This window comes from Rhodococcus sp. IEGM 27, assembly GCF_033142305.1.
Lineage (GTDB): Bacteria > Actinomycetota > Actinomycetes > Mycobacteriales > Mycobacteriaceae > Rhodococcus_F > Rhodococcus_F oxybenzonivorans.
This window is the reverse complement of record NZ_JAWLSG010000005.1, coordinates 425,121-588,449: the sequence shown is the minus strand read 5'-3', so window position 1 is coordinate 588,449 and position 163,329 is coordinate 425,121. Positions and strand designations below refer to the sequence as shown.

Sequence of the window (163,329 nt, the reverse complement as noted above, 5' to 3'; positions counted from 1 at the left end):
GGATCAAACTCTCCGTTGAAGACTCTAGAAAGAGGCGAACCCCAATCAGTCATAGACATCGAGTCAAATCACTAGCGATCAAAAACTCAAACTAGCTCAATCACACTGACCCCCTCTCCGACGGAAGAAGGAGAAAGAGCCAGCAAATACCCACACCACTCACAACCAAACCCAAAGGCCCAGCCGATCATCCGTGATGCGGAGTACCAAAAACATTTGGCACTGACATTCATCGACACACTGTTGAGTTCTCAAAGAACACGCACACACCATCACCACCAGCACACTCGCTAGCCGCTCCGGGGCAACCGCTCCAGCCTAACTCCTGCCACCTCCCGATGCAAACGGGAACCTCCAGGACATCTCGAACACACCAATCGAAATCAGCATCTTCGGGAAGTTCAGGCGCCTTCGTCCAACCTCGTGTCCCCCGCCTTCCGGCCGGGGTCGGTGTCCGTGTCGCTCTGACTTCGAATAAGTTACGCGACGGATAACGGAGCGTCAAATCCCCAGTTCGGAGGAGTCCAGCGCGTTAAATCCGCAGGTGGAACGCGCACAGCGTCAGCCACCTGCGGATCATGTCCCGGACTTACAACAGTGTGATGCCGGGCACCCTAGCGCGCAACCACCTGGATGCCGGCGAAGTTCCGTTTACCGCGCCGAATCACGAGCCAGGTTCCATGGAGAAGATCGTCGCCCGAGGGGGTCCACTCCTCGCTGCTGATCTTGCGATTGTTAACCGACGCACCGCCTTCCTTCACCGCACGGCGGGCAGCGCCCTTGCTCTCGCACAGCCCACTGAGCACGAGCAGATCCACGATGCTGGCAGGTGCCCCGGGCGCCAACTCTGCGACCGCCGCTTCGCGGAGCGCCGCAGCCAGCGTCGGTTCGTCGAGATCCTGCAATTCACCCCTGCCGAACAGTGCCTTGCTAGCCAGCTCCACGGCGCGGGTGTTCGCTTCTCCGTGGACGAGAGTTGTCATTTCCGCTGCCAGCCTCCGCTGGGCCTCGCGAGCATGCGGACGTTCAACTGTCGCCGACTCGAGCTCCGCAAGCTCCTCCGGCGAAAGGAAGGTGAACCATCGCAGGTATTTCACGACATCGGCGTCGCTCGTGTTCACGAAGTACTGGTACCAGGCGTAGGGGCTGGTCATCTCGGGATCGAGCCACAGGCTGCCACCACCGGTCGACTTGCCGAACTTCTTACCGTCGGCGGAGGTCACCAACGGAACGGTGAGTCCGTGCACTGTCGCGGCGTCGATGCGGCGGTTCAGGTCGACACCGGCGATGATGTTGCCCCACTGATCCGACCCGCCCACCTGCAATGTGCACCCGTGGCTACGGCGCAGATGGAGGTAGTCGTTGGCCTGGAGCAGCATGTAGCTGAACTCCGTGTAGGACATGCCGTCGGATTCGAGCCTGCGTTTCACCGTGTCCCGCGCAAGCATGACGTTGACCGAGAAGTGCTTGCCGACATCTCGGAGGAAGTCGATCGCCGACAGCTTCCCGGTCCAGTTCATGTTGTTCTCGACGACGGCGCCGCTGGGGGAATCGTCGAAGTCGACGAACCGTTCGAGTTGGCCGCGGATGCGATCGGCCCACGCGGCCACCGTGTCGGAGGAGTTCATTGTCCGTTCACCGACATCACGCGGATCACCGATGAGTCCCGTCGCGCCACCTGCCAGGACCACTGGCCGGTGCCCTGCGCGCTGGAACCGTTTGAGCGCGAGCAGAGGTACCAGGTGCCCGGCGTGCAGACTGGGTCCAGTCGGGTCGAACCCCGCATACAGCGTGACCGGTCCGGCGTCGAGATCACGACGCAATGCGTCCAGATCGGTTGATTGAGCGATCAGCCCGCGCCAGGTCAGTTCATCGATGATGTTCTCAGTCACGTGATCGATCATCCCATCCGCTCGTCGACGGGCATCGCACGCGGGCTTCTCCGATAGGCCGACACGGCAGCGGACTCGGGAATCCAGAAACGCCACGGCCGGTCAGCGGCCGCGCTGACCCCCACCCGGGGACCACTCACCCATCCTTCCGACTCGGTGATCTCGAGCCGGATCGGTGAATCGGCTGCGAACAGCGGCGCACCGTTGTCGGCGAGGGTGACGCCGGTGGCCGACCCCAAGTTCCCGGGACCCCGCGCGAAATCAGCGGGCCGGGTAACCCGCGATCGTCGTGCGCGGACAGTTTCCGCACCGTCGAGGATTTCACCTGCGCGCAGAAGCACTCCGCCGGCGGTCCCGACCGGCCCGTACGACACATTCATGCAGAAGTGCATTCCGTAGCTGCGGTACACGTACAGGTGTCCGGCAGGACCGAACATCACCGCGTTCCGCGGCGTCTTCCCCCGATACGAGTGCGATGCCGGGTCCGGCCATGGTCCCTCTGCTTCTCCGCCGTACGCCTCGACCTCGACGATACGAAGGCGTACGTCCGCGACGATCAAGGTGGACCCCAGCACGATTCTTGCGGCTTCGGTGGGGTGGGCCTCGGCAAGACGATCGACAGTCACCCTCCGATTGTGCCCAACCGTTGACGCACAGCTCTCCGTGGACGCATAATTCATCAGGCAGTGAATTCACCCAGTGATGAATTGAGGCACGCCATGAACGGCAGCCCTGCGATCGACATCCGGGATCTCCGCGTACGGCGAGGAAAGAACGAGGTCCTGCACGGCGTCGACGTGCAAGTACCCGGCGGGTCCATCACCGGACTTCTCGGTCCTTCCGGCTGCGGCAAAACGACACTGATGCGGTGCGTGGTCGGTACTCAAATCGTGGAGTCCGGTTCCGTCACCGTCCTGGGATCGCCCGCTGGTTCGGTCTCGCTACGGAGCCGAGTGGGATACGTCACCCAAACACCTAGCGTGTACACCGACCTCACCGTCAAAAAGAACGTCGCGTACTACGCCGCGCTCTACGGCCGGCCGGCAGGTGCGGTCACCGACGCCATCGACGCGGTCGGACTCACCCGGTTCGCCGGCCAGAAAGCAGCGGACCTCTCCGGGGGTCAACTCGGACGAGCTTCACTCGCCTGCGCACTGGTCGCGGACCCGGAGATCCTCGTACTCGACGAGCCCACCGTCGGCCTCGATCCGTTGCTTCGTGTCGAACTGTGGGAGCGGTTCGAGGCCCTCGCTGCCGGAGGAACGACCCTCCTGGTGTCCAGCCATGTGATGGACGAAGCCGAACACTGCGATTCGCTGCTCCTGATGCGCGACGGGCACGTACTCGCGCAGGAATCTCCCACCGGCCTGCGCCGTCAGACCGGTGAGTCGAGCCTCGAAGATGCCTTCTTGACCTTGATCCGCACGTCACAGGTGGGAAGTGAAAACTGATGAACGCCAGAATCTTCCTCGCAACGGCAGGTCGGATACTCGCGCAGTTGCGGGCCGACCATCGCACGGTCGCCATGATCCTCCTGGTACCGAGCCTGCTGATGGTGCTGCTGTATTTCCTGTACCAGAACGTGCCGGCGGCCCCCGGCCAGCAATCGCTTTTCGAGCGGGTAGCGATCACGATGCTCGGCATCCTTCCCTTCGTGGTGATGTTCCTCGTCACGTCGATTGCGATGCAACGCGAACGCACCTCGGGAACCCTGGAACGCCTCCTCACGACACCACTGGGCAAACTGGACCTTCTCGGCGGCTACGCGGCAGCCTTCTCCACGGCAGCCGCCGCACAGGCTGCGCTGGCCTGCGCCGTCGCATTCGGCTTCCTCGGTCTCGACACCGAAGGCAGCGTGAGCTGGGTTCTGCTGATCGCGGTACTGAACGCGATTCTCGGTGTTGCGCTCGGCCTCCTGTGCAGCGCCTTCGCCCGCACCGAGTTCCAGGCCGTGCAGTTCATGCCCGTCATCGTGGTTCCCCAACTGTTCCTGTGCGGGCTGCTCGTCCCCCGCGATCAGCTCCCCACCTGGCTCGAATGGATCAGCAACGTCCTGCCACTGAGCTACGCGGTCGAGGCGCTTCAACAGGTCGCGACCCACCCGGGAACCACCGGAATCATGTGGCGCGATCTCACCGTGGTCGCCGCCTTCGCACTACTCGCGCTGTCGCTCGGAGCCGCCACACTGAGGCGTCGCACACCATGACGGCACCACGCGCACGAACGCGTTCGGGCCGCAGACCCGGAAATCAGGACACTCGATCTCGGATACTGGCAGTCGCACGAAAGCTGTTCGCACAGAATGGGTTCGATAAAACGAGTGTGCGTGCAGTCGCCCTGAGTGCAGGCGTCGATGCGGCGCTCGTGCATCACTACTTCGGGACCAAACGCCAGCTGTTCCTGGACTCCGTCGACATTCCCGTCGACCCCACCCAGGTGATTGCACCGGTCCTCGACATCCCGACCGACAAGGTCGGGCGCCACCTCGCGGAAGCCGTCTTCTCGGTCTGGGAGTCACCGCACCGACCGGCAGTTGTCGCGGCGTTCCGTTCCGCGATGGCGGGAAACGAACCGACCTTGATCCGAACCTTCCTCGTGGAAGTGGTATTTCGTGACCTCGGCCCGAGAGTCGACGAGCCACCCGGAACCGGGATCCTGCGTATGCAGCTGGTGGCGTCGCAGATGGTAGGGATTCTGGTGACCCGGTACATCCTCGAGTTCGAACCACTCGCTTCTCTCCCGATCGAGGACCTGGTCGACGTGATAGCGCCGACGCTCCAGCGCTATCTCACCGGACCCGTGCCGGCCTGATTCAACGCGCCGCGATCACGACTGCGCAGACGCCCGGGCAACCAGCTGTTCGTGCTCCTCGGCGTCCACGTCCCGCGCCTCGTCGATGAGGAGAACCGGGATCCCGTTCTCGATGGGATAGGCGCGCCGAAGTCGAGGGTTGTAGAGCAACTCGTCTCCGACCAGCAGCAGCGGGCCCTTGTCCTGTGGGCACGCCAGAATGCTGAGCAGTGTCGGATCAATAACCACGGGTGTCCTCTCCAACCGTTCGGGTGAGCAGCCTCAGATTACCGCGCACCAGCGGACATGCCGGCCGAGCCGTCGTGGAACTGCGCTGCTACTGCTTTCGTCAACCGTTTGTACTCCTGTGAGGTCGAGTCGAGATACCAGACGCGGGTGCCCGGCTTCGGCAGACCTGCCGCACTCAGACCGTCGGCATTGGGGCGGAACGACGAGCCCAGCGGGATGGCATCGACCACATGGACGATGTCGGGACGCCACCCGAACGGGAGTGCTTCGATGGCCTCCGCCACATCGGCCAGCCGTGGCGGGCGTCCGTCGCGGAGGGTGAACGCCGCAACCGCCAACGTTCTGCCGCCGACCTCGATGCCGTAGGCCACGGCCAGGTCGATCCTGTCGACGGCTGCCAGGGCGTCCACGATCGGTTGCGTGAACACAGGTCCTCGGGCGGTGGAGATGACGGTCTTCTTGTGATCGACCAGCCAATAGTCACCGTCTGCATCGCGGCGGAAGAGGTTTTCCGTCGCGATCCACGCGTCGCCGGCAGCGAAGATGCCCCGCATGGCCACACCGGACATTTCACCGTGCACGCCCGCCTTGCCGAGGAGTAGACCGACCTCGTTGTCCGCACATTCGCGGACGAAGCCCCGGTCGTCTTCGAGTAGACGTCCGGAGATCGGGTCGTATGCGGCCAGTCGCACGTCGGCGCTACCCGGCAACGGCCTGCCTTTGCACCCGATCTTGGCGCCTGCGACGTTCGCGAGAACGACATCACCTTCGGTCGACGCGTAGAACTCCAGCACCTTCGCGGGCGCGAAACACTCGGTGGTGCGCCGCCACAACCCCTGTGGCATACCGGAACCGAGGAACAGGCGGATCGGGTAGTTACCGAGCAGATCGAGGCTTTCCGCATCGAGGATTTCACGCATCATCGTCCACGTGTAGCTGACGACGGTCACGCCGTAACGCTGGACCTCCTCGGTGAAGCGCTCGGCGTCGAGGCCCTTCGACAGGGCGATACGTGAGCCACCCGCCACCGCTCCCCCCACTGCCGCGAGGAGACTGGATGAATGATGCAGGGGAGCAATGCAATACACCGTGTCGCCGCGATCGAGATCGGCGGCCGAGGCGGTACCGAAGGCAGACAGCGCCCAGCGGTAGTTGGTGATCTGCTTGGTCTCCCAGTGCCCGTTGGATTCACTGCAGATGATGAACGCCAGCTCTCGTGCCAGCCCGGGGTCGGGCCGGTACCAGCCTGGCAAAGCGACGGACTCCGGGTCGATCTGCTCGAGATCGACGACGTTCGACCCGGGCTCGACATCGAGACTGCGGAGGTCTCCCCCACCGAGGACGAGGACCTGCATTCCGGTGGCGAGGGCGGCGTCGAGATTCTCGGGGTCGGTGACGATGCGTTCGACCCCATCGATCCGGATAGCGGTGTGGATTTCGCGGCCCGGAGGAAGGAGAACTGCCACGGCGCCGAGCCGGGACAGCGCCGCGATGACAGCCAGCGCGCTCGGCCGGGTTTCCATGACCACACCGACGTGTGCAGCAGGCCGCACGCCGGCGGAGATCAATCCACGAACGACATTGTCGATCCGCTGGTTCACCGCCTCATAGGTATGTACCCGGTTGTCGAAGAGGAAGCACTCACCGTTCGGCGCCTTCCGACGCTGCTCCGCCAGAAGCCGGCTGAGGGAGATCTGAGTGTGCGGTTGCATCTGGCCGAGACGCGCGAGACGCGGAAGAGCGCGTGTGGCCTCACCGGACAGCTCCACCGTGCCGCGAACCGCTCCCGAGGCGAATCCTGTTATTCCCTTGCCGACCCCCACCCCGACTTCCGCGACCGAGGCCACCGTGTGGATGATGCGATCGCTGATCGACACTCCGGTCTCGCTGCCGAAGTGCTCGTCGTACCGCATGAGATCCACAGTGGACGGTTTAGGCCCCATACCCTCGTTCCACCGCACCCATTCACCGGTGGTCGGCCATGTGTGCGCGGCCGCCGCTGAACCGACCACGAGCCCGAAATGCCCTACCCTCAAAGTAGATTCGTACACGTTGGCACGCGGTGCGGCCCGGCGAATCCCGCGGACCGCCAGCGGCTGCCCGATGTCGTCGACTTCACCGACGAACGCCATGATCGGGCAGGTGAGCTCGGCGAGTGACACGACGCGGTCCTTGATGACGAAACCGCCGGTCATCATCCGGTTGTGGACGATGAACTGCTTGAGCAGCTCTGCCACTGCGGGACCCGACCAAGCGACCCATCCGTCGGTCGCGAGAAACCGGCGCTGTTGTTCCCGTGGGAGGAGCGCCTCCCTGTCGTGCAGTTGCCGAAGAAATTCGAGACGGGACTTGAGGGTCTTCACCGGGTCGAGGAGCTGGAAACCCATGCGCGCCATCCACCCGGACACCGCGAGACGGTTGAACACATGGTCCGCGAGGAAAGCCGCTGCGTCGCTCGCAAATCCGGCGGGAATTCCGAACGGCAGACCGGCCAGAGTGTCCACGGGGCTGCCGAAGGTGATCAGACTCGCAATGTTGCGACTGCGGCGGTAAGCAGCCGCCTGGTAGGCGAACATGCCACCCTGCGAATACCCCGAGAGATGGACGTCGCGGCCGGTGTGGGCACGGACCGTGTCGATGATCTCGCTGATCGCGACGATGTGATCGGCGAGATTTCTGTCCCATCCCCCCTCTTCGGTGTCCGGCGACCCGAAGTCGACCACCCAGGGATCGATCCCCATTCCGTGCAGGATGCCCACGGCGCCCTGATCGCGGGTCACGTCGTAGACGTCGGCCGACATCATCATCGGCGGCACCAGCACGATGGGAGGGCCGACCTCCGCCGGGTCGGTGTCGGGAAAGTATCGCCGGAGTCGATACATAGGCCGACGTTCGACCACCTCGAACGGCGAGGTGGTCAGGTCTGTCTCGAGTCCGCCGAGGCGGACTACCTCCAAACCGTTCTGCGCCGTCGCCACTACCCGACGGATCGGGCCCTTTACCGTTTCGGTAGAAAAACCCACGAATACTCTCCCAGACTCTCGAACCGCGACGTACGTCTCACTGCCGCCGCCCTCACCCTACTGCGCCTGACGCGTCACACTGCCCTATTGGAGGGTCGACGACGGAGGCATCACCGGCACCATTCCCGCATGGACTCGGAGAGTCGGCGAACACCACCCAACTGCTCGGCTACCCGGATACCGGCCGTGCCACCGCGGGCGTTGCGCGACGCGATCGAGCCCTCGACCGTGAGCACCTCCCGAACGTCCGGCGTCAGGGAAGGATCGACTGCTGCCAGTTCCTCGTCGGTGAGATCCTCGAGGCCGACGCCTCGTGCCTCGGCGACACGCACGCAGGCACCCGCCGCCTCATGGGCGACGCGGAACGGTACGCCCTGGCGAACCAGCCACTCGGCGATATCCGTGGCCAGTGTGAAACCGGCGGGCGCCAATTCCGCCATCCGGTCGGTGTGGAACTCGAGAGTCGAAATCAGCCCGGTGATCGCAGGCAGCAGCATTTCGAGTTGTGCCACCGAATCGAAAACCGGTTCCTTGTCTTCCTGCAGGTCCCTGTTGTAAGCGAGCGGCTGCGCCTTCAACGTGGCCAGCAGACCCGTCAGGTTGCCGATCAGCCTGCCCGACTTCCCACGAGTCAGCTCGGACACGTCCGGATTCTTCTTCTGCGGCATGATCGACGAACCCGTCGACCAGGCATCGGCCAGCGTGATGTAGCCGAATTCCGGGGTGCTCCAGAGGATGACCTCCTCCGCCATCCGCGACAAATCCACTCCGATCATCGCGAGCACGAACGCGGCCTCGGCCGCAAAGTCCCGCGACGACGTCGCGTCGATCGAGTTCTCGGCCGAAGAGTCGAACGCGAGTTCCGCGGCGATGGCCTCTGGGTCGAGCCCGAGTGAGGACCCGGCGAGCGCACCCGAACCGTACGGGGACACCGCGGCTCGCACGTCGAAGTCCCGCAGGCGCTGCACGTCTCGCAGCAAGGGGTGGGTGTGTGCCAGCAGATGATGTGCCAGCAGAACCGGCTGCGCGGCCTGCAGGTGCGTCTTGCCGGGCATCACCGCGGACGGATGCGCGGCCGCCTGCGTCGCGAGCGCATCCACGACGTCCAACACCCCGGCCGAGACCCGGCGGACCGCATCCCGCAACCACATGCGAAACAGCGTCGCCACTTGATCGTTTCGTGAGCGACCCGCCCGCAGGCGTCCCCCGACTTCCGGGCCGACCCGATCGATCAGGCCCCGTTCGAGGGCGCCGTGCACGTCCTCGTCGGATTCACTCGGACCGAATGTTCCGCTCGCCACATCGGCTGCCAGGCTGTCGAGCCCACCCAGCATGGTCGCGAGGTCCTCCGCACTGAGCAGTCCCGCCTTGTGCAGGACCCGGGCGTGCGCCTGCGACGCCCGCACGTCATAGGGTGCGAGAACCCAATCGAAGTGGGTCGACTTGCTCAGGGCCGCCATGGCGGCGGCGGGTCCGGACTCGAACCGACCGCCCCACAACGCACCTTCGTTGGTGCCGTGCGCCGTCATGCCTACAGGCCCAGATCGCGCTTCGCGGCGACCTTCGAGGACAGACCGTGGATCTGCACGAACCCCTTGGCGAACGACTGGTCGAAGGTGTCGCCCTCGTCGTAGGTGGCCAGGTTGAAGTCGTAGAGCGACTGGTTGCTCCGGCGGCCGTTGACGATGATCGCGCCGCCGTGCAGAACCAGGCGGATGTCACCCGAGACGCGCTCCTGGGTCTTCGCGATGAAAGTGTCCAGTGCCACCTTCAGCGGCGAGAACCACAGGCCGTCGTACACCAGCTCGCTCCAGCGCTGCTCCGTCTGCCGCTTGTAGCGGCCGAGTTCACGTTCCTGCGTGACGTGCTCGAGTTCCTGGTGCGCATTGATCAGCACCATGGCGCCCGGAGCCTCGTAGATTTCGCGGCTCTTGATGCCCACCAGCCGGTCTTCCACGACGTCGAGGCGACCGACCCCCTGAGCGCCGGCACGACGGTTCAGTTCCTGGATCGCTTCGAGGACCGACACCGGCTTGCCGTCGATCGCGACGGGGCGGCCTTCCTCGAAGCTGATGATCAGTTCGTCCGGGGCCTGCCAGTTGACGGTCGGGTCCTGGGTGTAGTCGTAGACGTCCTTGGTCGGTGCATTCCACAGATCCTCGAGGAAGCCGGTCTCGACCGCGCGTCCCCACACGTTCTGATCGATCGAGAACGGGGACTTCTTCGAGACATTGATCGGGATCTCGTTCTCCTCGGCGAACGCGATGGCCTTCTCACGGGTCCAGGCATAGTCGCGAACGGGAGCGATCACGTCGAGGTCCGGGGCCAGCGAACCGAACCCGACCTCGAAGCGGACCTGGTCGTTGCCCTTGCCGGTGCAGCCGTGCGCGACGGTGGTGCCGCCGTAGGCGCGGGCCGCGTCGACGAGGTGCTTGACAATCAACGGGCGGCTGATCGCCGACACCAACGGGTAACGATCCATGTACAGGGCGTTGGCCTGGATGGTCGGGAGGCAGTACTCGTCGGCGAATTCGTCCCGTGCATCCACCACGACCGACTCGACCGCGCCGCAGTCGAGCGCACGCTGGCGCACGACCTCCATGTCCTCGCCGCCCTGGCCGAGATCGATGGCGACAGCAACAACTTCCTTGCCCGTCTCCTTGCCGATCCAGCTGATGGCGACTGAGGTGTCCAGCCCGCCCGAGTAGGCGAGTACGACGCGATCGGCCATGGTCCTTGTGCTCCTTAGGTTGAAGATCTGTAGAGATGATTCAGTTGTCAGGCGAGGGATTCGATCTTCGCCGCGAGTTCCGCCCCGGTCAGCGGCTCACGGGCCACCACGAGAAGGGTGTCGTCGCCGGCTACGGTTCCCACGACGTCAGGTAATGATGCCCGATCGAGTGCACTCGCCAGATAGTGCGCCGCCCCGGGAGGCGTTCGCAGCACCGCCAGGTTGCCACTCGAGTCCGTGGACACCAGCAACTCCCCCAGCAATCGCTCCAATCTGTCCGTTCCGCCCGAGACTCCGCGCACCGGGTTCCCGTCCTCGGGTACCACGTACACGCCGGCACCACCATCGGCCGCGCGCAGCTTGACGGCCCCGAGTTCTTCGAGGTCACGGGAGAGCGTGGCCTGGGTGGCGTCGATCCCTTCGGCGGCCAGCAGGGACGCGAGCTCGGTCTGGCTGCGGACCGGGTTGGTCGAGAGGATCGCCACGATCCGGGCCTGACGCCCTGCCCGCGTCGGCGCGGTCGCCGCATTGGTGGCACCCACTCGATGTGGCGGAACCGGACTCACGGACGATCCCCGGATCGTTGTGCGAGAAGCCACACCAGAAGCGCCTTCTGCGCGTGGAGCCGGTTCTCGGCCTCGTCCCACACCACGCTCTGCGGTCCGTCGAGCACCGCGTCGGTGATCTCCTCACCGCGGTGGGCGGGAAGGCAGTGCAGAACCACGGCTTCGGAATCGGCTCGCGCGAGCAGTGCCTCGTCGACCTGGAAAGGGCGGAACGGTCCGACTCTGTCGAGCCCGTCGTTCTCCTGTCCCATCGACGTCCACGTGTCGGTCACGAGTGCGTCCGCGCCCGCGACCGCCGAGTGCGCATCGCCCGTCAGCGTGATCGTGGCACCGGTCTCGGCCGCGCGTGCCCGCGCCACCTCGACTACCCACGGCAGCGGCGCGAATCCGTCCGGGCTGGCGATCGTGACGTCGACGCCCGCGGTGACTCCGCCGAGCATGAGGGAGTGGGCCATGTTGTTGGCGCCGTCCCCGAGGTAGGTCAGTTTCAGGCCCTTCAACGATCCCTTCCGCTCGGCCAGTGTCTGGAGGTCGGCCAAGACCTGACACGGATGGAACTCGTCGGACAAGGCGTTGACGATCGGAACGCTCGCCCCGGAGGCCATCGACTCGAGACGCTTCTGCCCGAACGTCCGCCAGACGACTGCGTCGACGTACCTCGACAGCACCCGACCGGTGTCCTGGAGTGTCTCCTCGCGGCCGAGCTGGGTGCTGCGTCCGTCGACCACCACGGCGTGGCCACCCAGTTGGGCGATGCCCATCTCGAACGAAAACCGGGTACGGGTGGAGTTCTTTTCGAAGATGACGCCGACACCGCGCGGGCCTTCGAGCGGGCGCTCCGCGAAGGGATTCTTCTTGAGCCGGGCTGCGAGGTCGAGAACCTCGGCCTGCTCGGCAGGGGTCAGGTCGTCGTCCCGCAGGAAGTGTTTCACCACGATCGTCACTGCTTTCCCGGCTGAGCGGCCGATTGCGCGTTGTCGAGGATTGCGGGCAGTGCCGCAACGAAGCCTTCGGCCTGATCGTCGGTCAGCACCAGCGGTGGAGCCAACCGGATGACACCGGGCTGTGCAGCATTGAGCAGGTAACCGGCCTCGCGCGCCGCGTTCTCCACTGCGGGTGCGACGTCCCGGGTGAGGACGATGCCGAGCAGCAACCCGGCGCCGCGGACGTGGTCGATCAAGGGGTGTCCGAGCCCCTCGATACCCGCAGACAGCGACTTCCCGAGTGCGTCGGCGCGGGAGACGAGGTCTTCCTCGGCGATCGTGCGGAGCACGGCGAGCGCCGCGGACGCGCACACCGGGTTCCCGCCGAAGGTGGTGCCGTGTTTACCGGGCCCGAACAGATCTGCGGTCGCGCCCGTGGCAATGCAGGCGCCGATCGGCATTCCCCCACCGAGTCCCTTTGCCAGCGTCATGACGTCGGGAATGATGCCGACGGACTGATGGGCATAGAACCAACCGGTCCGGCCGATCCCGGTCTGCACCTCGTCGAGCACCAACAGCGCACCGCGGTCCGCGGTGATCTTCCTCGCACCGACCAGATACCCCTCCGGAGGAACGACGACGCCGCTCTCCCCCATCATGGGTTCGAGGAAGACCGCCGCGGTGTCTTCGTCGACGGTGCGATCCAGCGCATCGAGATCGCCGTACGGCACGTGCTCGACGCCGGGCGGCATCGGTTCGAACGGGGCACGTTTGGCTGCCTGCCCGGTGAGCGCCAGCGCGCCCATCGTGCGGCCGTGGAAGGAGTTTTCCGCGGCGATGATCTTGGAACGACCTGTCGCGCGGGCCAGCTTGAAAGCCGCCTCGTTGGCCTCGGTCCCCGAATTGCACAGGAAGACCCGGCCGGGTGCGCCCAGGTGAGAGAGCAATTCCTCCGCCAGGGCGATCGCGGGTTCGCTGGCATAGAGGTTGGACACATGTCCCAGCGTCGACAGCTGATGGGTGACCGCCTCGATGATCGCCGGATGCGCGTGTCCGAGGATGTTGACAGCGATGCCGGCGAGAAGGTCCACGTACTGCTTACCTTCCGCGTCCGTCAGCACGGCGCCGCGGCCGCCCGTAAGCGCGACCCGCGGGACGCCGTACGTGTTCATCAGCGCGCCCGACCACCGCTGCTGAAGTTCCGGAGTTCCGGTCATGACACAACTCCCTCGGTAGATGACGACGGTGTCGGGGTCACCATGGTTCCGATGCCCTCACCGGTGAAGAGTTCGAGCAGCACCGAATGTGGGATGCGCCCGTCGATCACGTGCGCGGTGGGCACGCCGCCGCGGACGGCCCGGAGGCAGGCCTCCATCTTCGGCACCATTCCGGCGTCGAGACTCGGCAGGAGCTGCGCCAGCGCCGCAGCGTCGATCTGCGTGGCCAGCGAATCCCGATCCGGCCAGTTGGTGTACAGCCCCTCGACATCGGTGAGGACGACCAGCTTCTCGGCACCGATCGCCTCGGCGAGCGCCGCTGCCGCCGTGTCGGCGTTGATGTTGTGCACCACGCCGTCCGAGTCGGGCGCGATGGTGGAGACCACGGGTATCCGGCCGGCATGGATCAGGTCGAGCACCGCATCCGGACTGACCGTCGTGACGTCGCCGACGAGGCCGATGTCGGTGGGATTCCCGTCGACCATCACGGTGCGCTTGGTCGCAGTGAACAGGTGGGCGTCCTCGCCGGAAATACCGACCGCGTAGGGCCCGTGCGCATTGATCAGCCCCACGAGTTCGCGGCCGACCTGGCCGAACAACACCATCCGCACCACGTCCATCACCTCGGGCGTGGTGACCCGGAATCCACCCTTGAATTCGCCGGTCATTCCGAGCTTGGCAAGCATGGCATTGATCTGGGGTCCGCCGCCGTGCACGACGACCGGGTGGATTCCCACCGTGCGGAGAAACGCCATGTCGGCCGCGAACGCCGTCTTCAGTGCGTCGTCGATCATGGCGTTGCCGCCGTACTTCACGACCACGACCTTGCCACGGAATTGCTGCAGCCACGGCAGGGCCTCGGCGAGCACGTGTGCTTTCTGGTGATCGGTGATTCCGACCAGTGTTTCGCTGCCCGGGGTCATGACGAGTACGCCGAGTTCTCTTCGACGTAGGCGTGTGAGAGGTCCGTGGTCCGGATGGTCACGGCATGCGCGCCGACACCCAAGTCGATGTCGAGTGCGATGTCGACACCGCTCAGATCCACGTCACGGGCGCCGGGCGCACCGACCCCGTCGATACAGACCGGGGACCCGTTGAACGAAACCGCGATCTTGTCCGGGTCCAACTCGATCGGTGCGATACCGATGGCGGCGAGCACACGCCCCCAGTTGGGGTCGGAGCCGAAGATTGCCGTCTTGACGAGGCTGTCGCGGGCGACGGTTCGGGCACCGATCAGGGCGTCGTTCTCGCTCGCGGCTCCACGGACGGTGACGCGCACCCGCTTGGTGACTCCCTCCGCGTCGGCCATCATCTGGTCGGCGAGGTCGTCACACACCGCGGTGACCGCGGCATCGAGTTCCGCCTGGCTGGGGGCGACGTTGCTCGCACCCGACGCCAAGAGCAGCACAGTGTCGTTGGTCGACGTCGCACCGTCGACATCGAGGCGGTCGAAAGTCACGCGGGTGGCCGCACGCAGAGCCGCATCGAGCTGGGCGGCGGTGGCCACCGCATCGGTGGTGATGACGCAGAGCATGGTCGCCAGCGCGGGGGCGAGCATGCCGGCGCCCTTCGCCATCCCGCCGACATTCCACTTGTCAGCGTGGTGCAAGGCCGACTGTTTCGGAACGGTGTCCGTGGTCATGATGGCGTAGGCCGCGTCCGTGCCACCCGAGATGCCGCCGGCCAGTTCGTGCACCGCCTCGGTGACGCCGGGAAGAAGCTTGTCCATGGGCAGCCGGTCGCCGATCAGACCCGTCGAGCACACCGCGACCTCGACCGCGCCGGTCTCGGTTCCCCAGTTGCTGAGCGCGGATGCGACTTCCTCGGCCGTCCTGTGCGTGTCCTGGAATCCGCCGGCACCCGTACAGGCGTTGGCCCCACCGGAGTTGAGTACCACTGCGCGCAGCCGGCCCGTCGTCAGGACTTGCTGTGACCACAGCACCGGGGCAGCCTTGACCTTGTTGGTGGTGAACACCCCCGCAGCTGCGAGCTCGGGACCTTCGTTGAGCACGAGCGCCAGATCGGCATTTCCGTTGGCCTTGATGCCCGCCTTGATCCCCGACGCCCGGAACCCGGCCGGACCCGACACCCCTTGGGTGCGGACGAGTTTGCCGCCCGCGATGTCGCGGGTGTAGGCGGTGTCGATTCTGTCGTTGCTCACGGTGCGACTCCCACTGTCGAAAGCCCGGCGGTCTCGGGTAACCCGAGCGCGAGATTCATCGATTGCACGGCCCCTCCGGCGGTGCCCTTGGTCAAATTGTCGATCACGGCGACGACGACGAGCTGACCGGCGTCCGCATCGACTGCGACAGCGATCTGAACGGCGTTGGACCCGGTGACCGCGCCCGTCTGCGGCAGCATTCCCGCCGGAAGCACGTGCACGAAAGGTTCGTCGGCGTAGGCCTTTTCGTAGATCGCCCGAATCTCGTCCTCGGATGCGGTGGTCACTGCGGTGCAGGTGGCGAGGATGCCGCGGGGCATCGGCGCCAGCACGGGGGTGAACGACACGGTGACTCGTTCACCTGCGAGTGCGGACAGGTTCTGAATGATCTCCGGAGTGTGCCGGTGTACGCCGCCGACTCCATAGGCGCGCACCGAGCCCATCACCTCGGAGCCGAGTAGATCCGCCTTGGGTGCGCGGCCCGCACCGGACGCCCCGGTGACCGCGACGATCGTGACACGTGGTTCCACGACACCGGCCGCGACGGCGGGGGCCAGCGCCAGGCTCGACACCGTCGGGAAGCAGCCCGGCACGGCGATCCGTGTCGCGCCCGTGAGCTTTTCGCGCGCACCGGGTAGCTCGGGAAGTCCGTAGGGCCAGCTGCCGGCATGTGGGCTCTTGTAGTACCGCTCCCAGTCGTCGGCGTCGGAGAGCCGGAAGTCGGCGCCGCAGTCGATGATCACGGTGGATTCGGGCAGGGCTTTCGCGTATTGCGCCGAATTGCCGTGGGGCAAACCGAGGAAGACGACATCGTGACCGCTGAGAGTCTCGACCGTGGTGTCCTCGAGAATGCGGTCGGCGAGCGGGAGGAGATGCGGGTGATGTGAGCCGAGACTCGATCCGGCGCTACCACCGGCGGTGAGCGCGCCGATGAGGAGTGACCCGTCGGCGTAGGACGGGTGCCCCAGCAGCAGACGCAACACCTCGCCTCCGGCGTATCCGCTCGCGCCGGCGACGGCAATCCTGATCGGTTTTCCCGCGTGCTCAGTCATACGATTGATTATGCATCATCATGCAAGCTAATTCACGTCTGGGTGACCCCGAGCCGTGATCGGTCACTGCTTGCCGAGTGACCGCCTGATCTCATCCAGTTTGGCCTTGCCGGCTTTCTTCCGCGCTTCCCACTGTTCGTCCACCGATCGGCCGGACGGGCTTTCGTGCGCTAATTCCGCCGACCCGATCGCCGTACCGACCCGCTCCTCGATCCGATCCCGCACACGATCGAACGTCGGGACGCCCCCCGCGGTGTAGTCGGGCTCGGGCAACCGCGGAGTGGTGTCCGGGACGATCTCCGCGGTGACGGGGTCTTCCGTCGGGACCGCGCTTCCGACGTCGACGGCGGCGAGGAGTGCCCCGAGGCCGGGGCGACCGGCGGCGACTGCCCGCACCACCGCGAGGAACTCGGCGTCGGTCAGCTCACTCGCCGCTGCTACGACGTCGCGCACTTCGGCCATCTGTCCCGCTCCTCACGCCCCCGCTGTGGTTCCCAGGCTACGGGTCAGCTGCGCAATTCGGCACCCACCGAAGCTGCGGCAGCCGCGACCGCAGCGTCGCGGGCCGCACTCGCCTCGTCCTCGGTCAGCGTGCGGTCCGCTCCGCGGAACCGGAGCGCGAAGGTGAGCGACTTCCGTCCGGGCCCGACCTGGTCCCCCTCGAAGACGTCGAAGAGACGGATGTCCTCGAGAAGTTCACCGCCACCCGAACGCAGAGCCTCTTGCACGGTGGCCGCGGGCACGGTGGCATCGACGACGACCGCGACGTCCTGCAGCACAGCCGGGAACGGCGACACCTTGGGGGCGGGGAGATTCTCCACGAGGGGAAGGGCGTCGAGGTCGATTTCGACAGCGCACGTGCGCGGCGGCAACCCTGCCCGCTCGAGGACCGCGGGATGAAGCTCACCGGCATGCCCGACGACGACACCGTCGAGCAACAACTCCGCGCCGCGTCCCGGGTGCCACGGTAGATACTGCGTCGCGCGGAACTCGAGCTCGACTCCTGCCGCGGACGCGACTGCGCGAGCGGCAGCGAATGCATCACTCGCTTCGGCGGGGCGACCCGGACCCCAGGGTCCGCTCGGTTCGCGCATCCCGGTGAGCACGGCGCCGACGTGCACCGGCTGCGCCGGCAGCGACTGCAGCAACTCGGCGATCTCGTCGTCCGTCGGCCGGCGATCGACCGGGAGGACACCGACCGGCTTCGTGTCGGGACCGGGCAACACGACCTGCGCGACGCCGAACAGCGACAGGTCGCGCTGGCCGCGGGAGACGTTGCGAGCAAGAACCTCGAGGAGCCCGGGCAACAGGGTCGTCGCCAACTCCGGGCGGTCCGATTCGAGCGGGTTGAGCACCCTGACGGTGTTTCGGCGCGGATCTTCCCGGTCCAGTCCCCACGAGTCGAAGACGGCAGCGGGAAGGAATACCGGCGGCAGCACCTCGACGTATCCGGAGAAGGCGAGCGCCCGGCCGACGGCGCGCTTGCGGCGCTGGGCGGGCGTTAGTCCGCGGCCGGCAGGCGCTGCGGGAAGCACCGACGGGATCTGCTCGAGCCCCTCGAGACGCAGTACCTCCTCGACGAGGTCGGCGGGCTGGACGAGGTCGGGCCGCCACGACGGCGGGGTGGCCACCAGCTGCCCGTGCCCACCGTCGCTGACGCCGACTTCGACGTCGCAACCGATCTGCGTCAGCCGGCGTGCCGCCGTACCGTTCGGGTAGGTCACTCCGGCCACGCGGTCCGGCAGGTCGATGTCCATCCGTATCGGAGCTGTGCCGGTGACCCCACCCACATCGGTGAGGACCGGCTCGATACGTCCGCCGGCGATCTCCACCAGCAACGATGCCGCGCGGTCCAGCGCGGCCACAGGGATCCGAGGGTCCACCACGCGCTCGAATCGCTTGCTCGCCTCGCTGGACAACTTGTGCCGACGTGCCGTCTTGAACACCGCAAGCGGATTCCAGGTGGCCGCTTCGAGGAGGATGTCGGTGCTCGCGGAGTTGACCTCGGTGGTCGCTCCACCCATGACACCGGCGAGCGAGATGACGCCGGAGTCGTCGGCGATGACGACGTCCTCGGGGTCGAGGACCCGCTCGACCTCGTCCAGGGTGGTCAATTTCTCGCCGTCCACCGCTCGGCGCACCACGAGGTCGCCGCTGATCTTTGCGGCATCGAACGCGTGCAGTGGCTGACCCAACTCGAGCAACACGTAGTTGGTGACGTCGACGGCCGGCGAAATAGGCCGGACCCCCGACAGCAACAGTCGCCGCTGCAGCCACCACGGGCTGGCCGCCGCCGGATCGATACCCGTGACCCGCCGTGCGGCGAACCGGGTGGCCTGCGTGTCGGGGTCGACGCGCACGGGCCATGCCTCGCCCTCCGCGGGATGTGCCGGCACCACCGCAGGGTCGAGGTACTCCAGATCGAACCCACATGCGAGTTCACGGGTCAGCCCGCGCACCGAGAAGCAGTAACCACGGTCCGGCGTGATGTTCAGCTCGATGATGGTGTCGTCCAGACCCAGCAGAGCCTTCGCGTCGGCACCCGGAGCCGCGGCCCCCGGCTCGAGTACCAGAATTCCCGAGTGGTCCTTGCCGATGCCGAGTTCGGCCACCGAGCAGATCATTCCGTCGGAAACCTGGCCGTACGTCTTGCGGGACGCAATCGCGAAGCCGCCCGGAAGCACCGCGCCCGGAAGTGCGACGATCACCAGATCGCCCTCCGCGAAGTTACGGGCACCGCACACGATGCCCTGCGGTTCCGGCCGACCGACGTCGACTTTGCAGAAGCGGATGGGCTTCTTGAACTCGGTGAGCTCGGTGATCTCGACAACCTTGCCGACGACGAGCGGGCCGGCGACGGCCTCGAGGCGATCGACCTCCTCCACCTCGAGACCGACGCGGACGAAGCCCGCGTCCAACTCCTCCGCGGTGACACCCCACCCCGGGGTGGCACGCTGCAGGATCTCGGTCAGCCAGGATTGCGCTACTCGCACGTCTACTCAGCTCTCTCGTTCGTGAAATGTCGTGACTGTGGACGGATGCGGCGCGATCGCGCTCAGCCCTGGACGCCGAAGGGCAGCGTGAACCGCACGTCACCCTCTACGATGTCGCGCATGTCCGGGATGCCGTTCCGGAACTGCAGCGTGCGTTCGAGACCCATACCGAACGCGAAACCGCTGTACACGTCGGGGTCGATCCCACAGGCACGCAACACGTTCGGGTTGACCATTCCGCAGCCACCCCACTCGACCCAACCGGCGCCGCCCTTCTTGTTCGGGAACCAGACGTCCACCTCCGCGGAGGGTTCCGTGAAGGGGAAGTAGTTGGGACGCATCCGGGTTCGGGTGTCCGAGCCGAACAGCGCCCGGGCGAAGGCGTCGAGCGTGCCCCGCAAGTGGGCCATCGTGAGGCCCTTGTCGACGGCGAGGCCCTCAACCTGATTGAAGACAGGGGTGTGCGTGGCGTCGAGTTCGTCGGTGCGGAAGGTGCGTCCGGGGCACACCACATAGATGGGAAGTTCCCGGGAGAGCATCGTGCGCACCTGGACCGGCGACGTATGCGTGCGCAGTACCTGACGCGACCCCTCCGGCGCGATGTGGAACGTGTCCTGCATCGTCCGCGCGGGGTGGTCGGGAAGGAAGTTGAGCGCATCGAAGTTGAAGTGCTCGGTTTCGACTTCCGGGCCTTCGGCGACCTCCCAGCCCATACCCACGAACACATCCGCGACCTGTTCGGAGATGATGCTGATCGGGTGCCGGGCCCCTACCGGCTGACGCTGCGACGGCAGCGTGACGTCGATGGCCTCGGCGACGAGCACTGCGGCATCACGTTCGGCCAGCAGCACGGCGCGCCGATCGTCGAAGGCTGCGCTGATCCGGGTGCGGGCGACGTTGACGCGCTTCCCTGCGTCGGCCTTCTCCTTGCCCGGAAGGGCTCCGAGTCCACGGCGAGCGAGGGCGATGGGCGACTTGTCACCCATGTGGTCGACTTTCGCCTTGGCGAGGTCGTCCAGGTTCGCGGCGGCGGAGAATGCCTTCTCGGCGTTTTCCGCTGCCGCAGTCAAGGCCTCTTCGGTGAGCGCACTCGCATCGACCTCGGGTGACGCAGCGCCCTCTTTTTTAGCCACGACCGGTGCCACTCCTTCAGTTCTTCTCGGCAGACTCTCGACGAGCCGAAACGGCTCCTCGGGAGAATCCTATGCGATCGAAATTTTCGGTTTCAGCTGTCGGTTCGCGTGCGGTTCTGGACCCGTGCACTCGAGTACAGGCAGATTGCTGCCGCGGTCGCCAGGTTCAGGCTCTCGGCACGGCCGTGGATCGGGATGCGCACCCGGTGATCCGCCCTCGCCGCCACGTGCACGTCGAGGCCGTGGGCCTCGTTCCCGAACAACCACGCCGTCGGGCGCGACAACAGGTCGTCGGCGTCGTCGAGGTCTACTTCACCGTCCGCCGCGGTGGCAAGCAACTGAATGCCTGCCGCGCTGATCGCGTCCAGAACAAGAGCCGTATTCCGCTCACGCACCAGCGGAAGATGGAACAAGCTGCCCGCGGACGCGCGAACGCACTTCCCGTTGTGCGGGTCGACGCTGTCGCCCGCCAGAATGGCAGCGTCTGCACCCACCGCATCGGCTACCCGGATAACGGTCCCTGCATTGCCAGGTTCTGCCACCGCGACCGGGACCGCAAGTAGCCGCGTGCCCGGACCCACCGCCTCCGACAGCGGAACGTCGAGGAGGTCACAGACGGCGACCAGTCCGGGTGGAGTGACCGTGTCGCTGAGACCACGCACCGCCCGGTCCGTCACCAGCGACGTCCGAACTCCGATGGTTTCGGCCCGGCCGATCAACTCGACGTACCGCTGCAGCGCGTCCTCGGTGTAGAAGAGATCGTGCACGGCGCGGGTACCCAGCGCCTCCCCCACCGCGTTCTCCCCCTCCACGAGGAAGCGCCCTGCCTTGCGCCGTTCTGCCGTACGCAGGAGCTTCACAGCAGAAACGACCCGCGGGGTGCGCTCGGTGAGCGGGTCCACGGGTCGTTTCCGGTCTGCTGAACTGCGGGGTGCGAGACTCAGGCTGCTTCTCCGGCCGGAGCGTTCACATCAGCCGGGAGCGCTGCCTTGGCGAGAGCCACGAGACCGGCGAACGCAGCGGCGTCCGACACGGCGAGCTCGGCCAGGTTCTTGCGGTCCACCTCGATCTCCGCGAGACGCAGACCCTGGATCAGACGGTTGTACGTGATGTCGTTCGCACGTGCAGCAGCGTTGATACGCGTGATCCACAGCTTGCGGAAGTCGCCCTTGCGCGCACGACGGTCACGGTAGGCGTAGGTCAGCGAGTGGAGCTGCTGTTCCTTGGCCTTGCGGTACAGACGTGAGCGCTGTCCGCGGTAGCCGCTGGAGGCTTCGAGAATCGAACGACGCTTCTTCTGGGCGTTTACCGCCCTCTTTACGCGTGCCACTGAAAAATCCTGTCAATCTTGGGGCGGCTAGCTGCCCCGGGTGGTCAGTAAAAGGGGTGTCGACTCAGATGTCGAGCAGGCGCTTGATGCGCGGGGTGTCAGCCTTGCTGACGACAGCCGTGCCATCGAGGCGACGAGTCACCTTGGTGGGCTTGTGCTCGAGCAAGTGGCGGCGACCGGCCTTCTGGCGCAGGATCTTTCCGGTGCCGGACACCTTGAATCGCTTCGCGGTGCCGCTGTGGGTCTTCGACTTGGGCATGGAGTCCTCAGTTCTGTGTTTCCGGATCTGAACATCCGGATCGTGCTGGTGGAGTCGGACTAGCTGGTGGGCGCTTCGCCGGGCGCACTTCCGCCCGCCGGCTCCGACGGCGCCTGTTCGGCCGGCGCCGGAACTGCACGCTGAGCCGGAGGCGCTGCTGCGCTTTCCTGCGCCTTGACGCGTGTCTTCGCGCCCTTGTGCGGAGCGAGCACCATCGTCATGTTCCGGCCGTCCTGCTTGGCGGACGTCTCGACGAACCCGAGATCGGCAACGTCTGCACCGAGACGCTGCAGCAACCGGAAGCCGAGTTCCGGCCGCGACTGCTCACGTCCACGGAACATGATGGTGACCTTGACCTTGGACCCGGCCTCGAGGAAGCGAACGACATTCCGCTTCTTGGTCTCGTAGTCGTGATCGTCGATCTTCGGACGGAGCTTCTGCTCCTTGATGACCGTGAGCTGCTGGTTCTTCCGCGACTCACGCGCCTTCTGCGCTGCCTCGTACTTGAACTTGCCGTAGTCCATGATCTTGCAGACCGGCGGGCGAGCGTCGGGGGCCACCTCGACCAGGTCGAGATCGGCCTCGAGGGCCAAGCGGAGTGCATCTTCAACACGCACGATGCCAACCTGTTCACCTCCGGGTCCGACGAGGCGGACCTCGGGAACTCGGATGCGATCGTTGATGCGGGTCTCAGTGCTGATGGGGCCTCCTAGGTTGAACGGTCTGGTCTCGAGACCGCCAGCAGCCCGTACGCCCGGATTCCCAACAAAAAAGCCCCGCTGCGGTGAGAATTCACCATGCGGGGCCCGATGTCGACCGATCAGACAATCTCACGGCTTGCGCCGCTCCACCATCTCCTCGCGTGAGGAACCTGAATCGAGGCACGCCTCTAAGCAGGTGACCGGACCACTGAACGGCAGTTTCACTGCCGCGCAGAGGTGGGAGTCGGACTCCACTTGCTGCCCCCGACAAAATCCGAAGGCGGTCGTTGGGTCAAGGGTAACATTTGCGCACCTCGTCGGCTAATCGACACCGGCGCGTTGCGGGTGAACGCCGAGATGGAAAGCTCTTCCGCATGACGCAGAACTCCGACGACGCCCTTACCGGCGGTGGCCTGAATGACAACGGGGACCAGAATACCGAAGTGCGTGAGCTGGCCGAAGTGCCCGCAGTCGAGGTGATCAGCCGCGCGGCGGTCATGCTGATGAGTTCGGCGGCCGAAAAGCTCGGTCTGTCGGATCCGGACCCCGAATCCAGCCCGCACCTCGACCTCGACGAGGCGCGGCGCGTGATCACCGCACTCGCCGGCCTGGTCACTGCCTCCATCGAATACCTCGGACCGCACGCCGGACCCATCCGCGAGGGATTGCAGGCACTACAGCGCGCATTCCGTGAGGCATCGTCGCATCCCGACGAACCCGGCAAGGGTCCCGGCGAAAAGTACACCGGCCCGGTGTACTGAGGGGCGAGGCAGATGACAACTTCCGCTACCACGCAGGCGCACATCGTCCTTGTTCCCGGTTTCTGGCTCGGCGCGTGGGCCTGGGAGTCGGTCGCGGCCGACCTACGAGACCGCGGCCATCATGTGACGGCCGTGACACTGCCGGGACTCGACTCGGTCGATACGGATCGCAGCGGCATAGGCCTCGATGATCACATCTCCGCGGTAGCCGGCGCGGTCGCAGCCACACCAGCGTCGGAGCGGGCAGTCCTCGTCGCCCACAGCGGTGCAGGGCCGGTGGCCTACGCCGTGACTGATCGCATCCCGGACGCGCTGGCGCGAGTCATCTACGTCGACTCAGGTCCTCTTCAGGACGGCGCAGCCCTGCGGAACGACCTCGATCCGTCGGCCACGGAGCTTCCGCTGCCCGGCTGGTCGGAGCTGGAAGCCGAGGGCAACAGCCTGGAGGGACTGGACGAGGCCATGCTCGGGACATTCCGCAGTCGCGCAGTGCCCGAACCCGCAGGGCCTGCCAGGGCCACGTTCGCACTGGGCAACAGCCGCCGCCTGGAGGTGCCCACCACAGTGATCTGCACCAGCTTCCCGTCCGAGGCCATCCGGCAGCTGGCAGGCGTGGGCCACCCGATGGCCGCCGAACTGGGCCGGATCACGAAGGTCGACTACGTCGACCTTCCCACCGGCCACTGGCCGATGTGGTCGCGGCCGGCCGACCTCGCCGAGGAGATCGACGCGGCCGCCGCTCGATAGTCGACCTCAGCCCACTGCTGCAGCGTTCTTCGGTGCGCGCTTCCGCGACGTCACCGACTTCACCGCAGTGGTGGCTTTCGCGGAACCGGCCTTCGGCGAGGCCGGGGATTTCGCCGAAGCAGCTTTCGCCGACTTGCCCACTCTGGCCGGCTTCTTCTTCTGCGCAGGTGTCACCGCGAGAACGCTGTCGAGGAACTTTCCGGTGTAGCTCTCGGGGACCTGAGCCACCTCTTCCGGGGTGCCCTGCGCCACCACTGTTCCCCCGCCGGATCCACCTTCCGGTCCCATGTCGACCACCCAGTCGGACGTCTTGATCACGTCGAGGTTGTGCTCGATGACGATGACAGTGTTGCCCTTGTCGACCAACCCGTTGACGACCCCGAGCAGCTTGCGGATGTCCTCGAAGTGCAGTCCAGTCGTGGGCTCGTCGAGGATGTAGACCGTGCGCCCCGTCGACCGCTTCTGCAGTTCCGCGGCGAGCTTCACACGCTGCGCCTCACCCCCGGACAACGTGGGTGCCGGCTGACCGAGGCGCACATACCCCAGGCCGACCTCCACCAGCGTCTTCAAGTACCGATGGATCGAGGTGATCGGCTGGAAGAAGTCCGCGGCTTCCTCGATGGGCATGTCGAGCACTTCGGCGATGGTTTTGCCCTTGTAGTGCACTTCGAGGGTCTCCCGGTTGTACCGCGCGCCGTGGCACACCTCGCACGGAACGTAGACGTCGGGCAGGAAGTTCATTTCGATCTTCAGGGTGCCGTCGCCGGAGCATGCCTCGCACCGACCGCCCTTGACGTTGAACGAGAATCTGCCGGGCTGGTATCCGCGCACTTTCGCTTCGGTCGTGGACGCGAACAGAGTGCGGATCTTGTCGAACACGCCGGTGTACGTGGCCGCGTTCGATCGCGGTGTGCGTCCGATCGGCGACTGGTCGACCTGCACCAGCTTGTCGAGCTGATCGAGCCCGTTGATGCGGGTGTGACGACCGGGCACCTGCCGGGCACCGTTGAGTTTGTTGGCCATGACGGTGGCAAGAATGTCGTTGACGAGTGTCGACTTGCCGGAGCCGGAGACACCGGTGACCGCCGTGAGCACACCCAGCGGGAAGCTCACATCGATACCGCCGAGGTTGTGTTCCCGCGCGCCGATGACGGTGACCTGGCGTTTGCGGTCCACGGGACGCCGAATGGCCGGAACCTCTATGTGGCTGCGGCCCGACAGGTAGGCGCCGGTCAGCGACTCCTCGCACTCGAGCAGTTCCTCGTACGGGCCACTGTGGACGACCTTGCCTCCGTGTTCACCGGCGAGCGGGCCGATGTCGACGACCCAGTCCGAGGTCCGGATGGTGTCCTCGTCGTGCTCGACCACGATGAGAGTGTTGCCGAGGTCCCGCAGACGCGTAAGGGTCTCGATGAGTCGACGGTTGTCGCGCTGATGCAGGCCGATGGACGGCTCGTCCAGCACGTACAGCACACCCACCAGGCCGGAGCCGATCTGCGTGGCGAGCCGGATGCGCTGCGCTTCACCACCGGACAGCGTGCCCGCGGCACGCGCGAGGGACAGGTATTCGAGTCCGACGTCGAGGAGGAATCCGAGACGGGCCTGGACTTCCTTCAGCACCTGACCGGCAATTGCTTCCTCGCGACTGCCCAATGTGAGGCTGTTGAGGAAATCGGCACAATCGGAGATCGACAGCTCACACACTTCAGCGATCGACTTCTTGCCGAACTTCTCGCTCGCAATGGTGACGGAGAGAATTTCCGGACGCAGACGTGCGCCGGCACACGCGGGACACGGTGTGTCGCGCATATAGCCGTCGTACCGCTCCTTCATCTGATCCGACTCGGTCTGGTCGAGGCGGCGGTGCAGGAAGGGCATGACCCCTTCGAACTCGGCGTAGTACGAACGGGTACGCCCGTACCGGTTCTTGTACCGGACGTGCACCTGCTCCTCGCTCCCCTCGAGGATGGCTCGGCGCGCCTTCGCCGGAAGCTTGTTCCACGGCGTCTTCATATCGAAGCCGAGGATGTCTCCCAACCCGGACAACAGCCGTCCGAAGTACTCGGAACTCTGCCCCATCGACCAGGGTGCGATGGCACCGTCCTCGAGAGACAACTCGGGGTCCGGCACGACAAGGTCGGGGTCGACTTCCTTGCGGATGCCGAGACCGGTGCATTCCGGGCAAGCACCGTACGGGGAGTTGAACGAGAAGGAACGCGGCTCGAGGTCGTCGATGGACAGCGCATGGCCGTTGGGGCATGCGAGCTTCTCCGAGAAACGGCGTTCACGATCGGCGGCATTTTCTTCGCGATCGACGAAGTCGAGCACCACGATGCCTTCGGCTAGCCGCAGTGCCGTCTCGACGGAATCCGTGAGGCGCTGCTTGGAACTGGCCTTGACGGTGAGACGGTCGACGACCACCTCGATATCGTGCTTTTCCTGCTTCTTCAGCTTCGGCGGATCGGTGAGCGGATACACCACGCCGTCTACCCGTACACGCGAATAACCCTGCACGTTCAGTTGATCGAAGAGGTCGACGAACTCACCCTTGCGGGTGCGGACCACCGGAGCGAGTACCTGAAAGCGGATGCCCTCTTCCATGTCGAGCACCTGGTCGACGATCTGCTGCGGCGTCTGCCGGGCGATCTGCTCACCACACACCGGGCAGTGAGCCGTGCCTGCCCGCGCGTAGAGGAGTCGAAGGTAGTCGTAGACCTCGGTGATCGTGCCCACGGTGGAACGCGGGTTCCGGTTGGTCGACTTCTGGTCGATGGACACCGCGGGCGACAAGCCCTCGATGAAGTCGACGTCCGGCTTGTCCATCTGACCGAGGAACTGGCGTGCGTATGCCGACAGCGACTCGACATAGCGTCGCTGACCCTCGGCGAAGATCGTGTCGAACGCCAGGCTCGACTTACCTGAGCCCGACAAGCCGGTGAACACGATCAGGCTGTCGCGGGGTAGATCGAGATCGACCCCTCGCAGATTGTGCTCACGGGCACCCCGCACGATAAGGCGATCCGCCACTCCAAGTCCCTTCATTGTTCGACGGCCGAGGACACTGCGCGTTCGTCGGGTCCTCCAGCCGTGTCATGGTAAGCACGGCCACCGACACGTTTCTGCCGGACGGATGGCCACCTGCCACTCACCTGCCTGTATTCGACGGTAGCCTCCCCACCATGACCGAGCAGCCCATGGTGATAGAAGACTCGTATACCGGCCACGTCTCCCCCGGCTCGGCGCCTCGACGCCGGACCGTTCCCGGAGCCACGATCACGAAGATGTCCGTCGGCCCCATGGACAACAACGTGTACCTGGTCGTCTGTTCCGCGACCGGAAAATCAGTGCTGATCGACGCCGCCAACGAGGCCGTACGGCTCGAACAGTTGATCCGCGAACACGCACCCTCCCTCGAACTGATCGTGACGACCCACCAGCACGGGGACCACTGGCTCGCCCTCGAAGCGGTCACCGCCGCGACCGGAGTACCCACGGCCGCCCATCCCCTCGATGCGGAAGCACTGCCGGTCAGGCCCGACCGTCTCCTCGACGACGGCGACACCCTGACCATCGGGGAGGTCACCTTCGACGTGATCCACCTCGCGGGTCACACCCCCGGTTCGATCGCACTGGCGTTCGCAGAGGCCGGCAACGGCCGCACTCACCTGTTCACCGGCGACTCACTCTTCCCCGGCGGAGTCGGCAAAACCGCTGATGCGGATATGTTCGCGTCGTTGCTGAACGATGTGGAGCAAAAGTTGTTCGCTCGCTATCCCGACGACACCGTCGTCTACCCCGGTCACGGCGACGACACCACCCTCGGTACCGAGCGTCCGCACCTCGGCGAGTGGCGCGACCGCGGTTGGTGAACCGCCGGACTGGGTACTGGGGAAGGGGCAGCCGGTCGGAACTACAAGACTGTCGTACTCGGGACGGCTGCCTCGAACTCTCGTTAGTGTGAGACGGGAGAAACTCGATGATTGGGAGGCTAGGAATGCTTGTCCGTCGTATCGCTCGCCCACTGCTGTCGGCCGTGTTCATCAGCGGAGGGATCGATGCACTCCGAAATCCGGCACCGAGGGCCCAGGCCGCAGGACCGCTGATCGACAAGTCGACCGAAACGCTTCCTGAGTCCGTCACGCAGAAGATCCCGTCCGACCCGGAGACGCTGATCAAGATCAACGCAGCCGTGCAGATCGGCGGTGGTGTTCTGCTCGCCACGGGCAAGGCGCCTCGTCTCGCGTCCCTGGCGCTGGCCGGAAGCCTGATTCCCACGACGGTGGCGGGCCACGCCTTCTGGAACGAGACCGATCCGGCCGCGAAAGCTGCCCAGCGCACCCAGTTCCTCAAGAACGTCAGTTTGCTCGGTGGTCTGCTGATCGCCGCAGTCGACACGGAAGGCAAGCCGTCGCTGGGGTGGCGTGGGCGCCGCGCCGCACGGGCAGCCCAGGCCAGTGTGGCGGCTGCGCTTCCACTCGGATCGAGCGACGATCATCACGGACCTGAGATCGCCGAAGCTCTGGCCGCGGCGGCGGAGCGGGCCAGGGTGCTTTCCGGTGAAGCCGCGGAGCGCGGTTCCGGCCTGCTGGAGATCGCCAAGGAACGTGTGACGCCCATCGCGAAGGTCGCGGCGGACCGCGGCGCGGAGTTGGTGGACGTTGCCAAGGACCGCGGCGCGGAGTGGGTCGACGTCGCCAAGGACCGCGGCGCGGAGTTGGTGGATGTTGCCAAGGACCGCGGCCCTGTGCTGGCCGAAATCGCCCGCGAGAAGGGTGCCGACTTGGCAACGGTGGCCGCAGAACGGAGCGAGGTTGCGGGCAAGGCCGCCCGCAAGCAGGCGGAAATTGCCCGTAAGCAGGCCGAAATCGCCCGCGAGAAGGCGGAGCTCGCGTTGGAGAAGGCGCGCGCCAAGAAGATCGATCTGACGCACTGACATCATTCTGCGGCGTCGACGCCCGCCGCAGACCATCTGATCGGCCCCGGAGAATGCCCTGACCTGCGACATCGGCGGGAGCACTCCGGGGCCGACTAGACTGTCCAGGCACTTTTGCAGCCGCGCCGGATCTGCAGCCGAACCAGTCAAGGAGACCTCTTGCCCGACCAGGACACGTCACACGACGAGCGCGAGCTCGAGCAGCAGTACGTGACGATGCTCTACCACCGACTGGACGGGCTTCGCGACTATGCGGCCACCCGGTTGAGCCGTGTTCTGCTCGAGACCGGCGGTACCCCCCAGGCACGCAGTGAGCGCGAATCGTTCAACCAGCTCTACACCGAGGACCTCGCCAAGTATGACGCCGCCGAAAACGGCCTCTGTTTCGGCAAGATCGATCTGGACGGCGAGCACCGTTACATCGGGCGTCTCGGCATCCTGGACGAGGAAAACGACTACGAGACCATGCTGCTCGATTGGCGTGCGCCTCTGGCGCGCCCGTTCTACCTCGCGACCCCCGCCGCACCCGATGGTGTGACGCGACGCCGCCACATCCGTACGCGAAGCCGACGAGTGACGGCGGTCAACGACGAGTACTTGGATCTCGCGGCCGCGGAGGCCGCCGGGACCGTCACCGGTTCAGATGGTGTCGCGGGTGAGAGCGCCCTGCTGGCCGCATTGAACGCTGCTCGCACCGGGCAGATGAACGACATCGTCGAGACCATCCAGGGTGAGCAGGACGCCATCATCAGGTCCGAGCACAAGAGTGTGCTCGTGGTACAGGGCGGTCCCGGTACGGGAAAGACCGCTGTGGCCCTACATCGCGCCGCCTACCTTCTGTACACCTACCGTCAGCAGCTCGCGAAAGCCGGTGTCCTCATCATCGGCCCGAACGCCACGTTCCTCGACTACATCGGGCAGGTCCTGCCGTCGCTCGGTGAGACGGGCGTGCTGCTCTCCACTATTGGGGACCTCTACCCCGGTGTCCGTGCCACGTGCGAGGACAGTCTCGAGGCCGGAACGATCAAGGGCTCCCTCGACATCCTCGATGTGCTGAAGAAGGCGGTCCGGGACAGGCAGGAGGTGCCGGCACGGCCGATCGAGCTGACCTTCGACACCTACCGAGTCACGTTGGATCGCAAGGTGGTCACGCGTGCCCGTGGCCGGGCGCGGTCGTCGCGGCGTCCCCACAACCTCGCCCGGCCGATCTTCGTGTCGGCGGTGATCGACGCCCTCGCCCAGCAACTCGCCGACACGCTCGGCGCCAACGTCGTCGACGGCGGCAACCTCCTCAGCCGGGAGGACGTCGCCGACATGCGCGATGAGATGCGTGAAGACCCGGACATCATGAGCGCGATCAGCGCGCTGTGGCCGGAGCTGACTCCGCAGCGGGTCCTCGCCGAGTTGTTCGCGTCGCCGAAGCGACTGGCCGACGCCGCGCCCCAGTTGACCGAGGTTCAACGCGCCGCATTGCACCGCACCGAGTCCGGGGGGTTCAGTGCCGCCGACGCACCGCTACTGGACGAACTCGCCGAACTCCTCGGAGTGGACGACGCCGCCGAACGGGAACGGGCGCGGCGGCAGTGGCGGGCTCAGATCGCCGATGCGCAGGGCGCACTCGACATTCTCACCGGTTCTGCGCCCCAGGATCTCGAAGACGAGTTGGATCCCGAAATCCTCATGGCCTACGACCTCATCGACGCGAGCCAGCTCGCCGAGAGACACGACGTGGGAGCACACCAGACGACGGCCGAGCGTGCGGCCGGTGACCGGACCTGGACCTACGGACACGTGATCGTCGACGAGGCACAGGAGCTGTCCGAGATGGCCTGGCGCATGCTGATGCGTCGCATCCCGAATCGATGGATGACCCTGGTCGGTGACACCGCCCAAACAGGTGACCCCGCCGGAACATCCTCTTGGCAGCGGATATTGGAACCGTACGTTGCCCAACGCTGGAAGCTGACGGAGCTGACCGTCAACTACCGCACCCCCGCAGAGATCATGACAACGGCGCGCCGAGTGCTCGCCGAGATCGACGCCGAGCAGACGGTACCGCGCTCGGTCCGGGAATCCGGCTTCGTGCCGTGGTCCCGAAACGTGGCCACGTCGGATGTGACGGACACGGTCCGCGCTTGTGTGGCAGAGGAAACCGGCCCGGGCACCACGGCCGTGATCGGGGATCACGGCTTCGTGGCGGCTCTCTCGGATCTTCGCTCCGATTCGGTGAGCGTCCTGACCGTGAAGGATGCCAAGGGCCTGGAGTTCGACTCGGTGCTGATCGTCGAACCGCAGAGTATCGTCGACGAGTCGCCGCGGGGAATGAACGACCTCTACGTCGCGCTCACCCGCGCCACTCAGCGTCTCGGGGTTGTCCACGCGCGGCCCCTGCCCGCGGCCTTGTCCGATCTGACACCCGCAACGGCGGCGAACCCGTCGTGACGTCGTTCGGGCGGAGCTTGCTGATCGGGTGCGCCTGCGCCCTCGGAACTGTGGCGTTCAGCGCCTGCTCCCAGGCCACTGCCGCCGACGACACGTCGGCAAGCACGGCAGCGACGACAACCGCGTCCAGCAACCTCGACACCCGTGGATTGCGGTATCAGCAGACATTGGTCGATGCGGGACTCCCCGCCATGCCGGCGGACACCGTCATGGCCATCGCCAACGGCGTCTGCGGGCAGCTGTCCCGGGGAACCGATGAGGCGACCATCATGGTGCACTTGACGCCGATGGCGCAGTTCGCCTCGGCTGCATCGGATACCCACCTGACCACCGAGCAGGTGGCGCGGATATTCCTCGATGCGGCCGAGGCGAATTACTGCTGACTGATCAGGCGCCGCTCAGCGGACCGTGTGGACGATCAGAACGTCGGACGTGGACTTACGGGCCGCATCCGAGGGAACGGAGCCGAGCAGTCGTCCGGTCAAGGTGTTGAGGCCGCGGTTTCCGATCACCAGAAGCCCGCCGTCGACCTCGTCGACCAACGCGAGAAGGGACTCGACGGGCGCACCCACGACTGCGCGTTCCACGACATCCTTGGCCCCGATGGCGTGGGCGCGCTCCTTCGCGGTACGCAGGATCTCGTATGTGGGCGCGGAACCGGTGATCTGGTAGGCCTCGTCGCCCAGCGCATCAGCCGCATGGCCGACGTCCTTGGGATCAGCCGGGTAGTACGCACACGCGATGATCAGCTTGGCGCCGGCGTCCCCCGCAATGGCAGCGGCCTTCTCGACGGCCCGAAATGACGACTCGGAGCCATCGGTTCCGACGACAACGGTCCGGTAGGCGCTCATTCATTCCTCCATGTCTGGGGTGGTCACTTGGCCGGGGCCCCGCACACGTCGTGTCCGGACCCAGCGGCCACTGCGCTGACCCTAGCGGTATCGGTGCGTGGATAGGGGTATTTGCAGCACAAGCCACAACGCACCGCCCCCCTGCGTGATCAGTCACAATGCCGTGCTGTCCGCGTCTGTGACCTCCCCCGACGAGAAATCAGCTCGCGGTGCGGACCTTCGGACCGAACACTCCTGCGGGGAATACCCCGGCGGCCACGACGGTGTCGCGCCACGGCGTCGCGAGCTCGACCACGCGTGCCACCCCGTCTTCACCGAGCGCCGCCCACGGTGTGACCGCAATATCGTCGGTGAGGTCCTCGATCAGATTGCGCAGGTCGCTGCCGTCCGCGGTGAGTTCACCGCGAGCGTCCAGCAACTCCCGATCTCGAAGGCTGTCGCAGCCGGCGTTCCACTGCTCCTCGCTCCACCCGCGACGGGTCAGCGCGAACTTTTTCTGGAACCCGCGGCCCGTCGCGGTATGGGTGATCAGCGCCTCGAGCCCGCTCAGACCGGCGGTCTGCAACGCAGCGGTATGCCCGTCGCCGCGATACTCGCGCAACACTGTCAGGGCATGCCAAAAGCTGAGATGCGGCGCCGACGGCCACTCCAACGCCGCGTAACCGGCGTAGAGCGGCCTGCCTTCGACCCCGGGGATGCCCCGCGCCGCGGTCGACAACAGGTCGGCCGCCTCCGCCATCTCCGGTGACGCGATGACGGACTCCCCCAGCAGGCGGACATACGCCTCACCGACCGCACGGTAGCGAGCCTCGACGATGGCGTGCGGCGCAGCCAGATCCCACGCCCGCGGGATCACCGCGGCGACGGCGTCGGGGCTGAAATTGAAGAAAGCGGCGGTGACGACCCCTGCATTCACCGCACCCATGGGAGCCGCCCGACCGGCGAAGTAGCCCATCCGGCCCGGCTCCAACCCCACCTCGGCCAGTCGTTCCCCGACCTCGGGTACGAAATAGCTCAGGGAATGAAGCAACTCCAACGATCGAGCGGCTCGACCGGCGCTCTGTGCATCCATGAGTCAGACGGTACTGCCTCGGCTACTTCAGGCCCGCGGCGTCCATCCCACGCAACTCCTTCTTCAAGTCCGCGATCTCGTCGCGTAACCGTCCGGCAAGCTCGAATTGGAGGTCGCGTGCAGCGTTCATCATCTGATCCGTCAACTGCTTGACCAGGTCGGCCAGCTCGGCCCTCGGCATCGACTTGGTGTCGCGGCCTTCGTAGACGCCCGCACTGACCGCGCGGCCGGCTTCACCCTGGGCGCGGCGACCGCGCGAGGCGTTGCGTCCGGAACCACCCACGTCGACGCCGGCAGCGGTGTCCTCGGCCTCCTCGTACACCTGATCGAGGATGTCTGCGATCTTCTTGCGCAGCGGCTGCGGATCGACGCCCATCTTCTTGTTGTAGGCGATCTGCTTCTCGCGGCGCCGCTCGGTCTCCTCGATGGCGTGCTGCATCGAGTCGGTGATCTTGTCGGCATACATGTGGACCTGACCGGACACGTTGCGAGCTGCGCGACCGATCGTCTGAATCAGACTCGTCGAGCTGCGCAGGAAGCCCTCCTTGTCGGCGTCGAGGATCGCCACCAAGGACACCTCCGGCAGGTCGAGTCCCTCACGCAGAAGGTTGATACCGACGAGCACGTCGTACTCACCGAGCCGTAACTGGCGGAGGAGTTCGACGCGACGCAGCGTGTCGATGTCCGAGTGCAGGTACCGGACCCGGATACCGAGCTCGAGCAGGTAGTCGGTGAGGTCTTCCGACATCTTCTTCGTCAATGTCGTGACGAGCACCCGCTCGTCGCGGTCGGCCCGCTCCCGGATCTCGTGAACGAGGTCGTCGATCTGCCCCTTGGTCGGCTTCACCACCACCTCCGGGTCGACCAGACCGGTGGGACGGATCACCTGCTCGACGAACTCACCGCCGGCCTGGCCCAGCTCGTACTTACCGGGTGTCGCCGACAGGTAGACCGTTTGCCCGATGCGCTGCGTGAATTCTTCCCACGTGAGCGGTCGGTTGTCGGTAGCCGAGGGGAGCCGGAATCCGAACTCGACGAGATTCCGTTTCCGGGACATGTCACCCTCGTACATCGCTCCGATCTGCGGCACGGTGACGTGCGACTCGTCGATGACGAGCAGGAAGTCCTCGGGAAAATAGTCGATGAGCGTGGCAGGAGCGGTACCGGGGCCGCGTCCGTCGATGTGCCGCGAGTAGTTCTCGATTCCGGAGCAGAATCCGACCTGCTTGATCATCTCGAGGTCGTACTGGGTGCGCATCCGCAACCGTTGCGCCTCGAGCAACTTTCCCCGGTTCTCGAGGTCGGCGAGGCGTTCCTCGAGTTCGGCTTCGATGTCCTTGACCGCCCGCTCCATCCGTTCGGGACCCGCAACGTAGTGGGTTGCCGGGAAGATGCGCACGGAGTCGACCTGACGGACGACGTCGCCGGTCAGCGGATGCAGGTAGTACAGCGCTTCGATCTCGTCACCGAAGAATTCGATGCGGACGGCCAACTCCTCGTACGACGGAATGATCTCGACGGTGTCACCCCTGACCCGGAAGGAACCGCGGGTGAACGCCAGGTCGTTACGCGTGTACTGAACATCGACGAGAAGCCGGAGGAGCGCGTCGCGCGGGACCTCGACACCTACTTCGAGTTGCACCGACCGGTCGAGGTACGACTGCGGAGTGCCCAGGCCGTAGATGCACGACACCGAAGCCACGACCACCACGTCTCGACGGGAGAGCAGGCTCGACGTCGCGGAGTGGCGAAGGCGCTCGACGTCGTCGTTGACCGACGAGTCCTTCTCGATATAGGTGTCGGTCTGCGCGATGTACGCCTCGGGCTGGTAGTAGTCGTAGTACGACACGAAGTACTCGACTGCGTTGTGAGGAAGCATGTCGCGCAGTTCGTTGGCAAGCTGCGCCGCGAGAGTCTTGTTGGGCGCCATGACCAGCGTGGGGCGCTGCACTTTCTCGATGAGCCACGCCGTGGTGGCGGACTTGCCGGTACCGGTGGCGCCGAGCAGGACCACATCCTTCTCGCCCGCGTTGATCCGCTTCTCGAGTTCCGCGATGGCCGCCGGCTGGTCACCCGCGGGTTTGTGATCGCTGACGACCTCGAACCGCGCCTCCGACCGCTCGATCTCACCGATGGGTCGGAACTCGGAATGTGCTACCACCGGGTGCTCGGATGCAAACGCCATGTCACCAGGGTAAGCGCAGGGACCGACAAGGTCCCGACCTGCGCCGGCGGCAGCGCAGTGCCGTAGGTTTTGCCTCATGGAAGGCGCTGCTCATCCGCACCCACCCAAGATCGAATATTTCGATCTCCGCAACAGCACCAACACGGATCCGAAAGGATTCGTCCGTCCGGTGGAGCAATTCCGCGTCGAGCCGTGGGGGCTCTACATGGCGCGGACGGCCGACCATCGGCAGTTCGACTACCTCGAGTCGTGGCTGCTTCCCGACCTGGGACTCCGGGCATCCATTTTCCATTTCCGGCCGGAGCATCAACGGGACCAGGACCACTACGTCGACATCGGCGTGTTCACCCGGGGGGACGATGTCTGGACGTCGGAGGACCACTACCTCGATCTGGTCGTGCGTACCGGGCGGAGCACCGAGTTACTGGATGTGGACGAGCTGATGGAGGCGCACGGCGCCGGTCTGCTCGATACGGCCACCGCCGAGAAGGCGATCACTACCGCCGTCGCCGCCATCGAGGGCCTGGCCACGCACGGCCACGACCTCGGGCGGTGGCTGGCCTCGCTCGGAATGCCGATCGACTGGCGGTGATGTCAGGCCTTCCAGTCCGCGCGTTCGGCCCACTCCCAGGCCCGGGAGTAGGCCGTGTCGAACCAGGGAGTCTTCGCGTCGATGTAGGCGGTGACCGCATCCTCGTACGAGCTGTGGCCGGCGGCCTTGTCTGCCGCGCCCTCCTTGATATCGGTGTACTCGGCCCGGACATCGGGATCGGCTCGGAGCCAGTCGCGAAACACCAGCGCGAACTGCTGTCCAGGCCATCCATCGACCCGAAGATGAATGTTGACCGGCCGGCCCGGATCGGCTCCCCCGTGAATTCTCTTGTCCCACAACGCTGGATCGGTCTCGCCACCGAGATAGGATGGCTTGGGTTCGTCCGCCGTGATGTGCTCGATGCGGGGAAAGCCCGCCTCGGCAAGCGGTTCGGCGAGGTTGTCCGCCGTCGCGAGGTCGGCAACGGTGACCTGCAGATCGATGACATCCTGTGCCGGCATACCCTCGACCGCGGTAGACCCGATGTGATCGACCCGCACCGCCCGGTCCCCGCACACCAACTGCAGTCGGGCGATCAACCGCGCGGCCTCTCCCGCCCACCGCGGATCCGGCGCCACGAGTGCCGGCAACGGCCGCACGACGGTGCGGGTACGGATATTGGACGCGAAGGGGGCGATCCGCTCCGACCACAGGGTCCTGACCACGGGTTCGAGCGCCCCGGGCTCCCCACTGTTGTCGAGTAGGACGTCCGCGGCTGCCCGCCGCTGCTCGTCGTCCGCCTGCGCGGCGATCCTCGCCCGCGCGTCCGCTTCCGGCATCCCTCGGGACCCGACGAGTCTGCGCACCCGTTCCTCCGCGTCGACCAACACGATCAGGACCAGATGGAACGCGGCGCCCATACCGCCCTCGACCAGCAACGGAATGTCCTGTACCAGCACCGCGTCTGCAGCTGCTGAATCGATGAGTTCCGCCGTGCGCGCACCGACGAGTGGATGCACGATCGAGTTCAGCGCCAACCTCGATTCCTCGTCCGCGAAGGCACGTGCCGCCAGGGCAGCCCGGTCGAGCGCTCCGGCCTCCGTAAGGATGTCGTTGCCGAATCGCTCGACGAGAGCGGTCAGGCCTGGGGTGCCCGGCTCGACGACCTCACGGGCGATCAGGTCTGCGTCGACGATCACGGCTCCCAGTTCCGCCAGGATCTTCGACACGGTGGACTTGCCGGCTCCAATGCCTCCGGTGAGGCCGATTCTCAACACGTCACCCAGTGTGGCATCCATCCTGCCCTCGCCTGCGCGACCCCACCGACATCATCTCCCCCACCGTTACCGGCAGACTCACCGATCCCAAATACCACCGATGGGCAGCACGGTCGGTTATGTTCTAGCGAACGGTCCGACCTGCACCTTCTCGAAGAAGAGGAACGCCATGCGCGAGCAACGCCTTCAGCCCGGTCGGCACCGCCTCGGCACCGCGGGTGGCGTGCATTGCCTCGAGATACCCGCGGTCGCGTCGGCACTCGCCGAGCATCGTCGGACGTGGCTCACCGCGATGATCAGCCAGGGCAAGCACAGCTTCGCGTCGATGCGTAAACGCTCGGAGGGCCAGGCGTCGTCGTCGAGTTACTGGATTCCCGTCACCGCGAACTGAACCCCCAGCGTTCTTCCACGCGACTGTGGCCCGGCCTTCACCAAAGGCCGGGCCACAGTCGTTTTGGGCGGCAGCACCGACAAAAAAACCCCGCTCCTGCCGTGGCAGGAGCGGGGTCTCGTTTTCTGTGCCTGACTGCGTCAGGCGGGCCTACTAGGCGTTGCCCGACAGCTTCTCGCGCAGAGCGGCGAGCTGTGCATCGCTCGCAAGCGATCCACCAGCAGATTCGGACGCCGGAGCAGATGCGGACGACGACGCGGTATCGGCATCGCCTGCGCCCGACTCCGAGGAGTAGCCGGCAGCAGCGGTGGCAGCCTCGGCGGCCTCGTCTGCAGCGGTCTTCTCCATCTGAGCGGTGTGCATCTTGTGGCGACGCTCAGCCTCGGCGTAGCGGTTCTCCCACTCTTCACGCTGCTTGTCGAAGCCCTCGAGCCATTCGTTGGTCTCGGGATCGAAGCCCTCGGGGAAGATGTAGTTGCCCTGCTCGTCGTAGCTGTCCGCCATGCCGTACTTGGACGGATCGAACTCGGCGTTGTAGTCCTCGTTGGCCTGCTTCAGCGACAGCGAGATACGACGACGCTCGAGGTCGATGTCGATGACCTTGACCAGCGCATCGTCGCCGACGCCGACAACCTGGTCCGGGACCTCGACGTGGCGCTCGGCCAGCTCCGAGATGTGAACGAGGCCTTCGATTCCCTCTTCGACGCGCACGAAGGCACCGAACGGAACCAGCTTGGTGACCTTACCGGGCACGATCTGGCCGATGGCGTGCGTGCGGGCGAACTGACGCCACGGATCTTCCTGGGTGGCCTTGAGCGACAGGGACACGCGCTCGCGGTCGAGATCGACGTCGAGAACCTCGACGGTGACCTCGGTGCCGACCTCGACAACCTCGGACGGGTGGTCGATGTGCTTCCAGGACAGCTCGGACACGTGCACCAGGCCGTCGACGCCGCCCAGGTCCACGAAGGCACCGAAGTTGACGATGGAGGACACGACGCCCTTGCGGACCTGGCCCTTCTGGAGCTGGTGCAGGAACTCGCTGCGAACCTCGGACTGCGTCTGCTCGAGCCATGCGCGGCGCGAGAGGACGACGTTGTTGCGGTTCTTGTCGAGCTCGATGATCTTGGCCTCGATCTCCTTGCCGACGTACGGCTGGAGGTCGCGGACACGGCGCATCTCGACGAGCGAAGCGGGAAGGAAGCCACGCAGGCCGATGTCGAGGATCAAGCCACCCTTGACGACCTCGATGACGGTGCCCTTGACGGCCTCGTCCTTCTCCTTGAGCTCCTCGATGGTGCCCCAGGCACGCTCGTACTGAGCGCGCTTCTTCGACAGGATCAGTCGGCCTTCCTTGTCCTCCTTGGTGAGGACGAGAGCTTCGACCTCATCGCCCACGGAGACGACCTCGTTGGGGTCGACGTCGTGCTTGATGGAGAGCTCACGGGAAGGGATGACGCCTTCGGTCTTGTAACCGATGTCGAGCAGAACCTCGTCGCGATCGACCTTGACGATGGTGCCTTCGACGATGTCACCATCGTTGAAGTACTTGATCGTTGCGTCAATGGCGGCGAGGAAGTCCTCGGCGGAGCCGATGTCGTTGACGGCTACCTGCGGCGAGGTGACGGTTGTGGAGGGCATATGTTGAGTTGCTCCGGACGGGTTGTGGTCGGTTGATGGTGTTCTGTCGGACAAAGCACGAGAACAGGGCAACGACACCTGACCGGAACCGAACGAAAACTCGAACCGTACCCAATCGGATGTCGCGCACGTAGACACTCGCGTGCAATAGGCTACGCGCCCCTGGGCAAGCTGGGCAAACCCGGGTACGTTCCCACGCTCTAGTCTGTTGCGCATGCCCGACTCTCGTGCGACAGATCCCGCCCACTCCCCCGAAGACGACCGCCACGGCACCGCCAACAGTGTCCTCGGAACCGCCGGAGCCAGCCGCATCCGGGTCGACTCGGAGGCCAGCGAACGCGCGAGCCGAGCGTGGTGGGACGCCGACGCCGACGACTACCACCGCACCCATGGCGAGTTCCTCGGGGTGGACGCGGCGGACGGCGCGTTCGTGTGGTGCCCGGAGGGACTTCACGAGGGCGATCACCACCTACTGGGCGACGTCGCCGGCAAGGACGTCCTCGAAGTCGGCTGCGGCTCGGCTCCCTGCGCACGATGGCTTGCCGGCCAGGGGGCGCGGGCGGTGGGACTCGACATTTCGCGGGCGATGCTCGACCGCGGCGTCGACGCCATGCGGGCGGGAGGACCGGTGGTGCCGCTGATTCAAGCAGGAGCCGAGCACCTCCCGTTCGCGGACGGAAGCTTCGACCTCGCATGTTCGGCTTTTGGCGCAGTTCCGTTCGTCGCCGATTCGGCGGCGGTCATGCGTGAGGTGGGCCGGGTCCTGAGGCCCGGCGGTCTGTGGGTGTTTGCCGTCAACCATCCGATCCGCTGGATCTTCCCCGACGATCCCGGGCCGCGCGGCCTCACCGCCACGCTCCCCTACTTCGATCGCACGCCCTACGTGGAGGTGGACTCGGCCGGCGTGCCGACCTACGTGGAGCACCACCGCACCATCGGTGACCGGGTTCGCGAGATCGTCGCCGCCGGACTCGAGGTGCGCGACATCATCGAACCCGAATGGCCCGAATGGCTCGATCGGGAGTGGGGTCAATGGAGCCCACTGCGTGGCCAGCTCTTCCCCGGCACGGCGATTTTCAGTTGCCGCAAACCTGTCGTCGGCAGCCCGTAGCCGGGGGCGGCCACGGACACCCGAGAGGTCAGCGGACGCGGGCGACGGAAACCAGTCGTTGATCGGCCGTGGTGAGCCTCCGCAGGGTGCCGAGACCCGTCACCACCACAGCGATGACGACGCCGGCCAGAATGACGTACATCAATGCGAGCTGGGCGAACACCGCTTCCATGGGGTCGACGCCCGCGAGAATCAGACCGGTCATCGCGCCGGGCAGGAACACGATGCCCAGAGCTGCCGTCTGCTCGACCTGGGACGAAATAGCCGTTCGCAGAGCCGACCGCAACTGCCGATCGAAGGCGCGGCGAGGTGTCATCCCGAGAGCGAGTCCGGCCTCGATCTCCGCGCGATGATCGGCCACCGACTCACTGACCCGCGCGGCGGCGATGACGGCGGACTTCATCGAGTTCCCGACGATCATGCCGGCGACGGGCACGAGCGTCCGCCCGTTCAGCTCGAAGATCCGAGCGCCGAAGATCACGGCCAGGCCCACCACGGCCACCGCCGCCATGGCGGCCAGCGCGATGACATACAACTCGGGGACCGCCGGTGCCCGGCGCGTGATCGTGTACGCGGCGAAGAACACGATGCCGATGACCCACAGCCACGACCACCACAGCGGGGTCTGTGGCCGCACGAGTGGAACCAGCGCGACCCCGACGATCATCATCTGCGCGAGGGAACGCACCACGGAGACGACGATCGGCGTCGTCAGAGAAAGCCGTTGCTGCGCTGAGAGTCCGACAGCCACAGCGACGAAGATCAGCGATGCGAGAAGACCGGCCCATCCGATAATCGTCGAGCTCACGTTTCCGTCTCCCCCGCCACCATGGGACGGTCCGAATAGTCGCCTGGGGCACCGGTATAAACGATGTGACCCGAATCGAGGGCCACCAGGTGATCTGCCAGCCGGCGCATCTGCGCGAGATCATGGGTGACCCAGAGAATGGGCATCCCTTCCTTCGCCAGTCGCAGCACGAGCGACTCGAGCTGTGCCGAAGATTCCGTGTCGAGGGCCGCGGTCGGTTCGTCCGCGAGCAGAACCGACGGACGGGTCGCGAGCGCCCTGGCCAGGACCATGCGCTGCATCTCGCCTCCCGACAGGGTGTCGGCCACCTGCCCGAGCATTGCCGGTTCGAGCCCGACGTGGCGGAGTAACTCACCTCCGCGCGCCTCGTCGACACCGGGGTCGGCGGCACGGAGGTTGTCCAGCACCGTTCCGGGAAATGCGGTGGGCTGTTGGAACACCATGCCCACCGTCCGCCGGTGCTCCAGCACGTCCACGTCGGACAGCGACCGTCCGCGAAACCGAACGACGCCCGTGGTCGGGACCTCCAGCCGGTTGCAGCATCGCAGCAGCGTCGACTTCCCGGCTCCCGAACGCCCCACCAGCACAGTGATTCCCGCTTCCGGAATGGTCACGTCGATGTCGCGCAGCACACGGGTCCCGCCCTGCTCGACGTCGACACCGACGAAGTCGAAGAGCGCCGGCTCGCTCACAGCAACTTCGACAGGAACGCCTTGGTGCGGTCGTGCTGCGGATTGGCCAGCAGTTCGCGTGGCTCTCCCGATTCGACCACCACGCCGGCGTCCATGAACACCAGTTGATCGGCCACCTCGCGGGCGAAACCCATCTCGTGAGTGACCACGACCATGGTCATGCCGCCTGCCGCAAGGTCTTTCATGACGGTGAGGACCTCACCGACGAGTTCCGGGTCGAGCGCCGAGGTGGGCTCGTCGAACAACATCAGCTTCGGGTCCATCGCGAGTGCCCGGGCGATGGCGACCCGCTGCTGCTGACCACCCGACAGTTGGGCAGGGTAGGCGTCGGCCTTCTCGCTCAGCCCGACCTGGGCCAGCAGTTCACGTCCACGCTCGACGGCCTTCTTCTTGCTGAGCCGCTTGACCTGGGTGGGCGCCTCGATGATGTTCTCGAGCGCGGTCCGGTGCGGGAACAGATTGAAGTGCTGGAAGACCATGCCGATGTCGCGCCGCTGCTTCGCCGCCGCACGGGGATGCAGTTCGTACAGCTTGCCGTTCCGCTCCGAGTACCCCACGAGTTCACCGTCGACGTAGAGCCGCCCGGCATTGACCTGCTCGAGGTGGTTGATGCAGCGCAGAAATGTTGACTTGCCGGACCCCGAGGGGCCGACCAGGCACAGCACCTGCCCGCGGCCGATTTCGAGTGAGATGCCCTTGAGTACTTTCAGCGCACCGAAGTTCTTGCACACCTGGTCCGCCTTGACCATCGGCGTCATTTTCGTTCCCCTCCGGGTGTGTCGGGCAGCGTCTCGGGGCCGGGTTCGATCACCAGCGGCTTGCCCTGCGCGTCGGCGAGCGCCTGCAACTGCCGGGCGGTGAGCTTGCGCGTCGCGCCCTTCGAGTAGTACCGCTCGAGGTAGAACTGCCCGATCATCAGGAGACTCGTAATGGCGAGGTACCAGGTGGCCGCGACCATCAGCAACGGAATCGGCTGGAAGTTGGCACCCGAAATGTCTCTGGCACGGCCGTACAGTTCGAGGCTGTACGGGACCGCGGTGACCAGCGAGGTGGTTTTCAGCATGCTGATCAGTTCATTGCCGGTGGGCGGGATGATGACCCGCATCGCCTGTGGCAGCACTGTCCGCCGCATCGTCTGCGACCACGTCATGCCCAGCGCCACCGACGCCTCGGTCTGCCCCTCGGCGACCGAGTTGACGCCGGCCCGGACGATTTCGGCCATGTACGCGGCCTCGTTGAGACCTAGGCCGATCACCGCGAACAGGAACGCCGCGTTGATGCCCTGCAGGTCGATGTGCACGAACTGGTGCACGAAGGGGATGCCGAGGTCGAGTTGCTTGTAGATGGACGGGAACAGGCCCCAGAACACCAACTGGACGTATACCGGGGTGCCGCGGAAGATCCACAGATAACCCCAGGACGACGCCTTGAGCACCGGGTTCGGCGACAACCGCATGACAGCGAGCAGCACGCCGAGCACGATGGCAATCGCCATCGACAGAATCGTCAGCTGAATCGTGTTCCAGGCCGCTGCGGAAATTCGCGCGTCGAACAGGTAGCGGATGTAGATGTCCCAGCGATACGCCTCGTTGGTGCGGGCACCGTTGACGAACAGAGCGAGGAGTAACCCGACGACGATCGCAGCGATCCAGCGCCCGGGCCGTCGCAGCGGGATCGCTTTGATCGGCTCGGGATCCGAACCCGTCGCGGTCGAGACTTCGCCGGGCACCTTTTCCAGATCAGACACTCGTCAACCGCTCAGCTCGTGGCGCCGTTGATGTGCGAAGTCGTGATGACGCCGGCCTGGACGCCCCAGTTCTCCGCGATCTTCTGATAGGTGCCGTCGTCGATGAGGTGTTGCATGGCCTTCTGGAGAACGGGTCCGAGGGGCGATCCCTTGGCGACGGGCCAGCCGTAGGGCGCGGCGTCGAAGACCTCGCCTGCCGCCTCGATCTTTCCGTCGCTCTGCTTGATCGCGTAGGCCGTGACGGGCGAATCCGCGGACATGGCATCGACCTTGCCGAGGGCGACCGCGTTGGCGGCGTCGTCCTGACTGTCGAACTTCACGATGTCGATCGCCGGCTTACCGGCCGCCACACACGCGGCACTCTTGGCAGGTACTTCCTCGAGGTCCTCGATGGTGGTGGTTTGCACCCCGACCCGCAGACCGCACGCGTTGTTGGGATCGACATTCTTACCGGCAGGCTGCGCCCACTGCACACCGGCGCTGAAGTACGTGACGAAATCGACGGACTGCTCGCGTTCCTTGGTGTCCGTGAACGAGGACATGCCCATGTCGTAACTGCCTGCCTGGATCGACGGGATGATCTTGTCGAAGTCGGCTTCGGTGTACTCCGGCGTGACCCCGAGTACCTTGCCGACGGCGTCGACGAGATCCACGTCGAAGCCGACGATCTTGCCGCTGGGATCCTTGAACTCGTTGGGCGAGTACGGGATGTTCACGCCGACCACGATCTTGCCCGACGACGCGATCTTCTCCGGCAACTCGGCCGCGATGGCATCCACCTTCTCGACTTCCACCGTGGCGGCGGCGTCACCCGAAGGGGAACCGCCACCTTCGGTATTGCTGGCACAGCCGGCGAGGAGCAGCGCGCTGCTTCCCGCCAGTGCACAGATGGTTCGGGCCACGCGCCGACGCGTGAAGACGGATCGACCAGACACTGGCATGTCCTCCAGAAAAATCGTGATGCATCGAAAATCGTGTTGCACCGTACGAGCTACGGCGACGGAGAACTCGCGAACTCCGAATAGTCGAACGGTAGGTTACGGCACCCACATCTGCAGACGTCGTTACCGAACATTAACGGCCCGTGCCGTGCCGTGACCGCGCTTTCACCGACGCAGGGTACGGGCGAGGACGGTCTCGGTGAACTCGCTGGTCGACGCGAGTCCACCCAGGTCAGCAGTGGCCACTCCGGACGCGATCGTCGACCGGACGGCATCCCGGATCCGGGTCGCGGCACCGACCAGGTGCCGGTCGGCTCGGCGCTCGCCGAGCAGGTCGAGCATCATCGCGGCCGACAGCATCAGCGCCGTGGGATTGGCCCGGTTGTGTCCCGCGATGTCCGGGGCCGCACCATGTGCCGCTTGCGCCATGACCTGGGTGTCGGAGCTGTTGATCGACGGCGCGGTGCCGAGTGAGCCGGACAGCTCACCCGTGAGATCCGACAGGATGTCGCCGAACATGTTCTCCGCCACGACGACATCGAAGTCGCGTCCGCGGCGCACCAGGTGGGCGGTCATCGCGTCGACGTGCTGGTCATCGATCTGAACATCCGGGTAGTGGCGCTCGCCCACGTCCCGGCAGACGTCGCGGAACAGTCCCGTCGTCAACGACAGGACGTTGGCCTTGTGCACGATCGTCACGTGGCGCCGCCGGGTCCGGGCGAGCGCGAACGCCGTGTGTGCAATGCGTTCACAGGCCCGCCTGGTGACGACGCCGACCGCGAGGGCCACATCGGGCGTGGGCATGAACTCGCCACTGCCGGCGAACATATTTCGATCCGCATACAGGCCTTCGGTGTTCTCGCGAACGATCACCAGATCCATGTCCGGCACCATCGAGGCGACCCCCTCCAGCGAACGGGCCGGGCGGATGTTGGCGAACAGGTCGAATTCCTTGCGGATGACTCCTCCCGGGGTCAGCTGCCCGCGGAACGGTTCCGGATAGGCCGCGCTGTCGTGCGGACCGAGGATCCACGCGTCGAGCTCCGCCAGTGCCGCCAGGGTGGAGTCCGGCAGCGGCGTGCCGTGGGAGTCGATCGCATCGAGCCCGAGGGGCAACGTCACCCAGTCGACGTCGGCCCCACCGGCGGCGGTGACGGCCGCGGCCACCACGCGCTGCGTTGCCGGAACGATCTCGTGACCGATGCCGTCACCGAGGATCACGCCGATGCGTTTATCCGAGTTGTTTGCCGTAGGACCGCCCATGAGGCCATCATTGCCTACCATGGTCCAGTCGGTGGAACTGCTGTTCGACGAGGCGACCGACGACGCCGTGCGCGCCGAGTGGAAACTCCTCTGGGACGCCGGTCTGCCGAGCAGGACTCGCGTTCGCGCACTGTCGAATCGGCCGCACGTCACACTGTTCGTCGCGCGCCATATCCCGCCCGAGATCGACGAGCTCCTGGGGCGCCGTATCCCCACCCCGTCGTTCAATGTCCGTCTGGGTGGACTGGTCATGTTCGGCGGCAGGCACGTCACGTTGTCGCGTCTGGTGGTGCCGTCCAAGGCCCTGTTGTCGCTACACCGGTCGGTGTTCGATCTCGCCGAGCACGCCACCGAGGTGACGCCGCACATCCGTCCGGGTGAATGGACTCCCCACGTCACTCTGGCGCGGCGACTGCCCGCGGATCAGATCGCCGACGCCGTGCGATTACTCGACGGCGGCGACATCATCGGCCGCGCCTCGGTGGTACGGCGATGGGACGGAGATGCCAAACGCGAGTGGACCGTGACGGCCCCGCCGTGACCGGACTCGCCCTCAAAACCGGAAATCGCCGTGCTGGGTGACGTCGTTGTGCGTGTCGGGCGTGCGGTCGGCGAGCGCCAAGGCAGCCAGTGCCAGGAACACGAGCAGAACCACAACCAGAATTGTCATGCCCTAAGCCTTACGCCGGCAGCTTCCGAGAAATAGTGGCAGAAACGTCATAGTTCGACTTATTTCTGCCATACTGGTGCGGTGTTGAAAAAGGTCGTAGTACCGCTGATGCCGCTTACCGAAGCCTTCGAACTCGGCGTCGCCTGCGAGGTGTTCGGATTCGACAGATCCGACGACGGACTTCCCACCTACGACTTCTCACTCGTCGCCGGCGTCTCCCAACCGATCCGCACACGATTCGGCTACGGCATCGACGTCCCGTACGACCTCGACCGGCTCGACGACGCAGACCTCATCGTCGTCCCGGCGGGCGGAACCTACGCGGAAGCGGACGGGTCGTACGTCTGCGCGAAGGATCCCGACCCGTGCATGGACCCGTTGCTGGACAAACTTCGTGCCGCCGTCGAGCGCGGAGCGAAGGTCGCGAGTCTGTGTAACGGCGCTTTCGTTCTCGGCGCCGCGGGACTTCTCGACGGCCGGCGCTGCACCACCCACTGGCGGCACGCCCAGCGGCTCGCCGCACTGCATCCCGGCGCCACCGTCGATCCCAATGTCCTCTACGTCGACGACGACCCCGTGCTGACGAGCGCGGGCACCGCGGCCGGCATCGATCTGTGCCTGCACATCGTGCGCAAGGAACAGGGCAGCAGGGTGGCCAACGGTATCGCCCGCCGCATGGTGGTCCCGCCGCACCGCGACGGCGGCCAGGCCCAGTACGTCGCGATGCCGTTGCCGTCGACGTCGATCGAGACCCTCGGGCCGGTGCTGGACTGGATGACCGAACACCTCGCCCTCGACCTCTCGGTGACGGCCGTCGCGGCGAAGGCCAATATGTCGCCGCGTACGTTCGCGCGGCGATTCCAGGCCGAGACCGGCACCACCCCGGCGCGGTGGCTCAGCGATCAGCGCGTGCTGGCCGCACAACAGCTCCTCGAGAATTCCGATCTGTCGGTTGACGTCATCGCCGAACGGGTCGGCTTCGGCGGAGGGGCTGTGCTGCGTCAGCACTTCCTCCGCCTACGGCACACCACCCCACAGGCGTACCGGCGCACCTTCCGGAACACCGAGCGCGTCGGCTGAGGCGGTTGCGGGGGAAGAATCGGCGACACTCCCGCGTTGTACTGGCACGACCGTTCCCGAACGAAAGGACCCTCGTGGCCACCAAGACCCTGACTCAACAGAATTTCGACGAGACCGTGACCGGCAACGATGTGGTCCTCGTCGACTTCTGGGCGTCCTGGTGCGGCCCGTGCCGCAGCTTCGCGCCCACCTTCGAGAAGTCCTCGGAGCAACACCCGGACGTGGTGCACGCGAAGGTCGACACCGAGGCCGAACAGGGAATCGCGGCGGCAGCGAACATCCGCTCGATCCCGACCATCATGGCGTTCCGGGAAGGCGTTCTCGTCTTCAACCAGCCGGGAGCTCTCCCGCCGGCCGCGCTCGAAGATCTGGTGACGCAGGTCAAGGCCCTCGACATGGACGAGGTACGTAAGCAGATCGCCGAGCAGACGCCGGCCGAATAATGCGAAGGACGTCGTCGCCCCGAATCCCTTTGACGCTCAGCTCCGAATCTCTGTGAGGCTCAGCTCCGAATCTCTGTGAGGCTCAGCTCAGTGGGCGGCGGCGTCCCAGCTGCGTCCGGTGCCGACCGACACGTCGAGCGGCACCGAGAGTTCGATGGCTGAAGACATGTTGTCGCGGACCAGCTGCTCGACCTGCTCCCGCTCCGTCTCGACCACCTCGAGTACCAGTTCGTCGTGGACTTGCAACAGCATCCGCGACTTCAGTCCCGCCTCGCGCAGTGAACGCTGCACATTGATCATCGCGACCTTGATGATGTCGGCTGCGGTGCCCTGAATCGGGGCGTTGAGCGCCGCCCGCTCCGCCACCTCACGCCGTTGACGGTTGTCGCTGGTGAGGTCGGGAAGGTAGCGGCGACGGCCGTACAGCGTCGACGTGAACCCGTCCTTGCGTGCCTGCTCGACTACCGCGTGCAGGTAGTCGCGGACCCCGCCGAATCGCGCGAAATATGCCTCCATCTGCGACTTCGCCTCTTCGGTCGAAATCTTGAGCTGAGCGGCGAGGCCGAAAGCGCTCAGCCCGTATGCCAAGCCGTACGACATCGCCTTGACGCGCCTGCGCAGCTCGGGGGTGACCTCCTCGATGGGCACGCCGAAGGCCCGTGCCCCGACGAAGCTGTGTAGGTCCTCCCCCGTGTTGAAAGCCTCGATCAGTCCCTCGTCGCCTGAGACATGGGCCATGATGCGCATTTCGATCTGGCTGTAGTCGGCCGTGAGCAGCGTGTCGAACCCCTCACCGACCACGAACCCGTCCCGGATCTGTCGGCCGGCGTCGTTGCGTACGGGGATGTTCTGCAGGTTCGGCTCGGTGGACGACAATCGGCCGGTGGCCGCGACCGTCTGGTTGAAGGTGGTGTGGATGCGCCCGTCCTCGGCCACCGTTTTGAGCAGCCCGTCGACCGTGACCTTCAGCCGGGTGGCGTCGCGGTGAGCCAGCAGATGTTCGAGGAAGGGATGCGACGTCTTCTCGAAAAGGCTCTGCAGCGCCTCGGCGTCGGTGGTGTATCCCGTCTTGGTCTTTTTCGTTTTCGGCATCTCCAGTTCGTCGAACAGCACAACCTGCAGCTGCTTCGGCGATCCGAGATTGATCTGCTTGCCGATGACGCCGTAGGCCGCCTCCGCCGCCTGCGACACCTCGGCCGCGAAGCGGCTCTGCAGGTCGTTGAGGTGCTCGCAATCGACGGCGATGCCCGCGGCTTCGATATTTGCCAGTACTTCGAGCAGCGGCAGTTCCATCTCGGACAGCAGGGCGGTCGATTCGATGTCTGCGAGTTCGGTGTCGAGTGCCGCCGCCAGATCGAGTACGGCCCTGGCACTGAGAATTTCCGCTTCCGCGGCCTCGGCATCTACCTGGTCGGCGTCGTCGAGCAGTGAGAGCTGCTCCTGCCCGGTCTCTTCCACGCGCAGTTCCCGGCGCAGGTACCGCAGAGACAGGTCGTCCAGGTTGAAGGTGCGTTGACCCGGGCGGACCAGGTAGGCCGCCAGGGCGGTGTCGCTGGTGAGCCCGCCGAGTACCCAGCCGCGTCCGCGCAGAGCATGCATTGCCCATTTCGCTTCGTGCAGAGCTTTCGGCTGCTCCGCGTCGGCGAGCCAGGAGCCGAGTGCCTTTTCGTCCTCCGGCGTAGCACCGACCGTGGTGATGTAGGCACCTTCCCCGTCTGCTGCGGCGATCGCGATGGCTGTCACGTCACCGCCGTACGGGGTGCGGGTGCCGACGACGGACACACCGGAGCGCGCACCGCTCGACGCGTGGGCCGCCAGCCAGTCTGCGACGGCACCCGGTTCGAGCGCACCGCCGCGGACCTCGAAGCCCTCCTCTGCTTCTGCTTCCACCGGCGCCAGCGTGGCGAACAGCCGATCCCGCAGCACCTTGAACTCGAGGTCGTCGAACAGCGCGTGAATCTTCTCGCGATCCCATTGGGCCAGAATCAGCTGGTCCGGGGTGTACGGCAGGGGCACGTCCCGCACCATCTCGGTGAGTTCCCGGTTGAGCAGGACGTTGGGGAGGTTGGCGCGCAGCGCGTCACCGACCTTGCCGCGCACCTGATCGACGTTGTCGACGAGGCCCACCAAATCCCCGTACTCGCGGATCCACTTGGTGGCGGTCTTCTCGCCTACTCCGGGGATACCCGGCAGATTGTCACTCGGGTCGCCGCGGAGGGCAGCGAAGTCGGGGTACTGCGCCGGAGTGAGCCCGTACTTCTCCTCCACCGCGGCCGGGGTGAACCGGGTCAGATCCGACACACCCTTCTTCGGATACAGCACCGTGACCCCGTCGCTGACCAACTGGAGCGAATCACGGTCACCGGTCACGACGAGGACGCGGTAACCGAGCGCCTCGGCCTGGGTGGTGAGGGTCGCGATGATGTCGTCCGCCTCGAACCCCTCCTCGGCCATCACCGGGATACCGAGAGCACCCAGGACGTCTTTGGTGATCTCGACCTGCCCCTTGAACTCGTCGGGAGCCTTGCTGCGGTTCGCTTTGTAGTCGGGGAACTTCGCGGCCCGGAACGTCTGCCGCGACACATCGAAGGCGGCGCCGACATGCGTGGGCTGTTCGTCCCGCAGCAGATTGATCAGCATCGACGTGAACCCGTAGACGGCGTTGGTGACCTGCCCGCTGTGAGTCTTGAAGTTCTCGGCGGGCAGGGCGTAGAACGCACGGAAGGCCAGCGAATGGCCGTCGAGCAGCATCAGGGTAGGGCGAGTCTCGTCCGGCGCGGCCGTGACGGACGCGAGGGACGTGGTGGACCGGGGTGTGGTTGCGGGGCTCACGGTTGCCCAGTCTAGGGAGCGGATCCGACACCGATCAGCCGGACGGTTCGAAACTCAACCGAAACGCGCCGGAAATCGTAGAACCCGATTTCGCGCGACTCGACCCGTTAGAGTCCGGAAATCGCAGCCCGGGCTGAAAGACGGGCCCGACGCTGCACGACCTGACCGAACTACACGTCCTCGGAGGACCTGCGTGGCCCCAACCGTGAGGAAGCGACTCCCAGCAGTGAGTGCGCGACCGATGTCCGTGAGGGAACGCACGAGACGGGGGCCGGTCACCCGGCAACTGCGCCGTGCGTTCGTCCTCCTCCTGCTCGGGTTCGTCGCGGCGATCGCGTTCGGCGGTTCCGCGGCAGCACAGCAACCCACCCCGACACCGGCGCCGCCGCCTGCTACCGGCCAACCTGCGCCCCCGGAGAATGCCGTTCCGGTCAGCGGCAATCTCAACAACGCCGGCGAGCGGCTCGCGGGTGTGACGGTGCGGGCGCTGGACGCCGACGGAACAGAGGTCGCCTCTACGGAGTCCGTGGAAACCGGGCGTTGGGAACTCCGGGTCGCGCCGGGCAAGTACACCTTCGAGATCGTCGCCGAGTCGCTCCCCGAGGGCGTCAGCGTGCAGGGCACCGTGGATCGTCAGGTGGTGGCCGGCCGCGCGAACACGGTCATCTTCTCCTTCGGTGAGGCCCGGACAGGTTCGGCGGTTCCGTTCTACGAGAAGCTGATCCGCCAGCTCATCGACGGCCTGAGGTTCGGCCTCGTGATCGCCATCGCCGGGGTCGGGCTGAGCCTGATCTACGGCACCACCGGCCTGACCAACTTCGCGCACGGTGAACTCGTCACGCTCGGCGCCGTCGCCGCCTGGGTCATCAACGTGTCGTTCGGGGTGCAGCTGATCCCGGCCACGATCCTGGCGATCATCGTCGGTGTCCTGATCGGCGTCGCCAACGACGCCGGGATCTGGCGACCCCTGCGGAAGCGCAAGACCGGACTGATCCCCCAGCTCGTGGTGTCGATCGGCCTCGCGATCGCCCTGCGGTACCTGATCCTCATCTTCTTTTCCGACCGCGCCGAACCTTTCGTCGACTACCAAGCCCAGGTGGAGAGGCATTGGGGTCCGATCGCCATCACCGACGCCAACCTCGTGTCCATCGGAATCAGCCTCGTCGTCCTGGTCGGCGTTGCCCTCCTGCTGCAGAAGACCCGCATCGGCAAGGCCATGCGTGCCGTCGCCGACAACCGCGACCTCGCTGCATCCTCCGGCATCGACGTCGAACGAGTCATCCGGTTCGTCTGGGGGCTCGGCGGCGGACTCGCCGCGCTCGGTGGCGTCCTGTTCGGCATCTCGGAACTCGGTGGCCGCGTGCAGTGGGAGATGGGTTTCAAACTCCTGTTGCTGATGTTCGCAGGTATCACCCTCGGCGGACTCGGCACCGCCTACGGCGCACTGCTCGGCTGCGTGATCGTCGGCATGCTGGTACAGCTGTCGACCCTGGTGATCAACCCCGACCTCAAGTACATCGGAGGACTGCTCATCTTGATCGTCATCCTCGTCGTCCGGCCTCAGGGCATTCTCGGCAGCCGCCAAAGGATCGGGTGATCGTATGGACATTCCCGGAGCACTCCAGGTCTCACTCGCCCAGCTGATAGGCCCCTCGGCAATCTTCTACGCGTTGCTGGCAATCGGCCTCAACCTCCACTTCGGCTACGCCGGTCTACTCAACTTCGGCCAGATCGGTTTCGCACTTCTCGGCGGATACGGCGTGGGCATCATGACCGTCACCTACGAGCAACCGCTCTGGCTCGGCATCCTGGTCGGTCTCGCCGCCGCCGGCCTCCTCGCTCTCGTTCTCGGTATTCCGACACTGCGGTTGCGGGCCGACTATCTCGCCATCGTCACCATCGCGGCGTCCGAGATCCTGCGGCTGATCTTCCGTTCCACCGCATCCGATTCCATCACCGGCTCGACCAACGGGCTGTTCGGCTTCGCCGACCCGTTCACCTCGCTGAGCCCTTTCGACTCCGGTAAGCAGTACAACTTCCTCGGCGTGAAGTTCTACGGCGACGACCTGTGGTCCATGGTGGTCGGGTGGACCCTCGTGCTGGTCCTCTGCGGGTTCGTGTACCTCCTCACCCACAGCCCGTGGGGTCGCGTACTCAAGGCGGTTCGGGAGGACGAGGACGCCGCACGTTCGCTCGGCAAGAACGTCTTCGTCTACAAGATGCAGGCGCTCGTTCTCGGCGGCATGATCGGCGGGCTCGGCGGCGTGTTCAACGCGTTGCAGACCAAGTCGATCAACCCCGACTTCTATTCCACCGCCCAGACCTTCTTCGCATTCGGCGCCCTCATTCTCGGCGGCGCGGCCACCGTCTTCGGACCCGTGATCGGCGCGATGCTGTTCTGGTTCCTGCTCGCCATCCCCGACGCGCTCTTGCGGCAGGCCATCTCCGGCCCCGACCCCCTGTTGCCGCTGACGGAACAGCAGGTCGGCGCGATGCGGTTCGTCCTGCTGGGAATCATGATCGCGGTCCTGATGGTGTTCCGTCCTCAGGGCATACTGGGCAACAAGCGGGAGGTGCAACTCAATGCCTGACCACAGACTGCCCGACGATCAGCAGACCGTCACCACCCTCACGACCGAGGAGCGGCAGGCGATCTTCGCCGACGTGCCCCAGGTCCCCGGCGCGCCCAAGCCCGACCCGATTCTGCTGGTGGACAACGTGTCCCGTACCTTCGGCGGACTCAAGGCCGTCGACGTGGCGCACCTCGAGATCCAGCGTGGGTGCATCACCGGGCTGATCGGCCCCAACGGTGCGGGCAAGACCACCCTGTTCAACCTCCTCACCGGTTTCGATCGGCCCGACAGTGGCACCTGGTCGATGGACGGCCAGTCCCTCGGCCGGATGTATCCGCATCAGGTGGCGCGCAGAGGGGTCGTACGCACCTTCCAGCTCACGAAGGCGCTGTCGAAGCTGACTGTGCTGGACAACGTCCGTCTCGGCGCCACCGGCCAGCGCGGTGAACGCATGCTCACCAGCCTGTTGCCGTGGATGTGGAAGGCGCAGGAGAAGGACGTCACGGAACGGGCCAATGAACTGCTCGCACGATTCAAGCTCGACACCAAGGCCGACGACCTCGCCGGCTCGCTGTCCGGTGGCCAGCGCAAGTTGCTGGAAATGGCGCGCGCGCTGATGACCGAGCCGACCGTGGTGATGCTCGACGAACCCATGGCGGGCGTGAATCCGGCCCTCACTCAGAGCTTGCTCGGACACATCAAATCGCTGCGCGACGAAGGCATGACCGTCGTCTTCGTCGAACACGACATGGACGTGATCCGCGACATCAGCGACTGGGTGGTGGTCATGGCACAGGGCAGCGTCATCGCCGAATCCGCACCCGCTCACCTTTCGTCGAACAACGCCGTCGTCGACGCCTATCTGGGTAGCCACCACGATCAGGCACTGGAGTTCGACGAGGAAGGAAACCCCGTCGGCGAGACTGCGGCGCTCGCCGAGGCGCTCGAGACTGCGGAGGCACAGACCCTCGAGACCGGCGGCGACCTCTCCGAACCCGACATCACCGAGCTGAGGCGTGAGAACCCATGACCGAACTGACCCCAGCGGAATTCGCGGCCACGCCCGAGGAGCACGCACGGCTCGCCGAGGGCGCTCTCGTCCGGGCCGACGGTGTGGTCGCGGGATACATTCCCGGCGTCAACATCCTGCGCGAATGCAACTTCTTCCTTCGCGAAGGCGAAATCGTCGGCATCATCGGCCCCAACGGCGCCGGTAAGTCGACACTCCTGAAGTCCTTGTTCGGACTCATTCCGGTCCGGCAGGGCTCGGTGACGCTGCGTGGCGAGGACATCACGGCCAAGCCCGCGCACGTGCTCGTCCAGAAGGGTGTGGGCTACGTTCCGCAGACGCAGAACGTCTTTCCTTCGCTCACCATCGAGGAAAACCTCGAAATGGGAATGTATCTGCGCCCGAAGGCATTCGACGAGCGATTCGCCTTCGTGGGCGATCTTTTCCCGCTGCTGATCGAACGCAGGAAAGTGAAGGCCGGCGCCCTCTCCGGCGGTGAACGGCAGATGGTGGCAATGGGCCGCGCGCTGATGATGGACCCGTCCGTACTACTCCTCGACGAACCGTCCGCCGGACTCTCCCCGATGTTCCAGGACGAGGTATTCATTCGCTGCAAGAAGATCAACGCCGCGGGCGTCTCGGTGATCATGGTGGAGCAGAACGCCCGTCGATGCCTGCAGATCTGCGACCGTGGCTACGTTCTGGACCAGGGCCGCAACGCCTACACCGACTCGGGACCCAACCTCATGCACGACCCCAAGGTGATCGAACTGTACCTGGGCACACTGGCGGGCAGTCGAGAGAAGAAATAGTCCGCACACACGAACTGTGGGCCAGGTTTCCCTGGCCCACAGTTCGTTGAAACACAGAACGTTTCAGCTGGGAAGGATCACTCCCCCACGACGATGTATCCGTCCGTCGTCAACTTGTTGTCGGCACCGAACTTCATCTTGCCGTACGAACCGATGGAGGGTTCGCCCGCATCACTGAAGTCGAGTTTGCCGGTGACGCCGTTGTAGTCGATGTCCGTTCCGGCCTGCACGAGCGGCAGGCACTCCTGGTACGACGTGCACGGCGTGCCACCCTCGGTGACGTTGTTGATGTTGGCGGCGATGTCGCGGCCCGCCGTCGACTTCGCCGCCTCCGCAGCCAGCGCGGAGACCACGACGGCGTCGTAAGACTCACCGGCGTAGTTGAAGTCGATCAGCGCACCGTTGATGCCCTTGAGGCGATCCTGGAACGCGGGACCGACGTCGGTGAGCGGAGTGGTGCCCTGCATCCCGTCGAGCAGCGGCGGCGCCACGGCCTCCCCCAGCGCATTACCCATGTTGCCGTCGACACCGTAGACCTTCATGCCGTCGGACGGGCCGATTCCCACCTCGTGCATACGTGTGATGATCTTGGCCGACTCCTCGAATCCCACTACTGCCACAGCATCCGGGGCGAAGTCCTTGACCTGATCGATCTCCGAGTTGAACGACTGTGCGTTGGGGTCGTAGATGATCTTCTGGATCTGATCTTCCGGAATGCCGGCGTCGGCGAGGTTCTTCACGATGTTGTCGGCGAGCCCGGTGCCGTAGGGGTCGTTCAGTGCGAGGACGGACACCCGCTGGCCGCCGTCGTCCGAGATGAGCTGCGACACAGCCTGAGCCTGCAACACGTCCGTGGGGGCCGTACGGAAGTACTGCCCCTTGTCGGCGTAGCAGACGAACTGGTCGGACGTGTTCGCCGGCGAGAACATCACGACACCCGCGCTGGCCACCTTGTCGATGACCTTGAGCGACACCGAGGACGACGCCGCACCGACGATCACCTGTGTGCCCGCGGCCAATTCGCGGTCGACCGTGGAGTTGGCCGTATCCGTGGTGGTGTCGCCCGAGTCGCCGGGAATCAACTGCACGGGCTGACCGAGCACTCCGCCTGCCGCGTTGACGTCGTTGACACCGAGCTGGGTGCCCGCCACCATCGGGGGTCCGAGGAAGGAGAGGCTACCGGTGTCGGGCAGCAGGGTGCCGATCTTCAGTGGCGCCGTGGACGGTGTCGTTCCGGCCGTCGCCTCTTCGGGGGTGCAGTCGGTGGTCACCGTGGTGGCCGAGGCGGCGGCACCGTCGCCTCCGCTGGCGGACTCGTCGCCACTGTCCGAACTGCAACCTGCGAGTGCGAGGCTCGCCGCGCCGAGAACCGCGGCCGCCCGCACGAGGGTCCGTTTAGCCATCCAAAGTCTCCTTAGATCACCTGTGTACGGACGCCACCCAAGTTGGCGTCCGCTGTGGGATCAGACGCTAGCTGTCCGGCGGCGATCGCGACCCTCGGCGAACGGCTCGTGACCTTACTGTGACCTTGATGCGGTCAGTGTTAACGCGGCCGTAAAGGGTTACTCGGGCTTCTCGCCGCCGAGGGTCTCGAGGACCACCTGGGCCACCGCTTTCATGGTCGAACGGCGATCCATCGCTGCCCGCTGAATCCACCGGAATGCTTCGGGTTCCGTGAGTGACTGCTTGTCCATCAGCACGCCCTTGGCGCGCTCGACGACCTTGCGTGTCTCGAGCCGTTCGGACAGGTCGGAGATCTCCCGCTCCAGTGCGGTCACTTCCTTGAACCGGCTGGCTGCCAACTCCACGGCGGGCACCAAGTCGGCGACGGAGAACGGTTTGACCAGATACGCCATCGCGCCGGCGTCACGGGCCCGTTCGACCAAGTCTCGCTGACTGAACGCTGTGAGAATAACCACTGGGGCAATACGTTTCGCGGCGATCTCGGACGCCGCATCGATGCCGTCACGCCTCGGCATCTTCACATCCATGATGACGAGGTCGGGTTTCAGCTCGACCGCCAGATCGACCGCAGTCTGTCCGTCACCGGCCTCACCGACCACGTCGTAACCCTCTTCACGCAGCATCTCGACGAGGTCCAGCCTGATCAGCGCCTCGTCTTCGGCCACCACGACCCGTCGCGGCGGGGTCGGCACGCCTTGCGGCTGCGGAGCGTTCATGGTCACCATTCTCCTCTGCTCGGACGACCCCGAAGCCGGGGAGCGAACGGTTAGAGGGTACCGGTGGTTGACTCCCGACGACGATCTTCTACAGTGGTACAGCGCAACACGCCCTCGTATCCCAATTGGCAGAGGAAACGGATTCAAAACCCGTCCAGTGTGAGTTCGAGTCTCACCGAGGGCACTGCCGGACAGTCGCATCAAGTGCAGGTCAGGGTCATCCCTGACCTGCACTTCGCGCAATGTACTGCTATCGCACCGTCCGCACCACTGCCTGCCGGCTGCGTATCGCCGCGGACGGCTACGACCACGGTGTCACGGGTCTGATCTGCGCCTTGCCGTCGAGGACGACGTCGACACGTTCCTGATAGAAGCACACCATCCCCGCGATCTGGGCGAGTTCGAGCGGCGGTTGTTCGTAACTCCACGCGATATCGACGCCCTTGTCACCGCCTCCCACGAGCGACCAATGTGACGCGTGGCCTTTGTACGCACAGACCGTCGAGGTCGGACTCGGTTCGAGCGCCGCGACGACGTCGGCGCGGGGCAGGTAGTAGCGGGCAGGGAGCACGAATTCGAAGAGGATCAGCGGGCGGGCCGACTCTGCGACGAGTCGGCCGTCCAGCTCGATGCGGATGGACGTCGAACTCCGCCGAACATCGATTCGGGAGAACGGGTCATGCGGGTGCCCGAAGATCGGTTCGTCCTCCTCGAGCCAGTCGAAGCCGTCGAAGTCGAGGATGACCATCGAGTCGAGTTCGGCCGGCCGGAACACCTGCCCGGTGGCGGCACCGGCAGTGACCGTCATCGGCGTCCCTGCGGTCGTGTGAAACCCGAAGGCCGTCCGCGGGTCGATGACCGGCGGGCCGCCCTCTTCCAGCGATACCGGCAGCTCCGAGGCGGCATCGTCCGACGCCTCCGCCAGGGTGCCCGTCACGTCGGAGATCGGCACCGCATAGGACGGGACGACGCGTCGTGGCTCCCACACCAGCACGGCGTCACGCGTGTCGACGACCGTGGCGCCGCCGAGACGCGCACGCACGCGCTTGGGAGTCGGCTGGTATCGGAGCTCCTGCCGAGCCTGCATCAAGTGGTCGATCATTCTGACGGCCATCCGCTGTACCTCCTTGTCGACCTGCGTACGCGCGAAGAGAACTGAGCCGCAGGTAGTGGCGGCTTTGTTGTGCCGGAACCCTGTGGTTCGGCGCGTGCCTGCCAGTACCATGGTGGCACGGTTCCGCCCTCGAGCACGGAGGTCACCCATGGATCTCGGCACCGTCAACTTCACGTACGACGGACGCGTAGCTCTTCGATTCCAGCAAGCGTTGTCGCATTCGCCGGAGAAGGTGTGGCGGGTACTGACGGACCCCCAGTATTTGAAAGTCTGGTTCCCTGCCGACGTCGACTTCGACCTCACCCCCGGCGCGGAACTGGTGTTTCGCGTAACCCCGGAGCAGGTCCGCCGGTTCGGATTACCCGAAGACCACACGACCACCGGCACGGTCATTTCCGTGCACCCGGGCCACATCCTCGAGTATCTGTGGGACGCGGAGACCCTGCATTGGGAGCTGAGTCCCGACGGGAGCGGCGGTTGCTGGTTGACGCTCACGCACACGGTGGAAGATGAAGACTCCGCCTATGCACACGCCGCGGGCTGGCACGCCGGCCTCGAAGTGGTGGAGGCGCAACTCGACGGCCGCGAGGTGAACTGGTCACCGTGGGATCGGGCCGACGAACTCGCATCGGCCTACCGCAAGGCCAACTGACAGTCCGCCCGGGTGCCGCCGAGACACCCGGGCGGAGCCGTTCAACCCAGCACCCCGGCGAGCCGCTCAACCCACGAGCGAAGTTTCGGTCCACCGGCCCTCGCCTTCCAGTTCCACTCCGAGCGAGTGGAACTGGTTGAGCGTGCTGCGGTGCCCGACACTGACCACGATGCTGTCCGGCAATTCGGACCGCAGGAGTGTGTAGAGCGTGTGCTCGAGCCCCTCGTCGATCGCCGAGGTGGCCTCGTCGAGGAAGATGACGGCCGGCCGCGCGGTCAGGACCCGCGCGAAAGCCAGCCGCTGCTGCTCCCCCGGGGACAGGATGCGGGTCCAGTCGGCTGTCTCGTCGAGTCGGTCGCCGAGATTGCCGAGCGATACCTTCGACAGCGCCTCACGGAGAGTGCCGTCCGCCGCTGTCGGTTCGCTGGGGTACGCCAGCGCTGTCCGGAGCGAACCGAGCGGCAGATACGGCCGCTGGGACAGGAATATGGCATCCCCGGATGGTCGCGACACCGTGCCGTCCGCGTAGGGCCACAGATCGGCGAGGGTTCGGAGCAGCGTCGTCTTGCCGGAACCGGACGGACCCTTCACCAACAGCGACTGACCGGGACCCACGGTGAGATCGAGACCCTCGATGAGCGTCGCTCCGGACGGAGTGCGCACGTCGAGCTTGTCGACGTCGAGTTCGTTCCCGGATTTGCCCGTCTTCAGGATCGGGAGTGCGGCGGAGTGCATGTTGTCGTTGGCCAGACCAGTGAGTCGGATGAGGGTGGCGCGGAAACTCGCGAAGTCGTCGTACGACTCGCGGAAGAAGGACAGTGAGTCGTGCACCTGTGAGAACGCCGTCGATGTCTGCATGACGTCACCGAGTGAGACCTGACCGCTGAACAGCCGCGGCCCCTGAATCAGGAAGGGGAAGATGACCGCTGTCTGGTTCACCGAGAGGTTCCAGCCGTTGAATTTGAGAGTCCGGAAGACGATGTGCCACATGTTGCGGATGACGTGCGCGAACCTGCCTGCCAGCGTTCGCCGTTCGACGTTCTCGCCGCGATAGAACGCGATGCTCTCGCCGTACTCACGGACCCGGATCAGTGCGTAGCGGAAGTTCGCATTGAGCTTCTCGTTGAGGAAGTTCAGCCTGATGAGCGGCTTACCGATCCAGAACGCCACGAGCGTGGTGACGAGAACGTAGACGAAGACGAGGAAGATCATCGCCCGCGGAATCTCGGTGCCGAAGATGGTCATCGGACCGGACAGGTCCCACAGGATTCCGGTGAACGACACGATCGACAGCACCGCGGTGACCGCGCCCATGGACAGCACCCGGGCCGTGGTCACGAAATTGGTGATGTCAGCCTGGATCCGCTGATCGGGGTTGTCGATCGCGTCGTCGAGGAAGCGGTCGCGGTAGTAGGCGCGACTGTCGAGCCAGTCGTCCGTGAGGTGGTGGGTGAGCCAGACACGCCAATCGATGTCGAGGGTCTGGCCGATGAGGAACTCGATCAGGGCGCGTACGACGTGGATGGCCGCGAGGAACGCGAACACCCGCAGAAAGTGCCAGAACGCGGTCTCGTCGAGGTTCTGGATCGAGTCGTAGAAGTCGTTGGACCAATAGGAGAACAGTACGTTCATCCGCACGGCGAACACCGTGAACAGCAGTAGGACCGCGAGGATCACCAACGGCTTGGGACTACGCCGCGGATTGAAATACGCCGCCGCGAAACGCCAGAACTGCCCGCCCCACTTGGTGAATCGAGCGAGCAGCACGATGACGGCGACAAAGACGACGGCAGTCATCACGTAGGCCTTCAACAGCCATACCGCGCTGTCCCACACAACGTTGTTCCAGTCCACGACCCAGGTCCCCGATCACGAGATGAAGCTCAGGAGAAAAGATGGCGAAGTCTAACCCTGGTTCGGCGTGATCGGCGAGAGAAACGTGAACGACACGTCCGTCGTCGCCCGGAAAGCTACCCGTCTTGTGCAGGTTCCTGCTTTTCTTCGGTGTCCGGATCTCGGTCTCGATACTCTTCCTTGAGGTTGCCCTCGTCGTCGACATAATCGTCGAAGGCGGTGCCGGAGACCGTGCCTCCGGAGCCGGGGAGTACGACCGTCTCCCGGGCGCCCGGATCGTACCGAGCGTCGATTTCTTCGGCCTTCTTCTTGGCCTTCTCGATCGCTTCGTCGTCGGGACGGGGCACTTCGCCCTCGGTCTGCTCGCCGGTGTTCTTCTGCTCGGTGTCGTCTGCGCTCATGGTGCACGTCCGTTCCGTCGGAGATCCGGAATCGACGATACGCCCCGAACCGTCACTTCCTGGGCGGGAAATGACGAATCAGACCTTCCTGCACCACGGTGGCGAGCAGTTCGCCTTCGAGGGAAAAGAAGCGCCCGGTCGCAAGCCCTCGTGAACCGGCGGCCACCGGCGACTCGGTGGCATAGAGTGCCCAGTCGTCGAACCGGAACGGGCGATGAAACCACATCGAATGATTGACGGTGGCCGCCACGATCCGGTCGAGGCCCCACGACAACCCGTGCGTGGTGATGATGGAATCGAGCACCGTGGTGTCCGACGAGTAACCCATGACGGCGACGTGGATCAGCGGATCGTCCGGAAGATCGCCGTCCGCCCTCATCCACACCCGGTTGTGGGTGAGCTTCTCCCCCGTACCCTTCATGATCCAGGACGGGTCGTTCGCATACCGCATGTCGATCGGCTTCAGGGCGTTGACGAACATCTTCAGCCGGTCCTCGTAACCGAGAAAATGATCACCCAGGGGCGGAAGTGTCTCCGGGAACGGAACATCGGGAACCGCGACCGCGTGTTCGAGTCCCTGGCCCCAGTCCTGGAACGCCGCAAGCATCACGAAGAGTTCCTGACCGTTTTGCAGGGCGGTGACCTGCCGGTTGGCGAAGGCTCGGCCGTCGCGGTGACGATCGACGCGATACTCGATCGGTTCCTTCACGTCACCACCGCGAATGAAGTGGGCGTTGACCGCGTGCACCGCCCGTTCACCGGAGACGGTGCGGCCGGCGGCGACCAGAGCCTGCGAGATCAACTGGCCGCCGAACGTCCGGCTGCCCACCTGCGCGGGATGCCGACCTCGATAGGTGTCCTCCCCGATCTTCTCCAGATCGAGGAGTTCGAGAAGAGTCTCGAGATCGGTCTTCGCCGCGACTTCGCTCACCTAGTGGTCCTCTTCACCGATTCTGTGGACGTGGATCAGGTTGGTCGATCCTACGGTGCCGGGCGGCGAACCTGCCACGATGATGACCAGTTCACCCTTCTGGTAACGGCCGAGGCCCAGAAGTGCGTGGTCGACCTGACGGACCATCGCGTCGGTGCTCTCGACGGGGTCGACGAGGAACGTCTCCGTGCCCCAGGTCAGCGAGAGCTGGCTGCGCACCTCCGGGAGCGGAGTGAACGCGAGCAACGGCAGCGGGGTGTGCAAGCGAGCGAGTCGCCGCACCGTGTCGCCGGACTGGGTGAAGGCAACGAGCGCCTTCGCGTCGAGTCGCTCACCGATGTCGCGGGCGGCGTAGGAGATGACGCCCCGTTTGGTGCGCGGAACGTGGGTCAGCGGAGGCACCCGGGTCGATTCACCCTCCACGGCCTCGACGATGCGGGCCATGGTGCGCACGGTCTCCATCACGTATTTACCCACCGAGGTTTCCCCGGAGAGCATGACCGCGTCGGCACCGTCGAGAACCGCGTTGGCCACGTCGGACGCCTCGGCGCGCGTGGGGCGCGAGTTCTCGATCATCGACTCGAGCATCTGCGTGGCAACGATGACCGGCTTCGCGTTCTCGCGCGCGATCTGAATGGCCCGCTTCTGCACGAGCGGGACCTGCTCGAGCGGAAGTTCCACGCCCAGGTCACCACGCGCGACCATGACCGCGTCGAACGCGAGGACGACGGCCTCGAGGTTGTCGATGGCCTCCGGCTTCTCGAGCTTCGCGATGACCGGGATGCGGCGACCGACGCGATCCATGACCGCGTGCACCAACTCCACGTCGGCAGGTGAACGCACGAACGAGAGGGCGATGAAATCGACACCGAGGTTCAGCGCGAACTCGAGGTCGGCGATGTCCTTCTCCGACAGCGCGGGCACCGACACGTTCATCCCCGGCAGGGACACACCCTTGTTGTTGCTGACCGGGCCACCCTCGGTGACACGACACACCACGTCGTTGCCCTCGACGCCGGTGACGACGAGACCGACCTTGCCGTCGTCGACGAGAAGCCGGTCACCCGCCTTGGCGTCCTCCGCGAGCTGCTTGTACGTGGTCGACACCCGGTCGTGCGTGCCGACGACCTCGTCCACGGTGATCCGGACGAGCTCACCGTTGGCCCAGGTGGTGCGCTCTTCGGCGAACCGGCCGAGCCGAATCTTGGGCCCCTGGAGGTCGGCGAGGACTCCGACCGCCTTTCCGGTCGCATCCGATGCGGCTCGGACGCGGTTGTAATTTTCCTCGTGGTCGGAGTGTTCCCCGTGGCTGAAGTTCAGCCGGGCCACATCCATACCGCTTTCGACGAGTTCGCGAATACGGTCACCGGTGGCGGTAGCAGGTCCAAGAGTGCATACGATCTTCGTCCGTCGGTTCACGGCCTGAAGCCTAGTCGTCCCGCCCGCCCATCTCCATTTAGACTACGGCCAGCGGAAGCGCCGTCGGATGCACCGGCGAGGGGAGGTCGGACGCCCCTGTGAGGTACGCATCGACAGCATGCGCGGCGGACCTGCCCTCGGCGATCGCCCACACGATGAGCGAGGCACCGCGATGCGCATCGCCGCACACGAACACTCCCGGTGCGGTGGTCTGCCAGTCGGGACCACAGGACAGCACGCCCCGACGGGTGGGGCTCAAACCGTAGTCGTCGAGCAGCGGGCCGAGGTCGACGCCCTCGAAACCGATCGCGAAAAGGGCTAATCCGCAGGGTAATTCGATTTCCTCCCCCACCGGGGTGATGATGCGCTTGCCGTCCTCCCTCGACACCCGGACCTCCGCGAGCACCATGGCCCTGACGTTTCCGTTCTCGTCACCGAGGAACCGTTGCACCGCAACCTGATACCGGCGGACGCCGCCCTCCGCGTGGGCCGGCGACGTGCGCAGCACCATCGGCGACGCCGGCCACGGAGTCACGGACTCGTCCCGCTCGCTCGGCAACTCCGGGCGGTAGTCCAATTGGGTCACCGACAACGCTCCCTGTCGATGCGCAGTTCCGAGGCAATCCGCGCCGGTGTCACCGCCACCGATGATGACGACGTGCTTGCCCTTCGCGGTGATCGACGCAGGGCCGTCACCCTCGCACTCCTTGTTGGACGTCACCAGGTGCTCCATTGCGAGATGGATACCGCCCAGCTCCCGGCCCTCAACCGTCGTGTTGTCGCGGGCACGCAGGGCGCCGATGGCAAGGACCACCGCATCGAAGTTGGCCCGCAACTGGTCCACGGTGAGATCGACACCCACCTCGCAGTCGGTGACGAAATGTGTTCCCTCCGCGCGCATCTGGACCAGTCGCTGATCGAGAACCGACTTCTCCATCTTGAACTCGGGGATGCCGTAGCGAAGGAGTCCCCCGAGCCGGTCGTCGCGCTCGTAGACGGTGACATCGTGTCCGGCGCGGGTGAGCTGCTGGGCGGCCGCGAGCCCGGCCGGACCGGAACCGACCACCGCGACCTTCTTGCCCGTGGCGATCATCGGCGGTTTAGGCTCCACCGTTCCGGTCTCCCAAGCGACGTCGGCGATCGTCTGCTCGATCCGCTTGATGGTGACGCTGCCCGTCGTGTGGGTGTCGGCGAGCGAGAGCACACACGCCGATTCACACGGCGCCGGGCACAACCTACCGGTGAACTCCGGGAAGTTGTTGGTCGCATGCAGACGCTCGCTCGCCGCCGACCAGCGGCCGCGGCGCACGAGATCGTTCCACTCCGGAATCAGATTGCCCAGCGGGCAGCCCGCACTTCCCGAGTGGCAGAACGGAATACCGCAGTCCATGCAGCGGGTGGCCTGCTCGGCTACCTCGGCGTTGCGCTCCTCGGGACTGAGCGGACTGGTGACCTCGCGCCAGTCGTGCACCCTTTCCGCAATGGGTCGCTTGGGTGCTTCCTTCTTGGGGATGTGCAGGAAACCATGCGGATCAGCCACGAGCCGCCTCCATGATTGCGGTGTCCACGTCGAGCCCCTCGGCGCGGGCCAGCCGAGTGGCCTCGAGAACCCGCTGATAGTCCACCGGCATCACCTTGGTGAACAGCGCCGACCGCCGGGGCCAATCGGCGAGCATCGAAGCCGCGACGGTGGAGCCGGTCCAGTGCAGATGGTCGCTGACGGTACGGCACAGCCAGTCGAGGTCCTCGGGGTCGGGTGTCAGCAGGGTTACCATGGCCGGATTGACGTCGGCGGGGTCCAGGTCGAGCACATATGCGATCCCGCCCGACATTCCGGCCGCCAGGTTCCGTCCGGTGGGACCGAGGACGACGACCCGTCCGCCCGTCATGTACTCGCACCCGTGATCGCCCACTCCCTCGACCACGGCGGTCGCTCCGGAATTGCGCACCGAGAACCGTTCGCCGGCCCGTCCGCGGAGGAACAGTTCACCGGAGGTCGCACCGTAGAGCAGTGTGTTGCCGGCGATCACCTGAGTCTCCGGGACGAACAGGACGTCGGCGGCCGGTCGCACCACGATTCGCCCGCCCGACAGCCCCTTCCCGACATAGTCGTTGGCGTCGCCGGTGAGGTCGATGGTGATGCCCGGCGGCAGGAACGCACCGAGTGATTGACCCGCCGACCCGGTGAAGGTGAGCCGGATGGTGTCGTCGGGGAGACCACCCGCACCGTAACGACGGGTGACCTCGGCACCGAGCAGCGTCCCGACCGTCCGATTCACATTGCGCACGGGCATCTCGATCTCGACGGGATGCGCGTCTTCGAGGGCACCTTCGGCCAGCTGGATGAGCGTGCGGTCCAGCGCCCGGTCCAGGGCATGGTACTGGTCGGTCACCTTACGCCGCTGGGTGAGTGGGCTCCCGTCGGGGCCCTTCGGCAACGCGAAGATCGGCGAGAGGTCGAGTCCGCGGCTCTTCCAGTGCGCGATTCCCTCGGCCGTCTCGAGTATGTCCGCGTGCCCCACCGCCTCATCGATGCTGCGGAAGCCGAGACGCGACAGGTGCTGCCGCACGTCCTCGGCGATGAAGCGGAAGAACTCCTCGACGAACTCGGGCTTGCCGGTGTACCGCTTACGCAATTCGGGGTTCTGAGTGGCCACACCCACCGGGCAGGTGTCGAGGTGGCACACACGCATCATGATGCACCCCGCCACGATCAACGGCGCCGTCGAGAAGCCGAACTCCTCCGCCCCGAGCAACGCAGCGACGACGACATCCTTCGCGGTACGCATGCCGCCGTCGCACTGAACGGTGATCCGATCGCGCAGACCGTTGAGCACGAGTGTCTGCTGCGCATCGGCCAGTCCGATCTCCCACGGCGTACCCGCATGCTTCATCGACGTGAGCGGAGTCGCGCCGGTGCCGCCGTCGTTGCCCGAGATGAGGACCACGTCCGCGTGCGCCTTGCTGACACCGGCCGCCACTGTCCCCACACCCACCGAACTGACCAGCTTCACATGGACACGGGCCTGGTCGTTGGCGTTCTTGAGGTCGTGGATCAGCTGTGCGAGGTCCTCGATCGAGTAGATGTCGTGGTGCGGCGGAGGTGAAATCAACCCCACGCCCGGAGTCGAGTGCCGGGTCTCCGCCACCCATGGGTACACCTTGTAGGCGGGCAACTGCCCGCCCTCGCCAGGCTTGGCTCCCTGGGCCATCTTGATCTGGATGTCGCTCGCGTTGACGAGGTAATCACTGGTGACGCCGAATCTTCCGCTCGCCACCTGCTTCACGGCGCTGCGACGGGACGGGTCGTAGAGGCGGTCGACGTTCTCCCCGCCCTCCCCGGAGTTGGATCGCCCACCGAGATTGTTCATTGCCACAGCCATCGTCTCGTGCGCCTCGGCGGAGATGGACCCATAGCTCATCGCGCCGGTGTTGAAACGAGTGACGATCCGCTCCGCCGGCTCCACCTCCTCGAGCGGCACCGGAGGCCGGAGGCCCTCACGGAAGCTGAAGAGGCCGCGCAGTGCACCTCCGGCTGCAGCGAGCCTGTTCACCTCGTCGCTGTACTGGGCGAAAACCTCGTGCCTGCCGGTGCGGGTGGCGTGCTGGAGGAGAAACACGGTCTCGGGCGTGAACAAATGCAGTTCGCCGTCGCGGCGGAACTGGTACTCGCCGCCGTGGGCAAGCCGGCGGTGCGCGTACTCGGTGGGATTGTCGGGGTAGGCCTGCCGGTGCCGGAGCAGCACTTCCCGCGCGATCTCGTCGAGTCCCACGCCACCGAGTTTGCTGGTGGTCCCCCGGAAATACTCGTCGACGAGGCCGCGGTCGAGGCCGAGTGCCTCGAAAGCCTGGGCGGCGGTGTACGAACCGACTGTCGAGATGCCCATCTTCGACATCACCTTCAGCACACCCTTGCCGAGTGCCGTCAGATAGTTGCGCACCGCGATCGTGTGATCGACTCCCGTCAGCTCGCCCTCCGACACCAGGTCCTCGATCGACTCCATCGCGAGGTACGGATTGACCGCGGCCGCTCCGTAGCCGATGAGCAGCGCCAGATGATGGACTTCGCGGGCGTCGCCGGACTCGACGACCAGCGCCACCTTCGTTCGTTCCTTGGTGCGGATCAGGTGGTGATGCACCGCGCCCACGGCCAGCAACGACGGGATGGGTGCGCGGGTGTGGTCGGAGTCGCGGTCCGAGATCACCAGTGTGCGGTATCCCTGCGCGATCGCAGCGCTCGCCTGGATGCGCAGTTCTTCCAGCGCATCGGCCATGCCCGCACCGCCGCGCTCCACCTCGTAGAGACCGCGCAGAACGGTCGCCGCCAGACCGGGGTGGTTGCCGTCCGCGTTCACATTGATGATCTTGTTCAGGTCGTCGTTGTCGAGCACCGGCCACGGCAGCACTATCTGACGACACGACGCCGCAGTGGGCTCGAGCAGATTCTGTTCCGGACCCATGACCCGGGACAGCGACGTCACGATCTCTTCGCGGATTGCGTCGAGCGGCGGATTGGTCACCTGGGCGAACAGTTCGACGAAATAGTCGTACAGCAGCCGCGACCGGGCGGAGAGCACAGCGATGGGCGTGTCGGTTCCCATCGAGCCCAGCGGCTCCCCGCCGGACGCCGCCATCGGCGACAACAGGATCCGCAGATCTTCCTCGGTGTAGCCGAACGCCACCTGTCGCCGGACCACCGACTCGTGGTTGTTCTGGGCGTGCGGTCGCTCGGGCAGCGTCCTCAGGTCGAGCAACCCTGCATAGAGCCACTCGGCGTACGGCTTCTCGGCTGCGAGCCGCGACTTGATCTCGTCGTCGGGAACGATACGTCCCTCCGACGTGTCGACCAGGAACATGCGCCCCGGCTCGAGGCGCCCCTTCGCCACGACCTCGTCCTGGGGCACGTCGAGGACACCGCTCTCGCTCGCCAGGATCACCCGCCCGTCGACGGTCTGCCACCAGCGGCCGGGCCGCAGACCGTTACGGTCCAGCACTGCCCCTACGACGGTTCCGTCGGTGAACGTCACACACGCCGGCCCGTCCCACGCCTCCATCAGCGATGCGTGGAACTGGTAGAAAGCGCGCCGATCGGGACACATCTTCGTGTCGTTCTCCCACGCCTCGGGCACCATCATCATCACCGCATGGGGCACGCTGCGTCCCGCGAGATGCAGCAGCTCGAGCACCTCGTCGAACGAGGCAGAGTCCGACGCCTCGGGGGTGCAGATGGGGTACAACCTTCGGAGGTCTCCTGGGATGGCGGCACTCGACAACATCGCCTCCCGCGCCCGCATCCGATTCCGGTTGCCTCGAACGGTGTTGATTTCCCCGTTGTGCGCCACGAAGCGGAACGGGTGCGCAAGCGGCCAGGACGGGAACGTGTTTGTGGAAAACCTGCTGTGCACCACCGCGAGCGCACTCATCATGCGGGGATCCCGCAGGTCCACGTAGTAGAGAGGCAGCTGGGGAACGGTCAGCATGCCCTTGTAGACGATGGTGCGGCTCGACAGCGACGGGAAGTAGACGCCCGACCCGCTCGACTCGACCTCCGGAGTGATCTGCTCGGCGCGCTTGCGCAGCGGGTAGACGAGGCGATCGAGGTCGAGACCACTGGGCCGCCGTCCGCCGGTCGGCGGCGCCGCGACGAAGAGCTGACTCATGTGCGGCTCGCATCCGCGTGCCGTGGCCCCGAGGTCGGCGCCCTCCGAATCGATCGGCACGTCCCGCCACCCCAGGATGTCGAGCTCCTCCTCCTCGGCGAGGTCCTCGATCCGCTTCCGGGCCGTCGATCGCGCCTCCGGGTCCCGAGGAAGGAAGCAGAAACCCGCGGCGTAAGTACTACTTCCGTCCGGGGCGGGCGAAGGAAGGTCGAAATCGACGACCTCCTCGAAGAGCTCGGTGGGCAGCTGCACCAGAATTCCGGCACCGTCGCCGCTGTTCGTCTCGGCGCCGGCAGCGCCGCGATGCTCGAGGTTGTCCAGAGCGACGAGACCATCCGCGACGATGGAGTGCGAACGGCGGCCGTGCACGTTCACCACCATGGCGACACCGCACGAATCGACTTCGCGATCCGGGTCGTAGAGACCTTGCGGACCGGGCGACTGAGAGAACAGCACCGATATACCTCCACATCGGCCGAGGGGACCACCGGTGGCGCTTGCGCGTCCCTGCCGGCGGCCTCCGCTAGCGGGGTCGCCACGACGGGCGCTAACTGCATTTCGGGGGTCTACCGGGACAGCCTCGGCCCGTGAAGGTTGTTACCGGACATACATCCGGCGCGCTCAGCTTACCAGCACCGATAAGCCTCGGATATGCCGATTTCCGGACAGGACAGCACTGTGGCCCCCGTCGCAGGAGCAACAGGGGCCACAGCGGTGGAATCGAGCGGCGACGCTACGTCGTCACTGGTCCCGGAGAGGTCGTCCGTACTTGTCCTTCACGCTGCCCGTCAGCATCATGATGCCGTCGATCAGCGGCCAGAGCCCGCCTAATCCGCACGTCAGCCAGGTGACGGCGATCTGCGCGACCGCGATGCCGGGCTGGTTCAGGTAGAACCGTCCGACACCGAAGGCACCCAGGAAAATCTGCAGGAGTCCCGCGGTGAGCTTCGACTTGTCGGAGTACGGCTCACCGCTGACCGGGTGCCGGCCGAACGGCGCAGACGGATCGACGTAGGCGTTGTACCCGGCCGGGGCATAACCGGGCTGCGGATATCCCTGCTGTCCGTACCCCTGCTGGCCATACTGCTGTCCGGGATTCTGCTGGCCGTAATTCTGCTGGCCGTAACTCTGGGGTGCGGCACCCGGCTGACCGTAACCGGCCTGCGGGTAGCCGGGTTGCTGATAGTCCTGCCCGGACTGCGGCGACGTCCCGTACTGCGCGTTGTAGTACGGATCGGGGGTGCCGTACGTCGGGCCGTCCGCAGGCTGCTGCGGCTTGTCGTAACCGGTGTACGGGGCGGTCGGCGGCGGGGTGTCGCCCACATTCGGCAGTGCCGTGGTGGGTTCGGTCCCGCTCGGCGACGGGTAGGTGGGAGTCGAACCCCAGCCGGGACCATTGCCGACCCCGGAGTAGGTGTCCCATCCGGGCCCGGTTCCCGACGACGCCGGTGAGGGCGTTGCGTCCGAAGTGGCGGGTGGCTGCGACAGCGATGCCTCGGCGGTGGCGTCGTAATCGAAGGGCGAACCGAACTCGGGCGGAAGGCTCGACTCACCGCTCCCGCCCTTCTTCCCCAGATCCACCCGCTGGGTGTCGTCGCCGGAGGTGTCGGCCTTGGCGGAATCGTCGGATGCTTTCCCCGGATCAGTCATTCGCGTCATCCTTCTTGCTGTCGGTGGTCGTCGTGCCCGCGTCGGTGCCGGCAATCGCAGTACTCACAGCCTTGTCGTCACCCGCAGGCTTGTCTTTCTCCCCGTTGTCCTGGGCGGGAGCCTCCTGCTCGGGTGGCCCGTCTTCCGCCGCGGCAGGATGATGCGGTTGCAACTCCGCCGGGTCTTCCCGGCCCTTGGTCGCGGCGAAGACATACACCACCGCTGCGACGAACACGATCGCCGAGGTGAACGAGTTGACGCGGACGCCGGCAATGAGGCTGGCGTGATCGCTGCGCATCAGCTCGATCCAGAACCGACCGGCGCAGTACCCGGCCACATACAGGGCGAAGAGGCGGCCGTGCCCAATACGGAAGCGGCGGTCCACCCATACCAGCAGGATCACGATCAGCACGTTCCACAGCGCTTCGTACAGGAAGGTGGGGTGCACGACGAAGGCGACCTGCCCGGTGGAGACACCGTCGATCAACTCGGGGTGCACCTGCCCGGCGTCATTGCGGCGCTCGAAGATCTCGAGCCCCCACGCCACGTCGGTTTCCCGGCCGTACAGTTCCTGGTTGAAGTAGTTGCCGATTCGGCCGATCGCCTGGGCCAGCAAGATGGGAGGCGCTACCGCGTCGCCGAGCGCAGGCAGCGGTATCCCACGCCTGCGACAGCCGATCCACGCGCCGACGCCGCCGAGCGCCACCGCGCCCCAGATACCGAGACCGCCCTGCCAGATCTTCAGGGCGTCGACGGGATCCCCGCCCTCCCCGAAGTAGGTGGGCCAGTCGGTCAGGACGTGATACAGCCGGCCACCGATCAACCCGAACGGCACCGCCCAGATGGCGATGTCGAGCACGGTGCCCTTCTCGCCGCCCCGGGCGACCCAGCGGCGGTCGCCCCAGAAGATCGCGACGACGATGCCGACGATGATGAACAGCGCGTACGCGCGCAGGGCCAGTGGGCCGACGTACCAGACGCCCTGAGGCGGACTCGGAATATACGCCAGCACGTCCACAGTGGAAGTCACGACGCCACGGTAGCGGAGCGAACGCCCTCGGCGAGTTCCCTCGTCAGCGAGCGCACAGCGTCGAGCCCGGATTCGACCGCGGTGACGAGGGCAGATCCGACGATGACTGCATCCGCGTAGGCGGCGATCTCGGCGGCCTGCGCCCCCGAACGGACACCCAGACCGACACCCACCGGAATGTCGGAATGGGCGCGGATGCGCGCGGTCAACTCCGGCGCCATCGACGACACCGCGTCACGCGCGCCGGTCACCCCCATCGTCGACGCCGCGTACACGAATCCGCTGCTCGCCTTCAGGGTCATCGCCAGTCGTTCTTCGGTCGACGACGGGGCAACAAGGAAGATCCGGTCGAGGTCGTGTTCCTTCGACGCCGTGATCCACTCGCCGGCCTCCTCGGGGATCAGGTTCGGGGTGATGAGTCCGAGGCCGCCGGCGTTCGCGAGGTCACGGGCGAACCGGTCGACACCGTACTGCAGAACCGGATTCCAGTACGTCATCACCACGGCCTTGCCGCCCACCGACGCGATCTGCTCGATGATCGTGAACACGTCACGCACCTTGACGCCGTTGCTCAGCGCCTTCTCGGCGGCCGCCTGAATGGTGGGTCCATCCATCACCGGGTCCGAATAGGCGATACCGACCTCGACGATGTCACAGCCCGAGTCGACCATGGCCTTGAAGACGTCGATGGATTCGGGGACGGTGGGATACCCGGCGGGTAGGTATCCGACCAGAGCGGCACGCTTCTCCTCACGGCACTGCGCGAACGTCGGGGCGAGGCGCGAGAGTCGTTCGCTCACTTGGCGGAACCTTCCTTGTCGGTGGTCGTGGGAGTTTCGGTGGCAGCGTCGGGGTCGAAGAGCCCGAACCACTTGGCCGCCGTGTCCATGTCTTTGTCGCCGCGCCCGGAGAGGCTGACGACTATGATCGCGCCCTCCCCCAGTTCACGGCCGAGTCGCAACGATCCTGCGACGGCGTGCGCTGATTCGATGGCCGGGATGATTCCCTCACGCTCGGACAGCAGGCGCAGGGCATCCATGGCCTCCGTGTCGGTGACGGGCTCGTAGGTGGCGCGGCCGATGTCCTTGAGCAGGGCGTGCTCCGGTCCGACGCCGGGATAGTCGAGACCAGCCGAGATGGAATGCGATTCGATGGTCTGCCCGTCCTCGTCCTGCAGCAGATACGAGTAGGCACCCTGGAAGGCGCCCGGGGTGCCGGCCGCGAAGGTGGCGGCGTGGCGCCCCGTCTCGACTCCGTCACCGGCAGCCTCGTACCCGACCAGCCGCACCCCGGGGTCGTCGAGGAAGGCGTGGAAGATTCCGATGGCGTTGGACCCGCCGCCGACACACGCGGTGACGGCGTCGGGCAGCCTGCCCGTCAGCGCCTGCACCTGCGCCCGCGCCTCGAGCCCGACGACACGCTGGAAGTCGCGGACGATGGTCGGGAAGGGGTGCGGTCCGGCCGCGGTGCCGAAGCAGTAGTACGTGTTGTGGGCGTTGGTCACCCAGTCCCGCAGCGCCTCGTTGATGGCATCCTTGAGCGTCCGGGAGCCGGACTCCACAGAAACCACCGACGAACCGAGCAACCGCATACGGGCCACGTTCAGCGCCTGCCGCTCGGTGTCGACCGCGCCCATGTAGATGACGCACTCGAGCCCGAACAGTGCACACGCCGTCGCCGTGGCCACACCGTGCTGACCGGCACCGGTCTCCGCGATGATGCGGGTCTTGCCCATCTGCTTGGCGAGCAGCACCTGACCGAGCACGTTGTTGATCTTGTGCGAGCCGGTGTGATTAAGATCTTCGCGCTTGAGGATCAGCCGCGCGCCCCCGGCGAATTCACTCATCCGAGTGGCCTCGAAGATGGGTGACGGGCGGCCCGTGTAATCGCGCTGCAACCGATCGAGCTCGGACAGGAAGGTGTCATCCGATCGCGCCTTGTCGTACGCGGCCGTGACCTCCTCGATCACCGCCATCAGCGCCTCGGGCACGTGGCGTCCGCCGTAGACGCCGAAGTGTCCTCCGGAGTCGGGGTCGTGCGACGTGCGTTCGGCGATTCCGGCGCTGGCAGTCGGCAGATCGCCACCCTTGAAGACGGTGTCCTGATTACGTGAAGTCACAGGTCCAGTCTGCCCCAACGCCGGGTGCTGCCGCCGTCCGGGTCAATTCGGCCGCAGTCGCTTCAGCGCGACGGCTTGGGGCAGGAGGGGTGCGCCCCGGCATTGACCAGATCGGCCACGGCCTTGCGTGGATCTCCGCTGGTGACGAGACCTTCGCCGACGAGTACGGCGTCCGCTCCGGCACCCGCGTAGGCGAGGAGGTCAGCGGTACCCCGGACACCGGATTCGGCGATCTTGATGGTTTCGGTGGGCAGTCCGGGTGCGATCTCCCCGAAGGTGTTCTTGTCGACCTCGAGTGTCTTGAGGTTGCGGGCGTTGACGCCGATCACCCTGGCGCCGGCCTCGAGTGCCCGGTTGGCTTCCTCTTCGGTGTGAACCTCGACCAGCGCGGTCATTCCCAACGACTCGGTGCGGTCGATCAACGACGCCAGCGCATGCTGCTCGAGCGCGGCGACGATGAGCAGGACGACGTCGGCGCCGTGCGCGCGGGCTTCGTGGATCTGGTACGGCCCGACGATGAAGTCTTTACGCAGAACCGGGATGCTGACCGCACGCCGGACGGCGTCGAGGTCGGCGAGGGATCCCTGAAAACGTCGTTCCTCGGTGAGCACGCTGATGACCCGGGCGCCTCCGGCCTCGTAGGCCTTGGCGAGTTCGGCGGGGTCGGTGATCTCGGCGAGCGGGCCCTTCGACGGGCTTGCACGCTTGACTTCGGCGATGACTCCGATGCCAGGCTCGAGCAGAGCAGCTGCCGCGTCGAGCGCAGGCGGTGCGGCAGCCGCGGCGGCCTTGACAGCGGCGAAGTCAAGGACGGCTTCGCGGGCGGCCACATCGGCGCGCACTCCGTCGAGAATCGAGTCGAGAACGGTCATCGTGGCCCGAGTCCTTTCTGGGCAGGAACCCGATGTGAGGAACATCATCAGGGGTGAAGCAAGCGTAGATGGCACTCTGATTCTGTTTACGATCGGGTACCCGGCTCGTTGGTGCCGCCGTCCAGCCGATCGACATCATCGGCTTTCTTGTCTGCGCGGGAGCCGTCGACCGTCGGATCTTCGCCCGCGTCGAGCGCGTCCCACAGCATGCGTTGTGTGAGGGGCTCGTCGGCGGAATCAGCGCTGGTCTTCTTGGCCGCCGCGCGCCGTGCGGCCGGGCTGTCGTACTTCGAGGAGAGCCCGGCGCGTACCCGTGGACGGCGGGCCAGTTCGACGGCGGCGGCGAGGGCGGCGACAGCACCGGCGAGAGCCAGCACCGCGGGCCCCTGATTCACCGACACGGAATCGATCACCGCACGGCCCGGCAATTCCGCCAGCCGTCCCGCCTGCTCGTCCGTTGCGCCGGAGACGAGCACAGTTGCCGCCGGGACGGCAGCTACGACGGCCACGGCGGCAACGAGTACGCCGAGAATGCGGAGCGCCCAGCCCTTGACGGCGAAGGACGCTGCGATGGCGGCAACAAGGGTCAGGGCCAGCGGCGTGAGCGCCGCCGCCCAGGTGCCCCCGTCGAGCGCCGTGGTGCGCTGCTCACCGAGTCCGTCGGAGGAGGTGACCTCCACCCACGTCATCCGGGATGCTCCCCACAAGCACACCGCCGCGACGGCGAGAAGGAGCACCGCGAGAATCGACCGGCGGCGTCCTGGAGTCTCGGTTCCCGCTCCGGTCCCTTCGGTCACTGCGTGCCGCCTCCCAGGGTCTTCATCGTGTGCGCCGCGGCGATGGCGCTGAGCACGGCCATGGCCTTGTTCCGCGCCTCCGTGTCCTCGTATTCGGGATTCGAATCGGCCACCACACCGGCACCGGCCTGGACGTACCCGATGCCGTCCTTGATCAGCGCCGTCCGGATGGAGATCGCCGTGTCTGCGTCGCCGGCGAAGTCGAGATATCCGACGATTCCGCCGTAGATCCCGCGCCTCGTCGGTTCGAGTTCCTCGATCAACTGCATGGCCCTGACCTTCGGCGCGCCCGACAGCGTGCCGGCCGGGAAGCAGGCGGTGACGGCGTCGAGTGCCTGTTTGCCGGCCGCGAGGTGGCCTGTCACCGTGGAGACGAGGTGCATCACGTGGCTGTACCGCTCGATGTGCCGATAGTCGTGCACTTTCACCGTGCCGGGTTCGCACACGCGGCCGAGGTCGTTGCGGCCGAGATCGACGAGCATGAGGTGCTCGGCGTTCTCCTTCTCGTCGGCGAGGAGATCCTTCTCCAGGAGGATGTCGTCCTCCTCGGTGGCACCGCGCCACCGGGTGCCGGCGATCGGGTGGGTGGTGGCGACACCCTCCTTGACCGTCACCAGCGCTTCCGGGCTGGAACCGACGATCGAGAACGCGGTCTCGCCGTCACCACCGGGAACGTTGAGGACGTACATGTACGGGCTGGGATTCGAGGCGCGCAGCATGCGGTACACATCGATAGGTGCAGCGGCACAATCGATTTCGAAACGCTGCGACAGCACGACCTGGAACGCCTCGCCCGCCTCGATCTCCCCCACCAGGCGCTGTACGTCCGCACCGAATCCCTCGGTGGTGCGCTGCCGGCGGTAGTCGGGTGCGGGTTTGGCGAACGTGGACACCGTGGACGGCGCGGGCGCCGACAGCGAGGCCGTCATCCGGTCGAGGCGCTCGACGGCATTGTCGTACGCCTCGTCGACCCGCTCGTCCGTGCCGTCCCAGTTCACCGCATTGGCAATGAGGGTGATGGCCCCCTCGTGGTGATCGACGGCCGCCAGATCCGTGGCGAGCAGCATGACCATTTCCGGGATCTGCAGGTCGTCCACGGCGTGCTCACCGATGCGTTCGATGCGCCGCACGGCGTCGTAGCCGAGGAAGCCCACCATGCCGCCGGTCAGCGGCGGCAGGTCGGGCAACCGTTCGCTCCGCAGGAGCTCGAGGGTCTGACCGAGCGCCGCGATGGGATCCCCACCCGACGGCGCTCCCGCCGGAACGTTTCCGTACCAAGCCGCCTCCCCGTCGACGACGGTCAACGCGGCGGGACTTCCTGCGCCGATGAACGACCATCGTGACCACGAGCGGCCGTTCTCCGCCGATTCCAGCAGGAACGTACCGGGCCTGTTTCCCGCCAGCTTCGTGTACGCCGACAGCGGAGTTTCGGCGTCCGCCAGCACCTTACGAGTCACCGGGACGACCCGATGCTCGGCGGCGAGAGCGTGGAACTGCTCGCGCGTGGTGGTCGAGTCGGATCCGCCATCCGGCAGGGTGGCGGCGGATTTGGGCGCGGACATCGTGGTGGGCTCACCGTGCATGCCGACCATCATCCCAGGCGCGTTCGGCGCGTCTGCGTGCGCGGGTAGCCTCGGCTGTCATGAAGCCAGGTCAGCTCGCCCCGGAATTCACCCTGCCCGACCAGGACGGCAACGAACGTTCGCTGTCGAGCCTTCTGGAGGACGGTCCGCTGGTGCTGTTCTTCTATCCGGCGGCGTCCACCCCGGTCTGCACCGCCCAGGCATGCCATTTTCGCGACCTCGCCGACGAGTTCGCAGCCGTCGGGGCTTCCCGCGCCGGGATCAGCACCGATGCGGTGGCCAAGCAGGCGTCGTTCGCGCAGGCGCAGTCGTTCGACTACCCCCTTCTGTCGGACCGCGACGGCGCGGTCGCCGAGAAGTTCGGGGTCCGGCGAGGACTGCTCGGCAAACTAGCACCCGTCAAACGGTCGACGTTCGTCATCGACACCGACCGCACGGTGCTCGAGGTGATCTCGAGCGAGTTTCGCGCGAATGCCCACGGCGATCAGGCGCTGACCTTCCTTCGTGCCCGTCAGGCCACCTGAAAAGACCGCTTCGCCAAGCCCATCCAGAACCCGTCGATCACTTGGCGGGGAATCTGCTCGGGGTCGCTGGAGGCGCCGAGCGTCACGAACAGCGGAGCGAAATGCTCGATCGTCGGATGCGCATAGGGCATGCCCGGGGCGAGTGAGCGGAAGCCGATGAGCGAGTCGACATCGCCTGCGGCCAGGCACTCGTTCGCCCACGCGTCGAACTCCGCCGACCATCCCGGGGCCTTCGCCTCCGGCGAGGGGTCGCGCAGGAACGGCAGCCCGTGGGTGGTGAACCCGGAGCCGACGATCAGGACTCCCTGCTCCCGCAGTGGGCGCAGCCGCTCACCGAGGTGCAGCAGCCGTTCGGGGTCGAGCGTCGGCAAGGAGATCTGCAGGACGGGAATGTCGGCGTCCGGATACATCACCGTGAGCGGCACGTAGGCGCCGTGATCGAGGCCCCGATCGGGTTGATGCGCGACCGTCTCGTTGTCGGGCATGAGTGCCGCGACCAGCGTGGCCAGCTCCGGCGCACCCGGTGAGGCGTACGTGGCCCGGTAGAAACGTTCGGGGAAACCGCCGAAGTCGTAGACGAGGGGGGTCCCGGTGGTGGTCGAGCCGATGGTGAGCGGCGCGGACTCCCAGTGCGCCGAGACCATGAGGATGGCTTTCGGCCGCGGCAGTTCGCCGGCCCACTTCGCCAGTTGCGACACCCACAGTTCGCTGTCGACCAACGGCGGTGCTCCGTGGCTCAGGAACAGCGCGGGCATGACGTTCGTCATCGTGACTCCTCGAGGTCCGACTCACAAGGCCCTAAGTTGAACCTTCAAGCTAGTATAGGAGTCAACACGCGGATGCGACAACTATTCCCGGGTACCGTTCCGCAGGCGGCGTGCTGCCTATGGTGAAGAGGTCGCACAGCGGTTCGGCGCACGAAATGGAGGACACCACTCATGGGTGGGTACGACGAGGACAGCTCGACACAGACGGAGACACGCTGGCTCGACACCGATCAGCAGCAGGCGTGGCTCACCCTCATCGCACTCGTCACCCGCCTCCCCGCGGCCCTCGACGCCCAGCTGCAGCGCGACTCGGCGCTCACCCACTTCGAGTACTTCGTCCTCGCCTCCCTGTCCGGCGAAGACAACCATCGACTTCAGTTGTCCTTGCTCGCCCAGCGGGCCAACGCATCACTGTCGCGGCTGTCCCACGTCATCACCAAGATGGAAAAAGCCGGCTGGGTACGGCGAGAGAGCATCCGAGGAAGCCGTGGTTCCGACGCCGTCCTCACCGACGCAGGGATGGCCAAAGTAGTGGACGCCGCACCACCCCACGTCGAATCCGTCCGCGCACTCGTCTTCGACGGCCTCTCCACGGACCAAGTACGTCAGCTCTCCGAACTCGGCAGCGCCATGCTCACCCAACTCGACAAGGGCATCGCCGCCGGCACCGGAAGAGCGTGACGCGCCGAGTGCACCTCACCCCAGCGGCGACCCGCCTGCTCACCCCAGCGGCGACCCGCCGACACCCCAGTTCTCGGCCGGCACGTCCGCGATCGTCACCCAGACCTTCGCCGGGTCCTTACCCGTCGCCTCGGCGTACGCCTTGGTGACCGCTTCGATGGTGGCACGCTTCTGCTCGGTGGTGAGCCCGGTTGTCTGACTGATCTGGATCAATGGCATGAAGGCATTCTGCCCGAGGGCATGCGAGACATTCTGCCCGAGCGCCCGGAACTCTACTGCGCGGCGAGCAGAACGTCGGTGTCGAAGCACGTGTGCGTGCCCGTATGACATGCAGCGCCTTCCTGATCCACGATCAGGAGCACCGTGTCGCCGTCGCAGTCGAGCCGCACCTCGTGGACGTACTGCGTGTGCCCGGACGTCTCCCCCTTCACCCAGTACTGCTGGCGGGAACGGGAGTAGTAGGTGCCCTTGCGGGTGTCGAGGGTGCGGGCGAGTGCTTCGTCATCCATCCACGCCACCATCAGGACGTCACCCGTCGACCGTTCCTGTGCGACGGCGCTGAACAGGCCTGCGTCGTTGCGCTTGAGCCGCGAGGCGATAGCGGGGTCGAGACTCATCGGACGGTGATCCCTTCTTCGCGCATGGACTTCTTCACTTCGGCGATCGTCATGTCGCCGAAATGGAAGACACTTGCGGCCAGCACCGCGTCGGCGCCGGCCTCGACGGCGGGTGCGAAATGCTCCACAGCACCCGCTCCCCCGCTCGCGATCACCGGCACATGCACGGCCGCCCGCACGGCGCGGATCATCGGGAGGTCGAAGCCCGCTTTCGTCCCGTCGGCGTCCATCGAGTTGAGCAGAATTTCGCCGACACCCAGTTCGGCGCCGCGCACCGCCCACTCGACCGCATCGATCCCGGTTCCGCGCTTGCCGCCATGGGTGGTCACTTCCCATCCGGACGCGGTGTCCGGCTGACCCTGCGGGACCGTGCGCGCATCCACCGACAGCACGATGCACTGGGATCCGAAACGCTCGCTCAGTTCACGAAGCAGTTCGGGCCGGGCGATGGCCGCGGTGTTGACGCTGACCTTGTCGGCACCGGCACGCAGCAACCGGTCGACGTCCTCGACGGTACGGACGCCGCCGCCGACGGTGAGTGGAATGAAGACCTGTTCCGCCGTCCGGCTCACGACATCGAGCATGGTGCCACGAGCCGCGGTCGAGGCTGTGACATCGAGGAAGGTGAGCTCGTCCGCACCCTGTGCGTCGTAGGCGGCCGCCAACTCCACCGGATCACCTGCATCACGCAGATTCTCGAAGTTGACGCCCTTGACCACGCGTCCTGCATCGACGTCGAGGCAAGGGATAACCCGCACTGCCAGAGTCATTACGTACGCCCTTCCGAGAGATCGGCGCGGGGGTCACCCAGCGATCCGAGAATGTCGAGAATCTCACCGTGCACTCCGGGGGCACCGGCCAGCACAGAATCCGAAGCGATCGTCCACGGCTGACCGGCGAGATCCGTGACCACGCCACCCGCCGCCCGCACCAGAGCCACACCGGCGGCGTTGTCCCACGCATTGTGGCCGAACACCACCGTGCCACCGAGTATTCCTGCCGCGGTGAAGGCGAGGTCGACGCCGGTCGAGCCGTGGATCCGGATCCGCGACGACACCCGGCTGAGCTGAGCGAGAACCTGCAGCCGATAAGGCCCGGGGATACGTCCGCGGCTGTCGATGTTCAGTGCGCCCATTCCCACGATCGACGACGCCAGCGACGTCTCGGTGAGACGCGGCAGCGGCAGACCGCCCTCGAGGAGCGGCCCGTCCGCCACGGCCGCGTACCGTCGCCCGACGAGCGGCAACCACGTGAGACCGAGGACCGGGACACCGTCGTCGAGCAGGGCGAGAAGTGTGCCCGCCGTCGGCAATCCCGCCGAGTAGTTGAAGGTGCCGTCGATGGGATCGAGAACCCACACCAATCCCGCGTCGAGATCCGGGCCGCCGAATTCCTCGCCGTGAACCGCGATGCCGGTCCGATCCTGAAGTTCTCCGGTCAGCCGTTTCTCGAGTTCGAGGTCGAGAGCAGTCGCGAAGTCGTCCGGTCCCTTGTGCACGGCACTCGGCGACCCCACCCCGGCAACGAACCGGTCGTGGACGCCGTCGAGCAGCTCACCGGCAACGGCGAGCAGTTCCTGAGGATCGCGGTCCGGGCTCATGACCGGATCAGCCCGAGACCGCGGCGAGCGCCTCGGGGAGCGTGAAACGCCCCGCGTAGAGCGCCTTGCCGACGATGGCGCCCTCGACGCCCTGGTCGACGAGTCCGGCGATCGCCGTCAGATCGTCGATGGTGGACACACCACCCGACGCCACGACGGGCGCGTCGGTGGCCGCGCACACCTGCGCGAGGAGTTCGAGATTGGGGCCGGTCAGTGTGCCGTCCTTGCTCACATCGGTGACGACGTAGCGCGAGCAACCGTCCCGGTCGAGGCGCGCGAGGGTCTCCCACAAGTTTCCGCCCTCGGTGACCCAGCCGCGGCCACGGAGCTGATACTCACCGTCGATCAGCCGGACATCGAGGCCGACGGCGATCTTGTCGCCATACTTCGCGATCGCACGGGCGCACCAGTCGGGATTCTCGATGGCGGCGGTACCGAGATTCACGCGGCCGCACCCGGTGGCCAGAGCGGCCTCGAGCGACTCGTCGTCGCGGATCCCCCCGGACAGTTCGACCTGGATGTCGAGCTCACCCACCACGTCGGCGAGGAGTTCCCGATTCGAACCGCGACCGAATGCGGCGTCGAGGTCGACGATGTGCACCCACTCGGCACCGTCGTTCTGCCACGCAAGGGCGGCATCACGAGGCGAGCCGTACCCGGTCTCGCTCCCTACCTCCCCCTGGACGAGGCGAACAGCTTCACCGTTGACGACATCTACAGCAGGCAAAAGGACCAGGCTCACGTGCGACAACCCTAGTCGCTCAGCGCCCGGAACCCGGCTCGGGGTCCTGCGGATCGTCACCGTAGGCGTTGCGGGTCATGCGCTTCGACACGTACCCCATGGACGCGATCGCCCCCGCGACTCCCAGAAGTCCGACGACCAGGCCCAGGACCGGCCCCGGCTTCACGACGAGAATGACGGTGGTCGCGATCACCAGCACCACGGTGGCCGCACCCAGCGCGCACACGGCGAGCCGGCCGATCGACAGGTCACCGCTCCCATCACCGGGCGATGGCGTCACAAGCTGCGCACCCAGTTCCGGAGCAGCTCCGCTCCCGCGTCACCGGATTTCTCCGGGTGGAACTGGGTGGCGGACAATGCACCGTTCTCGACGGCCGCGAGGAACTTCCCACCGTGATCCGCCCACGTCAGCGCGGGCGGTGCCAGCCGTTCCGGCGTGGGCATCTCCCACTTCTGCACCGCGTAGGAGTGCACGAAGTAGAACCGGGTGTCGGGATCGATTCCCTTGAACAAGGTGCTGTCGTCGGGCGCGTCGACCGTGTTCCATCCCATGTGCGGCAGGACGGCGGCCTGAAGCCGTTCGACGGTGCCCGGCCATTCACCGCAGCCCTCCGCCTCCACACCGAATTCGACTCCGCGTTCGAACATGATCTGCATGCCCACACAGATGCCGAGAACCGGCCTGCCACCGGCGAGGCGCTGGCCGATGAGTCGCTCACCGCGCACCGCGCGTAGCCCGTCCATGCAGGCGGCGAAAGCTCCGACCCCGGGAACCACCAGGCCGTCCGCCGCGAGAGCCACCTTGTGGTCTGCCGTCACCTCGACCTGTGCACCGGTGCGAGCCAGCGCGCGGGTGGCCGAATGGAGATTGCCGGAGCCGTAATCGAGGACTGCAATGGTGGGGACGGTCATGAATCGATTCTATCCGGCCGTGTCCGGCCTCCTAGGGCGCGGCCGACCAGCATTCCCGTCGCCGGGACGACGGCCACCGTCATCGCCGCCACCGCAAAGACCCACGAATACCCCGCCACCGAAGCGACGGCCCCGAGGGTGAGGGACCCGAATCCCGTGCCGGCGTCGAATCCGATGTTCCATCCGGCGCTCGCGGCACCGAATCGGGCGGGCCCGGCTGCGGTGAAGATCATGACCAGCGATTCGTTCTGAACGGCGCCGAATCCGAACCCGAAAATTACTGCCGCACAGACCAGGAGGATCCCGTCCCCGTCCCGTGCTGCCGCGAACGCGAACAGCGCCAGACCGCCGCAGGTGAACGCAAGCGCGGGCATCAACGCCCGGCCGACTCCGACCCGGTCGGAGAACGATCCCGCCGCGTAACGTCCGCACACTGCGGCGCCGCTGACCACCGCGAGGACCCCGCCGGCGAGGGACGCCCGCTCGGCAATGGCGATCGGCAGGAGACTCGACACACCGCCGAACGCTGCAGCCGCCGTGGCAATGGACAGCCACGGCACGAGCAGGACCGACAGCGGAAGACGCCCTCGTGCGGTACCGGCCGGGCGTGGATGCAGGTGCGGCAGCCGAGTGACGGCGCCCACCGCCAGCAAGGGAATCAGCGCACCGAGTACGAAGACCGGCGTAGCGGACCAGTGCTGCATGATCGCCAACCCCGCGGGCAGGCCCACCATCTGCGCGGCAGCCACCGCGATCCCCTGCGCGCCTGTGGCCCGGCCGAGCATCTCCCGCGGAACCAGTTCGGCGACGAGAGCGCTGCCCGCCACCGTGAGCATCCCGAAACCCGCACCCCGCACCGCGGACACGGCGAGAACCGGAATCGCCTCGGTGGACAGCAGGAACAGTAACGACGGCGGCCCCAGGAGGAGGCATCCGGCCGCGAGCACCCATCGGTACCCCCACCTGCGCAGGAGCCGGGGCACGCCGAATTGGGTCAGCACCGTGGCGGCCATGAAAACGGCAGTCACACCACCGGCGAGGGTGTCCGACCCTCCCGACAGAGACACGATCAGCGGCACCACAGGGAGCAGTACCGCCCACCCACCGAACGCCGCCGCACCCATCACCAGCGCGGTGAGCAGACCAGGAGTGCGTAGCAACCGGGGTCCGGTCACGGAGGCGACAGGCACTACAGCAGCCTGACGACGCCCGCCACTGCCGCCAGCACAGCCAGTGCCAGCAGCACACCCGAGGCCAGCTTGTTGAACTTCCACATCGAGTACGCGCCGCCCGCCGCTATTCCGGCGGCGATGAACAGCACGTACACCAGGACGACGCTCACGAAGGCGATCCGCTCACAGGCTGCCCTTGGTCGACGGCACCCCGGACACCCGGGGATCGGGTTCGACGGCCTCCCGCAGGGCGCGGGCGACGGCCTTGAACTCGGCCTCGGTGATGTGATGCTGGTCGCGGCCGTAGAGCACCCGCACGTGCAGGGCGATCCGGGCGTTGAGTGCTATCGACTCGAACACGTGCCGATTGATCACGGTCGCGTAGGGAACTCCGGGATAACCGCCGATGACAGCATGCAGCATGTGTTCCGGTTCGCCGGTGTGGACGCAGTACGGCCGCCCCGACACGTCGACCGACGCGTGGGCGAGCGTCTCGTCCATGGGAATGAACGCGTCACCGAACCGCCGGATGCCCTTCTTGTCGCCGAGCGCCTGACCCAGGGCCTGGCCGAGCACGATCGACGTGTCCTCCACCGTGTGGTGCGCCTCGATCTCGACGTCGCCCTGGGCCTGAACGCTGAGGTCGAAACTCGCGTGGGAGCCGAGCGCGGTCAGCATGTGATCGAAGAACGGGACACCCGTCGAGATGTCGACGATGCCGGTGCCGTCGAGGTTCAGTTCGACGGTGATGCTGGATTCCTTGGTGGTGCGCTCCACCTTGGCGATGCGGTCGGTCATCCTCGGTCTCCTGAGGTCGTGAGTTCGGTGGCGGCGATCGCGTCGCTCGCCACGATGAAGGCGTCGTTCTCGGAGGCCAATCCGACGGTGGCACGCAGGTATCCGGGGATCCCGACGTCCCGGATGAGGACTCCGCGGTCGAGGTAGGCCTGCCAGGCGTGGGCGCTGTCGGTGAACTCACCGAACAGGATGAAGTTGGCGTCGCTGGGGATGACACGGAAGCCCGTGTCCTCCAATGCCTTCGACACCCGCACCCGTTCCGTGGCGAGCGCGTGCACGCTGCCGAGTGTCTCGTTCGCGTGCCGTAGCGCCGCGCGGGCGGCGGCCTGCGTAACCACCGACAGGTGGTACGGCAACCGGACCAGGAGCAGTGCCTCGATGAATGCCGGTGCGGCGGCGAGGTATCCGAGCCGGCCGCCGGCGAACGCGAACGCCTTGCTCATCGTCCGCGACACGACGATCTTAGACGGGTACTCGTCGATCAATGTCAGGGCGCTGGGGGCGTCGGAGAATTCGGCGTACGCCTCGTCGACGATCACGACGCCCGGCGCGGCGTCGAGGACCCGGCGCAGTTCCGCGATGCCGACGCTGTGCCCCGTCGGGTTGTTGGGGCTGGTGACGAACACGACATCGGGACGGCGTGCCCGAATCGCCTCCACCGCAGCGTCGACGTCGAGGGCGAAATCGGCGCGGCGGAAGATCGGCAACCAGTCCGTCTGCGTTCCGTCCGCGATGATGGGGTGCATCGAGTACGACGGCACGAATCCCATCGCGCTACGCCCGGGGCCTCCGAACGCCTGCAGTAGCTGCTGCAGGATCTCGTTCGAGCCGTTTGCCGCCCATACGTTGTCGACCGTGACCGGCACGCCGGTCTGGCCGGCCAGGTAGGCGGCGAGATCGGTGCGCAGCGCCACCGCGTCGCGGTCCGGGTAGCGGTGTAGTTCCCGCGCCGCCTCCCGCACGGATTCCGCGACGTCGTCGACGAGCGCCTGCGTGGGCGGGTGCGGGTTCTCGTTGGTGTTCAGCTGCACCGGCACGGCGAGCTGCGGCGCGCCGTACGCCGACTTGCCGCGCAGACTCTCCCGGATCGGTAGCGCGTCCACGCCGATGGACGAACCCGGCACGTTCGCCGCGGTCACCGCAAGGCCTCGAAGCGCAGCCGGACAGCCTCACCGTGCGCGGGCAGATCCTCGGCGTTGGCGAGGGTGATGACGTGGCCGGAGACCTCCTTCAGCGCGGATTCCGAGTAGTCGACCACGTGGATGCCCCGCAGGAACGTCTGCACGCTCAGACCCGAGGAGTGCCGGGCGCAGCCCGCGGTGGGCAGGACGTGGTTCGATCCGGCGCAGTAGTCGCCGAGGCTGACCGGCGCCCACGGCCCGACGAACACCGCGCCCGCACTGGTCACCTTCGCGGCGACGGCGGTGGCGTTCTCGGTCTGGATCTCGAGGTGCTCGGCGGCGTAGGCGTTGACCACCCGCAGTCCCGCCTCGACATCGGAGACCAGGACGGTGCCCGACTGCGTGCCGGACAGCGCGGCAGTGACGCGCTCCTTGTGTTTGGTGATCTCCAGTTGCGCGGCCAGCGCCGTGTCGACGGCGTCGGCGAGCTCGGTGCTGGTGGTGACGAGCACGCTCGCCGCCATCACGTCGTGCTCGGCCTGGCTGATCATGTCTGCCGCGACGTGCACCGGGTCTGCCGTGTGGTCGGCGAGGATCGCGATCTCGGTGGGTCCGGCCTCGGCGTCGATGCCGACGAGGCCACGGCACAGGCGCTTGGCCGCTGTGACGTAGATGTTGCCGGGACCGGTGATCAGATCGACGGGGGCGAGTTCGGCGCCGTTCGTGTCGGTGCCGCCGTAGGTGAGCAGGGCGACAGCCTGCCCCCCGCCGACGGCCCAGACCTCGTCGACGCCCAGCAATGCTGCCGCCGCGAGGATGGTCGGGTGCGGGAGCCCGCCGAACTCCGCCTGAGGCGGCGAGGCCACCACGAGAGACCGCACACCGGCGGCCTGCGCCGGCACGACGTTCATGACGACACTGGACGGATAGACGGCGTTGCCGCCGGGCACGTAGAGGCCGACCCGGTCGACGGGCACCCACCGCTCGGTGACGGTGCCGCCGGGGACAACCTGGGTAGTGGTGTCCTTGCGGCGCTGGTCGGCGTGCACCTTGCGGGTGCGTTCGATCGCGACTTCGAGAGCGGCGCGGACTGCGGGATCGAGTTCGGCGAGCGCACGGTCTAGTTCTGCCTGCGGGACACGTATCTGCGCAGGCCGGACGCCGTCGAACTGCTCGCTGAATTCGAGGGCGGCAGCGGCGCCACGCTCGCGCACGGCGTCGACCACGGGGCGAACCTGATGCAGCACCGCGTCCACATCCACTCCACCTCGAGGAAGTGCGGCACGAAGTTCGGCCGTGGAAGGGGTACGACCACGAAGGTCGGTGCGGGCGAGCATGAGAGGTCCTCTCTGCGACTGGCGGGACACGGTGTCACTGACACGCAGGTCACGGATGAGCCGGCAGGTCACTGACGAGCTGGCTGTCCTCTGGAGAACAGGGCTCTGCACTGATTATCCAGGATAGGCGTACCGCATTTTCACCGGTCGGTGGCTGCCTTGGCGGGCGGCAGATCCCGCTCGTCCGGTCGTTGGAGATCGCGCGCAGGAGAAGTGTCGGGCGGCTCACACCGAACTTCGAATCGGCGGCGGGCCTGCCGCGCGACTTCGTCGTCGGTGCCCCCCCGGCGAGTCGTATCCCGGAATGCCAAGTCTCGACCCGACGGGATACGGCCCGCACCTCCACGTTAAACCACCCCCGGGCGGACCTCAATGGCCCAGTTCGAGGGCGGTTTCGTCCATGAGCGGACGACATTGCCGACCGTGGGTCGCGCGACGAGGCCGACCGTGAAGACGCAAAGAGTCGACCTCAGTTCCACCCGTTACGCGAGGTCGGGGCACCCGCGCGGCGGAGTCGCGGCAGCCCGGGGGTCAGCGTCGTGGCAGGCTCCGGTCAGAGACGAGTCGATTCGACGAACCTCCTGGCGAGATTCTCTTCGGTGGACGCGCCGGGCGTCCATTCGGTGATCCACGGACCGGTGCCCTCGCTGGGGTCGACCACTCCCCGTTCGAGCCATGCATACCGTCCCTCGAGGAGGGAATGCGCGACCTGCCGATCGACGTCGTCGGTGTTGTGCCACAACCCGTCGAACAGTTTCTCCACACGGAGTGCGGCCTGCCGGCAGAACACGTCGGCGAGTTCGTAGGCCGCGGCTCCCTCGGCCTCGTTCTCCTCGCGCTGCATCTCCGCCTTGACACAGCTGGCGGACATCGCGAACAGTTCTGCGCCGATGTCCACCACCCGACCGAGAAATCCCTGCTGCTTCTCGAGCGCCGCCTGCCAGCGGGCCATGCCGTAGAACGTGGAGCGGGCCAGTTTGCGGGAATGCCGCTCGACGAAGCGCAGATGCTTGGCCAGAATGCCGAAGTCGCCGTATGCCATCGGCATTTGTCCCTTGCCGGCGACGAGCTGCGGCAACCACTTCGCGTAGAAGCCACTCGCCTTGGCCGCCGCCCGGGCCTTCGCGCCGGTGTCGGCGTGAGGGTCGGCGAGATCGCCTGCCGCCGTGAGATGGGCGTCGACGGCCTCGCGGGCGACGAGCAGACGCATGATCTCGCTCGAGCCCTCGAAGATCCTGTTGATGCGCAGATCCCGGTCGAGTTGCTCAGCGGGAACTGCCCGTTCTCCTCGCGCCGCCAGCGACGCCGCAGTCTCGTATCCTCGACCGCCGCGCACCTGGATAAGCTCGTCGGACAGAACGCAGGCCATCTCGGACGACCACAGCTTGGCGAGCGCCGCCTCGATCCGAATGTCGTTGCGGCCCTCGTCGTTCATCTGTGCCGACAGGTCCACCACGGCTTCGAGGGCGTAGGTGGTGGCGGCCATGAATGACAGCTTGTTGGCGACGGCCGCGTGCTCACCGACCGGCTTGCCCCACTGCACCCGGACACCGGACCATTCCCTGGCGATCTTCAACGACCATTTGCCGGCGCCCGCGCACATTGCGGGTATCGCGAGCCGGCCGGCGTTCAGTGTGGTGAGCGCGATCTTGAGTCCGTCGCCTTCGCGCCCGATGAGATTTTCTTTGGGAACGCGAACCTTGTACATGCGGGTCACGCCGTTCTCGATCCCGCGTAGCCCCATGAAGGCATTGCGCCGTTCCACGGTGATGCCCGGGGTGTCGGCCTCGACGACGAACGCCGAGATCCCGCCGCGGTGACCCTCACTCTTCGGAACTCGTGCCATGACGACGAGCAGTTCCGCGACGACGCCGTTGGTCGTCCACAACTTCACGCCGTCCAATTCGTAGGCCGCCCCGCCTTCGATGGGAGTAGCCGACGACGCCAGCCTGGCCGGGTCGGAACCGACGTCCGGTTCGGTGAGGAGAAACGCGGAGATGGCACCTCGGGCACACCGCGGCAGGAACTCTGCTTTCTGCTCGGGTGTGCCGGCGAGCTTGAGCGGTTCCGGTACCCCGATCGACTGGTGCGCCGACAGGAGTGCGCCGAGGCTGGGGTGCACCGACGCAACCAGCATCAACGCCCGGTTGTATGCGACCTGGGAAAGCCCGAGTCCGCCGTACTCCTCGGAGATCTTCAGCCCGAAACATCCCAGGTCGGCGAGGCCACGAACGTACTCGTCGGGGATTCGCGACTGGGATTCGATGACACTGCCGTCCATCTCCTCGCAGTAGGCGCGGAGACGAGTCAGGAATTCGTCGGCTTTGGCAGCGTCCTCGGCCGCGGGCCGGGGAAACGGGTGAACCAGATCCAGCCGGAACCGTCCCAGAAACAGTTCCTTTGCGAATGAGGGTTTGTCCCAACCGGATTCCCTCGCCTCCTCCGCTACAGCTCGTGCTTCTTCCTCGGTGACCTTCGGAGCTGATGTGTCGACCATGACGCGCCTCCTACTGGCGGGTAGTCCTACTGACGAGTATCCCCCAAATCGACGGAGTCGACACAGCATTTCGGTTACTCTTCGGCCGATGCGGACTCCGTCGACTCTCCTGGGCGCCGGCGCGCTTCTCCTGTGCTTCGTGACGCCCCCGGCCACATCGGGCGCCGAACCGCTACCGGGCGAGTTCCTCTGGGGCGTCGCCACTTCCGGCTTCCAATCGGAGGGTTCGTCGCCCGACAGCAACTGGGCGCGCTACGCGGCGTCGGGCAGGACCGACGATGCAATCGGCCACTCGGTCGACTTCCGTCACCGCTACCGCGAGGACATCGCCCGCGCGGCAGATCTCGGTGTCGACGTGTTCCGCTTCGGCGTCGAATGGGCGCGGGTACAGCCGTCGCCCGGCTCCTGGGACGACACCGAACTCCGGTACTACGACGACGTCGTCCGGGAGATCACCGGCCGAGGGATGACACCGATGATCACCCTCGACCACTGGGTGTATCCGGGCTGGGTCGCAGACAAGGGTGGGTGGACGAATCAGGCGACGGTCGACCACTGGCTCGAGTACGCCCGCAGGGTCGTTCCACGCTATTCCGGTCTCGGCGCGCTCTGGATCACGATCAACGAACCGACCGTGTATCTGCAGAAGGAACTGACGTTCGGCGGCGTCACCGCCGCTCAGGGTCCCCAGATGCTCGACCGGCTCGTCGAGGTCCACCGACGCGCCTACGACCTGATCCACGAGAACGACCCGGGAGCCCGGGTGAGCAGCAATCTCTCCTACATCCCGGCCGCCACCGCTGCCGTGGATGCAATGTTCGTGGACCGGGTTCGCGAGAAGCTCGACTTCCTCGGCGTCGACTACTACTACGGACTCGCTCTCGACAACGTCACCGCCGTCAATGCGATCACCGACGACTTCTACCGCATCGATCCGCAACCGGACGGCATCTACTCCGCGCTGATGCGCTACACCCGCAAGTTCCCCGGACTGCCGTTGTACGTCGTGGAGAACGGTATGCCGACCGACAGCGGCCAACCGCGACCGGACGGGTACACCCGTTCGGATCACCTCCGCGACCACATCTATTGGATGGAACAGGCCCGGCAGGACGGAGCACCGGTCATCGGCTACAACTACTGGTCGATCACCGACAATTACGAGTGGGGAACGTACCGGCCCCGGTTCGGTCTCTACACCGTCGACGCGCTCACCGATCCGACGCTCACCCGGCGCCCCACGGATGCGGTCGCGACCTACCGCGACATCATCGTGGCAGGGCTGCCGGACAGCTACGTCCCGGCGCGGAAACCGGGATTCTGCTCACTGGTGGATCTGCCCACCAGCTGCATCGATCCCCCGTAGGACGATTGCCGCCCGGGGCGCGACGTACCATCACCTGGTGTCGTGGCAGATGTGGTGGGCAGTGCTCGGGGCCTCGTGCGTGATCAGTCTGTCCCCGGGAGCCGGTGCGATCGCGTCGATGGCCACGGGGATGCGCTTCGGGCTCCGACGCGGCTACTGGAACATCGCGGGCCTGCAGCTGGGGTTGCTGCTGCAGATCGCGGTGGTCGCCGCCGGACTCGGGGCGCTGCTCGCGAACTCGACCCTCGCGTTCACGGTGATCAAGTGGTTCGGCGTCGCCTACCTGGTGTATCTCGGCATCCGCCAGTGGCGGGCGAGTGCGACCGACGTGTCCGGCGTCGACGGCGAGGTCGCCGAGACAGGTGGGCCCGCGATGACCTTGCGCGGGTTCCTGGTCAATGCCAGCAACCCGAAAGCCGTCGTCTTCATGCTCGCGGTGCTCCCGCAGTTCATCACCCCGTCGGCGCCCCTGCTCCCCCAGTACCTGATCATCGCCGCCACCATGATCGCGGTCGACGTCGCCGTCATGACCGGCTACACCGGGCTGGCGTCAAAGGTCCTGCGGCTGATGCGGTCACCACGCCAGCAGCGCGCAACCAACCGGACGTTCTCCGGCTTGTTCTTCATCGCGGCAACGTTTCTGGCGACAGTCCGCCGCGCCGTCTGACCCGTGAGTACTTGTTAACCGCGGGCGGTTAACAAGTACTCACGGGGCGTTACATGTCGAGCCCGAGATCCAGCACCGTGACGGAGTGGGTGAGAGCCCCGACCGCGAGATAGTCGACGCCCGTACCGGCGTAGTCCGCTGCCACGTCGAGCGTGAGACCTCCGGAGGACTCCAGCTTGGTGCCGGGCGCCTTCGCGTCGCGGCGCTGCACGGCGATCTGCGTCTGCCACAGCGGGAAGTTGTCGAGGAGGACGAGTTCGACATTTTCGGCCAGTACCTCGTCGAGCTGCTCGAGGCTGTCGACCTCGACCTCACACTCGATGTCCGGGGCCGCCGCACGCACCGCCCGCAGCGCCGCCACCACCGAGCCTGCTGCGGCGACATGGTTGTCCTTGATCAGCGCCGCGTCCCCGAGCCCCATCCGGTGATTGACGCCACCACCGACGCGGACCGCGTATTTCTGCAGCGAACGCAACCCGGGCAGCGTCTTGCGGCTGTCCCTGATCCGCGTCCCGGTTCCCTCGACCGCGTCCACCCACGCCGCCGTCGCGGTGGCGATCCCCGAGAGGTGGCACACCAGGTTCAGCATGGTCCGCTCGGCAGTGAGCAGGGCTCGCGTAGGGGCGGACACGCTCAGGACCGGTTGCCCGGGGCTCACACGGGTGCCGTCGGCGACGCGCTCGAGCACCTGGTAGCTGCCCTCACCGATCACCTCGTCGAGCACCAGAAGGCCCACATCGAGACCAGCCACGGTGCCGTGCGCGCGGGACACGACCGACGCCTTGGCCACCGCGTCCGCCGGGACCGTCGACGTCGACGTCACGTCGGGGCCGTACCGCAGGTCCTCGTCGAGCGCGAGTCGCACGAGTGCCCGCACTTCGTCCCCGTCGAGACCGTCTGGAAGGACAAGGCCGGACATCACAGCACTCCTGTCAGTTGGGGTTCGAGCAGTTCGAGTTCGCCGTCTCGGGAGCGAATGTGCGTGCTCCGCAGCCACTGTTCGCTGGACTCCGGATAGTCGCTGCGGGTGTGGCAGCCCCGGCTCTCGGTTCGCGCACCTGCAGCGAGCACCAGGGCAGACGCCGTGGTGGTCAGCGCGGCGTCCTCGAGTTCGGTCGGGCCGTCCGGAATACTTCGGGGGGCGTCGGCGAGCGCAACCGCCGCCGACGCGAGGCCCGCTCCGTCGCGAACCACAGAGGCGTGCGCAGTCATCACCTGCTGCACCAGTTCGCGAGACGCGTACGACAGTCCCGGCCGGACCGTGTCCGTCACCTCCACGCGCAGACCGGCACGCTCGGCCGCCGCGACACCGACGCGTTCGCCGACCACGAGACCCTCGAGCAGACTGTTCGACGCCAACCTGTTGGCGCCGTGCAGCCCGGTGCGCGCCACTTCACCGGCAGCGTAGAGGCCCGGCACCTCGGTACGTCCGGAGACGTCGGTGACCACACCGCCGCACGAGTAGTGCGCGGCCGGTGCCACCGGAATCAGGTGCTCGCGGGGATCGATCCCCGCCTGCAGGCAGGACGCCGTCACCGTCGGGAAACGCTCGGCGAACCCCGGCAAGTGCCGGGCGTCGAGATAGACGTGGTCGTGCCCCAGTGCCCGCAGCCGGGAGGCGATCGCCCGGGAGACGACGTCTCGGGGAGCGAGATCACCGCGGGCATGGACACCCTCGGTCACCGAATCGCCGTTCGCGTCGACGAGCCGTGCCCCCTCCCCTCGAACGGCCTCACTGATGAGCGGACGCCGCCCGAGTCCTCCCGGGGTGAACAGGACGGTCGGGTGGAACTGCACGAATTCGAGGTCAGCCACCGTTGCGCCCGCATCCAACGCCAGCGCGATGCCGTCCGCGGTCGCGCCGGGTGGGTTGGTGCTGCACGCGTACAGCTGACCGAGTCCGCCCGTTGCCAGGACGACGGCGGGCGTGTGGATCACGCCGAGGCCATTCGGTGCATCGACGAGCAGACCCGTGACCCCGCGCGCATCGGTCAGGACCCGCACCGCGGACGCGCCGAAGAGCACGGGCAGACCTGCGGCGCCCAGCGCCCGTTGCACCTCGGCCCCCGTGGCATCGCCGCCGGCATGGATGATCCTGCGGGTGCTGTGCCCACCCTCACGGGTGCGGGAGACGACGCCGTCGCGTCCACGATCGAACACCGCCCCCAGGTCGGTGAGGGCGGCGACCGCATCGCGACCACCGGCCACGATCGACCGCACGGCGTCTACGTCGCAGAGGCCGACTCCGGCCTCGCAGGTGTCCGCCACATGTGAGGCCACCGAGTCGGTGAGCGCATCGCCCACCACCGCGATCCCACCCTGCGCATACTGCGTCGCCGTGTCCGTGGGACCGCCCTTGCTGACGGTGAGGACCCTCAGCCCTCGCAGGGAGGCGGTACGGGCGGCCGTCAGTCCGGCCACCCCACCGCCCACCACGACCAGGTCGGCATGCTCTTCCCAGGAGATCCCCCGGGCCGGGCTGCTCACTCGCCGCCGCCAGGGTTTCCGATCTCGATCATGCGCTGCACCGACTTACGGGCACGCTCGGCAGTCTCGAGATCGACGTGAACCTCGTCCTTGCCTTCGAGCAGGCACCGGAGGAGCGCCGCGGGGGTGATCATCTTCATGTACGGGCAGGAAGCGCGGTCGTTGACAGCCTGGAAGTCGACATCGGGCGCCGCCTTGCGCAGCTGGTGCAGCATCCCGACCTCGGTCGCGACGAGAACCTGCTTGGCGCCGGTCGCTCGTGCCGCGTCGAGCATGCCACCCGTCGACAGGATCTTCACCTTGTCCTCGGGGACGAACCCTTCTCCCGCCAGGTACAGAGCCGAAGTGGCGCAGCCGCACTCCGGGTGGACGAACAGCTCGGCGCCGGGGTGTGCCTTCGCCTGGGCGGTGAGTTCGTCGCCGTTGATGCCGGCGTGGACGTGGCATTCACCCGCCCAGATCTGCATGTTCTTGCGCCCGGTGACGCGCTTGACGTGTGCGCCGAGGAACTGGTCGGGCAGGAAGAGCACCTCCCGGTCCGGGTCGATCGACGCCACCACGTCGACGGCGTTCGACGAGGTGCAGCAGATGTCCGTCAGTCCCTTCACCTCGGCGGTGGTGTTGACGTACGAGACGACCACGGCGTCCGGGAATTCGGCCTTCCATTCCCGCAACTGATCGGCGTTGATCGAGTCCGCAAGCGAGCACCCCGCGCGCTCGTCGGGGATCAGCACGGTCTTGGCCGGGCTGAGAATCTTCGCGGTCTCGGCCATGAAGTGCACACCGCAGAACACGATGGTGTCCTCGGGCGCCTCCGCCGCGATGCGCGAGAGCGCGAGGGAGTCACCCACGTGGTCGGCGACGTCCTGGATGGCGGGCAACTGGTAGTTGTGCGCAAGCAGGGTTGCCCCCCGCTCACGCGCCAGCCGTTTGATTTCGGCAGCCCACTCCTCGCTCGCCTCGACACCCCCGTAACCGCCGGGACCGTCCTGAATCTGCGGGTGCGTTCCCGCCCACAACGTGCTGGTCGTCATGGCTGCTCCTTCACCGTGGCCTCGGGCGGGCTGGCCCGAATTCCTAAATCGAGGTTTTCGACTTAGGATCGAAAACATGCCCCATAGTAACACCAGGCACGAAGTGCTCACCGCGGTGTTCCAGGTTCGCCACTTCGCCGATCGCATATGCACAGGTCACGCCGGTGATGCGCGTCACGCGACGGGCGCCGGCGAACTCGCCGTGTTGTTGTGGCAACGCGCCCTCGACCCTCAGGCGGGCGCCTGGTCGCTTCCGGGCGGCTTGCTGGGCGAAGACGAAGACCTCACGACCTCCGCCCGGCGGCAACTCGCCGAGAAGGTGGACGTGCGGGAGGTGTCACACCTCGAGCAGCTGTCCGTGTTCAGCGATCCACATCGCGTCCCCGGGCCGCGCACCATCGCCTCGACCTTCCTCGGGCTCGTTCCCCTGCCCGCCGATCCGACCCTCCCTCCGGACACTGCGTGGCACCCGGTCTCGGAATTGCCCGAGATGGCGTTCGACCACGGCACCGTCGTGCAGCATGCGCGTACACGCCTGGCCGCCAAGCTCTCCTACACCAACATCGCGTTCGGGCTGGCGCCCGGCGAATTCTCCATGTCGACGCTGCGCGAAATCTACTGTGCAGCACTCGGTTACCAGGTGGACGCCACGAATCTGCAACGCGTCCTCGGGCGGCGCGGGGTCTTGAAGCCCACCGGCAACACCGCACCGTCGGGCCGCACCGGCGGACGCCCCGCCGCGCTCTACCGGTTCACCGACTCCACCCTGCGGGTCACCGACGAATTCGCGGCGCTTCGACCACCGGCCTGACCCGCGTGCAATCAGGGACCTACGACGTCACCGTGAGTCGACCTCGGTCCTCGGTCCGAGCCCCCGCCAGAACGTGTCCGATGCGGCGGTGACGACCTCGTCCACCGGCGCGCCGTCGAGCATCCCCCCGGCGGCGAGGGTGGCGATTCCGTGGAATGTCGCGAACGCGACGAGGGCGATGCGGGACGCGTCCCCGCCCCCGATGTCGCCGGCGGCCTGGGCTTCGGTGACGATCCGGACCGTGAGGTCCATCGCCGCGTGACCGGCCGCCACCACCCGAGGGGCGGCCCCGGGCGCGTGCTTGTTGCCGTACATCAGCGCCAGCAACTCGCGGTGGGCAAGGGCAAAGCTCACGTACGCGCCGGCGAGCGCGCCGAAGCGGGCCCGGGCGTGAGGATCGGCCTCCTCGACGGCGCGTGCGAGGGCGGCCGTGAGGCGCACGAAACCGGACTCCGCGAGTGCGTCGAGCAGGGCCTGACGGTCCCGGAAGTGTTTGCTGGGTGCGGCGTGGCTGACGCCGGCCTCACGGGCGAGCCGGCGGAGGGAGATGCCGTCGACGCCGTCCTGCTCGAGCGTGCTCTCGGCGCGCGCGAGCAGCACCTGACGAAGACTCCCGTGGTGATAGGGCTGTTCGGCGACGGACATGCCGCAAGTCTAACCAAATGTTGTCATTGACTACATAGATGACACTGACTACATTCGAGGCCACCCCACCGCTAGGAGCTGACATGTCCTTCGACGTATCCGGAACCACCGTCCTCATCACCGGCGCGAGCGCGGGCCTCGGTGCCGAATTTGCCCGCCGGTTCGCCGGGCGGGGTGCAGATCTCGTCCTCGTCGCCCGTCGCGTCGATCGACTCGAACAACTCGCCACCGAACTCCGCACCGCGCATCACGTGTCGGTCACAGTGATCCCGTTCGACCTCGCCACTCCCGGCGCCGGTGAGCGGCTGCGCACCGAACTGACTGCCCGCGACATCCGCATCGATTCACTGATCAACAACGCGGGATTCGGGACGCACGGAGACTTCGCGTCCGCCGACCTCGAGCGCCTCACCGCCGAGATCCAGCTCAACGTCACCACCCTCGTCGAGCTGTCGCACACATTCCTGCCCGACCTGCTGCGAGGACGCGGAGCACTCGTGAACGTGGCGAGCACCGCCGCGTTCCAGCCGACTCCCGGCATGGCCGTGTACGGGGCGACCAAGGCGTTCGTTCTGAGTTTCACGGAGGCATTGTGGGCAGAGGCCCGAGGCACGGGCCTCACCGTGCTCGCCGTCTGCCCGGGCCCCACCCGCACCGAATTCTTCGACGTCGTCGGTTCGGAGGACGCCGCCGTCGGCCGCATGCAGACCGCGGATCAGGTGGTGACGACAGCACTGCGCGCTCTGGATCGGCGCAGCACACCACCGAGCGTCGTATCCGGGCTGATGAACTGGGTGTCGTCCGTCAGCACCCGGTTCGCGACTCGCCGCATCGGCGCTCTCGCCAGTGGGCGTCTCCTCGGAGACGTCCGGATGCGAACCTCGGTCATGAAGTAAGTGTCGCGTCGCGCTCGTCCCATTCGTCGAGCTCGACCGGGGAATCGCTGATTCCGAGGTCGTCGAATGGGTTGAGCGCGGCGAGTACCAACGTCACGACGCAGGCAGCCAGCGGCTGGAACACCAGTACGAGCAGCGTCCCGATCCCCGGTGCCGTCGCGACGATCGTTCCGGGCGTCGACACGTCGTCGCCGGGAAACCGCAGTGCAGCGACGCCGAGCCCTGCGAGGGCCATGACACCCGCTCCGACGATGTTGCCGGCGAGGACAGCCGCGAGAGCTACCGGACCACGACTCCGCCGCGCCGTCCACGCCGCAACCGCGGCGAGGATGCCCACGACCAGCCCCGCGCACGCGAACATGCCGATCGCATCGAACCGGTGCACACTCTCACCCGTCAGCGTCACGCCGCGGTCGGGCGCAACGACCAACAGGTGTTCTGCCGGCGCGAGCACTCCCCATATCGCCCCCACGAGTGCACTTGCCACGACCGTTCCGCAGACGATTCCGGCGGCAGATCGAAGCCTGATGCGCGGGAAGTTGGTCACACCGATGACGCTACCGCCGGGCGAGCCCGATCGAGTCGAACACACCGTGGCGTGAACATTTTGCCCACCAGCCGTCGGGACTGATCTGTACGACCATCCGCCGACCGCACGACTCGCAGAAGCGCGGCGGTTCGAGCCCGAGCTGCGCCGCGGTCGGGACACTGTCCTCGACTCCGGGAACGACTCGGCGGCCCGTGTACGGGTTGTACCGCTCCTCTGCAGCGCGCTCGACAGCGACACTGCCCGGTGAACCGTCGGTGCCGGTCATCACAAGGTGTCGTTCAGTGCCTTGATCGGCATCTGCAGGTCGACGAGCAGGTCGAGGTCCTGTTCCGCGGGCCGTCCCAGCGTCGTCAGGTAGTTGCCGACGATCACGGCATTGATTCCGCCGAGGATGCCCTGTTTTGCGCCGAGGTCGCCGAGGGTGATTTCACGACCACCGGCGAAGCGGAGGATGGTGCGCGGCAGCGCAAGCCGGAAGGCGGCCACCGACTTGAGCGCCTCGCTCGCGGGCAGCACCTCGAGGTCGCCGAACGGTGTGCCCGGACGGGGGTTGAGGAAGTTCAGCGGAACCTCGTCGGGTTCGAGTTCGGCCAGATTCGCGGCGAACTCCGCGCGCTGCTCGAGGCTCTCCCCCATCCCGAGGATGCCGCCGCAGCACACCTCCATGCCCGCCTCACGAACCATCCGCAGCGTGTTCCACCGCTCCTCCCACGAGTGAGTGGTCACCACATTCGGGAAGTGCGACTTCGCCGTCTCGAGATTGTGGTTGTACCGGTGCACACCCATAGCGGCCAGCTGGTCGACCTGCTCCTGGGTGAGCATGCCCAGCGAGCAGGCGATCTGGATGTCGACCTCGTTGCGGATGGCCTCGATACCGGCCGCCACCTGGGCGAGCAGCCGTTCGTCGGGTCCGCGGACCGCAGCGACGATGCAGAACTCGGTGGCGCCGGACTTGGCGGTCTGCTTGGCAGCCTCCACGAGCGAGGGGATGTCGAGCCAGGCGGCTCGCACCGGCGACTGGAACAGGCCGGACTGCGAGCAGAAGTGGCAGTCCTCGGGGCAGCCGCCGGTCTTGAGGCTGATGATTCCCTCCACCTCGACCTCGGGACCGCACCATGTCATCCGCACGTCGTGCGCCAGCGCGAGCAGCTCCTCGAGTCGCTCGTCCGGCAGTTGCAGGACCTCGAGTACCTGGCTCTGTGTGAGCCCTTCCCCGCGTTCGAGAACCTGGTCACGCGCCAAGGCGAGAATGTCTGTCTGTACCGGGGCCGACGTCACACGTATCTCCTGAAGAGCGGGCCGATCACGCGTCGTGGATCGACATGAGTAAGAATTGAACACCGTACAAGTTGAACGGCGTTCAGGTTAGATCCGTGATGGAATACTGTCAAAGCAAGGACCGAATACCTGAGGAGAACAGCAGTGCAATTGCGACGCGGCGACGTACTCGACGGCGCACTGGCCATCCTCGACGAATTCGGTCTCGCCGACCTCACGATGCGGAGGCTCGCGACCGCCCTCGGCGTCCAACCCGGCGCCCTGTACTGGCACTTTCCCAACAAGCAGACCCTCCTCGGCGCTCTCGCGGACAAAATCCTCGAAGACGTCGACGCGCCTACCACGGTTACTGACTGGAACGAGGAGTTCACCGAGCTGGCCCACCGCCTGCGTGGTGCCCTGCTGTCGCACCGCGACGGTGCCGAGCTCGTCTCCGCGACCTACGCCTCGCGGATGACCAACTCCCGCGTGCGGGAAACGTTCGCCGCCGTCGGGCTGCGATCCGGACTTTCCCGCGAGCACGCAGAGCTCGCGTCGTACTCGCTCCTCTACTACGTCCTCGGACACACGGTCGACGAGCAGTCGCGCGCACAGATGGAATCCATCGGCGCCCTCACCCGCGCTGCACTCTCCCCTGACGCCCCGGCATCGGAGATCGGCGCCTACGACGACGACCTCCTCGACGGCGATCCCGCGGTCCGATTCGACTTCGGACTCTCGCTGTTCGTCGACGGCATCCGTGCACGGCTGAAAGACCCCGCGCAGCACCCCTGAACGGGCACACTGGGTGGGCACACTCGAATCGAAAGCTGGGTGGGCACACTCACATCCGAGACCGAGTGGCTACCCGGTCAGGCCAGGGGGTGACGATGAGGTCGACAGTCGGCCGCCGTGCCGGAATCGTTGTCGCGACGGTACTGGCCTTCTCCCTTTTCGCCGGTCCGGCTCCGAGCCCGTCGCAACCCGTCGGAGCACCGGGTGATGTGGTCGTGTCTTCGTCGATCCCGCAGCAGATGTGGCCGCCGGGTGCCGCCACGGGCTCATTCTTGACCTACTGGACCACGGGGCCGTTGAACCGGCCCGCGCTCAGTACCGGCGCGACATTTCTGCCACCTGGCGGACCGCCCCCTGGTGGGTGGCCCGTGGTGTCGTGGGCGCACGGAACGGTCGGGCTGGCCGACGCGTGCGCTCCCACCGCCACCGGGAACTTCGGCGGGCAATATGTCGAGCATTGGCTCCGCGAGGGATATGCCGTGGTGGCCACCGACTACGTGGGCCTCGGCACACCCGGTGTCCATCCCTATCTGGACGGTCCGACCGAGGCGCACAGCGTGATCGACATGGTGCGCGCCGCTCGCAGCGTGACGCCGTCACTGTCGAACCGCTGGCTTGCGCTCGGACAGTCTCAGGGCGGACACGCAGCGCTGGTCGCCGCTTCGATGGCGACCAGATATGCGCCCGAACTCGATTTCCGCGGCACGGTCGCAACCGGCGCGCCGTCGAATCTCGAACAGCTGGCACCTCTGGTGGGTCCGAATTTCCCACCGCTTCCCCTCACCGGGAGCACCGTGTTCGTCGCGTATGCCCTGGCCGGACTGCGGGCATCTCGCCCCGACCTCGACGTCGACAGTTACCTCAGCCCCCTCGGCATCTCCGCGCTCGACCGCCTCGAGGAACTCTGTTACCAAGACGCAGCGCCGCAGCTCCAGGGCGTCACCATCGGACAACTGATGTCCCGAAACCTCGACGACCCTGCCATCCTCGACGCGATTCGGGGCACCCTCGGAGTTCCTGTCCGTGGATACGACCGGCCACTCTTCATCGGCCAGGGACTGCTCGACGACATCGTCCCCGCAGCGTTCAGCTGGAAATTGACAGCCGACCTGGCCGCCAACGGACAGAGTTTCGTCTACCGCACCTACCCGACCGGGCATCTGCAGACCATGCCGGCGTCCATTCCCGACACCACACCGTTCGTCCGGCAAGCCTTCTCCTAGCTGCAGTTACACCCCACCGGCATAGGCTCGCGCGTTACCCGACCGGCATTGGTATTACCACTTGACCTCTTACCTATGACCGCTCTATCGTTGCTGCATGATGTTCGAACCGATCGCGCGGAAGTCCGCATCCACCGAGGTTTTCGATCAGATCACCGCACGCGTGTTGGGCGGGGACCTCGCCGCTGGCGAATCGCTGCCCAGCGAGCGGCGACTCGCCGAGGCGTTCGGTGTGTCCAGGCCGGCCGTGCGCGAAGCGATCCAGAAGCTCGCGCAGGCCGGCCTCGTCGAAGTGCGTCAGGGCGATGCGACGTCGGTGCGCGACTTTCGTCAGCACGGTGGGCCCGAATTGCTGTCCCAGCTGCTGATCCGGAACGGACAACCCGATTGGCCGGTCGTGCGGAGCGTCCTCGAGGCACGCCGGATGATCGGCACGCAGGTGGCCCGACTCGCCGCGGGCAGGGCGACCCCCGACGCGGCGGCCGCCGTGCAGAACGCGGCCGAGGCCCTGGCGGCCGCGAGCGATCCGGTCTCGCAACAGGTGCACGCCCTCACATTCTGGGAGAGGGTGGTCGACGCGGCCGATTCGATCGCCTTCCGGCTCATCTTCAACAGCCTGCGCAACGCCTATGAGCCGACCATGGCGGCCATGGCCGGCGTCATGGTTGCCGAGGTCGGGAGATCCGACCTCTATCACGCACTCGCCGATGCCGTCGCCGCGCACGACGAGGACACTGCCACCGGTGTCGCCGCCACCCTTCTCGACCTCGGGACTGCTGCGGTGACCACCGCCATCGACCAACTCCAACAACAGGAGCAGCACTCATGACGACACACTCTTCGGCAGACCGCCGCCGACGTCGGTCACTCACCCTGCGTGAGGCCGCCGATCAATTCCGGCGCCACCCGTCCCCGTGGATGGTCGGCGGCATGCTGGCGGTCGCCGTCGCGGCACGATTGGCGGTGGGCGACTGGCACCTGAGCGATGCCGTCCTGCCGGTGGTGATGCTGGCGCTGTTCCCGTTCGCCGAATGGGTCATTCACGTCTGCATCCTGCACTGGAAGCCCCGCAGAGTCCTGGGCCTGACCGTCGACTCGCTGCTTGCCCGTAAGCATCGCGAGCACCACGTCGATCCCCGGGACGTGCCTTTGGTCTTCATCCCCTGGCAGACCCTGACGTGGCTCATTCCGGTTCTCGCCGGTCTGTCCGTGCTGGCTTTCCCGCGCCTCGGCCTGGGGCTGACGTTCCTCGTCACACTGAGCGCTCTGGGCGTTGTGTACGAGTGGACGCACTATCTGATCCACAGCGATTACAAGCCGAAATCCCGGTTCTATCGGGCGATCTGGCGCAGCCACCGGCACCATCACTACAAGAACGAGCACTACTGGTTCACGGTGACCACCACGGGAACGGCGGACCGTCTACTCGGCACCGCGCCCGACCCCGAGTCGGTGGAGAAGTCGCCGACCGCTCGCAGCCTCCACACCGTGCGCTGACGCCCCTGTGAGTACTTGTCAACCTCGGAATGTCAATAAGTACTCACGGGCGCCGGAGGCGCTAATCCCGGCGAAAGAGCTTGTTACCCAACCACACCAGCGGGTCGTATCGATGATCGACCACCCGTTCCTTCATCGGGATGATGGCGTTGTCCGTGATCTTGATTCCCTCGGGACACACCTCGGTGCAGCACTTGGTGATGTTGCACAGACCGAGACCGAACTCGTCCTGCGACGCATTGCGGCGGTCTGCAGTATCGAGTGGGTGCATTTCGAGTTCCGCGACGCGAATGAAGTATCGCGGACCCGAGAACGCCGCCTTGTTGTCCTCGTGATCGCGCACGACGTGGCAGGTGTTCTGGCACAGGAAGCACTCGATGCACTTACGAAATTCCTGAGACCGTTCCACGTCGATCTGCTTCATCCGGTAGTCGCCCGGCGCCAGTCCGGGAGGCGGCGTGAACGACGGGACTTCTCGTGCCTTCAGGTAGTTGTACGACACGTCGGTGACGAGGTCGCGGATCACCGGGAAGGTCCGCAGCGGCGTTACCGTCACCACCTCGTCCTGAGTGAAGGTGGACATCCTCGTCATGCAGAGCAGCCGGGGCCGACCGTTCACCTCGGCCGAACACGACCCGCATTTACCTGCCTTGCAGTTCCAGCGGACGGCCAGATCGGGTGCCTGCGTGGCCTGGAGTCGGTGGATGATGTCGAGGACCACCTCGCCCTCGTTGACGGGAATCGAGTAGTCCTGCAGGGCGCCCCCGTCGGCATCACCGCGCCAGACCCGGAACTGTGCGTCGTACCCCATGTCAGGCCTTTCTCCCGGGATGCCCGGCGAGTTCCGCGTCGGTGTAGTACTTGGCGAGTTCGTCGGCCTCGAAGAGCTCCAGCAGGTCTGCTCGCATCGGCTCCTGCTGCTCCCGCGTGACCACCACGTCGGGGATCACGGCATCGGGATGGGATGCCATGTCGCCGTCCACACTGCAGACGAGCAGGGTGTTGCGCCATTGCGCATCCATGGCGGGATGGTCGTCCCGGGTATGCCCACCGCGACTTTCGGTGCGGGTCAATGCCGCCCGCGCCACGCACTCGCTGACGAGGACCATGTTGCGCAGGTCGACGGCAAGGTGCCATCCGGGATTGAACTGACGGTGCCCTTCCACGACGACGGCACCGATCCGGCTCTTGATATCGGCGAGCTTGTCGAGTGCGCGCTCGATTTCGTCGGCCTTGCGAATGATGCCCACGAGGTCGTTCATGTTCTGTTGCAACTCGGTGTGCAGGGTATACGGATTCTCGACCGCTTCCCCCTCCTGCCCGGAGTCGAATGGCGACAGCAACATTCGTGCGGCCGCATCGACGGCCTCGTCCGACACGGTTGGCCGGTCCGTCAGCGAAGACACGTACGTCGCGGCGCCCAGCCCGGCGCGACGCCCGAAGACGAGGAGGTCGGAGAGCGAATTTCCGCCGAGCCGATTGGACCCGTGCATTCCGCCCGAGCACTCCCCCGCCGCGAAGAGACCCGGAACACTGGCCGCGCCGCTGTCGGGGTCGACCTCGATGCCTCCCATGACGTAGTGGCAGGTGGGTCCGACTTCCATCTGTTCCTTGGTGATGTCGACGTCCGCGAGTTCCTTGAACTGGTGGTACATCGACGGGAGCCGGCGCACGATCTCGTCGGCGGGCATCCGGGAGGCGATGTCGAGATACACGCCGCCGTGCGGGGTCTGCCGCCCGGCTTTGACTTCGGAGTTGATGGCGCGCGCGACCTCGTCGCGGGGCAGCAGATCGGGAGTACGGCGATTGTTGTCGGAGTCCTTGTACCAGCCGTCGGCCTCCTCCTCCGTCTCCGCGTACTGGCCCTTGAAGACCGGGGGAATGTAGCTGAACATGAACCGTTCACCCTCGGCGTTCTTGAGGACCCCGCCGTCGCCGCGCACGCCCTCGGTGACGAGGATGCCTTTGACACTCGGCGGCCACACCATGCCGGTCGGGTGGAATTGGACGAATTCCATGTTGATGAGGTTGGCCCCCGCACGCAGTGCGAGAGCGTGTCCGTCGCCGGTGTACTCCCAGGAGTTGGAGGTGACCTTGAACGACTTGCCGATCCCCCCTGTCGCCATCACCACGGCAGGGGCCTCGAAGAGGATGAATCGGCCGCTTTCCCGCCAATACCCGAACGCACCCGAGATGCGGTCGCCATCCTTGACCAGTTCCGAGATGGTGCATTCGGCGAAAATCTTGACCCGCGCTTCGTAGTCGCCGGTGGCGGCGAAATCTTCCTGCTGCAGCGACACGATCTTCTGTTGCATCGTCCGGATCAGTTCGAGACCGGTGCGGTCACCGACGTGCGCCAGCCGCGGATACGTGTGGCCCCCGAAGTTGCGCTGGCTGATCCGCCCGTCCGGGGTCCGGTCGAACAACGCCCCGTAGGTCTCGAGTTCCCAGACTCGGTCGGGCGCCTCACGCGCATGCAACTCGGCCATCCGCCAGTTGTTGAGGAACTTCCCCCCACGCATCGTGTCCTGGAAGTGGGTCTGCCAGGTGTCCTTGTCGTTCGCGTTGCCCATCGCGGCCGCGCAGCCACCTTCCGCCATCACGGTGTGCGCCTTGCCGAACAGCGATTTACAGACGACGGCCACGGACAGGCCTTGCTCGCGTGCCTCGATGACCGCTCGCAGTCCGGCGCCACCCGCACCGATCACCACGACGTCGTATCGGTGCCGTTCGACTTCCGTCATTCCACTCCCCTCGTGTTCGGCGGCTTCGATGCGCGGTCAGTTGATCAGTCGCAAGTCCGACAGAGTCCCACTGGACACGAGCATCACGTAGAAGTCCGTGATCATCAGCGTGGCGAGGGTGGTCCAGGCCAGCTGCATGTGGCGTGCGTTGAGCTTGCTCACCTGGGTCCACAACCAGTAGCGGACGGGGTGCTTCGAGAAGTGGGTGAGCCGCCCGCCGACGACGTGCCGGCATGAATGGCAGGACACGGTGTACGCCCAGAGCAGGATGACGTTGCCGACCAGGATGAGCGTGCCCAGCCCGATGCCGAAACCCCCGTCCGCGCCGTGGAACGCTCGGATGGCGTCGTAGGTGTTGATCAGCGAGACGATCACCGCGACGTAGAAGAAGTATCGGTGGACGTTCTGGACGATCAGGGGAAGGCGTGTCTCACCGGTATAGGTTCGGTGGGGTTCGGCCACAGCACACGCCGGGGGCGAGAGCCAGATCGAGCGGTAATACGCCTTGCGGTAGTAGTAGCACGTGAGCCGGAACCCCAAGAGGAACGGCAACACGAGGAACCCGAGCGGAATGATCATCGGCAACTCGCCGATCGGAGTTCCGAAGTCACTCGACCCGGGCACGCACGAATCACTCAGGCAGGGTGAGTAGAACGGCGTCAGGTAGTGGTACTCCTCGGCGAAGTAGGCGGTCCGTACCCACGAACGAATCGACGCGTAGATCACGAACGCCGCGAGTCCGAGCACGGTCAGCAGGGGCGCCTGCCACCACCGGTCGGTCCGTAGTGTCCGCTCCGCGATTCGGGCACGCCTCGGGGACGCAACACCCAGATTTTCGGAATTTTTCGGTGGCGCGCTCATCCGCGCTCGTAGTGGCAGCCGCCGAGACCTTCGTCGTCGACACCCGCCCACATCGAGGCGTCATAGGGGACGTCGGGGATCTTGATCCGCTCGACGGGTTCGCGGCGCGTGACATGCGGCGGCGAGGTGTCGAGTTCCTGGGCGTCGATCTCGAGGCGCTCGAGATCGTTACTGAGCCGGCGCACCTGTGCAGCGTCGCCATACATCGAACGCAACGACCCGACACACCGCCGGAGGTGGTTGATCGTACGATTCAATTCGAGCATTTCGGAGGTCGACATTGGACCCCTCCCAACCCAGACGGATGAACCCGTGACGCGTATCACACTACCGACATCCCGCCGGATACGGGCGGCTTTTCGGCCCGGCGAGTCCCGCCGCGATGACTTTCCCAGATCGCACGAGTCCATACCTTCGGAAAGGCAACAGCACTCTCGAACTCTGGAGGAAATCATGGCCGACGCATCCATCGGCAGCATCTTGCTCGCCAGTACACATCCTGAGCGACTGCGGGACTGGTATGCCGCAGCCTTCTCACCGAAGGTCGATCGCACGCCCGGCGAGCCGGGGTACGACGTACTCGACTTCGACGGTTTCTACATCATGATCGACCGCCGCGACGATGTCGGCGACACGAACCCCGAACCCGGTCGCATCCTGCTCAACGTGGAGGTCGCCGATGCGCGCGCCGCCGCCGGGCGTCTCGACGACCTGGGTGTCACGTGGTTGTCGCCGCTCGAAGATCGCGACGGCAGCTGGTTCGGCACCGCGATCGACCCGGACGGTAACTACGTACAGATCATCGAGCTCAGCGAGCGTGCGCGAGCGGAGATGTCATGACCACTCGACAGGAAAGCGGGCGGACCGACGTGTTGGCCCGATCCCGAGGATTCAGTGGATTCGCGGTGAACGACATTGCCGCCGCCGAGTCCTTCTACACCAACACCTTGGGACTGGAGGTGACCGAAGAGGAGATGGGATTACTGGGGCTGCATCTGCCGAACGGACCAGTGGTGCTCATCTACCCGAAACCCGACCACACACCGGCGACGTACACCATCGTGAACTTCGCCGTCGACGACGTCGACAAGACGGTCGACGCGCTGACCGAACGCGGGGTGCACTTCCTGCGGTACGACGGTTTCGAGCAGGACGACAAGGGGATCATGCGCGGCAACGGCCCCGACATCGCCTGGTTCACCGACCCCGCCGGGAACATCCTGTCGGTGCTGTCCGAGTCCTGACCCGGCACCACGGCTTCGCTGGCCCGGTGCCCGATCAGTGTCCGGTCAGGAAGTCTCCGGTGAGCACCGACGTCCGCCAGCCGCTGTCGAACCATCCCGGTGCTGCTGCGGAGAACGTCTCTGCGTCGAGGCTGCCACTTCCCGCGGGCACACTGCCGACCACGCCGCTTCCCGTCACGACGGGCAGGTCGACGAGGTTGCAGCGCTCGGCGAGCCCGGGGTGATCGGGCCACGACCCGATGATCGTGCCGGCGCAGGACAGCCCGGCTCCGGTGAGGGCCCGGATGGTCAGTTCGGTGTGATTGAGGGTGCCGAGCCCGGCGGCCGCGACCACGACGACCGGCGCATCGAGCGCACGCGCAACGTCGACGAGCGTGAACCCGGCCTCCCCCAGCCGGACCAGCAGACCACCGGCACCTTCGACGAGGACGAGGTCGTGCCCGGCATCGAGCGCCCGGACCGCCGCCACCACGTCGGCGCAGTGCAGCAGCGGCATACCGCTCCGCCTGGCAGCGGTGTCGGGGGCGAGCGGCTCGGGATAACGCGCGAGTTCCAGCACCGCGGTGACACCGGACAGCCGGGTCACCTCGGCGAGGTCACCCGGCTCTCCCGGGGCGACGCCCGTCTGTGCCGGTTTGCACACGGCGACGGAACGGCCCGCAGCCTGAGCCGTCGCAGCGAGTGCGGCGGTCACGACGGTCTTGCCCACATCGGTCGACGTTCCCGTCACCATGAGCACACTCATGCCGAGGCTCCCGCCACCACGCTGGTGAGCACCGTCTCGATCAGCGCCAATTCCTCTTCGTCCAATGTCGCCCGGGCGGTGAGCCGCAGTCGCGACGTGCCCTCCGGCACCGACGGCGGCCGGAAGCATCCGACATGCACACCCAGCTCCCGGCATGCGGCTGCCGCGTCGACCGCGCGCTGAGGATCACCGAGGATCACGGACACCACGGCGGATTCCGGAGTCGCGGCGCCGGTGAAACGCGCGAGGTCCCGCGCGCGGTCGAGCACGGCGGCCGCGCGGTGCGGTTCGCGTGTCAGCACCGACAGCGCCGCCCTCGCCGCTCCTACCGCGGCGGGCGCCAGGCCGGTGTCGAAGATGAAGGTGCGGGCGGCGTCGATCAGATGGGCGCGCACCTTCTCGGAGGCGAGGACTGCACCGCCCTGGCTGGCGAGGGACTTCGACAGCGTTGCAGTGATCACGATGTCCGGTTCACCCGCGAGTCCGACCTCGTGGACCAGCCCCCGCCCGCCCTCGCCGCGCACACCGACACCGTGGGCCTCGTCGACCACGAGGAGGGCGCCGGTGTCGCGACACACCTGGTGCATTGCGACAAGCGGTGCCAGATCGCCGTCAGCGCTGAAGACCGAATCGGTGACGACGAGGGCGCGTTCTTCAGACCGGGTGGCCAGCGCGGCCCGGACGAACTCGATGTCCAAGTGCGGCGCGACGACGACGCGGGCGCGGGAAAGCCGGCAGGCGTCGACGAGGGAAGCGTGGCTGCCCGCATCGCTGACGATCAACGACCCCGCCCCCGACAGCGCGGTCACTGCCCCGAGGTTGGCGGTGTAGCCGGACGAAAACACCAAGCCGGCCTCTGCGCCCACGAACTCGGCGAGTTCCGATTCCAGCAGTTGGTGTTCGGTGGTCGATCCAGTGACAAGACGAGAACCCGTCGCTCCCGCACCCCATCTGCGGAGAGCTGTCATCGCTCCGTGCAGTACCTCGGGATGACGGACGAGACCCAGGTAGTCGTTCGAGGCAAGGTCGATGAGTGCGCTTCCGGCCGTCCGCGGACGCAGCTCACGGCGCAGTCCGGCGGCGCGACGTCGATGCTCGACGTCGTCGAGCCACGTGGAGAAGGTGCGATCGTTGCTCACCTCCGGAACGATACGGGACTTGAACAGTGTTCAACCCGGGTGGCCCCCCTTTTCGTCCAGTGGATAGGGTCACGAACGTGACCCGTCCCAGCCTGACCGCCGAAGAGATCACGTCCCTCGACGCCTCGCTGCTGTGGCATCCCTACGGCGCCTTTCCCTCCTCCACCACCCCGCTGGTCGTGACCGAGGCCAGGGGCACGCGCCTCGTCCTGGCGGACGGGCGCGAACTGGTGGACGGAATGAGTTCCTGGTGGGCGGCAGTGCACGGCTATCGCCACCCCGTTCTCGATGCCGCGGCCGCGGAGCAACTGGGGCGGATGAGCCACGTCATGTTCGGGGGTCTCACCCACGAGCCTGCGGCGCGGCTGGCACGACTGCTCGTCGACATCACGCCGGGCGGGCTCGACAAGGTCTTCCTCGCCGACTCCGGTTCCGTGTCGGTCGAGGTGGCCGTGAAGATGTGCCTGCAGTACTGGCGCAGCCGGGGCAAGCCGCAGAAGCACCGGCTCCTGACCTGGCGCGGCGGCTATCACGGTGACACCTTCGCCCCGATGAGCGTCTGCGATCCGGACGGCGGGATGCATTCGCTGTGGACGGACGTGCTCGCCCGGCAGGTGTTCGCAGGACCGCCCCCACGCGACTTCGATCCGCAGTACGTCGACGAGTTCGAGCGCCTCGCACGCTCGCATGCCGACGAGCTCGCGGCGGTCATCGTGGAGCCGGTGGTCCAGGGTGCGGGCGGTATGCGCTTCCACGATTCCCGCTACCTGACGGAACTACGAAGAATTTGCGACGAGCAGGGACTCTTGCTGGTCTTCGACGAGATCGCGACAGGGTTCGGCCGGACCGGTGAGCTGTTCGCCGCCGAGCACGCGGGTGTCAGCCCGGACGTCATGTGTATCGGCAAGGCGCTCACCGGCGGGTATCTCACCCTCGGGGCCACCCTCTGCAGCACCGAGGTGGCCGAGACCATCAGCGCCGGGGATGCCGGTGGACTGATGCACGGTCCCACGTTCATGGCCAATCCCCTCGCGTGCGCTGTCGCCGTCGCCGCCGTCGAATTGCTGCTCGCACGCGACTGGCGGGGCGAGGTCGCGGCGCTGCACCGCGGACTCGAGTCCGGCCTCGCTCCTGCCCGCGACCTGCCCGGCGTGCGGGATGTGCGGGTGCTCGGCGGTATCGGCGTCATCGAACTCACCGACCCCGTCGACATGCAGGCGGCGACCGACGCGGCGGTGGACGCCGGGGTCTGGCTTCGACCGTTCCGCAATCTGATCTACGCCATGCCTCCCTACGTGTCCACAGGGGACGACGTGCGGAACATCACAGCCGGAATGCTTGCCGCGGCAGGCAGCTCGCGCGGCGCCGGAAGCCCTCTCGCCTCGAGCTGAGCGCCCGGGCGCCGCGGGCTAATGTTCTTCTCATGACTGCCAGCGACGAGATCGGCACCACACACATCCCCGTGTGGCCCGGAACGGCCTACCCACTGGGCGCCACCTATGACGGCGCAGGGACGAATTTCGCGGTCTTCTCCGAGGTCGCGGAGGCGGTCGACCTCTGCCTCATCGCCCGGGACGGAACCGAGACCAGGGTGCGTCTCGACGAGGTGGACGGGTACGTCTGGCACGCCTATCTGCCGACCGTCGAACCCGGACAGCGGTACGGATACCGCATCCACGGCCCGTGGGATCCCGCGGCGGGACATCGCTGCGACCCCAGCAAGTTGCTCCTCGACCCGTACGGCAAGGCGTTCGACGGGGAGTTCGACGGGGATCGGTCGTTGTTCTCGTACGACATCGATCTGCCCGAGCCGGCGGAAGAGGCCGATCGCGCTGCCGGCACCGACGCCGAGGGCGTTGCCGCGGCCGACAGCGACCAGGGCGAAGACGCGCAGAGCAGCGGTGCGCAGAACGAGGACGACCCCGGTTCTCCCCTGCCCGGGCACGATTCGCTGGGCCACACCATGACGACCGTGGTGATCAACCCGTTCTTCGACTGGGCCACCGACCGGGCGCCGAAACGCCCCTATCACGAGACGGTCATCTACGAAGCCCACGTCAAGGGGATGACCGCGACGCACCCCGATGTGCCCGAAGAGCTCCGCGGCACGTACGCCGGTCTCGCCCATCCCGCGATCATCGATCATCTGGTCGATCTCGGCGTCACCGCGATCGAACTGATGCCGGTGCACCAGTTCATGCACGACCAGACGCTTCTCGATAGAGGTCTGCGTAACTACTGGGGGTACAACACCTTCGGCTTCCTCGCTCCCCACACGGGCTACTCGTCCGCCGAGAAGCCCGGTGGCGCGGTGTCCGAGTTCAAGGCGATGGTGCGTGCCTTCCACGAGGCCGGCATCGAGGTGATTCTCGACGTCGTCTACAACCACACGGCCGAGGGAAACCATCTCGGCCCCACGATCAGCTTCCGCGGCATCGACAACGCCGCCTACTACCGGCTCGTCGACGGTGACCTCGAGCACTACATGGACTACACGGGAACGGGCAACAGCCTCAACGCCCGACACCCCCACACACTGCAACTGATCATGGATTCGCTGCGCTACTGGGTGACCGAGATGCACGTCGACGGTTTCCGTTTCGACCTCGCCTCCACGCTGGCCCGGGAACTGCACGACGTCGATCGACTGTCCGCCTTCTTCGACCTCGTGCAGCAGGATCCGATCGTCAGCCAGGTGAAACTCATCGCCGAGCCGTGGGACGTCGGCGAGGGTGGTTACCAGGTGGGCAATTTCCCGGGACTGTGGACCGAGTGGAACGGCAAGTACCGCGACACTGTTCGGGACTACTGGCGCGGTGAGCCCGCCACCCTCGGCGAGTTCGCCTCCCGCCTCACCGGCTCCTCGGACCTCTACGAGGCGACGGGCCGCCGTCCCGGTGCGAGCATCAACTTCGTCATCGCTCACGACGGATTCACCTTGCGCGACCTCGTCTCCTACAACGAGAAGCACAACGAGGCCAACGGCGAGGACAACAACGACGGCGAAAGTCACAACCGTTCGTGGAACTGTGGTGTCGAGGGACCGACGGACGACCCCGAGGTGCTCGACCTCCGTGGCCGTCAGAGCCGCAACATCCTGGCCACCCTGATGCTCAGCCAGGGCACTCCGATGATCGCGCACGGCGACGAGATGGGCCGGACTCAGCAGGGCAACAACAATGTGTACTGCCAGGATTCGGAATTGTCGTGGATGGACTGGTCGCTCGCAGACACCAACGCCGACCTCGTCGAGTTCACCAAACGAGTGATCGACCTGCGGGCCAAGAACCCGGTGTTCCGCAGGCGACGTTTCTTCGATGGCACCCCCATCCGCAGCGGGGACCAGACTCGGGACATCGCCTGGCTCACCCCGTCCGGTGAGGAGATGACACCCGCGGACTGGGACAGCGGGTTCGGCAAGTCGCTGGCCGTGTTCCTCAACGGCGAGGGGATCCCTGAGCCCAATCATCGCGGCGAGCGGGTCGTCGGGGATTCGTTCCTGATGTGTTTCAACGCCCACGACGACGCCATCGAGTTCTCGACGCCGAACTCCGATTACGCGAACGAGTGGACCGTGGTGCTCGACACCGCGGTGCCGACGGGGTCGAACGACGCGGTGATCGAGGCCGGGAAGCCGCTCGAGGTCGAGGCGCGCTCGCTGGTCGTGCTGCGACGGACCGCCTGAGGCCGGGCGAGCATGGGGAATCCGACGATTACCGCGACCTATCGGCTCCAGTTGCGCGGCGACGCCTTCACCTTGACGGACGCCGCTGCGGTCGCCGACTATCTCGACGACCTCGGCGTCTCGCACGTCTACTTGTCGCCGATCCTCACCGCCAGTAAGGGTTCGACACACGGGTACGACGTGACCGATGTGACGACCGTGTCCCCGGCACTCGGTGGTCGGGACGCGCTCACAGCCCTGTCCGAGGAGCTACGGCGGCGGGGAATGGGACTCGTCGTCGATCTCGTTCCCAACCACGTGGGCGTCGCCAACCCCCGCGAGAATGCCTGGTGGTGGGACGTTCTCACCCACGGACAGCTGTCTGACTACGCCGACTTCTTCGATGTCGACTGGCGGCCGGACAACGGTGCGGACGGGAAGCTGGCGCTCCCCGTTCTGGGATCGGACTCCGACCTCGACTCGCTCACGGTCGACCGCACCGGCGAAGAACCGTTGCTCGCGTTCTACGAGCACCGCTTCCCGATCGCCCCGGGCACCGACTCGGAAGACGCGCGGGCCGTGCACGAGGCGCAGTCGTATCGCCTGGTCCCGTGGAACTCCGGACTCATCGGGTACCGGCGGTTCTTCGCGGTCAGCGATCTCGCCGGGATCCGTCAAGAGGACCCACGCGTGTTCGACGCCTCACACCGCGAGCTGCAGAGCTGGATCGCGGACGACCTCGTCGACGGTGTGCGCATCGACCATCCCGACGGGCTGGCCGATCCGGCGGGTTACCTCGATCGGCTCCGCGCCATGATCGGCCCGGATCGGTGGCTCGTGATCGAGAAGATCCTGGGTCATGAGGAACCACTCGACGATCACCTGCCGATCGACGGCACCACCGGATACGACGCGCTGGCCGAACTGGGTGGGGTGTTCCTCGATTCGGCCGGGGCGCCCGCGCTGACTGCGCTGTCGGCGGCCCGGACCGAAGAGCGGGGAGACAGCGCCTGGCTTCGACAGCGCGAACCCGAGATCAAACGTGAAGTGGCGAGCACGATGCTCGCTCCGGAGGTCCGGCGGCTGGTGCGGGCGATCCTTCGGGAAGCCGACGGCGACTACGTCGTCGAGGACGTCCGAGACGCGGTCATCGCGGTGGTCGCAGCCATGCCCGTGTACCGGTCCGACTACAGTCCCCTCGCCGGCCTGGCGCACCGGGTGATCGGGAGCGTTGTCGCCGAAGAGCCGCGCATGGCGGAGCCGTTGGCGGCATTGGCGTCGGCCCTCATTCGTGGGGGTGAGGCGGCCACGCGGTTCCACCAGGTGTGCGGTGCGGTCATGGCGAAATCCGTCGAGGACTGCCTGTTCTATCGCACCGCTCGCCTCGTCTCGCTCCAGGAAGTGGGTGGCGATCCCGCGACGGTGGGCGTGTCCCCCGCCGAGTTCCACCTGGCGTTCGCCGGGCGGGCGACGCGGTGGCCGAGGGCGATGACCACCCTGTCCACCCACGACACGAAGCGCGGTGAGGATGTCCGCGCACGTATCGGCGTCTTGTCCCAGGTGCCGAGCCTGTGGGCGGAGTGCGTGGATCAATGGGAGCGCATCGCCCCCAGTCCCGACCCGACCCTCGGATTGTTTCTGTGGCAGAACCTGTTCGGGGTCTGGCCGGTGGACGGTCGGGCGGCCGCGGACGTTCCGGACTTCCGCGATCGCATCCACGCCTACGCCGAGAAGGCGGTCCGCGAGGCCGGCACCCGCACATCCTGGAACGATGTCGACGAAGAATTCGAACGCGATCTCCATCGCTGGCTGGACACGGTGATCGACGGTGCCGTCGGCAAGGCTCTCGGTTCGATCTGCACCCAGCTGGCACCCCACGGTTGGTCGGACGCTCTGGGCCAGAAGCTGCTCCAGCTCTGTGGACCCGGAATACCGGATGTCTATCAGGGAACGGAGTTGTGGGAAGACTCGCTCGTCGACCCCGACAACCGGCGCCTGGTGGACTACGACGTTCGCCGACGCGCGCTCGACGGACTGGCCCTCCCTCCTGTCGACGCCACCGGCGCGGCCAAGCTCCACGTTGTTCGTACCGCACTCAGGCTGCGCCGAACACGTCCCGAAAGCTTCGACACGTACACACCGGTGTTCGCCTCGGGAAGTGCGTCCGCCCACCTGATCGGCTTCGCGCGAGGCCGATCCGGTGCGGCCCAAGATGTCATCGCTCTCGCGACCCGGCACAGCGTCCGGCTCAGCGAACGCGGCTGGGGCGACACCGGATTCACGTTGCCGGAGGGTTCGTGGACGAACCTGCTGACCGCCGAGGACATAGAGTCCGGCCATGTTCGGCTGTCCAGCCTGTTCGATCGCTACCCGGTGGCCCTGCTCAGCCGAACTTCGGTAGCCGAGTTGCCAGGGTCATGACGCGACGCGTCATTGCCCGAGGTTACGGCGGTCCCGAGGTCCTCACTGTCGTGGAGGTTGATCCGGTTCCCCCGGCGCGCGGTGAGGTCGCGATCGAAGTCCGGGCGATCGGCGTCAATCCCATCGACTACAAGCGGTACAGCGGCGCGTTCGGTACCGATCCCGATTCCCTACCCATGGGCCTCGGTGCCGAGGCGGCCGGCGTGATCGTCGAGGTCGGCGAGGACGCGACGGGTCCGGACGGGCCCCTTTCGCCCGGTGACGAGGTGATCGCGTACCCGGTCGACGGGGCATACGCGGATCGACTCGTCGTCGGCGCCGATTCCGTTGTCCGCAAACCGCCGTCGCTGCCGTGGAACGAGGCCGCCGGGCTCCTGGTGGCCGGTACGACCGCGGTCGAGACACTCGACGTCATCCAGGTCGGTTCGGGAGATCTGGTTCTCGTCCACGGAGCGGCCGGCGCTGTCGGGTCGTGCGTCGTCCAAGTGGCCTGCGGCCGGGGCGCGACGGTGATCGGCACGGCCCGGCCGGGACATCACGACTACGTCCGGTCGCTCGGCGCCACCCCGGTGTCCTATGGAAACGGTCTGGTAGATCGCGTCCGCATCCTCGCGCCGGACGGCGTGGACGCCGTCATCGACACGGTCGGCGGCGAGGAGGCTGTCGATGTGTCCGTCGCATCGGTACGCGACCCGTCCCGGATGGTCACCACCCTGGCAGTACCGCGTGCGGTCGACGCCGGCTTCCTCGGCGTGGGTGGCAAGAATCCTGCCAGTCGAGAAGTTCGAAGACGCCTCCGAGCGGTGGTCGTCGATCTCGCGGACCGCGGCGACCTCAGGGTCCGGGTCGCCCGGACATACTGGCTGGCCGAGGCCGGACGCGCCCACACCGAACTTGCCGGTCCCCACCCTGCGGGGAAGTTCGTTCTGCTTCCGTAACCGCTGCGCCGCCTCAGGGCTCGCCGGACTCTTCCCTCCGACGTCGCGCGATACGGCGTTGCTCTTCGGCGCGTTCGCGGCACTGGCGGAGAAACGCTTCGTCGTCGTCCGGGTTCTGTGCCACGTGACGGCCGGGGCGCTCGTACTCGCCGAACCCGCCTGTCGTGCCCGATCTGCGGACTCCCGCGCCGCGGCCGACGAACAACCAGACCAACGACCCGACGGTCGGCAGGAGCAGCACGATCAGCAGCCACACCATCTTGGGCAAGTGCCGAATATCCGACTCGTTCCGCGTGATCACGTCGACGAGGCAGTAGACCCACAACAGCAGAGTGACGAGACCGAAGACAAAGTACGGCACCGAGATTCCCCCTCAGAAGCGCGCCGGGAATGCCGAGCGCGGTGTCCCACGGAATGACGGGTCGTGAAACGGCGGTGTCCATGGAATAGCTGTGTCCATGGAATTACTGCGCCCATGAAACCACAGAGCGTGCCGGGTCAATGGAGCAGGCTTGCCCTGATCATCGCCTTGACCCAGTTGCGGTACTCGTCGATGTCCCACCCGCAGTCGTGCCGAAGCATGGAATGAACCTGGGGTGAGACGACGGTGAAGAGGACGTCCGCCGCTCGCTGCACGGAGATCTCCGGTCGCAGCAGGTCGTGCGCGGCAAGCCCTTCGGCAAGGGTCATCGCGTTCGTGGCGGACGCTCGGGCGCCCTCCTCGGCGAATCGCCTCATGTCCTCGTCGGCGCCCGAACTCTTGATCGACGTCAACATGAGAGTCCCGGCCCGTTCGAGGACGTCAGCGCCGAACCCCACCACTTCGTCGAGGATGCGTTCGACCGGATCGCCGTCGCGAGAGGCAGACGCATACACGGTCGGCATGCTGTCGTCGCCGCCCTCGATGGCGGCGGCGAGCGCCTCGTGAAACAGCTCGGCCTTCCCACCCGGGAACGCCGTGAACACCGTCCGCGTTGCGACTCCCGCTGCTTCGGCAACTGTGCGCACCGTGGTGCTCACATAGCCCCGGTCCACGAACAGTCGGGCCGCAGCATCCCGGACGAGGACGCGGGTGCGGCGCGCCGACTCCGCCCGCAGCGGCGAACTGTAGGTCCTTCTGACCGGTTCCAGCACGAACTCATGCTAACCGCATTGGAAGCAGCGCCCCTGCAACCAATGCGGTGAGTCACCGTGGTCCACCCACGCGTCGATGCCCTACGACTGCGGATGTTCCACCCAGGCGTCGGGCCCTGGAAACACCAGCGCTTCGCGACCGTCGTCGTACCGGACCAGGTAGGGCGGTTCGCCGTTCTCCCCATGTACCTCCACGACTTCGGCGGTGTGCGCGTGCGCCCCCACAACCCTGCCCTGGACGTGCAACCGGTCTCCCACTGCTACGTGCATGACTGCTCCTCGCGATACTGGACTCGTCACCTCAAGCTTGCTACTTCGCGACCGCCGGCGAAAGGGCTGACTCACCGGCATGTGCAGACTCGATGTGCCATCGTGGGGACATGGCAACCTACCGATACCTCGACAAGGACCACAACGTCTTGGAAGAGCACGACTTCGGCACCGTGCAGGATGCCGAGGAACACCGACTGTCGGTCCTCGGCGCCGAAATCATCGAGAAGGTCGAAGACTCCGGCAAGGACTGAACCCTACGTGCCGACGCAGCGGAACCGTCGCTCATGACCGATGCCAGATCCGTTCTCATCGTGGTGGATGCCGCGAACGTCGTCGGTTCGAGGCCCGATGGTTGGTGGCGTGATCGCGGCGGTGCCGCCCGGCGATTGCTCGTGAAGCTGGCCCGGTGGCAGGAACGCCTCGATGAACCACCCGAGGTGATTGCCGTGCTCGAAGGCGCGGCGCGAGTCGCGGTCGCCGACGAGCCGGAGGTGAATTCGCACCACCTGCAGGTGGTGCTGGCGGACGGATCCGGTGATGACGCGATCGTCGGCATTGTGGCTGAAGCGGTCGAAACGAACAGCGACCGGCCGGTCACGGTGGTGACGGCAGATCGCGGACTCCGCGCTCGGGTCGAGGCGCTCGAGGCCGGCACAGTCGGACCCCGGTGGCTGCTCGATCGCATCGAATCACCCGGAGAACGGTGAGCTCACTTCATACCTAGATCTGCTAGGGTCAATTTCGAACCCTAGAGGAACTAGGTATGGAGGTCGGATGTTCATCGACAAGGACTTGGTGGCAGCCTCGGCCACCCCGCTCGTGCTCGGCATTCTCGCCGACGGCGAGTCCTACGGTTACGCCATCATCAAGCGCGTCAACGAGTTGTCGGGCGGGCGGATGCAGTGGACGGACGGGATGCTGTACCCGCTCCTGCATCGTCTCGAGCGATCAGGGTACGTCACGGCAACCTGGCGCACGGCCGACAACGGCAGGCGTCGTAAGCATTACGCCATTACCGACCCCGGCAGGGACATGCTCGCCGACCGGCGCATGCAATGGACCGTCGTTGCGGAAGCCCTGCATCGAGTGTGGCAGTCCGCTCAGCTTCCACCGGCCGCCGCCGAGGGGTGGTCGTGATGGATACCGACGCAGAGCTGGAATCGCAGATCGGCCAGTGGCGTGGTTACGTTCGGGGCCACCGCGTGATCTCGAGTGCCGATGTCGACGAAATGGAAGGTCACCTCCGCGATCAGGTCTCGGACCTGTCCGCGGTCGGGCTGACGGCGGCCGAGGCCTTCCTCGTCGCCGTCGGACGTATGGGCAACCTCGACGCGATCTCCCGTGAGTTCGCGCTCGAGCATTCCGACCGACTGTGGAAGCAACTCGTGCTGATGCCGGCCACCGCGGAACCCGAAACCACTTCGTCCAAACGCGAACTGAGCGTCGTCCTGACCCTCGCCGTCGGAGCGGGACTGGCCGTCAAGGCTGGAATGGAGTGGCTGCCCGAGCTTGCCCTGGCCCGAAACATCAGCCTCCTCGTCTTGCCTTTCCTGACGGCATACTTCGCGTGGAAACGGAAGATGACAGTGCGCGGCGCCGCAGCACTCGCTGTCCCCTTCGTGGTCGCGGCACTCGTCCTGAATCTCTTTCCGTTCGTCGACAACGGGTCGACGGAAGTGATCGCGGCGATCCACGCGCCCATTGCGCTGTGGTTCGTCGCCGGGCTGGCCTATGTCGGTGGCGACTGGCGATCCCAACGGCGCCGCATGGACTTCGTCCGGTTCACCGGCGAGTGGGTGGTCTACATGGCCCTGCTTGCGCTCGGTGGCGGCGTGCTGATCGGCCTGACTGTCGGCGCATTCGCCTCCCTGGACCTCGATGTCGAGTGGGTCATCGAGCAGTGGATCCTGCCGTTCGGCATTGCCGGCGCGATTCTCGTTGCGGCCTGGCTTGTGGAGGCGAAGCAGGACGTCATCGAAAACATCGCCCCCGTGCTCACTCGCGTGTTCACGCCACTCACCATTCTCATGTTGCTGGCACTGCTGACGGCGTTCGCGGCTGCCCGCAGCGTCGTCGGCGTCGACCGAGATCTGCTCATCCTCATGGATCTCATTCTCGTGCTCGTGCTCGGCCTGCTGTTGTATGCCATCTCCGCACGTGATCCGCTGGCACCTCCCGACCTGTTCGACAAGCTGCAACTCATCCTCGTCGTCAGCGCACTCGCCGTCGACGTGCTGATGCTGACCGCCATGCTCAGTCGCATCGCGGAATTCGGCTTCACACCGAACAAAGTAACCGCGCTGGGACTGAACGTGGTGTTGTTGGTCAACCTGGTGTGGTCCGCTCGACTCGGTTTCGGCTTCGTCCGCGGCCGGTGCGGGTTCGGCGCCGTCGAGCGCTGGCAAACCCGATATCTGCCCGTATACGGCGGGTGGGCAGCTCTCGCCATGATTGCGGTGCCCCCCGCCTTCGATTTCATGTAACCATGACCCAGTCGCGTCGGCGGTAACGCTGCCTGACCAGCCAGGGCCGACAACCCTGCACGCCGCGCGAGGGCAAGGCATGCTTGTCGGGTGCACACTTTCGAGGTATGGGCTCCGATTCCGAGCGCCGTTCGCGTGGACGTCGACGGCCGAAGTCACGACATGACACCCTCTCCGGACGGCTGGTGGCGAGCGGAGGTCGACGCGTCTCCCGACTCGCGGTACGCCTTCCTGCTCCACGATGACGACACCGCCCTCCCCGACCCCCGTTCGCCACGCCAACCCGACGGCGTGCACGCACCGTCACAGCTGCACACCGTCGACCGGGACGCGTGGACGGACTCGCAGTGGCACGGCCGCCAGCTCGCCGGGGCCTCGATTTACGAACTTCACATCGGAACCTTCACGCCCGAAGGAACCTTCGCCGCTGCCGTCGACAAGCTCGACCACCTCGTGGAACTCGGTATCGACTTCGTGGAAGTGATGCCCGTCAACGGTTTCAACGGAACCCACAACTGGGGATACGACGGCGTCCTCTGGTACACCGTGCACGAGGCCTACGGAGGTCCCGACGGCCTGCAGGCCCTGGTCGACGCCTGCCACGCCCGTGGCCTCGGGGTGGTACTCGATGTGGTCTACAACCACCTGGGACCGTCGGGGAACTACCTCGACCGCTACGGCCCCTACCTGGCGCAGGGCGCGAACACGTGGGGTCGCAGCATCAACCTCGACGGCCCCGGCAGCGACCATGTGCGGCGCTACATCATCGACAACGCGCTCCGCTGGTTCGAGGAGTTTCATGTCGACGCGCTGCGTCTCGACGCGGTCCACGCCCTCGTCGACCACACCGCGACCCACCTCCTCGAACAACTGGCTGTGGAAACGCGCCGCCTCTCTGCTCATCTGGGTCGGCCACTGACCCTCATTGCCGAAAGCGACCTCAACGATCCGAAGTTGATCACTCCGCGTTCTGCCGGTGGGTACGGCCTCGACGCGCAGTGGGACGACGACATGCATCACGCCGTCCACGCCGCGGTGTCGGGTGAACGGCAGGGTTATTACGGTGACTTCGGGTCACTCGCGTGCCTGGCGGAAACGATGCGGCAGGGCTGGTTTCACGCCGGCACGTACTCGACGTTCCGCGGACGCATCCACGGGCGTCGTTTGGACACGCGGCAGATTCCGGCCAGTTCGCTGGTCACCTACACCTGCACACATGATCAAGTGGGTAATCGGGCGATCGGTGACCGCCCTGGCGCCTACCTCGACTCGGGGCAGCTGGCCGTGAAGGCGGCACTTGTGTTGTGCTCGCCGTTCACGCCGATGCTGTTCATGGGCGAGGAGTGGGGCGCGAGCACACCCTTCCAGTTCTTCACCTCGCATCCGGAGGCCGAGCTGGCACGGGCAACCGCGGAAGGCCGCAAGGCCGAGTTCGCCGAGCACGGCTGGAGTACCGAAGACGTCCCGGACCCGCAGGACCCGCTCACTTTCGAGCGCTCGAAGCTCAATTGGGACGAACGAGGGCGCGAACCCCATGCCCGGTTACTCGAGTGCTACCGCGCGTTGCTTCGCCTGCGACGTGAACGCGTGGAGCTGACCGATCCGTGGCTTGACGACCTCACCGTCGACTACGACGAGGACGAACGCTGGGTCGTGGTGCATCGCGGTGCGCTGCGACTCGCGTGCAATCTCGGAGCGGACCCGGTGACCGTGCCGGTCGGCGGCTCCCCCGTGTTGTGGTGGGAGCCGCCGAAGCAGGACGAGACCGCGTCGGCGACGATCGTGCCGGGTCACTCGTTCGTGATGCTCGATGCCTCGCGCACTGTCGCCTCGGGCTGACGGCCGCGCAGCATCCGGAGCACGAGCACCGCGGTGGCGAACAGAATCAGCGCGGTGGCGCCTGCGGCCACGTGCATGCCCTCGACGAACGCCGACTGCGCCGACTCCAGAAAGACCGATCGCGACGTATCGGGTAGATGCTCGGCTTCCGCGACCGCCGCACCGAGCGTGCCGCGGGCCGCGTCCACCCGTTCCGGTGCCAGCATCGATGTGTCGAGGCCGCCGCGGAAGAAGGCCATCACCACGCTGCCCAGGACTGCGACACCCAGTGCGACACCGAGTTCGTACGCCGTCTCGGACACGGCCGAGGCGGCGCCCGCCCGCTCGGGCTCGACCGCACTGACGACGAGGTCGGATGTCAGGGTCAAGGCAATCCCGACACCGGCCCCGGCGAGGGCGAAGCCGACGACGAACATCGTCGGTGCACCGTGGACACTCAGTGTCAGCATCATCGCGGCACCGAGTCCGGCGACCGCGAGGCCCCCACCGAGGACGTGGGATGTCGACCACCGGCGCACCATCCAGGCGGCGGCGAGCGCGGTGACAGCGCTGAGCAGCATGCCGGGGAGCATCAGCACACCCGATTCCAATGCCGTGTTACCCAGCACCAGCTGCAGATACTGGGATCCGAAGAACAGCACGCCTGCCAGGGCGAAGATAGACAGTAGGTTCGTGAGCACGGCCGTCGAGAAGGCCGGCTTGGCGAACAGCGCGACGTCGATCATCGGATCTTTCATCGCGCGCTGCCTGCGCACGAATGCCACGCCCGACGCCGCGCCGACCAGGCCGATCGCAAGGAGTTCCAGCGCGAACCCGTGGACGACCGTTTCCTTCACCGCATACACGAGCGGCAGCATCGTCGACATCGACAGCGCAGCGCTGAGCAGGTCGAAGCGACCCGGTGTCGGATCCTTCGACTCGGGGATCACGAGCGGTCCGGCGACGATGAGGACCAGCATCACCGGGATGTTGATCAGGAACACCGAACCCCACCAGAAGTGTTCGAGTAGCCAGCCACCGATCAGAGGGCCGGCCGCGGTTCCGCCGCCGGCCATCGCGCCCCACACACCGATCGCCAGTGTGCGCTCGCGAGGGTTGGCGAAGATCGTCCGAATCAGCCCGAGAGTCGCCGGCATGAGGGTTGCACCGGAGATTCCCTGCAGAACCCGCGCGACGATGAGCATCTCCGGGGTGGGCGCCCACGCCGCGATCAACGAGGCGATACCGAAACCGGCAGCGCCCACGAGCAGTAGGCGCCGTCGGCCGATGCGGTCACCGAGGGTGCCCATCGTGATGAGCAGTCCGGCGAGCACGAAGGAGTAGACATCGATGATCCACAGCAGCTGCGTGCTGCTCGGCTCGAGGTCGGCACTGATGAAGGGAAGAGCGAGATCGAGCACCGTGCCGTCGACGGCGATCAGAAGTACGGCAAACGCCAGAACGACGAGTCCGAGCCAGTCTCGGCGTGACGCGGATGCCTGATCCGGCGCGCCGAAGGCGTCGTTGATCCCGCGATCCGTGGAGACAGACATTTCTTTCCTACGACTTTCCCTGGAGGGCCGACACGATAGGTAAACCGTCCAGCCGGTACAGCTGGCTACTGTAGCTTGAACCGTCCGGACGGTAAAGTTATTTCCGGGTACAGTCCCTCTTCATGGCTGCCGGTACGCGCGATCGAATACTCGACGCCCTCGAGAAGTTGTTACTCGACGTCGGAATCGCCCAGGTGACACTCGAAGCAGTCGCCGCCGAAGCAGAGGTCTCCAAGGGTGGTCTCCTGTACCACTTCCCCAGCAAGGAAGCACTCCTCGCGGCGATGGTGCGTCGCCTGGGCGAGCGCGCCGACGCCCAGCTCGCCGACGCCGTCTCCGGCGGCACCTCGCTGTCCGAGTGGTATCTGCAGGTTCCGGATGCCAGCACGACCGAAGAGCTGGCCCTCTATCGATCCACCATCGCCGCATTGCGCAGCGTCGACGGACAACACGACGAGATCCAGCGAGCGGTGATCGAGGTCATGCGCGGCTGGGACGAAGGCCTGCACAGCGAAATCGACGACCCGGTGCAGGCCGAGATCGTCCGGCTGGTCGGCGACGGAATTTACCTCGCGGCCCTACTCGGACTCCCCCTGCCCGAGCCCGAGCTGTACAGCAAGGTCGTGGAGCGACTTCTGCAGAAGTAACTCAGGTGAGGTAGCGGTACGCCGGGCTACCCGGTTCCAGCCGCTCCACTTGCATCTGCGAGTGCTCCATCCGCTCGAGGAGGTCGCCGAGACCGTCCGCATTCCCCAACTCGATACCCACCAGGGCGGCGCCGGTCTCACGGTTGTTCCGTTTGACGTACTCGAACAGCGTGATGTCGTCCTCGGGACCGAGCACCTCGTCCAGGAATCGTCGCAGCGCGCCCGGTTCCTGCGGAAAATCGACGAGGAAGTAGTGCTTGAGACCGAGATGCACCAGCGACCGTTCCAGAATTTCGCCATAGCGCGAGACGTCGTTGTTGCCGCCCGAGACGAGGCACACCACCGTCGAACCGGGTTCGAACGTGATGCTGCCGAGGGCGGCGACGGACAGTGCGCCGGCGGGCTCGGCGATGATGCCCTCGTTCTGGTACAGCTCGAGCATCGTGGTGCACAGGGCACCTTCGTCGAGGTTCGTCATGACGAAGCTCTCCGGATCGAGTCGGATCGTCGACCCGTCAGCCTGCAGCAGCGCCGTATGCGAAACGACCTCGGCGCCGAGCGCGGACACGACGGCGAACGGCAGGTCGCCGACCCGCTTCACCGAGGCACCGTCAACGAACGGGTCGATCTCCGACAGTGTGACCGGCGCCCCGGCCACCAGGGCGGCGGTCATCGACGCCGCGCCGGTCGGCTCCACGCCGACGAGCGCAGTCCGCGGCGCGTGAGCGTGAAGATAGGTCGCCATACCGGCGATGCACCCACCTCCCCCGACCGGGACGACCACCGCGTCGGGAACAGTGTCGAGCTGCGCAAGGATCTCGGCGGCGATCGTCCCCTGGCCCGCCGCAGTGCGTGCGTCGTCGAACGGTGGGACCATCGTCGCCCCGGTGCGCAGCACATCGGCGGTGGCGGCAGCGGCCGCGGCATCGTAGGTCTCCCCCGTCAGAATGAGTTCGACGAACTCGCCGCCGTGCGCGCGGATGCGGTCGCGCTTCTGCTTCGGCGTACTGGACGGAACATAGATTCGTCCGACGATTCCCATTGCGCGGCAGGCGAAGGCCACTCCCTGCGCGTGATTGCCCGCGCTGGCCGTCACCACACCCGCCGCACGTTCGTCCGGGGCGAGCTGAGCCATCAGGTTGTAGGCGCCGCGCAGCTTGTAGGAGCGGACGACCTGTAGGTCCTCGCGCTTGAGGTAGACATTCGCGCCGGTGAGCGCCGACAGCCGCTCGCTCCATTGCAGCGGCGTGGCGTCGATCACGTGGGAAATTCGCTCGATCGCCGCGTCGATGTCGCCCACGGTCAGGGGCGAAGTGGTGTTGCGGGCTGCGGTATCGGGCGATGTGGACACCCGCATATGTTCCCACCACCACAGCCCGCCGTACCAGCCGGGGCAATTCTCAGGCGGGCTCGAGAACGAAGACGGGAATCTCCCGGTCGGTGTTCTTCTGATAATCGGCGTAGTTGGGGAACGCGGCGACTGCGCGCTCCCACCAGGCTGCCTTCTCCTCGCCGGTCACCTCCCGGGCCACCATGTCCCGTTTCATGTGACCGTCCCGGAGCTCGACGTGCGGATCGGCCTTCACGTTGTAGTACCACACGGGGTTCTTCGGAGCGCCGCCGAGGGACGCCACGATCGCATACTTTCCGTCGTGCTCGACGCGCATCAGCGGGGTCTTGCGAAGCTTCCCGGACTTCGCGCCACGGGTGGTCAACAGGACGACGGGCAATCCATTGAGCGTCGTACCTTCGGTGCCGTTGCTCGATTCGATCAACTCCGCTTGATCTGCGGCCCACTTGGACGGACTGGGTTCGTATTCACCTGTGAGTGGCATGCGTCCAGTGAACCCCGACCATCCGGTCTGCGCCACCGAACGCTCCGAAACGACAGCGCGACCTCGAGTGTTCGTTGGACCGAACTCCCAGTTGCGCGTACCCTGATCGACACACACGGATCTACGAACAGCGAGGTGAACCCGCGATGACGACATCCGACACGCCGATCCCTCACGTCACCAGCAGCCGGGCTCCCCGCACCGTCGATCTCGCAGGTACCGCGTGGCCCCTCTACAAACTCGAAGCTCTCGCCGTCGGATTGCTGGTCTTTTTGGCCGTTCTGATCATCACCGAGGCCGTGCCGGTGGCCGTCCTCACCGCAGCCGCTGTCGCAGTGGTGGTCTGGTGGGTGCGCCGGCTCTTTCCCGACGCCCCACCCGAATAGGTCACACCGACAGACAGCTGGGCCCGAGCAGCGCCTTGAGGTCGCCCATCAACGCCGACGACGGCTCGACACGCAGCACGTCGTCGACCTTCCACAACGTGATCTCGGTTCCACCGATCAACCGCACATGCACGTCCGAGGTTCCCGGGTGCCGAGTGAGTACCTGCCGGAGTGCGCCCAGCTTGTCTTTGGTGCACTGACGCAACGGGAGGCTCACCGCCAGCGGTTTGGCGACACCGACGGCCGAAAGGTCCGGCACTGCAAGGTCGTTCGCGATAAGTGAGATGCGGTCGTCACGCACAGACACCCGCCCCTTGACGAGGACGACGGAATCCTCGGTGACGTCCATCCCGTAGACCGAGTACGCCTGCGGGAAGAACAGCACCTCGATACCGCCCGACAGATCCTCGAGCTGTGCCGACGCCCACGTCAGACCGTTCTTGTTGATCCGCCGGTTGACCGAGGCGAGAATACCGCCGACGGTGACCTGGGTGCCGTCCTTCACATCGCCTTCGAGAATGGTCGGAATCGCCGTGTCCGACTGGGCGGACAGGACGTGCTCGACGCCGTTGAGTGGATGCCCCGAAACGTAGAGCCCCAACATCTCGCGTTCCAACGCCAGTCGATGCTTGCTGTCCCATTCCTCGTCGGGAATCTTGACGTTGAACACCGACGAGATAGATTCGTCGGCGTCGTCGCCCCCGAACAGGTCGAACTGGCCGATGGCCTCCGCCTTCTTGGTACCCATCACTGCGTCGATCGCGTCGGCATGGACCAGCATGAGTCCCTTGCGGGGATGGCCGAGCGAGTCGAACCCACCCGCCTTGATCAACGATTCGGTGACCTTCTTGGAGCAGGCTGCGGCGTCGATCTTGTTGAGGTAGTCCGAGAAGTCGACGAACTTGGACTTCTCCTTCCTGGCCTTGATGATCGACGCGACCACATTGGCCCCGACGTTGCGCACCGCTCCCATGCCGAAGCGGATGTCTTCGCCGACCGAGGCGAAATTGACCTCCGACTCGTTCACATCGGGCGGCAACACCGTGATACCCATCTTGCGGCAGTCGGCGAGATAGATGGCGGCCTTGTCCTTGTCGTCACCCACCGAGGTGAGCAGGCCCGCCATGTACTCCGCGGGGTAGTTGGCCTTGAGATATCCCGTCCAGAACGACACCAGTCCGTACCCGGCGGCGTGGGACTTGTTGAAGGCGTAGCCGGCGAACGGGAGGATGGTGTCCCACAACGCCTTGATCGCCGGCTCGGAGAAGTTGTTGGCGAGCATGCCCTCGCGGAACCCGGCGTACGCCTCCTCCAGCACGGAGAGTTTCTTCTTACCCATGGCCCGACGGAGAATGTCGGCCTGCCCCAACGAGTACCCGGCCACCTTCTGAGCGATCTGCATGATCTGCTCCTGGTAGACGATCAGCCCGTAGGTGTCGGCGAGAATCTCCTTCAGGGGCTCTTCGAGCTCCGGGTGGATGGGCTTGACCTCTTGGCGGCCGTTCTTGCGGTCGGCATAGTCGTTGTGCGCGTTCATGCCCATCGGGCCCGGCCGATACAGCGCGAGCACCGCGACGATGTCCTCGAAGCCGGTGGGCTGCATGCGGCGCAGCAGATCCCTCATGGCGCTGCCGTCGAGCTGGAAGACACCGAGAGTGTCACCCCGCGAGAGCAATTCGTAGGTTGCCGGATCGTCGAGCGGTAGCGTGTCGAGGTCGAGGTCGATGCCTCGGTTGGCCTTGATGTTGTCGATGGCATCACCGATGACGGTGAGGTTTCGAAGGCCGAGGAAGTCCATCTTGAGGAGGCCGATGGCCTCACACGAGGGGTAGTCCCAACCGGTGATGATGGCGCCGTCCTGGGCGCGCTTCCACACCGGAATGGCGTCCATCAACGGCTCGGACGACATGATCACCGCGCAGGCGTGGACGCCCGCGTTGCGGATCAGGCCTTCGAGACCCTTGGCAGTCTGGTAGATCTTCGCGACGTCCGGGTTGGAGTCGATGAGGGCACGAACCTCCACCGCTTCCTTGTACCGCTCGTGATTCGGATCGGTGATACCCGACACCGAGATGTCCTTGGCCATGATCGGCGGCGGCAGCGCCTTGGTGATCTGATCGGCGATCGCGAATCCCGGCTGACCGAACTGGACCCTGGCGGAGTCCTTGATGGCCGCCTTCGTCTTGATGGTGCCGAACGTGATGACCTGAGCCACCCGGTCGCTTCCCCACTTGTCGGTGGCGTAGCGCACCATTTCACCGCGCCGACGGTCGTCGAAGTCGATATCGATATCGGGCATCGACACGCGCTCGGGGTTGAGGAACCGCTCGAACAGCAGACCGTGCGGGATGGGATCGATATTGGTGATACCCATCGCGTACGCCACGAGCGACCCTGCGGCGGAACCTCGGCCGGGACCGACGCGGATCCCCACCTCACGCGCGTGGTTGATCAGGTCACCGACGACGAGGAAGTATGCCGGGAAACCCATTTCGAGGATGACGCCGATCTCGTAATCGGCGCGGGCGAGGTACTCCTCGGGCGGTCCGTCGGGGAACCGGCGGTCCAGTCCGCGCATGACCTCCTTGCGCAGCCAGGTGCCCTGCGTCTCGCCCTCGGGAACAGGGAAGATCGGCATCCGGTCGTGGTGCGCCCACACGTCGTCGTACGACTGGACACGCTCGGCGATCAGCAGCGTGTTGTCGCACGCGCCGGGCACCTGGTCGTCCCATAATGCCCGCATCTCCGCGGCGGACTTCAGGTAGTAGCCGTCGCCGTCGAACTTGAACCGGGTGGGATCGGACAGTGTCTTACCGGTCTGGATACAAAGGAGGGCCTCGTGGTTCTCCGCGGCGTCCTTGGTGACGTAGTGGCAGTCGTTGGTGGCGAGCGGCGGAATGTCGAGTTTCTTGCTGATCTCGAGCAGTCCCTCCCGGACCCGCCGCTCGATCGACAGACCGTGGTCCATCAGTTCGAGGAAGAAGTTGTCCTTGCCCCAGATCTCCTGCCACTTCGCGGCGGCTTCGAGGGCCTCCCGGTCGTGACCGAGCCGCAGGCGCGTCTGGATTTCACCGGACGGGCACCCGGTGGTGGCGATGATGCCCTCGTGGTAGGTGGCGATCAGCTCCTCGTCCATGCGCGCCCACTTGCCGAGCTGCCCCTCGATCGACGCGAGGGAGGACAGCTTGAACAGGTTTCGCAGACCGGTGGCGTTCTCCGCAACCATCGTCATGTGGGTGTACGCACCGCTACCGGAGACGTCGTCGGACTTCTGGCTGCGGTCGCCCCACAGAACCCTTTTGGTGTTGAAACGGGATTCGGGAGCAACGTAGGCCTCGATCCCGATGATCGGCTTGATGCCCTGCTTCTTCGCCACGTTGTAGAACTCGCTGGCACCGTACATGTTGCCATGGTCGGTCATTCCCACCGCGGTCATTCCCAACCGCTCGGCCTCTTCGAACAGGGGGCCGACCTTGGCCGCACCGTCGAGCATCGAATACTCGGTGTGATTGTGCAGATGTACGAACGAGTCAGCCACGTGCGCCTCTCTGAAGGTCTGGGAGCCTCACGAGTGTAGGCCCTCGGACCGACACCACCCGTCGCTGCGGCGGGGTGTCGGCGAACTCGTGACGAGAGTTACTGGACGGGCTCCTGTGACGATCGCGCTGACCGTCTCCCGCGCCGAACACGCACCAGCGCATCGGTAGTGAAGATTGCAAGTGCCACCCAGATCAACGCGAATCCGATCCACCGGGAGGCCGGCATGTCCTCGTGCAGGACGGCGACGCCCCACATCATCTGCAGGGCCGGTGTCAAGTATTGCAACATTCCGAGGGTGCGCAGCGGCACCCGCTGCGCGGCAGCGCCGAACAGCAGCAGCGGAAGCGCGGTTACCGGGCCGGCGGCGATGAGGAGCAGGCTGTGACCTGGCCCGTGCCCGAGGAACGTGCCGGTGCCGATGACCGACAGGTAGACGAGGTAGCCGAGCGCGATCGGTCCCGCAACGATGCCTTCGGCGGTGAGACTGGTCCTCGGATCCAGAGGCATCACCTTCTTACAGAGCCCGTACAGCGCGAAGGACAGCGCCAGGGTGAGCGCGATGTACGGCGGATGTCCGTAGTCGACGGTGATCACGACGACCGCCGCGGCGGCGAGCGCGAGGGCCACGATCTGCGCCGGCACCAGACGCTCCCGGAAGATCACTACACCCAGCAGAACGCTCACCAGCGGGTTGATGAAGTAGCCGAGCGCAGTCTCGACCACCCGGTCCGACGTCACGCCGTAGATGTACGTGCCCCAGTTGATCGCGATCAACGCCGACGCCGCGGCGACGAGGAGCCATGTCCGCACCCCGAGTCCGCGCAGCGAGCGGATGCGCCCGGACGCCCACAGCACCACGAGCATCAGGGCAAGCGTCCACACCACCCGATGGGCGAGAATCTCGACCGACCCTGCCGGGCCGAGAATTCCGAAGAACGCGGGAAAAGCACCCCAGAGCGCGTAGGCACCGACTCCGCAGGCCACGCCGACGGTTTCCGCCTTCCGCGCTGTCACGGGCTACCACCGGATACCACCGCACCGTCGTCAGGGCCGGGCGAGACCGTCTCGGCTTGCTCAGGCAGAAGAGGCCGGACTGCGAAACGCCCGAACACCGCGTCGGCGTGCAACGCCTCGACAGCGCGAACCGCCGAGGTCGAGCGCAGTGCACCCAACCGGTCGAGGTCCCCGCGCACCACGATGCCGATCACACAGGCGCAGTCGCGCGCGAACTGCTGGGAGGACACCGCAGCAATGTTCCCCTGCCGGACCGTCTCGCCGGTCATGCGCTGGACCCGGGCGGACGCCAGGACGTGTGCGCGTTCGATCGCTGCGGCACCCGAGGCGACCGACACCGGAACGAGCGGCGTCTGGACCCGGTCGAGCGGAAGCCGGAACAGCAGCTGTGACACCCGCACCGTGGCCGCGACCTCGAGCACGGTTCCGGAGGACACCGGCCGTGCGAACGACACGAGGGCCCAGTGCTCGTTCCCGGGTGGCTGTTTCAGCGTTCCGGCCGCACGAGCCACATAATCGGACACCACTTCGTCGTTGTCCGGACCGAGAGCATCTGACGTGACGAGCGGGGCTCGAACCGGATTGGTGATTCCCAGCACGATCACCAGGAGCAACACCACCGCGATGGTGACACCGACCGGGACGGCGACTCCGGTCGGGCGGCCGCGGATCACCTCAGCTGGACCGGAGAACCTCGAGAGCATCCTCGAGGTCTTTCGGATACTTGGACGTGATTTCCACCCACCGCCCGTCCGCCGGATGCGCGAAGCCGAGCGATCGAGCGTGCAACCACTGGCGCTCGAGACCGAGCCGTTCGGCCAGTCGGGGGTCCGCGCCATAGGTGAGGTCACCGCAGCACGGATGCCGCAGAGCCGCGAAGTGCACGCGGATCTGGTGGGTCCGTCCCGTCTCGAGGTGAATGTCCAGCAGGCTCGCCGCCTGAAACGCCTCCACGGTGTCGTAGTGCGTGATGCTGGGCTTGCCGTCCGCGGTGACCGTGAACTTCCAGTCGTTGCTGCGATGCCGCCCGATCGGTGCGTCGATGGTTCCGCTACTCGGATCGGGGTGGCCCTGCACGAGGGCGTGATACCGCTTGTCGATGGTCCGCTGTTTGAATGCGCGCTTGAGAAGCGTGTAGGCGCGTTCGGACGTGGCCACCACCATCACGCCCGACGTGCCGACGTCGAGTCGATGGACGATGCCCTGCCGTTCGTGCGCACCCGACGTCGAAATCCGGAAACCTGCGGCGGCCAGGCCGCCGATCACCGTGGGGCCGGTCCAGCCCACACTGGCATGGGCGGCCACACCCACCGGCTTGTCGACTGCGACGACGTCGTCGTCGGCATACAGAATTTCCATACCCTCGACGGGTTCCGCCTCGATCGTCAGCGGGCGCGGCGGCTCCGGGAGTTCCACCTCCAGCCACGTCCCGGCCGAGAGTCGATCGGACTTTCCGACGGGCGCTCCGTCGACGAGAACCGACCCGTCCTCGGTGAGCTGCGCGACCGCGGTCCTCGAGAGCCCGAGCAGTCGCGCGAGGCCGGCGTCGACCCGCATCGAGTCGAGCCCGTCCGGGACCGGCATCGACCGAGTTTCCCTCACTTCTTCTCCACCTTCCGAGTTCCGTCCGGTTCCAGGCCTATCAGGGTGAGCACGACGAGTAAGACCGCACCGCACACGATGCCGGAGTCGGCCACATTGAACACCGGCCACCAGCCGACGGAGACGAAGTCGACGACGTGCCCCTGCATCACTCCCGGTGCCCGGAAGAAACGGTCGACGAGGTTGCCCAGGGCGCCACCGAGGACGAGTCCCAGACCGAGCGCCCACCACGGTGACCGCAGAGTCCGTCCGATGCGCACGACCCCGATGACCACACCGACGGCCACCAGCGTGAGCAACCACGTCATGCCCGTGGCCATCGAGAACGCGGCACCCGGGTTGCGCACGAGACGCAGCGTGACCACGTCGCCGATCACCCGAACCGACTCCCCCGGCTCGATTCTGGCAACGGCGAGCACCTTGGTCACGAGGTCGGTGATCAGCACGACACCGGCGATCACGAACAGCAACCGCATGCGCTGATACCGTGCAGCCGCGGGCGCGGAGGTGGTGGTCGTGTCGGTGTCGTTCGGGTCTTCGGCGGCGGTGTCGTTCTCGGCCGCGGGGTCTTGACTCACCCGTCCATCATCCACTACGCGGGCAAGCCGCCGTTCATGCGCTCCCGTGCCCACTAACCTGGGGGCGTGCCACTGTTCTCGAAAGCTTCGCGACCCGGTTCCTCTCTACTCGCCGCAACACTCTCCCTGGTCGCTCTGGCCGCGGGCTGTGGAAGTGACGACGACTCCTCGCAGGCAGGTCCCGCGGGAACCACGTCGACCACCGCCGAGGTGACGGTCCCCATCTCCGCGACGACCGTCCGGCTGACTCGGCCCGGTGACGAGCCGCGAGAGGTGCTTCAGCGCCGGCCTGCGGTAGACGTCGCCCAGCAGGTGCAGCTCACCACGGGCGCCGAGGTATTTCAGCGGATCGACGATCAGCCGGTCCAGGACTTCTCCTCCCCCGAGATCACGGTGCCCCTCACCGCGGTGGTCACACGCCCGACCGAGGACGCCGACGGGGCCATCGCCCTCGACCTCACGCTGGGCGCCGTGACGAGCCCGGACTCCCGCCTGGCGAGCGCCCTGGAAGCGAGCAAGGGATCCGGAGCCGGCTTCACGTTCGATTCGACCGGCGCGATCACCGCCCTTCGCCTCCGTCCGGCGGCCGAATCGCAGGACATAGCGCGTTCAGCGATCGAGCAGGCGTTCTATCAGGCCGTGTACCGCACGATCGCCTTCCCCGCCGAACCCGTCGGCATAGGAGCGCAGTGGACCATCCATCAGAAAGTCATGAGCGGCATCGCCCTGGATCAAACCACTGTCGCCACCCTCACCGCCCGCGACGGGAACCGGGTGACCATCGACTACACCGTCGACCAGACACCGCAGTCACCGATCTGGCAGCTCCCCGGTGAGGCGGGGACCCTCAACGTCGACCAGTACGTCATGCGGGGGGCGGGCACCACGACCGTCGATCTCGGCCTTCCGCTGCCAGTCGCCGGGACGGTGACCGTGTCCGGTGAGCAGCAATACAGTGACCCGGAAGGCGCCACCCTTCTGCGGCAGACCACCTCGAACCGGGTGCAGTGGGGATCCTGATGCGCGTTAGTGCCGTCGCTGCCGTACTGACAGCCCTCGCAGTGTCGGCGTGCTCGTCGGCCGCAGACGGCGAACCGGGACCCGACGAGTTCCTCGCACCGCTCGGCCCGATGGTCACGGCGCCCCCCGGCGCCGCCGGTGCTCCGTTCACCGATTCGGCTGTGCTGCGGGCCGCACTGATCGACGTCGGTGACCTTCCCGTCGGCTTCTCCCCCGTCGCCGACCCCGAGGAGGACCTCGGACTCCCGCCGGCCTCCGAGGCTGCGCAGTCCGACCAGTCGAGCACCGACCCGGCCCTGTGCAGCGCCGTCCTGTCCCCCGTTGCGGATCAGCATCCCGGCGCCGCCGCGTCCGCGTCCGCCTGGTTTCAGGGCCCGAACTTCACGACCGTCGATCAAGATGCAGCGAGCTACCCGACGGCCGCCGACGCGGCACAGGCGTTCACCGACATCCAGACCACCCTCGCCCAGTGCACCGGCTACTCCGGCACGGACGCCGACGGGGTGGACGTGCAGTACCGGGTCGGCGGCCGGGACGGACGACCGGCGGGCGATGCGTCGATCGGGTTCCAGCTCGTCACCACCAGTGACGGCTTCAGCCTCGTCTCGGATGTAGCCGTCGCGATGACCGGAAGCACCGTGACCCAGTTGGTAGCCACGGGGCAGGAGCCGATCGACGAGGGTGTCTTCGAGGACATGACGCACGCCGCCGTGGGCAAGCTCGCGTCCGCGCCTGCCAGCTGAGCGGCCGACTCGAAACGACCGATGCCGGCGTCCCGTGAAAGGGACGCCGGCATCGGCACCTCATCTCTATCGGTCCGTCGGGACCGGAATGTCTTCGATCAGGCGGGGCACGCCGGCGAGGTCAGCTGCGCGAGCGACACGATCTGGCACGCGGTGACCTTCGACAGCTTCCATTCGCCGTTCTCGCCCGGGATGAAGATCGCGGGCAGACCACCCTGCTGAACCTGGCCGTTGACAATCAGCTGCAGCTGGCCACTGGCGGTGCCGTCGCCGTTGTCGATGACCGGGTCGAGCACGGTGACCTCGGCGTTGTTCGCCTTGGCTGCGGCGGCGACCTGGTTGATCAGCTGAGGATCCTGCTCGGAGCCCTCGACCATGGCCGACTTCTCCTCGAGGGGCGTGTTGGGGTCGAGACCCTTGACGAGCAGAGCGTTGAGTTCGGCGGCGGTGGGCACCTCGATGGCTTCCGAGGTCTCGGCTGCGGAAGTCGTGGTGGTCGTGGTCTTGGTCGCCGTGTCGCTGTCGTCCGAACCACAGGCGGACATCGTGAGGGCTGCGGCGATCGCTACTGCGGCAACCGTGATCTTACGAAGCTTCAACTGAATAACCTCTTCATTCTCGGGTGTTCGTTCTCGGGCGAACTCAGCATCGAAGTGCTGCATCCTGGGGCAACATTACCCAAGGGTAAGCACCAGCCCCCGAGCTACCTTCTCGCCGAGCCACCCTCCACTCCGTCCCAGCCAGGCCGGAACCTCAGGCGAGGGAGCCTTCCACTCCCGCGTGCTCGAGGTGCTCGTCGTTCTCCTTGAAGGTGCGGGCTACGCCGGGACCTGTTGTGCGCGTTTCGAATCGGACGGTCACGACACCGTGCCCCGCCCCCTGGACCCACCCGTGCCCGAAGTCGGGGTGCCTCACATCCAGACCCGGATGCCATCGTCGATCGGGTTCGCGTGCCGGGATCGGCTGCCCGGGCGACACCGCGTCGCCGCCTTCGTTTCGCGTCGCCGCCGAGTCCGGATAGCCGGGCACGTCCAGATCCAGTTCGGGGAACAGCGAACCTTGCCGCACCGTCGACAGACCGGCGAAGCCGACCCCGACAAGGCGCACGGGACCGAGCTCGAGAGGGTCGATCACCTGCCGCTGAGCCGCGGCAACAAGGGTGGGACGGTCCAGGGTGGCGTAGGGCAAGGTGACCGACCGGGTGACGATGCTCATGTCCGCCTTCTTCAGCTTGAGCACCACCGTCCGGGCCGCGCGGCCGTCCTTCTGCAGGCGCGCGAAGGCGGAACCCGCACTCGACTCGACCGCTCCCCGCAGCTCCGCGAGGGTGACGATGTCGGTGGCATAGGTGGTCTCGGCACTGACCTGTTTCGACTCGGCCCGCTCGGCGACGGGCCGATTGTCGATCCCCCGCGCCAGCCGGTGCAGGCCCGGGCCGATCGTGGTGCCGAGAATGGAGGCCACCTCGGCTTCGGGAGTGCGCGCAAAACTTCCGATCGTCTCGATGCCGAGGCGTTTGAGCTTGTCCTCGGCGACGGGACCTATGCCCCACAACTTCCGCACGGGCAACCCGTCGAGCAACTCCTGCTGCTCCTCCGGCGCGATGACGGTGATTCCATTCGGCTTGGCAAGACCGGACGCGATCTTCGCCACCTGCTTGCCGGATCCCGCACCGATCGACGCGACCAGTCCGGATTCTTCGAAGACCAGGGCGCGCAGTCCCTCGCAGTACCGGCGGACAGTGGCCGGATCCGCCCCCGCCAGCTCCGCCGGTTCGCCGAACGCCTCGTCCATCGACAGCTGCTCGAGCACGGGCATGGGGCCACGCAGCGCATCGAACACGGACTTGCTCAACATCCCGTACAGCCGGCCGCGCGGTGGCAATACGACGGCACCGGGCCCGACGAGCCGCCGGGCCTGGTGCATCGGCATCGCGGAACGGGCACCGAACACCCGCGCCTCGTAACTGGCCCCGGCGACCACCCCGCGACCGCCGAGTCCACCGACGAGCACCGGGCGGCCACGCAGCGTCGGCCGGGTGAGCTGCTCCACGGAGGCGAAGAAGGCATCCATGTCGAGGTGCAGCACCCATCGACGACTCACCTGGTGCAACCTACCCGCGCGGTCCGACAGATCACACCTTCGAGATGGCCGCCCGCACACCCTCACCGAGCTCGACCGCGTCGGCGGGCGCCTCGGCGAGTTCGAGCTCGACAGCGAGGATCTCGCCCGCGATCAGGTCGCGGTGAGCACGTGCCCAGTCCCGCCGTTCGGCCGGGACCTCGAGCACCACGGTGATCCGGTCCGACACGTCGAGGCCCGCCGCCCGGCGCGCATCCTGCAACTCACGGATGCGGTCCTTCGCCCAGCCCTCGGCTTCGAGTTCCTCGGTGACGGCGGAGTCGAGGACCACCAGGCCGGCCCCGTCGGGCAGGGCTGCCGTCGACTCCGGTTCGGCGGCGACCAGCCGCTGCGTGTACTCCTCCGGCAGCAACTCGATCCCCGCCGCGGTGACGACGCCGTCCGAGTTCTCCGACCAGTCACCGGCCTTCACGGCCTTGATCACGGTCTGCACGTCCTTGCCCAGGCGCGGCCCCGCGGCACGCGCGTTGACGACGAGCTCGAAACGGCCGTGCACGTCCACATCCGTCGTGAGGTCGACCTTCTTCACATTCACCTCGTCGGCGATCAGTCCCAGGTAGGGGCGCAGACGCTCGGCGTCGTCCGCGGCCACCGTCACCTCCGGCAGCGGCAGCCGCACCCGCAGGTTCTGGGCCTTCCGCAGTCCCAGCACCGTCGAACACACCGACCGAACCTCGTCCATCGCCGACACCAACTCCGCATCCGCCGGCAAATCACCTGGGGCCGGCCAGTCGGCGAGGTGCACGGACCGTCCGCCGGTGAGCCCACGCCAGATGACCTCACTGATCAGCGGCAGCAACGGAGCGGCGAGACGGGTGACCACTTCGAGCACGGTGTGGAGGGTGTCGACGGCGTCGTTGTCCTCGTCCCAGAAACGCGAACGCGACCGCCGCACATACCAGTTCGTCAACGCATCACAGAACGTGCGCAGTTCGTCGCACGCCCCGGCGATGTCGTTCGTCTCGAGCGCATCGGTGATCACGTCCCTGGTGCCGGCCAGCTTCGCGAGGATGTACCGGTCGAGGACGTTGGTCGAGTCGGTTCGCCACTGACCCGGCTTCGGCGCGTACAGCTGCAGGAAACTCCATGCGTTCCACAACGGCAGCAGCGCCTGCCGGACACCCTCACGGATGCCCTGCTCGGTGACCACGAGATTTCCGCCCCGCAGGATCGGCGAAGACATGAGGAACCACCGCATGGCGTCCGAACCGTCGCGCTCGAACACCTCCTTGACATCCGGGTAGTTGCCCTTCGACTTGCTCATCTTCAGTCCGTCGTCGCCGAGGACGATGCCGTGGGCCGCAACCGTCTTGAATGCGGGACGGTCGAACAATGCCGTCGCCAGCACGTGCAGCGTGTAGAACCAGCCGCGGGTCTGGCCGTTGTACTCCACGATGAAATCGCCCGGGAAGTGGGCGGTACCATCCCCCGTCGCCCCGATGAACCACTCGCGGTTCTCGAACGGGTAATGCACCTGGGCGTACGGCATCGACCCGGATTCGAACCAGCAGTCGAGCACCTCGGGCACGCGACGCATCATCGACTTCCCCGTCGGATCGTCCGGGTTCGGGCGCACGAGGTCGTCGATCATCGGCCGGTGCAGATCGGTCGGGCGCACACCGAAGTCGCGCTCGAGTTCGTCGAGCGAGCCGTACACGTCGGTCCGCGGATAGGCCGGGTCGTCGGAGACCCACACCGGGATGGGGCTGCCCCAGTACCGGTTACGGCTGATGTTCCAGTCTCGGGCACCCTCGAGCCACTTGCCGAACTGTCCGTCGCGGATGTGCTCCGGCACCCAGGTGATCTCCTGGTTCAGTTCCACCATGCGATCGCGGAACTTGGTGACCGCAACGAACCACGACGGGACCGCCATGTAGATGAGCGGCTGCCCGCTGCGCCAGCTGTGCGGATACGAGTGCTCAATCGTCTCGTGCCGCAGCAACTTTCCAGCAGCCTTGAGGTCCTTGATGATCGCAGGGTTCGCGTCGAACACCTGAAGCCCCTCGTAGGGCGGCACCATCGACGTGAACTTGCCACCCGCGTCGAGCGGCTGGACCAATTCGATGCCGTTGCGGAGGCAGTAGTCGTAGTCCTCCTCACCGAAAGCCGGGGCCATGTGCACGATTCCGGTACCGGACTCGGTGGTGACGTAGTCGGCCGAGATGACGCGATGCGCGTTCTCGTGACCGGCGAAGAAGTCGAACGGCGGGTCGTAGTGCAGACCGATGAGGTCGGCCCCCGTGTGCTCGGACAGCACGTCCGGCGAGTCCCCGAGTTCCCGCGCGTAGTGGCCCAGACGATCGCGGGCGAGCACATAGCGTTTCCCGTCGAGACCCGACACCTGCACGTAGTCGATGTCGGGGTGCACCGCGATCGCGAGGTTGGACGGCAGAGTCCACGGCGTCGTGGTCCAGATGATCGCGTTCGCGCCATCCAGCGGGCCCTCACCGCGCAGCGGCATGTCGACGGTGACGGCCGGGTCCTGACGCATCTTGTACGCGTCGTCGAGTCGGGTCTCCTGATTAGACAGCGGCGTCTGCTCGTACCAGCTGTACGGCAGCACACGGAAACCCTGGTAGATCAGCCCCTTGTCGAACAACTCCTTGAAGGCCCACATGACCGACTCCATGAAGTCGAGGTCCAGGGTCTTGTAATCGTTGTCGAAGTCGACCCACCTGGCCTGACGGGTGACATAGTTGCGCCACTCGTCGGTGTATCGCAGAACCGAGGACTTGCAGTACTCGTTGAACTTCTCGAGACCCATGACGTCGATCTCGGACTTGTCCTTGATGCCGAGCTGCTTCTCCGCCTCGAGTTCGGCCGGAAGGCCGTGGCAGTCCCAGCCGAACCGGCGCTCGACCTTCTTGCCGCGCATGGTCTGAAAACGTGGGATGAGGTCTTTGACATACCCGGTCAACAGGTGACCGTAGTGCGGAAGACCGTTGGCGAACGGCGGGCCGTCGTAGAAGACGAATTCCTCGGCACCTTCACGCTGTGTCACGGACGCCCGGAATGTGTCGTCCTCGTCCCACCCTGCGAGCACACGCTGCTCCACCTGAGGGAACTTGACGCCCGCATCCTGCGGAACGCCGTAATCGACCTTCGGGTAGGACTCGTTGGTGCTGGTGACGTTACTGGTGGTGCTCACCGCGATCTCCTCGTGCCTGACGTACTCGGCACGGGGACGACGGGGACGCCTCCTGCGTCACCACCGCGGTACCACCCCGCTTGCACTCCGGGGAGTGCCTCTCACTAGCGGGCTGTGACGGGCCCACCCGTTCGGTTCTACTGAGCCCGCGTACGGCCGTTCTTCCGAAGGCTCCCCGGTGATGGCCGGATCGACGCCGTGGTTGTCTCGCTATCTGAAATTGCTCGCTCTACGTAGTGTAGTCGTCCTCGCCGTGGGGAAACCGGCGCGGTCAGTCACTCGACGGGTCGGTGGGCGGAACTGAATCGGTACCGCGGCCGGACACCGCTGCCGTCCGCCTGCCCGCGAGGGCACTGATCAGCAGCAGCACCGCACCCGCGACGCACACCACGATGCATCCCCAGGCCCAGATGACCGAACCGGTCATCAGAGCGACCACCAGGAGGGCGAACCCCACGGCTGCAAGAACGAGTGTCACGACCAGCACGGCTCAACCTCTATCCGGGCCGCTGGCTGGGCAACTACCGCACGCTCAGTCAGCTATTGCCCTTGGCGTAGGACTGGCTGTAATTCGACTGCGATCCGCCCTGCGCGAACGAATCCTGACCACCGTCCACCGGAACGGCGGAACCCCGCTGCTCCAGCTCCTCGAGCTGCGACTCCAGGTACGACTTCAGCCGCACGCGGTATTCACGCTCGAAGGTCTTGAGCTGCTCGATACGACCCTCCAGCACCGACCGCTGCTGGTTGATCGTCGCCATGATTTCGGTGTGCTTCTTCTCCGCGTCGGCCTGCAGTGCGTCGGCCTTCTCCTTGGCCTGCCGCAGCTGGGTCTCGGAACGGGTCTGCGCGTCCGTGATCAGCGCCTCGGACTTCTGCCGAGCATCCGCGATCATCGATTCCGAACGCTGCCGCGCGTCGCTGACCAGCTGCTCCGAATTGGTGCGAGCATTGCCGAGGAGCTGCTCGGATTCGGTCTTCGCATCGCTGGTGAGACGATCGGCCATCTCCTGGGCGAGCCCGAGCACCTTGGCGGCCTGCATGTGAGCGTCCGCTCCCTGCGGTGCCGCCTGCGGAGCCGCAGCGGCCGGGGCCGGTGCGGGCGCCGGCGCCTTGGGCTGCTCGACGACACGAGCGGGCTCCGCCTTGGGCGCAGGTGTTGATGCTGCGCCGGACGGACGCGGGGCCTTCTTCGCATCGGCGAGTTCCTTGTCGAGCTCACCCACTCGCTGCCGAAGGTCGGCGTTCTCCTCGATCAGGCGCGACAACTCTTGCTCGACAAGGTCGAGAAACGCATCGACCTCATCTTCGTTGTAGCCCCGCTTACCGATCGGCGGCTTGCTGAACGCGACATTGTGCACATCAGCTGGAGTCAGCGGCATGGAAGGATCCCTTCACGCGTCATTTGGCGGTCTAGCAAGCATTCAGTTACAGCGCAGTCTACGTAACGGTGAACCAACACTGGATCAATGGGGTCCATTCTGTCACACCAGACCCGTAGCACGCGCTTGCCCCTGAACGATCGACATCAGGATGAAGACGATGAACAGCAAGACCATGATGGATAGATCCAACCGCACCCCGCCGAGATTTATCGGGGGGATCAACCGCCGCAGCAGCTTGACCGGCGGATCTGTGACCGTAAATATCGCCTCGAGAATGACGACCACGACGCCGGTCGGCCGCCAGTCCCGAGCGAAGGTCCGTACGAACTCGACGATGATTCTGCCGATGAGAAGCAGCCAGAAAACGAACAGTATCAAATAGATCACCGAGAACAAGGCCACACCTTCACTCTGCCTGAAACAGTTCGGTCTATCAAAACGGGCCGCCTGGCCAGGGCACTCTGCACCTCAGCCATCGCAGCCCGCGTGATGTCCGACCGCCCTGATCCCGATGATCGCCCTTCGGTTTTCTCTGACCGCTTCGCCTATGTCTGCTGCCCGCAGTGCCTATGTCTGCTGCACGCCGTGCTACTTCTGACTGTAGAAGCCCGTCTCGGCGATCCGGCGGCGCTCCTCGGCCGAGACGTCGATGTCGGCAGGTGAGAGCAAGAACACCTTCGTTGCCACCTTGTCGAAGGAGCCCCGCAAGGCGAACGCCAGGCCCGCCGCGAAGTCGACGAGACGCTTCGCGTCGGCGTTGCTCATCTCCACGAGGTCCATGATGACCGGGGTGCCGTCGCGGAACCGCTCACCGATGGTGCGCGCCTCGCTGTAGTCGCGGGGCCGCAGCGTCGTGATCTTCGAGAGCGGACCGCCCTCGTCGAAGAGAGGTCCGCGGCGGCTTTCCACCCGCTCGGATCGAGTATCGACAGCGAGCGCACCGCGGGTGCTTCCCCGGACCGACCCACTCACGCCGGGGCGCGCCGAACGCACAGCCACAGGCTCGACCCGCGACGCGTGCCGCGGGCCTTCGTAGCGGTCGAACTCGTCGTCGAGATCGTCGCGCCTACCCGGGGCATACGCCGCCTTGCTGAACGAAGGCTCGGCGAAGTCCCGGTCGTCGCGGTCGAGATACGGATCACGTCCACCGTCCCGTACCGGGCGTGCAGGCCTGCGCGCAGGCTCCGGCTCGTCCAGGTACTCGTCCTCGTAGTCGTCGAGGGGAACCATGCCGAAGTAAGCCTTGAACTTGTGCAGACTGCTCATTGATCGACCTTCCTTGGCGCGGCGGACAGGATCCCGCTACGACCGGTCGCAGCGGTGTGGACGGGTTGGCGATCACCCAGCCGACTTTCCTTCGAGGCTCGCCTCGGCGATCATTTCGAGGTTATAGGCCTCGCGCCCAACAGAGCGGTTCCGACACGCACGCACGTCGACCCGTGTCGGACAGCGTGCTCGAGATCATTCGTCATCCCCGCTGAGAGCTCCGTCGCATCGGGATGCTCCAGGCACAACCGGGCGTGAATGTTGTGCAGCTCCTCGAATGCCGCATCCGGGTCGGCCTCGATCGGCGGGACGGCCATCAAACCCCGGAATTCGAGGTGTGGAGCCGACCGAACCTGCGCCGCAAGGTTTTCGAGATCGCCCACCACAGCGCCGCCACGCTGGGGATCACCGTCGAGGCTGACCTGGAGCAAAACCCGGAGCGGCTCCGTGCGTTCTCCCGCCTCGACGGCAGCGGTCGCTGCCTTACCGAGCGCGCCGACCAGTCGCTCGCTGTCCACCGAGTGAATTGCGTACGCCCACTGAGCGATCGCCCGGGCCTTGTTGCGTTGCAGGTGGCCGATCATGTGCCACCGCACCGCCGGGTCCGGAACTCGGGCGCGGAACTCGCCGATCTTCGCGGTCGCTTCCTGCTCCCGCGACTCACCGAACTCGCGGCAACCGAGTTCATAGAGGATGCGGGCATCGGACTCCGGGAAAAACTTGGTGACCGGGAGGAGCGTCACTTCCGAGGGTTCACGTCCCGCCGCACGGCACGCCGCATCCAACCGCTCGCGGACAGCCCCGAGCGCACCCGAGATCTGCGCGACACGATCGCTCGCCTCCGGAACACGGTCGCCCGCTCCGCTCGCCTCCGGAACACGGTCGCCCGCTCCGCTCGCCTCCGGAACACGGTCACCCGCTCCGCTCACCTCCGGCACACGATCCATCGCCGTCAACTCCCACACCCTCTCGCGCGCCTACCTGCCGCCCTGCCCAGTATCCATCCAGATAACCGCTGCGAGCCGGCCGGTCGGTGCCTCCCGCCGATGACTGAAGAGGGTCCGGTCCTCGATGGTGCAGCGCGGATCCTCGGCGACACCCGACACTCCCGCGTCGAGCAGTTGCCTGCGGATGCCGGCCCGCAGGTCGAGACCGGGAGTCCCCTTCACCGTGCGGGTGGCACTGCCGGGAAGGTACTTTTCGACATCCGCCTGCATCGCGGCGGGAACCTCGTACTGGCGTCCACTCGCGGCCGGGCCGAGGAAGGCACCGATCCGTCCGATCCGGGCGCCCTGCTCCACCATCACCTCGAGAACCCGGGGGACGATACCGATGCGTGCACCGATCCGCCCGGCGTGCACGGCCGCGATGACGCCCGCCTCCTCGTCGGAGAGCAGGACGGGCACACAGTCGGCGCTGAGTGTGGCCAGCGCCAAACCCGGGACCGTGGTCACCAACGCGTCTGTTGCCGGCACAGCCGTATCGGTAGGTCTGTCGACCACCGTCACCGTGCGACTGTGGATCTGTTCCATCCAGATCAGGTGGTCGAACGGAACACCGATCTTGTCGGCCAGCCGACGACGGTTGGCCTCTACCGCGCCGGGGTCGTCCCCCACGTGGTCACCCAGATTGAAGGACTCGTATGGTCCGACGGAGTGCCCACCCGCACGTGCGGTGACGACGCGGCGAACCCGGAATCCGGGACCCGACGGCGAAGTCAACGACGCATGAAGGAGGGCACGTCGACGTCGTCTTCGCCCTCCTCGTCGGACACCGGCACGGGCCGGGAAGAGCCGTTTCCGGACAAAGGAGGCAGACTGCTCGCGCTGTGCGAGCTGATCGTCTCGCGTGTCACGGACATCGGCTCACCGCCCTGCGGCTCCGCGCCCTGGTTCACTTCACCCGCGCGTCCGGCCCCGATGGCGCTGCGGCCGGCGGCGGTGGACTCGACCGGACGACGGGCAGGCGTGCCGCCGTCGAATCCGGCGGCGATGACGGTGACCCGCACCTCGTCACCCAGCGAGTCGTCGATCACGGTGCCGAAGATGATGTTGGCATCGATGTGCGCCGCTTCCTGGACGAGCGAGGCGGCCTCGTTGATCTCGAACAGTCCGAGGTCGCTGCCACCTGCGATCGACAGGAGGACGCCGCGCGCACCCTCCATCGATGCTTCGAGGAGAGGTGAGTTGATCGCGGACTCGGCAGCCTTGATGGCACGCCCCTCACCGCGCGAGGACCCGATGCCCATCAGCGCGCTACCGGCCCCGGACATGACGCCCTTGACGTCGGCGAAGTCGACGTTGATCAGACCCGGGGTGGTGATGAGGTCGGTAATCCCCTGAACACCGTTGAGGAGGACTTCGTCGGCGCTGCGGAACGCATCCATGAGGCTCACCGCGGCGTCACCGAGCTGGAGAAGGCGGTCGTTCGGGATGACGATAAGGGTGTCGCACGATTCGCGCAGCGACTGGATGCCGGTGTCCGCTTGACCGCCGCGACGTTTTCCCTCGAACGAGAAGGGCCGGGTCACCACACCGACCGTGAGGGCCCCGAGCTTGCGCGCGATACTCGCGACGACGGGGGCGCCACCGGTACCCGTACCGCCGCCCTCACCGGCCGTGACGAACACCATGTCGGCGCCCTTGAGCACTTCCTCGATCTCGTCCTTGTGGTCTTCTGCGGCCTTGCGGCCGACTTCGGGATCCGCGCCGGCTCCGAGCCCGCGGGTGAGTTCGCGGCCGACGTCGAGCTTGACGTCGGCATCACTCATCAGCAGCGCTTGCGCGTCGGTGTTGACGGCAATGAACTCGACTCCCTTGAGTCCCTGCTCGATCATCCGGTTGACTGCGTTCACGCCGCCGCCGCCGATGCCGACGACCTTTATTACGGCGAGGTAGTTGTGCGGGGGCGTCATCGGCTCTCGCCTTCCATGAGTGTGTATCACGCTTTCGTACAAATCAGTCGGGGTAAACTCTCAACCTGAACCATAGGGTTACGGTTATGTCAAGTGCTCGACTAGAGCGAAACGCTATGCACCGTCATCGGGATACGCCATTAGGCGCGCCGAGACTCGCCCAGTTATTTGACGAACTCGCTCGCGGGCAGCCGCCTACGAATTCCATTCCCCTACCGCACCGTCGGGAGATCAGGACTCGACACGTCGTACGTCTGCCCGGGCTGAGTCAGCAGGGGCAAGGTGACCGCCGCTTTGCGTTCGGACTTCTCCGTGCCGCCCCACACCACGACGCGGCCGTCGAGCAGCGTCACCGAGATGTCCGAAATGGATTTGGCCGCAACCTCACCCACCTGCCCGCGCAATTGCGGCGGCATCGACTCGAGCACCTCGAGCGCAGCCGCGGTACTGGGGTCGCCCCACCCGGGAGTGTCGGTCACCAGTCGAGGAACGCCGGGAGGCGGTGGCGCGATCTCATAGTCGACAGCGTCGGCGTCCAGAAGATGCGTGCCGTCGGAAGTATCGACGAACACGACCGGCACGCGTTCGGTCACCGTCACCCGAATGGTGGACGGATACATTCTCTGCACGCGGGCGGTAGCCACCTTGGGGATCGCGGCGACCCGTTGCGCGGCCGCCACGGTGTCGACGCGCAGCAGTGGCTGCCCCTGCGGCACGGCGAGTACCTGTCGAATCTGTTCCTCGGGAATGGTCGTGGCACCCGCGACATCGGTGGACCGCACCGATAACAGCGGCGTGAACGAGGCCACCAGACCGAGCGCCACGACCACCACGACACCGATCAGACCGGTCACCGCCGGCCTGCGATACCACGGCCGCCCAGGCTCCTGCTCCACGTCCGGAGATGCTGCGGCCGATCCGCGCGGTCTGCGAGTGGACGGGTCACCGCCCGGCGGCGTCCGGCGCGACCCAGTCCTGGTGCCGGAACTCCGCGCGGAGGCGCCACCGGGCCGCGGACTGCGCTGGGTGTCGCGGCGAACCGGGCGATCCGGCCGTTCCGGGCGACCTCGGCGCTCCCGGCTCATCGGGAGGCGTTGTGTGGGGCCGCGCGCAGCGCGTCGAGAATCTGGTTTCCGAGCATCGTGACGTCACCGGCACCCATCGTGATCACGACGTCACCGGGTTCTGCCAACCCCGCCACCTGACGCGGCGCCTGCGACAGGTCGGGCTGATAGTGCACCGGCTTGGTCACCGACAGTGCGACCAGGGCGCCACTGACACCGGGCATGGGTTCCTCCCTCGCCCCGTACACGTCGAGCACCACGACCTCGTCGGCGAGATCGAGAGCATGCCCGAACTCTTCCGCGAAAGTTGCTGTCCGCGAATAGAGATGTGGCTGGAACACGACGATCACTTTGCCCCGGCGGACCGATTCCTCGGATTCTTGCCGATCCGCCTCGTGCGGCTGGCGCACCAGATCCGCGGCGGCGCCGAGCACCGCACGTACTTCGGTGGGATGGTGCGCATAGTCGTCGAACACCCGAACGCCACGCTCACGACCGGTGAACTGGAACCGGCGGTGTACACCGCCGAAACCGGCGATTCCTTCGAGTATCTCGTCGACGTCGGCACCGGCCTCGCGGGCAGCGAGAAGTGCGGCCAGCGCGTTGAGTGCCATGTGCCGTCCCGGGACACCCATCCGGATGGTCCGCGGACTCCGCTCACCGGCCAGCTGGAACTGCAGCACTCCCCCCACATCTCTGGCCTCGAAACTCAGCAGTCGGGCACCGACCTCGATTCCGTCGACGGAGTCGAACGGAGCGGCGGACGACTCTGCGCTGCCGTAGCCGACCACTCGCACACCGGGGAGGTTCCGCGCGCTCACCCGTGACGCGAGCGCCGCCGAACCGGGATCGTCGAGACAGGTGACGAGGAGCCCGCCGGGCGAGAGCCGATCGGCGAAATCGTCGAAAACCTGGGTATATGCCTCCGGGCTCCCGAAATAGTCGAGATGGTCGGCCTCGACGTTGGTGACGACGACGACATCGGGGTCGTACTGGAGAAGCGAACCGTCACTCTCGTCGGCCTCGGCGACGAACACGTCACCGCTGCCGTGATGAGCGTTGGTCCCGGCTTCGTTCAGCTCACCGCCCACCGCGAAGGAGGGGTCGAAACCACAATGCTGGAGCGCCACCACGAGCATCGACGTCGTCGACGTCTTACCGTGGGTGCCCGAGACGAGCAGGGTCCGGTGACCGTGCATCAACGATGCGAGCACCGCCGGGCGCAGAATCACGGGGATGCCGCGCCGCGCGGCCTCGACCAGTTCCGGGTTGTCCTTCGGGATGGCGGCGTGCGTGGTGACGACCACGGTGGGTCCACCGGGCAAGAGATCGAGTGCGCTGGCGTCGTGGCCGATGCGCACGTTCGCGCCGCGAGCGCGGAGGGCCAGCACGCCGCGGCTCTCCTTGGCGTCGGATCCGGACACCTGGCCCCCTCGGGCCAGCAGGATCCGGGCGATCCCGGACATTCCGGCGCCACCGATCCCCACCATGTGGACACGTTCGAGGTGCGCGGGCAGGTCGGTCATCGGGTTTCCTTCGTCAGCGCGGCCACGTCGAGAACAATCTGCGCAACCTCGGCGGCTGCGCTACGGTGACCCGCTCCCGCCGCGCGCCGCCCCATGTCCGCGAGCCGCACGGGGTCGCGCAGCAGCGGGATCACGGTGTCCGCGACGAAGGCGGCGGTCAGGTCGCCGTCACGGACAATCATCCCACCTCCCGCTTCGACGACTGGCCGCGCATTGAGTTCTTGCTCACCGTTACCGTGCGGCAACGGCACATACAGCGCGGGGAGACCCACGGCCGACACCTCCGCGACCGTCATCGCACCCGATCGGCAGATCACCGCGTCGGCAGCCGAATACGCCAGATCCATCCGCGACAGGTACGGGACCGCCACGTAGGGCGGACCGCCTGCGGAGTCGGGGACGTCCAGGGTGTTCTTCGGACCGTGTGCGTGCAGGACGGCGATCCCTGCCGCCGCGAGCGACTCCGCCGCCCCCGACACCGCCTCGTTGAGGGACCGCGCACCCTGCGACCCACCGAACACGAGCAGCACCGGTCCGTCGGCGGGAAGCCCGAAGTGGGCCCGAGCCTCACTGCGCAATCCCGCCCGGTCGAGACCGGTGATGGATGCCCGCACCGGTATACCGACGATCTCGGCCTCCGCCCGGCCGCGCGCCTTCACACCGGAACCGGCCACAGCCGCGAGGACCCGTGCAGCACGGCGAGCGCCGATCTTGTTGGCGATGCCCGCGCTCGCGTTCGCCTCGTGCACCACGATCGGGATTCTGCGTCGCCGCCGAAGCAGACCGGCACCCGCGGCCAGGTACGCCGGAAGAGCCACGTAACCGCCGAAACCGACGATCACGTCTGCCCCGGTCTCGTCCATCACCGCACGGGTACGACGAACCGAATGCAGCACCCGGCGCGGGAGCCGCAGCAGGTCGAGGGTGGGTTTGCGGGGAAGTGGCACCGGCGGAATGAGTTTCAGCGGATAACCGCGCTCCGGAACCAGAGTGGTTTCGAGACCGCGCGCCGTCCCCAGCGCCGTCACCACTACATCCCCGTCGATCGCCTTGATCGCATCGGCCACCGCCAGAGCCGGTTCGATGTGTCCGGCGGTTCCACCACCGGCCACGATCACCGACAGAGTGGGCTTCTCGCCGCTCACCTACGAAATCCTCGCTCTCCTGCTCGGCCACCCGAGCTTCGCTGCTGGCGCACACCGCGGTCGGGTGTGCGGGCATTGCCGCGTTCCGCGCGGCCCTTGTCGTATGTGATGCTCCGGGTGCGGGCTGCCATCTCGCGTCCGGCCTGCCGCCGTGCCTCGGCCCGTCGCACCGCCTCCGCCCGGGCAGCGTCCGCCCGCACCGGTGAATATGCCTCGGGCTTCGGAAGACGCAGCATTCGCCCGAAGCGGCCGTCCTGACCCGAATGCAGCGCCGCTATCGCCTCCGGCTCGTGCCGGGCCGCGTTCGCCACCACGCCGAACATGAACAGCGTCGTCGCTGTCGACGTTCCCCCGGCGGACACGAGCGGCAACTGCAGTCCGGTGACGGGGAGCAGCCCGATGACGTACCCCACATTGATGAATGCCTGACCGGTGATCCACACCGTTGCCGTACCCGTGAGCAAGCGCAGGAAGGGATCGGCCGATCGTGCGGCGATGCGCAGCCCCGTGTACACGAACAACCCGAAGAGCCCCAACACGGCGGCACCACCCAGGAAGCCCAGTTCCTCACCGATGATGGCGAAAATGAAGTCGTTGTGCGCGTTGGGGAGATAACTCCACTTCGCGCGACTCTGCCCCAGTCCACGCCCGAGAATTCCGCCGTCGGCCAGCGAGTACATCGCCTGGCGTGACTGATAACCGATACCCTGCGGATCCTCGTCCGGATTGAAGAAGGCCCGGACCCTCGCCGAACGGTAACCGGCTGTGAGAGCGAGAACGACCACCCCGGCGAGACCGGTTCCCACGATGCTCAGGAACAACTTGAGCGGCAGACCTGCAAACCACAGCAAGGCCATCAAGATGATGGCCAACGAAACCGTCGTTCCGAGGTCGGGCTGCAAGATGATGAGCACGAACGCCAACAGCGCCGCGGGAACGAGTGGGACCAGCATGTCGCGGATCCCGACCAGGTCGCTCCGGCGTGACGCCAAGATGTGCGCACCCCAGATGGCGAGCGCAATCTTCGTCAACTCGGCCGGCTGCAGCGAAACACCGCCGACGACGAACCATCCCCGGGTGCCCTGCGACACCGTTCCGATACCGGGTATGAGCACCAGAACCAGAAGAACGATCGTTGCCGCGAAGGCGGGAAAGGACAGCGCGCGCATCACCCGTACCGGGATGCGCAACGCGACGAAGAACAGGATCATGCCGACGCCGGCGAAGATTGTTTGCCGGGTGAACAGCGTGTAGGCCGAGCCGTCGCTGGCATACGCCTCGACGCTCGACGACGACAGGACCATTACCAGCCCCAGCACCGTGAGCAGAAACGCGATGGTCACGACAAGGTGGAACGACGCCAGTGGTCTGGCCAGCCACGCACCGATCCGGGTGCGGGGAGCGCGCGGCGGCGAAGTGCGGGTTCGCGGACCCTGCGGCGGGCGGCGGGGCGTAGCCGAGCGCGAAAAACCGTCCTGCGAGCGCGGGCCTTCCGGAGAGCGAGGTCTTCCCGCATCACCGGCACGGCCCCGAGGTGCGTCACCGCGACCCCGTTCACCACCGCGGCCCCGCTGCGCGTCGGACACTCGGCTGCGCTGCGCGTCGGGAACCCGGCGTGGGCGCGGATCGGCCGACGTCATCGCGGCTGCCCGGTAATGTCCGATGCACGCAGCCGGCCGACCGCGTCGGCGAAGCTCCTACCTCGATGACCGTAGCTGTCGAACATGTCGAGCGAAGCCGCGGCAGGAGCCAGTACGACAGCGTCACCCGCCGTCGCCAGGGCAGCCGCCTCACGCACGACAGCTGCCATGACCGCGTCGCTGTCGGTACCGGGCGGCAGGGGCACCCGTCGGGTCGTGGCTCGAGCAACAGCACTCACTCCAGCATCGTCTCCCGTTTCGACACTGACCACGGGAACCTCGGGGGCGTGTCGCGCAAGCGACTCGGCGATGTGGGTGGCGTCACGCCCGAGTAGCACGACTCCGGTCAGGCGGTCGGCCACCTCGACGATCAGATCGTCGACCTGGGCGCCTTTGAGGAGGCCGCCGGCGATCCACACCACGTGTTCGTGCGCAAGAATCGACGGCCCGGCCGCGTGCGGGTTGGTGGCCTTCGAGTCGTCGACGAAGGTGACCCCGCCGATCTCGGCAACGCGTGCACCCCGGTGCGGGCCGACAACGTAACTCGCCAGACCGCGGGCCACCGCCTCGGGCCCCACCCCGGCGGCACGCGCAAGCGCTGCCGCAGCGAGCGCATCCATCAACCCAGCAGGACCGGACGGGGTAATCCCCTCCGTCGGGGCCAGCCGCAGTCCGTCGGCGAACGCCCGATCGACCAGGTGGCCGTTTTCGATCCCCAACTCCCCCGGCCCCGGGATCCCCACCCGGAAGCCCACCGTGCGTTCGGCGGGTGAGGAGGATGCGAGGGACGCGGCCACGTCGTCGTCGAGACCCAGTACTGCGACATCGCCGGTCAACGCTCGCGCCTTCGCTTCGATGTACGACTGCATACCGCCGTGCCAGTCGAGGTGGTCCTCGGCGATGTTCAGGACGGCTCCGGCCGCCGGCCGAACTGACGGTGCCCAGTGCAGTTGGAACGACGAGAGTTCCACCGCCAGCACTTCGGGCCGAGGAGACGTCTGGCGTAGGGCCGCGAGGACCGGAAGTCCGATGTTCCCGCAGGCTGTGCTGGGCACCTTTGCCGCCGACAGGATCGACTGCAGCATCGAGGTCGTGGTCGTCTTTCCGTTGGTCCCGGTAACCACCAACCATCGGCGGGGCGGGCCGTAGAGTCCCGATCGGTCGACGTGCCAGGAGAGTTCGATATCTCCCCAAATGGGGATACCGTCTCCGGCGGCAGCCGAGAGCAGCGGTGCGTCGGGACGGAATCCGGGGCTGGTCACCACCAGTGCGAAGTCACGGACACGTTCGCGGTCGGCGAGGAGGTCGTCGATGGGCACGGTGGCTGCGCCGAGCCTCGCGCATTCGGCAAGGGCGTCGGCATTCGAATCGGTGACGGTGACGAGGGCTCCGAGTTCACGGAGCGGTTCGATCGTCGCCCGGCCCGAGATCCCTGCCCCCGCGACGAGTACGGCACGACCCCGCAACCGATCGAGTTCCAGATCCTCGGCCACTGGGTCAGCCGCCGATCGCTGCCAGGTACTCGCTGTAGAACAGCGCGAGGCCGATCGCCGAGGCGATGGCCGCCAGCAACCAGAAGCGGATGATCACCGTGGTTTCCGCCCACCCGGCGAGTTCGAAGTGATGGTGGAAAGGCGCCATGCGGAACACTCGTCTCCGGCTCGACCTGAACACCGCGACCTGGATCACCACGGACGCCGCTTCGGCGACGAAGAGAGCGCCGATCACCACCATGAGCAGTTCGGTCCGCGTCGTGATGGACAGCCCGGCGAGCATGCCGCCCAGCGCAAGGGAGCCGGTGTCGCCCATGAAGATTTTGGCGGGCGCGGCGTTCCACCAGAGGAAGCCGATGCAGGCGCCCGCCCCGGCGGCGCAGATCAGGGCCAGGTCGAGCGGATCCCGGACGTCGTAGCAACCCTTTCCCGGGCTGGTCTCACATGCGTTGCGGTACTGCCAGAACGTGATGATGACGTAGGCACCCAGCACGAGGCTCATGGAGCCGGCCGCCAGGCCGTCGAGTCCGTCGGTGAGGTTGACGGCGTTCGACCACGCGCTCACCAGCAGATAACAGAACGCGACGAACACCACGGATCCCAGTGTCACCGTCGCGATGTCGCGGACGTACGACAGGTGGGCACTGCCGGGGGTGAGGTCGTTGGCCCCGCGGAACTGCAGCGCAAGGATGCCGAACGCCACCGCCGCGATCAGCTGGCCGACCAGTTTTGCGGTCTTGTTCAGTCCCAGGTTGCGCTGCTTGCGGATCTTGATGAAGTCGTCGAGGAACCCGACACCACCGAGCGCAGTGGTCAGGCCCAGCACCAGCAGACCCGACGCCGAGGGGCCGTCCGCGTTGTAGCCGATACCGATCAGGTGCGATCCCCAGTACCCCGCCCACAGACCGGCGAGGATGGCGACTCCGCCCATCGTCGGGGTCCCGCGCTTCGACTGGTGACTGGCCGGACCTTCGACGCGGATCTCCTGGCCGAAACCCTGACGGGAAAAGGCCTTGATGAGGACCGGGGTCAGCAGAATCGAGACGGCAAGCGCGATGCCCGCCGCGAAGAGGATCTGTCTCACCGCATGGCCTCCGAACCCTTCTGTCCCGTGTGTCCCGCCAGCACCGCGTCCGCGACCTCCCACAGTCCGATGGATTGCGACGCTTTGACCAATACCAGGTCACCCGCCGCCAATTCCTCCTCGAGCAACGCTATCGCGGAGGCGGCGTCGGGAACGAGTATCGCCTCGTCGCCCCACGAGCCCTCCATGACCGCGCCCTGATGCATGGCCCGTGCCGGTCTGCCGGTTCCGACGATGATCAACTTGCTCACGTCCAGCCGGACCGCGAATCTGCCGATCGCATCGTGTTCGACCACTGATTCTGGCCCCAGCTCCGCCATTTCTCCGAGTACCGCCCAACTGCGGCGCGCCGCGCCGCGGCCGGTCTTCGCCATCGACACCAGCGCCTTGATGGCTGCGCGCATCGAATCAGGATTGGCGTTGTACGAATCGTTGACCACCGTCACACCGTCCGGCCGGTCTCGCACATCCATACGGCGAGCCGACACCGCAGCGGCCCCGGACAGTGCCTGGGCAACCTGGCCGAGATCTGCGCCGCACTCGAAAGCCACTGCGGCAGCGGCGAGTGCGTTCCCGACTTGATGTTCGCCGTGCACCGCCAGCTCGACCGGAACACTGCCCGAAGACGTGGTGAGCGTGAATCGCGCACGCGCCTTCTCGTCGAGCACGATGTCGGTGGCCCGGATATCCGCCGCCTCCGACTGACCGACGAGCACCACGCGCGCAGAGGTCCGTGAGGCCATGGCGGCGACCAGAGGGTCGTCTGCATTGAGCACGGCGACGCCGCCGTCCGCGGCAGTCGGCAGCGCTTCGGCGAGCTCCCCCTTCGCCAGGGCGATCGCGTCCCGGGACCCGAACTCACCGAGATGTGCCGTGCCCACGTTGAGAATGACCCCGATCCGGGGAGGCGCGATGGTCGCGAGGGACGCGATGTGCCCCAGCCCGCGCGCAGACATCTCCAGAACCAGGAACCGGGTGTCGGCATCAGCGCGCAGGGCCGTCCACGGGTGCCCGAGCTCGTTGTTGAACGATCCAGGCGGCGCCACCACCGGGCCCAGGGGGCGCAGAACAGCCGCGAGGAGGTCTTTGGTCGAGGTCTTGCCCGCTGACCCCGTCACTCCGACCACGGTCAAGCCCTTGTCGGTCAGTTCGTCGACAGAGGCACGGGCAAGCTTCGCCAGAGCGGCGAGCACCGCGGCGCCGGACCCGTCCGAATCGTGTTCGAGTGCCATCGCCCGGCTCGGGACGTCCACCGGAATCGGCGGGACCACGACGGCCGGAACCCCGACCGGCCGCGCAGCCACGACGGCGGCTGCACCTGCCGCAACGGCGGCCGCCGCATGGTCGTGACCGTCGACGCGGGCACCGGGCAGCGCGAGGAAGAGGCCGCCTGGGCCTACCTTCCGTGAATCGAATTCAACGCTGCCGGTCACCTCGGTCGAGGGATCGACGACGTCGTGGAGCTCGCCTCCCACGATTTCGGCGATGCGAGCGAGTGTCATCGGGATCATTTGCTTCCTCCGATTACCTGCTCGATCGCTTCGCCCAGAACCTCGCGATCGTCAAATGGGTGCTTCACCCCGGAAATCTCCTGACCGGACTCGTGTCCCTTACCTGCGACCAGAACTACGTCGCCTGCCTGCGCCCAGCTGACGGCCTCGGTGATCGCCCTCGCGCGGTCCCCCACTTCCCGAACTTCTCCCCGCTCGGATTCGGGCACCGCGAGGGCACCCTCCCGGACCGCGGCTCTGATCGTCGCCGGGTCCTCGGTGCGCGGATTGTCGTCCGTGATGATCAGCAGATCCGCGCCTCGCGCCGACGCCGACCCCATCAGGGGGCGCTTCCCGGCGTCGCGGTCACCTCCCGCACCCACGACCACCGCGACACGGCCGGACACCTGGCTCCGAAGGGTCGCGATCACAGCTTCGAGGGCGGCGGGTTTGTGCGCGTAGTCGACGACGGCGAGAAAGTCCTGGCCGCGATCGATGCGCTGCACCCGCCCGGGCACGTCGACCTCCGCGATGCCCTTCACTGCGACGAGCGGATCGACCCCCAGTGAGGCGCTCAACGCAACGGCAACCGAGGCATTGGCAACGTTGTACCGTCCCGGAAGCTGTAGCAACACCTCGAGCGACGTGCCGTCCGGTGTGGTGAGAGAGAAGGTCTGCGAACCGGAAGGCGAGACCGTCGGCGCACCTGCAGTCCACTCCGCCTCCACACGGCCGGGCCCCGTGGCCACCGTGGACACGACGGAGCCGGCGTCGGCGGCAACCTCGGCCATCCGCTGCCCCCACACGTCGTCGACACAGATGACGGCCCGCGGCGCGTGGACCGAGGATTCGGCGCGGAAAAGCCTGGCCTTGGCGGCGAAGTAGTCCTCGAAGTCGCGGTGGAAATCGAGGTGGTCCTGCGAGAGATTGGTGAAGGCACCCACATCGAACCGCACACCGTCGACCCGGCCGAGCGCGAGCGCGTGACTGGAGACCTCCATCACCACCGTGTCGACCCCCTGCTCGAGCATCACGGCGAACAGGGCGTGCAGTTGCGGGGCCTCGGGCGTCGTCAGTGCGCTCGGCACCCGGCGCCCCTTCATCCGCGTTTCGATGGTTCCCACCAGACCGGTGGTGCGCCCAGCCGCGGTGAGGGCGCCCTCCACAAGGTAAGAGGTGGTGGTCTTACCGGAAGTGCCGGTGATACCGATCACCTGCATGCGCTCCGACGGACGGCCGTAGATGGTGGCCGACATCTCGCCGAGAACTCCGCGGGGATCATGGTGGACCAGGACCGGCACGTCCGCTTCCAGCCCCGACACGATGTCGAACCCGGCCTCGTCCGTGAGGATCGCCACTGCTCCGCGTGCAACAGCGTCTGCCGCGAACTCCGCCCCGTGCGCCCGGGCACCGGGCAAGGCAGCAAAGAGATCGCCCTGGGCGATGGCCTGAGCCCGAAGATCCACTCCCGTGACGACGACGTCGGCAGCACGACCTGCGGAAGCCTCGATTCTGGCTCCGGCAGCTGCCGCGAGAACGCTCACCGGGGTACGAACCGGCAGACTAGGGCGCAGATCGCCGCCAGACTTCAGATCTTCTCCGGACTGCAGAGTTTTTCCGGACTGCAGATCTTCTCCAGACTTCAGTGGCGCGGACGTCGACTGCGGGCGGGGCGGAACAGGCACCGGGCTCCTCTCGGGTGTCGACTCTCTACTGACTACGGGCGTCGTGCACGGCTCTACAGTGCGCGACCTGGGCATCTTCACGCGACTGTGTTCACTGAACGACTGTGCCCACTGAACGGCCGACGTGTCAGATTACCGCGACCGTTCCGAAACCCGGATTCGGCCGACCATCGCTCAATCGGCTTGGAGCACCAGCCTGCGTCCGGGATCCGGGGACATCGGGACGCTGTCACGTTGGAGCAACCACGACGCGATGTTGTGGAACAGCGGCGCGGCGGACTGCCCACCGGTGCCGTCCGCGCTCCGCGTAGGTGCGTTCAGCATGATGCCGATCACGTACCGCGGATTGTCCGCGGGCGCGATCCCGGCGAACGTGATCCAGTAATTCGAATTCGAGTAGCACTTACAGGCGGGGTCGACCTGCTGCGCTGTTCCCGTTTTACCGCTGATCTGGTAGCCGTCGACAGCAGCCTGAACCCCTGTGCCGCGCTGGTTGCCGGTGTCGTTCTGCGTGACGGAACGGAACATGTCGCGCACGGTGGCGGCCGTCTGCGGGCTGACCACGGTGATTTCTTCCGGTCGCTCCGTCTCGGTTCTGTCGCCGTCCGCGTCGATGGTGGCCCGGACGATTCGCGGCGGAATGCGAATACCGTCGTTGGCGATGGCCTGATACATGCCGGTCATCTGCAACAACGTCATCGACAGACCCTGGCCGATCGGCAGGTTCGCAAAGGTGCCGCCCGACCACTGGTCGCGGCTCGGCACACTGCCCGCACTCTCGCCGGGTAACCCCACCTCGGTGCGCTGACCGAGTCCGAACTTCGACAGCATGTCGGCGTAACGGTCCTCGCCGACGCGCTGGGCGAGCATCAGCGTGCCGACGTTCGACGACTTACCGAACACCCCGGTGGACGTGTAGGGAGCCACGCCGTGATCCCAGGCATCCTTCACCGACACTCCTGCCATCTGAATGGTGCCGGGAACCTCGAGGACTTCATCGGGGGTGGTCAGTCCGTACTCGATGGCCGCCGCGGCGGTCACGATCTTGTTCACCGATCCCGGCTCGAACGGGGTACTGACGGACAGATTGCCCATCTCCACAGATCGCGGATTATTGCCCACCCCGATCGCCGGGTTGAACGTGCTGTCGTTCGACATCGCCAGGACTTCACCGGTGTGAGAGTCGAGCACCACCGCAGACGCATCCTTGGCGCCGGACTTGTCCTTCGCCATCTGCACTTGCTGCTGCACGTAGTACTGAAGGTCCGAGTCGATGGTGAGTTCGACACTCGACCCGTCCACCGCAGGCTGCTTGTCACGCCAACTGCCGGGAATGACGGCGCCGTCGGACCCGCGGTCGTAGGTTTCGGAGCCGTCCGTGCCGGCGAGAGTGGAGTCCAGTGAGTCCTCGAGGCCGAGGAGCCCGTGCCCGTCCCAGCCGGTCGCGCCGACGAGGTTTGCGGCGAGGGATCCGCCGGGATATTCGCGGATGTCCTGACGCTCGAGACCCACCTCGGGATACTTTTCACTGATTTCGGCGGCAATCGCGGGGTCGACACTGCGGGCGAGATAGACGAACGTTTCGTCGCTGCGCAGTTTCTCCTTCAGTTCTTTCTCCGGCGCCGCGTCACCGAGGCGGTCGTGAATTTCCTTGGCAATGGCATCGAGCCTCGAATCGACCTCGGGGGCGGTCCCGCTCTTGGCGCGCGCCTCCTCGAGCTCCTTACGGACCCGCGCAGGCTGAAAAGTCAGTGCCTTCGCTTCCATGGTGAAAGCAATGGGGTTGGCATTGCGGTCGGTGATCGACCCGCGCAGCGCTGGATCCACCTGGGTGGTCGTGCGTTGATTCGCCGCCTCGGCCGACAGTTGCGGCGCTTCGATGACCTGAATCCACAAGAGTTGCACCGCGGCGAGGCCGAGCGCTCCGAACATCATCCCGCGTCCGATCCGTTGCCTGAACGGAAAGGACCCCGTGCCGGCGCCCTTGGGGCGCCGGGGACGACTTCTCGGTGCGTTTCGGTTCACCGGCGACCACCCGATGGTGGTGCTGTCGTCGGTGCAGTGGTCGAAGGCATCACGGGAACCAATTGTTCACCTCGGGCCTGGATCTCCGGGCCATTGCCGGGTCGCGGCGTGGCGCGCGGCGCCTGCGTAGTGGTGGTGGTGCCCCGATTCGGAGCTGTCGCGACCGTGTTCCCCGCCTGGGTGGACGGGGCCGCGGCATCGAGCGGGGGCACAGGTGACCCGGATGCCGGAGCCGGCTTCCCGACCACCTCGACGCTCCCGTCCAAATGCACCACGAGACGAGCGGGATCGTTCGCCGGAACCATCCCCAACTTCGCCGCTTCCTCCGCGAGTTTCGGCGCAGAGTTGGCCGTCTCCACATCCCGTTGCAGCGCCGCCTTCTCCTCCGCGAGCGACTGATTGTGTTCCCGCGCAGCACTGAGCTGATAGGAATCCTCCGCCGAGCGGGTGGTGAGCAGGAGAGTGACAGCGAGACCCAAGCTGAGAAGTCCGAGAATCGTTGCCACAAAAGGAATCCGGGCAGCAAGGGAACCGGCGCGGTTCATGCCGGCCACGGCGGTCGGCGATCCGCTGTGCACTGCCGCACGCTGAGTTCGCCGCTCGTACGCGCGCTGGGCAGCGCCCGAACGGTTACCCCCACGTGCAGGCCGTACCTCGGGGGAATTCACCTGAACCGTCATGCCGCCGACCTCCTGGCAATTCTTTCTGCAGCACGCAAGCGCACCGGGGCTGATCGTGGGTTCTCTTCTATTTCCTGCTCGGACGCTCGCTCCGCCCCTCGGGTGAGGATGCGGAACTCCGGCCCCATACCCGGCAACTCGACAGGGAGCCCCTCCGGACTCCTCGACTTCGAGCGGGGAGTGATCTCCTGCTTGACGACCCGGTCTTCGAGCGACTGATACGACATGAACACGACGCGTCCCCCGACAGTCAACGCGTCGAGTGCCGCCGGTATCGCCGCTCGCAGTGAATCGAGTTCGCCGTTGACCTCGACGCGAAGAGCTTGGAAGGTCCGCTTGGCGGGGTGTCCCCCGGTCCGGCGGGTCGCCGCCGGAATGGCGCGATACAGCAGTTCGACCAGTTCGGCACTCGTCGTGAAAGGCTGTTTCGCCCGCTGCCGGACGATTTCCGACGCGATCTTTCCCGCGAACCGTTCTTCACCGTAGGTGCTGAGGATCCGGGCCAGATCACCGTGGCTGTATGTATTGAGTACCTCTGCCGCCGTGATCCCCGTAGTGGGATCCATCCGCATGTCGAGCGGCGCATCGATGGAGTAGGCGAACCCGCGATCGGACTCGTCGAGTTGCATCGACGACACCCCCAGGTCGAACAGGATGCCGTGAACTGAATCTCGAGGAGGAAGTCCCGCTTCGAGAAGTGCATTTTCGATGCCGTCATACCGAGTGTGGACGAAGGTCACGCGGTCCCCGAACGGGGCCAACCGAGCCCCGGCAATCTCGAGGGCGTGCGGATCCCGGTCGAGGGCCACGAGCTTCAACCGAGGGTACGTCCGGAGAAAATGCTCGGAATGCCCCCCGAGGCCGAGGGTGGCGTCGATCATGACGGCTCCCCCACCCTCCGGGTCGTGCAGAGTGAGCGCGGGGCCGAGGAGTTCGACGGCTCGGTGCAGCAGGACCGGGATATGGCCGAAACCGTCGGCGGGCGAGGATTCTTCCCCCTCGTGATCCACCATGATCCCTCCGGCTCCTGCTTCTGTGGTGCGGGTGGACATGTCCGAAGCCGGAGTCCACATGTCGAACTTCTCTTCTCGGCCGGTTGCCGGTGCGAATGCTTCGAGGTCCCTGCCCGAAATGAAAACCTGGCGCTGGGGAAGTGCGTCAGGGTTCCGTCGGACAGAGGCCTCGCTGCATTCGCGTGCGTGCGGTCATGCTCAGACGATCTCGCCGAGCGCGACTCCCGTTGCCTGCGAGTAGTTCTCCTCGTTCTCCTCGACGTAGGTCTGCCATGCCTGCGCATCCCAGATCTCGAGGAAATCGACCGAACCGATCACTACGCAATCCTTGGAGAGACCTGCGTAACGACGGTGATCTGCCGAGAGGGTGATGCGCCCCTGGGCATCTGCGTGCTGCTCATCGGTGCCGGCAGCGAGACCGCGCACGAAAGCTCGCGCTTCCGGATCGCTTCTCGACGCGGCCGCGGCCTTGCGCGCGAGCGCGGTGAACTCCTCCCGGGGATACACCGCGAGGCTGTGATCCTGACCCTTGGTGACCATCAACCCTCCCGCCAGTGCGTCCCGGAACTTTGCGGGCAACGTCAGCCGCCCCTTGTCGTCGAGCTTCGGCGTGTAGGTACCGAGAAACACTCGACACCTCCCACTACGTCCATATCGAACGCCGCATGCCCGGGCGGTTCACCTTCGTTCCCCGCTGCGCACCACAGTACCCCACTTTCCCCCACTGACAAGGCGGAAGCCGGGGTGTTTCCCTCCTGTTTGCTCAATACTTGCTGGTCAAGCCGATTCGTGAAGGTGGGGGAAATTCCCTCAGTGATCACGAACACGGCCCGCTCATGGGGCGAACCAGCCAACGCACGCGGTGAACGCCGTAAAAGGCCAGGTGAGGTGAGGACGGCGACGTCCCGGGCGGTCACGCGTCGATCAGTCCGCACGCGATGGGGGAAAGTGGGGCGAGTAGGGGGCCGGGGATCACACAGAGACATTCACTGAGAGCACCAGCCAGTCGCGGCGGGAGGCGTGGGCGCGTTCACAGCCACAAAATAGCGTTGGCGGGGGGGGCCCGCCAAAGCCCCCCCCCCACCCCCCCCCCCCTTGCGCGACACCCGCGCCCAAACCTATGGTTACCCCCACGACCAAACCCCCCCCCCCCCCC

153 protein-coding genes and 1 tRNA gene are annotated in these 163,329 nt (G+C 66.3%); 46 read left to right on the top strand and 108 right to left on the bottom strand.

Going from position 1 to position 163,329, the window contains the following annotated elements; translation table 11 throughout:
* Positions 1-614: 614 nt before the first annotated feature.
* Both tyrS and R4P95_RS20745 read right to left on the bottom strand, forming a co-directional pair.
* Positions 615-1,892: a tyrosine--tRNA ligase gene (gene tyrS, locus R4P95_RS20750; protein WP_249353814.1), complete on the bottom strand. Its 1,278-nt coding sequence runs from the start codon at positions 1,890-1,892 to the stop codon at positions 615-617.
* An 8-nt stretch (positions 1,893-1,900) separates the two neighbouring features.
* Complete coding sequence (locus R4P95_RS20745; RefSeq protein WP_213572326.1) at positions 1,901-2,572, bottom strand: DNA-3-methyladenine glycosylase; 672 nt, start codon at positions 2,570-2,572, stop codon at positions 1,901-1,903.
* Between the two features lie 39 nt (positions 2,573-2,611).
* Here R4P95_RS20745 and R4P95_RS20740 point away from each other — a divergent pair, with 39 nt between their 5' ends.
* From R4P95_RS20740 to R4P95_RS20730, 3 genes are read left to right on the top strand one after another with little or no spacing between them, the layout of a single operon-like run.
* Positions 2,612-3,343 carry an ABC transporter ATP-binding protein gene (locus R4P95_RS20740; protein ID WP_208961760.1) on the top strand — a complete coding sequence of 244 codons (732 nt, stop codon included), beginning with the start codon at positions 2,612-2,614 and terminating at the stop codon, positions 3,341-3,343.
* Positions 3,343-4,098, top strand: a complete 756-nt coding sequence (locus R4P95_RS20735; RefSeq protein WP_317746120.1) for an ABC transporter permease — start codon at positions 3,343-3,345, stop codon at positions 4,096-4,098. Before R4P95_RS20740 ends, R4P95_RS20735 begins: the two co-directional genes overlap by 1 nt.
* Complete coding sequence (locus R4P95_RS20730; protein ID WP_213572327.1) at positions 4,095-4,703, top strand: TetR/AcrR family transcriptional regulator; 609 nt, start codon at positions 4,095-4,097, stop codon at positions 4,701-4,703. The genes R4P95_RS20735 and R4P95_RS20730 overlap by 4 nt, the downstream gene beginning before the upstream one ends.
* Before the next feature lie 15 nt (positions 4,704-4,718).
* On the opposite strand, the gene R4P95_RS20725 is transcribed toward R4P95_RS20730, so the two are convergent.
* The 17 genes from R4P95_RS20725 to infC form a co-directional block, all read right to left on the bottom strand.
* Complete coding sequence (locus tag R4P95_RS20725) at positions 4,719-4,931, bottom strand: Trm112 family protein (protein WP_109329435.1); 213 nt, start codon at positions 4,929-4,931, stop codon at positions 4,719-4,721.
* Positions 4,932-4,969: 38 nt separating this feature from the next.
* Positions 4,970-7,954: an acyl-CoA synthetase gene (locus R4P95_RS20720; RefSeq protein WP_317746121.1), complete on the bottom strand. Its 2,985-nt coding sequence runs from the start codon at positions 7,952-7,954 to the stop codon at positions 4,970-4,972.
* Between the two features lie 110 nt (positions 7,955-8,064).
* Positions 8,065-9,483, bottom strand: a complete 1,419-nt coding sequence (gene argH / locus R4P95_RS20715; protein ID WP_317746122.1) for an argininosuccinate lyase — start codon at positions 9,481-9,483, stop codon at positions 8,065-8,067.
* A 2-nt stretch (positions 9,484-9,485) separates the two neighbouring features.
* On the bottom strand, positions 9,486-10,685 hold the full coding sequence (locus R4P95_RS20710; RefSeq protein WP_109329432.1) for an argininosuccinate synthase: 1,200 nt from the start codon (positions 10,683-10,685) through the stop codon (positions 9,486-9,488).
* Positions 10,686-10,732: 47 nt separating this feature from the next.
* Positions 10,733-11,251 carry an arginine repressor gene (locus tag R4P95_RS20705; RefSeq protein ID WP_317746123.1) on the bottom strand — a complete coding sequence of 173 codons (519 nt, stop codon included), beginning with the start codon at positions 11,249-11,251 and terminating at the stop codon, positions 10,733-10,735.
* Complete coding sequence (gene argF / locus R4P95_RS20700; RefSeq protein WP_317746124.1) at positions 11,248-12,195, bottom strand: ornithine carbamoyltransferase; 948 nt, start codon at positions 12,193-12,195, stop codon at positions 11,248-11,250. The genes R4P95_RS20705 and argF overlap by 4 nt, the downstream gene beginning before the upstream one ends.
* Entirely contained in the window at positions 12,192-13,391 is a 1,200-nt protein-coding gene (locus R4P95_RS20695) for an acetylornithine transaminase (RefSeq protein WP_317746125.1), read from the bottom strand. The genes argF and R4P95_RS20695 overlap by 4 nt, the downstream gene beginning before the upstream one ends.
* Entirely contained in the window at positions 13,388-14,314 is a 927-nt protein-coding gene (argB, locus tag R4P95_RS20690; RefSeq protein WP_109329429.1) for an acetylglutamate kinase, read from the bottom strand. The genes R4P95_RS20695 and argB overlap by 4 nt, the downstream gene beginning before the upstream one ends.
* Positions 14,311-15,552 carry a bifunctional glutamate N-acetyltransferase/amino-acid acetyltransferase ArgJ gene (gene argJ, locus R4P95_RS20685; RefSeq protein ID WP_201453568.1) on the bottom strand — a complete coding sequence of 414 codons (1,242 nt, stop codon included), beginning with the start codon at positions 15,550-15,552 and terminating at the stop codon, positions 14,311-14,313. Before argJ ends, argB begins: the two co-directional genes overlap by 4 nt.
* Positions 15,549-16,604, bottom strand: a complete 1,056-nt coding sequence (gene argC, locus R4P95_RS20680; RefSeq protein ID WP_159921889.1) for an N-acetyl-gamma-glutamyl-phosphate reductase — start codon at positions 16,602-16,604, stop codon at positions 15,549-15,551. The genes argJ and argC overlap by 4 nt, the downstream gene beginning before the upstream one ends.
* A gap of 63 nt (positions 16,605-16,667) precedes the next feature.
* The gene (locus R4P95_RS20675) at positions 16,668-17,066 is read right to left on the bottom strand and encodes a hypothetical protein (RefSeq protein WP_213572332.1); all 399 of its coding nucleotides are present in this window, start codon (positions 17,064-17,066) and stop codon (positions 16,668-16,670) included.
* A 44-nt stretch (positions 17,067-17,110) separates the two neighbouring features.
* Positions 17,111-19,597: a phenylalanine--tRNA ligase subunit beta gene (pheT, locus tag R4P95_RS20670; protein ID WP_317746126.1), complete on the bottom strand. Its 2,487-nt coding sequence runs from the start codon at positions 19,595-19,597 to the stop codon at positions 17,111-17,113.
* Between the two features lie 62 nt (positions 19,598-19,659).
* On the bottom strand, positions 19,660-20,730 hold the full coding sequence (gene pheS, locus R4P95_RS20665) for a phenylalanine--tRNA ligase subunit alpha (RefSeq protein WP_250774362.1): 1,071 nt from the start codon (positions 20,728-20,730) through the stop codon (positions 19,660-19,662).
* 92 nt (positions 20,731-20,822) lie between these two features.
* A complete protein-coding gene (locus R4P95_RS20660; RefSeq protein ID WP_213572335.1) occupies positions 20,823-21,632 on the bottom strand; it encodes a TrmH family RNA methyltransferase in 810 nt (269 codons plus the stop codon).
* Positions 21,633-21,670: 38 nt separating this feature from the next.
* On the bottom strand, positions 21,671-22,060 hold the full coding sequence (gene rplT / locus R4P95_RS20655; RefSeq protein ID WP_005247385.1) for a 50S ribosomal protein L20: 390 nt from the start codon (positions 22,058-22,060) through the stop codon (positions 21,671-21,673).
* Positions 22,061-22,124: 64 nt separating this feature from the next.
* A complete protein-coding gene (rpmI, locus tag R4P95_RS20650) occupies positions 22,125-22,319 on the bottom strand; it encodes a 50S ribosomal protein L35 (protein WP_109329424.1) in 195 nt (64 codons plus the stop codon).
* Positions 22,320-22,378: 59 nt separating this feature from the next.
* The gene (gene infC / locus R4P95_RS20645) at positions 22,379-23,020 is read right to left on the bottom strand and encodes a translation initiation factor IF-3 (RefSeq protein WP_159927154.1); all 642 of its coding nucleotides are present in this window, start codon (positions 23,018-23,020) and stop codon (positions 22,379-22,381) included.
* A gap of 374 nt (positions 23,021-23,394) precedes the next feature.
* Between infC and R4P95_RS20640 the strand changes: the two genes are divergently transcribed.
* The gene (locus R4P95_RS20640; RefSeq protein ID WP_230990166.1) at positions 23,395-23,781 is read left to right on the top strand and encodes a DUF1844 domain-containing protein; all 387 of its coding nucleotides are present in this window, start codon (positions 23,395-23,397) and stop codon (positions 23,779-23,781) included.
* A gap of 12 nt (positions 23,782-23,793) precedes the next feature.
* Complete coding sequence (locus R4P95_RS20635) at positions 23,794-24,528, top strand: alpha/beta fold hydrolase (protein WP_213572336.1); 735 nt, start codon at positions 23,794-23,796, stop codon at positions 24,526-24,528.
* Positions 24,529-24,534: 6 nt separating this feature from the next.
* Here R4P95_RS20635 and uvrA read toward each other — a convergent pair whose 3' ends face one another.
* Positions 24,535-27,555 carry an excinuclease ABC subunit UvrA gene (uvrA, locus tag R4P95_RS20630; RefSeq protein ID WP_213572337.1) on the bottom strand — a complete coding sequence of 1,007 codons (3,021 nt, stop codon included), beginning with the start codon at positions 27,553-27,555 and terminating at the stop codon, positions 24,535-24,537.
* A gap of 152 nt (positions 27,556-27,707) precedes the next feature.
* Here uvrA and R4P95_RS20625 point away from each other — a divergent pair, with 152 nt between their 5' ends.
* From R4P95_RS20625 to R4P95_RS20610, 4 genes are all read left to right on the top strand, one after another.
* Positions 27,708-28,397: an MBL fold metallo-hydrolase gene (locus R4P95_RS20625; RefSeq protein WP_213572338.1), complete on the top strand. Its 690-nt coding sequence runs from the start codon at positions 27,708-27,710 to the stop codon at positions 28,395-28,397.
* Positions 28,398-28,522: 125 nt separating this feature from the next.
* Entirely contained in the window at positions 28,523-29,461 is a 939-nt protein-coding gene (locus tag R4P95_RS20620) for a DoxX family protein (protein WP_317746127.1), read from the top strand.
* 159 nt (positions 29,462-29,620) lie between these two features.
* Complete coding sequence (locus R4P95_RS20615; RefSeq protein ID WP_317746128.1) at positions 29,621-31,903, top strand: HelD family protein; 2,283 nt, start codon at positions 29,621-29,623, stop codon at positions 31,901-31,903.
* A complete protein-coding gene (locus R4P95_RS20610) occupies positions 31,900-32,286 on the top strand; it encodes a DUF732 domain-containing protein (RefSeq protein WP_317746129.1) in 387 nt (128 codons plus the stop codon). Before R4P95_RS20615 ends, R4P95_RS20610 begins: the two co-directional genes overlap by 4 nt.
* A 15-nt stretch (positions 32,287-32,301) precedes the next feature.
* On the opposite strand, the gene R4P95_RS20605 is transcribed toward R4P95_RS20610, so the two are convergent.
* The 3 genes from R4P95_RS20605 to uvrB all read right to left on the bottom strand — a co-directional run bounded on the left by R4P95_RS20605 (position 32,302) and on the right by uvrB (position 36,011).
* Complete coding sequence (locus tag R4P95_RS20605) at positions 32,302-32,754, bottom strand: universal stress protein (RefSeq protein ID WP_317746130.1); 453 nt, start codon at positions 32,752-32,754, stop codon at positions 32,302-32,304.
* Between the two features lie 199 nt (positions 32,755-32,953).
* Positions 32,954-33,826, bottom strand: a complete 873-nt coding sequence (locus tag R4P95_RS20600; RefSeq protein ID WP_317746131.1) for an SCO6745 family protein — start codon at positions 33,824-33,826, stop codon at positions 32,954-32,956.
* Positions 33,827-33,848: 22 nt separating this feature from the next.
* Positions 33,849-36,011, bottom strand: a complete 2,163-nt coding sequence (gene uvrB, locus R4P95_RS20595) for an excinuclease ABC subunit UvrB (protein WP_109329415.1) — start codon at positions 36,009-36,011, stop codon at positions 33,849-33,851.
* Positions 36,012-36,087: 76 nt separating this feature from the next.
* On the opposite strand from uvrB, the gene R4P95_RS20590 reads away from it, so the two are divergent.
* Positions 36,088-36,603 carry a DUF402 domain-containing protein gene (locus R4P95_RS20590; RefSeq protein WP_213572342.1) on the top strand — a complete coding sequence of 172 codons (516 nt, stop codon included), beginning with the start codon at positions 36,088-36,090 and terminating at the stop codon, positions 36,601-36,603.
* 2 nt (positions 36,604-36,605) lie between these two features.
* On the opposite strand, the gene coaE is transcribed toward R4P95_RS20590, so the two are convergent.
* Positions 36,606-37,820: a dephospho-CoA kinase gene (coaE, locus tag R4P95_RS20585; protein ID WP_317746404.1), complete on the bottom strand. Its 1,215-nt coding sequence runs from the start codon at positions 37,818-37,820 to the stop codon at positions 36,606-36,608.
* 169 nt (positions 37,821-37,989) lie between these two features.
* Between coaE and R4P95_RS20580 the strand changes: the two genes are divergently transcribed.
* Positions 37,990-38,211: a hypothetical protein gene (locus tag R4P95_RS20580; RefSeq protein ID WP_109329413.1), complete on the top strand. Its 222-nt coding sequence runs from the start codon at positions 37,990-37,992 to the stop codon at positions 38,209-38,211.
* 153 nt (positions 38,212-38,364) lie between these two features.
* On the opposite strand, the gene rpsA is transcribed toward R4P95_RS20580, so the two are convergent.
* Positions 38,365-39,852, bottom strand: a complete 1,488-nt coding sequence (gene rpsA, locus R4P95_RS20575) for a 30S ribosomal protein S1 (RefSeq protein WP_109329412.1) — start codon at positions 39,850-39,852, stop codon at positions 38,365-38,367.
* Positions 39,853-40,066: 214 nt separating this feature from the next.
* Between rpsA and R4P95_RS20570 the strand changes: the two genes are divergently transcribed.
* On the top strand, positions 40,067-40,963 hold the full coding sequence (locus R4P95_RS20570; RefSeq protein WP_213572343.1) for a class I SAM-dependent methyltransferase: 897 nt from the start codon (positions 40,067-40,069) through the stop codon (positions 40,961-40,963).
* Between the two features lie 28 nt (positions 40,964-40,991).
* Here R4P95_RS20570 and R4P95_RS20565 read toward each other — a convergent pair whose 3' ends face one another.
* The 6 genes from R4P95_RS20565 to R4P95_RS20540 form a co-directional block, all read right to left on the bottom strand.
* Positions 40,992-41,771 (bottom strand): ABC transporter permease, encoded by a 780-nt coding sequence (locus R4P95_RS20565; RefSeq protein WP_213572344.1) that lies wholly within the window; start codon positions 41,769-41,771, stop codon positions 40,992-40,994.
* On the bottom strand, positions 41,768-42,463 hold the full coding sequence (locus R4P95_RS20560; protein WP_317746132.1) for a phosphate ABC transporter ATP-binding protein: 696 nt from the start codon (positions 42,461-42,463) through the stop codon (positions 41,768-41,770). Before R4P95_RS20560 ends, R4P95_RS20565 begins: the two co-directional genes overlap by 4 nt.
* Positions 42,460-43,221 carry an amino acid ABC transporter ATP-binding protein gene (locus R4P95_RS20555; protein ID WP_109329408.1) on the bottom strand — a complete coding sequence of 254 codons (762 nt, stop codon included), beginning with the start codon at positions 43,219-43,221 and terminating at the stop codon, positions 42,460-42,462. The genes R4P95_RS20560 and R4P95_RS20555 overlap by 4 nt, the downstream gene beginning before the upstream one ends.
* Positions 43,218-44,201 carry an amino acid ABC transporter permease gene (locus R4P95_RS20550; protein ID WP_213578053.1) on the bottom strand — a complete coding sequence of 328 codons (984 nt, stop codon included), beginning with the start codon at positions 44,199-44,201 and terminating at the stop codon, positions 43,218-43,220. The genes R4P95_RS20555 and R4P95_RS20550 overlap by 4 nt, the downstream gene beginning before the upstream one ends.
* Positions 44,202-44,221: 20 nt before the next feature.
* Positions 44,222-45,151, bottom strand: coding sequence for an ABC transporter substrate-binding protein (locus R4P95_RS20545; RefSeq protein ID WP_213572346.1), 930 nt, complete (start codon positions 45,149-45,151; stop codon positions 44,222-44,224).
* 165 nt (positions 45,152-45,316) lie between these two features.
* Positions 45,317-46,414: an isocitrate/isopropylmalate dehydrogenase family protein gene (locus R4P95_RS20540; protein ID WP_213572347.1), complete on the bottom strand. Its 1,098-nt coding sequence runs from the start codon at positions 46,412-46,414 to the stop codon at positions 45,317-45,319.
* Positions 46,415-46,433: 19 nt separating this feature from the next.
* On the opposite strand from R4P95_RS20540, the gene R4P95_RS20535 reads away from it, so the two are divergent.
* The 3 genes from R4P95_RS20535 (at position 46,434) to trxA (ending at position 48,607) form a co-directional block, all read left to right on the top strand.
* Complete coding sequence (locus R4P95_RS20535; protein ID WP_317746133.1) at positions 46,434-46,955, top strand: 2'-5' RNA ligase family protein; 522 nt, start codon at positions 46,434-46,436, stop codon at positions 46,953-46,955.
* Positions 46,956-47,165: 210 nt separating this feature from the next.
* Positions 47,166-48,164 carry a helix-turn-helix domain-containing protein gene (locus R4P95_RS20530; protein WP_317746134.1) on the top strand — a complete coding sequence of 333 codons (999 nt, stop codon included), beginning with the start codon at positions 47,166-47,168 and terminating at the stop codon, positions 48,162-48,164.
* Positions 48,165-48,238: 74 nt separating this feature from the next.
* A complete protein-coding gene (gene trxA, locus R4P95_RS20525; protein WP_109329403.1) occupies positions 48,239-48,607 on the top strand; it encodes a thioredoxin in 369 nt (122 codons plus the stop codon).
* Between the two features lie 87 nt (positions 48,608-48,694).
* Here trxA and polA read toward each other — a convergent pair whose 3' ends face one another.
* Positions 48,695-51,439, bottom strand: a complete 2,745-nt coding sequence (gene polA, locus R4P95_RS20520) for a DNA polymerase I (RefSeq protein WP_317746135.1) — start codon at positions 51,437-51,439, stop codon at positions 48,695-48,697.
* Positions 51,440-51,665: 226 nt separating this feature from the next.
* Here polA and R4P95_RS20515 point away from each other — a divergent pair, with 226 nt between their 5' ends.
* Genes R4P95_RS20515 through R4P95_RS20500 form a run of 4 tightly spaced genes read left to right on the top strand, consistent with a single transcriptional unit; the run spans position 51,666 to position 55,833 of the window.
* Positions 51,666-53,036, top strand: a complete 1,371-nt coding sequence (locus tag R4P95_RS20515; protein ID WP_317746136.1) for a branched-chain amino acid ABC transporter permease — start codon at positions 51,666-51,668, stop codon at positions 53,034-53,036.
* A gap of 4 nt (positions 53,037-53,040) precedes the next feature.
* Positions 53,041-54,030 carry a branched-chain amino acid ABC transporter permease gene (locus R4P95_RS20510; protein ID WP_159921853.1) on the top strand — a complete coding sequence of 330 codons (990 nt, stop codon included), beginning with the start codon at positions 53,041-53,043 and terminating at the stop codon, positions 54,028-54,030.
* Positions 54,023-55,042: an ABC transporter ATP-binding protein gene (locus R4P95_RS20505; RefSeq protein WP_317746137.1), complete on the top strand. Its 1,020-nt coding sequence runs from the start codon at positions 54,023-54,025 to the stop codon at positions 55,040-55,042. Before R4P95_RS20510 ends, R4P95_RS20505 begins: the two co-directional genes overlap by 8 nt.
* Positions 55,039-55,833, top strand: coding sequence for an ABC transporter ATP-binding protein (locus tag R4P95_RS20500; protein ID WP_213572351.1), 795 nt, complete (start codon positions 55,039-55,041; stop codon positions 55,831-55,833). The genes R4P95_RS20505 and R4P95_RS20500 overlap by 4 nt, the downstream gene beginning before the upstream one ends.
* A gap of 77 nt (positions 55,834-55,910) precedes the next feature.
* On the opposite strand, the gene R4P95_RS20495 is transcribed toward R4P95_RS20500, so the two are convergent.
* Both R4P95_RS20495 and R4P95_RS20490 read right to left on the bottom strand, forming a co-directional pair.
* Positions 55,911-57,236 carry an ABC transporter substrate-binding protein gene (locus R4P95_RS20495; RefSeq protein ID WP_109329397.1) on the bottom strand — a complete coding sequence of 442 codons (1,326 nt, stop codon included), beginning with the start codon at positions 57,234-57,236 and terminating at the stop codon, positions 55,911-55,913.
* 159 nt (positions 57,237-57,395) lie between these two features.
* Positions 57,396-58,022 (bottom strand): ANTAR domain-containing response regulator, encoded by a 627-nt coding sequence (locus tag R4P95_RS20490; RefSeq protein ID WP_213572352.1) that lies wholly within the window; start codon positions 58,020-58,022, stop codon positions 57,396-57,398.
* Between the two features lie 101 nt (positions 58,023-58,123).
* Between R4P95_RS20490 and R4P95_RS20485 the strand changes: the two genes are divergently transcribed.
* Positions 58,124-58,197 (top strand) — tRNA-Leu (locus R4P95_RS20485).
* Positions 58,198-58,314: 117 nt separating this feature from the next.
* Here R4P95_RS20485 and R4P95_RS20480 read toward each other — a convergent pair.
* Positions 58,315-59,127, bottom strand: coding sequence for a DUF427 domain-containing protein (locus R4P95_RS20480; protein WP_317746138.1), 813 nt, complete (start codon positions 59,125-59,127; stop codon positions 58,315-58,317).
* A 148-nt stretch (positions 59,128-59,275) separates the two neighbouring features.
* Between R4P95_RS20480 and R4P95_RS20475 the strand changes: the two genes are divergently transcribed.
* A complete protein-coding gene (locus R4P95_RS20475; protein WP_317746139.1) occupies positions 59,276-59,779 on the top strand; it encodes an SRPBCC family protein in 504 nt (167 codons plus the stop codon).
* Between the two features lie 66 nt (positions 59,780-59,845).
* Here the strand turns inward: R4P95_RS20475 and R4P95_RS20470 are convergent, their stop codons facing one another.
* The 13 genes from R4P95_RS20470 to R4P95_RS20410 all read right to left on the bottom strand — a co-directional run bounded on the left by R4P95_RS20470 (position 59,846) and on the right by R4P95_RS20410 (position 78,095).
* Positions 59,846-61,633: an ABC transporter ATP-binding protein/permease gene (locus R4P95_RS20470; protein ID WP_317746140.1), complete on the bottom strand. Its 1,788-nt coding sequence runs from the start codon at positions 61,631-61,633 to the stop codon at positions 59,846-59,848.
* Positions 61,634-61,749: 116 nt separating this feature from the next.
* A complete protein-coding gene (locus R4P95_RS20465; protein ID WP_109329392.1) occupies positions 61,750-62,034 on the bottom strand; it encodes a hypothetical protein in 285 nt (94 codons plus the stop codon).
* Positions 62,035-62,086: 52 nt separating this feature from the next.
* On the bottom strand, positions 62,087-62,965 hold the full coding sequence (locus tag R4P95_RS20460; RefSeq protein ID WP_159921841.1) for an acyl-CoA thioesterase: 879 nt from the start codon (positions 62,963-62,965) through the stop codon (positions 62,087-62,089).
* Entirely contained in the window at positions 62,966-64,384 is a 1,419-nt protein-coding gene (gene pyk / locus R4P95_RS20455; RefSeq protein ID WP_213572356.1) for a pyruvate kinase, read from the bottom strand.
* A gap of 37 nt (positions 64,385-64,421) precedes the next feature.
* Entirely contained in the window at positions 64,422-65,924 is a 1,503-nt protein-coding gene (locus tag R4P95_RS20450; RefSeq protein WP_213572357.1) for a glutamate synthase subunit beta, read from the bottom strand.
* Positions 65,917-70,500 carry a glutamate synthase large subunit gene (gene gltB / locus R4P95_RS20445; protein WP_317746141.1) on the bottom strand — a complete coding sequence of 1,528 codons (4,584 nt, stop codon included), beginning with the start codon at positions 70,498-70,500 and terminating at the stop codon, positions 65,917-65,919. Before gltB ends, R4P95_RS20450 begins: the two co-directional genes overlap by 8 nt.
* Positions 70,501-70,785: 285 nt before the next feature.
* Positions 70,786-71,694: a TM2 domain-containing protein gene (locus R4P95_RS20440; protein ID WP_317746142.1), complete on the bottom strand. Its 909-nt coding sequence runs from the start codon at positions 71,692-71,694 to the stop codon at positions 70,786-70,788.
* Positions 71,687-72,724: a prolipoprotein diacylglyceryl transferase gene (gene lgt / locus R4P95_RS20435; RefSeq protein ID WP_213572360.1), complete on the bottom strand. Its 1,038-nt coding sequence runs from the start codon at positions 72,722-72,724 to the stop codon at positions 71,687-71,689. The genes R4P95_RS20440 and lgt overlap by 8 nt, the downstream gene beginning before the upstream one ends.
* Positions 72,721-73,524: a tryptophan synthase subunit alpha gene (gene trpA, locus R4P95_RS20430; RefSeq protein ID WP_159921834.1), complete on the bottom strand. Its 804-nt coding sequence runs from the start codon at positions 73,522-73,524 to the stop codon at positions 72,721-72,723. Before trpA ends, lgt begins: the two co-directional genes overlap by 4 nt.
* Positions 73,521-74,843, bottom strand: a complete 1,323-nt coding sequence (gene trpB, locus R4P95_RS20425; RefSeq protein WP_159921833.1) for a tryptophan synthase subunit beta — start codon at positions 74,841-74,843, stop codon at positions 73,521-73,523. The genes trpA and trpB overlap by 4 nt, the downstream gene beginning before the upstream one ends.
* 62 nt (positions 74,844-74,905) lie before the next feature.
* Positions 74,906-75,715, bottom strand: coding sequence for an indole-3-glycerol phosphate synthase TrpC (trpC, locus tag R4P95_RS20420; RefSeq protein WP_213572361.1), 810 nt, complete (start codon positions 75,713-75,715; stop codon positions 74,906-74,908).
* Positions 75,716-75,801: 86 nt separating this feature from the next.
* The gene (locus R4P95_RS20415; protein ID WP_317746143.1) at positions 75,802-76,512 is read right to left on the bottom strand and encodes a TIGR02234 family membrane protein; all 711 of its coding nucleotides are present in this window, start codon (positions 76,510-76,512) and stop codon (positions 75,802-75,804) included.
* A complete protein-coding gene (locus R4P95_RS20410) occupies positions 76,509-78,095 on the bottom strand; it encodes an anthranilate synthase component I (RefSeq protein ID WP_317746144.1) in 1,587 nt (528 codons plus the stop codon). The genes R4P95_RS20415 and R4P95_RS20410 overlap by 4 nt, the downstream gene beginning before the upstream one ends.
* A 59-nt stretch (positions 78,096-78,154) precedes the next feature.
* On the opposite strand from R4P95_RS20410, the gene R4P95_RS20405 reads away from it, so the two are divergent.
* Positions 78,155-78,619, top strand: a complete 465-nt coding sequence (locus tag R4P95_RS20405) for a peroxiredoxin (RefSeq protein WP_213572363.1) — start codon at positions 78,155-78,157, stop codon at positions 78,617-78,619.
* Here the strand turns inward: R4P95_RS20405 and R4P95_RS20400 are convergent.
* Positions 78,607-79,386: a class III extradiol ring-cleavage dioxygenase gene (locus tag R4P95_RS20400; RefSeq protein ID WP_317746145.1), complete on the bottom strand. Its 780-nt coding sequence runs from the start codon at positions 79,384-79,386 to the stop codon at positions 78,607-78,609. The genes R4P95_RS20405 and R4P95_RS20400 overlap by 13 nt on opposite strands.
* A gap of 171 nt (positions 79,387-79,557) precedes the next feature.
* Between R4P95_RS20400 and R4P95_RS20395 the strand changes: the two genes are divergently transcribed.
* The gene (locus tag R4P95_RS20395; protein ID WP_213572365.1) at positions 79,558-80,067 is read left to right on the top strand and encodes a MarR family winged helix-turn-helix transcriptional regulator; all 510 of its coding nucleotides are present in this window, start codon (positions 79,558-79,560) and stop codon (positions 80,065-80,067) included.
* Positions 80,068-80,106: 39 nt separating this feature from the next.
* On the opposite strand, the gene R4P95_RS20390 is transcribed toward R4P95_RS20395, so the two are convergent.
* The 13 genes from R4P95_RS20390 to R4P95_RS20330 form a co-directional block, all read right to left on the bottom strand.
* Positions 80,107-80,286 carry a tautomerase family protein gene (locus R4P95_RS20390; RefSeq protein ID WP_109329378.1) on the bottom strand — a complete coding sequence of 60 codons (180 nt, stop codon included), beginning with the start codon at positions 80,284-80,286 and terminating at the stop codon, positions 80,107-80,109.
* 53 nt (positions 80,287-80,339) lie between these two features.
* On the bottom strand, positions 80,340-80,684 hold the full coding sequence (gene hisI, locus R4P95_RS20385) for a phosphoribosyl-AMP cyclohydrolase (protein WP_208961783.1): 345 nt from the start codon (positions 80,682-80,684) through the stop codon (positions 80,340-80,342).
* A complete protein-coding gene (hisF, locus tag R4P95_RS20380) occupies positions 80,681-81,454 on the bottom strand; it encodes an imidazole glycerol phosphate synthase subunit HisF (RefSeq protein WP_213572366.1) in 774 nt (257 codons plus the stop codon). The genes hisI and hisF overlap by 4 nt, the downstream gene beginning before the upstream one ends.
* Positions 81,454-82,284: an inositol monophosphatase family protein gene (locus tag R4P95_RS20375; RefSeq protein WP_213572367.1), complete on the bottom strand. Its 831-nt coding sequence runs from the start codon at positions 82,282-82,284 to the stop codon at positions 81,454-81,456. The genes hisF and R4P95_RS20375 overlap by 1 nt, the downstream gene beginning before the upstream one ends.
* A gap of 7 nt (positions 82,285-82,291) precedes the next feature.
* Positions 82,292-83,026 carry a bifunctional 1-(5-phosphoribosyl)-5-((5-phosphoribosylamino)methylideneamino)imidazole-4-carboxamide isomerase/phosphoribosylanthranilate isomerase PriA gene (priA, locus tag R4P95_RS20370; protein ID WP_317746146.1) on the bottom strand — a complete coding sequence of 245 codons (735 nt, stop codon included), beginning with the start codon at positions 83,024-83,026 and terminating at the stop codon, positions 82,292-82,294.
* Between the two features lie 19 nt (positions 83,027-83,045).
* The gene (locus R4P95_RS20365) at positions 83,046-83,306 is read right to left on the bottom strand and encodes a hypothetical protein (RefSeq protein ID WP_213572368.1); all 261 of its coding nucleotides are present in this window, start codon (positions 83,304-83,306) and stop codon (positions 83,046-83,048) included.
* Entirely contained in the window at positions 83,303-83,938 is a 636-nt protein-coding gene (hisH, locus tag R4P95_RS20360; protein WP_213572369.1) for an imidazole glycerol phosphate synthase subunit HisH, read from the bottom strand. Before hisH ends, R4P95_RS20365 begins: the two co-directional genes overlap by 4 nt.
* Positions 83,935-85,062 (bottom strand): MFS transporter, encoded by a 1,128-nt coding sequence (locus R4P95_RS20355; protein WP_213578057.1) that lies wholly within the window; start codon positions 85,060-85,062, stop codon positions 83,935-83,937. Before R4P95_RS20355 ends, hisH begins: the two co-directional genes overlap by 4 nt.
* 65 nt (positions 85,063-85,127) lie before the next feature.
* Entirely contained in the window at positions 85,128-85,280 is a 153-nt protein-coding gene (locus tag R4P95_RS20350) for a hypothetical protein (protein WP_201453564.1), read from the bottom strand.
* A 13-nt stretch (positions 85,281-85,293) separates the two neighbouring features.
* Positions 85,294-85,908, bottom strand: a complete 615-nt coding sequence (gene hisB, locus R4P95_RS20345) for an imidazoleglycerol-phosphate dehydratase HisB (RefSeq protein ID WP_317746147.1) — start codon at positions 85,906-85,908, stop codon at positions 85,294-85,296.
* Positions 85,905-87,047 carry a histidinol-phosphate transaminase gene (locus R4P95_RS20340; protein WP_213572370.1) on the bottom strand — a complete coding sequence of 381 codons (1,143 nt, stop codon included), beginning with the start codon at positions 87,045-87,047 and terminating at the stop codon, positions 85,905-85,907. Before R4P95_RS20340 ends, hisB begins: the two co-directional genes overlap by 4 nt.
* Entirely contained in the window at positions 87,044-88,366 is a 1,323-nt protein-coding gene (gene hisD / locus R4P95_RS20335; protein ID WP_317746148.1) for a histidinol dehydrogenase, read from the bottom strand. The genes R4P95_RS20340 and hisD overlap by 4 nt, the downstream gene beginning before the upstream one ends.
* 553 nt (positions 88,367-88,919) lie before the next feature.
* Positions 88,920-90,863 carry an acyl-CoA dehydrogenase family protein gene (locus R4P95_RS20330; RefSeq protein ID WP_317746149.1) on the bottom strand — a complete coding sequence of 648 codons (1,944 nt, stop codon included), beginning with the start codon at positions 90,861-90,863 and terminating at the stop codon, positions 88,920-88,922.
* 88 nt (positions 90,864-90,951) lie between these two features.
* Between R4P95_RS20330 and R4P95_RS20325 the strand changes: the two genes are divergently transcribed.
* Both R4P95_RS20325 and R4P95_RS20320 read left to right on the top strand, forming a co-directional pair.
* Positions 90,952-92,229, top strand: coding sequence for a glycoside hydrolase family 1 protein (locus R4P95_RS20325; RefSeq protein ID WP_317746150.1), 1,278 nt, complete (start codon positions 90,952-90,954; stop codon positions 92,227-92,229).
* Between the two features lie 37 nt (positions 92,230-92,266).
* A complete protein-coding gene (locus R4P95_RS20320; protein ID WP_213572374.1) occupies positions 92,267-92,896 on the top strand; it encodes a LysE family transporter in 630 nt (209 codons plus the stop codon).
* 49 nt (positions 92,897-92,945) lie between these two features.
* Here R4P95_RS20320 and nadC read toward each other — a convergent pair whose 3' ends face one another.
* Genes nadC through nadA form a run of 3 tightly spaced genes read right to left on the bottom strand, consistent with a single transcriptional unit; the run spans position 92,946 to position 96,417 of the window.
* Positions 92,946-93,815, bottom strand: a complete 870-nt coding sequence (nadC, locus tag R4P95_RS20315; protein WP_317746151.1) for a carboxylating nicotinate-nucleotide diphosphorylase — start codon at positions 93,813-93,815, stop codon at positions 92,946-92,948.
* A complete protein-coding gene (locus R4P95_RS20310; protein WP_317746152.1) occupies positions 93,815-95,383 on the bottom strand; it encodes an L-aspartate oxidase in 1,569 nt (522 codons plus the stop codon). The genes nadC and R4P95_RS20310 overlap by 1 nt, the downstream gene beginning before the upstream one ends.
* The gene (gene nadA, locus R4P95_RS20305; protein WP_317746153.1) at positions 95,380-96,417 is read right to left on the bottom strand and encodes a quinolinate synthase NadA; all 1,038 of its coding nucleotides are present in this window, start codon (positions 96,415-96,417) and stop codon (positions 95,380-95,382) included. Before nadA ends, R4P95_RS20310 begins: the two co-directional genes overlap by 4 nt.
* Before the next feature lie 76 nt (positions 96,418-96,493).
* Here nadA and R4P95_RS20300 point away from each other — a divergent pair, with 76 nt between their 5' ends.
* Complete coding sequence (locus tag R4P95_RS20300; RefSeq protein WP_249353820.1) at positions 96,494-97,228, top strand: NUDIX hydrolase; 735 nt, start codon at positions 96,494-96,496, stop codon at positions 97,226-97,228.
* Positions 97,229-97,255: 27 nt separating this feature from the next.
* Here the strand turns inward: R4P95_RS20300 and R4P95_RS20295 are convergent, their stop codons facing one another.
* Positions 97,256-97,873, bottom strand: a complete 618-nt coding sequence (locus R4P95_RS20295) for a TetR/AcrR family transcriptional regulator (RefSeq protein WP_317746154.1) — start codon at positions 97,871-97,873, stop codon at positions 97,256-97,258.
* Between the two features lie 83 nt (positions 97,874-97,956).
* Here R4P95_RS20295 and R4P95_RS20290 point away from each other — a divergent pair, with 83 nt between their 5' ends.
* Entirely contained in the window at positions 97,957-98,769 is an 813-nt protein-coding gene (locus R4P95_RS20290; RefSeq protein WP_213572379.1) for an SDR family NAD(P)-dependent oxidoreductase, read from the top strand.
* On the opposite strand, the gene R4P95_RS20285 is transcribed toward R4P95_RS20290, so the two are convergent.
* The 3 genes from R4P95_RS20285 to bioB are packed head-to-tail and all read right to left on the bottom strand — an operon-like array spanning position 98,759 to position 100,597.
* The gene (locus tag R4P95_RS20285) at positions 98,759-99,316 is read right to left on the bottom strand and encodes a DUF2567 domain-containing protein (protein WP_317746155.1); all 558 of its coding nucleotides are present in this window, start codon (positions 99,314-99,316) and stop codon (positions 98,759-98,761) included. The two genes, R4P95_RS20290 and R4P95_RS20285, sit on opposite strands and share 11 nt — an antisense overlap.
* A gap of 10 nt (positions 99,317-99,326) precedes the next feature.
* Positions 99,327-99,584 carry a hypothetical protein gene (locus tag R4P95_RS20280; protein WP_213572381.1) on the bottom strand — a complete coding sequence of 86 codons (258 nt, stop codon included), beginning with the start codon at positions 99,582-99,584 and terminating at the stop codon, positions 99,327-99,329.
* Positions 99,584-100,597: a biotin synthase BioB gene (bioB, locus tag R4P95_RS20275; protein WP_109329346.1), complete on the bottom strand. Its 1,014-nt coding sequence runs from the start codon at positions 100,595-100,597 to the stop codon at positions 99,584-99,586. Before bioB ends, R4P95_RS20280 begins: the two co-directional genes overlap by 1 nt.
* A 144-nt stretch (positions 100,598-100,741) precedes the next feature.
* Between bioB and R4P95_RS20270 the strand changes: the two genes are divergently transcribed.
* From R4P95_RS20270 to R4P95_RS20255, 4 genes are all read left to right on the top strand, one after another.
* The gene (locus tag R4P95_RS20270) at positions 100,742-101,371 is read left to right on the top strand and encodes a TetR/AcrR family transcriptional regulator C-terminal domain-containing protein (RefSeq protein ID WP_317746156.1); all 630 of its coding nucleotides are present in this window, start codon (positions 100,742-100,744) and stop codon (positions 101,369-101,371) included.
* A gap of 95 nt (positions 101,372-101,466) precedes the next feature.
* The gene (locus tag R4P95_RS20265; RefSeq protein ID WP_317746158.1) at positions 101,467-102,594 is read left to right on the top strand and encodes a lipase family protein; all 1,128 of its coding nucleotides are present in this window, start codon (positions 101,467-101,469) and stop codon (positions 102,592-102,594) included.
* A gap of 97 nt (positions 102,595-102,691) precedes the next feature.
* Complete coding sequence (locus tag R4P95_RS20260) at positions 102,692-103,423, top strand: FadR/GntR family transcriptional regulator (RefSeq protein WP_317746159.1); 732 nt, start codon at positions 102,692-102,694, stop codon at positions 103,421-103,423.
* Positions 103,420-104,091, top strand: coding sequence for a sterol desaturase family protein (locus R4P95_RS20255; protein ID WP_317746160.1), 672 nt, complete (start codon positions 103,420-103,422; stop codon positions 104,089-104,091). Before R4P95_RS20260 ends, R4P95_RS20255 begins: the two co-directional genes overlap by 4 nt.
* Positions 104,092-104,152: 61 nt before the next feature.
* On the opposite strand, the gene R4P95_RS20250 is transcribed toward R4P95_RS20255, so the two are convergent.
* The 4 genes from R4P95_RS20250 to R4P95_RS20235 are packed head-to-tail and all read right to left on the bottom strand — an operon-like array spanning position 104,153 to position 107,977.
* Positions 104,153-104,902, bottom strand: a complete 750-nt coding sequence (locus R4P95_RS20250; RefSeq protein ID WP_317746161.1) for a succinate dehydrogenase/fumarate reductase iron-sulfur subunit — start codon at positions 104,900-104,902, stop codon at positions 104,153-104,155.
* A gap of 1 nt (position 104,903) precedes the next feature.
* Positions 104,904-106,835 carry a fumarate reductase/succinate dehydrogenase flavoprotein subunit gene (locus tag R4P95_RS20245; protein WP_317746162.1) on the bottom strand — a complete coding sequence of 644 codons (1,932 nt, stop codon included), beginning with the start codon at positions 106,833-106,835 and terminating at the stop codon, positions 104,904-104,906.
* 36 nt (positions 106,836-106,871) lie between these two features.
* Positions 106,872-107,696: a hypothetical protein gene (locus tag R4P95_RS20240; protein ID WP_213572388.1), complete on the bottom strand. Its 825-nt coding sequence runs from the start codon at positions 107,694-107,696 to the stop codon at positions 106,872-106,874.
* The gene (locus R4P95_RS20235) at positions 107,693-107,977 is read right to left on the bottom strand and encodes a hypothetical protein (protein ID WP_109329332.1); all 285 of its coding nucleotides are present in this window, start codon (positions 107,975-107,977) and stop codon (positions 107,693-107,695) included. The genes R4P95_RS20240 and R4P95_RS20235 overlap by 4 nt, the downstream gene beginning before the upstream one ends.
* Positions 107,978-108,149: 172 nt before the next feature.
* On the opposite strand from R4P95_RS20235, the gene R4P95_RS20230 reads away from it, so the two are divergent.
* Complete coding sequence (locus R4P95_RS20230; protein WP_317746163.1) at positions 108,150-108,536, top strand: VOC family protein; 387 nt, start codon at positions 108,150-108,152, stop codon at positions 108,534-108,536.
* Complete coding sequence (locus R4P95_RS20225) at positions 108,533-108,940, top strand: VOC family protein (protein WP_397517740.1); 408 nt, start codon at positions 108,533-108,535, stop codon at positions 108,938-108,940. Before R4P95_RS20230 ends, R4P95_RS20225 begins: the two co-directional genes overlap by 4 nt.
* A 34-nt stretch (positions 108,941-108,974) precedes the next feature.
* Here the strand turns inward: R4P95_RS20225 and bioD are convergent, their stop codons facing one another.
* A complete protein-coding gene (bioD, locus tag R4P95_RS20220) occupies positions 108,975-109,685 on the bottom strand; it encodes a dethiobiotin synthase (RefSeq protein WP_317746164.1) in 711 nt (236 codons plus the stop codon).
* On the bottom strand, positions 109,682-110,824 hold the full coding sequence (locus R4P95_RS20215; protein ID WP_317746165.1) for an 8-amino-7-oxononanoate synthase: 1,143 nt from the start codon (positions 110,822-110,824) through the stop codon (positions 109,682-109,684). Before R4P95_RS20215 ends, bioD begins: the two co-directional genes overlap by 4 nt.
* A gap of 77 nt (positions 110,825-110,901) precedes the next feature.
* Here R4P95_RS20215 and R4P95_RS20210 point away from each other — a divergent pair, with 77 nt between their 5' ends.
* From R4P95_RS20210 to R4P95_RS20195, 4 genes are read left to right on the top strand one after another with little or no spacing between them, the layout of a single operon-like run.
* Entirely contained in the window at positions 110,902-112,215 is a 1,314-nt protein-coding gene (locus tag R4P95_RS20210) for an adenosylmethionine--8-amino-7-oxononanoate transaminase (RefSeq protein WP_213572392.1), read from the top strand.
* A gap of 32 nt (positions 112,216-112,247) precedes the next feature.
* Positions 112,248-114,509, top strand: a complete 2,262-nt coding sequence (gene glgX, locus R4P95_RS20205) for a glycogen debranching protein GlgX (RefSeq protein ID WP_213572393.1) — start codon at positions 112,248-112,250, stop codon at positions 114,507-114,509.
* 12 nt (positions 114,510-114,521) lie between these two features.
* Positions 114,522-116,909 (top strand): malto-oligosyltrehalose synthase, encoded by a 2,388-nt coding sequence (gene treY, locus R4P95_RS20200; RefSeq protein WP_317746166.1) that lies wholly within the window; start codon positions 114,522-114,524, stop codon positions 116,907-116,909.
* A complete protein-coding gene (locus R4P95_RS20195) occupies positions 116,906-117,847 on the top strand; it encodes an NADP-dependent oxidoreductase (RefSeq protein WP_317746167.1) in 942 nt (313 codons plus the stop codon). Before treY ends, R4P95_RS20195 begins: the two co-directional genes overlap by 4 nt.
* Before the next feature lie 13 nt (positions 117,848-117,860).
* On the opposite strand, the gene R4P95_RS20190 is transcribed toward R4P95_RS20195, so the two are convergent.
* The 3 genes from R4P95_RS20190 to R4P95_RS20180 form a co-directional block, all read right to left on the bottom strand.
* The gene (locus R4P95_RS20190; protein ID WP_109335046.1) at positions 117,861-118,208 is read right to left on the bottom strand and encodes a PLD nuclease N-terminal domain-containing protein; all 348 of its coding nucleotides are present in this window, start codon (positions 118,206-118,208) and stop codon (positions 117,861-117,863) included.
* A 137-nt stretch (positions 118,209-118,345) separates the two neighbouring features.
* Positions 118,346-118,981: a helix-turn-helix domain-containing protein gene (locus R4P95_RS20185; RefSeq protein ID WP_317746168.1), complete on the bottom strand. Its 636-nt coding sequence runs from the start codon at positions 118,979-118,981 to the stop codon at positions 118,346-118,348.
* Between the two features lie 81 nt (positions 118,982-119,062).
* Complete coding sequence (locus R4P95_RS20180) at positions 119,063-119,251, bottom strand: DUF1918 domain-containing protein (protein WP_213572398.1); 189 nt, start codon at positions 119,249-119,251, stop codon at positions 119,063-119,065.
* Between the two features lie 110 nt (positions 119,252-119,361).
* On the opposite strand from R4P95_RS20180, the gene R4P95_RS20175 reads away from it, so the two are divergent.
* The 5 genes from R4P95_RS20175 to treZ all read left to right on the top strand — a co-directional run bounded on the left by R4P95_RS20175 (position 119,362) and on the right by treZ (position 123,576).
* Positions 119,362-119,505, top strand: coding sequence for a hypothetical protein (locus tag R4P95_RS20175; RefSeq protein WP_201453563.1), 144 nt, complete (start codon positions 119,362-119,364; stop codon positions 119,503-119,505).
* A 33-nt stretch (positions 119,506-119,538) separates the two neighbouring features.
* Positions 119,539-119,961 carry a hypothetical protein gene (locus tag R4P95_RS20170; RefSeq protein WP_317746169.1) on the top strand — a complete coding sequence of 141 codons (423 nt, stop codon included), beginning with the start codon at positions 119,539-119,541 and terminating at the stop codon, positions 119,959-119,961.
* Positions 119,962-120,028: 67 nt separating this feature from the next.
* Positions 120,029-120,391, top strand: coding sequence for a PadR family transcriptional regulator (locus R4P95_RS20165; protein WP_208961802.1), 363 nt, complete (start codon positions 120,029-120,031; stop codon positions 120,389-120,391).
* Positions 120,391-121,737, top strand: coding sequence for a permease prefix domain 1-containing protein (locus R4P95_RS20160; protein ID WP_317746170.1), 1,347 nt, complete (start codon positions 120,391-120,393; stop codon positions 121,735-121,737). Before R4P95_RS20165 ends, R4P95_RS20160 begins: the two co-directional genes overlap by 1 nt.
* A gap of 90 nt (positions 121,738-121,827) precedes the next feature.
* The gene (treZ, locus tag R4P95_RS20155; protein WP_317746172.1) at positions 121,828-123,576 is read left to right on the top strand and encodes a malto-oligosyltrehalose trehalohydrolase; all 1,749 of its coding nucleotides are present in this window, start codon (positions 121,828-121,830) and stop codon (positions 123,574-123,576) included.
* Here the strand turns inward: treZ and R4P95_RS20150 are convergent.
* Positions 123,528-125,108 (bottom strand): MFS transporter, encoded by a 1,581-nt coding sequence (locus tag R4P95_RS20150; protein ID WP_317746173.1) that lies wholly within the window; start codon positions 125,106-125,108, stop codon positions 123,528-123,530. The two genes, treZ and R4P95_RS20150, sit on opposite strands and share 49 nt — an antisense overlap.
* A gap of 122 nt (positions 125,109-125,230) precedes the next feature.
* Between R4P95_RS20150 and R4P95_RS20145 the strand changes: the two genes are divergently transcribed.
* Complete coding sequence (locus R4P95_RS20145; protein ID WP_213572403.1) at positions 125,231-125,755, top strand: TetR/AcrR family transcriptional regulator; 525 nt, start codon at positions 125,231-125,233, stop codon at positions 125,753-125,755.
* Between the two features lies 1 nt (position 125,756).
* Here the strand turns inward: R4P95_RS20145 and ilvA are convergent, their stop codons facing one another.
* The gene (gene ilvA, locus R4P95_RS20140; RefSeq protein ID WP_159921751.1) at positions 125,757-127,106 is read right to left on the bottom strand and encodes a threonine ammonia-lyase IlvA; all 1,350 of its coding nucleotides are present in this window, start codon (positions 127,104-127,106) and stop codon (positions 125,757-125,759) included.
* A 49-nt stretch (positions 127,107-127,155) separates the two neighbouring features.
* Positions 127,156-127,590: a nitroreductase family deazaflavin-dependent oxidoreductase gene (locus R4P95_RS20135; protein WP_317746176.1), complete on the bottom strand. Its 435-nt coding sequence runs from the start codon at positions 127,588-127,590 to the stop codon at positions 127,156-127,158.
* Between the two features lie 146 nt (positions 127,591-127,736).
* Between R4P95_RS20135 and R4P95_RS20130 the strand changes: the two genes are divergently transcribed.
* Complete coding sequence (locus tag R4P95_RS20130) at positions 127,737-127,976, top strand: hypothetical protein (protein ID WP_213572405.1); 240 nt, start codon at positions 127,737-127,739, stop codon at positions 127,974-127,976.
* Between the two features lies 1 nt (position 127,977).
* Here R4P95_RS20130 and dnaE read toward each other — a convergent pair whose 3' ends face one another.
* The 5 genes from dnaE to lspA form a co-directional block, all read right to left on the bottom strand.
* On the bottom strand, positions 127,978-131,514 hold the full coding sequence (gene dnaE, locus R4P95_RS20125) for a DNA polymerase III subunit alpha (RefSeq protein ID WP_213572406.1): 3,537 nt from the start codon (positions 131,512-131,514) through the stop codon (positions 127,978-127,980).
* 98 nt (positions 131,515-131,612) lie between these two features.
* Entirely contained in the window at positions 131,613-132,530 is a 918-nt protein-coding gene (gene rarD, locus R4P95_RS20120; RefSeq protein ID WP_213572407.1) for an EamA family transporter RarD, read from the bottom strand.
* Positions 132,527-133,234 (bottom strand): hypothetical protein, encoded by a 708-nt coding sequence (locus R4P95_RS20115; protein WP_317746177.1) that lies wholly within the window; start codon positions 133,232-133,234, stop codon positions 132,527-132,529. The genes rarD and R4P95_RS20115 overlap by 4 nt, the downstream gene beginning before the upstream one ends.
* Positions 133,206-134,114, bottom strand: a complete 909-nt coding sequence (locus R4P95_RS20110; RefSeq protein WP_201453613.1) for an RluA family pseudouridine synthase — start codon at positions 134,112-134,114, stop codon at positions 133,206-133,208. The genes R4P95_RS20115 and R4P95_RS20110 overlap by 29 nt, the downstream gene beginning before the upstream one ends.
* 14 nt (positions 134,115-134,128) lie before the next feature.
* Positions 134,129-134,725, bottom strand: coding sequence for a signal peptidase II (lspA, locus tag R4P95_RS20105; RefSeq protein WP_201453562.1), 597 nt, complete (start codon positions 134,723-134,725; stop codon positions 134,129-134,131).
* Positions 134,726-134,776: 51 nt separating this feature from the next.
* Here lspA and R4P95_RS20100 point away from each other — a divergent pair, with 51 nt between their 5' ends.
* The gene (locus tag R4P95_RS20100) at positions 134,777-135,730 is read left to right on the top strand and encodes a hypothetical protein (RefSeq protein WP_208961808.1); all 954 of its coding nucleotides are present in this window, start codon (positions 134,777-134,779) and stop codon (positions 135,728-135,730) included.
* Positions 135,730-136,473 carry a sensor domain-containing protein gene (locus R4P95_RS20095; protein ID WP_317746178.1) on the top strand — a complete coding sequence of 248 codons (744 nt, stop codon included), beginning with the start codon at positions 135,730-135,732 and terminating at the stop codon, positions 136,471-136,473. The genes R4P95_RS20100 and R4P95_RS20095 overlap by 1 nt, the downstream gene beginning before the upstream one ends.
* A 98-nt stretch (positions 136,474-136,571) precedes the next feature.
* Here R4P95_RS20095 and R4P95_RS20090 read toward each other — a convergent pair whose 3' ends face one another.
* The 22 genes from R4P95_RS20090 to mraZ all read right to left on the bottom strand — a co-directional run bounded on the left by R4P95_RS20090 (position 136,572) and on the right by mraZ (position 162,803).
* Positions 136,572-137,072 (bottom strand): hypothetical protein, encoded by a 501-nt coding sequence (locus R4P95_RS20090; protein WP_213572410.1) that lies wholly within the window; start codon positions 137,070-137,072, stop codon positions 136,572-136,574.
* Between the two features lie 154 nt (positions 137,073-137,226).
* Positions 137,227-138,561 (bottom strand): DNA polymerase IV, encoded by a 1,335-nt coding sequence (locus R4P95_RS20085; protein ID WP_213578064.1) that lies wholly within the window; start codon positions 138,559-138,561, stop codon positions 137,227-137,229.
* Between the two features lie 46 nt (positions 138,562-138,607).
* Positions 138,608-141,763, bottom strand: a complete 3,156-nt coding sequence (ileS, locus tag R4P95_RS20080; RefSeq protein ID WP_317746179.1) for an isoleucine--tRNA ligase — start codon at positions 141,761-141,763, stop codon at positions 138,608-138,610.
* Between the two features lie 271 nt (positions 141,764-142,034).
* Positions 142,035-142,250: a hypothetical protein gene (locus tag R4P95_RS20075; protein WP_213572412.1), complete on the bottom strand. Its 216-nt coding sequence runs from the start codon at positions 142,248-142,250 to the stop codon at positions 142,035-142,037.
* A 49-nt stretch (positions 142,251-142,299) separates the two neighbouring features.
* Positions 142,300-143,145 carry a DivIVA domain-containing protein gene (locus R4P95_RS20070; protein ID WP_159921729.1) on the bottom strand — a complete coding sequence of 282 codons (846 nt, stop codon included), beginning with the start codon at positions 143,143-143,145 and terminating at the stop codon, positions 142,300-142,302.
* Between the two features lie 102 nt (positions 143,146-143,247).
* Complete coding sequence (locus R4P95_RS20065; protein ID WP_005247609.1) at positions 143,248-143,550, bottom strand: YggT family protein; 303 nt, start codon at positions 143,548-143,550, stop codon at positions 143,248-143,250.
* Positions 143,551-143,736: 186 nt separating this feature from the next.
* Positions 143,737-144,414: a cell division protein SepF gene (locus tag R4P95_RS20060; protein ID WP_159921727.1), complete on the bottom strand. Its 678-nt coding sequence runs from the start codon at positions 144,412-144,414 to the stop codon at positions 143,737-143,739.
* 110 nt (positions 144,415-144,524) lie between these two features.
* The gene (locus R4P95_RS20055; protein ID WP_317746180.1) at positions 144,525-145,361 is read right to left on the bottom strand and encodes a YggS family pyridoxal phosphate-dependent enzyme; all 837 of its coding nucleotides are present in this window, start codon (positions 145,359-145,361) and stop codon (positions 144,525-144,527) included.
* A gap of 30 nt (positions 145,362-145,391) precedes the next feature.
* Complete coding sequence (gene pgeF, locus R4P95_RS20050; protein WP_109329282.1) at positions 145,392-146,135, bottom strand: peptidoglycan editing factor PgeF; 744 nt, start codon at positions 146,133-146,135, stop codon at positions 145,392-145,394.
* The gene (gene ftsZ / locus R4P95_RS20045; RefSeq protein ID WP_109329280.1) at positions 146,132-147,328 is read right to left on the bottom strand and encodes a cell division protein FtsZ; all 1,197 of its coding nucleotides are present in this window, start codon (positions 147,326-147,328) and stop codon (positions 146,132-146,134) included. Before ftsZ ends, pgeF begins: the two co-directional genes overlap by 4 nt.
* A 212-nt stretch (positions 147,329-147,540) precedes the next feature.
* Positions 147,541-148,182 carry a cell division protein FtsQ/DivIB gene (locus tag R4P95_RS20040; RefSeq protein WP_317746405.1) on the bottom strand — a complete coding sequence of 214 codons (642 nt, stop codon included), beginning with the start codon at positions 148,180-148,182 and terminating at the stop codon, positions 147,541-147,543.
* Between the two features lie 227 nt (positions 148,183-148,409).
* Complete coding sequence (murC, locus tag R4P95_RS20035; protein ID WP_317746181.1) at positions 148,410-149,918, bottom strand: UDP-N-acetylmuramate--L-alanine ligase; 1,509 nt, start codon at positions 149,916-149,918, stop codon at positions 148,410-148,412.
* A complete protein-coding gene (gene murG, locus R4P95_RS20030; protein WP_213572415.1) occupies positions 149,915-151,063 on the bottom strand; it encodes an undecaprenyldiphospho-muramoylpentapeptide beta-N-acetylglucosaminyltransferase in 1,149 nt (382 codons plus the stop codon). Before murG ends, murC begins: the two co-directional genes overlap by 4 nt.
* Positions 151,060-152,451, bottom strand: a complete 1,392-nt coding sequence (ftsW, locus tag R4P95_RS20025; protein WP_213578068.1) for a putative lipid II flippase FtsW — start codon at positions 152,449-152,451, stop codon at positions 151,060-151,062. Before ftsW ends, murG begins: the two co-directional genes overlap by 4 nt.
* A gap of 248 nt (positions 152,452-152,699) precedes the next feature.
* On the bottom strand, positions 152,700-154,196 hold the full coding sequence (murD, locus tag R4P95_RS20020) for a UDP-N-acetylmuramoyl-L-alanine--D-glutamate ligase (RefSeq protein ID WP_317746182.1): 1,497 nt from the start codon (positions 154,194-154,196) through the stop codon (positions 152,700-152,702).
* 4 nt (positions 154,197-154,200) lie between these two features.
* Positions 154,201-155,280, bottom strand: coding sequence for a phospho-N-acetylmuramoyl-pentapeptide-transferase (gene mraY / locus R4P95_RS20015; protein ID WP_159921716.1), 1,080 nt, complete (start codon positions 155,278-155,280; stop codon positions 154,201-154,203).
* The gene (locus R4P95_RS20010) at positions 155,277-156,791 is read right to left on the bottom strand and encodes a UDP-N-acetylmuramoyl-tripeptide--D-alanyl-D-alanine ligase (protein ID WP_213572416.1); all 1,515 of its coding nucleotides are present in this window, start codon (positions 156,789-156,791) and stop codon (positions 155,277-155,279) included. The genes mraY and R4P95_RS20010 overlap by 4 nt, the downstream gene beginning before the upstream one ends.
* Positions 156,788-158,380, bottom strand: coding sequence for a UDP-N-acetylmuramoyl-L-alanyl-D-glutamate--2,6-diaminopimelate ligase (locus tag R4P95_RS20005; RefSeq protein WP_317746406.1), 1,593 nt, complete (start codon positions 158,378-158,380; stop codon positions 156,788-156,790). Before R4P95_RS20005 ends, R4P95_RS20010 begins: the two co-directional genes overlap by 4 nt.
* Before the next feature lie 249 nt (positions 158,381-158,629).
* The gene (locus tag R4P95_RS20000) at positions 158,630-160,480 is read right to left on the bottom strand and encodes a peptidoglycan D,D-transpeptidase FtsI family protein (protein WP_213572417.1); all 1,851 of its coding nucleotides are present in this window, start codon (positions 160,478-160,480) and stop codon (positions 158,630-158,632) included.
* Positions 160,477-161,160 carry a hypothetical protein gene (locus R4P95_RS19995; RefSeq protein WP_213572418.1) on the bottom strand — a complete coding sequence of 228 codons (684 nt, stop codon included), beginning with the start codon at positions 161,158-161,160 and terminating at the stop codon, positions 160,477-160,479. The genes R4P95_RS20000 and R4P95_RS19995 overlap by 4 nt, the downstream gene beginning before the upstream one ends.
* Complete coding sequence (gene rsmH, locus R4P95_RS19990) at positions 161,157-162,173, bottom strand: 16S rRNA (cytosine(1402)-N(4))-methyltransferase RsmH (protein ID WP_213572419.1); 1,017 nt, start codon at positions 162,171-162,173, stop codon at positions 161,157-161,159. Before rsmH ends, R4P95_RS19995 begins: the two co-directional genes overlap by 4 nt.
* A gap of 198 nt (positions 162,174-162,371) precedes the next feature.
* Complete coding sequence (gene mraZ, locus R4P95_RS19985) at positions 162,372-162,803, bottom strand: division/cell wall cluster transcriptional repressor MraZ (protein ID WP_109329258.1); 432 nt, start codon at positions 162,801-162,803, stop codon at positions 162,372-162,374.
* Between the last annotated feature and the right edge of the window lie 526 nt (positions 162,804-163,329).

Bases quoted from the DNA above. Each gene is read 5' to 3' on its own strand.
- R4P95_RS20745 (WP_213572326.1), bottom strand. From the start codon at position 2,572: ATGAATTATGCGTCCACGGAGAGCTGTGCGTCAACGGTTGGGCACAAT.
- R4P95_RS20740 (WP_208961760.1), top strand. From the start codon at position 2,612: ATGAACGGCAGCCCTGCGATCGACATCCGGGATCTCCGCGTACGGCGA.
- R4P95_RS20735 (WP_317746120.1), top strand. From the start codon at position 3,343: ATGAACGCCAGAATCTTCCTCGCAACGGCAGGTCGGATACTCGCGCAG.
- R4P95_RS20730 (WP_213572327.1), top strand. From the start codon at position 4,095: ATGACGGCACCACGCGCACGAACGCGTTCGGGCCGCAGACCCGGAAAT.
- argH (WP_317746122.1), bottom strand. From the start codon at position 9,483: ATGACGGCGCACGGCACCAACGAAGGTGCGTTGTGGGGCGGTCGGTTC.
- R4P95_RS20710 (WP_109329432.1), bottom strand. From the start codon at position 10,685: ATGGCCGATCGCGTCGTACTCGCCTACTCGGGCGGGCTGGACACCTCA.
- R4P95_RS20695 (WP_317746125.1), bottom strand. From the start codon at position 13,391: ATGACCGGAACTCCGGAACTTCAGCAGCGGTGGTCGGGCGCGCTGATG.
- argB (WP_109329429.1), bottom strand. From the start codon at position 14,314: ATGACCCCGGGCAGCGAAACACTGGTCGGAATCACCGATCACCAGAAA.
- argC (WP_159921889.1), bottom strand. From the start codon at position 16,604: ATGACTGAGCACGCGGGAAAACCGATCAGGATTGCCGTCGCCGGCGCG.
- R4P95_RS20675 (WP_213572332.1), bottom strand. From the start codon at position 17,066: ATGGCCGAAGTGCGCGACGTCGTAGCAGCGGCGAGTGAGCTGACCGAC.
- rpmI (WP_109329424.1), bottom strand. From the start codon at position 22,319: ATGCCCAAGTCGAAGACCCACAGCGGCACCGCGAAGCGATTCAAGGTG.
- R4P95_RS20640 (WP_230990166.1), top strand. From the start codon at position 23,395: ATGACGCAGAACTCCGACGACGCCCTTACCGGCGGTGGCCTGAATGAC.
- R4P95_RS20635 (WP_213572336.1), top strand. From the start codon at position 23,794: ATGACAACTTCCGCTACCACGCAGGCGCACATCGTCCTTGTTCCCGGT.
- R4P95_RS20625 (WP_213572338.1), top strand. From the start codon at position 27,708: ATGACCGAGCAGCCCATGGTGATAGAAGACTCGTATACCGGCCACGTC.
- R4P95_RS20620 (WP_317746127.1), top strand. From the start codon at position 28,523: ATGCTTGTCCGTCGTATCGCTCGCCCACTGCTGTCGGCCGTGTTCATC.
- R4P95_RS20605 (WP_317746130.1), bottom strand. From the start codon at position 32,754: ATGAGCGCCTACCGGACCGTTGTCGTCGGAACCGATGGCTCCGAGTCG.
- R4P95_RS20600 (WP_317746131.1), bottom strand. From the start codon at position 33,826: ATGGATGCACAGAGCGCCGGTCGAGCCGCTCGATCGTTGGAGTTGCTT.
- uvrB (WP_109329415.1), bottom strand. From the start codon at position 36,011: ATGGCGTTTGCATCCGAGCACCCGGTGGTAGCACATTCCGAGTTCCGA.
- R4P95_RS20590 (WP_213572342.1), top strand. From the start codon at position 36,088: ATGGAAGGCGCTGCTCATCCGCACCCACCCAAGATCGAATATTTCGAT.
- R4P95_RS20580 (WP_109329413.1), top strand. From the start codon at position 37,990: ATGCGCGAGCAACGCCTTCAGCCCGGTCGGCACCGCCTCGGCACCGCG.
- rpsA (WP_109329412.1), bottom strand. From the start codon at position 39,852: ATGCCCTCCACAACCGTCACCTCGCCGCAGGTAGCCGTCAACGACATC.
- R4P95_RS20570 (WP_213572343.1), top strand. From the start codon at position 40,067: ATGCCCGACTCTCGTGCGACAGATCCCGCCCACTCCCCCGAAGACGAC.
- R4P95_RS20555 (WP_109329408.1), bottom strand. From the start codon at position 43,221: ATGACGCCGATGGTCAAGGCGGACCAGGTGTGCAAGAACTTCGGTGCG.
- R4P95_RS20545 (WP_213572346.1), bottom strand. From the start codon at position 45,151: ATGCCAGTGTCTGGTCGATCCGTCTTCACGCGTCGGCGCGTGGCCCGA.
- R4P95_RS20540 (WP_213572347.1), bottom strand. From the start codon at position 46,414: ATGGGCGGTCCTACGGCAAACAACTCGGATAAACGCATCGGCGTGATC.
- R4P95_RS20535 (WP_317746133.1), top strand. From the start codon at position 46,434: ATGGTCCAGTCGGTGGAACTGCTGTTCGACGAGGCGACCGACGACGCC.
- R4P95_RS20510 (WP_159921853.1), top strand. From the start codon at position 53,041: ATGGACATTCCCGGAGCACTCCAGGTCTCACTCGCCCAGCTGATAGGC.
- R4P95_RS20505 (WP_317746137.1), top strand. From the start codon at position 54,023: ATGCCTGACCACAGACTGCCCGACGATCAGCAGACCGTCACCACCCTC.
- R4P95_RS20500 (WP_213572351.1), top strand. From the start codon at position 55,039: ATGACCGAACTGACCCCAGCGGAATTCGCGGCCACGCCCGAGGAGCAC.
- R4P95_RS20495 (WP_109329397.1), bottom strand. From the start codon at position 57,236: ATGGCTAAACGGACCCTCGTGCGGGCGGCCGCGGTTCTCGGCGCGGCG.
- R4P95_RS20490 (WP_213572352.1), bottom strand. From the start codon at position 58,022: ATGGTGACCATGAACGCTCCGCAGCCGCAAGGCGTGCCGACCCCGCCG.
- R4P95_RS20480 (WP_317746138.1), bottom strand. From the start codon at position 59,127: ATGGCCGTCAGAATGATCGACCACTTGATGCAGGCTCGGCAGGAGCTC.
- R4P95_RS20475 (WP_317746139.1), top strand. From the start codon at position 59,276: ATGGATCTCGGCACCGTCAACTTCACGTACGACGGACGCGTAGCTCTT.
- R4P95_RS20465 (WP_109329392.1), bottom strand. From the start codon at position 62,034: ATGAGCGCAGACGACACCGAGCAGAAGAACACCGGCGAGCAGACCGAG.
- R4P95_RS20440 (WP_317746142.1), bottom strand. From the start codon at position 71,694: ATGACTGATCCGGGGAAAGCATCCGACGATTCCGCCAAGGCCGACACC.
- trpC (WP_213572361.1), bottom strand. From the start codon at position 75,715: ATGACCGTTCTCGACTCGATTCTCGACGGAGTGCGCGCCGATGTGGCC.
- R4P95_RS20410 (WP_317746144.1), bottom strand. From the start codon at position 78,095: ATGCACGGTGAGCCCACCACGATGTCCGCGCCCAAATCCGCCGCCACC.
- R4P95_RS20405 (WP_213572363.1), top strand. From the start codon at position 78,155: ATGAAGCCAGGTCAGCTCGCCCCGGAATTCACCCTGCCCGACCAGGAC.
- R4P95_RS20400 (WP_317746145.1), bottom strand. From the start codon at position 79,386: ATGACGAACGTCATGCCCGCGCTGTTCCTGAGCCACGGAGCACCGCCG.
- R4P95_RS20395 (WP_213572365.1), top strand. From the start codon at position 79,558: ATGGGTGGGTACGACGAGGACAGCTCGACACAGACGGAGACACGCTGG.
- R4P95_RS20390 (WP_109329378.1), bottom strand. From the start codon at position 80,286: ATGCCATTGATCCAGATCAGTCAGACAACCGGGCTCACCACCGAGCAG.
- hisI (WP_208961783.1), bottom strand. From the start codon at position 80,684: ATGAGTCTCGACCCCGCTATCGCCTCGCGGCTCAAGCGCAACGACGCA.
- hisF (WP_213572366.1), bottom strand. From the start codon at position 81,454: ATGACTCTGGCAGTGCGGGTTATCCCTTGCCTCGACGTCGATGCAGGA.
- R4P95_RS20375 (WP_213572367.1), bottom strand. From the start codon at position 82,284: ATGAGCCCGGACCGCGATCCTCAGGAACTGCTCGCCGTTGCCGGTGAG.
- hisH (WP_213572369.1), bottom strand. From the start codon at position 83,938: ATGACCGTCCCCACCATTGCAGTCCTCGATTACGGCTCCGGCAATCTC.
- R4P95_RS20355 (WP_213578057.1), bottom strand. From the start codon at position 85,062: ATGGGTGCGGCGGCGTTCGGTGGGTGGGCGGTACTGCTCCCTGTGGTG.
- hisB (WP_317746147.1), bottom strand. From the start codon at position 85,908: ATGACCGACCGCATCGCCAAGGTGGAGCGCACCACCAAGGAATCCAGC.
- hisD (WP_317746148.1), bottom strand. From the start codon at position 88,366: ATGCTCGCCCGCACCGACCTTCGTGGTCGTACCCCTTCCACGGCCGAA.
- R4P95_RS20330 (WP_317746149.1), bottom strand. From the start codon at position 90,863: ATGGTCGACACATCAGCTCCGAAGGTCACCGAGGAAGAAGCACGAGCT.
- R4P95_RS20325 (WP_317746150.1), top strand. From the start codon at position 90,952: ATGCGGACTCCGTCGACTCTCCTGGGCGCCGGCGCGCTTCTCCTGTGC.
- nadC (WP_317746151.1), bottom strand. From the start codon at position 93,815: ATGTCCGGCCTTGTCCTTCCAGACGGTCTCGACGGGGACGAAGTGCGG.
- nadA (WP_317746153.1), bottom strand. From the start codon at position 96,417: ATGACGACCAGCACGTTGTGGGCGGGAACGCACCCGCAGATTCAGGAC.
- R4P95_RS20300 (WP_249353820.1), top strand. From the start codon at position 96,494: ATGCCCCATAGTAACACCAGGCACGAAGTGCTCACCGCGGTGTTCCAG.
- R4P95_RS20295 (WP_317746154.1), bottom strand. From the start codon at position 97,873: ATGTCCGTCGCCGAACAGCCCTATCACCACGGGAGTCTTCGTCAGGTG.
- R4P95_RS20290 (WP_213572379.1), top strand. From the start codon at position 97,957: ATGTCCTTCGACGTATCCGGAACCACCGTCCTCATCACCGGCGCGAGC.
- R4P95_RS20280 (WP_213572381.1), bottom strand. From the start codon at position 99,584: ATGACCGGCACCGACGGTTCACCGGGCAGTGTCGCTGTCGAGCGCGCT.
- R4P95_RS20265 (WP_317746158.1), top strand. From the start codon at position 101,467: ATGAGGTCGACAGTCGGCCGCCGTGCCGGAATCGTTGTCGCGACGGTA.
- R4P95_RS20260 (WP_317746159.1), top strand. From the start codon at position 102,692: ATGATGTTCGAACCGATCGCGCGGAAGTCCGCATCCACCGAGGTTTTC.
- R4P95_RS20255 (WP_317746160.1), top strand. From the start codon at position 103,420: ATGACGACACACTCTTCGGCAGACCGCCGCCGACGTCGGTCACTCACC.
- R4P95_RS20250 (WP_317746161.1), bottom strand. From the start codon at position 104,902: ATGGGGTACGACGCACAGTTCCGGGTCTGGCGCGGTGATGCCGACGGG.
- R4P95_RS20245 (WP_317746162.1), bottom strand. From the start codon at position 106,835: ATGACGGAAGTCGAACGGCACCGATACGACGTCGTGGTGATCGGTGCG.
- R4P95_RS20240 (WP_213572388.1), bottom strand. From the start codon at position 107,696: ATGAGCGCGCCACCGAAAAATTCCGAAAATCTGGGTGTTGCGTCCCCG.
- R4P95_RS20235 (WP_109329332.1), bottom strand. From the start codon at position 107,977: ATGTCGACCTCCGAAATGCTCGAATTGAATCGTACGATCAACCACCTC.
- R4P95_RS20230 (WP_317746163.1), top strand. From the start codon at position 108,150: ATGGCCGACGCATCCATCGGCAGCATCTTGCTCGCCAGTACACATCCT.
- R4P95_RS20225 (WP_397517740.1), top strand. From the start codon at position 108,533: ATGACCACTCGACAGGAAAGCGGGCGGACCGACGTGTTGGCCCGATCC.
- bioD (WP_317746164.1), bottom strand. From the start codon at position 109,685: ATGAGTGTGCTCATGGTGACGGGAACGTCGACCGATGTGGGCAAGACC.
- glgX (WP_213572393.1), top strand. From the start codon at position 112,248: ATGACTGCCAGCGACGAGATCGGCACCACACACATCCCCGTGTGGCCC.
- treY (WP_317746166.1), top strand. From the start codon at position 114,522: ATGGGGAATCCGACGATTACCGCGACCTATCGGCTCCAGTTGCGCGGC.
- R4P95_RS20195 (WP_317746167.1), top strand. From the start codon at position 116,906: ATGACGCGACGCGTCATTGCCCGAGGTTACGGCGGTCCCGAGGTCCTC.
- R4P95_RS20180 (WP_213572398.1), bottom strand. From the start codon at position 119,251: ATGCACGTAGCAGTGGGAGACCGGTTGCACGTCCAGGGCAGGGTTGTG.
- R4P95_RS20175 (WP_201453563.1), top strand. From the start codon at position 119,362: ATGGCAACCTACCGATACCTCGACAAGGACCACAACGTCTTGGAAGAG.
- R4P95_RS20170 (WP_317746169.1), top strand. From the start codon at position 119,539: ATGACCGATGCCAGATCCGTTCTCATCGTGGTGGATGCCGCGAACGTC.
- R4P95_RS20165 (WP_208961802.1), top strand. From the start codon at position 120,029: ATGTTCATCGACAAGGACTTGGTGGCAGCCTCGGCCACCCCGCTCGTG.
- R4P95_RS20160 (WP_317746170.1), top strand. From the start codon at position 120,391: ATGGATACCGACGCAGAGCTGGAATCGCAGATCGGCCAGTGGCGTGGT.
- R4P95_RS20150 (WP_317746173.1), bottom strand. From the start codon at position 125,108: ATGTCTGTCTCCACGGATCGCGGGATCAACGACGCCTTCGGCGCGCCG.
- R4P95_RS20145 (WP_213572403.1), top strand. From the start codon at position 125,231: ATGGCTGCCGGTACGCGCGATCGAATACTCGACGCCCTCGAGAAGTTG.
- R4P95_RS20135 (WP_317746176.1), bottom strand. From the start codon at position 127,590: ATGCCACTCACAGGTGAATACGAACCCAGTCCGTCCAAGTGGGCCGCA.
- R4P95_RS20130 (WP_213572405.1), top strand. From the start codon at position 127,737: ATGACGACATCCGACACGCCGATCCCTCACGTCACCAGCAGCCGGGCT.
- R4P95_RS20115 (WP_317746177.1), bottom strand. From the start codon at position 133,234: ATGCTCTCGAGGTTCTCCGGTCCAGCTGAGGTGATCCGCGGCCGCCCG.
- R4P95_RS20110 (WP_201453613.1), bottom strand. From the start codon at position 134,114: ATGCCGGTCCCGGACGGGCTCGACTCGATGCGGGTCGACGCCGGCCTC.
- R4P95_RS20095 (WP_317746178.1), top strand. From the start codon at position 135,730: ATGCGCGTTAGTGCCGTCGCTGCCGTACTGACAGCCCTCGCAGTGTCG.
- R4P95_RS20070 (WP_159921729.1), bottom strand. From the start codon at position 143,145: ATGCCGCTGACTCCAGCTGATGTGCACAATGTCGCGTTCAGCAAGCCG.
- R4P95_RS20060 (WP_159921727.1), bottom strand. From the start codon at position 144,414: ATGAGCAGTCTGCACAAGTTCAAGGCTTACTTCGGCATGGTTCCCCTC.
- R4P95_RS20055 (WP_317746180.1), bottom strand. From the start codon at position 145,361: ATGGATCGTGTGCCGGAGGTGAGCGGAGCGGGTGACCGTGTTCCGGAG.
- ftsZ (WP_109329280.1), bottom strand. From the start codon at position 147,328: ATGACGCCCCCGCACAACTACCTCGCCGTAATAAAGGTCGTCGGCATC.
- murC (WP_317746181.1), bottom strand. From the start codon at position 149,918: ATGACCGACCTGCCCGCGCACCTCGAACGTGTCCACATGGTGGGGATC.
- R4P95_RS20010 (WP_213572416.1), bottom strand. From the start codon at position 156,791: ATGATCCCGATGACACTCGCTCGCATCGCCGAAATCGTGGGAGGCGAG.
- R4P95_RS19995 (WP_213572418.1), bottom strand. From the start codon at position 161,160: ATGACGGTTCAGGTGAATTCCCCCGAGGTACGGCCTGCACGTGGGGGT.
- rsmH (WP_213572419.1), bottom strand. From the start codon at position 162,173: ATGGTGGATCACGAGGGGGAAGAATCCTCGCCCGCCGACGGTTTCGGC.